This is a genomic window from Micromonospora eburnea (genome assembly GCF_900090225.1).
In the GTDB taxonomy this organism is placed as follows: Bacteria; Actinomycetota; Actinomycetes; order Mycobacteriales; family Micromonosporaceae; genus Micromonospora; species Micromonospora eburnea.
Window position 1 is genome coordinate 6,960,841 of record NZ_FMHY01000002.1, and the last position, 207,305, is coordinate 7,168,145.

The window sequence follows — 207,305 nt, forward strand, 5'->3', positions numbered from 1 at the left end:
AACCTCTACTACGAGGACGGCTACCAGGAGTTCGCCGACCGGGGCGGCGAGGTGCGGGCGGCGCCGATCGGTGACGTCTCCTGGGTGGAGGTCGACAACCACGCCGACCTGGCCCGGGCGCGGGAGATCGCGTGCCGCTACTAGCCCGGACGGTCCTCACCCCGCTGCACATCGACGTCCGGCGGGGCGCGGTGGCCGACCTCGCCACCATCCTCGTCGACGGACGGATCTCCGCCGGCGGCGACGTGGCGGTGGTGGTCGGTCCCGGGCAGGGCGCGCAGATCGCCGAGCTGATCCGGCCGTCGCTGCGCTCGGCGGACGTGTTCACCGTGGTCGGGGGCACCCTCGACGCCGCCGACGATCTCGGGGCCAAGCTGCGCACCCGGTCGTACGACGCGGTGGTCGGCATCGGCGGCGGCAAGACCATCGACGTGGCGAAGTACGCGGCCACCCGACGCGGCCTGCCCATGGTCACCGTGGCCACCGCCCTGGCCAACGACGGTATCGCCTCCCCGGTGGCCAGCCTGGTCAACGAGGGGATCAAGGGCTCGTACGGGGTGCACATCCCGATCGCGGTGATCGTCGACCTGGACTTCGTGGCGGCCGGCCCCGAGCAGCACAACCGCGCGGGCATCGGTGACGTGCTCAGCAACATCAGCGCGCTGGCCGACTGGGAGCTGGCCCGGCAGGTCCGCGCCGAGCCGTTCGACGGGCTGGCCGCCTCGCTGGCCCGGGCGGGCGCCGAGGCGGTGCTCAACCACCCGGGCGACATGGGCGACGACGCGTTCGTCACCGTGCTGGCCGAGGCGCTGATCTCCAGCGGCCTGGCGATGGCCATCGAGGGCACCAGCCGCCCGGCCAGCGGCGGCTGCCACGAGATCATGCACGCCATCGACGCGCTCTACCCGGAGACCGCCTCGCACGGCGAGCTGGCCGGGCTGGGCGCGCTCTTCTGCACCTTCCTCCGCGGCGACCGACGGCGCTTCGCCGAGATGTCGGCCTGCCTGTCACGCCACGACCTGCCCCGGCTCCCGGCCGACGTCGGGCTGACCGACGAGCAGTTCGTCGAGGCGGTGCAGTTCGCGCCCGCCACCCGGCCGGACCGCTACACCATCCTCGAACACCTCGCGATGTCGCCGGACGAGACCCGCCGACGGCTGGGAGATTACGCCGATGAACTCTGCGACCACCGTGGCTGACGCGACCCGCCCGACGGTCGCCGACTTCCATGGCAGGAACCGCGGTGGCGGGCTCTTCAGCGAGTCGATCAGCCAGTGGCTGGGTGCCGCGATCGCGGTCGCCGCGCATCGTCTGGGCCTGCGGCCGACCACGCTGACCCTCACCAACCTGGTGCTCGGCCTGGCCGCCTCGGTCACCGTGATCGCGCTCGCCGGCCCGGTGGCCGCCGGGGACGTCCCGGCCTGGGTCGTCGGGCTGCTCGCCCTGGTCGGCTGGCAGATCGCGTACGCGTTGGACTGCGCGGACGGGCAGCTCGCGCGGGTCACCGGGCAGAGCAGCCCGGCCGGTGCCCGGGTCGACGTGCTCTGCGACGTGGCCGCCCAGATCGCGCTGGTCGCCGCACTCGGGGCGACCGCGCTGGCGCAGCGGCCCTCGACCCCGATCTGGCTGGTGGCGGTCTTCGCCGGCACCTGGATGGTCAACCTGGTGACCTCGGTGATGCAGGCCGGCCCGAACGCGGCCAGCATGGTGGCCTCGACTTCGCTCCCCGTACGCCTGGTGAAGCTGGTCCGCGACTACGGTGCGGTGATCTTCCTGGCCGGCCTGGTGCTGGCCGTCGCCCCGGCGCTGACGGTCTGGCTGGTCGTCGCCTTCACGATCGTCAACGGCGGTTTCCTGCTCGCCAGCATCGCCTTCTCCGCCCGCGCCTCCCTGCGCTGACGCGCCCCTTGTTCCACACAACTTCGGGGAGTTTGCTGTCTCTCGGCGCCGGGCGGCGGCAACTTCCCCGAAAGTGTGCGGATCATGACGTGGGCACGGCGGCGACGTCGGCGTAGATGTCGATGAGGCGCTTGGTGACCACGTCGGGGTGGAAGGTGCGCTCGTAGCGGGCGCGGGCCGCCGGGGCGAGCGCCGCCGCGCCGGCCCGGGCCACCGGCAGCGCGGCGGCCAGCGCGGCCGGCTCCGGGGCAACCACCCAACCGGCCTCGCCCCGCTCGACGCCGGACGGCATCGCCGGCCCCGAGGACCCGGCAGGCGCTGACGCCACCTCGGCCGGGCCGGTGCCGGCGGGCTCCCGGGGGGTGTCCGCGCCGACCAGGTACGGGATGCCGCCGAGCGCGGTGCCGAGCACCGGACGACCGCTGGCCAGCGCCTCGATGATCACGGTCGGCAGCACGTCGTGCCAGGTGGAGGTCGCCAGCACCACGGCGCTCTCCGCCAGCGCGGCGCGTACCCCGGGCCGGTCGAGCGGGCCGAGGAAGGTGATGTCGGCACGCTCGGCGGCGGCCGCCTCGGCCAGTGGGCGCAGTTCCCCGTCGCCAGCGATCCGCAGCGGGCCGAGCGCGCCGTCCGGGTGCCGCCGCCACGCCTTCAGCAGCAGGTCCAGCCCCTTTTCCGGGGTGAGCCGGGCCATGTAGAGGAAGCCGTCGCCGGGCGCCGCCGGGGTCCCCGGGTCGGGGATGGCGTTGGGTTTGACCACGATCCGCTCGTCCGGGATGCCGTAGTCGCGGAGGTGGTCGGCGACGGCGGTGGTGAGCGCGATGAACCGGTCCACCGACCGCCAGGTCGGCCGGTGCACGGCGAGCGTGGTCGCCATCAGGGCGCTCTGCGCGCGGGAGCCCCGGTAGCAGCGGTGCACGACCGCCGGCACGCCCAGCGCCCGCCCCCGGCAGTCCTGGCAGATCACGCCGTCGCGGAAGTAGAGACCGGACGAGCAGACCTGCCGGTAGTTGTGCACCGTCTGCACCACCGGCACGCCGCGCCGGTGCGCGGTCCGCACCACCCAGGGCGAGAGCAGGGGGTACGGGTTGTGCAGGTGCAGCACGTCGGGGCGGTGCTCGACGAGCAGGCGGTCCAGGTCGTGCTGGGCCTTCGGCGCCCAGATCGGCGAGATCGGCAGCAGCGCCTTGGCCGGCTTCGACATCGACGGGATCTCGTCGGAGCTGCGGATGAACGGCAGCACCTCCACCCCGGCCGCGGTGAGCTGGGCGATCTCCGCGTCGACGATGGTGTTCTCGCCGGAGGGCTGAGCTTCCCGGTACCGGTTGTGCGCCACCACGATTCTCACGGGAAAGAAGGCTACCGTTGTGAGGTGCCCGAACTACCGGAGGTGGAAGCGCTCGCCGGCTACCTGCGCGAGCGGGCGGTGGGCCGATGCGTCGAGCGCGTCGAGGTCGCCGCGATCAGCGCCCTGAAGACGTACGACCCCCCGCCGGGCGCGGTGTCGGGTCGGGCGGTGGTCGGCGCGGGCCGGCACGGAAAGTTCCTGGACGTCCGGTTCGAGGGCGGGCTGCACCTGGTGATCCACCTGGCTCGGGCGGGCTGGCTGCACTACCGGGAGGCGTTCCCGTCGGCCGCCCCGCTGCGCCCCGGCAAGGGCCCGATCGCGCTGCGGGTACGCCTCGACGACGGCTCCGGGTTCGACCTGACCGAGGCCGGCACCCAGAAGAAGCTGGCCGCGTACCTGGTCACCGACCCGGCGCAGGTGCCCGGGGTGGCGAAGCTCGGCCCGGACGCGCTCGACGCCGACCTGGCCACCTTCGCCGAACGGATGCGCAGCCGACGGGGCCAGGTCAAGGGGGTGCTGACCGACCAGGCGGTGCTGGCCGGGGTCGGCAACGCGTATTCGGACGAGATCCTGCACGAGGCGAAACTGTCCCCGTTCGCGATCACCGACCGGCTCACCGACGACCAGCTCGCCACGCTGCACGGGGCGACCCGGGCGGTGCTCGGCGACGCGGTCCGCCGTTCGATGGGCCAGCGGGCCGCCGAGCTGAAGGGCGAGAAGCGCTCCGGCCTCAAGGTGCACGCCCGGACCGGGCTGCCCTGTCCGGTCTGTGGCGACACCGTCCGGGAGGTCTCGTTCGCCGATTCCAGCCTCCAGTACTGCCCCACCTGCCAGACGGGCGGCCGCCCACTGGCTGACCGACGGTTGTCCCGCCTCGTACGGTGAGTAATTACATCCGGGCGATTACGGAGAGGAACCGCCCCGGATCGCCAAAGGTCCCACTCGCACCCTCTACCCGAGCCGCGATCCATCGGTATAGTGGCTCGGTCCCCGGCTTCACAACCGATACGGAGCCGGCCAGATCCCTGCGAGACCAACGGGCCCGCTTCCGTCCCGGCAGCCCGTCCCGGCCCGGCTCGCGTGGGAGACTGGGACGGTGGGCGACCCGGGTCCTCACGGCGAGTGAGGGCGCGCGTCATGCGGGAGGACATGGGTTGAGGTGACGACAAGCCTCCAGCGCCCGGTAACCAACAACGGCCGGAGCAAGAGCGTGCGGCACGTCGACAGCTTCGAGATCCAGCCGCCGACTTCGCCGTCGCACAACGGCGTACCCCGGTCGGCGTGGGCCCGCGCCCGCCGCCGGGTGTCCCGCTGGCACCGTCCCTACATCGCGATCCTGCTGCTGCTCGACTTCGGCGCGGCGGCGCTGGCCAGCTACCTGGCCATCCAGATCTTCGATCAGGCGACCTCGGGCTTCCGGGGCGCACCCGAGTCGTGGTTCTACTCGGTCGCGTTCCTGCTGCTGCCGCTCGGCTGGTTGATCATCCTGTGGGGCAACCGGGCGTACGACCGGCGCTATCTCGGCCTCGGTCCGGACGAGTTCAAACGGGTGATCCGGGCCGGCGTGGCGGTCGCCGCCACCGTCTCCTTCATCGCCTTCGCGACGAAGGCCACCTCGCTCTCCCGATGGACGGTCGGCTTCGCCCTGCTCGGGGCGATGCTGCTGATCCTGTTCGAGCGCATGATCGCCCGGGTTCTGCTGCACGCGATCCGGCGCCGGGCCGGGCACGCCGGGCACCGGATGGTGCTGGTCGGCACCCTGCCGGAGTGCCTGGAGGTCTACACCGCGGTCACCCGCAACCCCGGTGCCGGCCTGGTGCCGGTCGCCATCCACCTCACCGACGGATACGCCGCCGCGCGCGGCATCGAGACCCCGGTGCCGGTGCACGCCGGCCGGGACGTGCTCGCCCTGGTCCGCGAGGTGGGCGGCGACACCATCGCGGTGTGCGGCTCGGCCAGCGCCGAGCCGGGCGAACTGCGCCGGCTGGCCTGGCAACTGGAGGGCTCCGGCGTCGACCTGGTGGTCGCGCCCCAGCTCACCGACATCGCCGGTCCCCGGGTGCACATCCGCCCGATCGAGGGCCTGCCGCTGCTGCACGTCGAGGAGCCGACCCTGTCGGGCCCGGCGCTGCTGGTCAAGAACCTGATGGACCGGGTGGCCGCCGGGCTGGGCCTGGTGCTGCTGATCCCGCTGTTCCTCGCGATCGCGGTCGCCATCCGGATCTCCGACCCCGGGCCGGTCTTCTTCCGCCAGCCCCGGGTCGGCCACGAGGGGCGGACCTTCCGGGTCTGGAAGTTCCGCACCATGTACGTCGACGCCGAGGAGCGGCTGGCCGGCCTGGTCGACCAGAACGAGACCGACGGCATGCTGTTCAAGATCAAGCAGGATCCGCGGGTGTTCCCGGTGGGCCGCTTCCTGCGCGCCTCCTCGCTGGACGAGCTGCCCCAGCTGATCAACGTGCTCTGGGGCGAGATGTCGCTGGTCGGGCCGCGTCCGCTGCCCGCCGACGACGGTGACTTCCTCGGCGACGTACGCCGCCGGCTGCTGGTCCGGCCGGGCATCACCGGGCTCTGGCAGGTCTCCGGCCGCTCCGACCTCTCCTGGGACGAGGCGGTCCGGCTCGACCTCTACTACGTCGACAACTGGTCCCTCGCCTACGACCTGAGCATCCTGTGGCGGACCATCGGGGTGGTGCTGGTCCGCAAGGGGGCGTACTGACCCCTTGGCGGGTGGTTCGCCAACCGCGAGGATCAGGACCGTGGGTGGCAACCTGTCCGCTTTCTTCGGCGTCGTCTCGCTGGTCACCGCGCTCGCCGCGGCCCTCTGGGCGGTGCTGCGACTACGCGCCCGGCGGGGTATCGCCACGGCCACCCAGCGGGCCACGTACGAGGTGCTGCACACCGCCGGGCTGGCCGCCGAGCCGCTGCGGGCCGGGCTGAACCCGACGGGCGCGGCGAAGGCCGTACGCCATCTGCGGGCGCTGGTCGGCGCGGCCGGCCTGGCCCTGACCGACCGGGAGACCCTGCTCGCCCTCGACGGACGCGGCGCGCACCACGGCGACCAGCTCCTCGCGGCGGCCCGGCGGGCGGCCGGCACCGGCCGATCGACCGTGCTGCGCGACTCGGAGCTGCGCTGCGACCTGGTGGACTGCCCGGTCCGGGGCGCGGTGGTGGCACCGCTGAGCGCGGACGGCCGGGTGGTCGGGGCGCTGGTGGCGGTCGCCGACGGGCAGCCGGCGCCGGGGCTGGTGCAGGCGACCCTGGAGACCGCGCACTGGGCGGGCGACCAGCTCGCCCTGGCCGAGCTGGACTCCTCCCGGGAGCGGCTGGCCCGGGCCGAGGTACGCGCCCTGCGCGCCCAGATCAGTCCGCACTTCATCTACAACGCGCTGACCGCGATCGGCTCGTTCGTCCGGACCGACCCGGAGCGGGCCCGGGAGCTGATCCTGGAGTTCGCCGAGTTCACCCGCTACTCGTTCCGGGCGCACGGCGAGTTCACCACCCTCGCCGAGGAGCTGCGCTCGATCGACCGGTACCTGACCATCGAGCGGGCCCGGTTCGGCGAGCGACTCCAGGTGCGGTTGCAGATCGCCCCGGAGGTGCTGCCGGTGACCCTGCCGTTCCTCTGCCTCCAGCCGCTGGTGGAGAACGCGGTCCGGCACGGGTTGTCCCGCAAGCCGGGCACCGGCATGGTGAGCATCGAGGCCCGAGACGCGGGCGCGGAGTGCCACATCACGGTGGAGGACGACGGAGTGGGGATGGATCCGACGACGCTGGCCGCCGGCATCGCCGAGCTGGCCGGCAGCGACCCGACCGACGATCCGGGCCAGCATGTCGGCCTCTCGAACGTCGACGAGCGGCTCCGGTCGGTCTTCGGGGACAGGTTCGGACTGGTCGTCGAGACCGGCCTGGGCTCGGGTACGAAGGTGAGCATGCGGGTGCCGAAGTTCCACCCCGGCGTACGGGTCGACTCGTGAACCCTTCCGGTTTCCTCCGGGTGCTGGCGGTGGACGACGAGCCGCCGGCGCTGGACGAGCTGGCGTACCACCTGCGGGCCGACCCCCGGGTGGCCCGGCTGCACACGGCGGCCGACGCGACCGAGGCGCTGCGGGTGCTCCGCGACGGCGACGTGGACGTGGTCTTCCTGGACATCCGGATGCCCGGCCTGGACGGCATGGAGCTGGCCCGGGTGCTGCGGCGGTTCGCCCGGCCACCGGCGATCGTCTTCGTCACCGCGTACGACGACGGCGCGGTGGACGCCTTCGACCTGGGCGCGACCGACTACGTGCGCAAGCCGGTACGCGCCGAGCGGCTGGCCGAGTCGCTGCGCCGGGTTATCGGCTCCCGGGTGCTGCCCTCGCATCCGGCGGCGCTGGCCCGGGCGGAGGAGGACCCGACCATCCCGGTCGAGTTGGCCGGATCGACCCGGATGCTGCCCCGCTCGGCGGTGCGCTGGGTGGAGGCACAGGGCGACTACGCACGGCTGCACACCGCGGATGCGTCGCACCTGGTCCGGGTCTCGCTGGCCACCCTGGCCGAGCGGTGGGGGGACGCCGGTTTCGTCCGGATTCACCGGTCGTACCTGGTGCAGCTGCGGCTGATCGCCGAGCTGCGGCTGGTCAACTCCGGCTATGTGGTGGTGGTCGACGGTACGGAGCTGCCGGTGAGCCGCCGGCACACCCGGGAGCTGAAGGACAAACTGGTACGCGCGGCGAAACAGGACTGGAACCGCTGAGGCCCCGCCCACGGTCAGTCCGGGAGGCGGAACCGAACTCCACTCGTCCACCGGGTTATCCACAGGCGTGAGGCGTTCTCCACAGGTTGTCCACAGGCCGAGGTGCTGGCGGCCCCGAACCGACCCCCTTGACATTTACGTTGATCGGGCGAGACTGCCGAGGATGACCGGAGCGGACGAGCGGGACGTTCCGGGGCGGCCGGCCGAGACCGCTCCGGTGCCGGCTCCACGCGCGGCGCGACCGCTCCGGCGTACCCGGATCGTGCTGGCCGAGGTGTCCCGCTCGGGCAGCCGGGCGGACCGCACCCGGTCGGAGCTGACCCAGCAGACCCGGGTCGGCGAGACGCTGGTCCGGGGACTGGTCCGGGCCCAGTTCGCGCTGGCGCTGCGGATGAGCCTGCTGGTGCTGGTCGGGCTGGGCGGCCTGCCCTGGCTCTTCGCCATCGCGCCCTCGGTCGGGCGGGTCACCGTGCTCGGGATCAACCTGCCGTGGCTGCTGCTCGGGGTGGCCGCCTTCCCCTTCCTGATCGGGGTCGGCTGGGCGTACGTGCGGCTGGCGGAACGGAACGAACAGGACTTCACCGACCTGGTCCAGCGGCCGGAGCGCTGAGGTGGGCAACCCGTACGTCGTCCCGGCCATCGTGGCGGTCACCCTGGTCACGGTCGGGATCGGCTTCTACGGGCTGCGGCTGGCCCGCACCACCTCCGACTTCCTGGTCGCCTCCCGGGCGGTCAGCCCCACCTGGAACGCCGCCGCGATCGGCGGGGAGTACCTGTCGGCGGCGAGCTTCCTGGGCGTGGCCGGCCTGATCCTCAAGTACGGCGTGGACGTGCTCTGGTACCCGGTCGGTTTCGCCTCCGGCTACCTGGCGCTGCTGCTCTTCGTGGCCGCCCCGTTGCGCCGGTCCGGGGCGTTCACCCTGCCCGACTTCTGCGAGGTGCGGCTCGGCTCGCGGTGGCTGCGCAAACTGGCCACCGTCTTCGTGATCTTCATCGGCTGGCTCTATCTGGTGCCGCAGCTCCAGGGGGCGGGGCTGACCCTGGCGACGGTGACCGGCTCGGCGTACCCGGTGGGGGCGCTGCTGGTCGCCGTGGTGGTGACCGCGAACGTGGCGCTCGGCGGGATGCGGGCCATCACCTTCGTCCAGGCATTCCAGTATTGGTTGAAGCTGACCGCGCTGGCCGTACCCGCGATCTTCCTGGCCATGCAGTGGCAGGCCGACGCCCGCCCGGCGGTGACCCCGCCCGACGGGCCGGCGTTCCGGACCGCGACCACCGTCGTGGTCGAGCATCGCGCGACCCTCACCTTCCCCGACGGCGACGTCCGGGAGGTACGCCCCGGCGACCGCCTCGACTTCGCCGCCGGTGACCCGGTGCCGGAGGTTTCCGGCACGGCCATCGCCGCGACGGACTGGCTGCTGCCGGACACCGCCGAGGACGACGACCGGGGGCTGTTCGGGACGTACTCGCTGATCCTGGCCACCTTCCTCGGCACCATGGGCCTGCCGCACGTGCTGGTGCGCTTCTACACCAACCCGGACGGCGCCGCCGCCCGCCGCACCACGCTGGTGGTGCTGGCCCTGGTCGGCCTCTTCTATCTGCTGCCCACCATCTACGGCGTGCTGGGCCGGATCTACACCCCGCAACTGCTGGTCACCGGCCAGACCGACGCGGTGGTGGTGCTGCTGCCCGGGGCGGTGCTCGGCGACGGCACGGCCGCGCGACTGCTCGCCGCGCTGGTCGCCGCCGGGGCGTTCGCCGCGTTCCTCTCCACCTCCTCCGGGCTGCTGACCAGCGTGGCCGGGGTGATCTCCACGGACGTGCTGGGCCGCGGCTCGGTACGCGGCTTCCGGCTGGCCACGCTGATCGCCGGCGGGGTGCCGGCGCTGCTCGCGCTGAACGTCTCCGGGCTGGACGTCTCCGAGGTGGTTGGGCTGGCCTTCGCGGTGGCCGCGTCGAGCTTCTGCCCGCTGCTGGTGCTGGGCATCTGGTGGCGCGGGCTGACCGATCTGGGCGCCGCCGCCGGGGTGCTGGTCGGCGGCGGCGCCGCGATCGGCGCGGTGCTGCTCACGGTGCTGGGCCCGCCGCTGACCGGCTGGCCGGCCACGCTCACCACCCAACCGGCCGCGTGGACGGTGCCGCTGGCGTTCACCGTGATGGTGGCGGTCTCGATGGCGACCCGGCGCCGCCTGCCCCGCGACGTCGGCACCACGATGCTCCGCCTACACGCCCCGGAAGCGCTGCGCTTGTAGCGTCCCGGGCCGTCCTCAACAGGCGTCGGTGCCGGCGCAGAGCCGCGGTGCCACCAGCTTCGCGTAGTGCCGAGCCTCGGCCGGGGTCGTCTGGTGATCGAGCCGTAGCTGCGCCACCAGGTTGCCCTGCCGGACGAAGAGCCACCGGCTCGGGATCCCCTCGATCTCGCCGCCCACCAGCACCGAGTCGGCGCCGCCCAGCCCTTCCGCCATGATCGACAGAGAGTCCCCCGACCGAGCTGGCACGCAGTCCGTGGCCATCCGCCGGACCCGCTGCATGGAGGTGGCGGCACCGGTGCCGGAGTGGCGGGTGACCCGCTCGACGAGCCAGTCGGTGGGTGAGTCGAACTGTACGAACCTGGTGGCGACCACGCCGACCGCCAACGGCGGCAGTCGGTTGTCGCAGTAGATGGTCGCTGATTCCAGCGTCCAGTCACCCGCGCCCTTGCCCTGCGACATCGTGAAGCCGTGCGGCAGGTCCGCGAGTTGCAGGGTGGCCGCGGCCGGGACAGCCCGACTGGGCGTCCGGCTCGACGTCTGGTTGGCCGGTCCACCGCTGTCGGCGGGCGGGCTCGACGGCGTGGTTCGGCTTGAGGTCGGATCGCCGGTCGGCGTCGGGTCGGCCGTCCGGTCGGGGGTCGGCGTGGGCGCGCTCGGGACTACAGTGGCCGGCGGCAACGGGGGTGGTGCGGCGTCCGGGCGACCGGCCAGTGCCACCACGCCCGAGGCGACGACGGCGACCGCAGCAGCGCTGGCGAGAACGGCGGCGATCCGGGTACGGCGGGTGCGCTGCCGGCCGCGCCGGCGTACCTGCTCGACGGGCGCCCAGATCAGGTGCTCGGTCTCCTGCCGGAGGGTCGAGAAGAGCGGGTCAGGCATTGCCGACCTCCTCGGGAAGCGTGGCGTCGAGCAGCGCGGCGAGCGCCTTACGGCCACGGGCGAGTCGGGCCTTCACGGTGCCGCTGGGCGTGTCCGTCTGCTCGGCGATCTCGTCGACCGACAGATCGGCCAGATGGTGCAGGACTACGGTCTGCCGCTGCTCCGCCGGCAGCTGCCGCAGGGCAGCGACCAGCGCGACGGTGTTCTCCGAGGGCGGCCCCACGGCGGGTTGGGGGCCGTGCCGGCGGTAGGCGACGAGCCCGTTACGGATCTTGCGCCAGCGGTTGACGAGGAGGCGGTAGCCGACCGTACGGACCCACGCCTCCGGGTCGTCGTACCCGCTGATCTGTGACCAGCGCTGCCAGGCCCGCACGTACGCCTCCTGGGCGGCGTCCTGAGCTTCGGCCAGGTCGCCACCGAGCGCGTAGAGCACCATGACGACGCGCTGCCTGGTGGTTCGGTAGAACTCCTCGAACCCGTCTTTTTCATCCACTGTCCCTCCCCGTGGCGGTTATCCTGCGTCTCACACCCACGAGCGCGGCGACCGGTTGCATCCGGGCGGTCACCAGCGGTGTGGAGCAGTCGACGGCCGTGACGTACGGCTGGGGGATGAGGGCACATCATCCCTGGGCGTGAGCTGCGGCTGGCGACCGCGAGATACGGTCGGGCGCATGACCCATGAGCACCCCGCGTTGTCCCTCCGTGGCCTGGCCAAACGATTCGACACCAAGATCGCGGTCGCGGGGGTCGACCTGGACGTGCCGACCGGGTCGTTCTACGGGCTGCTCGGCCCGAACGGGGCCGGCAAGACGACCACCCTCTCCATGGCCGTCGGCCTGCTGCGGCCCGACGCCGGCCAGGCCCGGGTGCTCGGGTACGACGTCTGGGCCGACCCGGTCCACGCGAAGAGCCTGCTGGGCGTCATGCCGGACGGCGTCCGGCTCTTCGACCGGCTCAACGGGGCGGAGCTGCTGGCGTACCACGGTCTGCTGCGCGGCATGGACCCGGCGGTGGTCGACCAGCGCGCGGCGGAGCTGCTGGACGTGCTGGCGCTGACCGACGCCGGCCGAACCCTGGTGGTCGACTACTCGGCGGGCATGAAGAAGAAGATCGGCCTGGCCTGCGCGCTGCTGCACGGCCCCCGGCTGCTGGTGCTCGACGAGCCGTTCGAGGCGGTCGACCCGGTCTCGGCGGCGCTGATCCGCGACATCCTGCACCGGTACGTCGTCGGCGGCGGCACGGTCGTCTTCTCCAGCCACGTCATGGAGGTGGTCGAGCGGCTCTGCTCACACGTGGCGATCCTCGCCGACGGGCGGATCAAGCGGGTCGGCACCCTCGACGAGGTACGCGGCGTCCGGTCGCTGGAGGAGGTCTTCGTCGAGGTGGTCGGCGGGCGGACGGCGACCGGTGAGGAGCTGTCGTGGCTGTCCCGGTGACCGCGCCCGACCGGCCGGCCCGCCGCGTCTCCGCCCGGCACTTCGTCCGGCTCAAGCTACGCGTGCTCGGCAACAACTTCCGCGGCCAGGGGTGGCGGATCGCGCTCTTCGTGGTGGGCGTCGTGACCGGCCTCTGGGTCGCCGCCGGCGGTTTCTTCGCCCTGGCCGCGCCCGGCCTGGCCGGCGAGCCCCGGTACGCGCTCATGGTCGCCGCCTTCGGCGGGGGCCTGCTGGTGCTGGGCTGGCTGCTGCTGCCACTGGTCTTCTTCGGCGTGGACGAGACCCTGGACCCGGCCCGGTTCGCGCTGCTCCCGCTGCCGCGCCGCACCCTGGTCACCGGCCTGTACGCCGCCGCCCTGGTCAGCGTCCCGGTGCTGGCGATGCTGATCGCGCTCACCGGGCTGGTCGTCACCGCCGGCGCGCTGGGCGGCTGGGCGGCCGCGCTGGTCTCGGCCGTCGGCGTGGTCGCCGGGCTGCTGCTCTGCGTGGCCGCCGCCCGCGCGGTTACCAGCGCCTTCGCCACCATGCTCCGCTCCCGCCGGGTACGCGACCTGGCGGCCGTCCTGCTCGCGGTGCTCGCCGCGCTGCTCGGGCCGTTGCAGATCGCGGTGCTCGCCGCCGTCAGCGAGGCCGACTGGGATCAGCTGACCGGCGTCGCCCGCGTGGTCGGCTGGACGCCGTTCGGGGCACCGTGGACCGCCGGCATCGACGTGGCTGAGGGCCGGGCCTGGGCTGCCGGGCCCAAGCTGCTGATCACCGTGCTGACCCTCGGTGCGCTGCTGTACTGGTGGTCCCGCTCGCTGGAGTCGGCGATGGTGGGCGCGGCCAGCGCCGGCCCGACCCGGGGCCGGCGTGGCACGGTCGGCGGAGCGGTCGCCCAACTCTTCCCGCGGGCGGTCGGCTGGGCGCGGCGGGACCGGTTCGGCGCGCTGGTGGCCCGGGAGTGCCGTTACTGGTGGCGGGACGCCCGGCGGCGGGCCAACCTGATCACCATCGCGGTGGTCGGCGTCTTCGTGCCGGTGATGGTCAACCTTGGTGGCTCCGGTTTCGCCGTCGACGCCGAGCAGGGCTTCTCCTTCTCCGGTGACTCGTCGCCGGTGCTGGTCAGCTTCTCGATGATCTTCGTCGGGGTGCTCGCCGCGGTCACCGTGGCGAACCAGTTCGGCTTCGACGGCAGCGCGTACGCGGCCAACGTGGTGGCCGGCGTGCCGGGGCGGCTGGAGTTGCGGGCCCGGATGACCGCGTTCGCGATCTACGTGGTGCCGATGCTCGGCATCGTCGCGATCGTCGTGGCCACCGTGCTGCGGCACCCCGGCTGGCTGGGCGCGATGGCCGGGGCGCTGCTCGCCGCGTACGGCACCGGGCTGGCGATCAACGGGTTCGTCTCGGTGCTCGGCGCGTACTCGCTGCCCGAGACGAGTAACCCGTTCGCGATGAACACCGGCGCCGGGGTGGCGAAGAGTCTGCTCACCCTGCTGTCCATGGTCGCCTCGGTGATCGCGGCGGTACCGATGGTGGCCGCCGCGGCGCTGCTCGGGGATCTCTGGCTCTGGTTGGCCCTGCCGGTCGGCCTGGCGTACGGGTTGGGTGCCGCGCTGCTCGGCGCGTACCTGGCCGGGGACGTGCTGGACCGCCGTCAACCGGAACTCCTCGCCGCCATCACCCCCCGCCGCTGAGCGAGGGCCGGCCCCGGCGGTCCGAACGCGACCGCCGGGGCTGGTTGACGCACATCGGCTAATGGCATTAGCCTATTGGCTATGACCATGTTCTTATTGCTGGCGGGTGGTCCCCGTGGCTAGGGCGCGCCTGTCCACCGCCGGGGTCGTGGAGCTGGCCCTGGCGGTGATCGACGAACAGGGGCTCGAGCAACTGACGCTGGCGGCGGTCGCCGCTCGCGCCGAGGTCGCCACCCCGTCGCTGTACAAGCACGTCGCCAGCCTCGCCCAGCTGCGGAGCCTGATCGGCGTACGGGTCATGGAGGACATGACCGAACAGCTCACCCTCGCCGTCGTCGGCCGCAGTGGCGACGACGCCGTGGCGAGCCTGATGCGCGCCGGCCGCGCCTACGTGGTGCGACACCCCGCCCGCTACGCGGCGATGCCGGCCGACGCGCTACACGACCCGGCGACACAGGCGGCGGGAAACCGGCTGCTTCAGGTCTTCCTCCGCGTGCTGCACGCCTACCACCTGGAAGGCTCCGCTGCGATCCACGCCATTCGATGCCTTCGCGCCATCATGCACGGGTTCACGTCCCTTGAGGCCGCAGGCGGCTTCGGCCTGCCCGAGGGCTTGGACGACACCTACGAGCAGTTGATCCAGATGTTCGTCGCCAGCCTCCCCCGCCCCTGAACCGGCAAAGGAACCCCTCATGTCCATGACCCGTACCCGGGCCGGCGCTGCCGCCCTCGCCGTCGCCGGCCTGCTGTTCATCCTCTACCCGGCCACCCGCCCGTGGGAGGACGAGACCACCATGACCGGCGCGACGGCGGCGATGAGTTCGTCGGCCTGGGTCGCCTCGCACCTGTTCGCGATGATCGGCTTCATCCTGCTGCCCCTGGGCCTGCTCACCCTCCCCGACGCGATGCGGCACGGTCGGGGTGGCCCGCTCGCCCGCGCCGCCGCCGTGACCACCTGGATCGGCGCGGGCCTCACCCTGCCCTACTACGGGGCCGAGGACTTCGGCCTGCACGCCATCGCCGCCCGGGTCGCCGACGGACAATCCATCGACCTGCTCGACCTGGCCGAGACCGTCCGCTTCCAACCGGTCGCGGCCACCACGTTCGGGCTCGGCCTGGCCACGCTGGCCGCCGGTGCAGTGATGGCCGGCATCGCGATCTGGCGCTCGGGTGTGCTGCCGCGATACAGCGGCATCCCGCTGGCGGTGGGCTTCGCCCTCTTCCTCCCGCAGTTCTTCACCCCGCCGGCGTTCCGGATCACCCACGGCGTGCTCGTCGGAATCGGCTGCGCCTGGGTGGCCGTCACCCTGTGGCGGACCGCGCCCCGCCACCCTTGAGATCGCGCTCGCCCACTGTTCTTCGAGATCGCGCTCGTTCCGGGATGTAGTGGTCTCCCCCTCGGCCGAGGCCATTACATCCTGGATCGAGCGTGACCTTGGGCTCCGTCAGTCCGGTCGGCTGAGCTGGAGCGCGGCGATCAGTGACCGCCAGGCGTCGGGGGTGAAGGAGAGCGTCGGGCCGGACCGGTCCTTGCTGTCCCGGACCAGCACCACCCCGAGCAGATTGTCCGCCACCTCAACACAGTTGCCCTCATTGGCCGACCGGGTCGACTTGCGCCAACGGGGCGAGGCACTCGTCATGGCGTCACCTTAAGCTTGTTGATCAGGTCGATCGAGGCACTCTCGCTAAGCGCCTCACCGAGCAGATGCTCCCATTTCCGCTGCACCAAGCCTATCCACTCCGGATAATCGGCGATCTGTCCGCGCGCTGCGTTGTCGAGGCAGAGCAGGCGTTCGTTTCCGCGGAGCTGCGCGAGCACGAAGCCCCCGCCCATCGAGGCATGCGCACCGACAGCGAGCGGCAGCACGTGCAGGCGTACCGGCGGCAGCTCGACGGCTTCCAACAGCCGGCCGAGCTGCCGGTCCATGACAGCCGGGCCGCCGACAGGTCTGCGCAGCGCGCTCTCGTCGATGACAAACACGCACTCCGGCGGGTCCTCCCGGTGAAGCAGACGCTGCCGGCTCATCCGGAGGTTGACCAGCTCGTCCACCCGGTCGCTCCGGTACAACGCGCCCGCTGAGGCAACCGCGCGGGCATACTCCTCGGTTTGCAGGAGGCCGGGAACCAGACATGGCTCGAAGTAGCACAACCGAGCGGCCTGCTGCTCGTGGTCGGGCCACGATTCAAACCAGGACGGCCCGCTGTTCGCCTCGCTCTCTTCGAGCAGGCCGGCGAGGAGGCCGCTGGTGCCGAGGGCCTGGTCGGCGGCGACGGCGAACTCCATGGTCGGTCGGCGGCGGCCGGTCTCGATCGCGGCGACCGTGGACGGGCTCCACTTGATCAGGGCGGCCAGCCCCTCCTGGGAGACCTCCGCGCCGGCCCGGGCCGCCTTGAGCGCCCGGATCCACATCTCGATGTTCATCCTTACGTCTCCGGTAAGTACGTGACCGCGCTCCGTAGTAAGCCCTGGCATCCTCCCGTGTCCGCAGCCCGGAGTCCAGGGTGGAGACACGCGGCCCGGCTGGTGGAGGCGACGCCCGGCGGTCGGGTCCTGCGTCGGGTCGCCCCGGCCGTTCCCCCCGGCCGGGGCGACCCCCTGAGCCCCGGTCATCCCCCGGAAAGGGGGTGGCCCTCGAAGCCTTGGGAGGTAGGCGATGTTCGGATTCATCCGCCGCAGGAACGCCGCGCCGTGGGCGTACCGGAGGAAGAAGCCGGCGGTGACGACCGGGGCAACCGAACCGGCGTCGCCGGCCGCGACCGGCGCGATCGGGTCCGAGCGGCCGCCGGGGCGGCCGAACGCTGTGCCGGCGTGGGCCGCCGAGCCGACGGTCGCCTTCGCGCGACCGGGCCGTGCCGGATGGTTGACGCCGGCCCAGACCTGGCGGGCAAACGGTGGCCGCTGGTGATTGACGAGCGGCCGTGAGGCGGAAGCATCTGCCGATGCGGCCGGTGTGGCGGTGCCGGGCGTGCGAGGCGCACTGGCCCTGCCAGCCGGCGCGGCTCACCCTGCTGGTCGAGTACCGGCACGACCGGACGGCGCTGCTGGTTTACCTCGGTGGGCTGATGGCCGAGGCCGGCGAGCAGCTCGGACACGCCACCGGCCTGTACGAGCGCTTCCTCGGCTGGGCGCGGGCCCGGGGCGGCACAATGTTTCACGTGAATCATGAGCCGGGGGCCGAGATCCACCACACCGACCCGTTCGCCGTGCCGGCCGGGCAGCGGTCACCCGTACGTCGGCTGCGCGGGCGGCTGGCCGCCCCGGTGACCCTGTGGACGGCGCCCGGGCCGGCCGGGCTGACCGTCTCGTCCACCCTGGTCGCCGAGGGGGAGCCGGACCGGCTGCTCGGGCTGGTCGATCCGGAGTCGGACCTGTGGGCGGCCGTCGAGGAGGCGGGACGGTTCGCGGTCGCGCCGCTGGGCCCGCCGCACCGGCAGCTCGCCGACCGGTTCGCCGGCCTCTTTCCGTCGCCCGGCGGCCTCTTCGCCATCGGCTCGTGGACCGACACCCCATACGGGCCGGTGCCGTCAGACGCGGGCGGGTGGGCCGGCTGCCGACTCGACGCCGCCCGGGAGTACGGCTGGGGTCTGCTGGTCGAGGCCACCATCGAGGCGGTCGATCTGGCCGAGGAGACCGCTCCGCTGCTGCACTACCGGGGCCGTTACCGCGAGCTGGGCGGCTGAGCATCGACCGCTCAACGGAGTGACCTAGGTCACTCGGCGCAGCCGGTGCGCCGTTCGGCGCAGCCACTGACCGTCGCCGATCCGAGCCTTCCCCGGCGGGGAGCGCGCTCTCTACCGTGCGCGAAACTCCCCCACGCCTTGCGAAGGTGGTGATCCACAGATGTCCACGGACACACCCGCGTCCGCGCCGGCCGAATCCGCGGCGGAGCGGTACCTCGCCGTACAGCGGTCGGACGAGTTCGCCGGGTTGCGGCGCGCGTTGCGCGGTTTCGTCTTCCCGATGACCGTCGCGTTCTTCCTGTGGTACGCGCTCTACGTCATCCTCTCCGCGTACGCGCGGGGCTTCATGGGCACGAAGGTCTTCGGCAACATCAACGTCGCCCTGATCTTCGGCCTGCTCCAGTTCGTCTCGACGTTCGTGATCGCCTGGCTCTACTCGCGGTTCGCCGACCGGCGGATCGATCCGGTCGCCGACCGGATCCGTGCCGAGCTGGAGGAAGGTGACCGATGAACATCGTCCTCGCGGCTGAGGCGGGCAGCCACACCGCCCGCAACCTCACCATCACGCTCTTCCTGATCTTCGTCGCGATCACGCTGGCCATCACCGTCTGGGCCAGCCGGCAGACCAAGACCGCGACCGACTTCTACGCCGGTGGCCGCTCCTTCTCCGGCTTCCAGAACGGCATGGCGATCGGCGGGGACTACATGTCGGCCGCGTCCTTCCTCGGCATCGCCGGCATCATCGCCCTGAACGGCTACGACGGCTTCCTCTACTCGATCGGGTTCCTGGTCGCCTGGCTGGTCGCGCTGCTGCTCGTCGCCGAGCTGCTGCGTAACTCCGGCCGGTACACGATGGCCGACGTGCTGGCGTTCCGGATGCGCCAGCGGCCGGTCCGGACCGCGGCGGCGGTCTCCACCATCACCGTGTCGATCTTCTACCTGCTGGCCCAGATGGTCGGCGCGGGCGCGCTGGTCGCGCTGCTGCTCGGCATCAAGCCGGGCAGCACCTTCCTCGGCATGGACGCCGACACCGCGAAGGTCGCCACCATCATCCTGGTCGGCGCCCTGATGATCATCTACGTCACGGTCGGCGGCATGAAGGGCACCACGTACGTCCAGATCGTCAAGGCGTTCCTGCTGATGACCGGCGCGGTCGTGATGACCCTGCTGGTGCTCGCCAAGTACAAGTTCAACCTGTCGTCGCTGCTCGGCGACGCGGCGCACGCCTCCGGCAAGGGAGCCGCCTTCCTCGAACCCGGACTCAAGTACGGGGTGGAGACACCCGGCGACGCGTTGAAGACCTTCTACAGCAAGATGGACCTGCTGTCGCTCGGCATCGCCCTGGTGCTCGGCACGGCCGGCCTGCCGCACATCCTGATCCGGTTCTACACCGTGCCGACCGCCAAGGCGGCCCGGAAGAGCGTGCTCTGGGCGATCGGCATCATCGGGCTGTTCTACCTGCTCACCCTCGCCCTGGGCTTCGGCGCGGCGGCGCTGGTCGGCGGGAAGGCCATCACCGCGCAGGACAAGGCCGGCAACACCGCCGCGCCGCAACTCGCCGAAGCGCTGGGCAGGGACTTCTTCGGCGGCAGCCTGGGCGGCGCGACACTGCTGGCGATCATCGCGGCGGTCGCCTTCGCCACCATCCTGGCGGTGGTCGCGGGGTTGACCCTGGCCTCGTCGTCCAGCCTGGCGCACGACTTCTACGCCAACGTGATCAAGCGCGGGCAGGCGTCGGAACGGCAGGAGGTGAAGGTCGCCCGGATCTCCGCCCTGGTGATCGGCGCGGTCTCGATCGTACTGTCGATCTTCGCGCAGAACCTGAACGTGGCCTTCCTGGTGGCGCTCGCCTTCGCGGTGGCCGCCTCGGGCAACCTGCCGGCGATCCTGTTCAGCCTGTTCTGGAAGCGGTTCAACACCTCCGGCGCGGTCTGGGCGATCTACGGCGGCCTGATCGCCGCCGTGGTGCTGGTCTTCTTCTCCCCGGTCGTCTCCGGGGCGCCGACGGCCATGTTCCCGGAACACGACTGGCACTGGTTCCCGCTGTCGAACCCGGGCATCATCTCGATCCCGATCGGCTTCCTCTGCGGCTGGATCGGCACGCTGCTGTCGAAGGAGCACGACGAGGAGAAGTACGCCGAACTGGAGGTGCGGGCGCTCACCGGCGCGGGCGCGCACTGATCGGTTAGGCGGGGCCCCCTCTACAACGCGAGGCGTTAAGAGGGGGCCCTTCCTTCCCGATAGGCTGGTTGGTATGAAGGTTGCTCCTCGCTTCGGGTCCGGGCATCGGGTTCTTGTCACCGGTGGTGCCGGCTTCGTGCCGTCGCACCTGGTCGATCGGCTCATCGAGCGTGGCTGCACGGTCGTGGTGCTCGACAACTTCGTCACCGGTTCCAAGGAGAACATCTCCCACCTGCTGGAGATGCCGACCTTCACGCTGATCGAGGCGGACATCTCCGACGGGCTGCCGACCGACCACCCGGCCATGGCCGAGCGGTTCGACGCGATCCTGCACATGGCCTCCCCGGCCAGCCCCACCGACTTCGAGAAGCTGCCGGTGGAGATCCTGCGGGTCGGCTCGGTCGCCACCCTGCACCTGCTGGAGCGGGCCACCGCCGACGGCGCCCGGTTCCTGATGGCCTCCACCTCCGAGGCGTACGGGGACCCGAAGGAGCACCCGCAGCGCGAGACGTACTGGGGCAACGTCAACCCGATCGGCATCCGGAGCGTCTACGACGAGGCCAAGCGGTTCTCGGAGGCGGCCACCATGGCGTACCACCGCAGCCGGGGCACCGACACCGCGATCGTCCGGATCTTCAACACGTACGGCCCGCGGATGCGGCCGGACGACGGCCGGGCCATTCCGACCTTCATCTCGCAGGCGCTGCGCGGCGAGCCGATCACGGTGCACGGCACCGGCAACCAGACCCGTTCCATCTGCTACGTGGACGACCTGGTACGCGGCATCCTCCTGCTGCTCGACTCGACCGAGACCGGCCCGATCAACTGCGGCACCGAGCACGAGATGTCGATGCGGCAACTGGCCGAGACGATCGTGTCGCTCACCGGAAGCACCTCCGAGGTGAGCTACATCACCCGGGCCGCCGACGACCCCGAGATGCGGCGCCCCGACCTCACGCTCGCCCGTGAGCTGCTGGGCTACGAGCCCACCGTGGCGCCCGAAGACGGCCTGCGACGCACGATTGAGTACTTCCGCGGGCGGCTAGGGTACTGAACCCGGCTGGAAGATCGCTGACACCCGGTTCCACCTGAGGGCGGGACTGGTCCGGTCGACCTACCCTCGGTTACATGTCAGCGACCACGCCTGCCGGTATTCCGCTCACCCGGCTGAGCCGGAGCGCGGGCCGCGCCCAGGTCCCCGGCCCCGGCCAGGGCACCACCGGACGCGCCCGCGTCGCCGGCGATCGCCGGCACCCGTCGTACGAGGACGAGCCGCGCTCCGGCGGGCCCGCCGGCCCTGGCGGACCCGGTGGCCCCGGTGGCCCCGGCGGGCCGGGTGGCGGCCCGGGGCGGCAGGGTCCGCGCCCGCGCTGGGGGCGGATCGCCCTGGTGGCCGGCGCGGCGGTGGTGGTGCTCGCGCTGCTCGCCGGCGCGGGGGTGTGGTTCTACGCCCGCAACCTCGACGACGACCTGCGCCGCACCGACCCCTTCTCGGAGATCACCGACGGGCGGCCCGCCAAGAAGGTCGACGGCGCGCTCAACATCCTGCTGGCCGGCACCGACTCCCGGGACCCGGACGCCCAGATGGACAAGGCCGGCAAGTGGCGGGCGGACACCTTGATCCTCATGCACATCCCGGCCGACCACAAAACGGCCTACCTGGTCTCCATCCCGCGTGACCTGTACGTGCCGATCCCGGAGAACGCCGGCGCGTCCTGCGACTCCGGTTCGCGGAACAAAATCAACGCGGCCTTCGCGTTCGGCGGTCTGCCGCTCGCGGTGAAGACCGTGGAGTGCTTCACCGACGTCCGGATCGACCACGTCATGGCAATCGACTTCGGCGGGTTCAAGGAGGTCACCGACGCGCTCGGCGGCGTCGACCTCAAGGTCGACCGGACGATCACCTCGATTCACAAGCCGTACCGGACGTTCACCAAGGGCGTGAACCACATGACCGGTGCCGAGGCCCTGGACTGGGTCCGGCAGCGCAAGCAGTTCCCCGACGGCGACTTCGCCCGGATGCGTCACCAGCAGGAGTTTCTCAAGGCGCTGATGGACAAGGCGGCCAGCACCGGCACATTGACCAACCCCAAGAAGCTGAACAGTTTCCTCAAGGCGGTCACCAGCGCGGTCACGGTCGACCAGGGATTCTCCCTGACCGACATGGCGCTGGAGTTCCGGAACCTCCGCGGGGAGAACCTGACCTTCATCACCAGCCCCAACCTGGGCGGACGGGACGTCGACGGCCAGTCGGTGGTGGTCTCCGACCGCGAGAGGGCGCTGGCGATGTACCAGGCCATCAGCGCGGACAGGATGGCCGACTGGGTGCAGGCCAACCAGCGGGACAACGGTACGGGCAACTGACGCATCCCGAAGGCGCCCGGGCCGGCCGGTCGGCGGTCATGCTTCACCACAGGGTGAGCCAACCGTCGACCGGCCGCGTTCTATTAGCCGTTCGGGCAATTCGCGGGCACGAGTAACAGGATCTGCGGAAACAGTCACCAGACGAGGTCGCGGGAACGGAAACGGGTACGTAAAGTGGTCCCGCCCCCGATCACCGAGCTGGAGCACGCATGCCGGTTCAGACCAGCCGTCGCCCTCCGTCACTGGAGCCCGGAGCACCCGGGCGGGTGCCCCCGATCGTTCCACCACAGGCCGGCGCAGGGCGGCGACGTGGCCCCGGCGCACCGAAGAAGCGGGCCAAGCGCAAGGATCCGCTGTGGGCACGGCTGACCCTGATCTTCGGCGCGGTGCTGATGATGACCAGCGGCGTCGCCATCGTCGGCGCCAAGGCGATCATCGGTCAGGCCACCAGCAGCATCGACCAGGGCAACCTGCTCGGCGAAGCGGGCAAGACCAAGGCCGAGGGCGGCAAGAACCTCAAAGGCCCGATCGACATGCTGCTGCTCGGCGTCGACGCCCGGGAACGCTGGGCGGCCGACGACGTCCGGTCGGACACCATCATCATCCTGCACATCCCGGCCAGCCACGACCAGGCGTACCTGATCTCGATCCCGCGGGACACCGAGGTGGAGATCCCAGGGCACGGCACCAACAAGATCAATGCCGCCTTCTTCTTCGGCGCGCAGAACGGTGGCGGCTGGGAGGGCGGCGCCCAGCTGATGGCCAAGACCATCAAGCAGAAGACCGGGATCGGCTTCGACGGCGCCGCGATCATCAACTTCGGCGGTTTCAAGAGCGTCATCGACGCGCTCGGCACGGTCAGGATCTGTGTGAGCAGCGACGTCAAGTCGGCACACATGTCGCTGGTCGACGGTAAGCCGATGTGGAACGCGGACGCCAAGAAGACCGGCAAGCCGCGCACCGCGGTGGTGCACAAGAAGGGCTGCAAGGAGATGGAGGGCTGGGAGGCCCTCGACTACGCCCGCCAGCGGTACAGCGTGGCGGGCGGCGACTACGGCCGCCAGCAGAACCAGCAGCAACTGATCAAGGCGATGGCGAAGAAGGCCACCGAGAACGGCATGCTGACCAACCCGATCAAGCTGAACCAGCTGATCCAGGCGGCCGGCAAGGCCTTCATCCTGGACACCGGCGGCGTGCCGATCGCCGACTTCATCTTCACCCTCAAGGGCGTCACCGGCAACGACCTGGTCACCCTGCGCACCAACGGCGGCACCTACGCCACCAACAGCAACGGTCGGGAATCGCTCAACGACCTGAGCAAGGAGATGTTCCGGGCGGTCAAGGACGACAGGCTCGCCGATTTCGTGGTCGCGAACCCGGAGGTCCTCTCCACCAGGAAGTGAGCGTGACCCGGCGGTAGCTGCGGCGAAAGCCACCACCGCCGGGTGACCGGACCGTAGCCTGACGTGAGCGGGTCTCATGTCAGGGCTGCGGGAGGAACATCACGGCCAGGCCAGCACGGACCAGACGCGGGCGGGGACGATCCGCCCGCTGGACCCGATTCCTCCTCGGCGGCGGCCTCGCCCTGGTCCTGCTCGCCGCGCTCGGGCTGGCCGGACTGCACTGGCTCACCCACCGGTACGACCGCACGGTGGCCCGGCAGCAACTGCTCGACCCGGCCGCCCGGCAACCGCGTACCGACCTGTCCCGCGCGCTCAACTACCTGCTCATCGGCTCCGACCACCGGCCGGGCGCCAACCCCGAGGACCAGCGCTCGGACAGCATCCTGATCGTGCACGTGCCGGCCGGGATGCGGCAGGCGTACCTGATCTCGATTCCGCGCGACCTGCTGGTCACCATCCCGCCAGCACCGGGCTACGGCGGCGGCAAGGACAAGGTCAACTCGGCGTACGAGCACGGCGGCGGCGGCGAGGCCGGTGCGCGGCTGCTCTCCACCACCCTGAGCCAGCTCACCGGGATCCGCTTCGACGGCGCCGCGCTAATCGACTTCTCCGGCTTCAAGGAGGTCATCGACCTGCTCGGCGGCATCCGGATGTGCGTCGACACCGAGGTCCGGTCGGTGCACACGAAGACCCTGTTCACCCCCGGCTGCCAGCAGATGGACGGCGCTCGGGCGCTGGACTACGTCCGGCAGCGCTACGACCTACCCGGTGGCGACTACGACCGGCAGCGCCACCAGCAGCAGATGCTCCGCGCGGTGCTCGACAAGGCCGGCCAGACGCACCTGCGCGACGACCCGGTGAAGCTCGACCGGGTGCTCCGGGCGGCCGGCAGCGCGCTGACCGTGGACACCAACGGCGTGTCGCTGGACGACCTGCTCTTCGCGTTCCGCGGGCTGCCGGCGGACGCGCTGCACGGCGTGCAGGTCCCGTCGTACCCGCAGATCATCGACGAGGTCTCGTACGTGGTGCTGGACAACGGCGGGGGCGGGCTCTTCGACGCGCTGCGGGCCACCCGCGTGCCGCAGTGGGCCGGGGCCAACCCGCGCTGGGTCAACCGGTTGTGACCGGTCCGGCGGACTAGGCTTCATAGCCGTGTTCGGACCCCAGGTTCCCAGCGTGCCCGCGTCGGCCGTGCCCGACGACATCTACCTGCTCGACGTCCGGGAGGACGACGAGTGGACCTCCGGCCACGCGCCGGCCGCCCACCACCTGCCGATGACCGAGCTGCCCGCCCGGCTGGCCGAGGTGCCCGACGACCGCGAGGTGGCCGTGATCTGCCGCTCCGGCGGGCGCTCCGCGCAGGTCGTCGCGTATCTGCTGCGCAACGGCTGGGAACAGGTGTGCAACGTCGACGGTGGGATGGGTGACTGGGCCGCCGCGGGCCGTCCCGTGGTCACCGACGACGGGCAGCCGGGCCGGGTCGCCTGAGGCGCGTCGAGCGACATGACCACACCCCTGGTCTTCGCGCACCGCGGCTCGTCGTACGACCTGCCGGAGCACACCCTGGCCGCGTACCTGCGCGCGCTCGACGAGGGCGCCGACGGGCTGGAGTGTGACGTCCGGCTCACCCGTGACGGGCACCTGGTGTGCGTACACGACCGCCGACTGGACCGGACCAGCAACGGGCACGGGCTGGTCAGCGCGCGTACCCTCGACGAGTTGGAGGCGCTGGACTTCGGCTCGTGGCATCCCGGCGGGGTGGCGGCCGACGGGGACGAACCGCTCGACGAGTCGCACACCCGGCTGCTCACCCTGGAACGGCTGCTCGACGCCGTGCTGGCCGCCGGCCGGCCGGTCCGGTTGCTGGTCGAGACCAAGCATCCCTCCCGGTACGGCGGGAACGTGGAACGCTGCCTGGTCACCACCCTGCGCCGGTACGGCCTCGCCGAACCCGGTCCGGACGATCCGGTCCGGGTCACCGTGATGTCCTTCTCCCCGCTCGCCGTACGCCGGATCCGTGACCTGGCCCCCGGCCTGCCCACGGTGCTGCTGCTGGAGGTGCTGCCACGCTGGCTGCGGCTGGGCCGGCTGCCGTTCGGCACCCGGATCGCCGGGCCGGGGATCGGCCTGGTCCGGGCCCGCCCGCAGCTCGTCCCAGGGCTGCGGGCGGCCGGAAACCAGGTGTACGTCTGGACGGTGAACGAGCCGGAGGACCTGGAGCTGGTGCTGGCCGCCGGGGTGGACGGGGTGATCACCGACCGGCCCGCCCGGGCGCTGGCCCGCCTCGGCCGTTGAACCCGGTCGATCCGCCCGGCGACCGGCCCCGCCCCTACCGGGGGTGTCCCCGGACCGGCCGGCGCGGCAGACTCGGGGCATGCCGGAGCGAACCGACTACCCCGCACTCATCGCCGGGCACACCGGTGTGATCACGCTGATCAACTCTGGGGCCTCCGGACTGCCCGTGCTCACCCGCCTGCTGCGGGTGGTTCAGCCCGCGGTGGGCGCGGCCGGCCTGGCGTTCGTCGAGTTCACCCCCGCCGGCGGGCGGGTGATCGCGGCGACCGGCAGCGCCGAGTTCGTCGTCGGCCGGCCACTGCCGGCGAGCGACCCGGCCACCGTCTGCCTGCTCGCCGGCCCCGCCCTGCGTCAGGTCCGGCTGGACGCCGTCCCCGGGACACTCGCCGACGAGGTGGCCGGGCGAGGGATGCGCCAGATGATCGTGGCACGCGCCGAGGTCGCCGGCCTCACCGTGGGTAGCCTGCACGCGCTCTATCCGGACGGGGAGCCGCTCGACGACTCCCAGCGCGGCGTCATCGGGTACGTCGCCGCCTGCGTCGCCCACCTGTACGGCGACCAGACCGGCCTGCCCGTGCACGGCGACGGCCCGGTGGTGGCGGCGCTCGCCGACGGCCTCGCGGTGGTGGACCGCGCGGACCACGTACGGCTGTGGAACCCCGCCGCCGCGCAGGTGACCGGCCGCCCGAGCATCGAGGCGCTGAACCGCCCGTTCCCGTTCCCGCTGCCCCCGTCCGGGCAGGTGCTCGACCATCGGATGCCGGACGGCCGCTGGCTGCGGATCACCTCCGGGGAGCTGCCCGGTCCGGGGGCGCTCCGGGTGGTCACCTTCCGGGACATCACCGACCAGCGGCACCGCGACCACGACCGCGATCTCTTCGTCGCGGTGACCAGCCACGAGCTGCGTACCCCGGTAACCGTGATCAAGGGGTACGCGGACACCCTCACCGACCACTGGGAGTCGCTCAGCGACGACGACCGGCGGCACGCCGCCCGGATCATCGGGCAGCGGGCCAACGAGCTGGCCCGGCTGGTCGACCGGCTGCTCACCGCCGCCACGGAGAACCGGCGCGGCGAGCCGGCCGCCCCCTTCGACCTCGCCGACGCGCTGCGGGCGGCGGTCACCGACCTGCCGGCGGACGTCCGGCACCGGATCGTCCTCGACCTGCCGGCCGGACTGCCGAAGGCGCTCGGCGACCGGCACAGCCTGGCCACCGTGCTCACCGAGCTGGGCACCAACGCCGGAAAGTACTCCCTGCCCGACACCCCGATCGAGGTCACCGCCGAGGCGAACGAGCGGACCGTGTCCTTCCGGGTCGCCGACCGGGGCATCGGCATCCGGCCGGAGCACGTCGAGCGGGCGTTCGACCGGTTCTGGCAGGGGGAGTCCGGCGACCGCCGGCGCTACCCGGGGGCCGGACTGGGCCTGTATCTGGTCCGCCAAATTGTTGAACAGCAGAATGGATGGGTATCCCTCCGACCGAGGGCCGGTGGGGGTACGGTCGCAGAGGTGTGGCTGCCCCGGGGATGACCAGGGCCGTTGCGGGGTGGAAGGACGGCGGTGTCGACGCGTTCGGCCGAGCGATCGTGGTGCGTGGTGGTGCCCCATCACGCGACCGGCGCACGCCTGGCTCGGCACCGGCTCGCCGACGAGCTGGCAGACGTCGTACCCCCGGCCCTGCTGGCGGACCTCGTCGCGGTCCTCGCCGAGTTGGTCGGCAACGCCGTACGCCACGCCGACCCCCTGCCCGGCGGAGTGGTCCGGGTGGCCTGGCGGCTGCGCCCGGCGGCAGAGGGGCAGCGCGTCCAGCTCCGGGTCACCGACGGTGGCTCCGCGTCGGGTCCGCTGATGCGTCCGTCGGCCCCGGAAGCGATCGACGGACGCGGGCTGCACATCGTCGCCGGCCTCGCCAGCCGCTGGGGAGTCGAGCGGGACGGCCTCGGCCAGAGTGTCTGGGCCGAATTCGATCCGGCCGGCCTGACCCGGCCTGACCTGGTCATCGCCGGCTGAGCAAGCTGGAAGGCGGGTCCTGCCCACGCCGGTCCGGCGCGGCATCTAGGCTGTGTCGCCATGAGCGAGCGCAGCGAGCGAATCATCCGGCGCAGTGCCGTAGCGGCTCATGTGGCCGCCTCGCTCCGCTCGGTGGCCGCATGAGCGAGCGCAGCGAGGTGCCTGCATGAGCAAGCGTCGGAAGGCCCAGCGGGCCACCGCCGAGGTGACCCCGAAGCGGGAGAAGGTGCGCGACGTCTTCGTGCCCCGACCGTTCGACGGGCTGGTTGACGAGCCGGAGTGGATCGCGCTGCGCGAGCTGGTTCCGGCCGCCACCGCGCCGCTGCGGCTGACTCCCGAACTGGTGGAGGAGTACGGCGAGCGGCCGGTCACCCTGGCCACTGTGCTGCCGATGGCCGCCCCGGCGATGACCAAGCCGGACGGGCGGATCTTCGTCGGACTGCAGCGGCACCAGCAGTCCGGTGACGTCTCCCGGGACCTGGCGGACGCGCTGCTCTGCGCCCTGCGTACCGAGCCGGGCGGCCAGGTGGCGGTGCCACCGCTGCCCGGCCCGGGGCCTCGCCTGCAGGACATCCTGATGGACGGCCCGCTGGAGATCAGCATGCATGACGGGTTCGAGTTCTGGCTCGACCCGGGGGCGACCGAGAACCCGAACGTGCAGGCATCGCTGGAGCGGGCCAACGCGGCGGTCTACCCGACCGTGAAGCTGGCGGCGGCCCGGGCCGCGTACTGGTGCCAGGTGCCGGAGAAGGCGCACGTGCGCTGGGTGCTGCCGGACGACGAGGACACGGCGCTCGACGCGCTGTCCCGGCTGAGCGTGGCCGGCACGCTCCCCCTCGGCGACAACACCCGCTTCGCCGGCATGTTCCGGGCGCACGGCCGCCTGGTGCCGGTCTGGGACCTGCCCGAGGAGGTCCCGGCCGCCGACTGGGAGGAGCCGGTGGCCGAGTTCACCAAGCGGTACGCCGAGGCGCTGGCGGAGCGGGCGCCGCTCGACGCCGCCGGGCGCCGGGCCCGTCAGGGTCTCCTCGGCCGCCAGCTCACCCTGCGCTGAGCCGGACGGAGGGGCCCTTCCGTTCAGCGGCGCAGGGGTTCGCGGAGCAGTGGGCAGGACATGCAACGCGGCCCGCCCCGACCGGAGCCCAGCTCCGAGCCGGCGATGGCGATCACCTCGATGCCGGCCCGTTCCAGCTGGGCATTGGTCTCCACGTTCCGCTCGTAGCCAACGCAGAGCCGGGGCGCCAGGGCGAGGGTGTTGTTGCCGTCGTCCCACTGCTCCCGTTCGGCGGTGACCGGGTCGAGGCCGGTGTCGATCACCCGGAGCTGGTCGAGGTCCATCGCATCGGCGGCGGCGCGCAGGAACGGCGCTGGGCCGTCGACGCGCGGCTCGTCGCCGTCCACCCCGGCGATGACCGTGTACGCCGACAGCTCGCTGGCGATGTTGGGGTACATCAGCACGGCGTCCACGTCGACCATGGTGCAGACCGTGTCCAGGTGCATGGTGGCCCGTTCCTGGGCGATCGGCACCACCAGGATGGTGTGCGCCAGGCCGGCGGCGAAGACCTGCCGGGCGAGTCGCTCCGCTCCGGCCGGCGTGGTCCGCTCGCCCACCCCGACGGCGAGCACCCCGGGTGCGAGCAGCAGCACGTCGCCGCCCTCCAGGTGCTCCAGCTCCGGGTGGTAGACGAACTCCGTACCGGCGAAGCGCGGGTGGTGGCGGTAGATGGCGTGGGTCAGCGTGGTCTCCCGCCGCCGGGCCGGCATGGCCAGGCTGGTCACCCCGACCCGGTCGGAGATCCAGACCGAGGAGTCCCGGGTGAACAGCAGGTTGGGCAGCGGGGCGACGACGAAGTCGTGCCGGTCCATCAGGGTCCAGACCAGGCCGCCCGGCCGGTCGGGGCCGACCCGCAGTTCCTCGTGGGCGAGTCCGGCGATGAACACGTCGGCCAGGGCCGCCGGGTCGAGGTAACCGAGGTGGTCGGCGACCCGTCGGCGCAGTGTGTCGCCCAGCCGGGGCGAACGCAGCACGGCTTCGGTCAGCTCGGCCCGGGCGTCCGGCACGGCGAGCGTCTCGGCCAGCAGGGTGGCCAGGTAGAGCACCTCCACCCCGTGGGAGCGCAGGGCGGCGGCGAAGGCGTCGTGCTCCTCCTGCGCCCGGCCCACCCATGGGATAGCGTCGAAGAGCAACGCGTCGTTGTTGCGTGGGGTGAGGCGGGCCAGTTCCGGGCCGGGGCGGTGCAGCAGCACCGTGCCGAGCCGGGCGACCTCGCTGTCCACATAGTGGGTCACCCTCGCAGCGTAGGACGAGGTGGGGACGGCATCCGGGAAAAGAAGTGTGAATGAATATGGCATTCATCCGCACTCATTCCGGCGCCCCAACTTGCCGACCACCGGGGTGCGCAACGTAGGGTAGTGGAGACATAACTTCGAGAGACCTTTTGCCGGAGGTCGCGATGACTGTCTCACCCGCTCGTCGAGCCGTGCCGACCCGAGCCCTGCCACCGGTCACGGTGCCGCAGCCCCGGGTCGACTCCACCTCGGTGCTCGACCCGGCCCGCCCGACACCCCTGGAGTGGGCCCGCCGCCGCCGGGCCGAGCGGGGTGCCCGCCGGCTGGAGGCGGCCGGAGCCCGCGCGCTCGGCCAACTCGACCACCTCGGTCCCGCCTGGCACGTCGTGGAGTGGCCCCGGACGGACGTCTCCGACGTCCTCCTCGACCGCGGCCAGGACGACCGGGCCGGGTTCCTCGCCATCGGGCCGAGCGGGCTCTTCGCGATCACCGTCGCCGACCACGGCCGCGCCCGGGTGCTCGTCGCCGGCGACGTGGTGCAGATCAACGGCAAGCGTCCGCCCTATGTGACCGAGGCGCGCCGGGACGCCAAGCGGGCCAGCAAGGCCCTCTCCGAGGCGGTCGGCCTGCCGATCCCGGTCACCCCGGTGCTGACCTTCGTCGGTTCCGGGGTCATCAGCGTCTACGGCCTGCCCAAGGACTGCCTCATGGCCACCCACCGGGAGCTGGACCGGCTGCTCGTGGCGGGCGGCAACCGGATCAGCCCGGCCACCGCCGAGAAGCTCTCCCAGGTCGCCCAGCACCCCTCCACCTGGTTCAACGGCACGTACCGTCCAGCAGCCGACTACCGGTGGTACGAGGAGGGCCGAACGGCCGCTGACAAGCGGGCCGCTCGCCGGTAACGTCTGCGGGGACGCACGCGCCCCCGGTTCCGCCTCCGGTGGTTCCGTCGGCCCGCGCCGTCGCCGACCGCCCGACACCGGGCACCCGTCGCTCCGGCGCCTGTCCCCGCGGCCCGTCACCGCGCTCGGGCAGCCGGAGCAACACGGGCGGCCGGTGGCCCAGCGCGGTCGCGCGGTCGTCGTGCCGACCGGCTAGCGTGGACGGACCGTCGGTGTACATAGGAGGCGCGGTGGCCCACGTCGAACTCTCGCTCTCGGAAGTCTTCGTGCCCGCGCCGGGGACGCCGACCGAGCAGGAGTCCGACAACGTCGGGCAGTGGTCCGACGCGGTCCAGCGAGCGGCCGAGCCCTGCCTGCTGCTCGACGCCGACACCACCGTGGTGGCGATCTCCTCGTCGGGCAGCGAGCTGCTCCGCCTCGGCACACCCGAGGACGTGATCGGGCAGCCGCTGCTGGCGGGCGGCCTGCGCCTGGTCGACTTCACCGCCGTGCCGAACGAGCTGACCGAGCAGGACGCCGACAAGATCCCGCCACTGCTCGCCCTGCACTCCGGGCGGCTGGCCCGCGGCCTGCTCCGGGTCCAGGGGCCCGGCACCGACGCCGGCACCACCGTCGACGCCATCTCCACCCCGGTGCTGGCCAACGGCGAGGTGGCTGGCTCCCTCACCTTCTTCGCCAAGGTCTGACCTGCGAAAACAGGTTCCCCGCGCCGCACCGGCGATGCTGGGGCCGGCCCTCATCGAGGCCGTATGGTGGCCCTCATGCTCGATGTCGCCCTGCTGCCCGGCGAGTACGCCGTGTGCCGCCTGCCGGCCGGCTCCACCCTGCCGTCGCGCACCTGGAGCGAACTGGGCGACGGGGACGTCGTGACGGTGAGCTGGACCGCCGACGGAATCTCCCTGATCTGCCCGACCGGCCGGGCGCCGGAGCAGGCGGTCGTCGAGACCCGGTGGCGCTGCCTGCGTATCGTCGGCCCGCTGGACGGGCCGCTCACCGGCACCCTCGCCGCGCTGGTCGACCCGCTGGACCGGGCACGGGTGAACGTGGTGGCGTGCTCCACGTACGACACCGACCACGTGTTGGTTCCGGCGGTGCGGCTCACCGAGGCGACGAGCGCGCTGGAGCGGGCCGGGCACCGGGTACACCAGTGACCTTCACCTGATCAGGTGATCCTCCTACGATGGGCTCGGCCGACCGGCCGAGATGACGCCCCTCGATGCCCGAGGAACGAACCGTGCCACCCACCCCACCCTGCCCCACCCCCCGCCGGCAGGCGAGCCCTCCGGCGGCGTCGCGTACCCCACGGGCCGTCGCGGCGGCACTGGTCACGCTGCTGTCCCTCGCCGCCTGCGGCGCTCCGCCCGAGCTGAATCAACAGGCCCGCCCGACGGTCACCCCCACCGCCACGTCCACGCCGACGCCGAGCGCGACGCCGACCGCTCCGGACATGCCGGACGCGCAGCCCCGTAGCCCCAGCCCCGACCCGAGCGCCACGCCCTGCGGGTCGGGCCCGACCGGCGACCGGGTGATCGCGTTGCTGCGCGGTGGCGCGCGGGTGTTGCCCCGGGACGTCCGGGTCACGGTCCGCCAGGGGCCGCTCTGCGTCGAGGACTGGCAGTACACCGTGCTGGCGGTTGCCGGGCACGAGGAACTCCAGGCGGTCACCCAGGGGAAGCCGACCACCCTGGAGCTGGTGACCGCCGGGACCGACGTCTGCTCCGCCGAGGTACGCGCTGCCGGCCCACCCGGCATCCGGGCCTTGGCCTGCGGGGGCGTACCGGGTGCGTAGGCTGGTCGGCATGCCGGGAACACCGCCGACCCGCTTCGTCTACCTGGGCCCCGAGGGCACCTTCGCCGAGCAGGCGCTGCGTACCCTCCCCGCCGCCGAACGGGGCAGCCGGGAGCCGGCCCGCAGCGTCGGCGAGGCGCTGGACGTCGTACGGGCCGGGGAGGCGGACGCGGCCCTGGTGCCGCTGGAGAACTCGATCGGCGGCGCGGTCGGGGTGACCCTCGACGAGCTGGCCGAGGGAGATCCGCTGGTGATCACCCGAGAGGTGATCCTGCCGGTGGAGTTCGTACTCGCGACCCGCCCCGGCGGTTCCCTGGCCGAGGTGCGGAGCGTGGCCGCGCACCCGCAGGCGTCCACCCAGTGCCGGGGTTGGCTGCGCGACCACCTGCCCGAGGCGACCGTGGTCGACGTCCTGTCCAACGGCGCCGCCGCCGCCGGCGCGGCGACGGGCGAGTACGACGCCGCCATCTGCGCCCCGATCGGCGCGACCCGGCACCGGCTGACCGTGCTCGCCGACAAGATCGCTGATCACCCGGACGCGGTGACCCGGTTCGCGCTGATGTCCCGCCCCGGGCCGCCCCCGCCGCCCACCGGCGACGACGTCACGTCGCTGGCGATCTACATCGCCCACGACCGGGTGGGCGCGCTGCTCTCGGTGCTCATGGAGCTGGCCGTACGCGGGGTGAACCTGACCCGGATCGAGTCCCGCCCGACGGGCGAGGCGCTCGGCCGGTACGTCTTCTTCCTGGACTGCACCGGGCACGTCGCCGACGTACGCCTCGGTGAGGCGTTGCAGGGGCTGCGCCGGGTCTGCGCCGGCGTACGCTTCCTCGGGTCGTACCCCCGGCACCGCTGGAGCCCGGCGGCGAGCGAGCGGCCGGTCCCCGCTCCGGCCGGTCTTTCCGATGTCGACTATGCCGACGCGGCGGCGTGGCTGGCCCGGCTGCGCGCCGGCGAGCTGAGCTGACGCGGCGCGGGACGCCCGGGCGGACGCCCCGCCCCGCGGACGGTCACTGCAGCAGGCCGCCGAGCAGGCCGCCCTGTTCCTGCTGCTGGTTGCCGCTGCGGTGCCCCGGCCGCTCCTCGGACGGCTGGACCACCACGAAGCCCTGGCCGGCGAAGCTCATCGTGAACGCCTCACCGGTGGTCCGGCCGATCAGCGTGCCGAGGCCGAGCTGGTCGGCCCGGTGGTAGCCGGTCTGGAGGCTGGCCGACCAGCAGACAGCCGCCTGCGGGTCGACGTACGTCGGGGCGTCCACGTTGAGCACCACCGGGGCGCCGTCGGTGGTGATGGCGATCCGGCCGTGGCCGGTGAAGACGCAGTTGAACAGCCCGGAGGAGGCGAAGCCCATGCCGCTGACCATCTTGATCTCATAGCTCAGCGTGGAGTCGAAGGCGAGGACGCTCGATCCGTTGATCGACAGGGCGTCACCGGGCTCCATGTCGATGATGTGCACGTCCTTGGCGAAGTCGGCGAGGAAGACGTCGCCGCGGCCGCTGACCTTCATCAGCGGGACACCTTCGCCGGTGAGCCGCTGCTTGAGATACTTGCCGATACCGCCGGAGCCGAGCGCCTGGAAATGCACCTGCCCCTGGTACGCGACCATGGACCCGACCCGGGCCATCGCCTCGCCGTTCAGCTCGATCTTCAACATCTTGGAGTTCTGCAGCCGCATACCCGGCTGCTGGGACTCCTTTTCCAGGTTCTCCGCGGAGAACAGCGCGCTTCGCATGGGTCTCCTCCTGCATCGGGGTGCGCCTGTCCAGGAGGCTAAGGGACCCCCGCAATGCCGGGGACCGACCGCGCGGAGGGGCGGCCGCGTGCAGGGCGGGTCAGCCCCAGCCGAGGGCGTGCAACCGCTCGTCGTCGATGCCGAAATGGTGGGCGATCTCGTGCACCACGGTCACCGCGACCTCGTCGACGACGTCGTCCTCCGTGTCGCAGATCCGCAGGATCGGCCGACGATAGATAAGGATGCGGTCCGGCAGGACGCCGGAGTAGTCCCAGCCCCGCTCGGTGAGGGCGTGCCCCTCGTAGAGCCCGAGCAGGTCCTCGCCCGGCGGTGGGTCGTCCTCGACCAGGATGACCACATTGCTCATCAGCCCGAGCAGCTCCTCGGGCACCTCGTCGAGAGCCTCACCGACGAGTTCCTCGAACCGCTCCCGGCTCATTTCCACGGCCACGCCGCCCATCCTCCCCGACCCGCCGCCACCCGACCAGCCGTCCGGTTCGGGCGCGACGTCCGCCCCGGGCGTACCCGGTCGCGTGGCGCGGGTCGGGCCAGGAGTTGATCAGGCGAGACGGGCGGTCAGCGTGATCTGCGCGCCCGGGGAGAGCAGCCGCGAGATGGGGCAGCCCTCCTTGGCCGCCTCGGCCAGCTTGGTGAACTGGGCCTCGTCCATGCCCGGGACCTGGCCGACGGTCTCCAGGTCGATCCGGGTCACGGTCATGCCCGCGTCGGTCTTGTCGAAGTGCACCTTGGCGGTGGTGTCCACCGAGGTGTCGGTCGCGCCCGCGTCGGCGAGCTGCTTGGAGAGGGCCATCGAGAAGCAGCCGGCGTGTGCCGCGCCGATCAGCTCCTCGGGGTTGGTCCCCTCGCCCTCCTCGAAGCGCGACTTGAACGAGTAGTTGCCGGTCAGGCCGCCCTTACCGGTGCGGACCGTGCCGGTGCCGCCGGTGAGATCGCCTTGCCAACGTGCGGATGCGGTACGGATAGGCATGCCACCGACGCTAACCGAAACCGGACGTTCGCGCACCGCCCGTGGCGAGCCGAACACAGCCCGACAGCCGTGGCCGAGCGACCCGGCCGGCTCGCCGTCCCCTGTCGCCGGGTGCCGGCTGTGCCATGATTCGAGCCAGGCCCGCGCGGAGCGGAAGGGTGGCCGATGTCCCAGGATCTCCCCATTCCCAGCCAGGACAGCCGGTCCGACGGCATGACCGTCGTGGAGTGGGGTGACACGGAACCCGCCCCGCCCGGCCGGGTCGGCCGCTCGCTGGCCGGACTGAGGCGGGACCGCCGGCTGCCGCCGCTGCTCACCGGCCTCGGCGCGGTGGCCGCGGTCGGCTCGCTGGTCGGTGAGTGGCTGGTGATGATGGTCCCGAACGCCGGCCCCGAGGAGATCGCCACGGTCCGGGTGCCGAGCGGGGTGACGGACATGGGCGGCTTCGGGGTCGCCTACCTGGTGGGACTGCTCGGCCTGGCCTGCGCGGTCGCGCTCGCCCTGCGCGGCACCGGCCCGGTGCGACAGAACGCCCGGGTGGCCGGCCTCGGCCTCGCGGCGGCGGTGCTGGCCGTGCTGACCGCCACGGCGTTCTCCCTGGACGACTCGAGTCAACGCATCCTCTTCTTCTCGCCCGAGCAGGGGTTCCGGGTCGAGCATGGGCGCGGCCTGGTCACCGCGTTCGTGGCCACCGTGCTGATCGCGGGTGCCCTCTACCTGTCCGGCCGGGAAGGCGGCGAGCTGACCGATCCGGACAGCGGGGCCGAGGAGTCGCCGCCGGGCCGTATCCGGACGGGCTGGGGCCGGCGCCGGGCGGTTGAGGACGAGCTGCCGGCCGGCCCGGCCGACCTGACGGTCGAGCCCACCGTGCCGTTCGCCCGGCCCGAACCGCCGCGCTGAGCCGAGGCGCGGCCGGTCACCGGGCCGCCGCCACGGGTTGGGGTCCGATTCGCCGAAAAGCCATGGTTGCGACCTGTTCCGCGAGATACGGTTGCGGCCCGCCGGTCGTGGGCCGAGGCACCGACGACCTGGACGGCTGGCGCGACGGCGGCGGGCGAAGGAGGAAACATGACCCGCCCGGGCCTGCCCAAGCTGATCGCCACCGACCTCGACGGCACGCTCGTCCGCAGCGACGAGACCGTCTCGGCGTTCACCCACCAGGTGCTCGACCGGGTGCGGGCCGCGGGGATCCCGGTGGTCGGCGCGACCGGCCGCGGACCACGCCTGACCGAACTGACCCGCAACGACATCCGCGCCGCCGACTTCCTGGTGATGGCCGGCGGGGGACGGGTGGTCGACCAGAGCGACCCGGCGGGACCGCTGTTGCTGCGCGACGAGCGGCTCCCCGGACCGGCGCTCGCCCGGCTGCTCGTCGACCTGGAGGCCGTGGTCGGCCCGCTGACCGTGATGGTGGAGGCGTCCGACGAGCACGACGCGCCGCTCTGGGGCGACTACCACCCGAGCTGGCCGTACCCGGACCGGTTCGAGGCACGCAGCCGCGAGGAGTGCCTCTCCGGCGATGTGATCAAGGCGTTCGCCCGGACCGCCGATCATCACGTGGACGAGCTGCTCGCGGCGGCCCGGCGGATCGTCCCGCCGGAGCTGGCCACGCTCACCCAGGCCGGCCTGGGCTTCATCGAGATCTGCCCACCCGGGGTGGACAAGTCCACCGGGCTCAGCGTGGTGGCCGAGCGGCTCGGCGTCGACCCGGCTGAGGTGCTGGTCTTTGGGGACCAGCCGAACGACCTGCCGATGTTCGGCTGGGCCGGCTGGGCGCGGGTGGCCGTGGCCAACGCCCATCCGGAGGTCCGCGCGGCGGCCGACGAGATCACCCTGCGCAACGACGACGACGGAGTCGCGATCTATCTGGACCGACTACTCTCCCGATGATGGGAGAGACACCTCGGCTGATCGCCACCGACATCGACGGCACGCTGCTCCGGGACGACCGGACGCTGAGCCCGCGCACCGCCGGGGTGCTGTCCCGGATCTCCGCGGCGGGCACGCCGGTCGTGCTGGTCACCGGCCGTCCGATCCGCTGGCTCCAGCTCGTGTACGACCAGCTCGCCGAGCCGCTGCCGGCGATCTGCGCCAACGGGGCGGTGGTGTACGACCCGGTCGCCGACGAGGTGCTCCGGGCCGACCCGCTCGCCCCCGAACTGCTCGCCGAGGTGGCCCGGCGGCTGCGGGCCCAGGTGCCGGGGGTGAGCTTCGCGGTGGAGATCGGTGACAGCCGGCAGATGCGGCACGAGGCGCACTACCCGCTGCGCTGGGACGCCGACACCGACGCGATCCGCGCCATCGAGTCGCCGGAGGAACTACTGGCCGTCCCGGCGGTGAAGCTGCTGGCGCGGGCCGGCGAGCAGGACCCGGACGCGTTCGTGCGGGTGGTGGCCGGGGCGCTGGAGGGGCTGGCCGAGGCGACCCACTCCTCGTACAGCGGGCTGGTGGAGATCTCCGCCGCCGGGGTGACCAAGGCGGCGGGCCTGGCCTGGTACGCCGCCCGGTTCGGGATCGACGAGCGGGAGGTGCTGGCGTTCGGGGACATGCCGAACGACGTGCCGATGCTGACCTGGGCCGGGCGGGCGGTGGCGGTCGCCAACGCGCACCCGGCCGTGCTGGAGATCGCCGACGAGGTGACCGGGTCGAACGCCGAGGACGGTGTGGCGGCGTACCTGGAGCAGATCTTCGGGGTGGCCTGAGCGCGACGGCTCCAGCGACGGCGCCAGGTCGCCGCGCGGCGTCAGACGCGCCGAACTGAAGTCGTCGTCGTGGCGAGCCGGAGCCGTCGCGGGCCGGGGCGCGGGCGCGCCCCGGGCCGTCAGAGGTACTGGCCCGGGGCGTGCCCCTCGTTGGCCGGCGGCATGCCCGGCATTCCGGGGACCGCCCCGCCGGGGCCGCTGGGCAGCGCGGCGCGGCCGGAACGCATCTGCTCCAGCTGGACCCGGGCGGCCATCTGCTGGGCGACCAGGGCGGCCTGGATGCCGTGGAACAGCCCCTCCAGCCAGCCGACGAGCTGCGCGTGGGCGATCCGCAGCTCGCTCTCGCTGGGCGCCTTGTCCTCGGTGAAGGGCAGCGAGATCCGCTCCAGCTCCGCACGCAGCTCGGGAGCGAGCCCCTCCTTCAGCTCGACGATCGACCGCTCGTGGATCTCCCGCATCCGGTGCCGGCTGGCGTCGTCGAGGGGGGCCGCCTTGACCTCCTCCAGCAGCTGTTTGATCATGCTGCCGATCCGCATCACCTTGGCCGGCTGCTCCACCAGCCGGGTCGGGTCCTCGCCCTGCCCCTCCTCGGTCAGCACCGTGCCGACCGGCCGGCCATCCGGCCCGACCACCACCACGGCGCCGGGGATGCCGTCGTTGTCCTGTTCGTCGTGCTGTCCGGCGGAATGCGCTTCGGTCATGACACCCATCTTTACCCAGCCGCCGCCACCCGCACGACCCGGGACCGGCTCCTGGGCACGAACCGTCCGGCCGGAGCACGCTACCGTCCCCGTCATGTCCGCAGACCCACGCGCCGTACTGACCCGGCCGGCCCCACCGCCCGACGTGACGGTCGCCTACGGCGACCACCCGGAGCAGCTCGCCGACCTGCGCCGCCCGGTCGGCGGCGGACCGGCCCGGCGGCTGGTGGTCGTGGTGCACGGCGGCTTCTGGCGAGCCGAGTACGACCGCACCCACACCGGCCCGATGGCCACCGCGCTGGCGGCGCTCGGCCACCCGGTCGCCCAGCTCGAATACCGGCGCACCGGCCAGCCCGACGGGGGCTGGCCGACCACCCTCACCGACGTGCTGGCCGGGGTGGCGGCGCTGCCCGGGCTGGCCGCCGCCGCGCTGCCCGGCCTGGTGGCACCCGCCCCACCGATCCTGGTCGGGCACTCGGCGGGCGGGCACCTGGCGCTCTACGTGGGCGCGCACGCCCCGGCCACCGTCGGGGGCGTGCTCGCGCTGGCGCCGGTCGCCGACCTGGCCGAGGCGTACCGGCTGGACCTGGACGAGGGCGCGGTGGCCGCGCTGCTCGGCGGCGGCCCGGACGAGGTCCCCGACCGGTACGCGGCCGCCGACCCGTCGGCACTGGTGCCGATCCGGGCACGGACAGTGGTCATGCACGGCGCCCTCGACCGTCAGGTTCCGGTCGCGATGAGCCGCTCCTGGGTCGCCGCGGCCCGGGCCGCCGGCAGCCCCGCCACCCTTGTCGAACTGCCCGAGTGCGAGCACTTCGGACTCATCGACCCCGACTCGGCGGCGTGGCCCCAGGTGGTCGGTGCGTTGCGGTCCCTGCACGATGATCTTCCGGGCATTGACGCAGCAACGCCGAGCAGGTAGAACGCCGGAGGGGCGTACGCCCTGGCAGCCCTTTCTGGGAGGAAATCGGTGTCGCAGATGAACCGCAGGCGGGCCCTTCAGCTGTTGGCCGCACTGGGTACCACCGGCCTGGCGGCGGGCTGCGGCTCCGACTCCCAGGGCACCAACCGTCCGGGCAGCCCAATCAAGATCGGCCTCATCGTGCCGGCGAGCGGCCCGAACAAGACCATCGGCGACGACATGGCCAACGGGTTCCGGCTCTTCCTCAGCCTCAACGACCAGCAGCTCGGCGGTCACCCGGTCACCCTGATCACGGCCGAGGAGGGCGACAGCGCCAAGACCGGCCGGGCCGCCGTCGACCGGCTCCTGAAGGAGGGCGTGCTGGCGCTCACCGGCGTGGTCAGCTCCACCGTCATGTCCGGCATCCGGGCCGCCGTCGAGCAGGCGCGGGTTCCGCTGATCGGCTCCAACGCCTCCCCGGTCAGCCTGCAGAGCGTCGTCTACATCTGGCGCACGTCGTACGTGCTCAACGAGCCGGGGCTGGCGCTCGGGCAGTACCTGCGCCAGACGCTGAACGACCCGGCCAGCAAGATCGCCGTCTTCGCTCCGCAGGGCACGAGCAGCCTCGACGTCATCGCGGGCCTGCGTCGCGGCTACGAGCAGGGCGGCCGCCGGATCGAGGATCCGGTCTACACCCCCGACCTGCCCAACCCGGGCAAGGGCACGTACTCCTCCGCGATCCACAAGGCGCTGCGCGGGAAGCCGGACGCGGTCTTCTGCCACTACACCGGCGCTGCCGCGGTGAGCTTCATCAAGCAGCTCTACGACGAGGGTTACAAGGGCCCGATCTACGCGCCCGGCTTCCTCACCGAGGGCACCGTGCTGGGCCAGCTCGACGACGGGGAGGGGGGCGAGCTGCGGGCGCAGATCGAGCGGTACGGCATCGAGACCGCGCTGAACTACTCGGCCGACCTCAACAACAGCGCCAACCGGGTCTTCGCCTCGGCGTACCGGAAGACGCACAACGCCCCCCCGACCACCTACGCGATGGCCTCGTACGACGCCGCGCAGGTGCTGGACAAGGCGATCCGGCTGGCCGGTGCGGAACCGAACCCGCAGCAGGTCAACCTGGCGCTCGGCAAGATCGGGCAGATCGACAGCCCGCGTGGGGCCTGGCAGTTCAACCAGCCGCGTACCCCGCAGCAGAAGTGGTACCTGCGACGGGTCCAGCTCGACGGCCGGATGCTGTCGAACGTAGCGGTGACCGAACTGGCCACGCTCGGCTGACTCTCCCCGCGTACGCCGAACGGGCGGCCTCCCCGCCGGAGGCCGCCCGTTTCCGCACTCGGCGCGGGACGCGCGTCAGTGGCGCAGCTCGGCGATGCAGCACTTGACGCTGCCGCCGCCCTTCTTCAGCTCGGCCAGCTCGACCGGGACGGGGGTGTACCCGGCCGCCTTGAGCCTGCCGGCCAGCCGGGTCGCCTCGCTGTTCAGTACGACGTTGCGCCCGTCGCTGACCAGGTTCAGGCCGAAGGCCAGGGCGTCGGAGTCGTCGGCGAGCACCGCGTCCGGGAAGAGCTGGGCGAGGACCTTCTGGCTGGCCGCCGAGAAGGCACCCGGGTAGTAGACGATGTTCTCGTCGTCGATCGAGGCAAGCGCCACGTCCAGGTGGTAGAAGCGCGGGTCGACCAGGTGCAGCGAGACCACCGGCCGGCCCAGCGCCTCCTGGGCCTCGGCGTGCGCCGCCAGCTCGGTACGGAAGCCGTGCCCGGCGAGGATCAGGCCGCCGTGCGCGTCCGGCAGGTAGGCGAAGTCGCCCTCGCCCTCGTTCGTCTCGCTCGGCGCGATGAACCGCCAGCCGTTCTTCTCGTAGAACGCCCGGTGTGCGGCAGCCTCCGCGGTCCGCTGCTCGTGCTTGAACTGGGCGCCGTAAACCGTGCCGTCCACCACGAAGGCGCCGTTGGCCGCGAAGACCATGTCCGGCAGGCCACGCTCGGGCGCGAGCAGATGCACCTCGTGGCCGAGGCCGACGAGGGTCTCCCGGAGGCGGTCCCACTGCTTGACCGCCAGTTCCGCGTCGACCGGCGTGGTCACGTCCATCCACGGGTTGATCGCGTACTCGACCGCGAAGTGCTCGGGCGAGCACATGAGATATGTCCGCTTTCGCGGGACTCGCTGCTGGTTCACGGTCACCAAGAGTAGGTACGCTCCAACTTTGGTAACAGCCACAACCATTGCTTCCCAGAGGCGGAACGTTGCAGATAGACGCAGTCGACCAGCGAATCATTGCGTTGCTTGTCGCAGATGCCCGTGCCTCATACGCGGACATCGGCGCCCGGGTGTCACTCTCCGCCCCGGCGGTCAAGCGGCGCGTCGACCGACTCCGATCCGCAGGGGTCATCCGGGGCTTCACCGCGGTCGTCGACCCGGCCGCCGTCGGTTGGACCACGGAGGCGTTCGTCGAACTGTTCTGCGCCGGCCGGACCACCCCGGCGCAGATCGGGGCCGCCGCCCGCCGGCACCCCGAGGTGGTCGGCGCGTACACCGTCTCCGGGGAGGCGGACGCGCTGGTGCACCTGCGGGCCGCCGACATCGCCCACCTGGAGGAGGCGCTGGAGCGGCTGCGGGCGGAATCCTTCGTCACCTCGTCGCGCAGCACCATCGTCCTCTCCCGGCTGGTCGAGTCCCCCGGCGTCGGCCCCTCCGGCTCCTGACCCGTTGACCTCAACCCCCGTTGAGGTTGTTGGCTGGTAGCCGGCTGTCGGAAGGGGCGGGTATGCGCGCGGTGTGGTTACGGGAGTTCGGCGGTCCGGAGGTGCTGGTGCCGGGGCCAGCGCCCGATCCGGTGCCCGGGCCGGGTCAGGTGCTGATCGAGGTCGCGCACGCCAACATCACCTTCGTGGAGACCATGTTCCGGTCTACCGGGTTCGGGCCGTTCACCGGCTCGCCGCCGCTGATCCCGGGCAACGGCGTCGGCGGGGTGATCACCGAGGTCGGCGCCGGCGTCGACCCGGCGCTCGTGGGAAGGCGGGTGGTGAGCGGCACGGGCGGCTCCGGCGGCTACGCCGAGCGCGTGGCGGTGGACCGGGACGCGCCGTACGAGGTGCCAACCGGGCTGCCGCTGGACCAGGCCGTGGCGCTGCTCGCCGATGGTCGTACGGCCGTCATGCTGGTGCACGCGGCCCGGCTGCGCCGTGGCGAGCGGGTGCTGGTCGAGGCGGCGGCGGGCGGGGTGGGCAGCCTGCTGACGCAGCTCGCCGAGGCCGCGGGCGCGCGGGTCGTGGCCGCCGCCGGAGGCGCTCGGAAGGTGGCCCTGCTCCGCGACCGTGGTCTCGACACGGTGGTGGACTACCGACAGCCGGACTGGCCCGACCGGGTACGCGCGGCCACCGGCGGGGTGGACGTGGTCTTCGACGGGGTGGGCGGCCAGCTCGCCCGCGACGCCTTCGACCTGCTCGCCCCGGGCGGGCGGATGCTCAGCTTCGGGCTGGCCAGCGGTGCCTGGGCCGACCTGCCCACCGGCCTCGCCGCGGAGCGCGAGGTGGCCCTGCTCCGGCCGTCCGCCGCGCCGGCCGAACTGCGGGCGTTCACCGAGCGGGCGCTCGCCGAGGCGGCGGCCGGGCGGCTACGCCCGTTGATCGGGCAGCGCTTTCCGCTGGACCGGGCCGCCGACGCGCACGCCGCCATCGAGTCCCGCGCCACAGTCGGCAAGACCCTCCTCGACCTCCCGTAGCCCGCTACCGCACGCGACCCGCCGCGAGTTCCGCCCCGAGTTCCGCCCCCGAGCACCGCGCAACTTCGGGGAAAGGGTGGCCACTTCATGTCTGGAGGCCGCACTTTCCCCGAAGTTGTCGCTTCAGCGACCGGGTGGTCAGAGATACATGCCGGTGCGGTGTTCCGGTTGCTCGCGGGGGGAGGCCTTGTCGCCCTCGCCGAAGAAGCGCTTGCCGCCGAACTCGCCGTGCAGCCGGTCGTCCAACTCGTCGGCCAGCCCGGTCATCACCTGCACGGCGAGCATCAGGTGGGTCGGCTGGAAGTTACGGCCGAAGACCGGGATCGAGGCCCAGACCGTGTCGTCCGCGCAGTAGAGGCGGCCGATCGGCATCCGGTTCGTCAGCTCGGAGAGCTTGACGTAGAGCCGCTCCGTCGGCTCGACCTCGGTGAGCACCGGGGAGAAGACATCGACCAGGGGCGGGTTGTCGCGTACCCGGACGAAGACCATCGCCGAGCCGGCGCGGATGTTGATGTCCCCGTCCGAGTCGACCTGCAACTGGTCGGACTTGGAGCGCAGCATCGTGGAGACGACCGTACGCACCCGCTCCTCCAGCGCGAGCACGTCGCTGTCACCGGTCTGGGCGGTCGCGGCGGTGGCCAGCGCCTCATCGAGGTCGGCCGCCACCTCCCGGTCCGGGCCGAACTCGCTGCGGGCGGTGCCGAGCGGCTCCACCGGCAGCGGCTCTCCCTCGGTGTCCTGCACCAGATAGACCAGGAAGGCGGGATGCGGGGCGCCGTAGACGTCCCGCAGAGTCCGGGACAGCACCGCGGCCAGCCGGGTCGCCTCCCCGGCGGCGCAGTCCAGGCCGAACTGCTCGCCGGAACCCTCCACCACGCCGGGCGGGGACCAGCCGAGCGCGATCATGTCGGCCACGGCGGCCCGGTCCAGCCGGTAGCCCGGTGGCAGCGTGGCGTTGCCGACGGCCCGCGCCGACAGCCGGCCCTCCCCGCCGACGTCCACACTGATCGAATAGACGGCGTCCCCGGTGCCGGAGGCGGTGGGGTCGAGGGTCAGTTCCAGGTGCGTGCCCTCGGGCAGGGCGCGAAGCCGGTCGGCCAGCGCACGGGCGAACTCCCGCCAGGCCTCGGTCACCTTGGCCCGGAGGTCGGCCGTGGTCGGCTCGTCGAGCAGGATCGACTCGTACTGCTCCGAAGCCGGGCCGGCGGGCTCGTCGGCCGGCGCCGAGGGGTGGTCTGCCGTCATGATCGTCTCCGTCCGTCATCGCCACCCTACCCACGGACGGTGGAGACCGAATCACGCCGGACCGGGATCGGACACCGGCCCGGAAACGGGCTACTCGGCCGGCGCGGTCCCGCCCAGCTCGACCGGCCAGGTGCCGGCCAGCTCACTGAGCCGGGCGGCCGCCGCGGCCGGGTCGGCCCCCCGCCCCACGGCCACCCCCAACAGGTACGCGGTGACCGGCGCACCCGGACGTAGCACCTGGTGGGCGACGTCCCGGGCCAGGTCGAGCACGACCGGCACCGACACCTCACCCGGGTCGAGCCCCAGCTCGGCGCAGGCCGCCGTGACCCAGTCGTCCATCACCGTCATCGTGTCCACTCCTCGGCCCGGCGTACGTCCTCGTCAGTGTCGCAGTCGAACCAGGGCGGCGGCCCCGAGCCGGACCAGGACACCTCCCGTACGTCCGCCCCGGCCAGCAGCCCACGCACCGGAGCCCCGTCGACCGTGCCGCCCCGCTCGGCGGCCAGCCGGTCGACGGCGGCCCGCAGTGCGGCGACCCGCCACACTCCGCAGAGCTGCTGCCGGCGACCGTCCCCGTCGACGTAGCAGGCGACGTCGGCGGCGAGTCGCGCCGCACCGTCGGCCGGCCGGTGCCGACCGCTCGCCGGGCCGCCGCCCGGCCCCCCGAGCGCGCGCCGGAGGTCGGCCACCGCCGCCGGGGTGAGCAGCGGCAGGTCCCCGGCGAGCAGGGCGACGGTGGTCGTGTCCGGGTCGAGCAGCGCCAGGCCGGCCGCGGTGGCGGCGACCGGGCCGCCCCCGGGCGGTTCCTCGCGGGTCACCCGTACGCCGTCGGGGACCGGACCGGCCGGGCCGACCACGATCCGTGGGGTGGCGTCGGCGACCGCGGCCAACACCCGGTGCAGCATCGGCCGACCACCGACCGCGCGACCTGGCTTGTCCACTCCACCCATCCGCCGGGCCGCACCACCCGAGAGCACCACCGCCGCGTACGTCACCAGGCCACGGTATCCGCGCCGGGCCGCCGCCACCCGCCAGCCCTCGCGGGTCCGGCCGGTGCGGCCGGCGCGGGCGGCGTGGCCGGCGCGGGGTCGCAAGATCCACTCCACTTGCGGCAAGTTGGTGTCTCCGCGCCGGTTGAAGGGCCAAGATGCCGCAAGCCGTGCGGGTTACACCAGGCCCCGGGCGGGCGTCACTGTGCGGGCGGCCGGCGGCGCAGGGCAGGATGGCGGGATGGGACGGGCGACTGACCGGCGTAGCGTGCTCCGGATCGACCTCGACGCGGCGGCCGACGGGCGCGCCCGGGTACGGCGGCAGGACACCCTGGCGGTGGAGGAGCCGCTGGAGATCCGGGTCGGCCCGGCGGGCCCGGGTCGACGGAAGCCGCTGGCGGTCACCATGCGTACCCCGGGCGACGACCTGGACCTGGCGATCGGGTTCCTGCTCACCGAGGGGCTGATCCGGTCGGCTGAGGATGTGCACACCGCGCAGCTCTGCGCCGGCGCGGAGACGCCGAACACCTACAACGTGGTCGACGTGGTGCTGGCCCCGGGCGTGCCGGAGCCCACCACCGATCCGGCCCGCAACTTCTACACCACCAGCTCGTGCGGGGTCTGCGGCAAGGCGAGCATCGACGCCGTACGCACCCGGTCGCGGTTCGCCGTACGGGACGACACCCTCGCCGTGACCACGGCGACGCTGGCCGCCCTGCCGGACCGGCTACGCGCGGCCCAGCGCGCCTTCGACCGGACCGGTGGCCTGCACGCCGCCGGCCTGTTCACGGCCGGAGGCGAGCTGCTGGTGCTGCGCGAGGACGTCGGCCGGCACAACGCGGTGGACAAGGTCATCGGCTGGGCGGTGCGGGAACACCGGCTGCCGCTCGCCGGGCACGTGCTGCTGGTCTCCGGCCGGGCCAGCTTCGAGCTGACCCAGAAGGCGTGGATGGCGGGGGTGCCGCTGCTGGCGGCGGTCTCCGCGCCCAGCAGCCTCGCCACGGACCTGGCCGAGGAGGCCGGCATGACCCTGGTCGGCTTCCTGCGCGGCCAGACGATGAACGTCTACGCGGGCGCACACCGGATCGTCTCCGAGGAGGCCGTGCGGACGGCCTAGCTCAGGTCCCCCTCGCTGATCGGGACCGGCCGGCCGTGTCATTGGGCCCCGGCACGAATGTCATCAGCGAGCCAGCCAGCTCCAACTCCCTTGCCTGAACGTCGGCCGCCACGTGCTTGTCGCATGCCTACCGGGGGTCGACGCCTTTCTCAGCGGTAAGAATCCGGCCCCTGCGCGCACTTCCTGGTGACGGCGTACCTTCCCGCGTTCCAAGGAGCAGGAGCCAGTGACAGAAGCCGACGCGAGCCGACGGTTCACGGCGATATACGACGCGCACCACGCGCAGGTGTACGCGTACGCGGTGAGCCGAGTCGGACGCCAACTCGCCGACGACGTGGTCAGCGACACCTTCCTCGTGGCGTGGCGCAAGCTGCCCACGGTGCCGGCGTCGCCGTTGCCGTGGCTGCTCGGGGTGGCCCGCAACGTGCTGCGGGAGCGCTACCGCGACGAGGTGCGGCAGGCCAGCCTGACGGCCGAGTTGCGCGCCTGGGCCGACGAGTCGGCGGCGGACGTCGCGGACGGGGTGACCGAGCGGGCAGCGGTGCTCGCCGCGCTCGCCCGGCTCGCCGACGAAGACCGGGAGCTGCTGACCCTGGTGGCCTGGCACAACCTCTCGGCCCGGGCCGCCGCTCGGGTCGTCGGCTGCTCGACGGCCACCTTCTTCGTACGGCTGCACCGGGCCAGGAAGCGGCTGCAAGCGGCCCTGGCCGGGCCGGTCCAGGTCGTCCGTCGTTCCCCGATCGCCCAACCTGTCGAGGAGTACAGCAAGTGAGTCCCCGTAGAGATGTCATGAAGGCGCTGGCCGACGCCCGCCCCGCCCGACTCGACCCTGACCTGGACAGCCGCCCCGACCCGTACGCGATCACGGCGCACCCGCAGCCGACCGGCACGCCGGCCGCACGCCGGCCGGCCCGCCGGCTGGTCCTGGCGGGCGTGCTGCCGACCATGGCCCTGGCGGCGGCCGGGGCGGTCTTCCTCACGATCGGCGCGGGCGGGACCGGACCGGCGGGCACGTCCGGCGCGGGCGGCCGGACGGCCGACGCCACCGCCTCGGCCCCGCGAACCGCCCGGGACGTGCTCCTGGTCGCGGCCGAGCGGAGCGGGGCTGGTCCCACCAGCGGTGGTCGCTACTGGTTCAGCGACCAGGAACACGGGACAGTACGCGAGGTTGGCCCCACGAATCGGCGCTACCAGATCGTGCAGCGGCAGGGCATGCGGGTGTGGGACGGGATATCGCCGAGCGCCCGGAGTGTGGCCTTCGTCCGCGACCTCGGTGCCGTGCCGTTCACCGCTGCGGACCGGGCCGCTTGGCAGGCCGACGGCGCACCGACGCAGTGGGTGGAGCCCGCACCCAAGGACATCCCCGACGCCGAGCCGATCATCATCCGCGGCACGCCCGGACCGGAGACCATCCGGTGGGACGCCGCCAGGCCGATGCCGCCGGATGCGACGGGCGGCAACGTGCCCTACTTCCTCGCCGGTGGCCCCATCTCGCGGGCAGAACTGGCCGCGGTGCCAACCGAGCCGGCCGCGCTGAAGGCGTGGCTGCTCAACCGGCTGAAGGCCAGCGAGGTGCAGAAGGCCAGCAACGACGCCCTCTGCTGGAGCGCCCAGGATCTCGTCGTCGACCTGCCGGTGTCGCCGCAGGTGCGGGCGGCCGCGTACCGGATGCTCGCCGACCTGCCCGGGGTGACGTCGCTCGGTGAGGCCACCGACCAGCGGGGACGTGCGGGCGTGGCGGTCGGGTTCGCCCGGAAGGGCGACGGCGGCCACTGGGGCCAGACCCGGCTGATCATCGACCCGCGCACCGGCCAGGCACTCGCCAGCGAGTCCTGGGACCTGGGCGCCGGCCGGGCTCCGAAGGCCACCGGGGCGCTGCAGAGCTACACCCTCGTGGTGAGCGCCGGCTTCACCAACGACAGCCCGCCGGCCCCGCAGAAGTAACCGCCCTCTCCCCGGTGTGCGGTGCGGACGCCTCGGTGTCCGCACCGCACACCCGTCTCGGCGCCGTGACGGCGGGTCAACGGGCGCCACGACGGCTCCGCCTGCGACGGACGACCTCGCGGGAGGCGACCGCGGGCCAGCCGTCCAGTTCGGACGGGGGCAGCCCACGCCGGAGCACGTCGTCCAGGAGCAGCGCGAGTGAATAGTCGGGGTGGGCGGTGAGCACCCGTTCCAGGGCCACCGCCGCCAGGGCACCGTAGCCGGCACGCCAGGCCGCGAAGGCGAGCAGGCTGCCCGGGGCGGCGATCAGCTCCGGCTCGGCCCGGCGCAGCACGTCCGTCCAGAGGCTGATGTCGGTGTCCCGCCCATCGGTCCGCTCCCAGGCGTGGTCGCGTACCGGGAGGTGGGTGAGGAGCACGGTCAGCCAGGCCACCTCGTCGTCGCCCAGCCGCTCGCCGCGCCGCTGCCGACGGAACGCGCCACGCAGGGCCGCCACCCCGGCCGAGCGGACGGACCGGCCGCCGACCAGCGCGGTCTCGGCCGCGTCCTCGGTCAGCTCGGCCAGCCGGCGACGGGCCCGGATGGTGGCCCGGCGCATGGCGACCCGGATCGGCCCGTCGAGCGGGGACACCTGCGCGGTCAGCGCGGCCCGGTCGGGCAGGGCGACCTGACCGGCGAAAACCGCCGTCGCGCTGACCTCGCTGGCCTTCGGGTCGTACGGGGTGCCGTCGGGCGGGCAGCAACCGGGGTCGGCGCAGAGGTAGGACCACCAACGCCCATCGGTCACCCGCAGCGCGTCGAGGACGAGCAGACCGGCCTCGTCCAGGGCCGCGCCGACCGCCTCGACCGCTCCGGTCACCCGGGCGGCCGCACCGAAGCCGATCACGGTGGCGGACTCGGTGCTCTGCCGGGCGACGACCTGCGCGAGATGCCAGGCAGCGGGTCGCGGGTCGGCACCCGGCTCGGGCAGGTCGCCCCGGGCGGCGAAGACAACCCGGCGGCCGCGCAGCGCCACCACGACCACGCTCTCGGTGGGATGGAAGCCGAGCAGGTACGGCACCGCGGCGATGAGGTCGGCGGGGGAACGGACGGCGAGCCGGGGGTGGTCGGTCGGAGTCATGCGGGCAGCGTGCGCGGCGGGCCGCCGGCTCGACAGACCCTGTGGACGACACGCCGCTTATCCACAGATACGGAGAGTATTGGTGCAGGTGAGCGCCGTACGGCGGGTGTCGGGACGACACACGGCCCACCGGGAGTCGGCCGGACCGGCTACCTTGCGCTCATGGACCTGGCGTACCTGCGGGCACACCCGGAGCACCTGCCGACCTTCCTGACCCATCAGCGGATCCGGGAGACGCCGGTCTCCGGCGGGGACATCTGCGTCGCGTCCCGGCTCACCCTCGACGACGGGCACTCGGTATTCGCCAAGACCTGGCCGGAGCACGCCGGGCGCCCGCTGCCCGAGGGCTTCTTCGCGGCCGAGGCGGCCGGGCTGCGCTGGCTGCGCGAGGCGGGCGCGGTGCCCGTACCGGAGGTGGTGGCGGCGCTGCCGGAGCTGCTGGCGCTCGACTGGGTCGAGCCCGGCGAGCCGACGCCGGCCGCGGCCGAACGGTTCGGCCGCGAGCTGGCCGCGCTGCACCGGGCCGGTGCGCCCGCCCGCGGTGCCGAGTGGACCGGGTTCATCGGCGCGCTGCCGCAGGACAACACGCCGGGCGCGGGACCGTGGCCGGAATGGTTCGCCCGCCGGCGGCTGCTGCCTTACCTGAGGATGTCGGTCGACAACGGCGCGCTCGCCGGCGGCCGGGCCGCGCTGGTGGAGCAGGTGATCGACCGGATCGGGGAGCTCGGCGGCGACGAGCCGCCGGCCCGGGTCCACGGCGACCTCTGGCCGGGCAACCTGCTCTGGGGTGCGGACGAGCGGGTGTGGCTGGTCGATCCGGCCGCGCACGGCGGCCACCGCGAGACGGATCTCGCCCAGCTCGCGCTCTTCGGCGGCGCGCCGCACCTGGACCTGATCCTCGCCGCCTATCAGGAGGTGTGGCCGCTGGCGGACGGCTGGCCGGCCCGGATTCCGCTGCACCAGCTCCACCTGCTGCTGGTCCACACGGCCCTCTTCGGCGGGGCGTACGCCGACGCGGTGGGCACCGCGGCCCGCGCCGCGCTTCAGGGTCGCCGACGCGCTACGGTCGACGGGTGACCGCCACCCCGACGACGACCGACGGGGTCCTCGTCGACCGGTACGGCCGCGTCGCCCGGGACCTGCGGGTCTCACTGACCGACCGCTGCAACCTGCGCTGCACCTACTGCATGCCGGCTGAAGGGCTGCCCTGGTTGGCCAAGCCGCAGCTGCTCACGAACGACGAGATCGTCCGGCTGGTCCGGGTCGCGGTGCATCGGCTCGGCGTCACCGAGGTCCGCTTCACCGGTGGGGAGCCGCTGATCCGGCCCGGCCTGGTCGACATCGTGTCGGCGGTGGCCGAGCTGACGCCCCGGCCCCGGATCTCGCTGACCACCAACGGCCTCGGGCTGGCCCGGCTCGCGCCCGCCCTGCGGGCCGCCGGTCTGGACCGGGTGAACGTGTCGCTGGACACCCTGGATCACGCCCGGTTCACCGAGCTGACCCGGCGGGACCGGCTGGCTGACGTGCTCGCCGGGCTGGCCGGCGCGGCGGCAGCCGGGCTGACCCCGGTCAAGATCAACACGGTGCTCATGCGCGGGATCAACGACGACGAGGCACCCGCGCTGCTCCGGTTCGCCCAGGCCCACGGCTACGAGCTGCGCTTCATCGAGCAGATGCCGCTGGACGCCCAGCACAACTGGGACCGCGCGACGATGGTCACCGCCGAGGAGATTCTCGCCGCTCTACGCGCCGAGTTCGACCTGAGCGAGGACCCGGCCGAGCGGGGCGCGGCACCGGCCGAGACCTGGCTGGTGGACGGCGGGCCGACCCGGGTCGGCGTGATCGCCAGTGTGACCCGCCCCTTCTGCGGCGACTGCGACCGGACCCGGCTCACCGCCGACGGCCAGGTCCGCGCCTGCCTCTTCGCCACCGAGGAGTCCGACCTGCGCGGCGCGCTGCGCGCCGGGGCGGACGACGTCGAGCTGGCTCGGCGGTGGCGTACCGCGATGTGGGGCAAGCGGGCCGGGCACGGCATCGACGACCCGAAGTTCCTGCAACCCGCCCGCCCGATGTCGGCGATCGGAGGCTGACCGGTGCAGCTCACCGTCCGCTACTTCGCCGGTGCGCGCGCAGCCGCCGGCCGCGCCGAGGAGACCGCGACCGCCGGTCGTCCGCTCGACGAGCTTCTCGACGAGCTGACCGCGCGGCACGGCGAAAGACTGGCCGTCGTGCTGACGGCGGCCAGCTTCCTGGTCGACGGGGTGGCCTGCCACGATCGTCGCACGCCGCTGCCGGCCGGGGTGACAGTTGACGTGCTGCCGCCGTTCGCGGGCGGCTGAGGGAGGCTCCCGTGGTGGGGATGACGGCGTTCGTGGGCTTCGTCGTGCTGGTGACCGGCCTGGTCCACCTCTACCTGTGGAAACGGCTGGTCCGGGACACCACCCGCCCGGGGCGCTGGCGGCGGATCGGCGGGTTCGCCGCGCTGCTGCTGGCGGTGCTGGTGCCGGTCACCATGGCGGGCGCCCACGCCGGGGCGTTCTGGATGGCCTGGCCGGGCTATCTCTGGCTGGCGCTGATGTTCTACCTGCTGGTCGTGCTGCTGGTGCTGGAAGTGCCGATGGCGATCGCCAAGCTGGTGTCTGGTCGGCGGGCCCGGTCCGCCGAGCCCACCACCGCGGCGCCGGAACCGGCCCTCGTCGGGGTGGGCGACTCCGCCTGCACCACCGAAACGACGGCTGAGCACCCCACCGAACCGCCGGTCGAGCACCCCGCCGAGCCGTCGGCCGCCGCGCCGGCCGACCACGACCCATCCCGCCGGTTGCTGCTCGCGCGGGGAACGGCGATCTTCGCCGGGCTCACCGCCGCCGGTGTCACCGGGTACGGCATCCGCAACGCGATGGGTCCGCCGCAGCTGGACCGGGTCCGGATCCCGCTGGCCAAGCTCCCCCGCAGCATGGACGGGCTGCGGATCGCGACCGTCTCCGACATCCATCTCGGGCCGCTGCGCGGTCGCTCGCACACCGAGCGGATCGTGGCGATGATCAACCGGCTCGACGCCGACCTGGTGGCGGTGGTCGGCGACCTGGTCGACGGCTCGGTGGCCGAGCTGGGCGAGGCGGCGGCGCCGTTGCGCGGCCTGCGCTCCCGGTACGGCAGCTTCTTCGTCACCGGCAACCACGAGTACTACTCCGGCGTCGAGGAGTGGGTCCGCGAGGTGGATCGGCTCGGCCTGCGGGTGCTCCAGAACGAGCGCCAGGAGATCCACGCCCGAGGTGGCGTCCTGGACCTGGCCGGGGTGAACGACGTTTCCGCCACCGGCACCGGGCTGGCCGCCCCCGCCGACTACGCCGCCGCCCTCGGCGACCGGGACCCGAGCCGCCCGGTGGTGCTGCTGGCCCACCAGCCGGTGGCCGTGCACGAGGCGGCGAAGTTCGGCGTGGACCTGCAACTCTCCGGGCACACCCACGGCGGCCAGATGGCACCGTTCAACCTGCTGGTCGGGCTCCAGCAGCCGGTGGTCTCCGGCCTCGGCGAGGTGGACGGCACCAAGGTCTACGTGACCAACGGCGCCGGTTTCTGGGGTCCGCCGGTCCGGGTCGGCGCGCCGCCTCAGGTGACCCTGGTCGAGTTGCGCGCCCCATAGCGCGACCGGGCCGCCCCGTCCAGGGTCGGATTGCTCAGGTCACGAGTACGCGTGGCGGAAGGCGGGCACCGTGTCGGGCGTGACAGGATGCGGCGTGCCTCCGTTCAGCGCCGCACCCCCCGGTGGCCTTTCGCCGTTCGTCGCGGATCTGCACATCCACTCGAAGTACTCGCGCGCGTGCAGCCGCGATCTGACCCTGCCGAACCTGGCCCGGTGGGCCCGGCGCAAGGGCATCGGCGTACTCGGCACCGGCGACTTCACCCATCCCGCCTGGTACGACCACCTGCGGGAGACCCTGCATCCGGCCGAGCCCGGCCTGTTCCGGCTCAGCCCGGAGGCGGAGCGGGACATCGCCCGCCAGCTCCCGCCCCGGCTGGCCAGCGAGGCGGAGAGTGACCCGGCCCGGTTCCTGCTCAGCGTGGAGATCTCCACGATCTACAAGCGGGACGACCGGACCCGGAAGGTGCACCACCTGATCTACCTGCCGGACCTGGACGCGGTGGCCCGGTTCAACGCCGCGCTCGGGCGGATCGGCAACCTCGGTTCGGACGGGCGGCCGATCCTCGGCCTGGACTCGCGGGACCTGCTGGAGATCACCCTGGAGGCCAGCCCGGACGGCTACCTGGTGCCGGCGCACATCTGGACTCCCTGGTTCTCCGCGCTGGGCTCGAAGTCCGGTTTCGACGCCATCGCCGACTGCTACGCCGACCTGGCCGAGCATGTCTTCGCGGTGGAGACCGGTCTCTCCTCGGACCCGGAGATGAACTGGCGGGTCGGCAGCCTGGACCGCTACCGGCTGGTGTCGAACTCCGACGCGCACTCCCTGCCGGCGCTGGGCCGCGAGGCCACCGTGTTCGCCTCGGCCCGCGACTACTTCGCGATGCGGGAGGCGCTGCGGACCGGGGACGGGCTGGCCGGCACCATCGAGTTCTTTCCGGAGGAGGGCAAGTACCACGCCGACGGGCATCGGCTCTGCGGCGTCAACTGGTCGCCGGAGCGGACCCGGGCGGCCGGTGGACGGTGCCCGGAGTGCGGCAAGCCGCTGACGGTGGGCGTACTGAGCCGGGTCGACGAGCTGGCCGACCGGCCTGCGGGGCACCGGCCGGCGCACGCCCGCGAGGTGACCCACCTGGTGCCGCTGGCCGAGATCCTCGGTGAGATCAACAAGGTGGGCGCCCGCTCGAAGAAGGTCGACGGGAAGCTCACCGAGCTGATCGCGGCGCTCGGCCCGGAGCTGGAGATCCTGACCAGCACCCCGCTGGACGAGATCGGCCGGATCGGCGGCGAACTGCTCGCCGAGGGCATCGGCCGGCTACGCCGGGGCGAGGTACGCCGGGTCCCCGGCTACGACGGCGAGTACGGCGTGATCACCCTCTTCGACCCGGACGAGCTGGGCAGCGGCGGGACCGTCGGGCAGGAGGCGCTCTTCGACGTACCCGTGCCCGCGCAGCGGAGGCCCGCGGAGCCGGCGCCGAAACCGAAGGCCGCTCGCCCGGCGGCGGCCAGGGCGGAGCCGAAGCGGAAGCCGGCCCCGCCGCCTCCGCCACCGATCGCGCCGGTGCCCTCCCCGCACGAGCCGTTCGAGCCGATGCTCGCCGGCATGGAGGAGGTCGGCACCGGCCTGCTGGACCGGCTCGACGCGATGCAGCGGGTGGCCGCCTCCGCGCCGGGTGGTCCGCTGCTCATCGTGGCCGGTCCGGGCACCGGGAAGACCCGTACGCTGACCCACCGAATCGCGTACCTCTGTGCGGAGTTGAACGTCTTCCCGGAGCAGTGCCTGGCGATCACGTTCACCCGGCGGGCCGCCGAGGAGCTGCGGCACCGCCTGGACGGGCTGCTCGGCCCGGTGGCCGAGGACGTCACGGTCGGCACGTTCCACTCGCTGGGGCTGACCATCCTGCGGGAGAACGCCGAGGCCGCGGGGTTGCCGGCGGACTTCCGGATCGCCGACGACGCCGACCGGGCCGCGGCCCGGGCCGAGTCCGGCGACGACGACGAGCGGTACACCGCGCTGCTGCGCAAGCGGGACCTGGTCGACCTGGACGAGCTGCTCACCCTGCCGGTGGCGCTGCTCGGCGGGGACCGGAAGCTGGTCCGCGAGTACCGGGAACGCTGGAAGTGGATCTTCGTCGACGAGTACCAGGACGTCGATGCCGTCCAGTACGAACTGCTGCGGCTGCTCAGCCCGGCCGACGGCAACCTCTGCGCGATCGGCGACCCCGACCAGGCCATCTACTCGTTCCGGGGCGCCGACGTCGGCTATTTCCTGCGCTTCTCCCAGGACTTCACCGACGCCCGGCTGGTCCGGCTGAACCGCAACTACCGCTCCTCCGCGCCGATCCTGGCCGCCGCGGTGCAGGCCATCGCACCGTCGTCGCTGGTCCGTGGCCGCCGGCTCGACCCGGCGCGCCTCGACCCGGAGGCCCCGCTGGTCGGTCGGTACGCCGCGGCGTCCGTCGCCGACGAGGCCGACTTCGTGGTACGCACCATCGACGACCTGGTCGGCGGCCTGTCTCACCGCTCGCTCGACTCGGGCCGGATCGACGGCCGGTCCACCTCGTTGTCGTTCTCCGACATCGCGGTGCTCTACCGCACCGACGCGCAGGCCGCTCCGGTGCTGGACGCCCTCGCCCGGGCCAACATCCCGGTGCAGAAGCGCTCGCACGACCGGCTCCGCGACCGGCCCGGGGTGCTGGCCATCGCCCGCGAGCTGCGGCACGCCGGGCTCGACGGCTCGCTGGCCGCCCGGGTACGGCTGGCCGGGCAGGTTCTGGCGGAACGCTTCGCCGTGCCGACGCTGGACAGCTCCGGCTCGGTCCGCCCGGAGGACGTGCGTACGGCGGTGGACCTGCTCGCGCCGCTGGCCCGGCGTTGCGGTGACGACCTCGGGCTCTTCCTCTCCCAGCTCGCCACCGGGGCGGAGGTGGACGCCCTGGACCCGCGCGCCGAGGCGGTCACCCTGCTCACTCTGCACGCGGCCAAGGGGCTGGAGTTCCCGGTGGTCTTCCTGGTCGGCGCCGAGGACGGGCTGCTGCCGCTGCGCTGGCCGGGATCGGAGCCGGACGACGACGCGGTCGCCGAGGAGCGGCGGCTGTTCTTCGTCGGCCTGACCCGGGCCCAGGACCGGCTGTACGTCAGCCACGCCGCCCGGCGTAGCCGGCACGGCGCGGAACGCGAGTGCCGCCCGTCCCCGTTCCTCGACGTGATCGACCCGGGGCTCTTCGAACGCTTCGGCGAGGCCGAACCCCGCCGCCCGAAGGACCGCCAACTCCGCCTGATCTGAAAGAAGAACCCCCAAGAAGGGGTCAATTTGGATAAACGAGACGAAGGCGCCAATCCGCTCATATTCTGACGGACATGACGAAACCTTCGAGTTCCATCAGTGACGTACGGCGCGGGCAGGAGCGTCGGCGTGGTCGGACCCTGCTGGCCGTCGGCATCGCGGGCGTCGGGACGGGGGCGCTCCTGGCGGCGCCAACCGCCGCGCTGGCCGACACTCGTGCTGGATCGACGATCCAGGTCGTCGTCGCCACCAACGGCCAGTGCGGACTGGAGAACGTCACCACGCACACGCTCTCGACCGACCAGGTCGCCTTCGAGGCGCCCAACTTCATCCTTACCCGAATGGTCGACACGACCATCCCGACGGGTATGGCGACGCAGTTCGGCCTGACCGTCGATACCTCCGTCAGCGGTTGTGCCCTGCAGCAGCCCGTATCCGTCACGGTCGACGGTGTGTCGGTGCCGTTCCAGAACAACATCTCGGCCGGAGGCGCCATGATGACCGTCACCCTCACCCCTGTCTCGCAACCGACCAGCACCGTCAGCGTGACGCCATCCAGCACCGTCAGCGTGACGCCATCCAGCACCGTCAGCGTGACGCCATCCAGCACCGTCAGCGTGACGCCATCCAGCACCGTCAGCGTGACGCCATCCAGCACCGTCAGCGTGACACCGTCCAGCACCGTCAGCGTGACACCGTCCAGCACCGTCAGCGCTACACCGAGCGAACCCGTCCTGCCCACGACCGGCACGTCATCCGGGCCCCTTGTGGCCCTGGGGCTCGGCACCGTCGTGGTGGGTTCGCTGCTCGCGTTGGCCACCGGCAAGGGCCTGCGCCGGCGCTGGGGCGCAGGCAGCTAGGACGTCGCCGGATCGTCGGGCGGCGCCTACCGCGGGCCCGGACCCACTCCCGTGCGGGGGCGCGAGCCCGGGATCAGGCGAACAGGACCGCCAGCCAGGCACCGGCCAGGATCGCGGGGCCGAGCGGCAGTGCGGTGTCCCGGCGCACCTTACGGGCAGCCAGCAGGGCGAGCACCACGACACCGTTGAGCAGATGCGGCAGGAGCAGGCCGAGCGCCAGGGTCGGCCAGCCCAGCCAGCCGAGCGGCAGACCCAGGGCCGTGGCGAGCTTGACGTCGCCGAAGCCGAGCCGGGAACCGGGCAGGAGCGCGAGCAGCACGTACCCGGCGAAGGCGGTGGCCGCGCCGGCCAGCGCGGGGAGCAGCCGGCCCGCGCCGGCGGCCGGCGCGGCGCCGGTCAGGCCGAGCCCGCCCGCGATCGCGGCGAGGGCCACCAACCGGTCGGGCAACCGGAGGCAGGCCAGATCCACCAGGGCGAGCACCAACCCGACCGCGCCCACCAGCAGCAGCGCCGGCAGTTCCGGCGCGGCACCCCGTGCGGCGGCCAGTCCGCCGAAGACCACCGCACCCACCAGGCTCACGCCGAGTCGCTCGCCGGGCCGGCGTCCGACACCCCGACCGGACGCCGGCCCGGCAACCCGATCGGGCAACGGCCTGACACCCCGGCCGTCCGCCGGACCGGCGGACGGAACAGGCCACGGCCCGGTGAAGCGGTGGGCCAGCGGGACGGCGACCCAGCCGGCCAGCGCGCCGAGAAATGTGGCGACTGTCAGCAACCCGGCGGACACGGGCCGGAATGTTACCGGCGAGCCAGCTCCGGGGCTGCCCCGTCGGCCGGGTCCGGCACGGGCTTACGGGGGCGCTCGGTGCTCACCACCACCGCCACCCCGGCGACGATGACCGCGCCGCCGAGCAGCACCTGGTGGGTGACCGGCTCGGCGGCGAGCAGCGCGCCGAGCGCCACCGCGACCGCCGGGTTCACGTACGCGTAGGTGGCGACCAGGGAGATCGGGGCGTGGTGCAGCAGCCAGACGTACGCGGTGAAGGCGACCAGGGAGCCGGCCACCATCAGGTACGCCAGTGCCGCCCAGGAGCGGGCGGTCACGTCGGCGGGGGAGAAGTCGGCGAACTCGCCCCGGACGGCGGCGACCACGGCGAGCGCCAGCGCGCCGGCCGCCATCTCGTAGACGGTGGCCACGAACGGGTCGTCCGGCATCCGGATCCGCCCGGAGAGGAAGGAGCCGACCGACCAGGAGACGGCCCCGGCGACCACGGTCAACGCGCCGGCCAACGGCACGGTGCCCGGACCGTCGGCGGGGAGCACGAGCAGCACGAGGCCGACGAAGCCGAGGGTCACCCCGGCGAAGGTCCACAGTCGGGGGCGGTCACCGCCCAGCGTACGCAGCAGCACGACCAGGAGCGGGACGGTGGCCACCAGCAGCGCCGCGATGCCGGAGGGCACGGCCTTCCCGGCCGGCCCGGACTCGGCGAGCACCACCAGGCCGTTGCCGCCGGCGAGCAGCAGCAGGCCGACCAGCGCGGCGGACCCGAGCTGCCGCAGGTCTACCCGGAGCGCCCCCGGCCCTCGGCGGAACCGCAGCACCACGGCCAGCACCACGGCCGCCGCGGCGAACCGTGCCACTGCGGAGGTGAACGGCGGCAACGACTCGACCGCTACCCGGATGCCCAGGTAGGTCGAGCCCCAGAGCACGTAGACGAGGGCCAACGCCGTCCAGATCAGGGCAGGACGGGCGGCGGCGGGAGCGTGGGCGACGGTCGGCGTCGCACTCCGGGGGCGTGAGCTCATCGGTCGACCACGCTACGGTGACCGGGGCGTCGGCGTCCCCCTTTGGTGGCCGGCCTCTCAGCAACGGCGTATCCAGGAGGACGTTCATGGCGAACTTCGGACCACCGGGCGGCGGTTCCCCCGAGCCGTGGGGCGGGCGGCGACCGGAGGACCGGTACGCCGCCGACCCGCGCCACCACCCCGGCTACGCCGACCAGCCCGGCGGTTGGGGCGAGCCACCGCCGCAGCCCGCCAGCGGTTGGGCCGAGCCACCGACCCAGCCCGGCGGTTGGGCCGAGCCACCGGCGCAACGGTACGAGGCGCCTGTCTCCTGGGACGCCGGGCAGCCGGCCGGCCCAGCGGCGTACCAGGAGTACCCGGCGGATCCCGACTACGGGCAGCAGCCGTACGCCGAACCGGCGGCACCGAAGCGCGGCAAGGGTCCGCTGGTCGCGCTGCTGGCCGTGCTGGTGGTGCTCGGCGGCGCCGGGGCGTACTGGTTCGTCGGCCGGGACGACTCGGCCCCGGCGGGCGGAAGCGGTGCCCTCACCCCGGCGACCACCGCGTCCTCTGACGAGGCGGCGGTTCCGGCGACCACCGCCGCGGCCCCGGCGTCCTCGACCGATCCGCGGTTCGTGAAGGCCGGCCAGTGCGTACGCAACGAGGGGGCAGCCGATCAGCCGAAGCTGCTGATCAGCGAGTGCGGCGCGAAGACGTACCAGGTGCTGGACCGGATCGACGGCCCGACCAGCGGCAAGAAGGACGCCGAGACGAAGTGCGCCAAGGTCAAGGGCTACACCGACTGGTACTTCTACGACAGCGAACTCGACACGCTCGACTTCGTGCTCTGCCTCAAGCGGCGCTGACCACCGCAGTCTGATAACCGAAACTAGGGCTGTCTAGCGTCCATGCTAGATAGCCCTAGTTTTGCCTCGACGGTGCCGACACGCCGATACCCGCATCTACGGATGTCTAGCCTCGCAGCTAGATCGCCCGATACTGTGCGATTCGTGGATCCGGTCCGCAACCCGTACGCCCCCGGCGCCGGCCAGCGCCCGCCCGAACTCGCCGGGCGAGGACGCGAGCTGGACGTCTTCGACGTGGTGCTGGAGCGGATCGCCCGGGGCCGCCCCGAACGCAGCCTGATGCTCACCGGCCTGCGCGGGGTCGGCAAGACCGTCCTGCTCAACACCCTCCGCTCGCAGGCGATCAACCACCTCTGGGGCACCGGCAAGATCGAGGCCCGGCCGGACCAGTCGTTGCGCCGGCCGATCGCCGCCGCGCTACACATGGCGGTCCGCGAGCTGGCCCCCCGGCACCGCGCCCCGGACCGGATCGACGGCTTCCTCGGCGTACTCAAGGCGTTCGCCCAGCGCGCCAGCCCCACCGGCCGGGGTGGGGCGGCGCCGAAGCTGCGCGACCGCTGGCAGCCCGGCATCGACGTACCGGCGGCCAGCGGCCGGGCCGACTCCGGGGACATCGAGATCGACCTGGTCGAGCTGCTCACCGACGCCGCGGCGGTCGCCACCGACGTGGGCACCGGCGTCGCCGTCTTCATCGACGAAATGCAGGACCTCGGCGCGGAGGACGTCTCCGCGCTCTGCGCCGCCTGCCACGAGCTGTCCCAGCTCGGCGCGCCGCTGATCGTCGTCGGCGCCGGCCTGCCGCACCTGCCGGCCGTACTGAGCGCGGCGAAGTCGTACTCCGAGCGGCTCTTCCGCTACCAGCGCATCGACCGGCTCGACCGGATCGCCGCCGACCAGGCGCTCTGCGCCCCGGCCGAGCGGGAGGAGGTCGAGTACGAGCCGAAGGCCCTCGACCTGCTCTACGAGAAATCCGGCGGCTACCCCTACTTCGTCCAGGCGTACGGCAAGGCCACCTGGGACAACGCACCGCGCTCGCCGATCACCGCCGCCGACGTCCGGGTCGCCGCGCCCGAGGCGGAGGCCGAACTGGCCGTCGGCTTCTTCGGTTCCCGGTTCGAACGGGCCACCCCGGCCGAGCGCGAGTACATGCGGGCCATGGCGTCCCTGTCCCTGGTCGAGGGGGAGGACAGCGGGCGGGACGACATGGATGCGGCGGTGCCCACCGCCGAGATCGCCCGTGCGCTGGGCCGCAAGCCGGCCAGCCTCTCGCCGGCCCGGGACGCGCTGATCAAGAAGGGGCTGATCTACTCCGGCGAGCGGGGCACGGTCGCCTTCACCGTCCCGCACTTCGGCCGCTACCTGCGTACCCAGCCGGCCTGACGACACCGGCGGACCGCGCGTCAGACCCTTGACCAGGGCGCCGGGAAGACGACCTCGCCCTGCGGCGGCGGCGCCTCGTCGTCGGACGGTGGCAGCACCACCGCCTGCCACGGCTCCCCGAGCCCGGACCACGGGCTGGTCAACCCCATCCGGTCCGCCCGGCTGAACCCGAAGCGGCGGTAGAACGTCGGATCGCCGAGCACCACCACCAGCCGCTCGCCCAATTCGGTGGCGGCGTCCAGGGCCGCCTGCACCACCGCCGTGCCGTGCCCGATCCGCTGCCGGTGCGGTGCGACCGCCACCGGGCCGAGCGCCAGAGCCAGGACCGATCCGCCGTCCGAACGCACCCGGACCCGGGTCAGCAGGGCGTAGCCGACCACCTCGCCGCCGTACTCGGCGACCATGGCCAGCTCCGGAATCCAGGCGTCGCTGCGCCGGAGCTCGTCGACCAGACCCACCTCGGGCGGCGCGGCCACGTCGGGGCGGGCGAAGGCGCCGGCCAGCACCCGGGCCACCGGCTCCTCGTCCGCCGGGCCCTCGGGTCGCAGTCGCAGCGTCGTCACCCGCGCGACGTTACCGCGCGTACCCGGTCCATCCGCGACGGTCGCTGAAATCGGTACGTCGGCGAGCCGGCCCGGACGTCCATGTCGGCCGATCCCGTTCGGGTGTTGGCCGGGTGGCGGCCGCCGCGACGGGGTATGACTGAGCCATGAAGCCCGTGCGTTCCCTCGCCCGCATCATGTTGAGCGGCATTTTCGTGGTCAGCGGTGCCAACACCCTCAAGAACCCCGGCCGCGTGCTCCCCGTCGCGAAGCCACTCACCGACCGGGCCGCCCCAATGATCCAGAGTCTGCATCCCCGGATCCCGACCGACACCGAGACACTGATCCGGGCCAACGCGGCCACCCAGCTCGTCGGCGGGCTGATGCTGGCCAGTGGCCGGTTCGCCCGGCCCGCCGCGCTCGTCCTCGCCGGCACCCTGGTGCCCACCACGTTGGCCGGCCATCCCTTCTGGAGCAGCGACGACCCGGTGCAGCGGAACCACAACCAGATCCACTTCCTGAAGAACCTCGGGCTGTTCGGCGGCCTGCTCCTCGCCGCCGCGGACACCGGCGGGAAACCCGGACTGCGCTGGCGCGCGGGTCACCGGATCAGCCACTCGCGGCGCTCCGTGCAGCGGGCGGTCCGAACCGCCCGCCGGGAGACAAAGATCGCCGTACGCTCGGCCGCCACCGGCCGCCGGCTTCCCGGCTGACCGCATCCGGCGCGGCCACCACCCCCCGCGGGGCCGCTAATCACCTGAACCCCTCAGCACCCGTTAACCCGGGGTAAATGTCGAAAATGTATGTGATCGGACACGGTCGCATAACGCGGGAGGCAACAACGTGAGGCACCGTTCTAGGCTCCGTGCGGGACCTGGACGGGCAAGACGATCTTGGTACGGGGGTGGTCACGGCGTGCCGGCGGCCGCCGGTCGGCGGGCGGACCGCCTCGCTCCATTCCGTAACCGGGCACGTGGCACCGACCGTCGGGCGACCGTACGCGCCAGCGTGGTGGTAGCCGTCGCCTACGCCGCCTGGCTCGCCATCGGCGCCTTCGGCCGGCCGTACAACTTCTTCGACATGAAGATCTACCACGGTGCCGTGGTGTGGTGGGCCAGCGGCAACGAGCTGTACGACTTCATCGCACCCGAGACGAACCTGGGCTTCACCTATCCGCCCTTCGCCGCCCTGGTCATGCTGCCGATGTCCTGGCTGCCGATCGACGCCGCCGGCTGGCTGAACGCGGTGGCCAGCATCGCCGCGCTCGCCGTCGCGCTCGCCGCGCTGCTGCGCCCGATCGTCGACCGGCTGGGCTGGTCACTCTGGTTCACCGTCGGCATCGCCACGCCGATGGCCGTCGCCATCGAGCCGTCCCGGGAAACCCTCGGCTACGGCCAGGTCAACCTGCTGCTCTTCGCACTGGTCGTGGCGGACATGGTCGGCCTGCGGTGGCGGGCAAAGCGGGGCACCCATCACGACACCGCCGACTCGGCGCTGGCCCGATTCGTCTACGGCGGCGCGTGGGCCGGGGTCGGCATCGGTCTGGCCACCGCGATCAAACTCACCCCGGCACTGTTCATCGCGTATCTGATGATCACCCGGCAGTGGCGGGCGGCGATGATCGCCGTCGGCACCGCCGTCGGCGTGACCCTCGGAACGTTCGCGCTGGTCGGGACGGAGTCACGGATGTACTTCACCGGCGTGCTCTGGCAGACCGAGCGGGTCGGCGCCGCCGACATGACCGCCAACCAGTCGCTCGCCGGCCTGCTCGCCCGGCTCTACGACTCCATCGAGGCACCCGGCCTGCTCTGGCTGGCCTTCGCGGTGCTGGTGCTGGCGCTCGGGTTCTCCCGGGCGGCCAGCGCCCGCGCCGACGGCGACGAGCTGACCGCGTTCACCCTGGTCGGGCTGACCGCCAACGTGATCAGCCCGATCTCCTGGTCGCACCACCTCGTCTGGGTCATCCCGGCGATCATCGTGCTGGCCGACGCCGCGGTACGCCGCCGCGAGGCGAGCCGCGCGCTGCTGCCCCGGGCCACCTCGGCGCCACCCACTGGCGGGGTGCCGGCGCTGCGCCCGCCGATCTGGTACCCGGCGCTCACCGGTCTGCGGCACGGGGCCGGCGCACTCGCGCTCTACCTGCTCTTCCTGGTCTCGCCGATCTGGCTGTACGAACACCAACTCCCCGAGGTGTCCCACTACCAGGACGGGCTGTTCGGCGCGCTGCTGGAGAACTCCCTGGCGATCGCCCTGATCGCACTGGTCGCGGCGCTGCCCTGGCGTCCGGGCGCCGAGCCGGCGTTCTACCACGACCGGCTGGTCCGCGCCGCCCAGCTCACCGCCCGCCGCTGACCCTCCCGTCGGGAGGTCAGGGGCAGTTCACCCACTCCTCGGCGCCGTCGGCGAAGACCTGCCGCTTCCAGATCGGCAGCCGCGCCTTCACCTCGTCCACCAGCCGGGCGCAGGCCGCGAAGCCCGCCGCCCGGTGGGCGGTGCTGACCGCCGCGACCAGGGCCACCTCGCCGATCTCCAACGGGCCGATCCGGTGCGACACGGCCACCGCGTACACCTCCGGGTCGGCGGCGACCTCGGCCGCCACCTCGCGCAGCACACGCTCGGCGGTGGGGTGGCCCTCGTACTCCAGCCGGGTCACCACGCGGCCGTGGTCGTGGTCGCGGACCACGCCCTGGAACGACACCACCGCGCCGGCCCGACGGTCGGCGACCGCCGCCTCGTGCGCGGCCAGGTCGAGCGGCCGGTCGGTCACCGCGCCGATGGCGACCACCTCGGCGGTACTCATTACGCCTCCCTCGTTCGCGACTGCGGGGCTCGCAACCCCGGCTCACTCCTCGCGCTCACTGTGCCCGCTCGCCTGGGCTTAGCGGCAGGGGTACGACCGGGACCCGGTCCCCGACCTCGCCCGAGGTGCCGGGCCGGATCACCGCGAAGCCGTCCGCCCCGGCCAGCCCGCGCAGCATCGCCGAGCCGGCGTGCCGCAAAGGGTGAGCGGTGCCGGCCGCCCGGTCGAACCGGACCAGGGCCAGGTGGGTGTGGTCGCCGCGACCTGGAATCGGCTCGGCGAGGGTGGCCTGCGGCAGCATCGGCATCGGCCGCCCCTGAAGGCCGGCGAGCAGCGGCGCGACCAGCGAGACCAGCGCCACGACGGCCGACTGCGGGTTACCGGGCAGTCCGGCCACGAACCGGACCCGGCCGTCGCCGTCCACCAGCCGGGCCAGCAGCATCGGGAAGCCCGGACGGACCGCCACGGTGTTGACCACGTAATCCGCGCCGAGCGCCGCCAGGGCCGGATGCAGGTGGTCGACCGGACCGTGCATGGTGCCGCCGGTGGTGCAGACCAGGTCGGCGTCGGCCAGCGCACCCCGCAGGGCCGCCACGTGCGCGGACAGCGTGTCGGCCACCGGGCCCACCACGTCGGCCGGGTGCACCTGGCAGCCGTACCGGCGCAGCCACGCCGGCACCGCCGGGCCGAGCGCGTCGCGGACCCGGCCGGCGCCCGGCAGGCCGGAGGTCAGCAGCTCGTCACCGAAGACCAGCAGCGCTGCGCGCGGCTGCCGGCGGACCCGCAGCGAGTCGTAACCGCAGGAGGCGGCCAGGCCGATCAGCGCCGGGTCGACCGGCGTGCCGGCCGGCAGCAGCTCCTCCCCGGCGTACGCCTCCTCGCCCGGCTCGCGCCACTCGGCCATCGGGCGCGGGGTGCCGGCGACCCGGCCGTCCGCGGTCCGGGTCGACTCCTCGATCCGCAGGATCGCCGTGCTGCCCGCCGGGACCATCGCGCCGGTGGCGATCTCGACGGTGCTGCCGTCGCTGGTCAGCGGGGGCGGGGTGTGCCCGGCGAGCACCCGACCCACCACCTGCCACGGGCCGTCCCCGCGCACCGCCCAGCCGTCCACGCTGGAGGTGGGAAACGCCGGCAGGTCGGTACGGGTGGTCAGCGGCTCGGCGAGGGTGTGGCCGTCAGCGTCGGCGAGCGGACGATCGACCGCGGGGAGCGCGGCGGCGAGACCGGCCTCGTACACCCGGGAACGGGCCTCCGCCCACTCGACCGGTGACGGCGCGGCGACCTGCGCCGCCGTGGCTGCGGTTTCCGTGCTCATTCGCCGAGCCTAGCGCCGGTGCGAGCGGCGGGTGCGGTCAGTGGTCACCGCCGCGGAGCTGCTCGACGGCGTGGCGGAGGATCGGACCGAGCACCGCCAGCCCGTCCTTCGCACCGCCCCGGGAGCCGGGCAGGTTGACCACCAGCATCCGGCCGGCCACCCCGGCCAACCCCCGGGACAGGGCGGCGGCGGGAACGGCGACGCGGCTGTGCGCCCGGATCGCCTCGGCGATGCCGGGGATCTCGTAGTCGAGCAGGGCACGGGTCACCTCGGGGGTCCGGTCGGTCGGGGTGATGCCCGTCCCGCCGCTGGTCAACACCACGTCGATGCCCTCGTCGCGGGCGGACCGCAGCGCCACGCCGACCGGCTCACCGTCCGGCACCACCACCGGCTCGTCGACCTCGCAGCCCAGCTCACGCAGGCCGGCGACGAGCAGTGGGCCGCTGGTGTCCGCGTACACCCCGGCGGCGGCCCGGTTGGAGGCGACGATCACCCGGGCACGGATCACGGCCGATCCTCCGGCCGCACCCATTCGCCGGTCTTACCGCCCTCCTTGCGCAGCACCCGTACCGCGTCCACCGACGCCGCCGGGTCGACGGCCTTGACCATGTCGATCAGGGCGAGACCGGCGACGGCCACCGCGGTGAGCGCCTCCATCTCCACGCCGGTCCGATCGGCGGTCTTCGCCGTCGCGGTGATCTCGACCGTGTCGGCCGTCAGCCGGAGATCGACGGTGACGCCGTGCAGGGCGATCGGGTGGCAGAGCGGGATCAGGTCGGGGGTCCGCTTGGCACCCATGATGCCGGCGAGCCGGCCGACCGCCAGCGCGTCGCCCTTGGGCAGGCCGTCGCGGCGCAACAGCTCCACCACCTCGGGTGTGGTGCGGAGTCGGCCGGCGGCGACCGCGAGCCGGCCGGAGACAGACTTGGCGGAGACGTCGACCATCCGGGCCGCGCCGGCGGCGTCGACATGGGTGAGCTGCGCGGGATCGGTCACGGCCGCGAGCCTACCCATCGCGTACGGCGCGTCGAGCGCGCCGCGGCCGACGGCCGACCGGGGGTCCCAGCGGTAGCCTTCCGGCCCCGAGCCACAGCCCGGGCACACCCAGCAGGCGGATCTCCGCCAATCCACCCTCCACGGAGTGGTAACGGAATTCAAATAAGCGCTGTATTTAATATCAGAATAGGTGCAAGCCACCCTAAAGCCAGATAACGCGCGATCCGCCGCGCAACTCGGAACATATCAGAGAGCGACGACATTTTTTCTGTCCGTGGAGCAGCAGGTCGGACAGGCGCGAGAGGTCGAAGCAGGTCACCATGCCTGCGCCGAAGGGCTAGAGACAGTTCGTACGCCCACCTCGATAATCACACCATCGGAACGTCACCCTGAATACGCGTTCAGTCTTCAGCCAAAGACAGCGAGTGACAAGGGGTGACAGCATTGGCGCATTCTGCGTATATGGACATCTAATGGAACTAACCTGGTTGAAACACTCCTAAGATGGCCGATGTTGGTGGGGTCGAACGAACGACTCCGCAGGATCGACTGAAGGGCGAAGCCGATGCGTGGCAACGACTGGCTGTGATCAACGCCTTCCCGGGCACCGGAGCGGGCCGTACAGTACGGATACACGCACCGCTACGAGCGAGCGCGGTGGAGGCAGAAGGTGACTCGCGCCATCGCACGCGACAATGGGACCGATCGGCGGCTGTTGCTGCTTGTCGGTCTCGTCGTGTTTGCCGCAGTGGTCGCGACACTGGTCAGTCTCCGGCTCATTCAGGTCCAGGGACTGACGACAACGACGGACCTCACGCGGGCCGCCGCCGTGGCGTTCCTCGTCGCGGTCGGCGCGACCGTCAATGTCCGTATTCGCATCCGGGCCACCACGCACGGCATTTCCTGGACCGACGCCGCCTCGGTCGTTGGCTTGGCCGTCGCCCCCGTGCCGTGGGTTGTGATCGCGACCGGCGTGGGTGTCGCGGTCACCCGGGTGCTCGGTCGACTCGCCCCGATCAAGCTCGCGTTCGGCATCGCCAAGGAGATGGCACTCGCGGCGGTGGGCGGACTGGTCCTGGCCGCCTCGGGATGGACGTGGCCCTGGTCCGGGCCGATCGTCCACTCCCTTCCCGCCCTGGTGCTGGCGTATCTGGCGGTCGTCGTGCTGGACGAGCTGCTGACTTTCCCCGTCCTCGCCTTCGCGACGCGGACCCCGATCCTCAATCGCTTTCGCCAGCAGATCGACCTGCGGCTCGCGAGCGTGCTCGCCCGCTTCTCGGTGATCCTCTCCACCCTCCTGATCCTCCGGATCAACCCGACCTTCCTGGTCATCGTCCCGCCTCTGGTCCTGAGCCTGCACCTGGCGAACTCGAGTCGGGTACGGAGCCGGGCGGAGCGGGACGCCTGGCAGCGCCTCGCCCGCACCACCGACGCACTCAACGTGGTTGATCTGGACCAGGTGCTCACCACCGCGGTCACCCAGGCCACCGAGCTCTTCTCCGCCGACGAGGTCGACATCGAGCTCCGGGACGACGACCGCCTCGTTCGGGGGGCCGGGGGGCTCATCACCTATCGCGGGCCTGCCGGCAAACCCAGCGCCGTCGAGGGATCCGTGCTCGCCACCCGCCTCGAAGGACATGACCGGAGCAGCGACATCGGGGTGCTCCGGCTTCGTTTCGCCGGGCCGGTCGAGCTCTCCGAGCGGGAGCAGTACACCCTGCGTACCTTCGCCTCCGCGCTCTGCACCGCGGTCCGCAACGCCCAGGCGTACGCCGAGTTGGCCCGGATCGCCGAGGAGCACGCGTACGCCGCCACCCACGACGCGTTGACCGGGCTCTCCAACCGGCGGCACCTGCTGGACGAGGGCACCGAGCAGTTGACCGGCCGGCACGCCGACGGCGTCACCGCCCTGGTGCTGATCGACCTCAACCACTTCAAGGAGGTCAACGACACCCTCGGGCACGGCGCCGGTGACAGCGTGCTGATGCAGGTCGCCGACCGGCTGCGCGCCGCGGCCTGCCCGGGTGACCTGGTGGCCCGGCTCGGCGGCGACGAGTTCGCCGTCCTGCTGCGCGGGCTGCCCGCTCCGGCGGTGGCCGCGCACCGGGCCGAAGCCCTGCTGGCCGCCCTGCACGAGCCGCTCGATCTGGACGGCATGCGCATCAGTGTGGAGGCCAGCGGTGGCATCGCAGCCGCCCCGGCGAGCGGCGGGATGCCTGAGTTGCTGCGCCGGGCCGACGTGGCGATGTACCAGGCGAAGCGGTCCGGCCGGCGGATCTCCACGTACGCGCCGACCCGCGACACCGCCGACCTGGGCCGGCTCACGCTCGGCGGCGAACTGCCCCGCGCCGTCGCCGACCACGAGTTCAACGTCAACTTCCAGCCGATCGTCGACCTGGGCAGCGGCGAGGTGATCGGCGCGGAGGCGCTGGCCCGCTGGCACCACCCGACCCACGGCGTGATCGACCCGCTGCGCTTCCTGGAGACGGTGGAACGCTCCGGGCTGCTGCCCGCGTTCGCCGAGGCGATTCTCGATCAGGCGCTGATCGCGGCCGGTACCTGGCGGGACGCCGGTTTCGACCTGCCGGTCTCGGTGAACGTGTCACCGCGCAGTCTCCTCGACGCCCGCTTCCCCGGAGCGGTGCTGGCCCGCCTGCGGGCGCACGACCTGCCCCCGGACCGTCTCGTGCTGGAGCTGACCGAGACCCTGACGCTCAGTCAGCTCGACGTGGTGGACCGGGTGCTCAGCCGGTTGCGCGACTCCGGCGTACGGCTGGCCCTCGACGACTTCGGCACCGGCTACTCCTCGCTGTCCCTGCTCTCCCGGATCCCCGTGCACGAGCTGAAGATCGACCGCAGCTTCGTCACCGCGATGGAGAGCGCGACCGAGGCCGCCGCCGTGATCCGCTCCACCCTGGACCTGGGCCGCAGCCTCGACCTGATGGTGGTCGCCGAGGGTGTGGAGAACGATGCGCAGCGCCGGGCGCTCTGGGAGTTGGGCTGCGCCGCCGGGCAGGGGCACCTGTTCGCCCGGCCGTTGCCGGCCGGGGCGCTGCTCGCCGCCCTTCAGCGGGGCGCGGGTGGGCGGCCGGGCACCCTCGCGCCCCCGCTGCACGACGCGGGCGCGGTGATCCGCCTGCCGGGTCGCCGCTCGGGCGGACGCGCCCGAACGTCCGCCGCCGGATCCCCCGACCCGACCGCATGACCATCCCGGATCCCGGAGAGTTGACCCCGAGCTGCGAACGGAGACCATCCAAGATCCGCAGGCGAACAAGGGGCACGACGTGGGCGGGCGGCCGTCTGCGAGACTGGCCAGCGTGACCGCCGACCCCGACCGGCCCGCCACCGCCGCCCGGCGCTGGGCGGGCATCCACTCCGCAGCCGGCGGCCTCGCCCTCGACCTGGGTCTCTATGCCGTCTCGGCGGCCTTCGCCGGGATCACCGCCGCGACCTCCACCCTGACCCCGCACCGGGCCTGGGGGGCCCTCGCCACCGCCGGGTACGTGCTGGCGGCGCTCGCCGTGGCCGGCCAGTTCCTCGCTCGACGCCGGTCCGCCGGCACGCTGCTGGCCGGGCTGGGCGCCCGCTGGGCGGTGGCCGGGTTCGCCTGGGCCACCACCACCCTGCTGCCGCTGGTGGCGCAGAGCGTCCAGCGGGCGGCCGGGCGTACCGACCGGGCACAGGAGGAGGTGGTGGTGGTCGAGCACGCCGGCACCCGGCTCGCCGAGCACGGCACCCCCTACCTGGGCCACGACGCGATCGCCGCGCTGCCGCCGGCGGAACAGTTGCTCGGTTACACCCCGTACCAGCCGGGGATGGCGCTGTTCGGGCTGCCCCGGGCCGCCGCCGACGCCTGGTGGACCGACGCGCGGATCTGGTTCGCCCTGGTCACCGCCGCGGTGCTGGCCGCCGCGGTGGCCACGCTGCGGACCGCATCCGCCCCGGCCGCAGCCGGCCGAGGTCCGGCGGTGCTCCGGGGCGTACAGGCGGCGACCGTGCTGCCGGTCTGCGCGCTCACCCTGGCGACCGGCGGCGACGACCTGCCCGTACTCGCGCTCTGCCTGCTCGCGCTGGCCCTCGCCGCGGCCGACCGGCCCGGTCGGGCCGGCCTGGCGGTCGGCGCGGCCGGCGCGCTGAAGCTCTTCGCCTGGCCGGCGGCGGTCGTGCTGGTCTGCTGGGCCGCCACCCGCCGGGCTGGTCTCCGCGCCGCCCTCGGGGCTCTCGGGCTGCCGATTCTCGCGCTGCTCCCCGCCCTGCTGGTCGACCGGGACGCCCTGGTCGAGAACGTGCTGCGCTTCCCGCTCGGGCACGGTCTGGTGACCAGCCCCGCGCAGTCCCCGTTCCCCGGGCACCTCATCGCCACCGCACTGCCCGCCGGCCGGGTCGTCGCCGCCGCGCTGCTGGTCGCCACGGGGGTGGCGATCGCCGTCCGGCTCCTCCGCCGTCCGCCACGCACCGCCGTCTCCACCGCGCTGATCTGCGGGTACGGGCTGCTCGCGGCGATCCTGCTGATGCCGTCGACCCGCTTCGGCTACCTGCTCTACCCGATCGCCCTGCTGGTCTGGGCGCCCGCGCTGGCGGGCCCTCCGGCGCTTTACCGGCCCGGCTTTCGGGCGACTTCCGCCACGCGGCCCGCCGCGAAGGCGTAGACCTGAGAGCATGACCACCTATCGCGACCGGGCCGAGGCGGGCGACATGCTCGCCGGCCGACTCACCGACCTCGCCGGGCGGCCGGACGTCGTCGTCCTCGGGCTGGTACGCGGCGGGGTGCTCGTCGCCCGGGTGATCGCGGAGCGGCTCGGCGTGCCGATGGACGTGCTGGTGGTCCGCAAGCTCGGCGTCCCGTGGGCACCCGAGGTGGCGTACGGCGCGCTCGGCCCCGGCGGGGTGCAGGTGCTCAACGAGATGGTCGCCGGCCGGCTCAGCGAGACGGACCGGGCCGAGGTGCGGCAGCGTGAACAGGCCGAACTGGACCGTCGGGAGAGCCGGTACCGGGCCGGCCGCCCTCCGCTCGACCTGACCGGGAAGAGCGCGGTCATCGCCGACGACGGGCTGGCCACCGGGGCCACCGCCCGCGCCGCCGTACAGGTCGCCCGCCACCTGGGTGCCGCCCGGGTGATCGTGGCCGTGCCGGTCGGTTCCAGGGAGGCGTACGAGATGCTGGCCGCCGAGGCCGACCAGGTGGTCTGCCCCGAGACGCCACCTGACTTCGCCGCCGTCGGTGCGTACTACGACGACTTCCACGAGGTCTCCGACGAGGAGGTGACGGAGGCGCTCAGCGCCACCGCGTGAGAACACCCGGTACCGTCGACACCATGCAGCTCACCTGCCCCAAGTGCCACGGAGAAATGCGCCAGTACGAGCGCAGCGGCGTGATCATCGACCAGTGCGGCGAGTGCCGCGGCATCTTCCTCGACCGCGGCGAGCTAGAGAAGCTGTTCGAGGCCGAGGCGAACTGGAATCGGCAGCACGCCGGGCCGCAGGCCGCACCGGCCACTGCCGGCTACACCCCGCCGCCCCCGCCGCCCGCCGCCGCCCCGCACCAGCCCGCCTACGGCACCGTCCCGCCGCCCCCTCCGCCACCGCCCGGCCACGGCTACGCGCAGCCGGCCTACGGGCACGGCGGGCACTACGGCTACCACGGCCACTACAAGCGCAAGAAGCGCCACGGCTTCCTCGGCGAGTTGTTCGACTGACCGGCGTGGGCCGGGGCCACGTCCCGGCCCGTCCGCTCACGTCAGACGATGGCCATGTCGACGAAGCGGGACAGGTGCAGCTGGGCGGCGACGGTCACCGTGTCGGTGGGGCCATTTCGGTGCTTGGCGACGATGAAGTCCGCCTCCCCGGCCCGTGGCGACTCCTTGTCGTAGTAGTCGTCGCGGTGCAGCAAGATGACAACGTCCGCATCTTGCTCAATTGATCCGGATTCCCGCAAGTCAGACAATTGGGGTCGCTTGTCGGTGCGCTGCTCCGGGCCACGGTTCAGCTGACTCACCGCGATCACCGGGCACTCGACCTCCTTGGCCAGCAGCTTGAGGCCGCGGGACAGGTCGGCGACCTCCTGCTGCCGGCTCTCGGTGCGCTTCGGCGAGGTCATGAGCTGGAGATAGTCGACCACGATCAGCTTGAGGTCGTGCTTCTGCTTGAGCCGCCGCGCCTTCGCCCGGATCTCCATCAGGTTCATGCTCGGCGTGTCGTCGACGAAGAGCGGTGCCTCGCTGATCTCGCCCATGCAGCGGGCCAGCTTGGTCCAGTCGTCGTCGGAGAGCTGGCCGCTGCGCAGCACGTGCAGCGGTACGCGGGCCTCGGCCGAGAGGAGCCGCATGACGATCTCGACCTTGCTCATTTCCAGCGAGAAGATCGCCGACGCCTGGTTGGCGCGGATCGCAGCATTTCGGGCAAAGTCCATACTCGCCGTGCTGTTGTGCGTCGGGATCATGGACCGGCCGGCCAGGTAGAGGTGCTCGGGGTTGTCCACCGTGACGCAGCGTACCGGGACGCTGGCCACCGGCCGGACGTCCACCACAAGGCGGGCGCTGGTCCGTACGCCCGAGGACGTCCGCCGCCGCGCCGCGTGCGCCGTCCGCTTTCGAGTAAGCCGGAAGATCGGGTCGGGCGTGGAGAAGTTCACGGTGTACGCGGTCGAGGATTCCTCCGTCCGTCCCCGTACCTGCTTCTCGTTGATCGTGCACCGGTAGCCGAGGCTGACCACCAACTCCCGGACGCCCTCAATGAGGCGCTTGGAGGTGGACGTGTACTGGAGGTTTCCTGTTGGAGCCACCGTGCCGTCGGTATCCATCAAACCGGCGAGCAGCGCCCGACGTTGCGCCTCCGAAGCACGGAGGTAGTCCAGCGGGATGTGCTTCGCATGCGACACGCCGGCCCGCCGGAGCAGGGCCAGGAAGGTCCTGTTGCGGTCGTGGCACTCGGCACACCGACGGGACGAAGGGTTCTCACGGCGGGCCCTGGTGGAGCAGCCGCAGTCGACGCAGGTCAGATCGGGGTTCCCGGCGGGTGTGGGCAACACGATGGTGTAAACCATCGGCCCGCTGGGGCGTACGACGAAGCCGTCCTGCTCGACCAGGTCGATCATCTCGGCGTCCGCCGTGGTGAAGCGACTCGCCCCGGTGTGCCCATCGCCGAGCCACACGCCGAGGGTGTACGGCGGGACCGCCAGATCCCGCTCGGGCAGTTGAAGCGGTGCGCAGTTCTCCACCGCGTGGTTCAGCCGGCGGTCGGCCGTCTCCGTACGCAGCGTGGCGGCGATCTGCGCGGTGGTCACGACGCCGTCGTGGCTCCGACGCGCGCCGGCGTTGACGTGCCGCTCGGTCCGCTCGCGAAGGCCGGCCAGGAGTTCGCCGGCCGGGTAGCCGGGAGCGGTCAAGTTCCGCACCTTGCCGGCCCGGGTCACCGGGCGGCTCACCCGGCCGTTGGCGCCGACCTGCCGCGCGACGGTGTGCAGCACGTTGCGGAACTCGGGTCCGACCTGCTCGACGGTCTGCGCGAGGGTGACCAGACGGTGTGGCTCGGCTGCGGCCGTCGCCGCGACCGCCCGTACCTTGGCCAGTGATTCCTCGGACCAGTAGCGGCGCGGACGCGACTCCGGCTGGTGGCGGCTGGCCCGGGTGGTCGTCTTCCAGAGGTGCTCGGCGTCCGCCACGATCACGGAACCGTCGGAGAACTCGACCTCGTAGCAGGGGCGGTCGTACATGACGTCGAAAACGGCCGTGATGGTGGTCGGGGTGCCGTCCGCCGCAAGCAGCCTGTCTCCGACGGTCACCTCACCCATTGTGGTCCAGCCCTCGGGAGTGGGCAGCGGGGTGTCGAGCGCGAGGGCCTTACCCAGACCGGGCCGGCCGGCCACGATGATCAATTGGCCCGCGTGCAGGCCGTTCAACAGCCGGTCGAGGTCGCTGAAGCCGGTCGGCACACCGGTCATCACCCCGCCCTGGGCACCCACCGCCTCGATCTCGTCGAGGGTCGGCTGGAGCATGTCGGCCAGGACCGCGAAGTCCTCACTGACCCGCTTCTCGGTCACCTCGTAGACGGCCTGCTGGGCGAGGTCGACGATGTCGTCGACGTCGCGGCTGCCGCCCTGGCCGGTGCCGTACCCGAGCTGCACGATCCTGGTGCCGGCCTCGACCAGCCGGCGCAGCACCGCCCGCTCACCCACGATGCGGGCGTAGTACGCGGCGTTGGCGGCGGTGGGCACGCTGGCGATCAGCGTGTGCAGGTAGGGCGCTCCACCGATCCGGGCCAGGTCACCGGAGTCGGCGAGGGCGGCCGCGACGGTGATCGGGTCGGCCGGTTCGCCGCGCCCGTAGATGTCGAGAATCGCGTCGAAGATGGTGGCGTGCACCGGACGGTAGAAGTCGTTGGACTTGAGGATCTCCACGACGTCGGCGATGGCGTCCTTGGAGAGCAGCATGCCGCCGAGGACGCACTGCTCGGCGGCCACGTCCTGAGGCGGGGTCTTCTCGAACTGCGCGTCCCGCTGCGCCGATACGGGCGGTTGTCCACCGGTCCGCTCCGTACGCGTGTCGTCGGTGACCGACACGGTCCCCCCTCGCTGCGTCGGATCGAAAACCAGCTCCACCGCCGGGCCTCACAGCTCCGACGACCCCTCCGGTCGATCGGGGGCCACCGCCCGGACGGTCGGGGATCCACGATACGGAACCCGAGCTCAGACCCTCAACAATGCCGGTGGACGAGCCTCGGGACAACCTGTGGACGCCGGGGGCCGGCCTGTGCGCAGGTTGTGCACAGGGGTGTGGACAAGTGGTGGAGAATTCCGCACAGACCCATGCTGACCTGCGGTAATGCAATCCACACCCTGTGGACGACAGATTCCGGGTCAAGTCCTGGACCCGACCGTCCCTCACCACCTGGGACGAACGGCTAGACCTGGGCAGTGGGATTGCGATTCCGGTCGAGAACGGTCACGCTCCGGCCGTGAGTTACCGGGACTGGGGAATCGGGGAGGGCCGCGCGCCCGAGCACCACTCCACCCCGAGCCGCCGCCGTGCCGTCGAACGCGGCCAACAGGAGCCGGTCGACACGTACCTTCCCCAATGGGCGGTGGAGTCGGGCGTCCGCCGGGCGGACGGCGGCGGCCGGCACGCCGCCCCAGACGACGATGACGAGGCGGCGGCGCCGTATCCGGGCGTCGGGTGGCGGGCGGGCACCGGACGGCACCGGGAGGGCGACCGGCGTGCCGTCGGCACCGGCCCGGTCGGCGAGCACACCGCCGAGTGGACCCTGGACACCCCGCAGGAGCAGGGGTACGTCGGGACCCGGCGGGCCGAGTCCACCGAGGACGAGCCGGCTTCCGGGGCGGCCCGGCGCGGCCGGCCCCGGCGGCCGCAGGCCACCTGGTCGGGCCCGGGCAGCACTCCGGCCGCGGAGGAGAGCGACCAGCGGGACGCCGAGCGGCCCACCCGGCAGGCCGCGTCGGACGCCTGGGCCCGCCCGGCGGTCGACCCGTGGGAGCAGCCCCGGCCGACGGAGCAGCCGACGGTCGACCCGTGGGACGCCTCGGGTGTGCACGCCTGGGGCCGCTCCCTTCCCACCCGCCGGGACCAGGCGGAGGACACCGGCCGTTGGGACCATCTGGAGCACACGGGCGAGTGGAGCCGGTACGACACCGGGCAGTGGGACCGGTACGCCGAGGTGGACCGACGGGACCGCACGGTGCCGCCGGCACCGGTCCGGGAGGGCTGGGCATCGCCGGAGCAGGCCGAGGAGTTCTTCTCCGGCACCCGGCGAGCGGATGACGCCCCACGCTGGATGGAGGCGTCGACCTCCGCACCCGGCCCGGGTGGGTCGCCACGGCGGCGGGCGGCAGACCCGGTGGGCGCCGGAGGTGCCGGGGCCGCACCCTACCGTCGGCGGGACGCCCCCGGCGGCCGAACCCGACGGCGGATCGAGAAGGATCTGCTCGACCCAAATCCGGTCGGCCCGATCCGGCCGTTGGTCTACACCGCCGCCTGCTACCTGGTCCCGGCGCTGCTGCTCTTCGTCGGCCTGCTGTTCCTCGACGGGCGGGCTCCGGCGGGGTGCGTCACCGACCTCACCGGCGGTGGTTGCGACTCGCCGCGGGTACACGCCTTCGCGTCGATGGTCGCGGGCGGGCCACGGTTCGGGCTGGCGCTGGCGAGCAGTCTGGTCGTCGCGGTGGTGCTGCGCTGGGTCGGGAAGAGTTGGCGCTCGGCGACGGTGGCGCTGGCGGCGGCGGTGGTCGGGGGTGGCCTCTCGACCGTGCTGATCAGCGCGGTAACCGGTCAGCCGATCGGCTGACCGTCGATCTCTCCAGGTCTCGGCGCAAGACCGGCCTTCATTCGGTCCGGAACGCCGCCCAACGGGGCGGAGGGGCCGTATCACGGCCGCCAGGCGAGCTGGAACATGCGGAAGGGCCCGCGCCGGGAGTCCGGTGCGGGCCCTTCCGTCGTGCTGCCGGGTGTCAGCCCTGGACGACGTTCAGGTTGAACTTGGCGGTCACCTCGGGGTGCAGCTTGATGCTGACCGGGTAGGAGCCGATCGACTTGATGTGACCGGGCAGCTCCAGCCGGCGGCGGTCCAGAGCCGGACCGCCGGCCGCCTTGACGGCGTCGACGACCTCGGCCGGGGTGACCGAGCCGAAGAGCCGGCCGCCGTCGCCGGCGCGGGCCTTCAGGTTGACCTTCAGACCCTCGATCTGGGCCTTGACCTCGTTGGCGTGGCCGAGGTCGCGGATCTCCCGGGCCGAGCGGGCCCGCTTGATGACCGTGACCTGCTTCTCCGCGCCCTTGGTCCAGGCGATCGCGAAGCCCTGCGGCAGCAGGTAGTTACGGCCGTAGCCGTTCTTCACCTCGACGATGTCGCCCGGGGCACCGAGGCCCGACACCTCCTGCGTAAGGATGATCTTCATGTCGGTGCCTCCTCTCAGCGGGTCGTGGCCGTGTACGGCAGGAGCGCCATCTCGCGGGCGTTCTTGACCGCACGGGCGATCTGCCGCTGCTGCTGCGAGGTCACGCCGGTCACCCGCCGAGCGCGGATCTTGCCGCGGTCGGAGATGAACTTGCGCAGCAGCGCGGTGTCCTTGTAATCGATGTAGGTGATCCCGTCCTTGTCGAGCGGGTTCACCTTCTTCTTCGGCTTGCGCAGTGCCGCAGCCTTGGCCATTGCTCTTGCTCCTGGTTTGCGATCGCGGGCGCTCGGCGCCATCAGAACGGGGGCTCCTCGTCGAAGTTTCCGCCGCCCGAACCACCGCGCGAGGGAGCTGGGGCAGCCGAGGCCCAGGGGTCGTCGAAGTTGCCTCCGCCGCCCTGGCCACCACCACCACCGAAGCCGCCACCGCCGCCGGAGCGGGACATCTTCTGCACCTTCGCCGTGGCGTAGCGCAGCGACGGGCCGATCTCGTCGACCTCCAGCTCGATGACGGTGCGCTTCTCACCCTCACGGGTCTCGTACGACCGCTGACGCAGCCGGCCGGACACGATCACCCGGGCGCCGCGCTGCAGCGACTCGGCGACGTTCTCGGCGGCCTGCCGCCAGACCGTGCACGAGAGGAACAGCGGCTCGCCGTCCTTCCACTCGCCGGACGCCTTGTCCAAGAACCGGGGCGTCGAGGCGACCCGGAACTTGGCGACGGCCGCCCCGGAGGGGGTGAACCGCAACTCGGGGTCATCGGTCAGGTTGCCGATGACCGTGATGGTGGTGTCTCCTGCCATGACCATCTCCTCGCGCACTCATCTTCGTGCCCTACAGGCTCTCAGAGCCCTCTGACACCCTCGATGAGGCTTGATCCGGACGTGCCGGGGCGAATGCTCAGCGCATCTCCGGCCGAATGACCTTGGTGCGCAGCACCGACTCGTTGAGTCGGAGCTGACGGTCCAGCTCGGCCACCGCCTCCGGCGTCGCCTGGAGGTCGATGACGGCGTAGATGCCCTCGGCCTTCTTGTTGATCTCGTACGCGAGGCGCCGGCGGCCCCACACGTCGGTCTTCTCCACCGAGCCACCCGCGGTCCGGATCACGTTCAGGTACGTGTCGAGCGACGGGGCGACGGTGCGCTCCTCGAGGCTGGGGTCGAGGATCACCATGATCTCGTAATGACGCAAGACGTGCTCACCTCCTGTGGGCTAAGCGGCCACGGTCCTTCCGTGGCAGGAGGTCGTGCGTCGTGGCCCGTGGCCGGACCGGGGGAACCCGGCCGGACGCGGACAACCGGACCAGGATACCCGGTCGGAACGATCATGCCCGGGCCGGTCGTACGGGGGTTCCGGGACGCGGCGACAGGGGCCCACCTCCGGCCGCGAGTGCCGGAGGCGGACCCCTGTCCACGGGGCCGCGGGGCGTCCCGTCCGCATTCCTTGGGTGGGACCTGGGGAGGAACGACCACACCGATGAGGTTGGATCGAGGACGCCCCGCGGAGCTTTATCGTGTTGTCACCTGGTCTGACCATACAACCGGTCTCGTCACTTGTAGGGGGGATTGGAAGAATTTGCCCCGGCTGTCCTGGCGTCCAGCCGGCCGGTGTGACGAGGCGGATCCCGCCCCGTCGTGCCGGGCCGCACGGCGGGGCGTCCCGTTTCCGGGGGCCTCCCCTGCATCCGGACGCCTGTGGACCGCGCCCGGGTGGAGCGTCGACCATCGATCCCACCTCGGACAACGACCGCCCGGCCGGCTGGTGACGCTGCCCGCTCCGCCGCCGTACCCGGGTTGGACGACGACGCCGGACCCCGGCATCCGCGCGGTCTCCCCGCTCGTCAGAAGCGCGACGTAGGCTGCCCTGCATGCGAATCGGAGCCCACGTCGATCCGACCGACCCACTGGCCGAGGCGGCTGCCCGGGACGCCGAGGCCGTGCAGTTCTTCCTCTCCGATCCCCAGGGATGGAAGGCCCCGAAGGATCGGGAGGACGCCGAGCGGCTACGCGCCGCTGACCTCGACCTCTTCGTACACGCGCCGTACGTCATCAACGTGGCCACGCGGAACAACCGGATCCGCATCCCAAGCCGGAAGCTGCTCCTCGGCCACGCGACCGCCGCGGCCGCCATCGGGGCCAAGGGGCTGATCGTGCACGGCGGCCACGTCAACGCCGGGGACGACGTCGCCGTCGGCTTCGACAACTGGCGCAAGACCTTCGCGTACGCGGCGGAGTCCGGCGGCTTCCCACTCCCGGTCCTGATCGAGAACACCGCCGGCGGCGACAACGCCTGTGCCCGGCGCCTCGACGCGCTGGCCCGGCTCTGGGACGCGCTCGGCGACTACGAGGTGGGCTTCTGCCTCGACACCTGCCACGCCCACGCCGGTGGCGAGGAGCTGCTGGGCCTGGTGGACCGGGTCAAGGCGATCACCGGCCGGATCGACCTGATCCACGCGAACAACTCCAAGGGCGCCTTCAACTCGGGCCAGGACCGGCACGACAACCTCGACGGCGGGACCATCGACCCGGAGCTGTTGGTGGCGGCGATCCGGGCAGCCGGCGCGCCGGTCATTGTGGAGACTCCGGGCGGCGTCGAGGGGCAGGCGGCGGACATCGCCTTCCTGCGCCGGCAGCTCGGTGCCGGAGCGTCGGCGGCATGACGACCGAGCAGTCCGACGCCACCGGCGGCACCGGGTCGGCCGGAGGGTTCTCCGCCGGCAGCCCGCAGCCGCCCGGCGACGACGCTCGACCGGCCGGGCGGTCGACCGACGGCGACGCGCAGCCGTCCGGCGGCACCGGCCAGACCGGTGCCGACACGATCGCCACGAAGACCGGCCCGGACGATCCCGGCGCCGCCGACAAGCCCGCGGAGCCCGGGCGGGACGGTGCCGCCGAAGGGCACGACAGGACCGCCGAGAGCGGGGCCGGGACCGCCGGCGAGGCCAGCGAGAAGGACGCCGCCACCGCGGATACGGAGCCGGCCGATCGCTGGTCCGCGTTCGGCCCCGCCCCGGATCCCGTGCTCACCCGCCCGCGCCGGGCGGTCCGCGCAGTGGGCCGGTTCCTGATCCACGAGTGGACCCTGGCCACCGTCGCCTCGCTGGTGCTGGCCGTGCTGATGACCTGGCCCACCCTGCGCTACCCGCGTTACACGCTGCCGCAGGACTACCTGGACCCGAGCCTCCAATCCTGGCAGATGGCCTGGTCCGGGCACATCCTGCGGACCGACCCCGGGCAGCTCTGGCACTCGAACACGTTCTTCCCCGAGCCGTGGAGCTTCGCCTTCTCGGACACCCTCCTCGGATACGCGCCGGCCGGGCTGCTCGGCGACGGCCCCGTGGACGCCGTGCTGCGCTACAACATCATGTTCGTGCTGGCGCACGCGCTCGCCACGCTCGGGGCGTACGCGTTGGCGCGGCAGCTCGGCGCGGGGCGGATCGGCGCGGCGGTGGCCGGGGTGGCCTACGCGTACGCGCCCTGGCTGCTGGCCCAGGCCGGGCACCTGCACGTCATCTCCAACGGCGGCATCCCGCTGGCGCTGGCGATGCTCGCCCGGGGCCACGGCTGGTCCCTCCGCCACGGCTACCGGCCCCGGCGGCGCCACGCCGGCTGGGCGTTCGCCGGTTGGCTGGTGGCGGCGTGGCAGCTCAGCCTCGGCTTCGGCATCGGGCTGCCGTTCGCGTACCTGCTGGCCGGCGTCGTGTTGGTCTCGGCCGTCATCTGGTTCGCCCGGCGCTGGGTGGTAAGGCCCGTGAAGCGTCCCTTCGGCGGCCGGCTGCTCCTCGCCGACGTGCTCGGTGGGGTGCTCTTCGCCGCGGTGGGCGCGCTGCTGGCGGTGCCGTACTTCAAGGTCGCCGAGCTGCACCCGAACGCGGAGCGGACGCTCAACGACATCAACTTCTACTCGCCCCCGGCCCTCGCCTTCTTCACCGCCCCGGCGGAGTCGCGGATCTGGGGTGGGTTGCACGAGGGCGCGCGCGCCGCGCTGCCCTGGCACCCGGAGATGACCCTGCTGCCGGGCTTCGCGCTGTACGCCCTGGCGGCGGGCGGGCTCTTCTTCTCGGTGTGGCGGGTCCGTCACCGGATCCTCCTGCTCGCCGGGGTGCTGGCGACGGTGGCCCTGTCCATGGGCACCCGGCTTCTCGACGGCCGGTTCACCTACGTGCCGCTCTTCGACTACCTGCCGGGCTGGAGCGGGCTGCGTACGCCGGGTCGGTTGATGCTCTGGACCACGCTGCTGCTCGGCCTGCTCGCCGCCGGCGCCGTCACCGCGTTCTGCGCCCGGGTACGCGAACTCGCCGCCGAGCGGATTCCGTCGTGGCCCGGCCCGTGGCTGCGGCTGGCCACCCTGCTGCCGCTGCTCCTGGTCGTCGTGGAAGGGCTGAACAGCACGCCGCACCCGGTGGTGCCGCAGCAGCCACCGGTGATGCGGACGGTCGACGGCCCGATGCTGGTCCTGCCCAGCAGCCAGGCGTTGGACCAGCCGGTGATGCTCTGGTCGACCAGCCGGTTCCAGGACGTGGTCAACGGCGGCAGCGGTTTCACCCCGACGAGCCAGGCCCGGGTACGCGACGCCAGCATCCGGTTCCCCGATCCGTTCAGCGTCGACTACCTGCGTCAACTCGGCGTGAAGACCGTGGTCGTGCTGCCCGGCCGGCTCGACAACACCCCGTGGGAGGGCATCCTCGACCGCCCGGTCGACGGCCTGGGTGTCACCCGCGAGGAGGTCGACGACGCGGTGGTCTACCGGCTCTGAGCCGTCGAACTCGCCGACCGGACAGCACCGCCCCGGCCGGATGGCCGGGGCGGCGGTCCACCCGGATGCAGCCCTCATCAACCGGCCACCGTTCCGGCGTGGTGCAGCCGGATCGGGCCGCGGTCGATGACGCCACGGTGATGCCGGCCAGCACCATCTCCTCCATCTGCTGCGGCGCACCGCTGCGCCGCCGTACTTCTGGAGGAAGTTGGCATGAACCTCGGATCATCCGTCGGCAGGGGGCTGGCCCGCGTGCTGACCGCAGCCGTCGTGCTGCTCACCAGCATCACCGGCGTGGGCGTCGGCGCGGCCAACGCGGCTCCCTCCGCTGAAGGGAACTCGTCGGCGGTCGCCGTGGTGGACGCCGCCGGCGTCCAGCGGACCCTGCGGAACCCCGATGTGGTCAGCGCCCTCGGCGATGCCGACCAGGCGGTGTTCGTCGACTCGTCCACGATGGCCACCTACGGCTGCCGGTCGCTCTGTGAGGGCAAGAACCCGCAAACCTTCAGGGTCTTCTACGACGACTGCATCGACTGCTTCTACAAGTGCGCCGACGACGCCATCACGCCCAAGCTGTCGGACGGTTACGTCTACACGGTGTCCAACCCCGTGGGTAGCGTCTCCCTGCGGTACAGCCCGCGGTGCCGCACGGCGTGGGCAAGGACCACCGGCAGCGACGAGGCGTTCAAGGTGGTCAGCAGGTACGCCGGTGGCAGTGTCCGCAAGACGATTGAGACGAACTCCCCGGACGTCTGGACCCTGATGGTGGACGACGCCGGTTACGAGGCGCAGGCCTGCTTCTGGCCAAACGGTCCGTACACCGGCTGGACGTGCACCCGCTGGTACTGAGTCGCCGCGGGGGTGCGGGCTGATCCGCCCGCACCCCCGTCTGTCGGACCGCTCAGCAGGTTGACTCCGGCCTGCTCGACGGCCGGAGCCGATCACCAGCTCCGGCCCTTTCGCCCTCCTCGCTAGCATCGAGAATGGACTATGCTCGGCGCGATCCGTCAGGGTCAGGTCACAGCACAGCCACGGGGGCAGTTTTGGAGTTCCAGTTTCTGGGTCCATTGACCATGAGGTCCGGCAATTCCTCCATCTACCTCTCCGGGGAGCGCAGCCGACGGCTGCTCGCCGGTCTGGTCATCGACGCCAACCGAACCGTAAGCATCGCTCGACTGATAGACATCGTCTGGGGCGACAACCCACCGGCCACCGCTCGCCAACAGATCCAGAACCGGTTGGGCCGGCTCCGCTCGCTGCTGACATGTGACGGCTCCGGCCAGCAGATCGTCCGGCACGGTGACTGCTACACGCTGGAGGTGACCGAGGAGCGGGTTGACGGTCTCCGATTCCGACGGCTCTGCGCGGAGGCGGGCATCGCCCGCCAGCACGGTGAGATGACGCGGGCGGCGACCCTGCTACGTCAGGGGCTGATGTTGTGGCGCGGTAATGCCATGCAGGACGTCCACTCCACCATGCTGCAGGCCGACGCGGCCCACTGGGAGGAGTCCCGCCTCCGCGCCATCGAGATGCTCGTGGAGATCGAGTTCGAGCGCGGCAACTCGGTGGGCTCGGTCCCGGAGCTCCAGTCCTGGGCCGCATTGCACCCGTACCACGAGGGGCTGCACATGCGGCTCGCTGAGGCACTGCACCATGCCTGCCGGACCGCCGAATCCCTGGCCGTCATCCGTGACCTCCGGAGCCGCCTGGACGGCGAGTTGGGCATACCGCCCGGGCCCGCGGTGCACGAACTCGAACGCCGGATCATCGCCGACCAGAGGACGGCTTCTCCGCGGCCTCCGTCGATCCAGATGAACCGCCAGACCGCTGAGGCCCTGCACCGCGCGCTCACCGAGACGACGAAAGTGCTCCAACTCCTCGGCCGCGCCCTCGAGTAACAACGCGGGAGTCCTGGTGGGTCAGTGGGTCTCCCACGACCCCGAACCCACCAGGACCCGTGCTCTCGCCCGGCCGGGCGGCACTCCCGGTCGCGCTCACACGGCCGCGGCCTCCACCGGGGTACGGCTCGGCTTCGTGCGCTGCCGCCAGCGGACGTACCAGGGGGCATCCTCGGTGCCGTCGAGGACTCCGCCGTCCGGATCGTCCGCGTACGTGGTGCGCACCGCGTCCTCTTCCGGCCGCAGGATGTCCCGGATCACGAAGCCGCAGAGCACCACCACCGTGATCAGGCGCAGGCTGGACGCCAGCACGAAGACTCCCTCGGGGAAGACCGGTTTGCCGGTGGCCGAACCGAGCAGTTCCCCGTAGAAGGCGACGAAGTAGCAGACCTCGGCGATCTGCCAGGCCAGGAACGCACCCCAGCGCGGCCGGGCGAGCACGGCGAGCGGGAGCAGCCAGAGCACGAACTGCTGGGACCAGACCTTGCTGAAGATCAGGAAGGCGGCGACCACCAGGAAGCCGAGCTGCGCGAGCCGGGGCCGGCGCCGGGCGAACAACGCCAGTGCGGCCACGCCGAGGCACGCCAGCCCGAAGAGCAGGTACGACACCCAGTTGAGGGTGGGAATGTTGGCGTTCAGCCACTCGAACGGCCCCAGCTCACCGGGTTGCGACGGGCTGATCTTGCCGTCGAGGTAGCGGCCGATGTACCAGAGGGTGCCCCAGTCGATCGGCCGGGTGGTGTTCAGGTCGAAGAACCGCTCCCAGTTGTCCCGGTACGGGATCGCCACCGGCAGGTTGACCGCGACCAGCGCCACCAGCCCCGCTGCGGTGGCGGTGAGCGCGGCGCGCAGCCGACCGGCGCGTAGCCCGAGCACCAGGATCGGGCCGAGCAGGAACAGCGGCCACAGCTTCGCCGCCCCGGCCAGGCCGATCAGGACCCCGGCCAACACCGGACGGCGACGTGCCCAGGCCAGCAGCCCGAACGCGGCCAGCCCGACGGCGAGCAGGTCCCAGTTGACGGTGGCGGTGAGCAGCAGGGCCGGCGCGAGCGCGAACATCGCCGCGTCCCAGGGTCGTCGGCGGCGCAGGCTGAGGATGACCGCGACGGTGGCGACGGCGAGCGCGCTGAGCACCAGGGCGTTCAGGTTGTAGAACCACCGCCCCTGGTTGATGCCGGGGTTGTCCACGCCGAGGGCGTGCACCGGCAGGCCGAGCGCTCCCATGAAGTAGCCGGTCAGCACCGGGTACTCCACCGGGTGGTCGACGTAGGGCACCTTGCCCTCGTTGAGGCCTTCGGCGTAGTAGAGCGCCAACACGTCGCTGTAGCACATCCGGGTGTACTGCACGTTGTTCTGCCAGGCACCGTCCTGGCAGGGCGACTTCTGCACCCAGTGCAGCGCGAGCGTCAGGCACACCAGGGCCAGCACGATCCTGGCCGCGGTCCAGAACCGGCCCTCCCGGCCGGCCGGCCGGTCGAGGGCGACCGCATGATCGCCAAGCGGGCCACCGATCAGCTCGGAGGCACCGCGGACGAAGCCGTCCGAGCGGGACGGGTGGTCGATTGGACCACTGTCGTCGATGCCTGGCGTCGACTGGATGCTCATGGAAAGGCATCCTGCCCTATCTCGGACCCGCCGACGAGATCTATCGACAGAGGACATCGATGTCCCAGCAGGCACGCAAGATCCAGAACGGGGTCCTTCTCTCCCCGAATTGACGCCGACGGCGGCCGGACCAGTGGTCCGGCCGCCGTCGTCAGCCCTGCCGTCAGTACGTCTGGCGTGGCGGTGTGCTGGGCAGGAGGCCACCACCGCGACCGCCGCCGCCCGGGCCCCACGGGAAGCCGTTCCCGTTGCCGTTCCCGTTCCCGTTGCCGTTCCCGTTGCCGTTCGGGTCGTTGCCGCCGTTCTCCGGGCAGAAGAGGCCGAGGTTGTCGCAGACCGGCCCGTCGTTCGGCGGCGGCGGTGCCTCGCCGTTTCCGCCATCGTCCTTACCGACGTGCGCGGCGGGCGGGAAGTCCTCCTTCTTCTTGCCCTTGAGCGCGTCGTTCATGAACCGCTGGAAGATGGCGCCGGGCATGCCGGCACCGCTGATCTTCGTCTTGCCGTCCTTCATCAGGAGCGCCTTGCGGGCGCTCTTGTTGCCGACCCAGACGGCGGTGGCGAGCTGCGGCGTGTATCCGATCATCCAGGCGTCGCCGTTGGCCAGCGGGTCCTTCGGATCGCCGAGCTCCCAGGTACCGGTCTTCTCGGCGGCCTTCCGGCCGTCGGCGAGCCGGCGGTTCACCTGCGCCGGGTACTTCTGCAGCACTGAGGTCACATCGGCCACGACATCCTTTCGGATGCGCTGCTCGCCCTTGGTCTTCGGGCCACCCTTGGTGACCCACTTGCCGGTGCTGATGTCCTGCTTCTCGACCTTCTTGACGAAGTGGGCCTTGTGGTAGACGCCCTCGTTGGCGAAGGTGGCGACGCCGTTGGCATGGTCCAGCACGGTGACGGGATACTTACCGAAGCCGACGTTGTAGTAGAACGGCTCCGGGGCCACCTCCGACGCCTTCATCTTGGTGAGATCGTATGGCGTGGGCGGCTCGGTGTCGTTCCGCCACATCGTCGAGATGCCCGCACGCTTGGCCAGGTCGACGACCTTTGCCGGGTGGATCTGCTCGGTGACGTACCAGAACGGCACATTCAGTGAGAGCAGGGTCGACTTCTCCAGCGTGCAGGAGTCGTGGCAGGACGGATCGTCTTTGCCCGCGTTGCTGATCTTGTCCTTGATGCCCTCCGGCTTGAACGCCTTTCCCTTCCAGCGCGACTCGATAGAGTGGCCGGCTTCCAGCGCCGCCGCCAGGGTGTAGATCTTGAAACTCGAACCCGGAGAATGGCCACCGGTGAGGACGCCGTCCTCGACGTTCTTGCCGGCGAAGTCGTGGAAGGTGCCGTTGTCACCGCCGTAGTAGGCGCGTACCTCACCGTTGCTCGGGTCGATCGCCACCACGGCGGCCATCAGATTGTCGCGTTGACCGTTGAGCTCGGAGCCCTTCCGGGCCCGCTGGGCCGCATCGAGCGCCGCTTCCTGCATCTTGGTGTCGATGGTGGTGGTGATCCGGTAGCCGCCCCGGCTCAGCGCCTTGGAACAGAGCGGCTTGTCCTGCGTGGCCTCGGCCTCGTTGTCGGTGCAGAGCTTCAGCTCGCGCAACTCCTGCGAGACGTAATTGACCACGTTGCCGTAGGGCGTGTCGAGGCCGAAGCCTCCGGCGTTGCCCTTGGTGGGCTTCTGGAGCGTCTTCGTCGGGTACTCGGTGGGGTGCTCGGGCATATTGGGCGCGTCGAGCCACTTCTCGCTGATCATGTTCTGGATGACGTAGTTCCAGCGCTCCAGCGCGGGTTGCGGGTTGATCGCCGGGTCGTAGCCCTTGTGGGCGGCGCTCGGCTCCGGCTGCTTGATCAGCGCGGCGAGCACCGCGCCCTCCGCCACGGTCAGCTTCGACACGTCCTTCTTGAAGTACGTCTGCGACGCCGCCTGGATGCCGTACGCGCCCCGGCCGAAATAGATCACGTTCAGGTAGTGCTGCATGATCGTCGGCTTGTCGTACCGGTCGTTCAGCTTGGAGGCGAGGATCGCCTCCTTCACCTTGCGCCCGTACGTGTCCTGGTCGAGGTTGTCGAACGCGTTGCGGGCGTACTGCTGGGTGATGGTGGAGGCACCCTGCTTGTCGCCACCGGTGAGGTTGTTCCACGCGGCCCGGGCGATGCCCTTGTAGTCCACGCCGGAGTGCCGGTAGAAGTTCTTGTCCTCGGCGGCGGCCACCGCGTGCTGCACGAACTCGGGAATCTGAGCGATGGTGACGAACTGCCGGTTCTCCTCACCGACCTTGGCGATGGTCTTGCCGTCCTGAGAAAGGATCGACGTGGACAACGGTGGCACGGTGTCCTGGGGCAGGATGACGTTCGTCGAGTAGTAGGTGAAGCCGACGACGCCGATGCCGGCGAGCATGATGAAGACGGCGAAGCCGGCGATCAGGATGTTGAACCGGCGGCGCTTCTTCGCCCGGGCCCGCGCGGCCGGGTCGTCACCGCGGCCACTCCGGCCGCCCCGGCCGGGGCCACCCGGCCCGCCGGGGCCACCGCCGGCCCCGCCCACACCGGCCCGAGCCACCGCGGCCCGGCCGCCGACGGACGCCGAGCCGACGCCCGCCCGCCCGGCCGCGCCCACGCTGGCCGCGCCGACCGTGGCGCGCCCGGACGGGGCACCCGGGGACACCGGCACCGAGGCGCGGCCCGCACCGGCCCGGCCGGAGGCGCCGCCGGGTGCCGGCGAGACCGGCACCGAGGCCCGGCCTCCCGCACCGGCCCGACCCACCGAGGCCGAGCCGGAGGCGCCGCGTGGTGCCGGGGCCGTGCCGCCGACCGAGGCGCGTCCGCCGGACGCGGAGCCCGGTGGAGTCACCGAGGCGCGGGCCGAGGAGCCGCCTCCCGACCCTGATGACCAGCCGCTTCCGTGTGTGCGTCCGCCCTGATCGGGGCCGCCGTTCGGGCCCGGGATCTGGGCCCGCCCACGCGAAGAACTGGGATCGCCGTAGTTCATTCCTCACACCCTGCCGGTCGCGGTGGGGCGCGGGGGCGCCGCCACCGGGTTGCCGTGAGCTGGAACACGAGACGCCACTCCCCAGGCATGCCAGGGCGCAGCCGTCGAATCCGAGCTAATCGGACCAATCAGACGCAATGACTGTGGGTCGTCCCGCCCGTACGTCGGGCCGGGGCCGACCGGCACAGCCAAATTCACCGTTGCGCCTCTCGCCTTCGACGAGGGGCAGAACCCGCGGGCGCGGACGAACCGCTCACCGCCTCCTGCTCCGACCCGTCATCCACGCCACCGGCCAGCCCGTCCCGGCCGAGCAGGTACTGCTCGACGAGATGGTTCCAGTCGCAGCCGGGGCACACCTCCACCACGAAGACCTGGAACTCACGCAGCGTCATCGCCAGGACCGACAACTCGGCCCTGGTACGCGCCTGGCCGGCGGCCTGCTTGAGCTCGTCACCGTAAATGTAGTGGACGTGCACGAGGTTCGCGCTGCGGCAGATCGGGCAGCGCTCCTCGGTGGGTTCGCCGTGGAACCGAGCTGCGTTCTTCAGGTACGGGGAGGCGTCGCAGACGTCGTACCTGCCAACCCGGGAGGCGAGAAGGTCACGCAGCACCGCTCGCTTCTGGAGCGAGTAGTCGACGATCTGGCGCTGCGTACGCATGCGGCAAAGGGTACGCGGTCCGGCCGGAGGAGGCGACCACCGTCACGATCCGTGACGACAAAACCGCGTAGCCGAAAGTTTGCCCTGATCATTCGTCTCCGCTAACGTGCGATGTATCGGTCCGATACATCGCGGCGGTTACGCCTCCGCGCGGGGGGTAAGAAGGGGTGGTCCGTGCTCGAGCTCGCCATCCTCGGCCTCCTGCAGGAGGCTCCGATGCACGGCTACGAGCTGCGCAAGGAGTTGGCCGCCAAGCTCGGCGCCATCCGGGCGGCGATCAGCTACGGCTCGCTCTACCCGACGCTGCGCCGGTTGCAGGCGGCGGGATGGATCACCGAGGCCGCCGAGACGCCCGCGACCGCCGAGGAGGTTCCCGCGCTGACCAGCCGGCGCGGTCGGGTGGTCTACACCATTACCGCGGAGGGCAAGGAGCGCTTCGCCCAGCTGATAGCGCAGGCTGGGCCCGAGACGTACGACGACACGGGCTTCGGCGTGCACTTCGCGTTCTTCGCCCGGACCGACCAGGCCACCCGGCTACGGATCCTGGAAGGTCGTCGTCGCAGGATCGAGGAACGTCGCGAAGGCCTTCGTGACGTGCTCGGCCGCGCTGCCGAGCGACTCGACGCGTACACCCTGGAGCTGCAGCGCCACGGCCTGGAGGCATGTGAGCGCGAGGTCCGCTGGCTGGAGGAGCTCATCGCCAACGAGCGCTCCGGCCGAGCCCCGACGGTCCCGCAACCCGGGACAGCCGGCGGCCGACGAGAAAACGAAAGCCCGCCCCCGCCTGGAGAGTCCAGGACAGAGCGGCCGTGATGAAGAAGAAGGAGGCAGACGCTATGGGCTCCGTCCGCGTCGCCATCGTCGGTGTGGGTAACTGCGCCTCGTCCCTCGTGCAGGGTGTGGAGTACTACCGGAACGCCGACCCGACCGACCGCGTCCCGGGTCTCATGCACGTCACCTTCGGCGACTACCACGTCTCCGACGTGAAGTTCGTCGCGGCGTTCGACGTGGACGCCAAGAAGGTGGGCATGGACCTCGCCGAGGCGATCGTCGCCAGCGAGAACAACACCATCAAGCTGTGCGACGTGCCGCCGACCGGCGTCACCGTGCAGCGCGGCCCGACCTTCGACGGTCTCGGCCAGTACTACCGCGAGATCATCGAGGAGTCGGACGTCGAGCCGGTCGACGTGGCCCAGGCGCTGCGCGACGCCCAGGTCGACGTGGTCGTCTCCTACCTGCCGGTCGGTTCCGAGCAGGCCGACAAGTTCTACGCCCAGGCCGCGATCGACGCCGGCTGCGCGTTCGTGAACGCCCTGCCGGTCTTCATCGCCTCCGACCCGGAGTGGGCGAAGAAGTTCGAGGACGCGGGTCTGCCGATCGTCGGCGACGACATCAAGAGCCAGGTGGGCGCCACCATCGTGCACCGCGCCCTGGCCAAGCTCTTCGAGGACCGCGGGGTCGAGCTGCTGCGCACGTACCAGCTCAACTTCGGCGGCAACATGGACTTCATGAACATGCTGGAGCGCAACCGCCTGGTCTCGAAGAAGATCTCGAAGACCCAGTCGGTGACCTCCCAGATCCCGCACGAGATGGCCAAGAGCGACGTGCACATCGGCCCGTCGGACCACGTGCCGTGGCTCGACGACCGCAAGTGGGCGTACATCCGCCTGGAGGGCCGCTCCTTCGGTGACACCCCGCTCAACGCCGAGCTCAAGCTCGAGGTGTGGGACTCGCCGAACTCGGCCGGTGTCATCATCGACGCCGTCCGCGCCGCGAAGATCGCGCTGGACCGGAAGATCGGCGGCCCGATCCTCTCCGCCTCCTCGTACTTCATGAAGTCCCCGCCCGTGCAGTACGCCGACCACGACGCGCACGCCGCCGTCGAGGCGTTCATCAAGGGCGAGGTCGAGCGCTGACGCGCTGACCACCAGCACCGCCGAGGGCCGGGTCCGCACGGACCCGGCCCTCGCGCGTTCCGGCCAGCATCCCCCGGCGTACGTCAGGACCAGGCGCGCTGGAACGCCACGCGGGCCTCCAGCTCCAGCAGGGTCACCTTGCGCGGCAGCCCGCCACCGAACCCGACCAGCTTGCCGCCGGCGCCGACGATCCGGTGACAGGGCACGATCACCGGCACCGGGTTCCGGTTGCAGGCCACCCCGACCGCCCGGGCCCCGCCCGGGTCGCCCACCGCGGTCGCCACCTCGCCGTAGGTGCGCGTCTCCCCGTACGGGATGAGGGTCATCTCCCGCCACACCGCACGCTCGAACTCCGACCCCCGCGGCGCCACCACCGGCACGGTGAACTCGGTCAGCTCACCGGCGAAGTACGCCCGCAGCTCGGCGAGCGCGCGAGCGGCGAGCTCGTCGCCGGGCTCGTCGGTCGCCGACTCCACCCGGCCGAAGTGCGCCCCGCGGACGGCCTCGCCGTCGGTGGCGACGGAGAACTCCCCGATCGGTGAGTCGAGCACGGTCCAACGCATGCCAACCATTCTGCCCGCGCACGACATCGTCCATGTCCCAGGTGGGAGCGCCCTCGATCCATGAGGTCGTGGCCTCGAAGCAACGGGGATGCCACTGGTTCCCAGGATCAGGCCCGATCCCGCGGGGCTGCGGTTGACCGGCCGGGCGCTGAGCGACCGCGCAGCCGACGGTTTGCACGACGTCTATATCGTGCAGGTCGTGGCCACCGGGACGCTCATTTTCCTGATCATCGGCGGGGTCGGTGTCGGTGTGCTGGCGCTCGCCCTGCTTGGCGCCGAGGTGTTCAGCTTCGGCCATCCGGACGTCGACGGACCCGTGTCGCTGGAGGCGGCCGCCGGGTTCGCCGGGGCGTTCGGCTTCGGCGCCGCCATCGTCAACGAACTGCTCGGCGGGGGTACCCCCGGGATGATCGCGGCGGCGGTGGCCGGCGGTGTGCTCGCCGCCGTGCCCACCGCGTGGCTCGCGACCCGGCTCGGCCGGGCGGCCCGCAACATGCGCACGGACGCCACACCAACCCGGAACCATTTGGTCGGCGCGGTCGGCCTGGTGGTGACGCCGGTCCCCGCCGACGGCTACGGCGAGGTCCGAATACGCCTAGCCGGCCAGCCGGTCAAACTCAACGCCCGCGCCGACAACCCGATCCCGGTCGGTGCCCAGATCTTCGTGGTCGAGGCGCTCAGCGAGACCAGCGTGCACGTCGAAACCTACTGATTCCCCCAGCAAGAACGGAACTGCCATGCCCCTGCTCGTCGCCATCGGCGGCGCGGTCCTCCTCGCCGTCATTCTCATCCTCTTCGTGCTCTCCCGGATCAAGGTGGCCGGCCCGAACCAGGCGTTCATCGTCACCGGCCGCAAGGGCCGGACCACCCAGACCGCCGACGGTGGGCGTTCCACCGACATGTCCGGGCAGAAGGTCGTGCTCGGTGCGTCGGTCTTCGTCCTGCCGGTGGTGCAGAAGCTCCAGACTCTCGACCTGTCCAGCCGCCGGATCGATGTCGGCATCAAGGGCGCGGTGAGCAAGCAGGGCATCCGTACCGACCTGCACGGCGTCGCGATCGTCAAGGTCGGTGGCACCGAGGACGCGATCCGAGCCGCCGCCCAGCGCTTCCTCAACCAGCAGGAGGAGATCGACAACTTCACCCGTGAGGTGCTGGCCGGCGCGCTCCGCTCGATCGTCGGGCGACTCACCGTCGAGGAGATCATCCGGGACCGGGCGGCGTTCGCCAGCGCGGTGGCCGAGGAGGCCGAGCACTCGATGACCAACCAGGGCCTGGTGCTGGACACCTTCCAGCTCCAGGACATCCTGGCCGAGGGGTCCTACCTGCAGGACCTGGGTCGGCCGGAGGCGGCCCGGGTACTCAAGGACGCGGCCATCGCCGAGGCCCGGGCCCGGCAGGCGGCCGAACAGGAACGGCTGCTCGCCGAAGAGGCGATCGCCGAGGCGAACCGGAACCTCTCCCTCAAGCAGGCGGCCATCCAGGCGGAGATCGACGCGGCCAAGGCGAAGTCGGCGGCGGCCGGCCCGCTCGCCCAGGCCGAGCGGGACCAGGCGATCCTCTCCGAGCAGCAGAAGGTGGCCGAGCGGAACGCCGAGCTGAAGCAGCGCCAGCTCGACACCGAGGTGCGCAAGCCGGCCGACGCGGCCCGGTACAAGGTCGAGCAGGAGGCCGAGGCGGCCCGCAACGCGGCGGTGCTCAACGCGGACGCGCAGCGCCAGGCGACCATCGCCGCCGCCCAGGCCGCCGCCGAGCAGGCCCGGCTGACCGGTGAGGGCGAGCGGGCCCGGCGGGCCGCGCTGGCCGAGGCGAACGCGATCGAGGGTGCCAAGGAGGGTGAGGCGGAGCAGCGCCGGCGCTCCGCGATCGCCGAGGCGGTCGAGCGCGAGGGCCAGGCCGAGGCCGCGGCCATCCTGGCCAAGGGGCAGGCCGAGGCCGACGCGATGGCCCGCAAGGCCGAGGCGTTCGCCGCGTACGGCGAGGCCGCGGTGCTGGACCTGCTGGTCAAGGTGCTGCCGCAGGTGGTCGAGGCGGCCAGCGCGCCGATCGGCGCGATCGACAAGATGACGGTCATCTCCACCGATGGCGCGTCGTCGCTGACGAAGTCGGTGGCCGGCAACGTGGCCCAGGGTCTTCAGCTCGGCAGCGACCTCACCGGCATCGACCTGGCCGGGCTGCTCGCCAAGCTGGGCAGCGCCCACACCAACGGCAAGGCGGCGGTGGAGTCGGCCGACGCCTAAGGGTGTTCGTTAGGAAGGGCTCCCGGTAGAACGCGACGCGTTAACAGGGGGCCCTTTCTCACATCTGGTCGCGGGCCCAGCGCAGCAGCTCCGCCTCTGCCTCATCGCGGCTCAACGGGCCGCGCTCCAGGCGCAGCTCCTTGAGGTACTGCCAGGCCCTCCCCACCACCGGACCCGGTGGTACGCCGAGCAGCTCCATGATCGCGTTGCCGTCGAGGTCGGGGCGGACCCGGGCCAGATCCTCCTCGGCGGCGATCCGGGCGATCCGCTCCTCCAGCGCGTCGTAGTCGGCCGCGAGCAGGGCCGCCTTGCGCCGGTTGCGGGTGGTGCAGTCGGAACGGGTGAGCTTGTGCAGGCGGGACAGCAGGTCGCCGGCATCGGTGACGTACCGGCGCACCGCCGAGTCGGTCCACTCGCCCCGCCCGTACCCGTAGAAGCGCAGGTGCAGGTTGACCAGCTTGACCACCTGGGCGGTGACGTCCTTGGGATAGCGCAGGGCCTTCATCCGGGCCTTGGTCAGCCGGGCGCCGACCACCTCGTGGTGGTGGAAGCTGACCCGGCCGTCCGGGCCGACCGCCTTGGTCGCCGGCTTGCCGACGTCGTGCATCAACGCGGCCATCCGGAGCACGAAGTCGCAGCCGTCCTCTTCCATGGACATCGCGTTGCTGACCACGGTCAGGGTGTGCTCGTAGACGTCCTTGTGCTGGGCGTGCTCGTCGATCTCCAGCTTGAGCCCGGTCAGCTCGGGAAGGAAGCGTTCGGCCAGCCCGGTGTCGACCAGCAGCCGCAGCCCGGTGATCGGGTCCACGCCGCAGAGCAGCTTGGTGAACTCGTCCCGGATCCGCTCGGCGGTGATCCGGTCCAGGTCGGCGGCCATCCGGGTCATCGCCTCACGGACGTCCGGGTGCACCGCGAACCGGAGCTGGGCGGCGAACCGGGCCGCGCGCAGCATCCGCAGCGGGTCGTCGCCGAACGACTCCCGGGGCGTGCCCGGGGTACGGATGATCTTGGCAGCCAGGTCGGCCAGGCCACCGTACGGATCCGTGAAGCGGTGTCCAGGGACGCTGACCGCCATCGCGTTGACGGTGAAGTCCCGGCGCTTGAGGTCGTCGACCAGGCTGGTGCCGTACTCGACGATCGGATTCCGGCTGACCTGGTCGTACGCCTCGGCACGGAAGGTGGTGATCTCCAGCCGGAGCCCCTCGCGCTGGCAGCCGATGGTGCCGAACTCCCGGCCGGTCTCCCAGATCGCCTCCGCCCAGCCCTTGACGATGGCGAGCGTCTGGTCCGGGTGGGCGTCGGTGCAGAAGTCGAGGTCCTCGCCGAGGCGGCCGAGCAGCGCGTCGCGTACCGAGCCACCGACCAGGTGCAGTTCGTGACCGGCCCGGGCGAAGCGCCGGCCCAACTCATCGGCGACGGGCGAGACGCGGAGCAGCTCGGCGACGGCGTTGCGCTGCGCTGCGGTCAGCTCGCGACGGTCGGCGGCGTGGGAGGCGGAGGCTTCGGACATGGGATCGCCAGCCTATCGGGCCGGGGCGGGAACTACTGCGCCGGGCGCGGGAAAGCGGTCGAGGTTGACTAAGGTCGTGGACGTGCGGGCCCGGAGGTCCGGCTCCGACGTACCCCTTGGAGGCTGGAGATGAGCGGCGGGCTCTACCGCAGCGCGAACGCGCACCGCGGCGGCCGGCCGCCGAACGACGGGGCCACCTTCATCTCCGCCGAGCCGCTGAACCAGCCGGGCGTCGAGGCCACCGCACCACCGCAGGAGGTGGTCACGGAGACCAGCGCCGCGGCGAACAGCGCGGTGATGGCGATCGGCAGCCTGGTGAGCCGGGGTACGGGCTTCATCCGCAACCTGATGATCGGTGCCGCCCTGGGCAACGCGGTCGGCAACGTCTACACCACCGCCATCTTCCTGCCGAACCAGGTGTACGAGTTCCTGCTCGGCGGGGTGCTCACCAGCGTGCTGATCCCGGTGCTGGTCCGGCGCCGCAAGATCGACCCGGACCGGGGCGAGGCGTACGCCCAGCGGCTGCTCACCCTGGCGGTGCTCACGTTGGCCGCCGCCGCGCTGCTGGCGGTGCTCTCCGCACAGGTGCTCACCGCGATCTACGCCTCCGGCAAGGACGACACGTACAAGGGGCTGGTCAACGACCTGTCCTACCTGATGCTCCCGATGCTCTTCTTCACCGGCTTGAGCGCGCTGATCGCCGCCGTGCTGAACACCCGGGGGCACTTCGCCGCACCCATGTGGGCGCCGATCCTGAACAACCTCGTGGTGATCGGCATCTTCGGGCTGTACATCGCCGTATACGGTGCCAAGCCGTTGCAGCCGGGGCAGATGACCCCCGGTCGGATCCTGCTGGTCGGCGGGGGCACGCTGCTCGGCGTCGCGGTGCAGAGCGCCGGCCTGCTGCCGGCGCTGCGCAAGGTGGGCTTCCGGTGGAAGTGGCGGTTCGACTTCCGCGAGCTGGGCCTGCGCGAGCTGGGCCGGCTCGGGGCCTGGATGTTCTGCTACGTCGGGGTCAACCAGCTCGGTCTCTTCGTGGTGGTCAACCTGCTCACCCGGGCCGCCGGCAAGGAGAACGCCGGCCTGCTGATCTACAACAACGTCTTCCTGCTGCTGATGATGGCGCACGGCATCATCGCCGTATCGATCATCACCGCGCTGATGCCCCGGATGAGCGCCGCCGCCGGCGAGGGCCGGTTCCGCGATGTCACCGCCGACCTGTCCCGGGGCACCCGGATGGTCACCGCCGTGCTCGCCCCGGTCGCGGTCTGCTACGCGGTGCTGGCCGGCCCGATCTCGGTCGTGATCTTCCGGTACGGCGCGTTCACCGGCGAGAACGCGGTGGCCACCTCGACCGTGCTGCTGGTGGCGGCAGTCGGCCTGGTGCCCTTCGCGATCAGCCAGCTCTTCACCTTCGCCTTCTACGCACTGCCGGACACCAAGACGCCGGCCCTGGTCAACATCCCGGTGGTGGCGCTGCGGGTGCTCCTCCAGATCGGCCTCTTCCTCGGCTTCTCGGCCACCTTCGCCGCGGCCGGCATGATGCTCGGCAACGCGATCTCGTACGTGGCGGCGGCGGTGATCTCGGCGATGCTGCTGCGTCCCCGGGTGGGCCGGATCGGGCTGGGCGAGATCATGCGGACCATGGGCCGGGTGGTCGTCGCGGCGCTGGGCGCGGCCCTGGTCGGTCTGCTGGTGGTCAACCTGCTGCCCGGCGACCCGGCGCACCTGAGCTGGGTGGCCGCCGCGGTCCGGCTGCTGGTCGGCGGTGCCGTGATCGGCGCGACGTACGTCGGGCTGGCCACCGTGCTGCGGATCGGCGAGATCACCGAGGTGGTCGGCATGGTGCGACGCCGGCTCGGTCGCTGAGCCGCGCCGATGACAGACGGTGAACGACGATCACCAGCCTGGGGATACGGCTGTGGATAACTCGAAGTTTCGCCGCTGGATGACCCTCTCGGCCTGTGGACAACCAACCGTAAGGACGAGAGCGACCGACCGAACCGGGGACTACCTGTCCCCGGAGCCGCCGGCTGCGGCACCGGCTGACCCGTGCGCCGACTACTTGCCGTCAACCTCTAGATTGGCTGGTGCGTGTGCTGGCGACGGCTGCGGGACGATGTCGTGACCGGCCGGCGCCGTGGTCGCTGGCTTCCCACCGGCCAGGGCGGGAAGATGACATGTCGAGGAACCGGGCATCCCGGGTAAGGTCGCTCTCGACGGGTACGGCAGGCGTCGACACCAGCCCGCCGGTTGCTTCAAAGGCAGAGCGGACAGCCACATGCCCAGCAGCACGGGTCCATCGATCGACACGATCACCGAGGGAGGACGGGTGACCCAGGTCGGCGAGGGTCAGGAGGCGGAGGAGACTGCCCCTCCGGTCATGACCTTCGGTGCTCCCACGGCCGGTGAACTCCTTGCCGAGCGGTATGAGCTGGTAGAGCACATCAACAACGACAGCGCGGGCCGGCTGGTATGGCGGGGGGTCGACGTCGTGCTGCGCCGCCCCGTCGCGGTGGTCCTCCGCTACCCGGGCGGCGACTCCGCCACCGAGATGCTCCAGGCCGCCGTCGCGGCGAGCCGGGTGATCCACCCCAACCTGGTCGGCGTCTACGACGCGATCGACGAGGCCGACCGGGCGTACGTGGTCCGCGAGTGGGTCGACGGCCAGTCCCTGCGGGAGCTGGTCACCGCCGACGGGCCACTCGATCCGGCACGGGCGACCACCATCGGCAACGCCGTCGCGAGCGCCCTCGCCGCCGTGCACGCCACCGGCATGGTGCACGGCAACGTCCACCCCGGCACCGTGATGATCAGCGACGACGGCCGGGTGGTGCTGGCCGACGCGCGCACCGACGGCGACGACAGCCAGGAGAACGACGTCCGGGCGGTCGGTGGGTTGCTCTACTACGCCCTGACCGGGCACTGGCCGCACGGCGAGGCCCCACTGCGCGGCGCCACCGCCGGGCACGGCCGCGCCGCGATCCCGGACGCGGTCCGGGACGCCAGCGGCGCGATCGCCGCGCCCCGCCAGGTACGCGCCGGCGTGCCGGCGTACCTCGACGACCTCACCATGGACCTGCTCGACACGGAGATCGCTCCGCCGTCGTCGGACGTGCTGTCGGCCGAGCTGAGCCGACTGGACGTCCCCGCCGACGACCACTACCTGGAGCCGACCGGCCCGCTGCGGTTCACCGCCGAACCCGGTGAGGAGCCCTCGCCGCTGGCCGCCTCCGGTGGCCGCAAGGTGGCCCTGGGCATCGCCGGGCTGTTGGCGGTGGCCCTGGTCGGGCTGCTCGTCGGGATCAGCGTGCTCAGCGGCGACGACAAGAAGGGCCCGGGCACCGGGCAGGCGGGCAGCCCGTCCAGCAGTGCGCCCGCCACGGACGGGTCGACCCCGGCCGCCGCGCCGGCCCGCAAGCTCAACATCGCGGACGTCCGGATCATCGACCCGGACAGCCGGGACCGCGCCGAGGTGCGCAACGCCGAGAAGGTGATGGACGGCGACGAGGACAAGGGCTGGGAGACCCAGACCTACAACGCGGCCAACTTCAGCAACTTCAAGCGGGGCATGGGCGTCTGGATCGACCTGGGTGCCCCGCACAACGTCAAGTCGGTGCAGGCCGTCCTCTCCGCCACCGGCGTCACCGCCCAGCTCCTCACCGGCACGCAGGAATTCCCGCCCACCTCGGCCGGCGACAAGGACCTCGTGGCGAGCTACCTCAAGACGCCGATCGGGCAGCCGTACGAGAAGCACGACGGCACCAAGATGATTTTCGACGGGTTCGACCCCGAGCAGAAATACCAGTACCTGCTCTTCTGGATCACCGAGCTGCCGAAGAAGGACTCCGGCTCCGGCTACAAGGTGGGCGTCCAGGAAATCACGGTCACCGGCTCGTGAGCCGCCCGCCGCGCCTGACGCACCGCAGCTCCTGGGCGTGGTGACGGTGGGGCGCGGCGGGCGTACGCTCCGGCCGGCGACCGGGGACGGCTCCCCGGCCGGGGCGTCCGATCTCGACCTGCTCCGGGCCCACGTCGCCGGCGACCGGGATGCTTTCACCGAGCTGTTCCGCCGGCACCGGGACCGGCTCTGGGCCGTGGCCCTGCGCACCCTCGGCGACCGCGAGGAGGCGGCCGACGCACTCCAGGACGCACTGCTGTCGGCGCATCGGGCGGCGGCCCGGTTCCGCGGCGACTCGGCGGTGACCACCTGGCTGCACCGGATCGTGGTGAACGCCTGCCTGGACCGGGTGCGGCGGCGTCAGGCGCACGCCACGGTGCCGCTGCCGGACGGGGTGCACACCGACGGGGAGCCCGGCCGGCACACCGGCGGGGTGGAGCCGGTCGCCCCGACCCGCGACCACGACACCGCCCTGGTGGTCCGGCAGGCGCTCGCCGAGCTGCCGGTCGAGCAGCGGGCGGCGCTGGTCCTGGTGGACGTGCAGGGCTACCCGGTGGCCGAGGTGGCGAGAATCCTCGGCGTGGCCGAGGGGACGATCAAGAGCCGCTGTGCCCGGGGGCGGGCCCGACTGGCCGTGCTCCTCGGGCATCTGCGTACCGGCTCGGAGGAGGTCGCGGAGGTGCCCCGCGTCACCGGAGGGAACCGCCGGCCGGCGGAGGGCGTCGGATCGACGTCGGGGTGGTCCCGGCGGGACGCCAGCCAGGAGGACACGTGACTTCCCGGGAGTTCAGCGAGGTCGACCACGACCTGCTCGCCGACTACGTCGGCGGGGCGCTGGACGGCACCCCGGAGCGGGCGACCGTCGCCCGGCTGGTCGAGGAGGACCCGGCCTGGGGCGACGCGTACGCCGCGCTGGCCCGGGCGATGGACCTGGTCCGCGCCGACCTGGCCGCTTGGGCGACCGGCCCGGCACCGGAGATGCCGCTGGCGGTGGCGGACCGGATCACAGCGGCGCTCGCCGGGGCCGGGCCGGTCCCGGTCGACGACGACGCCCCCGTCGAGCCGACGGCTGGCGAGGGGCACGCGTCCGGCGACCTCCGGCGTACGGGGTGGACGCCGCCGGCCCAGCCGGCCGGGCCGGCCGGGCCACGGGCCGGTGGGGCGAACCGGCCGGGCCGCAGCACCGGACCGGGCCGGCGCTCCCGGCGCTGGGTTCGGATCGCCGGCCCGGTCGCGCTGGCGGCCGCCTCGGTCACCGCGGTCGGGTTCGGGGCGAGCAGCCTGATCGGCGCGGGCCGCAGCGACAGCAGCGTGGCGGCCGACAGCCTCCCGGCCGCCGGCAGGGGTCAGGAGGGTGCCCCGGCCCCGCTGGGCACCGCTCCCGTCCGGACCACCGGGCCGGTCCTGCACAGCGGCACCGACTACGGCCCGGAGCAGCTCCCCGGCATCCCTCACGCGCTCTTCGCCGACCCCGACGGCGGGCGGGAGACCACGGGGCCCTCGGCGGCGCAGCGGCTCTCCGCGGCGGCCGGCCTGGACCGGCTCAACCGCCCCGAGGCGCTGGAGTCCTGCCTCCGCTCGATCAGCGCCGAGCACGCGGGCGGGCCGCTCACCGTCGACCTGGTCGACTATGCCTCCTTCCAGGGAAGTCCGGCGCTGGTCGTCACCTTCCTCGACGGGACCGGTGAGCGTTGGGCATGGGTGAGCGGCCCGGAGTGCGGGGTGCCCGGATCCGAGGCAGACACCCGCTTCCGTACGCGGGTAGGGTGAGGTCACCGGTTTCCGGGCGTGTCCCGCCGCGTGACGTGACCCACCAGATGACCGGCTCGGGAATCCCCACTTCGTACGATGACGTTCTGCAAGTCAGGCGCCGACGTCGCTGAACCGTCGGCACTCGGGATCGGCATCGTCCCGGCGTGGGTCAGCCGGAGCAGATGACGAACACACACATCGGGAGACGGCAGTGGACGAGGTCCGCAACCTGATCATCGTCGGCTCCGGGCCGGCCGGCTACACCGCGGCGGTCTACGCCGCGCGCGCCAACCTCAAGCCGCTCATCATCGAGGGCGCGCAGTCCGGTGGCGCACTGATGACCACGACCGAGGTGGAGAACTTCCCCGGCTTCGCGGACGGCATCCTCGGCCCCGAGCTGATGGACAACATGCGCAAGCAGGCCGAGCGGTTCGGGGCGGAGTTCCTCACCGACGACGTGACCCGGGTCGAGCTCAAGGACACCGGCGAGGTCGGCTCGGACGCGGTCAGCACCGTGTGGGTGGGCGAGACCGCCTACCACGCCAAGGCCGTCATCCTCGCCACCGGCTCCGCGTGGCGTCCGTTGGGCGTGCCCGGCGAGCAGGAATACCTCGGCCACGGCGTGTCGTCCTGCGCCACCTGCGACGGGTTCTTCTTCCGCAACCAGCACATCGTGGTGGTCGGGGGCGGCGACTCGGCGATGGAGGAGGCGAGCTTCCTCACCCGGTTCGCCGAGTCGGTGACGATCATCCACCGCCGGGACTCGTTCCGGGCCAGCAAGATCATGGCGGAGCGCGCGCTCGCCAACGACAAGATCAAGGTCGAGTGGAACACCGTGGTCGACGAGATCCTCGGCGACGACGGCAAGGTCAGCGGCGTCCGGGTCCGCAACGTGCACACCGGCGAGGCCAAGGTGCTCGACGTCACCGGCGTCTTCGTGGCGATCGGCCACGACCCGCGCAGTGAGCTGTTCCGCGGGCAGGTCGAGCTCGACGACGAGGGGTACGTGAAGGTGCAGGCACCGAGCACCCGGACCAACATCCCGGGTGTCTTCGCCGCCGGCGACGTGGTCGACCACACCTACCGGCAGGCGATCACCGCAGCCGGGACGGGCTGCGCCGCCGCGCTGGACGCCGAGCGTTTCATCGCCACCCTGCAAGGCTGAGAATTTTCGGAGAAACTCCCGGAGGAGGGGTCATAGTGGGAGCAACCAAGGCGGTCACCGACGCGAGCTTCGCCAGCGATGTGCTGAAGTCCGACAAGCCGGTCCTGGTCGACTTCTGGGCGGAGTGGTGCGGGCCGTGCCGCAAGGTGTCGCCGCTGCTCGAGGAGATCGCGGGCGAGATGGGTGACCAGGTCACCATCGTCAAGCTCAACATCGACGAGAACCCCGAGACCGCGCGGGCCTACCGGGTGATGTCAGTGCCCACCCTCACCGTCTTCAAGAACGGCGAGCCGGTGCAGTCCATCGCCGGTGCCAAGCCCAAGGGCGAGCTGGTCAGGCTCATCGAGTCGGCGCTCTGAGCCGACCGCGACGCACACGCGGAACCCCCGCTCCCGTATCCGGGCGCGGGGGTTCCGGCGTTCCCGGCCACGGCGCCGCTGACCTGAACGAACCCGGAGCCGGTCGGTGATCGGCACGGTACGCTCCGTAGGCGTCTCCAGCGAGGGAAGCATCTCCATCGGAGTCTCCGGCCAGCCAGTGTCCGTGCAGAGGGGGTCATCGTGCGTCCCATCCGACCCGGTGACCGGGGACCCGCGGTGGTCGAGATCCGTACCGTGCTCACCGGGCTCGACCTGCTGCCGGCGGACGGCCAGCGCGACGAGTTCGACGCCGAGACCGAACGCGCGGTCCGGGCGTTCCAGCAGTCCCGCGGGCTGAGCGTGGACGGCAGGGTCGGCGCGGAGACCTGGCGGGCGCTGGACGCCGCCCGCTGGCGACTCGGCGCCCGCACGCTGTACCACGCCGTACCCGAGCCGCTGATCGGCGAGGACGTCCGGTCGCTCCAGGAGCGCCTGCTGGAGATGGGGTACGACGTGGGCCGCGCCGATGCCACCTACGGCATCCGTACCGCCCGGGCGGTCGCGCAGTTCCAGCGGGAGATGGGGCTGAAACCGGACGGCACCTGCGGCCCGCACACCATGAACGCGCTGCGCCGCCTCGGCCGCAAGGTGGTCGGTGGACGCCCCCAGTGGCTTCGCGAGTCCGACGCCATCCGCCAGGCCGGGCCGACCCTGGTCGGGCGGACCGTGGTGATCGACCCGGGACACGGCGGCACCGACCCCGGTGAGGTGGTGCCCGACGGCCCGCTGCGCTGGACCGAGGCGGACATCGTGCACGACCTGGCCAGCCGGCTGGAGGGACGGCTGGCCGCGGCCGGCGTACGGGTGCAGCTCACCCGCGGCCCGTCACCGGAAACCTGCCTGCCGGACGCCGACCGCGCCCAGCTCGCCAACTCCCTCGGCGCGGACGTCTTCATCTCGCTGCACACCGACGGGCACGCCAACCCGGCGGCCAACGGCGTGGCCACCTACCACTACGGCACCGACAATGGCGTCACCTCGGCCACCGGCGAGCGGCTGGCCGGCCTGGTGCAGCGTGAGATCGTCGCCCGTACCGGCCTGCGGGACTGCCGCACCCACGCCAAGGCATGGGACCTGTTGCGGCTGACGAAGATGCCGGCGGTCCGGGTCGAGGTGGGCTACCTGACGTCGCCGGAGGACCGGGGCCGGCTGGTCGACCCCCGGTTCCGGGACCGGATCGTCGAGGCGATCGTGGCCGCGGTGCAGCGGATGTACTTCCCGATCGAGCGGGACGTTCCCACCGGCTCGATCGACGTGAGCGCGCTACGGGCGGTCGTCGTCGCGGGGCAGGGTGGCGGGCTGAGCCGGACAGTTGCGGACTGAACCGCTCTGCGGCCGCCTGTGCCGCTCGGTGGCGGGCCGCGGCGGGGGTCTCCCGACCGACTGTGCGCCCGGATGGCGCTCAGCCCATGGCGCGGGGTGGCGCTCAGCCCATGGCGCGGGTGGCTGGGGCTGGGCGTACCGGGCGGAGCAGCGTCTCCGGGCTCATCGAGCCGAGCAGCTTCTCCAGCGCGTACTCGACGTCGGACTTCCAGCTCAGCGCGGTACGCAGTTCCAGCCGCAGGCGCGGGTAGCGGGGGTGCGGACGGACCGTCTTGAAGCCCACCGAGAGGAAGAAGTCGGCCGGTGCGAGGCAGGCCCGGGTGGGGTCGTCCTCCGCGTCGTCGCCGAACTTCGCGTCGCCGAACGCCTCGATCGCCTTGATGCCGCGCTTGGTGAGGTCCCGGGCCACCCCCTGGACCAGCATCCGGCCCAGTCCGCCACCGGCGAAGGCCGGCACCACGTTGGCGGTCATCAGCAGCGCGGCGTCCGCGGAGACCGGCGAGGTGGGAAAGGCCATCGAGCGTGGGACGTACGCCGGTGGGGCGTACATGACGAAACCAGCGGGCATGCCGTCGACGTACGCGAGTTTGCCGCAGGAGCCCCACTCCAGCAGCGTCTGGGAAACCCAGGCCTCCTTCTCCAGCCCGGGGTCACCGGCGGCGCACGCCCGATCGGCGGAGACCGGATCCAGCTCCCAGTAGACGCATCGCCGGCACCGGCGGGGCAGATCCTCGAGGGTGTCGAGGGTCAGACTGACCAGACGTCGCGACATCAGCGCATCCCCACCATAGGCTCGGAGCCGAAACCGGCGCGGTGCTCGCGGCGCCGCCTTCCCTGCCCCCGACGAGCGATCGTACGCTCCCAGCCGACCGTACGGGAGAGGACGCGCGAACGCCCACCCCCGCCGGTGAGGTCCGGGATGTGGACGTTCACCACACGGTGACGCCTACTCTGGCCAGCACGGACTACGATCGACCAACCGGCGTCCCGCGCCGCCATGGTCGCCGGCATTGCGGGTACCACACCGGCGGGAGCCCCGCCGACACCCGATCGAGGTGATGTCATGACCGGCACGACGCTCGACGACTACACCGACCGGTACGCCCGGCGGGTCCGGGGGATGACCGCCTCCGAGATCCGGGCACTCTTCGCAGTGGCCAGCCGGCCAGAGGTGGTCTCGCTCGCCGGTGGCGCCCCGTACATCGCCGCGCTGCCGCTCGACGCGGTCGGCGAGATGCTCGGCCGGCTCGGCAGCGAGCACGGCGTCACCACCCTCCAGTACGGCATCGGGCAGGGCACCCTGGAGCTGCGCGAACGGATCTGCGAGGTGATGGCCCTCTCCGGGATCGACGCGTCGTGCGGCGCCTCACCGGAGGACGTGGTGGTCACCGTCGGCGGCCAGCAGGCGCTCGACCTGGTGGCCCGGCTCTTCCTGGATCCGGGCGACGTGGTGCTCGCCGAGGGCCCGACGTACGTCGGCGCACTCGGGGTGTTCCAGGCCGCCCAGGCCCAGGTGGTGCACGTGCCGATGGACGAGCAGGGGTTGATCCCGGAGGCGCTGGAGGCGGCCATCGCCGATCTGGCCCGCGCCGGCCGGCGGGTCAAGTTCCTCTACACCATCCCGACGTACCAGAACCCGACCGGCGTGACGCTCAGCGAGGAACGGCGCGAACGGGTGCTCGACATCTGCGAGCGGGCCGGCCTGCTGGTGGTCGAGGACGACCCGTACGGCCAGTTGGGCTTCGAGGAGGAGGCACCCGCGCCGCTGCGAGCCCGGCGGCGCGACGGTGTCTTCTACCTGAGCACCTTCTCCAAGACTTTCGCGCCCGGCCTGCGGGTGGGCTGGATCCTCGCCCCGCACGCCGTGCGCGACAAGCTGGTCATCGCCAGCGAGGCGCAGATCCTCTGCCCAAGCGGATACGCGCAGGCCGCCGTCGCGACGTACCTCGGCACCATGCCCTGGCGGGAGCAGCTCAAGGTCTATCGGGAGATCTACCGGGAACGCCGCGATGCCATGCTCGGCGCGCTGGCCGACCTGATGCCGGCCGGCACCACCTGGACCACCCCGGGCGGCGGCCTGTTCGTCTGGGCGACTCTGCCCGACGGCCTGGACGCCAAGGCGATGATGCCCCGCGCCATCGCCGCCCGAGTCGCGTACGTCCCGGGTACCGGCTTCTACGCCGACGGCACCGGGGTCGGCAACATGCGGCTCAACTTCTCCTTCCCCCCGCCCGAGCGGATCCGGGAGGGCGTCCGCCGGCTGGCCGGCGTGATGGGGCAGGAGATCGCCATGCGCAAGGTCTTCGGCGCGGTCGGCGGCTCGGGGCCGCGGCGCCGGCAGGGTGCCTCGGACGCGCCCGGTCCCGACTTGGCATGATTCCCGCATGGCCGTCAGCCCCGCCACCCAGACATTCGTGACCGATCTCGCCGGCATTGACCAGCTGCACGTGCTGGTGCTCGCCGGCGGACTCTCGTACGAGCGGGACGTCTCGCTCCGGTCCGGCCGGCGGGTGCTCGACGCCCTGCGGGCGGTCGGCGTGGAGGCCGAGCTGCGGGACGCGGACGTAGCTCTGCTGCCTGCCCTGACTGCCGATCCGCCGGACGCCGTGGTGATCGCCCTGCACGGTGCCACCGGTGAGGACGGCTCTTTGCGTGGGGTCCTCGACCTCTGCGACGTGCCCTACGTCGGCTGCGACGCCCGCGCCTCCCGGCTCGCCTGGGACAAGCCGTCCGCGAAGGCGGTGCTGCGCGAGGCCGGGATCCCCACGCCCGACTGGGTGGCCCTGCCGCACGACCGGTTCTCCGAGTTGGGCGCGGTGGCCGTGCTGGACCGGATCGTCGACCGGCTCGGCCTGCCGTTGATGGTCAAGCCGGCCCAGGGCGGCTCCGGGCTGGGCGCCGCGGTGGTCCGGGAGGCCGGGTCGCTGCCGGCCGCGATGGTCGGCTGTTTCGCGTACGACCAGACAGCGCTCGTGGAGCGCTATGTGCCGGGCATGGACGTGGCGGTCTCGGTGATCGACCTGGGCGAGGGCCCGCAGGCCCTGCCCCCGGTGGAGATCGTGCCCCGCAACGGCGTATACGACTACGCCGCCCGGTACACCGCCGGCCGGACCACCTGGCACGCGCCCGCCCGACTGGACCAGGAGACCACCGAGCGGGTCGCTGAGGTGGCCCTCGCCGCACACGGCGCGCTCGGCCTGCGCGACCTCTCCCGGGTCGACCTGATCGTCGACGCGGCCGGCCAACCGCACGTGCTGGAGGTCAACGTCTCCCCAGGGATGACCGAGACCTCGCTGTTGCCGCTGGCCGTCCAGGCAGCCGGGCTGGACTTCGGACGGGTACTCGGCGCACTGGTCCGCCGAGCCGCCGCCCGCCCCCGGTAGGACCTGTCCGGGCGGTTCGCCTCAGCCCGGCCGCTGCCCCGTCGTCGAATCGTCCGACGGCTCGGGGATCTCCCCGGCGGCCTCGATCACCGAGATCGTCTCCTCGTCGACGATCTCCACCTCCGCCTCCGCCGGCGCGGAGAGGCTCGATGGAGCCTGCCACTGAATCCGGGGCGGTTCCGCGAGCGGACGGCCGCCGAACTCGGCCAGCCACGCGGCGACCAGAGCCAGGTTCTCCCGCCACTGCGCCTCGGAGATCGGGGGCAGGATCGAGTCCCACAGGGACAGGAACGTGCCCCGCAGTTGCAGTCGCCCGTACGGCCGCGCGAGAAACCACATGTGCAGGTGCGCCGAGCCGTCACCCCAGCGGTTGACGTGCACCCGGGCGACGCCGTCCAACGAACGGATGGCGCGTTCCAGACGGACCGTCATCACGCCCAGCTCGGCCGCGAGCAGGTTCGGCAGATCGCCGAGATCAAGGTGGGATCGGGACTCCAGGATCAGCACCATCGGCAGGCCGGTGGGCCGGTCCATCGCGCGTACCCGCCACCGTTCACCGACCCAGATGTACGCCTCGTCGGGGGCACCGCAGGCGGTGCATTCCCGGTTTCCCTCGCCGCGGCGGGGCGGTTCGACCGGTACCGGATCGTCGAGCTGCTTGACCCGAAGGTCGCCCTCGAAGGGGAAGGAGGGCCATTGAGTGAAGTCCGGAACTGAGGGAGGGGTGTCCTGCACGACGCTGACCCTAGCCCAGTTGTCGATCCCTGTCCCTACCTCATTCGCCGTGCACCGAGCGCCCCTTCTCGGTCACGGCCAGGGTTATCCACCGGGTTGTCCACAGGCCGCTGAGATCGCCACCACACCGCGTCATCCACAGGTCAGTACGGGTTTCAGCACTCTGTTTCACGTGAAACGAGGCCGCCCTGTGGAAAACAGCTGTGGATAACCCAGAGTGGACGCCGCGCCCCGCGCCGTCCACTGATTGCGAACTCTTCTCCCTTAACGATCGAACCGATGATCGGCACCGGCCTCCGGACCCCCTTTTGCCGCTTGGCTGCCCGGATCCAGTCCACTCCGCCTTTCGAGGGCCCACTTGGCACCACGCGGTCCGCTCTCAGCATCACGGATGCTGAGGCGCGCGGCTGGCCGACCGGCCCTTGGGCGCGCCCGTTCCGGTTCGGCGCTCGGGTGGAGGTGGGCGGTTCGGCTTCCGCTGCCCGAGGCGGGCCAACACCGGTCGAATGGCGGTCGCGGGATAGGGCGGGTTCTCCGCCGGGCGGGACGGGTCCGGACGGACTGATCCGTCCTGGCGGCGCCGTGCGTCGTGAAGCAGCAGAGCGAGCGCCGTATGGCGTGCCCGACGTTGCCGGCTGTGCTGGCTGGCGATGCCGTCGGCAGGGTCGGTGCGAAGCCACGAGGGCCGACTGGTTGGAGGCAGGCAGCGGAGTGAGCCCTTCGCGCCATCCCTCTCATCCCCCGCGTACACCCGGTCTCAGCCCGCGGGCAACCGCCCGAGTGTTTCACGTGAAACAGGCCGTCTACTCGTGCTCATCCCCCGCCGCGAGGGCGTCAGTCGAGTCCGATCACTGCCGTGATGCCGCCCGGATGTCGTCCTGTGCCGAGCACTGATGCGCCGCCGAGCAGGCGGCGATTGGCGCGGGACCTCCCGGGTACGTACACGTCGAATCAACCGGCCTGCGGCAGGTTTCGCCAACGGGCGTGACTGATCGCGCCCCCGCCGCCGTCGATCCCAGCCTCGGAATTGGCGGCAAGGACCGCATTGGCGTTCCCCTTGACAGCCCCGGTTCATGTGAACCAGGGGAGTCTGTCGGCACTGTTTCACGTGAAACGGTCGGCCTGTTACGGCGGCCGACCAGTTCGAGGTGCCAGCCGGCGCGCCACCGCCCCAGAGCCTGAGCCGGTCGTCGGGACCGCCTGTCCAGGACGCCCGGTCGCCAGCGGCCAATCGCGCCCGCATCGTCAGCATGACAGGCGGAGATGGAATGGCCGCTTCTCGGTCGGCCAGCGGTTGGCCGACATCGGCTGCCTGGCGACCGGAGCCGGAGCGATCCTCGACCGTAGCCCCCACTCGACGCCGTCACTTCGGCCGCAGCCCTGCTCGGCACTGCCACTTCTACTGCGGCTCCTGCTCGCCGCCCTCGCTACTGCCACCCCGGTGCACCGCCGGCCAAGGCAGGACGGCGCGGCGCACCGGCCGGGGTCGAGTCGAGGGCTCAACGCGAGCGATCGTTCGCCGCGCTTCGGCTGGCCCCCCATCCGCCGCCGGCTAACGGCCGCCCCAATCCGGGTACGCGTCTGGTCTGACTCGCCTTGCGGCAGGATGGGGCTGTCGCTCGCTCGATCGACTCGCCTCGCGGCAAGATGGGGCTGTCGCCCACTTGATCGACTCGCCTCGCGGCAAGATGGAGCTGTCGCCCACTTGATCGACTCGCCTTGCGGCATCTTGTGGTCTCCAGGCCAAGCGAAACCGCAGTATGCCGCAAGTGGAGCGGGCCACCGACCACGCCGGACCACCGACCACGCCGGGCCACCCACCAAGCCGGACCACCGACCACGCCGGGCCACCCACCAAGCCGGACCACCCACCAAGCCGGACCACCCACCACGCCGGGCCACCGACCAGGAGTTGGGGGCCAGCCGGGCCGCCCCGGGTCCGATCCGGGGCGGCGGTCCCCGAGAACGACTCGACCGCGTGGCCCGCAGGGGACCACGCGGTCGATGGGACGGGCCGCTTTACTCCTCGGGCTGGTCCTCCTGGCCCACGCCGATGATCCCGACGATCCGCTCCAGGTCATCAACCGTCGCGAACTCGATGGTGATCTTGCCCTTTCGGTGGCCGATGTCGACCTTGACCCGGGTGTCGAACCGGTCGGCGAGCCGGTTGGCGAGGTCCGACAGGCCCGGCGCGTGTGGCTTCGGCCGCCGCTTCGCTGCCGGGGTCTGCGCCGGACCGTCGGCGAGCGCCAGCGCCACCAGTTCCTCGGTGGCGCGTACGGAGATGCCCTCGGCGACGATCCGCTTGGCGAGCTGTTCCTGGGCCTCGCCGTCTTCCAGGCTGAGGAGTGCCCGGGCGTGGCCGGCGGAGATCACCCCGGCGGCGACCCGGCGTTGCACCTGGGCGGGCAGGTTCATCAGCCGGATGGTGTTCGAGATCTGCGGGCGGCTGCGGCCGATACGGCGAGCCAGCTCCTCATGGGTGGCCCCGAACTCCTCCAGGAGCTGCTGGTACGCGGCCGCCTCCTCCAGCGGGTTCAGGTTGGCCCGGTGGATGTTCTCCAGCAGCGCGTCCCGGAGCATCGCGTCGTCCCTGGTGTCGCGGACGATGGCGGGGATGCTCTCCCGGCCGACCGCCTGGGCCGCCCGCCAACGCCGCTCGCCCATGACGAGTTCGAACTTCTCGTCGTCGAGCTGGCGTACGACGATCGGCTGGAGGAACCCGACCTCCTGGATCGAGACCTTCAGCTCCTCCAGGGCGTCTTCGTCGAAGACCTGCCGTGGCTGCTTCGGGTTCGGCACGATGGCGTCGACCGGGATCTCGGCGAAGCGGGCCCCGGGCACCGGGCTCAGCTGCGGCTCGGGCTCCACTGCCGGGGCGGCGGCAGCGGCTCCGATGGTGGCAGCCGCACCGGCCACGGGCGGGGCCGGAATCGCCGCCGCCGTCCGCTCCGGCTCGGCGGCCGCCGGGGCGCCACCCGCCACCGGCCCGGTCGGAATGAGGGCACCGAGCCCTCGGCCCAGGCCGCCACGAGGACGGTTCTTCATGCGACGCCTCCCAGCGACTTCTCCGCACTACGCATTCCGGCTCACCGGCTCCTTGACCCCACGCTCGGCGATCTCCTGGGCGGCCGCGAAATAGCTCGTCGCCCCCCGCGAACCGGGATCGTAGGTCATCACCGACTGGCCGTAGCTCGGCGCCTCGGAGACCCGTACGTTCCGGGGGATGACCGCCTGGAGCACCTTGTCGCCGAAGTGGTTCCGCACGTCCTGCTCCACCGCGTCGGCCAGCCGGGTACGCCGGTCGTACATGGTGAGCAGGATGGTGGAGACCTCAAGCCTCGGGTTGAGATGCTGACGAACCAGGTTGATGTTGTTGATCAGCTGGTTGAGGCCCTCCAGCGCGTAGTACTCGCACTGGATGGGGATCAGCACCTCCTGCGCGGCGACCAGCGCGTTGACGGTCAGCAGGCCGAGCGAGGGCGGGCAGTCGATGAAGACGTAGTCGAAGTGACCCGGGTAGGCGGCGATTGCGCGGGCCAGCCGGGACTCGCGGGCGACCACCGAAACCAGCTCGATCTCGGCGCCGGCGAGGTCGATGGTGGCCGGTACGCACCACAGGTTCGGGATGCCCTCGACCGACTGCGCCACCTCCTCCAGGGGCACGCTGTCGATCAGGCAGTCGTACACGTCGGGTACGCCGGTGTGGTGTGGGACGTTGAGCCCGGTGGAGGCGTTGCCCTGCGGGTCCAGGTCGACCACCAGGACCCGGTTCCCGTGCAGGGCGAGGGACACCGCCAGGTTCACCGTGGTCGTGGTCTTTCCCACGCCGCCCTTCTGGTTCGCGACGCACATCACCCGCGTCCGTGGGGGTCGAGGCATGTTCACCTCGCCACTGGGATTCAGGATCTGCACGGCGCGCATTGCCTCCATAGCCAACGGTGGGTCATCCTCTTCGCGCGTCGGGGTTTCACGTGAAACGTACGTGCTGGCGGGGGGTTCGGCACCATAGCCGTTGTCCGGTGGCGTGTCGGACGGCGGCACCACCAGGCCGGCCACCCCGTCCGCTGCGGCCGGCGGGCCGGGCTGCTGCGGTAGGGGCGAGCCCGGCGGCTGCGGCTCATAACGTGCGGGGAGCGCCGCGTTGCCGCGCGCGTGGGCCGGACGCGGACTGGCGACATTCGCCGGCCCGCCGGTCGGGTCATGCGGCTCCCGTGCCGGCGGTACGTTCGCCGGCACGGAGGAGGTCGGCCGCACGCCGCCCACGCCGGGCACGTCCCGAGATGCCGACGGATCGCCGTCCGCCGGGCTCGTGGCCGAGCCGTGGGACTCGTCGCCCGGCGGCCAGCCCTGGTAGTCGGTTTCACGTGAAACAGGGTCGGCGGCTGAGGGCCGTCCTCCTGGCCCGGTCACCCGCGGATCGTCGTACCTGCCGTCGTCATGCACCTGTCATCCCTGCCCGCTCCGGATGGTCGGTCCGCACCCCGTCGATCAGGCCCCACCCGCTTCCGGCGCGGCGAACGGCCCGGCGGGAATCGGTCGGGTCGGCTGCCGCCCGGCACCGCCGTTCCACATTATCGACGCGCGGCCAGCCTACGGCGCATGGGCGCGGCGGGTCCACGTCGGGTTCGAATCGGTCAGCTACCTCGCACCGGTTGACGACGGTCGGGCCAACAGCGCGGGAACACCTGATGGCGTCAGCGGTCCCGGCCGGGTCCGCCGCGGCGGCGACCGCCACGCGACCGCTTCGGCCCCTTCTTCCGCACCGGAGCGACCACCCGCTCCCGGACCACCTCGATCACCACGGCCGGCGGGTCGATGACGCCGACCCCGCACCGGTGCAGCTCCGGCTCACCGCCACCGAGCCGGGTCACCGCCCCCGCGTGCTCGGCGATCTCCTCGGCCGCCGACGCGCCCTTGAGCGCCACCAACCGCCCACCGGGCACCGCGAGGGGGAGGCACCAGGCGGCCAGCCGGTCCAGCGCGGCGACCGCCCGCGCGGTCACGATGTCGGCGCTGAGCGGCGCGGTGTCGCGCGTACCGGCAGCCGCCTCCTCCGCCCGCCCCCTGAGCACCCGGACCGTGCGGGTCAGGCCGAGCTGCTGCACCGCCTCGACAAGGAAGGCGGTCCGCCGGGCGAGCGGCTCGACGAGGGTGACCGTGAGATCGGGCCGGGCGATCGCCAGCACCAGACCGGGCAGTCCGGCGCCGGAACCGACGTCGAGCACGCTCGCGCCCTCGGGGATCCGCTCGGCCATCGCCGCGCAGTTGAGCAGGTGCCGCTCCCACATGCGGGGAGCCTCGCGGGGGCCGATCAGACCGCGTACCACGCCGTCCGTCGCCAGCAGTTCGGCGTACGCGGCGGCCAGGTCGAGGCGATCGCCGAACAGGGTACGCGCGGCCTCCGCCAGCTCGGGGGGCAGTGTCGCCGCCGCAGCAGCCGGCGGCTCCTCGGTCGACCGGGCGGGATCGTCCACGACGGACGGACCAGCCGGCGACGCGGGAGGCGGGCCGGCCGGGCCACGGTCGTCACCGGCGGCCGGCTCGGCGAACAGCGGCTCGACGTCACCGACCGGCACCGCCGCGGTTGACCCACCCGTAGCCGTCGCCGGCTCGGGCGGTCCCGAGAAGGTCGGAGTCACCTCACCGGAGGGCTCGACCGGGTGCGCCGGCGCCGGGTCGGAAGGCTGGTCCGCCGGCGTACCCGGTTCGGCGGAGAAGCTCGGGTCGGGCGAGGCGGCCTGCGCACCGGAAGGAGCCGGATCGGCCGCAGAGGTCGCCTCGCCGTCGGAGAAGACCGGGTCGACGGTCGGGTCGTGCCGGACAGGCGACGGCCCGGGTGGCGTACCACCCGGGCCGGCCACGGCATCCGCCGTCGTCTCGTCGTGGGTCACTCGTTCAGTCCACCGGCCGGACGACGATACGGCGGTTCGGCTCGACGCCCTCGGACTCGCTCTCCACGCCGCTCATCGCGTTCACCACGTCGTGCACACACTTGCGCTCGAACGCGGACATCGGCTCCAGGCGCACCGGCTCGCCGTACTCCTTGACCTTCTCCACCGCGTTCTTGGCGACGGCGGCCAGCTCCTTGCGCCGGGCGGCCCGGTAGCCACCAATGTCGAGCAGCAGCCGGCTTGGCGAACCGGTCTGCCGGAACACCGCCAGCCGGGCCAGCTCCTGAAGCGCCTCCAGGGTCGCGCCGCGCTGGCCGACCAGGTTCTGCAGGCGGCCGCCGACCACCTCGACGACCGGGCGGCCGCCGGAGACCAGCTCGTCGATGTCGCCGTCGTAGTCGAGGATGTCGAGCAGGCCCTCGACGTAGTCGGCCGCGATCTCGCTCTGCCGGAACAGGTCGCTGTCGGCCGGGGCCTTCTTTTCGACGGCCTCCGCCTCGCCCTGGCTCTCCTCCGCCTCCTCGGTGGCGACGGACGCCGCGGTCTCCTCGTCCAGAGACTGGTCGGCGCTGGGGATGCTGGTGTCGGTCACGGTCTCATCTCCGTACTCGCTCGGCCGGACCGTCGGGTCCGCTGGTCTCCCGGGGCCGGCGGGAGCTTCGCCGGTGCCCTCGGGCACGTCTGTACGGGCAGTCTCGCCCGTGACCGCGCTCGGCGCGGCGGTTCCGGCCCGGCGCCGACCGTACGGTGGCAGCTCGGGGGCCGGACGGGCCGCCACCGACACCGGTGGCGGCCCGCAGGCTCAGCCCTGTCGCTTGGCGGGCCGGCTGCCCTTCTTCGGGTTGGTCGGCTTGGCACCCGGCTTCGGGCCGGCCACCTTCGGCGCGGTCGCCGGGGCCTTCGCGGCCGGCTGGGCGGCCTTGCGGCCGAGCAGGCCGCCGCTCTTGGCCGGCTGGCCGGTGGTCCGGGCCGGGGCACCCGTCTTGGCCGGCACCAGCGGCGGGAACTTGCGCAGCACCCACTGCTGCTGGCCGAGGCTGAACAGGTTGTTGGTGACCCAGTAGATGATCACACCGATCGGGAAGATCGAGCCGGAGACCAGCAGGGAGACCGGGATGCCGTAGAGCATCAGCCGCTGGACCATGCGCTGCTGCGGGTCTTCGGCCCAGCCGGTCTTCAGAATCATCTGCCGGCTGGTCAGGTACGTCGTGGCGATCATGATGAGCACCAGCACGCCGGCGACAATCTTGACCGTCCCGCTGCTCGCCCCCAGCCGGCTCAGTTCCTCAGCGGTCGAGCCGAACCGGCCGGAGAGCGGAGCGGTGAAGAGCTTGGCGTGCGAGGCGCTGTTGAACTGGTCGACCGTCCAGCCGTACAGGGTCGGCTGGGGGTTGTCCGGGCGGAGCCGCTTGAGGGTGTGGAACAGGCCGAGGAAGACGGGGATCTGGAGGAACATCGGAAGGCAGCCCATCAGCGGGTTGGCCTTTTCCTTCCGGTAGAGCTCCATCATCTCCTTCTGGAGCGTCTCCCGGTCACCCTTGTGCTTCTCCTGGAGCTCCTTGACCTTGGGCTGGAGCGCCTGCATCGCCCGCTGCGACTTGATCTGCTTGACGAAAACCGGGAAAAGGATCACCCGGACCGTCACCACCAGGAAGACGATGGCGAGGATCCACGACCAGTTCGTCCCGATCACCGCTTCGGCCGACACGATGGCGTCCCAAGCCGAGTGCCAGGTCAGCAGGATCCACGAGATCGCGTAGTAGATCCAGTCAAGACTCAATTTCTCAGGCTCCAGTCACGTCGGCGCGGCGGCGCTCGCCCGGCTCAGGCACCGGGTCGTGTCCACCTGGGTGAAAGGGGTGGCAGCGCGACAGCCGCCGGACCGTCAGCCAGCCTCCCCGCAGTGCGCCGTGCCGGGAGACCGCCTCCACGGCGTAGGCACTGCACGACGGGTAGAAGCGGCAGCGGGCCGGCAGTGCCGGACTTATCCACCGACGGTACGCGATGATGGGTACCAGCAGCATGCGGGCACCGGCAGTCGTCGGCCGCGGCACGGAGATCACCCCGTTCACCGGGACCGTCGCCCCCGGGAGGCCCGCGCGGCGGCGACGGCGGCGTCCAGATCGGCCCCCAGTCGAGCGTACGACGCCTCGGCGGCCTGCGGCAGCGCGCGGACCACCAGGGTGCTGCCGGCGGGCAGCTCGCCCAGGCGCTCGCGGACCAGGTGCCGGAGCCGGCGACGGACCTTGTTCCGGACCACGGCGTTGCCGACCGCCTTGGACACGACGAAGCCGGCGCGGCTCGGTACGGAGGTCTCCGCACCGCTGCTCCGCGCCGGCTCCGGCGGGTTTGTCGCTGGGTGTCCGGTCTGCTCGGGAAGGGTCAGGTGCACAACGACCGCACCTCGGCCGACACGTCGGCCACCCCGGACCGCTGCGGCGAAGTCGCTACTACGCCGCAGTCGCTGCGCGGCGGCCAGCACGACTGCCCACGTCCCCGGACCGGACCGGTCGGCCTCAGGCCGACAGGCGGGTGCGGCCCTTGGCGCGACGGGTCGAGATGATGGCACGGCCGGCACGGGTGCGCATGCGCAGCCGGAAGCCGTGGGTCTTCGCGCGCCGGCGGGTGTTCGGCTGGTAGGTGCGCTTGCTCACGTCAGGCTCTCCGTTGTCGTACGCCCCGCGCGGGGCATCGCCCGGGGTCGTGTGCAGTGGTCCAGGCCACCTCGACGGTGGCCTCCGATCGGCGCTGCCCGACGGAGCGGCACCTCGGCGATGCGGGGCAGCGACCACGGACAGCAAGCACCCATCACCCTAGCAGAGGGCGACAGAGCAGCCGCTCCAGCCTACGCAGGGGGGCAAAGACCGTCAAACATCACACCCGGTGCCCCGACAGCCCCCGGAGCACGACCGAAGGGGCGGTTTTCACTGATGTTGACAAGGCTGCGGCGGTGTCGACGGTTGATGGCGCGGGGTCCGCACTGTTAGCGTGCCCGATTGCGGTCAGCGTCGGGGGGTCCGCGTTGTCGTGACCGGCAAGACCGGACAGGGTAGTGAATCGTTCGGCACGGTGAACCCGCTTCAACGCCTCCGGAAACAGGGGGGTAGCCCCCGACCCGCGTCCGGTGGGCGGCCACAATCGGTCGGTACACACAGGCTGTGGATAACTTGTGGATGACGACCGGTGAGCCGTCCGGGCGGGCGTGAGTAGAGGCGAGGGGGTGGCACGACGGTGACCGGAACGACCGACCTGGCCGCGGTGTGGACGGCGACGACGGACGAGCTCGCCGACGAGATCATCTCCGCGCAGCAACGGGCGTACCTCCGGCTCACCCGGCTGCGGGCCATCGTCGAGGACACCGCGCTGCTCTCGGTCCCGGACGCCTTCACCCGGGACGTGATCGAGTCGCGGCTCCGCCCGGCCATCACCGAGGCCCTGAGCCGGCGGCTCGGCCGGCCGGTCCAGGTCGCCGTCACGGTACGGGTCGCCGACGACGGCGGGGCCCGCCCGGCCGGCACCGTCTACCGCAGCGCACCGGAGCCGGCCGAACGCGACGCTCCGCCGGACCTGCTCGCCGGCCTCGGCCAGTCCGGTCCGGCAGCCGAGGCGCCCGGCTTCCCCGAGTTCGGCTACCCGGCCCGGCCCGAGCCCTCGGCGTACCCGGAGGATCGCCCGCAGTCGACGGCGGAGGAGCTGGCCCCCCGGCAGCGCACGCCCGACGGCGGCCGGCCGCCCCTCATCCCGGGTGCCCGGGACGGTCAGGACACCCTGTTCAGTGCCGCCTTCGCCGAGCCGCTACGCGACGCCCCCGAGCGTCGGGCCTTCGACGACCGGATGGAGCCGCTTCCGGACACCGGTGGGTACGACGCCCGCTACCGCGACACGCCCGGGCCGGCCGACGGTTCGCCGCTGCGCGGCCTGCCCCGCGACGGCGCCACGGACTCCGGCCCGGGCCGCAGTGGCGCGGATCACCGCCCCGGTGGCCCGACCGACCGACGGCTCCCGGGCGGGGCGGAGACCGGCGGCAACCGGCTCAACCCGAAGTACATGTTCGAGACGTTCGTCATCGGCTCTTCGAACCGCTTCGCGCACGCGGCGTCGGTCGCGGTGGCCGAGTCGCCGGCGAAGGCGTACAACCCGCTGTTCATCTACGGCAGCTCCGGGCTGGGCAAGACCCACCTGCTGCACGCCATCGGGCACTACGCCACCACGCTGGGCAACGCCCGCTCGGTCCGGTACGTCTCGACCGAGGAGTTCACCAACGACTTCATCAACTCGCTGCGCGACGACAAGACCAGCGCGTTCCAGCGCCGCTACCGGGACGTGGACATCCTCCTGATCGACGACATCCAGTTCCTGGAGAACCGGGAGCGGACCCAGGAGGAGTTCTTCCACACCTTCAACACCCTGCACAACGCCAACAAGCAGATCGTGATCACCTCCGACCGGTCGCCGAAACAGCTGGCGACGCTGGAGGACCGGCTGCGTACCCGGTTCGAGTGGGGGCTGCTCGCCGACATCCAGCCGCCGGACCTGGAGACCCGGATCGCGATCCTGCAGAAGAAGGCGGCGCAGGAGCGGCTGTACGCCCCGCCGGACGTGCTGGAGTTCATCGCCTCCCGGGTGTCGAACTCGATCCGGGAACTGGAGGGCGCGCTGATCCGGGTCACCGCCTTCGCCAGCCTCACCCGCTCGTCCGTGGAGCTGTCGCTGGCTGAGGAGGTGCTGCGGGACTTCATCCCCGACGGAGCCGGCCCGGAGATCACCGCCGACCAGATCATGGTCTCCACCGCCGACTACTTCGGCGTGAGCCTGGAGGACCTGCGCGGCCACTCCCGGTCCCGGGTGCTGGTCAACGCCCGGCAGGTGGCCATGTACCTGTGCCGGGAGCTGACCGACCTGTCGCTGCCCCGGATCGGTCAGGCCTTCGGTGGCCGGGACCACACGACCGTCATGCACGCCGACCGGAAGATCCGCCAGCAGATGGCGGAGCGCCGCTCGCTCTACAACCAGATCGCCGAGCTGACCAACCGGATCAAGCAAACCTGAGTCGTACGCGACGACGCACCGCCCGGCCGGGGACTCCGGCCGGGCTTCTTCGTATCTGTGGACACGGCGGAGCTTGACCCTCGACCCGGTCGAGGGCACATGATCGGTGTCGTGGCCGTCCACAGAGCGACCCGGTTTTCCACACCCCCTGTTCCACAGGCGGTGGACAACCACGCTACGTCTGGACCCGATTACCCACAGACTGTGGACAAACCCTGGGGAAGGAGCTGTGGACGCCTGGGGACAACGGCGGCGTTGTCCACCGACGGCGGCCGGCCTGTGGGTGGCCTGTTGAAGGTTCTGGGGATGACGCCGGTCGGTGTCGTCCCGGCTGTCCACAGCTCTGGGGAGAAACCCGGTGGATTAGCGGTGGACAACCGGTGGATAACGGTGGACAACCTGGGGACCGGCCCGGCCTGTGGACCAGGACACGGGTTGTCCCCCTGGTTCTCCACAGCAAAACCACCGGTGGATAACCTGTCCGACCTGCGCAGACGTCGGTTCTCCACAGTTTGCACAGGTGCGATGAAGACGATGAGTTATCTCTTCTAAACAACAAAAACCAATCATCACCGTTGGACTTCCTGTGGATCGGGCCGGAACGCCGCCGTCGGCGGTCGCCCCGGCACCTGAGCCATGGGGTCGGGCGCACAGCCGATGCCCGCGCGCCCTATGGTGCGATGGGTACCCGCACGGCCGGGCGGGACGGGTGGCAGCGGTCGGCATGAGAGAGTTGTCGCTGACGTCGACGCGGAGGCATTGATGAAGTTCCGAGTGGAGCGCGACGCGCTCGCCGAGGCGGTCGCGTGGACCGCCAAGAGCCTGCCCAACCGACCCTCCGTACCGGTGCTGGCCGGGGTGATGCTCCGGGTGACCGACGGCAACCTTCAGGTCTCCGGCTTCGACTACGAGGTCTCCAGCCAGGTCACCGTCGAGGTGCAGGGTGACGCCGACGGCGCGGCCCTCGTCTCCGGCCGCCTGCTCGCCGAGATCACCAAGGCGCTCCCGGCCAAGCCGGTGGACATCGCCGCCGTCGGCGCCCACCTGGAACTGGTGTGCGGCAGCGCCCGGTTCACCCTGCCGACCATGCCGGTCGAGGACTACCCGTCCCTGCCGGAGATGCCGGAGAGCGCCGGCACCATCGACTCCGCCGCCTTCGCCGCCGCCGTCGCCCAGGTGGCCGTCGCCGCCGGCCGGGACGAGACGCTGCCGATGATGACCGGCGTACGCATCGAACTCTCCGGCCGGACCCTGGCGATGCTCGCCACCGACCGCTACCGGCTCGCGCTGCGCGAGATGGAGTGGAACCCGGACGACCCCGAGGTCAGCCTCAACGCGCTGGTGCCGGCCCGTACGCTGCACGACACCGCCAAGGCGCTCGGCCCGCTCGGTGGCCAGGTGACCATGGCGCTCTCCCAGGGTGGTGCCGGCGAGGGCATGATCGGCTTCTCCGGCGGCACCCGGCGGACCACCAGCCGGCTGCTCGACGGCGCCAACTACCCGCCGGTCCGCTCGCTCTTCCCCGCCACCCACAACGCCGAGGCCCGGGTCCCGGTCAGCACCCTCATCGAGGTGGTGAAGCGCGTCGCCCTGGTCGCCGAGCGGACCACGCCGGTGCTGCTCAGCTTCAGCTCGGACGGCCTCGTGGTCGAGGCCGGCGGCACCGAGGAGGCCCGGGCCAGCGAGGCCATGGAGGCGACCTTCACCGGCGACCCGCTGACCATCGGCTTCAACCCGCAGTACCTGATCGACGGCCTGACCAACCTGGGCGCCCAGTACGCTCTGCTCTCGTTCGTCGACGCCTTCAAGCCCGCGGTGATCTCGCCCGCCGGCGAGGATGGCGAGGTCATCCCGGGGTACCGGTACCTCATCATGCCGATCCGCGTGTCCCGCTGATCGCGCCCAGCAAGACCCAGACGCACGGAGGTAGGAGCAGATGCAGCTCGGCCTGGTAGGACTCGGCCGGATGGGCGGCAACATGCGCGAGCGGTTGCGCGCCGCCGGGCACGAGGTGGTCGGCTACGACCGTGACGCGGAGCTGAGCGACGTCGCGAGCCTCGCGGAACTGGCCGAGAAGCTGGAGGCCCCGCGCGCGGTCTGGGTGATGGTCCCGGCCGGCGTCACCGACGCCACCATCGACGAGCTCGCCGGTGTGCTCGGCGAGGGCGACATCATCATCGACGGCGGCAACTCGCGCTTCAGCGACGACGCCCCGCGCGCCGAGCGCCTGAACGAGCAGGGCATCGGCTACATCGACGTCGGCGTCTCCGGCGGCGTCTGGGGCCGGCAGAACGGGTACGCGCTGATGGTCGGCGGCGCGCAGGAGCACGTCGAGCGGCTGATGCCGATCTTCGAGGCGCTCAAGCCGGCCGGTGAGTACGGCTTCGTGCACGCCGGCCCGGTCGGTGCCGGCCACTACGCGAAGATGGTGCACAACGGCATCGAGTACGGCCTGATGCACGCCTACGCCGAGGGCTACGAGCTGATGGCCAAGTCCGAGCTGGTGACCAACGTGCCGGGCGTGTTCAAGTCCTGGCGCGAGGGCACCGTGGTCCGGTCCTGGCTGCTCGATCTGCTCGACCGCGCGCTGGACGAGGATCCGGACCTGTCCGAGCTGAGCGGCTACACCGAGGACACCGGCGAGGGCCGCTGGACCGTCGACGAGGCGGTCCGGCTCGCGGTGCCGCTGAACGTCATCACCGCCTCGCTGTTCGCCCGGTTCGCCTCCCGGCAGGACGACTCGCCCGCGATGAAGGCCGTCGCCGCGCTGCGCCAGCAGTTCGGCGGTCACGCCGTCCGCAAGCGCTGACCGGCCGCCACCGCCTGTGTACGTCCGCCGGCTCGAACTGGTCGACTTCCGCTCGTACGAGCGGGTCGGCGTCGATCTGGAGCCGGGACCGAACGTCCTGATCGGCCCCAACGGCGTCGGCAAGACCAACCTGGTCGAGGCGCTCGGCTACGTGGCGACCCTGGACTCGCACCGGGTCGCCACGGACGCCCCGCTGGTCCGGATGGGCGCCTCCTCGGCGGTGATCCGCTGCGCGGTGGTGCACGAGGGGCGGGAGCTGCTGGTCGAGCTGGAGATCGTCCCCGGCAAGGCCAACCGGGCCCGGCTGGGCCGTTCCCCGGCCCGTCGCGCCCGGGATGTGCTCGGCGCGTTGCGGCTGGTGCTGTTCGCCCCGGAGGACCTGGAACTGGTCCGTGGCGACCCGGCCGAGCGCCGCCGCTACCTCGACGAACTGCTGGTCACCCGCCAGCCCCGGTACGCCGGGGTACGCGTCGACTACGAGCGGGTGGTCAAGCAGCGCAACGCGCTGCTGCGTACGGCGTACCTGGCCCGCAAGACGGGCGGGTCGCGGGGCGGGGACCTGTCCACCCTCGCGGTCTGGGACACCCACCTGGCGCACCACGGTGCCGAGCTGCTCGCCGGCCGGCTGGAGTTGGTCGCCGCGCTCGCCCCGCACGTCGCCAAGGCGTACGACGCGGTGGCGGCGGGCCGGGGTGCGGCGGGGATCGCGTACCGGCCGTCGGTGGAGCTGGCCGAGCCGACCACCGACCGGACGGCGCTGGCCGAGGCGTTGCAGGCAGCGCTGACCGAGAATCGGTCCGCGGAGATCGAACGCGGCACCACCCTGGTCGGCCCGCACCGCGACGACCTCGCGCTCACCCTCGGCCCGCTGCCCGCCAAGGGGTACGCGAGCCACGGCGAGTCCTGGTCGTTCGCGCTGGCCCTGCGGCTGGCCGGGTACGACCTGCTGCGCGCCGACGGCATCGAGCCGGTGCTGGTCCTCGACGACGTCTTCGCCGAGCTGGATGCCGGCCGCCGGGAGCGGCTGGCCGAGCTGGTCGGTTGCGCCGGTCAGCTCCTGGTGACCTGCGCGGTCGACGACGACGTTCCGGTGGCCCTGCGCGGTGCCCGGTACGCGGTGGGCGAGGGGACGGTGCGCCGTGTCGGATGAGGTCCAGCTGCCGCCGGCCCGGCTGGGCCCGGGACGCGGTGGGCGTACCCCCGAGGACGGCCGGGGCACGGCGGACGGTGCCGTGGCGTCCGGGGGCGGGCGGCGGGCCGCCTCGTCCGGCGCGTCCGACGGCGTTGGGGCGGACCCGGGCGCGGCCGGAGACCTGCCGGCCGGGGCGTCCGGACCCGAGCTGGCCCGGGCGGTGTTGGACGCGGCCAAGGCCCGCCGGCAGGCGGCTGCCACCACCCGTCGGCGCAGCGCGGTACGCGGTGACGGCGAGCGGCGGCTGCGGGGCTACTCCGGCCCGGGGCCGGACCCGCGCGACCCGCAACCGCTCGGCGCGGTGCTGGAGAAGCTGGTCAAGGCGCGGGGTTGGCAGCAGCCGGCGGCCGAGGCGACGGTCTTCGGCGCCTGGGAACGGGTGGTCGGGCCGGAGGTGGCGCAGCACAGCCGCCCGGTCAAGCTGGAGAACGGCGAGCTGACCGTGGAGGCACGTTCGACGGCGTGGGCGACCCAGCTCCGGCTGCTCGCCGGCTCGCTGCTCCAGCAGATTGCTCGTGAGGTGGGCCACAATGTGGTGCGCAAGCTGCACATCCACGGCCCGGCCGCACCGTCCTGGTCGCGCGGCCCGCGTCGGGTCCGCGGCCGGGGTCCACGCGACACCTACGGCTGACCGGCCCGCGGCCCTCGACCGGCGGCCCCTCGACCAGCCTGCGGCCCCTCGACCGACTCGGTGTGCGGCGAATCGTGGTCTTGTCGTCGGATTAGACCCCGATATGCGGTATGTCGAGTCGATCAGGCTCAGGCGTCGGCGTAGACGGCGAAGCCCCGGTCGGCGCAGCGCCGGTAGAAGGCGGCCAGGACGCTCAGCTCGGCGCAGGTGAAGGTCCACTGCGGCGGATCGCCGTTCTCGTCGCGCAGCCTGTCGAGCCGGCTGTCCAGCCAGCGCAACTGCTGCTCGGCCAGCCGGCCGTCGCCCAGCAGCGACCGCAGTACCTCGCTGACCGACTCGAAGGTCACCGCCTCGTCGATCGGCCGGTGCCGGGCGACGAACTTCTCCAACCCGTCGGCGATCCAGGAGCAGCCGTCCGGGTCGATCACCGGATCCTCGTCCTCGGCCGCGTTCTCCGTGGCGTAGAGCACATTCTCCAGGCCGAGGATCAGGTCGACCAACTCGGTGTACGCGGTCGCGCGCACCGTGCCGGTCTTGGCGATCAGCTCGGCGAGCGCCGCGGTGGGGCCGGAGATCCGTGGCATGTCCACGATCTCCCCGAAGTCGACGAACTCGGCCGGCGCGACCGGGTCGTAGAAGCGGCCGGTGCGCGGCCAGTGCACCGCGACGTTGTCCAGCCCCATCTGGCGTCACCTCTTGTAAGGAAGTTGTCGGACCGATCGGGTTGATCGTCCCGGTTCTTGCCGGGAAAGATCAAGACCGCACTGCGGCAGACGCCGCAAAGGTACGGCACGGCGGGCCCGGCCGCGACCCCCGGTCGGCCATGTTCCGTGCCGCGTCGCCGCGTCAGACGTGCCGCGTCGCCGCGTCAGACGTGCCGCGTCGCCGCGTCAGACTTGCCGAGCCGGAGATGGTCGGACGACTGCTCCGGGTCGTGGCGCGGCGCCAGACGTGCCGAGCCGGAGCGGTCGGAAGTGCCCCCGAACTAGGCATGGTGTGTAGGGGGAGTCGCAGACAGCGCGGTTCGGCCGGCTACGGAGTTCTCAGCCGCCGCGCAGGGGTGCCGAGTGGCGGTTTCGTCGGCTCCGCAGAGTAAGATTGACGGCGAGACGAAAGACCCGACACGGAGCGACGCACAGGGGCCGCAGGGCCCTTGATCATTGTCCCGGATCGGGTCGAGCCGATCGCGATCCGCGGGCGACCGCGGCGCCCGGCGTACGCGATCCGCGACCTGGTGATTCGGGGACCGGCCGTGCGCGCCGACGTCGCGTGATGTCCGCCGAACCCGCGCCCCCGCGCCCTGGCGCGGCCGGTGCGAGAAAGTGGCCGAGGGTGGCAGCGGAGGACAACAAGAAGTACGGCGCCGAGTCGATCACCGTCCTCGAGGGGTTGGAGGCGGTCCGGAAGCGGCCCGGTATGTACATCGGGTCCACCGGTGAACGCGGCCTGCACCACCTCGTGTGGGAGGTCGTCGACAACGCGGTGGACGAGGCGCTGGCCGGATACTGCGACACCATCGACGTGGTGTTGCTCGCCGACGGCGGCGTACGGGTCACCGACAACGGGCGTGGCTTCCCGGTCGACCTCCACCCGAAGCTGAAGAAGCCGGGCGTCGAGGTCGCGCTGACCGTGCTGCACGCGGGCGGCAAGTTCGACGGCAAGGCGTACGCCGTTTCCGGCGGTCTGCACGGTGTCGGCGTCTCCGTCGTGAACGCCCTCTCCACGAAGATGGCCGTGGAGATCCACAAGGACGGCTTCGTCTGGCGGCAGCAGTACCACAACTCCAAGCCGACCCCGCTGGAGAAGGGCGAGCCGACCGACCGGACCGGCTCGGCGGTCTCCTTCTGGCCCGATCCGGACGTCTTCGAGACCGTCGACTTCGACTTCCAGACCATCTACCGCCGGCTCCAGGAGATGGCCTTCCTCACCCGCGGCCTCACCATCCACCTGCTCGACGAGCGGGCCCCGGAGGGCGAGGAGGGCAAGCCGCGCGAGGTGACCTTCCACTACGAGGGTGGTATCGCCGACTTCGTCCGGCACCTCAACGCGTCGAAGAACCCGATCCACAAGACGGTGGTCGAGTTCGGCGCCGAGGAGGAGGGCATGTCGGTCGAGATCGCCATGCAGTGGAACGAGTCGTACGGCGAGTCGGTCTACACCTTCGCCAACAACATCAACACGCACGAGGGCGGCACCCACGAGGAGGGCTTCCGGGCCGCGCTGACCAGCGTCGTCAACCGGTACGGCGCGGACAAGAAGCTGCTCAAGGGCGACGAGAGGCTCTCTGGCGAGGACATCCGCGAGGGGCTGGCCGCGATCATCTCGGTCAAGCTGACCAACCCGCAGTTCGAGGGCCAGACCAAGACCAAGCTCGGCAACACCCCGGTGAAGAGCTTCGTGCAGCGGGTCTGCAACGAGTCGCTGGTCGACTGGTTCGACCGCAACCCGGCCGAGGCAAAGATCATCATCACCAAGGCGTCCCAGGCCGCCCGGGCCCGGATCGCCGCGCAGCAGGCCCGTAAGCTGGCCCGCCGCAAGTCGCTGCTGGAGTCCGGCTCGATGCCGGGCAAGCTGGCCGACTGCCAGTCCACCGACCCGCGCGAGTCCGAGGTCTTCATCGTCGAGGGTGACTCGGCGGGCGGCTCGGCCAAGCAGGGGCGCGACCCGCGTACCCAGGCGATTCTGCCGATCCGCGGCAAGATCCTCAACGTGGAGAAGGCCCGGATCGACCGGGTGCTGAAGAACAACGAGGTCCAGGCGCTGATCACCGCGCTGGGCACCGGCATCCACGACGACTTCGACATCGAGAAGCTGCGCTACCACAAGATCGTGCTGATGGCCGACGCCGACGTGGACGGCCAGCACATCCAGACGCTGCTGCTCACCCTGCTGTTCCGCTTCATGCGCCCGCTGGTCGAGCTGGGGCACGTCTACCTGGCCGCCCCGCCGCTTTACAAGATCAAGTGGAACAAGAAGGGCGACGACGCCCAGTACGCGTACTCGGACCGCGAACGGGACGGGCTGATCGTGCTGCGCCAGCAGAAGAAGCCCAACGCCAAGCCGGATGACATCCAGCGGTTCAAGGGTCTCGGCGAGATGAACTACCCCGAGCTGTGGGAGACCACGATGAACCCGGCCACCCGTACGCTGCGCCAGGTGACGCTCGACGACGCCGCAACCGCCGACGAGCTGTTCAGCGTCCTGATGGGTGAGGACGTCGAGGCGCGCCGTTCGTTCATCCAGCGCAACGCCAAGGATGTGCGGTTCCTGGACATCTGACGGAGCGTGCCGGGCCGGTCGGCGATCCACCGGCCGGCCCGGCTATCCACAGAGTTATCCACAGTCCGGCCGGTTTCCACAGCCGTTATCCACAGCACGAACACGACTCTGAGTCTGATAAGGGTTAACAGTGACCGATACTCCCGAGTCCACCCCGAACGAGCCGGAGACCCCGGAGACACTGGCCGCGGTCGTGCAGCACGACCGCATCGAGCCGGTCGGCCTCGAGGTCGAGATGCAGCGCTCGTACCTCGACTACGCGATGAGCGTCATCGTCGGGCGGGCCCTGCCGGACGTCCGGGACGGGCTCAAGCCGGTTCACCGCAAGATTCTCTACGCCATGTTCGACTCCGGCTACCGGCCGGACCGCGGCTACGTGAAGTGCTCCCGCGTGGTCGGCGACGTGATGGGTCAGTTCCACCCGCACGGCGACTCCCCGATCTACGACGCGTTGGTCCGGATGGCGCAGCCCTGGTCGCTGCGGTACCCGCTGGTGGACGGCAACGGCAACTTCGGTTCGCCCGGAAACGATCCGGCTGCGGCCATGCGCTACACCGAATGCAAGCTCGACCCGCTCGCCATGGAAATGATGCGGGATATCGACGAGGACACCGTCGATATGCAGGACAACTACGACGGTCGGGCCAAGGAGCCCACCATCCTGCCGTCCCGCATTCCCAACCTGCTCATCAACGGCTCCGAGGGCATCGCGGTCGGTATGGCCACCAAGATCCCGCCGCACAACCTGCGGGAGATCGGCGCGGCGGTGCAGTGGTGCCTGGAGAACCCGGAGGCCGACGAGGCGACCACCCTCGAAGCGCTGCTGGAGATCGTCAAGGGCCCGGACTTCCCGACCCACGGCCTGATCGTCGGCACCGCGGGCATCCAGGACGCGTACCGGACCGGGCGTGGCTCGATCCGGATGCGCGCCGTGGTCGAGGTCGAGGAGGACAAGCGGGGCCGCCCGGCGCTGGTGGTCAGCGAGCTGCCGTACCAGGTCAACCCGGACAACCTCGCCGAGCGGATCGCTGAGCTGATCAAGGAGGGCAAGCTCGGCGGCATCGCCGACATCCGGGATGAGTCCTCCGGGCGTACCGGCATGCGGCTGGTGCTCGTGCTCAAGCGCGACGCGGTCGCCAAGGTGGTGCTCAACAACCTCTACAAGCACACCCAGCTCCAGGAGACGTTCGGCGCCAACATGCTGGCGCTGGTCGACGGCGTGCCCCGTACGCTCAACCTGGCCCAGTTCATCCGCTACTACGTCGAGCACCAGATCGAGGTCATCCGCCGGAGGACCGCGTTCCGGCTGCGCAAGGCGGAGGAGCGAGCGCACATCCTGCGCGGTCTGGCCAAGGCGCTCGACGCGCTCGACGAGGTGATCGCCCTGATCCGGCGTTCGCCCACGGTCGAGGACGCCCGCCAGGGCCTGATCCGGCTGCTGGAGATCGACGAGATCCAGGCGACCGCGATCCTCGACATGCAGCTGCGCCGGCTGGCCGCCCTGGAGCGGCAGCGGATCCTCGACGATCTGGCCAAGCTTGAGCTGGAGATCGCCGACCTCAAGGACATCCTCGCCAAGCCGGAACGGCAGCGGAGGATCGTCTCCGAGGAACTGGGCGAGATCATCGCGAAGTGGGGCGACGACCGGCGTACCCAGATCGTGCCGTTCGACGGCGAGGTCTCGATGGAGGACCTCATCGCCCGCGAGGACGTGGTCGCCACCATCACCCGCACCGGGTACGCCAAGCGCACCAAGGTCGACCTCTACCGCTCGCAGCGGCGGGGTGGCAAGGGCGTCAGTGGCGCCACCCTCCGTCAGGACGACATCGTCAGCCATTTCTTCGTATGCTCCACGCACGACTGGATCCTGTTCTTCACCAACAAGGGTCGGGTCTACCGGGCCAAGGCGTACGAGCTTCCGGAAGCCAGTAGGGTGGCCAAGGGCCAGCACGTGGCCAATCTGCTCGCGTTCCAAGCGGACGAGCAGATCGCGCAGATCATCCAGATCCCGAACTACCAGGTGGCGCCCTACCTGGTACTTGCCACGAAGAACGGCCTGGTGAAGAAGACGCGGCTTGAGGAGTTCGACTCCAACCGATCCGGCGGCATCATCGCGATCAACCTGCGCGATGAGGACGAGCTGGTCGGTGCTGCCCTCGTGGCCCCGGAGGACGACCTGCTGCTGGTCTCCAAGAACGCCCAGGCCATCCGCTTCAACGCCACGGACGAGGCGCTGCGCCCGATGGGCCGGGCCACCTCCGGCGTCATCGGCATGCGGTTCAGCGAGGAAGACGTCCTGCTCGCCATGGAGGTCATCCGCAGCGAGGGCATGGAAGAGATGGACGTGCTCGTCGCGACGAACGGGGGATATGCGAAACGTACCCCGATCGAGGAATACCCGGTCCAGGGCCGGGGAGGTAAGGGCGTGCTGACTGCGAAGATTACTGAGCGACGCGGTGGTCTGGTCGGCGCGGTGGTGATCAGCCCGGAGGACGAGCTGTTCGCGATCACCAGCAATGGTGGTGTCATCCGGACTCCGGTGAAGCCTGTACGCCGTACGCGTGACCGGAACACAATGGGGGTCAAGCTGATGGACCTCCCGGACGGCGTGACTATCGTGGCGATTGCTCGCAATGCCGACGAGCCTGACGAACAGGACTAGTTGATGACGGAGACACAGGCGAAGTCGGGGAACAAGGGGACCTCGGCCAACCCGGTCGACGAGGAGGCCGCAAAGGGCGGTACACCAGCGACCGGCCGTGCGGCCGTGGGCCGGGCCACCGTCCCCGCCGACGCGCCTGCCCCGAAGTTCACCCGGGCCCCCGGCATGGCTCCGCCGCCGGACAAGCCCGCGGAGGATTCGGGGACGACTGAGAAGGCCGACCAGACCAAGGTCGGTGCCACGCCCTCCGCCGACGGCCCGGCCGCCCCGACGGCCACGGCGGCGAAGCCCGCCACGACCCAGCCGATCCCGACAACGGGCACGGCCCGTCCGTCGCCCGGCACGACCGGCACCCAGCCCCGCGTTGGAGCCGGCCTCGGCACCGCCACCAAGCCGTCGGACGGCGCTCGGGCCGGCGCGCCGGCGGGCCGACCGGCCAACGGCGGGGGACTGCCGCCGGGCATCAGCGGGGCCGGTGCCGTCGGGGCCGCGCGGGTGGGTGAGGCGGTACGCGCCGCGCGTAGCTCGGTCAGCTCAGCCGCGTCGCGCGGGCCGCGCCGGGCCCGGCTGAATCTCAAGCGGATCGACCCGTGGTCCGTGATGAAGTTCGCGTTCGCCGTCTCGGTGGTGCTCTTCATCGTGGTGGTTGTCGCCACCTCGGTGCTCTACCTGGCCCTGGACGCGATGGGCGTGTTCAAGAGCGTCAACGACAGCCTGACCGATCTGGTCAGCGCCAGCGGCGGCTCGAATGGCGGCGGCTTCCAGATCACCGCCAAGGGCGTGATCCTCAGCTCCGCGCTGATCGGCCTGGTCAACGTCGTGCTCTTCACCGCGCTCGCCACTCTTGGCGCGTTCGTCTACAACGTCTGCGCCGACCTGGTCGGCGGGATCGAGCTGACGCTCGCCGAGCGGGACTGATCTGCCAAGCCGGGGCGTGTCGCCGACACGCCCCGGCTTGACCACCCCGGCCTTGATCGACCGTCGCATGTTGCGGTCTCTCCTCGCCCGGACAGCCCGACCTGCCGCACACGGGGGTGGATCAGCTTCGGGCCACCCCGATTTGGGCACGGGGGAGGCGATGGGTTAACCTTGCCCGGTCGCCATGCGGGGCTATAGCTCAGTCGGTTAGAGCGCAGAGCTGATAACTCTGAGGTCGCTGGTTCGATTCCAGCTAGCCCCACCGCACGTCGTCCGACGTTAGTCGAGCGTGAGGGGTAGCCCCATGTTCAAGAAGCTGCTGATCCTGGCCGGCATCGTCGGCGTGGCCGCCGTCGTGGCCCGAAAGGTGAAGGCCTCGAACGACGAGCGCGCCCTCTGGCACGAGGCGACCACCGCACCAGACCTGCGCTGAGTCGCCGTTTTCCGGCTGCCAGCACCGGGCGGGTCCGCCCGACTCGGGGCCCTAGCTCAACTGGCAGAGCACTGCCTTTGCAAGGCAGGGGTTAGGGGTTCAAGTCCCCTGGGCTCCACCAGCACCAACATTGGCTGATCTTGCTGCGAGTACAGCCAACCCTTTTCTGAACACGCTGCCCGGCCATCCCTTGGGGCCAGGTGTTTGCGTCTTGGGCGCTCGCGGTCATCCTCGGCGGGCCGGCGGTTTTTCTGTTCGGCCGCAGCCGGCTGGAACGGATCATCTTCAACCAGCTCGCCCTGCGCCGGATCAGCGGCATCGCCGCTCTGGTTCTGCTGGCGCCACCGCTGCTTTCCGCCCGCCCCTTCTCGCCACCACCGCCGCTGGCTTCGTGCTGCTCGCCGTCGCGGACGCTTGATGCGCCGCCGTCCGCCCACTGGAGGCTCCGTCCCCCTCCGCCTAGCGGAGACAGTCTGCGTCCGGTCCGCGAGAGGTCGTTGCAGGTGCTGATCGGGACGACTGGGGTGCCGAGGTAGAGCACCCGTCAACCTGGGTCGGGTACGCCCGCATCGCCTCCAGCGGAGGGCAATTCGCCGGAGGCGCTCGCCCTGCCTGTAGCGGCCACCTACACGGTGCGGAATTTTCGGTGCGTGGCGATGTCATCCACCCGGTACAGTGTTTCCGAGTTGCGCGGGCGCAGCATCAGCGCCAGTACGGACTCCGGGATGAGGCGGGCGACTCCTGCGGCCCCCGTCCAGCTCATCCGAACCCGGGTCGTGGTGTCCGAGAGCGGCTCGAGTGCCAGGCGGATACGGGCGATGCCGAACGGCCCGGCGTGTGCTTCGAGTTCGAGTAGCCGGTTCGGCTCCATCGCGCGTACCACCGTCTGGTCCTCGATCTGCAGCGGCCACGGGCCCAACCGGTGATGGACTCGGGTGCCCACTGCGGGCCAGCCGTCATCGACGTTCCGTATGTGGGCGGCGCCGACGACCCAGCCGGCGTAGCTCCAACCATCCGCAAGCACAGCGAAGATCTGTTCGGGTCGGGTACGGATGGTCCGGCAGACCTCGATCATCACGTCTCCTCGCCTCCGGCCGTGCCATCCGCCTTCCCCGTCCAGGCGGAGGCAAACGAGGGCAGGTTCCCGCACCCGGAGTCGATCACAGTCGAGCGCCGGCGGCGGCCACCCCACCGGCCCGTCGTAGCGACCGTGGGGCGGCAGGCTAGCGTCGGGGCGTGAGTTCCGGATCCCCGCGCGTCCTGCCGGCCGCCAGCGGCATCGCTGAGGCGGCTGCCGTCCTGCGTACCGGTGGGCTGGTTGCCTTCCCCACCGAGACGGTTTACGGACTGGGCGCGAACGCGCTCGATGCCCGGGCGGCGGCGCGGATCTTCGAGGCGAAGGCGAGGCCCAGCTTCGACCCGCTGATCACTCACCTGGCCGACGCCGCCGACCTGCCCGGTTTGGTCGGCGCGGTGCCGCCGGCGGTCGCCGCGCTGGTCGACCGGTTCTGGCCCGGGCCGCTCACGTTGATCGTGGACCGGCCGGCGGCGATCCCGCCGATCGTCACCTCCGGTCTGCCGACCATGGCGGTCCGGGTGCCGGACGAGCCGTCCGCCCGGGCGCTGATCGCCGCCGCCGGGGTGCCGGTGGCTGCACCCAGCGCCAACCGGTTCGGTCAGCTCAGCCCGACCCGGGCCGAGCACGTGGTGGCCGGGCTGGGCGACGCGGTGGAGGTGGTGCTCGACGGCGGCCCGACCCGGTGCGGCATCGAGTCGACCATCGTGGACGCCCGGGGCGAACGGCCGGTGGTGCTGCGGCTCGGCGCGCTGCCGGTGGAGGCGCTGGTCGAGGCGGTCGGCCCGGTCGACGTACGACCGGGCAGCTCCGGCCAGCCGGTGGCGCCCGGGACGCTGGCCGCGCACTACGCCCCGCGTACCCCGTTGCGGTTGGGGGCGGCGGAGCCGGCGCCGGGCGACGGCGGCCGGCGCGGGTTCCTGGCCTTCCGGGAGCGCCCGGCCGGTGCCTGGGCGGCGGTGGAGGTGCTGTCGCCCGAGGGTGATCTGACCGCGGCGGCGGCGCGGCTGTTCGACGCGTTGCATCGGCTGGACGCGGCCGGGGTGACCGAGATCGTCGTCGAGCCGGTCCCGGAGGTCGGGGTGGGGCGGGCGATCAACGACCGGTTGCGGCGGGCCGCCGCAACCTGGCACTGACCGTCACAGGTCCAGCGCGCCGACCACCTGGTCGCCGCTGTGCTCGCCGGTGAGCCGGAAGCCGAGGCGGCGGTAGAAGCGTTCCGGGCCGTGCGCGCCGGGCACCCAGGTGGCGACGAGCCGGTCGGTGCCGCGGCGGCGCAACTCCTCGGCCACCGCCTCGACGGCGAAGCGACCGTACCCCCGGCCCTGCTGGTCGGCGGCGATGTTCAGCCGCCACAGCCCGGAGCGGACGTCGGCCGGGTCGTTCGCCCGCCACCGGATGTCGAGGAAGGCCATCAGGAAGCCGACCGGCCGGTCGCCGTCGACGATCAGCCGCGGCCAGGCGACGTCCGGCTGGACGTACGCCTCGGCGAGCGACCGCGCGACCGGCTCGACCAGGCCCTCCTGGTCGGGGCGGACGGCGATCGCGCAGGCGGCCAGGACGTTTTCCGTGGTGATCTTCTCCAGGCGTGGCGGCACGGCGGCACCCTAACCGCCCGGCCGCGCCGGCCTCGACCGGTTTACGGCGGCTCGGGCTGGACGGCGGGGCGCGAAACAGGGGTCAGGGGGTCAGCGGGACGGTCTCGCCGCGGTGGATGGTGCGTACCTGGCGGATGAAGCCGCGCCGCTGGGCCTCCTCGACGAAGTGGCGCAGCGGCGAGCGGAACACCGGGTAGTCGTCGTAGTGGACCGGCACGGTCAGCTTCGGCCGGATCAGTTCCACCACGTCGGCGCCCTGCCGCGCGTCCATGGTGAGCAGGATGCCGGCGACCCTGGTGCCGCCGAGGTGGATCAGCATGGCGTCGATGTCCGGAAACCGCTGGGGGATCTGCGCGAGCTGCGGGCGCCGCAGGGTATCGCCGGTGATGTAGAGGCGGAACTCGCGGTGACCGCCGCGTTCCAGGTCGACCAGTGTGCCCATCACGTCGGGCATCAGCCGGTCGAGCACACCGGGACCGTGCTGGCCGGGCAGCGCGGTCAGCCGCAGTGTCTCGTCGCCGTGGCGCAACTCGTACGACCGCCAGGTGGGCAGCCCTTCCGCCGCCCGGAAACCCCACCGGCGCAGCTTCTGTTCCGCCTGCGGCGTGGTGACGATCGGCAGTTCCCGGCCCAGCCCCCGGCGGGCCACCCGGTCGAAGTGGTCGCCGTGCAGGTGGGACAGGATCACCGCGTCCAGCGTGGGTAGCTCCGGGATGGTCAGCGCCGGGTCGGTGCTGCGCTTGGACCAGAGCCCCTTGCCGAGGTACGCCCGCTGGCCCCGATGCAGGAAGTTCGGGTCGGTGAGCAGGGTGAACCCTCCGAGCCTCAGCAGGGTGGTCGCGGTGCCGATGAAGGTCACCCGCGGTTGTTCGGTTGCCATGTTCCGGCCGTACCCCCGATCGCCGTTGCCATGCTCCGGTCGTCCGCCAGCGCCGGGTTCGGGTGTTTGCAGGGGGCCCTTTTACAACGCGAGGCGTTAATAGGGGGCCCCTCCTTTCAGCGCTGCGGCAGGCGGTCGACCAGCCGGGTGAGCGCGCCGTTGGCGAAGGTCGCGCCGAGCGCGGAGCCGGCGGCGATCGTCCAGCCCACCGGGCCGAGCGGCGTGCATCCGAAGAACTGGCTGAGCCCCGGCGTCTGCACCACCCCGACCAGTACGCCGACCGACGCGGCGGTGGAGGCGAGCACGGTGGGGCTGGTGCCGCCGGCCAGCACGGTCTGGCCGAGCTGGGTGCCGACCAGCGAGGCGAGCGCCACCGTCCCGGCCCACTGCTGCCGGCCGGTCCAGCGCGCCACCGTCCAGCCGGCGGTCGCGCCCAGCGTGGTGGCACCCGCCCGCAACGCGATCTCCCGGGTCAACGTCGCGCCGAGGGAGGTGTCCGGCCCCTCGCGCAGCAGGTGGTCGGCCCGGTCGGAGGCGGGCGCGCGGACCGCGATGGCCAGCGCCGGCACGAGGTCGGTGAGCAGGTTGACCAGGAGCAGTTGCCGTCCGGTCAGCGCGGATCGGCCGGTGGCGGCGGCGGTCAGCACGCTGAACGCGATCTCGCCGAGGTTGCCGCCGACCAGGATGCTCAACGCGTGGCGGACCGACGACCACATCGCCCGGCCCTCGACCAGCGTGGCGATGATCGTCTCCAGCCGGTCGTCGGTGACCACCAGGTCGGCGGCGGCGCGGGCGGCCGGGGTGCCGCGCTGGCCGAGCGCGATGCCCACGTCGGCCAGCCGGATCGCCGGGGCGTCGTTCGCGCCGTCGCCGGTCATCGCCACCGTGCGGCCCCGATGTTGCAGCGCCTGGATGATGCGGACCTTGTGGGCGGGGGTGCAGCGGGCCACCACGTCGGTCGCCATGAGCCGCTCGGCCAGCGCGTCGTCGTCCAGCCGGTCCAGGTCGGTCGCGGTGACCACCCGCTGCTCCCCGTGATCGGGGCTGATGGTCGCCGCGATGGCCCCGGCGGTGGCCGGGTGGTCCCCGGTGATCATGATGGCGTGCACCCCGGCCTGCCGGATCCGGCGTACGGCGGGCGCGGCGCTCTCGCGTACCCCGTCGGCGAGTGCCAGGAACCCGACGAAGACCAGGTCGGCGACCTGCTCGTCGGTTACTGCCCTGTTCTCCACCCGGCGCTCGGCGACGGCGAGGATCCGGTGCCCGGCCCGGGCCCGTTCGGCCAGCATCGCGTGCAGGGCCTTCCGGCCCGCGTCGTCGAGCGGCTGGTCGCCGCTGCTGCGCCGGGCCGTGCACCGGGGCAGCACCGATTCGGGGGCGCCCTTCACGCTGAGCAGCAGCCCGTCGGCGGTCCGTCCGACGGTGGCGTGATAGCCGCGGGAAGGCTCGAACGGCAGCCCGCCCACCGCCGTCCAGTCCGCCGCGCCGACCTGCTCCGACACCTCGGCGGTACCCGCGCCCCGGCGTACCGCCCGGTCGGTCTGTTGGGGCAGCTCGTCCGGGTCGGCCGCGGCCGGGGTGGCGCGCAGCGCCGCGGCCAGGGTCAGCCGCAGCGGCTCGTCCAGCCGGTCCGGGGCGGCGTACCGGTCGTCGCCGTCGCCCACCCCGGCCAGCAGCAGCTTGCCCTCCGTGAGGGTGCCGGTCTTGTCGAAGCAGAGCACATCCACCCGGCCCAGCGCCTCGATGGTCCGTGGGTTGCGGACCAGCGCGCCGTGCTCGGCCAGCCGCCGCGCCGCAGCCAGTTGCGCGGCGCTGACCAGGAACGGCAGCCCCTCCGGCACCGAGGCGACGGCCAGGTTCGCGGCGGTCGCCGCCGTTTCCACCAGCGGTACGCCCCGGAGCAGGCCCGCACCGGCCACCGCGATCGCCGAGCCGGCCGCCAGCGGCACGGCGGCGCTGGTCAACTTCCCGAGCCGCGACTCCACGCCGCTGGCCGGCGGGGCCTGCCGGGCCATCGCGAGACTCCGTCCCGCCTCGGTCTCCTCGCCGGTCGCCACCACGACCCCGGTGCCGTGGCCGGCGGCGACGGTGGTGCCCTCGTACAGCATGGAGTGCCGCTCGGCGACGTCCGCCGCCACCACCGGTTCGGGGCTCTTGCCGACCGGCAGGGACTCACCGGTCAGCGACGACTCGTCGGCCTCCAGCCCGTCGGAGGTGAGTAACCGGCAGTCGGCCGGCACCGCGTCGCCGGGGCCCACCGCGATAACGTCACCGCGGACCAGTTCCTCGGCGGGCACCACCTGTTCGACGCCGTCCCGAAGCACCCGGGCGGTCACCGCCGAACGGGACAGCAGCTCGGCCAGGGACCGTTCGGTGTTGCGCTGGTGCACCGCGCCGACCAGCGCCGAACCGCCGACCACCCCGCCGACCAGGGCCGCGTCGACCAGTGAGCCGAACGTGGCGGAGAGCACCGCCCCGGCGGCGAGCACCGGGGTGAGCGGGTTCGCCAGCTCGTCCACGAAGGCGCGCAGCAGCCCGGGCGGGCCGCCCCCGTCGCCGGTCGCCGACCGTCGGCGGCGTTCCGCCTCCTCGCTGGTCAGCCCGGCCGGGTCGGAGCCGAGCTGGGCCAGCACGGTCGCCGCCGGCATCAGGTGCCAGGCGGTCACCGCGGGCACCGGTGAGCGGGTGCGGTCCGGTAGCCGACGGGCCCGCAACACGCCGTGCGCGAAGGCGATCGCGGCGGCGCCGTTCACCGCGGCGAGGGTCCGGCCGGGTAGCTGAGCAGGTGCGGAGGTGAACGCGTTCAGCGCCCCCAGACCGCTGCCGGCCATCGCGATCCGGATGTTCTGCCTGGTCATCTGGCGGGCCACCCCGGTGGCGTCGATCAGCAGGGCGGGAATTCTCAGGTCGTCGCCGACCAGCAGGTGCGCGCCCCACGGCGGGAGGTCGTCCGAAGCGGCCACGCCGAGCCCGCAGTCGGCGGCGCCGAGCGCTTCGCGGTCGCCGGAGACGACCATGACGACCGCGCCGTCGCGTTGCAGGGCGCGTACCGAGTCGGCGAGTTGGGGGCCGCCGGGCACGACGAGATCCGCGAAGCCGTACCGCTCGTCGACGTCGCCGGCCACCACGAGCCGCAGGCCGGCCTGGCGGGCGGCGGTGGGCAGCAGGTCCACGCCGGGTGCCGGCTCCGGCTCGACCCGGAGCACGGCGGCCAGGGTGCCGCCGGACGCGAGGCCGAGCAGTGGTCCGTCGCTTTCCCGCAGGCGGCGGCTGTCCGGGGTGTCCCCCGGATCTTCGGCGTCGATCCGGTCCATCGGCCCGAGCCGCCAGCCGTCGGCTTCCCGTACGGCGTCGGGGGCGGCCGGGTCGAAGAGGGCGAACGCCTGAGCGGCGACCTGCGCGGTGTCCGCACCGGGCAGAGGCGCCAGGTCGGCCAGCACGCCCCGGTCCGAGCCGAGGACCGCGCTGTCCAGCAGCACCGTGTCGATCCGGTCCAGCTCCCGCAGCACGCTGCGGTCCATCGCGATGACGCCGCGCCGGGCCAGCATCTGGCCGAGTTGGGCGGCGTAGCCCTCCCGTCCGGCGCCCGGCGCCTTCGGCAGTGAGGAGATGGCCACCGACGCGGCTCGTTTGCCACCGGCCACCGGGAGTGTCGCCGCGCCGGCCGCGGCCCCGGCGGCGAGCACCCGGGTCACGTACCGCTCGGCCGGGCCGTCGGGCCTCGGGCAGGGACGTTGCCCCTTCGGCACCCGGGCCACCGCGCGGTCCGGGTCCCCGGTCAGCCGCGGCTCCGCCTTGGTCCAGGTAACGAGCTGCGCCCGCGCCTCGCCCCACTGCACCACCCGCTGCGCGCCGTCCAGAACGATCCCGGCCCAGCCGCCGGTGAGGCCCTGCACGACCGCCTCGACGAGCGGGAAGAACAGGTCGGCGCGGGGGTCCGCGCGCAGCCCCCGGTCGGCCAGCGCGTGCAGCTTCGGGTGCAGGTCGATCGCGGTGAGGAGGCCGTTCACCTCGGCGGGTAACGGGGTGAACGGCAGGATCCGGGTGGCCGCCGAGATGGTCAGGCCGAGCGCGTCGGAGGCCAGCGCGCCCAAGGTACGCGGCGTGCGGGGGCCCTCCTCTGGCGGGTGCGGCGGCGGGATCTCCGCGTCCGGTTCGTACGGGCAGACCCGCTCTGTCTGGGCGATCGTGGCGATCAGCTCGCGTAGCTTCGGCTTCGGCTCCTGAACCGCCACCACCACCCGGCCGGTGGGCGCGTTGACCCGGGCCCAGGCGACGCCGGGCATCCGTTCGAGCGCCTGCTCGACCTGCCGGGCCAGCCGGTCCCCGCGGTCCTGGCAGACGCCGTGCACCTCGATGTGGTGCCGGCCGTCCCGGGTCCAGACCCGGCGGCGGGTCAGCCCGACGAACCGGGCCAGCTTGGTCGCCGCCGTGCCCACGCTCCCCGCGGCCTCGGTGACGCCGTGCGGCACGGCGGCCTGGGCGACGTTCCCCACGACGGCGCCGCCGGCCCGGGCCGCGCCGGGCGCGACGGCGACGACGGTACGTGCGACCCGCGCGACGGCGTCCGGTACGGCCACCGGCGACAGCAGGAGGCCGGCGTAGCGGCCCAGCGAGGTCATCGAGGGATACGGCCGAGCCGCCGGCCCCGCTCCCCGGTGCGCCGGTCGCCGCATTTGCCGTACGTCATGCTCGCCTCCCGCGCTCGTCCCAGGGGGTCCGACTTCCCGGCGTCGCGTCCGTTATGCCCCTCTGGCGGGGGAAGTTTCCCCGCTGGCCGAGGCATGGACGGGTTCCCCAGTGGAATGCCGACTCGTACGCCGATGTGTCGTCGGAACCGGGGAGGCGGAATGAGCACGCTGACGCGAAACCTCAGCGAGACACACGAGATGATCAAGACGTACTGCCGGCGGGTGGAGATCCCGGTGCTGGGCGAGGTGGCGGTGCCGCCGCCGGACAGGCTGGCCTACTACGCGGGGCTGGGCGTGCTCGCCGCGTTCCAGGTGATCGAATGGCCGTTGGCCCTGGTGATCACCGCCGGTCACCTGCTGGCCGACCAGCACCTCTCCGGGGTGGTCCGGGGTCTGGGCCAGGCGTTGCAGTCGGCCTGACGAGACGGGGCTCACGGTTGACATAAATCCGGGTTGAGGTCTGATGCTTGAGCCCATGTCGACCGCACGTACGCCGGGCCGCCGGTGACCGCCACCGCCGGGCCGGCGGCCCCACCCGCGCATCTGTATTCGCCGCGCCTGCGCGCGATGACCGTGGGCAGCGTCGCCCTGGTCTCGCTGCTCGCGTTCGAGGCCCTCGCCGTGGGCACCGCGATGCCCACGGTCGCCCGCAGCCTGGACGGGCTGTCCCTGTACGGGCTCGCCTTCGGCGGCACGTTCGCCGCCGGCGTGGTGGCCATGGTCGTCTCCGGCATCTGGTGCGATGCGCGGGGACCTCGCGCACCGATGTGGCACGGGGTCGCCTGGTTCGTGGCGGGGCTGGTCGTCGCGGGTGCCGCCCCGACGATGGGGGTGCTGGTCGCCGGCCGGGTGGTGCAGGGCTTCGGCTCGGGCCTGCTCTCCGTGGCGCTGTACGTGATCGTCGGGCAGGCGTACCCGGAGGAGTTGCGGCGGCGGGTCTTCGCCGCGTTCGCCGCGGCCTGGGTTGTGCCGTCGCTGGTCGGTCCGGCGCTGGCCGGCCTGATCGTCGAGCACCTGGGCTGGCGCTGGGTCTTCCTGGCGGTGCCGGTGGTCGCGGTGCCGGCGGTGCTGTTGATCCAGCCGGGGCTGCGTGCGTTGGGCGCGGCGGTCCCGGTCCGGCCGCCGACTGGAGCGCTGGCCCGGATCGGTTGGGCCTGCGGGGCGGGGGCGAGCGCCGCACTGCTGCACCACGGGGGGCAGCAGCGCGGCGTGCCCGCCGCCGTGTTGGTGGCGGTGGCGCTGGCCGGGCTGCTGGTCTGCGTCCCGCGCCTGCTGCCGGCCGGCTTCCTGCGGGCCGCGCGGGGGCTGCCCACGGTGATCGGCCTGCGCGGTCTCGCCTCGGCGGCGTTCGCCGGGACGGAGGTGGTGCTTCCGCTGATGCTCTCCCGGGAGCGCGGTTTCTCGCCGACCGCGGCCGGTCTGCTGCTGACCGTCGGCTCGATCTCCTGGTCGGTGGGCTCGTGGTTGCAGGGCCGGATGGCCTCGCCGCGTTCCACGGCCACGCTGCCCCGGGCCGGGCTGGGCTGCATCACCCTCGGTACGGCCGGCGTGGCGGTGGCCGCGCTGCCGGGCGTGCCGGTGGCGCTGGTGGTGGTCGCCTGGGCCGTGGCCGGCCTCGGTATGGGGTTGCTCTATCCGTCCCTGTCGGTGCTCACCCTGGCGCTGTCCGCACCGGACGAGCAGGGGCGCAACAGCTCGGCGCTGCAACTGGGCGACTCGCTGGCCGCCGCCACCGTGCTGGCGCTGACCGGTGCCGTGCTGGCGGCGGGATCGGCACCCGGCCCGGCGAGCTACGCCGTCACCCTGTCCGTGGCCGCCGGCTGTGGTCTCCTCGGCCTCCTGCTCGCCGGCCGGGTGGTGGTACGTCCGGCGGCTCCCTGACCGACCACGCCCGCCGAGCCGGGATCGTGCTCGATCCTGGATCTGGTGGCCTTCCGGTCGCTCCGAGGCCACCACTTCCTGGTTCGAGCTCGGCCCACCGTCACGAACGGCGACGGCGTCTCGTCCTCGGGGCAGGCATGGGAGGGGACGGGTGATGAGGGTTCTGGTAACCGGGGCGAGTGGCCAGCTCGGGCGGGAGGTGCTGCCGCGACTGCGGGACGGCGGGCACACGGTGCGGGCGGTGAGCCGGCGTCCCCGAGAGGACTCCACGGTGGAGTGGATGGCGGCCGACCTCGCCACCGGCGACGGGCTGGCCGCGGCGGTGGACGGGGTGGAGGCGGTGCTCCACCTGGCCTCCTCGCCGGTCCGTCGTACCCACGCGGTCGACGTGCTGGGCACCGGCCGGCTGGTGGCCGCCGCGGACCGTGCCGGCGTGGGACATCTGGTGTACGTCTCGATCGTCGGGGTCGACCGGGTGCCGTTCGGTTACTACCGGCACAAGCTCGCGGCCGAGCAGGTGGTGGCGGCCGGCCCGGTGCCGTGGAGCGTGCTGCGGGCGACCCAGTTTCCGGAGTTCCTGGAGGGGCTGCTGCGTGGTGCCAGCCGGCTCGGGCCGGTGATCGGTGACCCGGCCGTGGTTGCCCAGCCGGTCGACTCCGGTGAGGTGGCGAGCCGGCTCGTCGCGATGCTGGCCGCCGGCCCGTCGTACGCGGTCGCGGAGTTCGGCGGCCCGCAGGTGCTCCGCTTCGACGAGGCGGTACGGACGTGGCGGGCCGCCCGTGGATCCCACCGCCCGCTGCTGCCGGTACGGATCCCGGGGCGGTTCGGTCGGGCGTTGCGGTCCGGCGGGCTCACCACCACGGTCACCCCGACCGGCACCCGGACCTGGGCGGAGCACCTCGCGGACACGTACGGGGGAACCGGCCGAAGATGAAAGCTGCGGCGGTTCACATTCGCCTTACCGTGACCGCATGCTGGTTTTCATCACCACGGTGGTCCTCTACGTGTTCGGTTTCGTCTTCCTGTACGGCGTGATCCGGCTCGGCGTCCGGCACGGCATCGAGGACGTCGAGGCGCACCGCGCCCAGATGGCCCGAGCCGAGCAACTCGCGGTCCACCAGGATCGGACGTTCGCCCGCGAGAACGCCTTCCTCACCGGCAGCTGACGCGCCTTCCGCAAGCTTCGGTCCCCCGGGAGCCCGCGATGTGCTGCACTGTGAGTCGCCCCTACCGGCGCACGGCGGTTCGGTCGGAACGCCGATGGGCGGAGCCGGCTGACGGGTGCGAGGATCGCATCCGTGATGGGGACGCTGAAGACCGAACCTGCCCGTACCCGCCTGGACCTGCTGGCCCCGCCGGTCGCCGCCGCGATCGGAGGGTGGCCGGGTGAGGCGCCGGTGGACGTCGACGACGTGCTGGTCGCCCCGATCGACGCCGAGCTGGCCGACACGGCCGCGTTCTGCGCCGCGTACGAGGTGGGGCTGGACGAGTCGGCGAACTGCGTGGTGGTGGCCGGCAAGCGGGGTGGCGAGACCCGGTACGCCGCCTGCGTCGTACTCGCCACCACCCGGGCCGACGTGAACGGCGTGGTCCGCCGGATGCTGGACGTACGCAAGGCGAGTTTCGCGCCGATGGCCGACGCCGTCGAGCTGACCGGGATGGAGTACGGCGGGATCACCCCGATCGGGCTGCCGGAGGAATGGCCGATTCTGGTCGACTCGCGGGTGGTGGCCACCCCGCATGTGATCATCGGGTCCGGCGTACGGCACAGCAAGATCGCGCTGCCGGGGCCGGCGCTCGGCGTGCTGCCAGGGGCGACGGTGGTGGAGGACCTGGCCAAACCGGCCTAGGTAGTCAGTATCATCGATCTTGTTTCACGTGAAACAAGATCGATGATGGTCACTCGGCTGATTCTCGATGGTCGGCCTCGCGTTGCTCGACCTCGCGCAGGGCGGCGAGCAGGGTCTCCGGCTCCTGGGCGCCGGTGACGGCGTACTTGCCGGCCAGCACGAAGGTCGGCACGCTGGAGACGCCGATCTGGTGCGCGGTGGCCAGTTCGGCCGCCACCTCACGCCGGCCCAGGTTCGACTCCAGGTGATCGCGGGTCTCGGCCTCGTCCAGGCCGGCCTCGGCGGCCAGCTTGACCAGCGCGTCCGTCGACCCGATGTCCACGCCGTCGTGGAAGTGCGCCCGGTAGAGCGCCTCGACCAGCTCGGCGGCCCGGCCCCGCTCGGTGGCGTACCGGATCAGCCGGTGCGCCTCGAAGGTGTTGGCCTGCACCGCCCGGTCGAAGCGCAGGTCGAGGCCCACGCCCGCGGCGACCTGGGTGACGTGGGTGAACATCTCCTCGGCCCGCTCCCGGCCGCCGAACTTCGCGGCCAGCGCCTCGACCAGCGGCTTCGGCTCGGTCACCGGCGTCGGGTCGAGCTGGAACGGCCGGAACCGGACGGTCACCTCGCCGTCGTACGACTCCAGCGCCTGCTCCAGCCGGCGCTTGCCGATCCAGCACCACGGGCAGACGACGTCGGCGTAGATCTCGATCTCCATGATCGGAGACAACCCGTCGATCAGGAAATCTGTTCCCGGACCTGGCGCTTGAGTCGGGCCAGGATCGCGTTGCCGCCGCGTACCCGCAACGGGCTGATCGCCTGGGCCAGCCCCATCCGCTGGTAGAGGTCGTCCGGGACGGCCAGCACCTCCTCGGCGCTCGCCCCGGCCAGCCCCTCGGCGAGGATGCCGGCGAAGGCGCGCGTGGTCGGCGCCTCCGGCGGGCAGTCGAAGACCGTGGTCACCGTCCGGTCCGGATTGACCTCGGCGCGGAGGAAGAAGGCGGTCTGGCACTCGGGCACCTGCTCCAGCTCCGCCCGGTCCACGCCGGCCGGCAGGGGCGGGACGACGTCGGCGTACTCAAGGAGCATCTCCAGCACCACGTCGCGGGGCGCGCCCGTGAACTCGTCGACGATCTCGGCCAGCTTGCTCGGCATCTCGGGCACCCCCTGAGGTTAGCCGTGCCCTCCGGGCACCTGTTCCAGGGCGAGGTGCCGGGCCAGGTCGCCGAGGGAGACGATGCCGACCAGCTTGCGTTCGCCGTCGCAGACCAGCACCCGCCTGATGTTGCGCTCCCGCATCAGGGTGGCCGCCTCGCTCAGGGTGGCCTGCTGCTCGATCATCACCACCTCACGGTTGATGATCGAGCCGATCATGGTGGTCACCGGGTCGGCCCGCTCGGCCACCGCCCGGACGACGATGTCGCGGTCGGTCAACATGCCGGCGAGCGTCGCCCCATCGGTGACCACCACGTCGCCGATGTCGGACTCCCTCATCACCCTGGCCGCCTCCTCCAGGGCGGTCTCCGCCGGCAGGTAGACCACCTGCCTTGTCATCACGTCGCTGACCCGGAACATGAGCCCTCCGAAACACCTCGGCCGATCCGACAGCGGTACCCCGTGGCGGGTCCGTTACACCCGGTCCTGGCGCGTCCCGCGTACCTCGTCGAGCAGGCGCTCGACCAGGCCGTCCACCGGCAGCTCGACCCGCTCGCCGGAGGCCCGGTCGCGCAGCTCGACGTACCCCTCGGCGAGACGACGGCCGACCACGACGGCGCGCGGGATGCCGACCAGTTCGGCGTCGGTGAACTTCACCCCGGCCGAGACGTGCGTGCGGTCGTCGACCAGCACCCGCAGGCCGGCGGCGGAGAGCCGTCCGCCGAGATCCAGCGCCGCGTCGAGCTGCGGCCCCTTCCCGGCAGCCACCAGGTGTACGTCGCACGGCGCGACCGCCGCCGGCCAGACCAGCCCCCGGTCGTCGTGGTGCTGCTCGGCCACCGCCGCGACCGCCCGGGACACCCCGATGCCGTAGCAGCCCATGGTGGGCCGGACCGGCTTGCCCTCCGGGCCGAGTACGTCGACCGCGAAGGCGTCGGTGAACCGGCGGCCGAGCTGGAAGATGTGCCCCACCTCGATGCCCCTCCGCATGGTCAGCTCGCCGCCGGCGCAGGCCGGGCAGGGGTCGCCGGGACGCACCTCGGCGGCCTCGATCGTGCCGTCCGGGGTGAAGTCGCGCCCACAGACCACGTCGACCGCGTGCCGGCCGGGCTCGTTCGCCCCGGTCAGCCAGGCGGTGCCGGTGACCACCCGCGGGTCGACCAGGTAGCGGATGCCGTGCTTGGCGAGGATCTGCGGCCCGAGGTAACCGCGGATCAGCTCGGGGTGGGCCGCCCAGTCCTCGAAGACGGTCACCGTGGCCGGATGCACCGCGGCCGCCACCCGCTTGAGGTCCACCTCACGGTCGCCCGGCAGGCCGATCACCAGCAGCTCGCCACTTTCCGCGCCCGGCCGGCGGACGGTGAGCACCACGTTCTTCAACGTGTCGGCGGCGGTCCAGTCCGTCCGGCCGCCGAGGGCGCGGGTGTTCGCCAGCTCGACCAGCGAGGCGATGGTCGGCGTCTCCGGGGTGTCGTGCACCTCCGTCGCCGGGTACGCGGCCGGGTCGCCAGCGGCCGGCGCGCGGGTCACCACCGCCTCGGTGTTGGCCGCGTAGTCGCATTCGGTGCAGCCGACGAAGGTGTCCTCACCGACCGGGGTCGCGGCCAGAAACTCCTCCGATGCCGAGCCGCCCATCGCCCCGGACATCGCGTGCACCACCGTGAAGTCCAGCCCGAGCTTCTCGAAGATCTTCGTGTAGGCCCGGCGGTGCCGGTCGTAGGCCGCCTGGAGCCCTGCCTCGTCCAGGTCGAACGAGTAGGCGTCCTTCATCAGGAACTCGCGCCCACGCAGCACGCCGGCCCGGGGCCGGGCCTCGTCCCGGAACTTCGTCTGGATCTGGAACAGCGTCACCGGGAAGTCCCGGTACGAGGTAAAGAGGTCCTTCACCAGCAGCGCGGCCATCTCCTCGTGCGTCGGGGCGAGCAGGTGCTCGGCGCCCTTCCGGTCGGCCAGGGTGAAGATGTCGTCGCCGTACTCCGTCCACCGCCCGCTGGTCCGGTACGGCTCGGCCGGCAGCAGCGCCGGGAAGTGCACCTCCTGGTCGCCGATCGCCGCCATCTCCGACCGGACGATCTCCGTCACCCGGTCCAGCACCAGCTTGCCCAGTGGCAGCCAGGTGTAGCCGCCGGGTGCGGCACGGCGGACGTAGCCGGCGCGGAGCAAGAGCCGGTGGCTCGGCACCTCCGCGTCGGCCGGGTCCTCGCGCAGGGTCCGGAGCAGCAGAGTCGACATGCGCAGCAGCATTGCCGCAGCGTACGACGGGCAGGCCGGCCCGGCGATCCCATTCCGGGCGGATTGCTTGATCGACTCCGTATTGCGCACGTTGCGGTATCCGACCGACGTGAACACCGCCATGTCGCGTACCTGGAGTGGATCAAGTTACGTGACTGGCGACGTGCGGGAGCTAGGAGATCTCCAGGGTCAGGTCAGGGTCTGCGACGCCGATCTCGCCCCGGTAACCGTCGCCGGCCGCGGCGCGAGCCGCCGCCGGATCGGTGCCCGGCCACAGGTGGGTCAGGACCAGCCGCCTCACGCCGGCCTCCGCGGCCTGCCGGCCCACCTGGCGCGCGCTCGACAGGTAGCCAACCGAATCCTCCGGTACCCGATCCACGTGGGTGGCCTCGGCCAGCAGCAGGTCAGCGTCGCGCGCCAGTTCCACCACGTCGGGGCTCGGGCCGCTGTCACCGGTGTACGTGAGCACCCGGCCGCCGGCCGTCAGGCGTACGCCGGCGTTGGGCACCCAGTGCGGCAGTAGGCGGGTCTCGGCGCGGAACGGGCCGAGGTCGAAAGTGCTGCCGACGCTGAACTCGTGCAGAACGTAGGCGGCGTCCAACATCCCCGGGCGGTCCAGCGCCAGCACCGCGTCGAGCGCGCCGGGCGGCGCGTACACCGGTAGCGGCGGGGGCGGATCGTCGCGCAGTGTGCGCGCCCGGAGGAGCGGATTCAGGTCGGCACAGTGGTCGGGATGCCCGTGGCTGATGAACACCGCGTCGACCTGGCCCGCGGCGACGTGTTGCAACAGCCGTGGGAAGGCCGCATAGCCAAGATCGACGAGCAGCCGGAAACCGTCGTGTTCCACGAGGTAGCCGCTGCACGCCTGGCCCGCCTCCGGCCACGCACCGCATCCACCCAGCACCGTGAGCCGCATGTGCTGGACGCTACCGGCCCAGATTACCTTCGCAAAGCCGTACGCGGCGTGGGCGGGCGGTGCCGGCGAGGCTTCGGATCTGACGGTCCCCGCCCCACGCCGTCAGCCGATGTGGGTTCTTCTGCGCCTGGGGTAGGTGAGGTCGAGGCTGACGGGCAGGTCCGGCTTGCCGAGGGCGTACCGGATGCGGGGCAGGACGAGGGCTTCGATCCGCTCGCGCAACGCGGGAAGGTCGACGTCGCGATCAGCCGTGACGTTCAGCGCCAGGCGGGGAGCGTGCGGCTGGCCCGAGAGCTTGGTGTCGACGTCTTCCACACCCGGGCAGTCTTCAACCTCCGCCCTGATGGCGGTGGCGAGGGCCCCGGCATCGAGAACCGTCCGGCCGGCGGTGCCATCGGTGCTGATGTTGATCCGGCGCTGACTGGGTTCGGTGGTGATGACGGTGGCCAGCCAGCGTAGGCCGAGCAGCGCGAGGATCGCGGCTGCCACGGCCGCCAGCGGCCAGACCCAGCCGCCGTGGGTACCGATGAAGCGGGCGGGCGGATTGTCGAGCAGGGGTCGCCGGCCGAATCCCGATCCGAACACGTCCGTACCGGCGAGGAGGATCGCGATGCCGAGGACCAGCAGGACCAGCGCGAGGATGGTGAGCAGGGTCCGGTTGGCGCGATCGGCCGGCATCACTGCTGCTCCTCCGTCTTGATCCGAACGTCCAGGGCCGGTGCCGTGGCCAGGCGCAGCGCGTCGAGGCGGTGCTGGGCGGCCGAGGCTATCGCGGCGTGCAGGGAGTCCGCCGACGGTGCCGTCCCGTCGGGGACCTCGGCGCGAAGGCGTACGAGGTGTCGGCCGACCGTGACGTGGGCGTCGTGGACGCCGTCGACCTCGACGGCCGCGTCCCGCAGGGTCCGGGCCAGGCCGCGACGGGTGATGGCCGCGTCGGTGGCGGGATCGACGGGCTGCAACGGCAGCCGGTCCGGCCGACGGGGTTTGAGCTGCGCGGCGAGCAGGAGCAGACCGATGACGGCCAGCCCCACCCCGATCAGCCGTACGATTCCGCTGCCCCAGGTGGTGCCGGAGGCCCAGCGGTAGAGGCCGGGCCAGTTCAGCGCGATCGGCTTCGCCCCGACCGCGTAGGCGACGATCTCGATCAACACGAGAACGGCGCCGAGGGCCAGCCCCAGACTCAGCAGGAACGCGAGCAGACGGTTGGTGATTCTCACCAGGGCCTCGATTCAGTGCACCCGGCTGCCGGCCGCGCCGCCGGTGACCAGGTCGGTGACGGTGATCCCCACCTCGTGGACCTGTAGGCCGGTCAGGTCCGACACACGGGTTCGGACGTGGTCGCGGACCTGCGCGGTGACGTCCGGAATGGATGCCGGCCAGCGGACGCTGATGGACAACTCGATACGGGTGACCGAGTCCTCCTTGTAGGCGGACGCGGACGCGGCGGCATCCAGGTCGGCACGGCGGATGCCGAAGCGGCCCGCTCCGGGCAGGGCCCGCCCGAGAACACGTGGGGAGGCGCTGCCCGCGTCGGCGATCTCCTGTGCCGCCCGCGCGGCGATCTTCTCCACCACGCGGTCGTGAATGTGCAGCTTGCCCAGCTCCGCGCGCTGGCCCAGGCCGCCTGCTGCGGTATCGGTCACCGCGGTCACTGACTGCTCCGGCGGCCCTGGACGTACGGGGCGAGATTGACCTCACCGGCGAAGAACTTCGACACCGCGTAGCCGATCGCCGCGAACAGGGCGACGATCAGCATCTGACCGAAGCTGCCGAATGCCAGGGCGAAGCCCAACGCCAGGCCGACGACGACACCTATCAACTTGCTCATGTTGTCGCTCTTCCCATCATGCTGTGCGGACCTCCACCCCGGCTGCGGGCGGGTCCTCCAGATCGGCGATAACCACATCGACCCGGCGACCGGCAGTCAGTGGCGCCACCGCCGCCCGTACCTCGCCGGCGACCTCTCGGGCCGTGACCCCCACCGGCCCCGGACCTGGACCACCACGGCGTCGGCGTCGACGGCCACGCCCTCGACCTGCCGGCCGGGCAGGTAGGTGGTGCGGCCTCCCGGCCAACCCGCGGTCAGGCCCGCCACGCCTCGGCAGGCCTGGACCGCAGCCAGGACGGCGTCCACGTCGACGCCGTCGACCACCGCGTCGCCCTGCTTCTCGATGGCGGTCATGACACCCGCGGCTGCGGCTGTTGCTGCTGTTGTTGGCCCTGCCGTTGGCCATCGGCCTCGGGCAGGTGCACGTCGTCGATGCTGATGTTGACCTCGACGACGTTCAGGCCGGTCATCCGTTCGACGGCCGTCTTCACGTTGCGTTGGATGTTCCGGCCCAGATCGGCGATGCTCACCCCGTACTCGACGATCACGTCCAGGTCGACCGCGGCCTGGGTCTCGCCGACCTCGACGCCGACCCCCTGGGACACGTTCGGTCCGCTACTGCCCGGAATCCGTTCCCGGATGGCACTGAACGCGCGCATGCCGGCGTTGCCCATGGCATGGACACCCGCCACCTCCCGGCACGCCATCCCGGCGACCTTCTGCACCACGTTGTCGGCAATCATGATCTTGCCGTCCTCGTTGCTGAGCTTGTTCTGTTGGGCTGAGCCGCCCGCGCGTCCAGCCTGCTCGGTTCGGGTCTGCTGGCTCATGAGACGTGGACTCCCTCGGCTGCTCGTCAGTGGGCGCAATCAGGCGCTTTCTTAGACTGCTGGCCCGTGACGATTTGCGCGTCTGCCGACCGAGACTTCCTCCGTTCGGGTTAACGGCGACTGGGGTCGCGTTCCCGGGCGCTCCTGTCTGCCGCACGTCAGTTTTCCCCGGCAAGGGACGGCAACCCCGCCAAGCGAGGGTGGCGTCTGGGAAGGCATCACGACGGCGCACCACCTCACTCCAAGGATCGGCTCGTGTGGACTCTCTCCTGAATGAGTTCGACTCGTTCGTTCGAACTCGTACCCCCGCCCTGCTGCGCTCGGCCTACCTGCTGACCGGCGACCAGCACCTGGCCGAGGATCTCGTTCAATCCGCCCTCGCCCGGACCCATCGCTCGTGGAACCGGTTGCACCACAGCGGCAACGCCGAGGCGTACACCCGCAAGACCATGTACCACCTGCAAGTGTCCTGGTGGCGGCGCCGCCGGGTGGCCGAGTCGATGCCGGGTGACCTGCCCGAGCCACGCGGAGGCGACTCGGCCCCCGACCACGCCCAGCAGGCCACCCTGCGGCTGACCCTGCGGGCCGCGTTGGCGAAGCTCTCCGCCAAACAGCGGGCCGTGCTGGTCGTGCGGTTCTTCGAGGATCGCACCGAGGCCGAGGCCGCCGAGCTGCTCGGCGTCACCGTCGGCACCGTCAAGAGCCAGACCTCAAAAGCCCTGGCGAAGTTGCGCACCGTCGCACCGGAACTCGCCGAGCTGTACGTCACGGAAGGGACCGCCCGATGAACCAGGACCGCCTTCGACTCGACCTGGCCGACCTGGCCGACGAGGTCACCCCGGTCGACCTGCGGGACCGGGCCCTGCGTACGTCCCGTCGGCTTGGCATCCAGCGGGCCATCGCCACCTCGGCCGCCGCCGTGGTGATGCTCGGGGCGGCCACCGGCACCGCCTTCGCGCTGATGCCCCGCAACGACGGCCAGGCTCCGCTGCCCGGGGACTCACCGTCGATCACCGTCACCCCGTCCCCGGCCGAGGTCACCCCGACGCCAGACCCGTCGGCCTCGGCGAGCGTCGGGGCCACCTCGACAAAACCGGCGTTCGCCCTCACCGGCACCCGGTACTACCTGGAGACCACGTCCACCCAGGCCCTGATCCACGCGGTTCGGAGCGGCTCGGACGAGGTGGTCCGCCGCGTCCGGTTCAGCACCGACGGCTGCGCCGGCAATACGATCACCGTCTCGCCGGACGGGAAGCGGGTTGCGTGGGTGCAGGACAGCACCGATGGCGGCAACACGGGTGTGCTCATGGCCGGCACTGTCGGAAAGCAGGAGGCGACGCGTCTGCTGGATGGTGTCGACTGCCTCGGCAGCAACCCGCTGGTGTGGCGGGGCAGCGACCTGCTGATGGTCAGCAGGGGTGGGGTGTCGGTGCTCTTTGACGTGGCGGCGCGGAAGCGGGTCAACGGTGACCCGGGCCAGGAGACGCTGCGGTGCTGGTCCGCCGACGGTAGGTGGCTGGCGGCGGTGTCGGACGGCAAGCCGTACGTGACGGATGAGACGCAGCTGCACCAGTACACCTACACGCCGCCGAAGGGTGAGGCGGTCAAGTGGGACGGGTGGCGGGTGCGGAGCGTGTCGATGGACGGCCGGTACGTTTCGGTCGGTTGGATCGGCACCGACCCGTCCCGGCAGGACGGCAGCTTCGCGGTGGTCGACACCACCACTAGCAAGACTGTCACGCTTCCCGTCTCCGGTGATGTCCGCAGCATCCAGTTCGCCGCAGATGGCAAGGTGCTGGTGCGGCAGGCGAGCAAGGTCGTGGTGTTGGACGCCGGCTTCCAGAAGATCGGGGAGGTGGCGGAGCCCCGGGCCGTGCAGCACCTGACCCTGCTGACCTACGCGCCCTGACCGGGTACCCGAGAGGGGGTGGACCACGACGGTGGTCCGCCCCCTCTCGGTCGGCAGCACGGTGATCGCCGCCGTCCTTCCGCCACCACCGTCGATGACCTCCGCCACGTCTTGGCCGAGGGGTCCGGCGGCGGCGCCCCGAGCGGTGACAAACTGACTGACACAGTTCTGCCGGGACGTCAGAGGGAGGCGCGGTGCGCTGGCGCAGCTTCGTGGCGGTGGGCGACAGCTTCACCGAGGGCATGAACGACGCCTATCCGGACGGCTCGTTCCGCGGCTGGGCGGACCTGGTCGCCACCCGGCTCGCCGTCGAGGCCGGCCCCGACTTCGGGTACGCCAACCTGGCGATCCGGGGCCGCCTCTTCTCGAACATCGTCGCCCAGCAGGTGCCGGCCGCGCTGGCCATGAAGCCCGACCTGATCAGCTTCGCGGCCGGCGGCAACGACGTGCTGCGGCGTACCTTCGACGCCGACTCGTTCGTCCCCCGCTTCGACGCGGTGATCGGCGAACTGCGCGGCAGCGGCGCCGACGTGATTCTCTTCCGGTTCGCCGACGTGATGGCGCGGCTTCCCGGGCAGCGGCTCGTCGCGCCCCGGGTGAACCTGCTGAACCGGGTGGTGGGAGAGGTCGCCGAGCGGCACGGCGCCATCCTGGTCGACCTCTACGCCGACGACACCTACCTCAACCCGATGCTGTGGAGCACCGACCGGCTACACATGTCGCCGGCCGGGCACCGGCGGGTCGCCGGGCAGGTGCTCACCGCGCTCGGGGTCGGCTGCGACGAGGAGTGGCTGCTGGTGCCACCGCACCCCGCGCCGACCCCGTGGCTGGCCGCTCGCGCCGCCGACCTGCGCTGGGCCGGGCAGCACCTGGCCCCGTGGATCAAGCGGCGGCTGACCGGCCGATCCTCCGGAGACCTCGTCACCGCCAAGCGGCCGACGCTCAGCCCGATCACCGACTGACCGGTGCGGACGATCCACGCCGCCACGCTGCTGCGGCGCGCCCTCGACGCCGAGCCCGCCGCCGGGCAGGCCGTCCTGGTCTCCGGCGACCGGGTCGAGGCCGTCGCGCCGTTGGACGAGCTGACGGAGGCGTACCCCGGGGTGCGGGTGCGGCGGTGGGCCGGCACCCTCGGGCCGGCGCTGGTGCACGACGGGCCGCTGCCGCCCGCGCCCACCCCGCGTGAACGGGTGCACGCCCTGTTTCTGCTCGGCGCCGCCGCTGTGCTCGCCGCGTACGTGACCGATCCGGAGCTTCGGGCCGCTGCGGGGCGTGGCGGCGTTGCGGTCCTCGATCGGGCCCGCCCGCCGGCGCTGGTCCCGGCCGGCCGCGCGGACCTGGCCGTCTTCGGCGACGACGGCTCCTGCCTGGCCACGGTTGTGGCCGGGCGGCTGGTCCACCGCCGTGCGTGACCGCCGATGCCGAGACGCCCGTCCCGTTTACCGCGCGAACGTCGGTAGCTGAGCAGGTCGACCCGCCGGACACGGGCGACCGGCCGCATCCGCCGCGCCCGATTTCCGGCAGACCGGCTGCCGGCCCGGGATCGGGCGTAGCTTGGGGCTCATGCCTGTGCCGAGCGATCCGAATCCCCGCCTCCAGTCGTACGCCGACCCGCAGCGCCTGGTCAGCACGGAGTGGCTGGCCGAGCACCTCGGCGACGAGGGCCTCGTGGTGGTCGAGTCCGACGAGGACGTGCTCCTCTACGACACCGGCCACCTTCCCGGTGCCGTCAAGGTCGACTGGCACACCGAACTGAACGACCAGGTGACCCGCGACTACCTGGACGCGACGAGCTTCGCCGAGCTGTGCGCCGCCAAGGGCATCGGGCGGGACGACACGGTGGTCTTCTACGGCGACAACTTCAACTGGTGGGCCGCGTACGCGCTCTGGGTCTTCTCCCTCTTCGGCCACCCGGACGTCCGGCTGCTCGACGGCGGCCGGCAGAAGTGGATCGCCGAGGGGCGCGAGCTGACCCGGGAGAAGGTAACCCGGCCGCGCGCCGATTACCCGGTGCCGGTGCGGAACGACGCGCCGATCCGGGCGTACCGGGAGCAGGTGATGGCGCATGTCGCCGCCGGCCGGCCGCTGGTCGACGTCCGCTCGCCCGGCGAGTACACCGGCGAGATGCTGCACATGCCGGACTACCCGCAGGAGGGCGCGCTGCGTGGCGGGCACATCCCGGGCGCGGTGAACAAGCCGTGGAAGTCCGCCGCGAACGAGGACGGCACCTTCAAGTCGGCCGGCGAGCTGCGCGCCATCTACGCCGACCAGCTCGGCCTGAGCCCGTCCGACGACGTGGTGGCGTACTGCCGGATCGGCGAGCGGTCCAGCCACACCTGGTTCGTGCTGCACCACCTGCTCGGCTACCCGCAGGTCCGCAACTACGACGGCTCGTGGACGGAGTGGGGCAACCTGGTCCGCGCCCCCGTCGTACGGGGCGACCAGCCCGGCGGCCTCGCCGGCTGACCGCTTCCGGGCGGCAATCCGGCGTTGCCCCGCCGCGTCGGCGCGTGGCAGGGCAGGCTGCTGGGTAGCAGTTGTCGGGCCGCCGAGGAGGGGGCGTGGGTCGCCTGGACAAGCGGTTCGTCGCACTACTCGGGCTGGCCGCCCTGCCGCCCGCCGTCGAGGGCCTTGTCCTCGACGTGTTGCGGTTCCGCGCCGCCGAAGGGCTGGCCCCGCAGGTCACGGCGGTCTGGCCGTACGACACCTACCACGACCTGCGGTGGCTGTTCGTCTACCACGACTCGTGGTCGACCTTCGTCCTCGGACTGGTCGCGCTCATCCTGTTCCGGGCGCTGCTCACCACCGGGCTGGTCGTCCTGGCCTGGCCGCGGCACCTGCCCCGGCCGAGCCTGCGCTGGCTGGCTCGGCGGAACCTCGCGCTGACCGCGGTGGTCGTCGTGGTGGTGTCGCCCTGGGCGTCCCTGTCGATCGCCGCCTCGGTGGTCGCCCTCTCCTGGCTGCTGCTCGCCTCGCTGCTGCCGCTGTTCCTGCTCGCGCCGTTCCTGCAACGCGCGGCCGTGGTCGGCGACTGGTGGCGCGGGCTGCCCTCGATCGAACTGGTTGGCTGGTCCCTGCTCAACTTCGTGGTGCTCACCGTCGGCGGCGCGTTGGTCTGGGCGGTGCCGATCGGGTGGACCGCACCGGTGGCGGCGATCGCCGGGGCGATCAACGGCCTGCTCTGGCAGCGGACCGTGGCCTCCGCGCTGCTGCCGCGCCGACCGGTCCGCTGGGCGCGGGTGCCCGCCGCGCCGCTGGCGATCCTGCTCGCCTTCATCGTGCCGGTCGTCGTGCAGCCGGCGCTGGCCGCCCTGACCACCAAGTCGGCCAAGCCGCCGCGGCTTGTGTTCCTCGACCAGCCGTTGCCGCCCGCCGTCCGGCACGCGGTGATTTTCGTCCCCGGACATGCCAGCGCGTACGACGGGGAGCCGCCCACCGACCCGAATGTGCAGTGGTTCTCCTATCGGGGGTTGGATGCGCAGGGCCGGCCCATGCCGTTCGGGCCCCGGGACACCTACCGGTCGATCGAGTCCAGTGTGGCGATGCTCGCCGATCAGGTGGAGCTGGTGCACCGGCGTACCGGCCGGCCGGTGGCGTTGATAGGGCAGAGCGAGGGGGCCCTCGTCTCGCGGACCTACCTGGCGGACCGGCCGCACCCGGCGGTGAACGCCCTGGCCATGGCGAGCCCGCTGATCAACGCGGGTCGGTCCTACTATCCGCCGCGCGGGGCTTCCGAGGGATGGGGCATCGCCGCCGGCTGGGAGTTACGGGCGGTTTTCCGTCTCGCTGACTCCATCGCCATGAGCGGGAGCGGGCCGGACGAGCCGTTCGTCCGGTCGATACTTGACAACGCGCCCTTCTACCGCAACGACCTGATGTGCCCGGTGCCCGGCGTGCGGATCATCGCGTTCCTGCCGACCACCACCGCCACCGAGGCTCCGCCAGGCGAGTACGCGGGCGTTCCGGTCTTCGAAATGCCGGCCGTGCATGGCGGCCTGCTGGCGCGGCCGGTGGTTGAGGAACATCTGTTGTTCTTCCTCAGTGGCCAGATGGTCAGCCATCCCGAGGCCGGTTACAACCTGCTCCAGAAGATCTCCGCCGCCTGGCAGGCGCCGCCGCTGGCACTGGGCCTCAACCCGGCCTGGCGGGGTGAACGGCTGCCCGACCCGGCCTTCACCGGGCGGGTCTGCCAGCCGAGCTGACGTCGTCAGCCGGAGTGGGCCGGCGCCGGCACAGCCAGAGCAGCCGCAGCACCGCCACCGCCAGCCCGATCACGATCACGGCCCAGATCGTCTCGAACGGGAGCAGGATCAGGTGGAGCAGGATGCCGATCACCGCGGCCGCCGCGGCGAGCCGGATCGACCAGGGACGGGCGGTGAAGAGGAGTAACCCACTTACCACCATCAGCGCCCCGGTCGCCTCGTGTGCCCACGACCAGCCGGTCAGGTCGAGGTCGAGGAGCCCTTGCCGGCTCTCCACCACGTACTTGTCGACGTTCAGAGTGTTTATCCCGGCGAGGCCGTCGAAGAACCCGGCTCCGACGAGGAGGATGGCCGCCAGTCTGCGCTGCCGGTCTCTGAGATGCACCTCGTCGTGTCGCGTCACCCCGCCCTCCTCCCGCCGTTCCTCTCAGCCTAGGCACAGGCGGCGGGCTCCACGCGGCGCTCGGCGCGCGAACCCGTTCCGCGCAGCGTCCGCCACGCGGCCACGGTGACCAGGGCGAAGATCCCGGCCGCCGCCCAGCCCACCGGCGCCACCCCGTACGCCTGGCCGGCGAACCCGGCCAGTGCCGCCCCGACCGGAGCGCCGGCCAGCCCGAGCACCCGCTGCGCGGCACCGACCCGGCCGAGCAGTTCCGGTGGCACGTGCCGCTGGCCGTACGCCGACCAGAGGCTGTTCCAGACCGTCGTGCCGGCGGCGAAGCAGGCCAGCGCGAGGCCCCCGGCCAGTGGATGCCGGGCCGCCGCGAACCCGGCCAGCGCCACGGTCTGCCCGAGCAGCACCCCGCGCAGCGCGGGCAGGGTGCCGAACCGGGCCGCCAGCCGTCCCGCGCCGAGCGCCCCGGCCAGCCCGCCGACGACCGCCCCCGCCGCGAACAGCCCGTACGCCGACGGCGGTACCCGCAGCACCGTCAGCGCGTACAGCACCAGCACGGCCATGACTCCGCTGATGGCCAGGTTCGACCCGGTGGTCGCCACGGTCACCCGCCACAGCACCCGGTCACGCCGTAGCCAGCGCACCCCGGCCCAGGACTCCCGCCACACGCTCCCCCGTTCCGGGGCGGAGCGGTGCGCGGCGGGTCGTACGGCGGGGCGGTGACCGGCGGGGCGGAGGGTGAGGACGAGGAGCGCGGCCGCGGCGAAGGTGAGGGCGTCGAGGGTGAACGGGAGAGCCGCCGAGATCGCGAAGAGGAGGCCGGCCAGCGGGGCGCCGAGGAAGCCGCCGGCGACCGCCGTGCCGGCCTGGAGGCGGCCGTTGGCGGTGGGCAGCGCGGCTGACGGGACCACCGACGGGAGCACCGCGAAGGACGCCGCGTCGAAGACCGTACCCAGGGCGGCGAGCAGGAACGCGGCGACCGCGAGCACGGCCATCCCGGCCCGGCCGGTGGCGACCAGCCCGGCCAGGGCGGCCACCACACCGGCGCGTAGCCCGTCCACCGCCGCCATGGTCCGGCGGCGGTCCCAGCGGTCGGCGTACGCGCCGCCGAGCAGGCCGAGCAGCAACGGCGGGAGCTGGCCGGCGACGGTCACCGCGGCGACCGCCCGGGGATCGTGGGTGAACGTGGCGGCCAGCAGGGCCAGGGCCGGCGTACGCAGGGCGTCGCCGAACCGGGAGGAGACGGCGGCGGCCCAGAGCAGCCGGTAGTCGCGGCCGAGAACGGGAGCGGTCATGCCGCCGGAGCCTGGGGCCTGAAGCGGCTTGAGAGTCAAGTGACCGAAAACGGGACGGACACTGTCGGCCATCACCGGTACGGTGAGCGCCGAAATCCGACCGGGGAGCGCGATTGGACCGCACTTTCCAGGTCGACCTCCGCGGCGTGGTCGACCTGCTCAGCCATCACCTTTACGGCAGCCCACGGGTCTACGTCCGGGAGCTGCTCCAGAACGCCGTCGACGCGATCACCGCCCGCCGGGCGGCCGAGCCGGACGCACCGGCCCGGGTCCGGATCGAGCCGCCGGCGCTGACCGGCGACGGCACGCTGCGGGTGCACGACACCGGCATCGGCCTGACCGAGGCCCAGGTGCACGAGCTGCTGGCCACCATCGGGCGCAGTTCCAAGCGGGACGAGCTGGGCTTCTCCCGGCACGAGTTCCTCGGCCAGTTCGGCATCGGTCTGCTCTCCTGCTTCCTGGTCGCCGACGAGATCCGGGTGGTCACCCGGCACGCCGACCAGCCCACCGTGTTCTGGACCGGCTGGTCCGACGGCCGCTACGCGGTCGAGGTCGCCGGGCCGGGGCAGGCACGGCGCGAGCCCGGCACCACCGTGACGCTGGTGCCGCGGCACGACGCCGACCAGTGGTTCGACGTGCCGACAGTGACCGAGCTGGCCCGCCTCTACGGCGCGCTGCTGCCGGTGGACGTCCGGGTCGGGGACACTCCGACCACCGCCGGCCCACCGCCGTGGCCGACCACACCGGGCGCGCCGGTCGACCGGGCCGCCCTGCACGCGTACGCGCAGGAGGTCCTCGGCTTCGTCCCGTTCGACGTGGTGCCGCTGGCGGTGCCCGAGGCGGGGCTGACCGGGGTCGCCTTCATCCTGCCCACCCCGGTGAACCCGGCCGCCCGGGCCGGGCACCGGGTCTACCTCAAGCGGATGCTGCTCACCGAGCACGCCGACGGGCTGCTGCCCGACTGGGCGTTCTTCGCCCTCTGCGTGGTGGACGCCAGCGAGCTGCGCCCGACCGCCAGCCGGGAGGCGCTCTACGAGGACACCCTGCTCACCGCCACCCGGGACGCCCTCGGCGACCAGGTGCGCGGCTGGCTGGTCAGGCTGGCCAAGCACGATCCCCGGCGGCTCGCCGAGTTCCTCCAGGTGCACCACCTCGGGGTCAAGGCGCTCGCCCTGCACGACGACGAGATGCTCCGCCTGGTCGACCAGTGGTGGCCGATGGACACCAACGTCGGCACCCTCACCCTCGCCGAGTTCCGCCAGCGGCACGGCCTGATCCGCTACGCGGCCAGCCTCGACGAGTTCCGTCAGCTCGCCGCCGTCGCGGCCGCGCAGGACCTGGCCGTGGTGAACGGCGGCTACACGTACGACACCGAGCTGATCGAGCGGCTGCCCACGGTGGACCGGTCGGTGCTCATCGAGCGGCTGGAGCCGAGCGACCTCACCACCCGCTTCGACAGTCTCGATCCGCAGACCGAGCTGGCTCTGCGGCCGTTCCTCACCGGGGCGCAGCGGGCCCTGGAACGACTCGGCTGCGAGGTGGTGGTCCGGGCGTACGACCCGGTGTCGCTGCCGGCGCTCTACCTGGTCAGCCGCTCGGCCGCGTTCCACGACCAGCTCGCCGCCAGCCGGGACAAGGCCGACGAGCTGTGGGGCGGGGTGCTCGACGCGCTGGCCGGCTCCACCCCGCCGGACCGGCCGCAGCTGGTGCTCAACCACCGCAACCCGCTGGTCCGCCGGGTCACCACGCTGGCCGACCCGGAGCTGGCCGGGCTCGCCGTCGAGGCGCTCTACGGGCAGGCCCTGCTGCTCGGGCACCATCCGATCCGGGCGGCGGACGCCGCCCTGCTGAACAGTTCCTTCCTCGGCCTGCTCGGCCGGGCCGTACCGGGACAGGAGTCGGGCCGTGAGTGACGACGACCTCTGGCGGATGCTGTACGAGATCGACAACATGCCGTTCGGCGCGGGGCAGATCGCCGCGGTGGAGCAGCTGCTCCGGCGGGCCGACGCCGGCGACGACCGGCACCTGTCCTTCGCCGTCCGGATCAGCGCGACCAACGCGTACACCTTCGGCGGCGAGCCGGCGAAGTCCTTCGTGACCTTCTCCTGGTGCCTCGCCGAGTACGACCGTGACCCGCAGCCCTACCACCAGCGCTACAACCATCAGCTGTTCTGGTTCTTCAAGCACATGGTCACAGCGATGCTGGCGTTTCCCGAGCTGCCGCTGGACCGCGCGTACGCGGTGCTCGACGACATGGAACGGCGTTACCGGGAGTCCGGGCACAGCCTCCAGGCCGTGTACAAGCACCGCCACCTGGTCGCCGCCCACGTGGGCGCGGAGGAGGAGGCGGCCGAGTGGTACCGGCGCTGGCTGACCACGCCTCGGGACGCCCTCTCCGACTGTGCCGGCTGCGACCCGACGGCACAGGTCAAGCACCTGGTGCGGCAGGGGCGGCACCAGGAGGCGGTGGCGCTGGCCGAACCGGTGCTCGCCGGCCGGTTGAGCTGCGCCGAGCAGCCGCAGGCCATCCTCACCGCGCTGCTCACGCCCTACCGGGAGACCGGCCGGGCGGACGCCGCTCGCGACGCGCACCGGGAGGCGTATCGGCGGCTGCGCGGGCGTCTCTCCGAGCTGTGGGAGATCGCCGACCACGTCGAGTTCTGCACCGTGACCGGCAACGAGGCCCGGGCCCTGGAGCTGGTCGAACGCCACCTCGACTGGCTGGACCGGGCACCCAGCCCGGGGGCCGCCATGAACTTCGCGGCCGCCGCCTCGGCCGCGCTGCGCCAGTTTTCCGGCGAGCTGACCGTGCACCGGCGGGCGTTCGGGGACCGGCCGGCCGTTGACGTGCCGGTGGGCACGCTCGCCGAGGAACTGGCCGGCACGGCCACCGCGCTGGCCGGCCGCTTTGACGCGCGCAACGGCACCGCGTACCAGTCTGAGCTGATCGCCCGGCGGCTCGCGGTCGGGCCGGTCGGTGAGCATCTGCCGCTCTCGGCCAGCCTGCGCCGCCGGCCGGTGCCCGCCCCGCGTACCGGTGCGGAGGCCCCGGCCGCCCTCACGCCGGCCGTCCGGCCGGAGGTGACGGTTCCGGCTCAGGCCACCGCCGACGAACTGCTCGCGCTCGCCGACGAATGCTGGCGTACCCACCGGCGGGACGGGCTGGTCGCCGTGCTGCGGGCGTACGACGAGCGGTACGGCGACGCCGAGCTGCCGGCCGCGACCCGGGCCTGGCGGCTGGAGCTGCGCGCCGGGGAGGTCAACGAGGCGGCCGGCGACGACGCCAACGTCGCGATCGAGGTGAACCGGGCCGCCCTGGCGGCCTGGCGGGAGGTGCCCGATCCGGTCCGGGCGCAGGTGGTGGCCGGCCGGCTCGGTTCCCTGCTCTGCCTGACCGAGGAGGGCGAGGCCGAGGGGCTGGCCCTGGCGCGGGAGTCGGTGGAGCAGCTCACCGCCCACGGTGACCAGCGGGAACGCGCCGCCGCGTGGGACCGGCTGGGCCTGGCGTACGCGTACCGGCAGCGGTGGGCGGACGCGTTCGAGGCGTTCGACCGGGCCGCCGCCGAGGCCGACGTCGACCCGTGGCTGGCGGGCCGGGTGGCGCTGCACCGCATGAACGTGTTGGAGGAGTTGGCGCGGGCCGAGGAGTTCCGGGAGGCGGCGGCGCAGGCCCGCCGGCTGAGCCGCGAGCTGGGCGACGCCGAGATGCTGACCGTCGCCTGCCTGGCGTACGCCCGGTCGGTCGACGATCCGGCCGAGGCGGTCGCCGCCTGCGACGAGGTGCTGGGGTCCGCCCCGCCGGGCGCGCGGCTGCCGGTGCGGATCACCCGGGGGCGGGCGCTGCTCGCGGTCGACCGGGCCGCCGAGGCGGTGGACGACTTCGTCGAGGCGGTCACCCTCTGCGTGGAGCAGGGGTTGCCGGGGGACGCGCTGCTCCGGATGGAGTTGGCCGAGGCGTACCGGCTGGCCGGCCGGCTCGGCGAGGCCGCCGAGGTGGCGGAGGAGGCGGTGCTCGGACTGGACCGCGCCGGCGCTCAGGCGGAGGCCGACCGGTGCCGGCACCTGCTGGCCGGCATCTACCACGGGCTGGGCGAGATCGAGTTGGCCCTCGGGCTGCTCGACCAGCTCGCCGACAACCTCGACGGGCCGGACAATCTCCCGCATCGGGCGCAGGCGCTGGAGGAGGCCGGGGGGATCCTCTACGACGCGGACCGGGACGCCCTGGCCGCGCAGCGGTTCGCGGCGGCCGCGTCGGCGTACCGGCTGGCCGGGCATCCGGTGGACGAGCTGCGGGCCCGGCGGCGGGAGTTGCTGGCCCTGCACTGGTCCGGTGACCTGCCGGCGGCGGTCGCCGCGATCGAGGTGGTGGACGCGGCTGCCGAGGCGCTCGCCGACCTTCCCGACGAGCCGCCCGTGGTGACGTACGAGCGGGCGATGGCCGCCGACGCGGTGGCTCGGGTGCTGACCGCCGAGGAACGGCTGACCGCCGCGTTGGAGCGGGTGGCCGGCGTACCGGAGCGGCTGCGGTCGATCGAGGCGTTCGGCGAGGCGGCCCAGGTCGAGGTCTTCACCGGGGAGCTGTTGCTGCGGGACGAACGGCCGGCGGAGGCGGAGCGGCTGCTGCGCGGGGTGCTCGGCGGTCTGCCCACCGGCTCCCGCCCGGCGGCCCAGGCCGCCTGGCTGCTGGCCCGCGCCCTCGACGATCTTGGCCGCTCCGCCGAGGCGACGAAGATCCGCGCCGAATACGGCATCGAGGAGGATGACTGACGGACCCGGTTGGCCGACGTGTCTCGCCACGAGTGTGTGGCAACTGACGGGTAATCGAATCTCCACCACCTCGCGTCCGAGGTCTAGGCTGGCCCGGTGACGGTGGGACAGCGGTCGCGGGGTGCGGCGAACGGAGTGATGGGTACGGGTCGACGGTCCCGGCGGGACGAGATCCTGGAGATCGCGGTGGGCCTCTTTGCCGCCCGCGGCTACCACGGCGTGTCGATGGACGACATCGGCGCCGCCGCCGGAGTGACCGGCCCGGCCCTCTACCACCACTTCGCCGGCAAGGAGGCGATGCTGGTCGCCGCGCTGATCCCGGTCAGTGAGGGCCTGCTCGCCGGTGGAAAGGAGCGGTCGGCCAACCAGCCGGACGACCCGCGCGGCACGCTGGAGTCGCTGATCGACTTCCACGTCGACTTCGCGCTGGCCAACCCGGCGGTGATCGCCCTGCACCTGCACGAGCTGGACCGCCTCCCCGACGAGCCGCGCCGCCGGATCCGTCGCCTCCAGCGGATGTACGTCGAGGAGTGGGTGACGGTGCTGACCGCGCTGCACCCCGGGCTGCCGGACGGCGAGGCGCGGGTGCTTGCCCACGCCGCCTTCGGCCTGATGAACTCCACCCCGTTCCTCGGCGGCGAGGTGGACCGCCGACGCCGGGCCGACCTGCTGCGTGGCGCCACCCTCGCCGCCCTTCTGGCTCCCACCGATCCGGCCTGACACGCCGCGTCGGGCTTAACGCATGTTAAGAAGGGGCCCCGGCTATACCCCAGGCGTTAAGAAAGGGCCCTTCCGTGCAGAGCATGATCGAGTCGCTGCTGGTCGCCAACCGGGGCGAGATCGCCCGCCGGATCATCCGTACCGCGCGGCGGCTCGGAATCCGAGCGATCGCCGTGCACTCCGAGGCCGACGCCGGCCTGCCGTTCGTGACCGAGGCGGACGAGGCGGTCTGCGTGGGCCCCGCCAACCCGGCGCAGAGCTACCGGAACGTCGAGGCCATCCTCGCCGCCGCCAAGTCGACCGGCGCCCAGGCGATCCACCCCGGCTACGGCTTTCTCTCCGAGAACGCGGACTTCGCGCGTACCGTCGAGGCCAGTGGCCTGATCTGGGTCGGGCCCGGCGCGGACGCGATCACCGCCATGGGTGACAAGATCAACGCCCGGAACCTGATGGCGGCGGCGGGCGTGCCGGTCGCGCCCGGCACCACCGACCCGGCGGCCGACCTGGACGCGGCGATCGCCGCCGCCGCGGCGATCGGCTACCCGGTGATGGTCAAGGCCGCGGCCGGTGGCGGCGGCATGGGCATGGGCGTCGCCGCCGACGAGGCCGCGCTGCGCACCGAGTACGACAAGGTCCGCTCGTTCGCCGAGCGGATGTTCGGCGACGGCTCGGTGCTGATCGAGCGCTACTTCCCCCGGGTACGCCACGTCGAGGTGCAGATCCTCGGCCTGGCGGACGGCCGGGTGGTCGCCCTCGGCGAGCGGGAGTGCTCGGTGCAGCGCCGCAACCAGAAGCTGGTCGAGGAGTCGCCGTCCCCGGCGGTCTCCCCCGAGCTGCGCGAGCGGTTCCTGGCCGCGGCGGTCCGGGCCGGCGAGGCGGTCAACTACCGCAACGCCGGGACGGTGGAGTGCCTGTTGGTCCCGCGCCAGCGGGACCTCGATGGGGATGGCTCCGGCTCCGAGGAATTCTTCTTCCTGGAGATGAACACCCGGCTTCAGGTCGAGCACCCGGTCACCGAGTACGTCTACGGCGTCGACCTGGTGGAGGAGCAGTTGCGGGTGGCCGCCGGCCTGGCCCCGACCTTCGACCCGGACGCGCTCGCGCCGCGCGGGCACGCCATCGAGCTGCGGATCAACGCCGAGGACCCGAAGCGGTTCCTTCCCGGCCCGGGTGCGATCACCACCTGGAACGAGCCCACCGGCGAGGGCGTACGGGTCGACTCCGGCTACGTCGCCGGAAACACGGTGACCCCGTTCTACGACAGCCTGATGGCGAAGCTGATCGTGAGCGGCAGGGACCGCACCGAGGCCGTCGAGCGGGCGCGGGCGGCGGTGGCCCAGTTCGAGATCGTCGGTCCGAAGAACAACGTCCCCTTCTTCGCCGAGCTGCTGGAGAACGAGGAGTTCCTCTCCGGCGACTACGACACCGGCATCGTCTCCCGCATGCGCTGACCCTCCCGGGTGACATGCTGGAAGGACCCATCACGTAACACCGTCACAGTGAGGTGACCCCTTATGGCGGAACTGCCGGACTTCGTGTCGATCCGGGAGGTCGGGCCCCGGGACGGGCTCCAGAACGAGGATCCGATCCCGACCGACGCCAAGGTGCGGCTGCTCGACGCCCTCTCCGGCACCGGCGTCAAGCGGATCGAGGCGGTTTCCTTCGTGCACCCGAAGGCGATCCCGCAGATGGCCGACGCCGACGAGGTGTGGCGGCGGGCCGCCAAGGCCGAGGGGCTGCGCTACTCCGCGCTGGTTCCGAACACCCGTGGCGCGCAGCGCGCCCTGGCCGCCGGCTTCACCGAGATCGAGGTGGTGGTCTCGGCCAGCGACACGCACAACCGCCGCAACGTCAACCGCTCGACGGATGAGTCGCTGGACGACATCGCCGAGCTGATCGACCTGCTGCACGGTGCCGGCGCGCGGGCCGAGGTGATCATCGCGACCAGCTTCGGCTGCCCGTACGAGGGGGACGTCGACCCGCGGCGGGTCGCCGGCATCGTCGACCGCGTGGTCCGCGACGGCGCCGACCGGGTCGCCTTCGGCGACACCACCGGCATGGGTACGCCCCGACGGGTCCGTGAGCTGATCACCGCGGTACGCGACCGCAACGCCCACATCCCGGTGCTGCTGCACTTCCACAACACCCGGGGCACCGCCCTGGCGAACCTGCTGACGGCCATGGAGCTGGGCGTCACCGAGTTCGACGCCAGCGTCGGTGGCCTCGGTGGCTGCCCGTACGCCCCGGGGGCCAGCGGCAACCTGGCCACCGAGGAGGCCGTGCACATGCTGCACGACATGGGCGTCGAGACCGGGATCGACCTGGACGCCCTGATCGAGGTCGCCGAGTTGGCCGAGGAACTGGTCGGCAAGAAGCTGCCGAGCGGCGTCCTGCGCGCCGGCCCCCGCACCCGCCTGGCGGGCTAGTGAGCAGCGGAGGGGCCGGCATTGGGCCGGCCCCTCCGACGCGTACCGCCGGTCAGCCGACCGTCATGAGGGGGGCCGGCCAGCTGTCCTGGAAGACCGTGGTCCCGGTGCTGTCCGCGGTGCGCTCGGTGGCGCTGAGGGTGCCGGCGAAGAGGCTGCTGACCCGGTCCGCCTCGGTGGTGCTCGGGTACGGGTTCGTGCAGCTTGTGCCGGCGCTGCCGCCGGACATCAGGATCGCGCAGTTCCCGTTGTAGTTGTCCGGCAGGCCGAGGATGTGCCCGATCTCGTGGGTCATGATCCGCAGCGGGCTGTACTGCTGGGCCTGCTGGGTGTCGATGTAGACCCGGCCGTTTCCGAGGCTGGTCCGGACGGCGTACGAGCCACCGCCGGTGATCTGGTAGATCCGGAGGTTCGTGCCGCAGTTCGCCGTGAGCGTCAGGTTCGTCGTGGCGTTGTTCCAGATGGTGGCGGCCTGGTTGGCGATGCTGGCGTAGTTCGGCGCCTGGCTGGTGTTGTAGCAGATCGTCATGGCGGCGGCTGCGGGCGAGGGGTTGACGACCGCGACGCCGATGGTGGCGACGGTCGTGGCGACCGCCGCGACCGCGAACCGGCTGATTCGTGAGGTCATGACTCACTCCAATCCGGAGGTTTCGGGGTACCCGGAGCCTACGGCCATTAATAGTCAAGTATCAATATCTGGGCGCGGGTTGGCCGGGTAGCCGCCCGTCGCCTCGATGCGCTAACCTAACGATCGTTCAGGTCGGTGGGTCCGCTCGCGAGGCGGCTGGTGGCGAGGGAGTCTGGCGTGACGCTCGACGGTGAGGCTCTGGAGCAGCTGCGCAAGCGCGCCAAGGCCGGTGGTGCGGACAAGTACCACGCGGCGAACGCCGCCAAGGGCAAGCTGTTCGCCCGCGAGCGGGTCGCGCTGTTGGTCGACGAGGGTTCCTTCGTCGAGGACGGTCTCTACGCGAACGCGATGGCCGAAGGGCTTCCCGCCGACGGCGTGGTCACCGGCACCGCCACCATCGACGGCCGGCAGGTCTGCCTGATGGCGAACGACTCCACGGTGAAGGCCGGCAGTTGGGGCGCGCGTACCGTCGAGAAGATCATCCGGATCATCGAGCGGGCGTACTCCACCGGCGTGCCCATGGTCTACCTGGTCGACTCGGCCGGTGCCCGGATCACCGACCAGGTCGAGCTGTTCCCCGGCCGGCGTGGCGCCGGGAAGATCTTCTGGAACCAGGTCCGCGCCTCGGGCTCCATCCCGCAGGTCTGCGCCCTGTTCGGGCCGAGCGCGGCCGGCGGGGCGTACATCCCGGCGTTCTGCGACGTGGTGGCCATGGTGGACGGCAACGCCAGCATGTACCTCGGCTCCGACCGGATGGTCGAGATGGTCACCGGCGAGAAGACCACGCTGGAGGCGATGGGCGGGGCGAAGGTGCACTGCGCCGAGTCGGGCGTCGGGCACTTCCTCTGCAAGACCGAGGCCGAGGCGCTCGACGTGGTCCGGCGCTACCTGTCGTACCTGCCGGCGAACTGGACGCAGGAGCCGCCCGCCGCCGAGGCCGTGCCCGCGCCGGAGAAGGCCGACCTGGCCGCCCTCGTGCCGGCGAGCGAGCGGCAGGCGTTCGACATGCGCCGCTACATCAAGGGCCTGGTCGACGAGGGCAGCTTCTTCGAGATCCAGGCGCTCTGGGCCAAGGAGCTGACCATCGGCTTCGGCCGGCTCAACGGCGAGGTCGTCGGCGTGGTCGGCAACAACTCGATGTTCAAGGGCGGGGTGCTCTTTGTTGACTCGGCCGACAAGGCGAGCCGTTTCGTGCAGCTCTGCGACGCGTTCAACGTCCCGCTGCTGTTCCTCTCGGACGTGCCCGGGTTCATGGTCGGCAGCGCGGTGGAGAAGCAGGGCATCATCCGGCACGGCGCCAAGATGATCACCGCGATCTCCGAGGCGACCGTACCCAAGATCTGCGTGGTGGTCCGGAAGGCGTACGGCGCCGGCCTCTACGCGATGGCCGGCCCGGGCTTCGAGCCGGACGCGACCATCGCGCTGCCCACCGCCAAGATCGCGGTGATGGGCGCGGAGGCGGCGGTCAACGCGGTGTACGCCAACAAGATCGCCGCGATCGAGGACGAGTCCGCGCGGGCCGCCTTCGTCGCCGCGAAGCGCGAGGAGTACGAGCGGGACATCGACATCGTCCGGCTCGCCAGCGAGCTGGTGGTGGACGCCATCGTCGAGCCGCACGAGCTGCGTGCGGAGCTGGTGCGCCGGTTCGCCGCGGCGCGTGGCAAGGACCGCCGGTTCTCCCGGCGCCGGCACGGCGTCACCCCGGTCTGACCCGACCGCGAACCGGCCCGAGGCAGCGGTTCCGTCCCGGCGTCACGAGCGCCCGGCGGACCATCCACATAGGAGGATCAGATGGACTTCCGGCTCAGCGAGGAGCAAGAGGCGCTGCGGGAGAGCGTGCGGGACTTCGCCCGAGAGGTGGTGGCGCCGGCCGTCGCCGAGCACTACGAGCAGCACACCTTCCCATACGAGATCATCCGCCAGATGGGCAAAATGGGTCTGTTCGGCCTGCCCTTTCCCGAGCAGCACGGCGGCATGGGCGGCGACTACTTCGCGCTCTGCCTGGCCCTGGAGGAACTGGCCCGGGTCGACTCCAGCGTGGCGATCACCCTGGAGGCCGCGGTCTCCCTGGGCGCGATGCCGATCTACCGGTTCGGCACCGACGAGCAGCAGGCGCGGTGGCTGCCGAAGCTGCTCAGCGGCGAGGCCCTGGCCGCCTTCGGGCTGACCGAGCCGGGCTTCGGCTCGGACGCGGGCGGCACCCAGACCCGGGCGGTGCTGGACGAGCGGACGAACGAGTGGGTGATCAACGGCTCGAAGGCGTTCATCACCAACTCGGGCACCGACATCACCGCGCTGGTCACCGTCACCGCGGTCACCGGGACGAGGCCGGACGGCTCGAAGGAGCTGTCCACCATCATCGTCCCGTCGGGTACGCCCGGCTTCACCGTCGCGCCCGGCTACTCCAAGGTCGGCTGGACCGCCTCGGACACCCACGAGTTGACCTTCGACGACTGCCGGGTGCCCGCGGCCAACCTGCTCGGCGAGCGTGGCCGGGGCTTCGCCCAGTTCCTGCGTATCCTCGACGAGGGGCGGATCGCCATCGCCGCCCTGGCCGTCGGCCTCGCCCAGGGCTGCGTCGACGAGTCGATCCGGTACGCGAAGGAGCGCCAGGCCTTCGGCCAGCCGATCGGCAACTACCAGGCGATCCAGTTCAAGATTGCCGACATGGAGCTGAAGGCGCACACCGCCCGGCTGGCCTACTACGACGCCGCCGCCCGGATGCTGGCCGGCGAGCCGTTCAAGCGGCAGGCCGCGATTGCCAAGCTGCACGCCAGCACCATCGCGGTGGACAACGCCCGGGAGGCCACCCAGATCCACGGCGGCTACGGCTTCATGAACGAGTACCCCGTGGCCCGCTTCTGGCGGGACTCGAAGATCCTGGAGATCGGCGAGGGCACCAGCGAGGTGCAGCGCATGGTCATCGCCCGCGACCTCGGCATGTGAGGAAGGAGGGGCCCCTTGTTAACGCCTCGTGCGTAGCAAGGGGCCCCGCTTAACACCGTCTCCGAGTTCGGGGATCTGTCGGATATCCGCACGGGACGGTCGGTTGAACGACGATCAGCTGTGGACGGTCACACCCTGTCCGTACTCTTCGTGCCCATGACTCCGGATCATGATCCTTCACGGAGCCCGGATGGTCGTATGCTTCTGCCCGATCTGCTGCGCGGGCACCGACTCGCCGCCGGTCTCACCCAGGCCGAGCTGGCCGGCCGGGCCGGCGTCGGAGTGCGGACCGTCCGTGATCTGGAGCGGGGCCGGTCGGCGCGGCCCCAGCGCACCACCGTCGACCTACTCGCCGACGCCCTCGGCCTGACCGACGACGCCCGGCAGGCGTTCCGCGCCGCGGCCCGGCCCACCCCGGCCGGACGGCAACTCAGTGCCGCCGGGCCACCCCCAGGTGGGCGGCACCTCACCGCCGCCGCGCCGCACCCGCCCGCACGGCACCTCCCGGTCACCGGCTCCGCCACCACCGGATCCGGTACGTCGATCGCGCTGCCGCAGCCGGTCCCGCTGATCGGCCGGGATCGGGACGTCGCCGAGGTGGCCGCCCTGCTGGGTGCCGAGCATCCGGTGGTGAGCCTGGTCGGCCTGGCCGGTGTCGGCAAGACCGCGCTCGCCCTCACCGTCGCGCACGCGGTGGCCGCCGAGCATCCGGCCGGCGTCGCCGGGGTGCTGGTCGGCGAAGGCTCGGACGCGGCCGACGTGCTGGCCGCGTCGGAGGCGGTGCTGGGCGTGAACCGGCTCACCGACCTCGCCACCCGGCTCGGTGGCCGACCGGCGTTGCTGCTGCTGGACGCGGTGGAACGGGCACCCGGGTCGGTGGCGGAGGCGCTGCGGGCGCTGGTCGCCGCGGCACCCACGCTGCGCGTGCTGGTGACCGGCCGGCGCCCGGTCGGCCTTCCCGGCGAGCTGGTCCGGCCGGTCGCGCCGCTCGACGTGCCGCCGGTCGGGGCGGTGCCGGCGGACCCGGCCGAGCTGGCCCGCTGGCCGGCGGCGGCGCTGTTCACCGCCCGGCTCGCCCAGGTCCGCCGGGAACCACCGGCCCCGGCCGAGCTGCCGGCGCTCGCCGCGCTGGTCCGTCGCCTCGGCGGCCTGCCGCTGGCCATCGAGCTGATGGCCGCGCGTGGCCGGATCCTCGACGTCACGGAACTGCTCGACCGGTACGGCGACCGGGTTCTCGATCTCGCCACCGCCGGCCGTCCGGGCTGGACGCCCGAGGACCGTACGGCGGGCACGGTCACCCTGCGCGAGGCGGTGGCGACCAGCTACCGCCTGCTCGCGCCGGAGGAGCGGGCGGCGCTGCGCCGGCTCTCGGCGTTCCGTAACCGCTGGTCGGTGGAGTTGGCCGAGGATCTGCTCGCCGATGGTGGCCCACGCCGGGACGCCGTGCCACTGCTGGACCGGCTGCTCGAACTCGGCCTGGTCAGCGTCCGGGGCAACGGGCCGTTCCGGTTCCGCCTCCTGGACGCGGTACGCGACTTCGCCGCCGAGCAGGCCGTCGGCGAGGGCGAGCTGGGCCGGATCCGGCGCCGGCACGCCCTCGTGGTCGCCGCGATGGTGGCCCGCGTCGCCCCGAACCTGGCCGGGACGGACCTGTCCGCCGCGGCACACCTGCTGGACGAGGCGACCGGCGACATCACCGCAGCCCTGACGCAAGCCGCCGAGGACGATCCGGTGACCGCGCTGCGGCTCGCGGCGGCGCTGCCCCGCTGGTGGCGGCTGCGGGGGCGGGACGTCTCCGGCCGGCGATGGCTGCGCCGGTTGTTGGCCGACCCGCGTACCGCCGACGTCGATCCGGTGCTGCGGGCCTGGGCTCAGCTGGGGGCGGCTCAGCTCGCCGTGGAGCACGACGCCGGCGCGGAGGAGTTACCCGCGGCCCGCGCCGCGTTGGCCACCTTCCGCTCGGCCGGGGAGGTGGCCGGGGAGTTGTCGGCCCGTATGGTGCTCGGTGCGCTGCTGCCCGCCGTGGGTGGCCACGACGAGGCCCGACAGCAGGCCGAGGCGGTGCTGGAACTGGCCACCCGGCAGGGCCGGACCCGTGACATGGCCGTTGCCCAGGCGCACCTGACCTGGCACGACGTACGGGTCGGTGACCTGGCCGGGGCCCGGCGCCGACTGGCCGCCATGGAGCGGCTGGCCGCTCAGTCCGGGGAGCAGCGGCTACGGATGCTGGCCCGGGCCAATCTCGCCGAGGTGCATCGCCTGGAGGGCCGGTTTGCCGACGCCGTGCAGCAGGGGCGGCGGGTGGCGGCGGCCCTCGTCGAACTGGGTGATCCGGGGGACCGCCGCCGGGTGCTCGGCACGGTGGGGCTGGCGCTCGCCCAGGACGGGCGCGCCGCCGAGGCCCTTGCGGTGGCCGCCGAACTGCGACCCACCCTGCCGGTTCCCGGGCAGCGCCCGCCATCGGGCGGGGGCGGCGTGGAGCAGCCCGGTGCCGGGCCGGCCGGGGAGGAGCCCGGCCGCCGGCCGGAGGACGCGGTGTGCGCGCTGATCGAGGGGCATCTCGCGCTGCACCGCGGCGACCGTGAACTGGCGACCGAGTGGTACGCCGCGGCGGCCGACGCGGCGACCGGCGGTGGGCGGAACCGGCGAGATGTGATCGAGGCGCTGGTCGGGCTGGCCGTGAGCACGGTCGACCTGGCCGTGCTGGACCGGCTCGACCGGGCGCGACGATCCAGCGGGATCGGGCTGCTGCCCCGGGAGGAGGACCTGCTCTACGCGCTGGTGGCCCGTCGCGGACTGCGCGGCCGGCAGGGAGCTGGCTGAGCCGGCGGTCCGGACCGTGCGCGGCGACGCCGTGGGGCTGCGGCCGCCGGGCGGGTCGTGGAGGTGGTGAGTGGGGCGGGGGTGGCGCGAGCGAAGCAGCCCCCTGGTGTTGCCCCTCGCTCATCGCTCGCGCCGGCACCCCCCGGTGCGCCCCCGCTTGCTGGAAAGCCTATCCGGGGAGCTTGGGGTATTCGTACGTTTATGTGGTGGTTAGCGCCTGCTGCCGGCTGGTTCTGCCGGTCTTTCTGCCGGTGCCCGGCAAGGATGCCTCCGGGGCGGTCGGGATGCGGCAGGTCGCGGTGCCCCGGCGGCCGGATGCCCCACATGCCGCAACCGGAGTGGACCGGCTCGCCTCAGCAGCCGGCCGCGCCGGGCTCGTCGGCCGGTGCGGGGCAGGTGCTCCCGGCGGTCGCCCCCGGGTGGACGGCGTCGCGAACCCGGCGCAGGCCGTCGAGGAGCGCCTCCAGCGCGGCTGGTTCGAGCTGGCCGGTGAACCACTGTTCGATGATCCGCAGGTGCCCCGGCAGAGTCTCGTCCAGCCGGGTCAGGCCGGCGGCGGTCACCACCGCGTACGAACTGCGCCGGTCGGAGGGGCAGGCCCGGCGCCGGAGCAGCCCGTCACGCTCCATCCGGTCGACGACCCGGGTCACCCCGCTGGTGGAGAGGGACGTCTGGGCGGACAGATCGGTCATCCGTAGCTGATTGCCGGGTGAGCGGGCAAGCCGCATGAGCACCTCGAACTCGACGGGGGAGAGGCCGTGCTCCTCGAACTGGGCGGCGAACCGGGCCGACAGCCCGGCGTGCGCCTCGACGAGGAGGCCGACGGCGGTGATCCGGGGATCGTCGAACACGTTCTGGTCCACGCTGCCATGGTAGCAATACTTGACACGGGAAATATTGCCGTGCCTATAGTTGCTTAGTCAGTCGTTGGGTTACTAAACGATCTCCCCTGGAGGACAGCACCATGACCAGCAGCACCGAAGCGGTTACCCGCGAGTGGGACGGCCTCACCATCCCCGCTGCCGGCACGTACCAGCTGGACGCGGCTCACAAGCGCGTCGGGTTCGTCGCGCGGCACATGATGGTCAGCAAGGTACGCGGTGAGTTCGCCGACGCGACCGCCACGATCACGATCGGCGAGGACCCCATGCAGTCCTCGGTGACCGCCACCATCCAGGCGGCGAGCATCAACACCAGCCAGGCCGACCGCGACGCGCACCTGCGCAGCGGCGACTTCCTCGACGCCGAGAAGTTCCCGACGCTGGAGTTCCGCAGCACCGGTGTGAAGTCCCGCGACGGCAACGAGTTCGTCCTCGCCGGCGAGCTGACCATCAAGGACGTCACCCGCCCGGTGGAGCTGGAGGTCGAGTTCGAGGGCGTCGGCCGCAGCCCGTACGGCCAGGACATCTTCGGCTTCTCGGCGAGCACCGAGATCGACCGTGAGGAGTTCGGCCTGACCTGGAACGTCGCCCTGGAGACCGGCGGCGTCGTGGTCGGCAAGAAGGTGAAGATCGAGATCGAGGGCGAGGCCATTCGCCAGGCCTGACCGCCCGCACGACCCCCGGGCCCGCGTCGGTGACGACGACGCGGGCCCGTTCGTCGTACGTGGAGCAGGTGCGAGATCTGTCACGTTATGGGCTCCTGGCGACCCGGGTCCGGCGGGATCCGGCTGGGTAGGAGAACTGACCTGTGCCCGGCCCCTGGTACCGATGCCCGGGCGCACATAACGTGAAGGCTCACTTGCGTTCCGGAACGGAAGTTCCGTCGCATCTCGCGCCGGGAGGACACATGGGCAGAGACGTCGAGCAGGGCGCCTTCTCCCGGGAGGACCGGGTCCGCTATCGGCAGAAGGTACGGCGATGCCTGGACGTCTTCGCACTGATGCTGGACGACTTCGGCTTCGACGCCGACCGCCCGATGACCGGGCTGGAGATCGAGCTGAATCTGGTCGACTCCGCCGCCGAGCCGGCCATGCGTAACGAGAAGATCCTTGCCGACATCGCGGACCCGCTCTTCCAGACCGAGCTGGGCCAGTTCAACCTGGAGCTGAACACGCCGCCCCGGCTCATCGAGGGCACCGGCTTCGGCGACTACGAGCGGGACCTGCGCAACAGCCTCGCCCGCGCCGACGAGCGGGCGTCCCGGTCGGACGCGAAGCTGGTGCTGGTCGGCATCCTGCCCACCCTCACCGAGCGGCACCTGATCGCCGACAACCTTTCCACCGACGAGCGCTACCGGGCGCTCAACGACCAGATCGTCGGTGCCCGGGGCGAGGATTTCGAACTGGACATCCGCGGTGTCGAGCGGTTGCAGACGCACAACGACTCGATCGCCCCCGAGGCCGCCTGCACGAGTCTCCAGTTCCACCTCCAGGTCGCGCCGGACAGCTTCGCCGACTACTGGAACGCGTCCCAGGCCATCGCCGGCCCCCAGGTCGCGGTGGGCGCGAACTCGCCGTTCCTGTACGGCCGGCAGCTCTGGGCGGAGACCCGGATCGCCCTCTTCCAGCAGGCCACCGACACCCGTCCCGACGAGCTCAAGGCCCAGGGCGTACGCCCCCGGGTGTGGTTCGGAGAACGCTGGATCACCTCGATCTTCGACCTGTTCGAGGAGAACGTCCGCTACTTCCCGCCACTGCTGCCGATCGTCGAGGACGAGGACCCGGTCGAGGTGCTGCACGCCGGTGGGGTGCCCGAGCTGGCCGAGCTGCGGCTGCACAACGGCACGGTCTACCGCTGGAACCGGCCCGTCTACGACATCATGGACGGTCGCCCGCACCTGCGAGTGGAGAACCGGGTGCTGCCGGCCGGGCCGACGGTGGTCGACATGCTGGCCAACGGTGCCTTCTACTTCGGGCTCGCCCGGGCCCTCGCCGAGGCGGACCGTCCCATCTGGAGCCAGCTCACCTTCAGCTCCGCCGAGGAGAACTTCCAAGCCGCCGCCCGGCGGGGCCTGGACGCCGTCATGTATTGGCCCCGGCTCGGCGAGGTGCCGGTGACCAAGCTCGTGCTCGACGTCCTCCTGCCCAAGGCCGCGCAGGGGCTGGACGGGTTCGGCGTCGCCCCGGCCGAGCGGGACCGCCTCCTCGGTGTCATCGAGCAGCGCTGTCGTACGGGCCGCAACGGCGCCGCCTGGCAGACCGAGATGGTGTGGGCGGCCGAGCGGCGCCGGGGCCTGGACCGGTGCGCCGCCCTGCACCACATGCTCCAGCGCTACGCGCAGCTCCAGGGCAGCAATGAGCCGGTGCACACCTGGCCGGTCGACTGACCGTCGGCGGATGCCGCTTCCGGGTCAGCGACCGCGGCGACGCTTCGGCGCGGGCCCACCGTCGCCCGGGTCACCGGTCGCGGCGGTGCCGGCCGGCGCGTCCGTCGCCGGGCCGCCGGTTGCCGGGCCGGTCGTCGCCGGGCCGGTCGTCGCCGGGCGGCTCGCCGTCCGGGCGTCCGTCGCCGGGCCGCCGGAGGGCGCCGTTGGCGTCCCGGCGTCATCGCTGGCGGCTGCCGGGGTGCTCGCCCCGCCGGACGAGCCCGAGGCGCGCCGGGGCGGGGTGGCCCGGCCCCGACGGGTGGTGGCGGGACCCGACGAGGAGGCTTCCTCCGGCCCCCGGGCCGCTTTTCCGTCCGGCGCTGCCGCCGCGGTCGGCCCGCCGGCCACTGCGGCGGCCGGCCCGCCGACCGTTGCCACCTCGACCGCGGGCTCTTCGTCGACGGCCGGCCGGTCGGCTCCGTCGGTGGCGAGGTCGTGCTCCCAGGTGCGCTGGCGGGGCAGGGGCAGCCCGGCGCGGACGGCGGCCCGCTGTTCGGCCCGCTGTGCCAGCGCGGCCACCAGCACCGAGCCCCCGACCCCGGCGACCACCGCGTACGGGGCGAACAGCTGGGCCGACAGTTGCTCGGCTTCGATCGCCGCGAGCCTCGGCACCGCCAGCAGGTGGGCGAGCGCGACGAGGAGCGGTCCGGCCGCGCCGGAGGCCGCCGTACCGACCCGTTGCTCCGGCACCCGGGCGGTACGCCGGGCCGCCAGCGCGCCGATCACCAGAGCGGAGCCCAGCGCGAACAGTGCCCCGGGCCAGTAGAAGTAGTCCCGGATCCAGAAACTGTCGCGGTCCGCGCTGATCTGCCAGATGCCGAGCTGGGCGGTGGTCAGGCCGCGGCCGGAGAGCACCCCGTCGACCACCGACACCACCGCGAGCAGCCAGAGCCAGCCGGTGGTGGCGACGAGGTTGGTGGCGACCGCCCGGATGTGCAGCGCCCACATGGCCAGGAGCAGCCCGATCAGCAGCCCGATGGCGGCGTACCCGGCGGCGACGGCCTGCGGCGCGGACGTGTCCGGCACCCGTGCCGCGCGGGCCGGCACCGCGACCAGCAGCACAGTGATCAGCGCGCCGACCGTGGCCCCGGCCGCCAGGCCGAGCTTCCGCAGCGGGCCACCCGGCTCCTGGCCGTCCCCACCCCGCAGCCGGTGGGCGCAGATCGCACCGGCGACCACCGAGGTGGCGGAGATCCAGGTCGCCCAGGCGAGGCTCGCCACCCAGGCCGCTTCGGCCCGGACGGCACCGGCCGGCGTCCAGTTGATGATGCCCAGTCCGTAGCCGAAGCCGAGCTGCGCGGCCCCCGTACCGGCGGCGACACCGAGCGCGGCGGTGATCGATGCTCCCCAGCCCCGTCTGGCCATGCCGGGGAGCGTAGCGTCCCAGGGTCGGTGCGGCGAGTCGGACGAGAGCGATCGACCGCGCGACAGGCTGGGCGGCGCCGGATACGGTCGCCGGTGGATGAGGCGGTGGACGCGATGACGGACGACGGGTACCCGGACCCCGGGACGGGCGCCGAACAGGGGCCGAACCGGACGAGACTGATTCTCGGTGGCGGCCTCGCGGTGGTCCTGTTGGCGGTGATCGGGGCGAGCGGCGGCTGGATCCTCGCCGGAGAGGCGGAGCCGATCACGCCGCCGGCGTCCGGCGTAACCACCCCGACGCCGTCGGGCGACGCCACGCCGAAGGTGTCGGCCAGCCCGCCGCAGCAGCGTCCGACCGCCGTACGGACGACCACCGCCGGTGGACTGACCGTGCCCGAGCTGGTGGGCACCGACTTCGTGCGGGCCCGACAGGAGTTGCGGGACCGCAAGCTCGGCTGGCGGCTCGTCTTCGGCACCGGCTCGGGCCGGGGCGTCGAGCGCACCTCTCCCGAGCCCGGTACGCCGGTACGCCGCGGCATCACGGTCACCCTCTGGGTCGCCGGCCCGGCGCCGGCCCTCCCCGTACCGGACCTGGTCGCCCAGGAGTGCGGCGACGCCGCCGACGACCTGGTCGAGGCGGGCTTCTACCCGAGCTACCGAACCCTGCGCCGCGGCCCGGTCACCGCCCAGGAACCAGAGCCCGGCGCGACCGCCCACTGGAACGACAAGGTCACCCTGACCTGCGGCGACGAGCCGCCCACGGATCCGGAGGCCAGCCCGCCCGTGACGCCGTGACCGGTGGCTCGCCGCGCTGATGCCTGCCGATGGCCTCCCCGGACCGCTACCGTGGACGGTCGAGGGCCAGGGTGCCCGCCCCGGTGGGGAGAGGACGTGCCATGAGCGACGACCGCCAGGAGCCACCCGCCGGAGATGCCGACGCCACCCGGCCGCTGCCGCCCCACGCGCCGAGCGGCGGTGACGCGGACGCGAGCAGGGTGGCCGGCCGTGCGGCCGACCCCGACGCGACCCGGGCCATGCCGACCCCCGGTGGCCCGACCGGCCGGAAACCGGCGGACGCCACCCGTTCACTGCCTCGCGATGGCGGGGACGTCACCGGCCGGCAGGCCGTCCCGGCAGCCTGGTCGGGTCGGGCCGGGGTGCCGCCGCCGCGGCCGGCCGGCTATGCCGAGCCGGGCACCGAGTGGTACGCCGAGGAACAGACCGATCGTCGCTGGTGGATGCCGATAGTGCTCGGGATCCTCGCGCTGGTGCTGGTCGCGTTGATTGGGCTGGGGGTCTGGCTGTCGCTGCGGGCGACGGAGCGGGACGCCGGGCCGGTTTCCTCCGCCTCGGCCGTGCCGAGCACCGCCCCGGCGACCAGCGTCGCGCCGTCCACCACCGCGCCGAGCGCCTCGCCGGCGACCACTCCAGCAAGCACCCCGCCCACGACGGCCACCCAGGTGCCGATGCCGCCGCTGGTGGGGGTGCCGGCAGCCGCCGCCCGGGCGGCCCTCGACCGGCTGGACGTGCCCTACCGCGTGGAGGGGCGGATATCCGACCAGCCGGCCGGTACGGTGATCGAGACCGACCCGGCCGCTGGCGAGCTGGTCGTCCCGGGGCAGGTGGTCAGGATCGTGGTGGCCGAGGCCGGTACGCCGACGATCGGCGCGAGCACGATGACGCCCGGCCCGACGGTCACGCCGACTCCCTGACCGTCACCACTGGCGGCGTCTGGTGCCGACCAGCCCCAGCCCGGCCAGCGAGATGGCGAGGCCGAGCAGCCCGGAGTAGAACAGTGAAAGACTGATGTTCGTGGTGTCCCGTACGCCGTCGGCGCCGGCCAGCGCTTCCTCTCCGGCGCCCCCGCCGGCCTGGCCGGGGGTGGGCGGCGCGTTCACCTCGTTGCCGAGGGCGGCGTCCGGCGTATCGGCCCAGCCGGGTTCCTCCTCCGGGTCGCTGTCCGGCCCGGGGCCCTTGCCGGCCACGGTGATCTCGGGAGCCGGTACCGGCTCGGTCAACTGCTCGGTGGCGGAGAGGGCCGGGTGACGGACCACGAGCGCGAGTGCGGTCGCGGCGCCGAGGAGTGCGAGGAGCCCGAAGGCGTAGCCGACAGGGGACCGGTGGTGCCGCCGCGCGGCGGGCAGATTGACCATGACCATCCCAGGTTCAGGGTCCGGGACGCGCGGGGTGGTGACTTTGCCGGGGTGGGCGTACCGATTCTATGGCGGCGGCCCGCTCCCCGGCCGGTCAATCGCGGGGTCAGCCCACCCGGACCGGGGTCCGGACGACCGGACGCCGGGCCCGGACGGTGTGCTGACGCGGTGCCGGGGCGGTCTGTAGCTGTTGCAGCCCCGCCTGCTGTACGAAGATCGACCGCCGGCTGACCGCGTCCCCCGCCGCGTTCAACTCGTAGCCGTCGAGCCAGAGCCAACCGTCGTAGGTCGGCCAGTCGATCACCCGGATCACCCGGAACGTGATCGGTCGAAGGAACTGGACACTCGCCGCGCGAGTCACGTGCAGTACGTCACCGGAGCGGGGATGCACATGGGCTCCTGGAAAGGGTCGGCCGGCGGGCGTGCCGGCGAAGGCTGATCGGGGGACAGGTCGGCCCGGTGACGGGGTCGCGCCTCCTGGGCCGGCTGATCAGGTTGTTCGGTGGTGGTCGGGCCGTATCCGCTGTCGCGGATCGTCACCCGACCAACACCCGGCTGCTCCCGGTTACCGCTCCCGTCGCCGCAGCCACGCTGGCGTGCAGCGGCGAGGTCATCGCCCCGGGGCAGGTCGCGGGGCGTGGGACGGCTCCCCTCCCGCCGTCCCACGGCCCGTGGGTCACCACGTCGAGAGATCATGCGGAGACGGTGAGTAACCCATGCCATACCGACAGACTGCACCAGGGACGTGCGACATGCAAGTTGCATGTCGACTTTTGCCGATACGTGAGTGGGACACGTGAACGAGACGCTTGAAGCGTTCGGTGCCGGGACGGCACACTGGACGCCGGTTTCGCCCGCCGCGGCCGGTCGACCACCGGCACCACCCCTGCCGCGAACGATCGCCCGCCATAAGCCGGTCGCGCCCCCGGCGGGTGTGGAACCGGGCGCGGTCGACCGGAGGTAGTCGGGTGAGCGCGAGGAGCCGTCATCCCCGTCCAGCAACCCGCGGAGCGGCGTCGTGAGCGTGCGACGCAGCCCCACCATCCGGCGTCGGCGACTGGGGGCGGAACTCCGCCGCCAGCGGGAGAACGCCGGCATCACCATCGAGGCCGTGGCGGAGCAGTTGGAATGCTCGGCCTCGAAGATCTCCCGCATCGAGACCGGTCACACCACCGCCACCCCACGGGACGTGCGGGACATGCTCCGCATCTACGGGGTGGTGGGCGCCGAGAGCGACGAGCTGGTGCAGATTGCCCGTGAGGCCCGGCAGAAGGGCTGGTGGCATCCGTACAGCACGGTGCTGGTCGGGGCGTACGTGGGGCTGGAGGCGGCGGCCAGCTCGATCCGGGCGTATGAGCAGCAGGTCGTGCCGGGCCTGCTGGAGACCGAGGAGTACGCGAGCGCAATGATCCGGGCCGCTCGGCCGGACTTCAGTGCGGAACAGGTCGCACAACGTGTCCGTGTCCGTCTGGGCCGTCAGTCGTTGCTGACTCAGGACGATCCGGTCGATCTGTGGGTGGTGCTCGATGAGGCGGTGTTGAGTCGGCCGGTTGGCGGCGACGTGGTGATGCGTGGCCAGCTCAAGCGGCTGGTGGAGGTGGCCGAACTGCCGAACGTGACGTTGCAGGTCCTGCCCTTCGAGGTGGGCGCGCACGCTGGCATGGACGGGACCTTCACGATCCTCAGCTTTCCCGAACCGAGTGATCCCGATGTCGTGTACGCGGAGAACGCCACGGGTGGGCTTTTCCTCGAGAAGAGCGACGAACTGCAGAAGTACAGCTTCATCTTCGATCACATTCGAGCGGCGGCCACACGCCCGGAGGAATCCATCGCTCACATCGCAAAACTGGCAGAGGAGCCGTTGTGGAAATGGCGACCAAGAAGTTCCCCGTGGACCTGACGCAGGCGACCTGGTTCAAGAGCTCGAAGAGCGGGCCGAACTGTGACAACTGCGTGGAGGTCGCGTACGTGACCGGGGCGGTCGGCGTCCGGGATTCAAAGGACAAGACGGGCCCGGCCCTGGTCTTCGCCCCGGGTGACTGGCACGCTTTCGTCGCCGGTGCCAGGGACGGAGCCTTCGCCCGGGACTGATCCGGCAACCCGGAACGATGAACGTGGTCCCGTCCGGCAAAGTGGCCGGGCGGGACCATTTCGTGTGCCCCGGCCGGGTCGGTCGGGCCCACCCGTCGCCACTTCCGTTCCGCCTCGTTGAACCGCACGGATCGGCAACCGAACGAGGCAGGCGAGACGGATGACGACGATCGGTTCAGAGAATCTCACCAACGGCCCGGGCAAGCCTGAGCGGTTCGGCGGCAAGTACCGCGGGGCGCGCCGGGACACGGTCCTCACCGAGGTGGGTTCCGCCGACGCCGAGGTCGGCGGCCGGGACGGCACCGCCCCGGAGCAGGCATCCCCGCCGCTCACCCTGCCGTCCCTGGATCCCAATCCGCTCACCGAGCCGTCGTTCCCGCCGAGCGCCTGGCAGCTGGAGCAGAACGATTCCCTGGTGGACCACCCGCTGCTGCGTGGCCTGCTGATGGAGTTGCCGCCGAAGGGCAGCGTGCCGCCGCCCGGTTGGCTGGACCGCTGGTTCGAGGCGACCCGGGCGATCCTCGAACTGCTATACGTGCAGGGAGCCGGCCGGTCGCGATGACCCGGTGGCCGCCGGCGAGATGGCGCGCTCGGCGAGCCGGTTGTGCCGCAGCGCGTGGCGTACCCCGATCGCGGTGACGCCGAGCACGCCGACGGTGCTGGCCGGCCCGGTCACGGCCGGTGCCGCGAGCAGGTCGACGCCGGCCGCCGAGGCCACCGCCGGCAGGACGGCGAGTGCGGTCACCTGGATCGGCAGCCCGATCAGCGGGTGCGCCGCGGCGGCCCGTAACCCGTGTGGTGCCGGAGTGTCCGGCGCGTTGGCGAAGACGCCCGCGCCGGCCCGCAGGCGCCGTACCCGCCGGACCGTGCAGACCGCGACGGCCAGCGCCGGGCCGGCCGCGAGGGCGAGCCCGGCGGCGGCCCGGTCGGCCACCGTTCGCCCGGCACTCTCCAGGCCTAGGACCAGGACGGTTGCCGTCAGGGCGAGGCCGGTCAGGGTCAGCGCGGACAACCATCCGGTACGCCGACGCAGCGCGCGGGCGCGATCCAGCCGGGGCAGTCCGTCCGCCACGACGCCGGCGGCTGCCCACACGGCGGCGACGGGGAGCAGTACGGTGAGCTGGTCGGCCATGCCTCTCAGCCTGGTCCAGGTCGACCTGCCCCGAATCCGGGGCGGCACCCCGGTTCGTCCCGTACGCGTCCCCGTAGGGGCCATCCCACCAACGCTATCAATAAATCGACATCTTCACATTTCTCAATCTCTGACCTAGCCTCTCACCAATCGGCAGGCGTCGATCAGCCAGGGCCTCGCTGGCGGACGTGCGCCGGTCGGAGGGAGGTAGGGAGATGGCTCTCCCACACAGGTCCGCACTTGTCGGTATGACCGCGTTGGCGCTGGTCACGGCGGCCAGTCCCGCCCTGGCCGCGGAACCCACCGGGGCGGTCCGGAACGCTGGCGGGGCCACTGCGGTGGCCGACAGCTACCTGGTCGTCCTGAAGGACAACGTCGTCGCCCCGGGCAGCGTGGGCGACACCGCACAGCGGCTGCGCGCCCGGCACGGCGGCACCATCGCGCACACCTGGACCGCCGCGCTGCGCGGCTTCGAGGTCCGGGTCGGCGCGGCGGCCGCCGCCCGGATCGCCGCCGATCCCGCCGTGGCGTACGTGGAACAGAACCACACCGTGACGATCTCCGGCACCCAGACGAACCCGCCGTCCTGGGGCCTGGACCGGATCGACCAGCGGAACCTGCCGCTGAACAACTCGTACACCTATCCGAACACGGCCTCGAACGTCCGGGCGTACATCATCGACACCGGCATCCGGACCACGCACAACGACTTCGGTGGCCGGGCCACCTGGGGTACGAACACCGTCGACACCAACAACACCGACTGCAACGGTCACGGCACCCACGTCGCCGGCACCGTCGGCGGCTCGTCCTACGGGGTGGCCAAGGGTGTGCAACTGGTCGCGGTCAAGGTGCTCAACTGCTCCGGCAGCGGCACCACCGCCGGGGTCGTCTCCGGTGTCGACTGGGTGACCCGGAACGCGGTCAAGCCCGCGGTGGCCAACATGAGCCTCGGCGGCGGCGCGGACACCACCCTCGACACGGCGGTCCGCAACTCGATCAACGCCGGCATCACGTACGGCCTGGCCGCCGGCAACGACAACGGCGCGAACGCCTGCAACACCTCGCCGGCCCGGGTCACCGAGGCGATCACGGTCGGCTCCACCACCAACACCGACGCGCGGTCGTCGTTCTCCAACATCGGCACCTGCCTGGACATCTTCGCGCCGGGCTCATCGATCACCTCCGCCTGGAACAGCAGCGACACCGCGACCAACACGATCAGCGGCACGTCGATGGCGACCCCGCACGTGGTCGGCGCGGCGGCGCTGGTGGCCAGCGCCAACCCGTCCTGGACCCCCCAGCAGGTTCGCGACTACCTGGTGGACAACGCCACCAGTGGCGTGGTGACCAGCCCGGGGACCGGCTCGCCCAACAAGCTGCTCTACGTGGTCAACGGCACGGCGACCAACGACTTCTCCGTCTCGGTGTCGCCGACCGCCGGCTCCACCGCGGCGGGCGGCTCGGTGACAGCCACCGTCAGCACCGCCACCACCAGCGGTTCGGCCCAGTCGGTCAGCCTCTCCGCGTCCGGCCTGCCGACCGGTGCGAGCGCGTCGTTCAGCCCGTCGTCGGTGACTTCGGGCGGTTCGTCGACCCTGACCATCAGCACCTCGTCGAGCACCCCGTCCGGGACGTACCCGGTGACGGTCACCGGCACCGCGACGTCGGGCACGAAGACGACGACGTACACGCTGACGGTGGGCCCGATCGGTGGCTGCACCGGCGCCGGCCAGAAGCTGGGCAACCCCGGCTTCGAGTCGGGTAACACCGTGTGGAGCACCACGTCCGGGGTGATCGGCCAGTACGGCTCCAGCGGCCAGCCGACCCACGGCGGGACGTGGAACGCCTGGATGGACGGCTACGGCAGCACCCACACCGACACGTTGTCGCAGTCGGTGAGCCTGCCGGCGGGCTGCACGTCGTACAACTTCAGCTTCTGGCTGCACATCGACAGCTCGGAGTCGACCACCACCACCGCGTACGACAAGCTCACGGTGCAGGTGCTCAACTCCTCCGGCACGGTGCTGGCGACCCTGGCCACGTACTCGAACCTGAACAAGGCCGCCGGGTACAGCCAGAAGTCGTTCTCCCTGGCCGCGTACGCCGGGCAGACCGTCACGCTGAAGTTCACCGCCACCGAGGACGTCCTGTTGCAGACCTCGTTCGTGGTTGACGACACCGCGGTCGACGTCTCCTGACCCAACCCTTCCCACCGGCGTCCGGCGGTCACCCCACGGTGGCCGCCGGACGTCGTTGCCGGCCGGGTGGCCCAGGGCCGGGGTACGCGGTCCGAACCGGGCCGGTCCAGGAGGAGAACCCGGAGGCGGCCCGATCTGGGCGTCAGACGTCGAAGGCGGCGGGGCGCTGGGTGGCCGGGGCCGGCGGGGCGGCCTTCCACAGGCCGGTCTTCTGGGCGGCCAGCCGGGCCAGGTAGGCCGGGTTGAGAATGACGTAGCGGCGCCAGAGCCGCTTCGGCTCCAGGCCGAGCCGCCAGAACCACTCCAGCCCGGCACGCTGCATCCACGGTGGCGGGTTACGCAGCAGGCCGGCGTGGTAGTCGAACGCGGCCCCGACCGCCATCAGAGGCATGTCCAGCAGTGGCCGCATGGCGTACGCGAAGACCTCCTGGCGGGGGCAGCCCAGCCCGACCAGGACGAGCCTCGCCCCGCTGGCCTTGATCCGGTCGGCGATCTCGACGTCCTCGCCCGGCTGCATGGACCGGAACTTCGACGGCTCGACGCCGGCGATCTTCAGCGCCGGGAACTTCCGCTCCAGGGCCGGGATCAGCCGGGACAGGGTCTCCTCGGTGGAGCCGTACAGGTAGACCGGCAGGCCCTCGTCGGCGAACCGGTGCAGCACCCGCAGCGTCAGCTCCGGGCCGTAGACCCGGTCGGTGAGGCCGGCGCCGTGCAACAGGTTGAGGGCCCAGCGGACCGGCTGCCCGTCCGGGGTGACCACGTCGAACGAGTTGAGCCGCGCGTTGTGCGCCGGGTCGAGCACCCCGGTCATCACGCCGTGCACGGCCAGCGCGGTCAGGGCCAGCGGGCGGCGCTCGTGCGCCGCCGTGACGACCGCCTCGGTCGCCCGGGCGTAATCGGTCGAGTCGACGAGGACGCCGAGCACGTTCCGCTTGGTGCCGGTGGTCATGGCTTCGGCACCCACTTGTCGACGTTCGCCTCGTAGATCTCCCGAAGGATCATCGGCACGTCGTAGGTGATCTTCCAGTCCGGGTAGTGCTCCTCGAACCGGGCCATGCTGCTGACGTACCACTGGTGGTCGCCGGTGCGGGCCTGCTCGACGTAGTTGATTTCCGCCGGACGGCCGGTGATCTCCTCGGCGATCCGGAACGCCTCGATGTGCGAGGTGTTCGAGTGACGGCCGCCACCCAGGTTGTAGACCTGGGCCGAGCGCGGCGCGCGGAAGAACGCCTCGAAGGCGGTCAGCACGTCCCGGGAGTGGATCGCGTCCCGGACCATCTTGCCCTTGTAGCCGTAGAGGTTGTACGTCCGGCCCTCCATCACGCAGCGCATCAGGTACGCCAGGAAGCCGTGCAGCTCGGCGGCCGAGTGGGCCGGGCCGGTCAGCGTGCCGCCCCGGAAACAGGCGGTCTTCATGTCGAAGTACCGGCCGTACTCCTGCACCATCACGTCGGCGGCCACCTTGGAGGCGCCGAAGACCGAGTGCAGCGAGTCGTCGATCGACATGTCCTCGGTGATGCCCTGGTGGTACGGGTGGTCCTCGGGCAGCTCGTACCGGGTCTCCAGCTCGACCAGGGGCAGGCTGTTCGGGCGGTCGCCGTACACCTTGTTGGTGGAGCAGTGGATGAAGGGGGCGTCGATCGCGTGCCGGCGGGTGTTCTCCAGCATGTTGAGGGTGCCGCCCGCGTTGACGTCGAAGTCCGTGTACGGCTCCTTGGCGGCCCAGTCGTGGCTGGGCTGCGCGGCGCTGTGGATCACTACGCCGATGTCCGAGCCGTACTTCTTGAAGACCTGCTCCAAGCCGTCCCGGTCGCGGATGTCGACGGAGAAGTGGGTGTAGGCGCCACCCAGGTCGGCGGCGAGCCGTTCCAGGCTCCAGGATGTCGAGCCGTCCTCGCCGAAGAAGTACCGCCGCATGTCGTTGTCGATGCCGACCACGTCGAGCCCGAGGCCGGCGAAGTGCCGGGCCGCCTCGGAACCGATCAGACCGCCCGAACCGGTCACCAACGCGACAGTCACACGCCACTCCTGGTCCTTGTGAGGCAGGGAAACCACCGGAGCATAACGCGACGCCGGGCACGCCCCGATATGGCGAGAGGGCCCCGCAGTCTGCGGAGCCCTCTCGATGGTGGGGAAGGGGGGAGTTGAACCCCCACGCCCTTTCGGGCACACGGACCTGAACCGTGCGCGTCTGCCATTCCGCCACTTCCCCGTGGCTCGACCTGGAACACCGTAACCCATCCCGCTCCCGCCGTCGCCGGCAGGGGCCCGAACATATTACGCTGGTTCCCGGTCATCGCCACGAGCGATCACCGTTCGTGGCGGACGAAACTGTAGCACGGCCGCAGGGCTGCCCACGAACGGGCCGCCAGCGGCCGGCCGAGCGGCGTGTGAGCTGCGGAGGCGGTGTCCGGATACCATCATTGCCTCGGGACCCGAGGAGGAGCCGGTGAGCGTGCTGCAACGCTTCGAGAAGCGTCTGGAAGGCCTGGTCGAAGGGGCCTTCGCCAAGGTCTTCAAAGGGGTGGTCCACCCCGTGGAGATCCTCAACGCCATGCAGCGGGAGGCCGAGGCGCACAAGGCGATCCTGGCCGGTGGGCGCACGCTGGTGCCCAACCGCTACGTGATCGATCTCTCGCCGTACGACCACAGTCGGTTGGCGCCCTACGCTGCGGCGTTGGCCCAGGAACTGGCCCAGTCGCAGGCGGAGTTCATCGGCGAGCAGGCCTGGACGGTCTACGGCGACGTGATCGTCGAGGTCGAGCGCGGCGAGGGGCTGGACACCGGCATGTTCCGGGTCACCGCGGAGGTCTACACCGGCGGCGACGTCGCCCCGGTCTCCGCGCCCGGCGGCTACGACGCCGGACCGGCCTACCCGTCCTACGACCAGGGGGGCGGCTACGGTCCGCCGCCGGGGCACGGCGGTGGCCGTAACGTCCGGTTGGTCTCCGGTGACGGCCGCACCTACCCGCTCCAGATGGGCTCGACCGTGATCGGCCGCGGTGACCAGGCCAACCTGCGCCTGCCCGACGTCGGCATCTCCCGGCGACACGCCCGGCTGGACTTCGACGGCGGCCAGGTCGTGCTGACCGACCTCGGCTCCACCAACGGCACCATGGTCAACGGCCAGCGGGTGTCCGCCGTCGCCCTCAACCCGGGCGACATGATCCAGCTCGGCACCACCACCCTGACCTTCCGCGTGGACGGCTGACCGTTGCCGGAACTCGTCATCACCGTCGCCCGGTTCGGGTTCATCATCCTGCTGTGGATCTTTGTGTTCACGGTGGTCGGGGTGATCCGTCGGGACCTCTTCGCGGGAGCCAGGTCGGGTCGGTTGGTGGCCGCGCCACGCGCGGTCGGTGCCTCGACCGGGCAGGCGGCGAAGCCGGCGAAGGTGAAGCGGGGCAGGGCGGCACACCAGTTGGTGGTCACCGCGGGCCAGTTGGCCGGCACCCGGATCACCCTCGGCGAAGCCCAGATCACCATCGGGCGGGCCGAGGATTCGACGCTGGTGATCACCGACGACTACGCCTCGGCGCGGCACGCCCGGCTCGTACCGCGCGACGGGCAGTGGTTCGTCGAGGACCTCGGTTCGACTAACGGCACATACCTGGATCGCGCTAAGGTCACCGGACCGACCCCCGTACCCCTCGGCGTGCCGATCCGGATCGGCCGCACTTCTCTCGAATTACGGCCATGACTCTGACCCTGCGCTATGCGGCCCACAGTGACCGCGGTCTGATCCGAGACGGTAATCAAGATTCCGTCTACGCCGGGCCGCGGCTCCTCGCCGTCGCCGACGGCATGGGCGGCATGGCCGCCGGTGACGTCGCCAGCAACATCGTCATCGGTGCCATGGCGCCGCTGGACGAGGACGTCCCTGGGGACGCCCTCGTCGACGCGCTGCGCTCCGCCGTGGGCACCGCCAACCAGCAGCTCCGCGACACCGTGGATGCCAACCCGCAGCTGGAGGGGATGGGCACCACGCTCACCGCGACCCTCTTCTCCGGCAGCAAGCTCGGCATGGTGCACATCGGTGACTCGCGGGCCTATCTCCTGCGGAACGGCGAGTTCACGCAGATCACGAAGGACGACACGTACGTCCAGATGCTCGTCGACGAGGGCCGCATCAGCGCGGAGGAGGCGAGCAGCCACCCCCAGCGCTCGCTGCTCACCCGGGCGCTGGACGGCCGCGACATCGACCCGGAATACAGCGTCCGGCAGGTGCTCCCCGGTGATCGCTACCTGATCTGCTCCGACGGCCTCTCCGGGGTGGTCAGCGCGGACACCATCGGCGACACCATGCGCGAGTACACCGACCCGCAGCAGTGCGTGGAGCGCCTCGTGCAGCTCGCCCTGCGCGGCGGCGGCCCGGACAACATCACCGTGATCATCGCCGACGCCACCGACCAGGACATCGTCGAGGCGACCCCGATCGTCGGCGGCGCCGCGGCCCGCGACCGGGGCATGGCCACTTCCGCCGACGTGTCCACGCCGGCGGCCCGCGCCTCCGCCCTGTCCGCCCCGCGGCCGCCCGTGCCCGAGGAGCCGGTGGACGGCGACGACGAGCCGGAGCGGCGTCGACACCGGCCGCTGCGTACCGCCGTGATGCTGCTGGCGCTCCTGGTCATCCTCGGCGGTGGCGTCTTCGGCGGGTGGAGCTACACCCAGCGCCAGTACTACGTCGGTGCCACCGAGGACGGCCAGATCGCCGTCTTCCGCGGCGTGCCCGGCCAGATCGCCGGCGTCGATTTGTCGAGCCCGCACTCCGTCAGCCCGGCCAAGCTGGACGACCTCACCCTGGCCGCCCAGGAGCAGGTCAAGCAGGGCATCCAGGCCAAGAGTGAGCCGGACGCCGAGCGTCGGCTGGCCGAGCTGACGAGCGACGACCCGACCAACCCCAACCTCAAGCCGATCTGCCCGCCGAGCCCGACGGCCACCGCGGCCACCCCGATCGCGACGGCCACGGTCACGCCGACCCCGAGCACGACCACCAGCGCTGCCACCCCGGCGACCGGCGCGAACGCCAGCCCGTCGGCCACCACCACGCCGGAACCGACCAGCACGCCCGCGCCGACCACCACGCCCGACGCCGTCGCCTCCGACACCGTTCCGCCGGTCGACCCGGCGGGTTGCCGGTCGCCGGAGTGAGCGCCGGCTCGACCCCGAGGACCCGACCGTGACCGCAGCCGCCGTACCGGCAACCTCGCCCGCCTCGACGGGCGAGCAGCCGGGCGTACGCCTGGCCCGGTCCCGGCGTAACGCGGAGCTGTCGCTGCTGCTGCTCGCCATGGTGCTGGTGGCGGCGTACGGGGCGACGGTCGAGGCGAACGTGCTGGACACGGTCACCCCCGACTTCTGGGTTCCGGCCGCCGTGCTGGGGCTGGTCTTCCTCGGCCTGCACCTGGTGATCCGCTGGCTGGCGCCGTTCGCCGATCCGGCGCTGCTGCCGGCGGTCGCCCTGCTCAACGGCATCGGGGTGGGCTTCCTGCGCCGCTACGACCTGGCCTGGGCCCAACCGGCGGACCGGGAGAGTCTGGCCATCTTCGCCGGCACCGGTGGCCGGCAGTTGGCCTGGACTCTCGCCGGGGTGATTCTCGCCGCCGCGCTGCTGGCGATCATGCGGGACCACCGCTCGCTCTCCCGGTACGCGTACACCCTGGGGCTGGCCGGCATCGTGCTGGTGATGATCCCGGCGGTGCTGCCGGGCCAGTTCTCCGAGATCAACGGCGCCAAGCTGTGGATCAGATTCGGCGGGTTCCAGATCCAGCCGGGCGAGTTCGCCAAGCTCGCCCTGCTCACCTTCTTCGCGTACTACCTGGTCCGCAAGCGTGAGGTGCTCTCGCTGGCCAGCCGGCGGGTGCTCGGCATCGACTTCCCGCGCGGCCGGGACCTCGGCCCGGTCCTCGTGGTCTGGATGATCAGCATCCTGGTGTTGGTCTTCGAGAAGGACCTGGGCACCTCGCTGCTCTACTTCGGCATGTTCGTGGTGACGCTCTACATCGCCACCGAACGGGTCAGTTGGCTGCTCATCGGCCTGGTCCTCTTCTTCGGCGGCGCCTATCTGGCGTACGTCCTGGGCAGCACCGTCGGTGGCCCGTTCGCGAACTTCTACCTCCGGGCCGAGATCTGGCTGGACCCGTTCGGCGACCCGTACAACAAGGGCTACCAGCTCGTACAGGGCCTGCTCACGCTCGGCACCGGCGGCCTCTTCGGGGCCGGGCCGGGTGGCGGCCAGCCGACCCTGCTGCCCGAGGTGCAGAACGACTTCATCTTCGCCGGCATCGGTGAGGAGATCGGGCTCTTCGGCCTCTCCGCGCTGCTGGTGATCTATCTGCTGATCGTCGAGCGGGGGCTGCGGGCCGCGCTGGCGGTGCGGGACTCGTTCGGCAAGCTGCTCGCCGGCGGCCTGGCCTTCACCCTGGGTCTCCAGGTGTTCGTCATCGTCGGCGGGATCAGCAAGCTCATCCCGCTGACCGGCCAGACCACCCCGTTCCTCTCCGCCGGTGGGTCTTCGCTGATGGCGAACTGGCTGCTCATCGCGACCCTCCTCCGGGTCTCCGATGGCGCCCACCGGCCGGTGGGTCCCAGCGGGCCGGCGGCTCGGCCGAGCGGCGGCCCGCCGGAGCAGCTGCACGGTGCCCTCACGGAGGTGATTCGGCCGTGAACGCACCCCTGCGCCGCGTCGGCGTGGTCGTGATGGTCCTCTTCGGGCTGCTCTTCGCCAACCTCAACTGGATTCAGGCCTACAAGGCGGACGAATACCGCAACAGCGACTACAACGGCCGGGTCCAGGTCGACGAGTACAAGCGCAAGCGGGGCAACATCGAGGTCGGCGGCACCGCGGTCGCGATCAGCAAGGACACCGGCGGCAAGCTCAGGTTCCAGCGCACCTATCCGGGCGGCGAGACCTACGCGCACGTGCTCGGCTACAAGCCGGTCAACCTCGGCGACGTCGGCATCGAGCGGCTGGAGAACGAGTTCCTCGCCGGGACCAGCGACCAGCTCATCGGCGACCGGATCAAGGACATGTTCACCGGCGAGCAGACCGGTGGCGGCAATGTGCTGCTGTCCCTGTCCAAGCGGGCCCAGGAGACGGCGTACAAGCAGCTCCAGAACAACCAGGTCGGGGCGAAGCGGGGCGCGGCCATCGCGATCGACCCGCGTACCGGGGCCGTGCAGGCGCTGGTCTCCATGCCCAGCTTCGACCCGAACCCGCTGGCCAGCCACGACACCACGGCGGCCAAGGACGCGTACGAGAGGCTGGAGCAGGACCCGGACCGCCCGCTGGCCAACCGGGCGCTCTCCGAGACCCTGCCCCCGGGTTCCACCTTCAAGATCGTGGTGGCCGCGGCGGCGCTGGAGAACGGGGTCACCAAGGAGACCAGCATCCCGGCCGGGCCGAGCTGGACCCCGCCGACCGCGGGCCGGCCGATCGGAAACGCCGCACCCTCGATCTGCCCCGAGGCACACGTGACCCTGATCGAGGCGGTCACCGAGTCGTGCAACACCGGCTTCGCCCAGCTCGGCGTGCGGCTCGGCGCCGACAAGATCAAGGAGAAGGCCCAGCAGTTCGGCTTCGAGCAGGAGGACCTCACGGTCGGCCAGCTCGGCGAGGGCGGCCTGCGGGTGGCGGCCAGCCGGACCGGCGACATGCAGAACCCGGACGGGAGCGAGGACAAGGCCGCGCTGGCCCAGTCCTCGATCGGGCAGAACAACGTGCGGATGACCCCGCTCCAGGGCGCCCTGATCGCCGCCTCGGTGGCCAACGGGGGCAGCCAGATGCGGCCGTACGTGGTCAAGCAGCTGCTCGCTCCGGACCGCACCACCAGCTACTACAGCGCCAAGCCGCGGGAGCTGCGCCAGCCGGTGAGCGGCCAGGTCGCCAACGACCTGCGGGACATGATGGTCAGCGTGGTCCGCAACGGCAGCGGCCGGAAGGCCGCGATCAGCGGCTACACCGTGGGCGGCAAGACCGGCACCGCGGAGTCCGGCCCGAACACTCCCGACCACGGCTGGTTCATCGGTTTCGCGCTGGACAAGAACGGCACCCCGATCTCCGCCGTCTGTGTGGAGCTGGAGCAGGCGGGCAAGGGCGGCAGCGCCGAGGCGGCCCGGATCGCCGGCCGGATCATGGCGGCGGTCATCGCCGACTCCGGAGGCCGCTGACATGCTCAGCCCCGGGGTGCAGCTCGGCAACCGCTACCGCCTCGACGAGCGGATCGCCAGCGGTGGCATGGGTGACGTCTGGCGCGGCACCGACCAGGTGCTGGGCCGTACCGTCGCGGTGAAGAGCCTGCTGCCCGCCCTGCTCGACGAGCCGGGCTTCGCCGAGCGGTTCCGGGGCGAGGCACGGACCATGGCCACCATCAACCACCCCGGCGTGGTGGACGTCTACGACTTCGGCAGCGACCAGCAGATCGCCTTCCTGGTCATGGAGTACGTCGAGGGCGACGCGCTCTCCTCGACCCTCAACCGGGTCGGCCGGCTCACCCCGGCCCGGACGATGGCCCTGCTGGCGCAGGCCGCCGACGCCCTGCACGCGGCCCACGAGAAGGGCATCGTGCACCGGGACGTGAAGCCGGGCAACCTGCTGGTCCGGCCGAACGGCACGCTGGTGCTCACCGACTTCGGGATCGCCCGTTCCGACCTGGTGGGCCAGCTCACCGCCGCCGGTTCGGTGCTCGGCACGGCGTCGTACATCTCGCCCGAGCAGGCCACCGGTGCGGTGGCCACCCCCGCGTCCGACGTGTACGCGCTCGGCGTGGTCGCGTACCAGTGCCTCGCCGGCCGGCGCCCCTTCGAGGGGGACAATCCCCTCGAAATCGCCATGAAGCACGTACGCGAGGCGCCCCGGTCACTGCCCGCCGACATCCCGCCCGCAGTGAAGGCGATCGTGGAGCGGGCCATGGCGAAGGATCCCGCGGCCCGCTGGCCCAGCGCCGCCGCACTGGCCAGCGTCGCCCGGCAGACCAAGCAAGCGTTGTCCCAGCAGGCGCGCGGCGGCCAGCCGCACCCGATCTCCGGCGTACCGGCCTCGCCGGCCGCGCCGGCGGCCCGGGCGCAGGTCCCGGCGGTGGCGCGAGCACAGCCCCGCCCGCCCGTGGTGGCCGCTCGCCCACCGGTCGGGCCGCGCGCGGCCCCGATGGCGCCGCCCGCCCCGCAACCCCGCCCGCCGGTCGCCCCACGCGCCGCCGTGGCCGTCCCACCGCCCGGGCAGCCCAGTCCGCTCGGGTACGCCCGACCGCAGGCCGCGCCGGCCCGTCCCCTGCCGGCCCCCCGCCGGTCCGGGGCCGGCCTGTGGCTGACCGCCATCGTGCTGGCCGTACTGGTCGTGCTCTGCTCGGGCGTGATTTCGTACTACTACCGGAAGAACGCGTCGGCCGGCGCGCTCGCTCCGGTGAGCGTGACCTCCGGCGCGGTGTGGGTGCGCGGAGGGGACGATCCGGGCCGGACGTCGTACCGTCGTGAGGTACGGCTCAGGTTGGCTGGCGGCGAGACGACGACGAGCGAAGGACGAGAGACGCGATGACAGCGCAGGCCCGCCTGCTCGGTGGCAGGTACCAGGTCGGCGAGCTGCTTGGCTACGGCGGCATGGCCGAGGTGCACCGCGGTCGCGATCTCCGGCTCGGTCGGGATGTCGCGATCAAGATGCTTCGGGCGGATCTGGCCCGGGATGCCACCTTCCAGATGCGGTTCCGGCGGGAGGCGCAGAACGCCGCCTCGCTGAACCACCCGGCCATCGTCGCCGTTTACGACACCGGCGAGGAGACCGCGGCGACCGGCGAGACGCTGCCGTTCATCGTGATGGAGTTCGTCAACGGGCGGACCCTCAAGGAGGTGCTGGGCGCCGAGGGCCGGCTCCAGCCGCGCCGGGCGCTGGAGATCTGCGCCGACATGTGCGCGGCGCTGGAGTTCAGCCACCGGCACGGGATCATCCACCGGGACATCAAGCCCGGCAACGTGATGCTCACCCAGACCGGCCAGGTCAAGGTGATGGACTTCGGCATCGCCCGGGCGCTGGCCAGCGGGGCCACCACGATGACCCAGACCAGCGCGGTCATCGGCACCGCACAATACCTCTCCCCCGAGCAGGCACGCGGCGAGGCGGTCGACGCGCGCTCCGACGTGTACGCGGCCGGCTGCGTGCTGTTCGAGCTGCTCTGCGGGCATCCGCCGTTCGTCGGGGACAGCCCGGTCAGCGTCGCGTACCAGCACGTACGGGAGACGCCCCCGACGCCGAGCACCATCAACCCGGACGTCAACCCGGCGGTGGACGCCATCGTCCTCAAGGCGCTGTCCAAGAACCCGCTGAACCGCTACCAGAGCGCCGGCGAGATGCGGGCGGACCTGCTCCGTGCGGCTGCCGGCCGCCCGGTGCTGGCCACCCCGGTCATGCCGGCCGACGAGACCATGCCGATGGCGCCGGCCGCCGGGGCGGGTGGTTACCAGACGCAGGTCATGGGGCCGCAGAACCGGCAGCAGGTCCCGGCCCGGGTCGGCGACCCGCGTAAGCGCAAGAGTTCCTCCTGGGTGATCGCCACCTTCGCCGGTCTCGGTGTCCTCGCGGTGATCGCCCTGGTCGCCGCGCTGCTGCTGAACCAGCGCGGCGCCGACCGCGTGAATACGCCGGGTTTGCAGGGCAAGAGCCAGGCGGAGGCGGTCGCCGCGATCGAGGCGTTGGGGCTCAAGGCGGTGCCCGGCGAGCAGGTGCTCAACAACACCTGCCAGAAGGACACGGTGGTCAACCAGTCCCCGGGTCCGGGCACGCCGCTGGAAAAGGGCCAGAACGTGACGTTCCAGGTCTGCGGCGGCAAGAAGATGGTCCCCGTCCCCCCGGTGAAGGGCAACCAGTACGAGAACGTCAAGCTGCAGTTGGAGGGCCTGAACCTCAAGGTCGACCCGGAGTACGTCAACGACAGCCAGCCGGAGGGCTCGGTGATCAGCACCGACCCCGAGCAGGGCACCGAGGTCGCGGAGGGGACCACCATCAAGGTGAAGGTCTCCAAGGGCAACGTCGTCAAGGTGCCGGACGTCGTCGGCATGACGAAGGAGCTGGCCGAGAGGACGCTGAGGAACGCCGGCTACAAGGTGCGGACCCTCGACGGCGATGAGGTGGCACCGGACAAGGCCGGCCTGGTCAGCAGGCAGTCGCCCGAGGCCGACAGGAAGCTTGAGAAGAACAAGCAGGTCACCATCTACGTCGACTACGCGGCGCCGGATCCCACCGGCAGCCCGGATCCGACCGAGACGCCCACCGGCGGTCCCACCACTCCGGGTGCTGGCGGCGGTGGCGGCGGGCTACCCTTCCCGACCTTGCCGCCGACCCGGGACTCCATCCGGTAGGGCCGAGCACGGCAGACGCGACGGCGCGGTGCCCGGGTGACCGGGACACCGCGCCGTCGCGTAGTCGCGTATGACGCCGGACGGCAGAACTCAGGCGGTCGCGAAGGCGGCTCGGCGGCGGGCGTCCACCTCGGCGGCCAGCTCCGGCGCCCGCTCCAGCGCCGCGGGGTAGCCGCAGCCGGCCAGCCAGTTCGCCAACATGAGGTGCCCGCCCTCGGTCAGCACCGACTCCGGGTGGAACTGGACGCCCTCGATCGGCAGGCTCCGGTGCCGCATGGCCATGACCACGCCGGAGCCCGTCCAGCCGGTCACCTCCAGCTCCTCGGGCAGCGTCTCGGGCAGTACGGCGAGCGAGTGGTAGCGGGTGGCGGTGAACGGATCGGGCAGCCCGGCGAGCACGCCGACCCCGTGGTGGCTTACCTCCGAGGTCTTGCCGTGCAGCAGCTCCGGTGCCCGGGTCACCGTCGCGCCGAACGCCTCACCGATCGCCTGGTGACCGAGGCAGACCCCGAAGAGGGGCAGTTTGCCGGCGTACTCGCGGATCACGTCGAGGCAGATGCCGGCGCGGTCCGGGCTGCCGGGACCGGGCGAGAGCAGTACGCCGTCCGCGCCGAGCCGGCCCACCTCGGCGACGTCGATCTCGTCGTTGCGCCGGACCTCGCAGTCCACGCCGAGCTGGCCGAGGTACTGGACAAGGTTGAAGACGAACGAGTCGTAGTTGTCGATCACCAGGATGCGCATCGGTCACCTGTCCCGGGTGGAGGGCGGGGCGTTGTTCGTCTCGGTGCTGTACGGAATGTCCTCCTCGGTGGGCGATCCGCTGGGCACGATGAGCTGCCCGCCGTTGTCGCCGCCCGGCACGCCCGAGTCGTCGGTGATCTGGCTGTCGAAGAAGGGGAGGAGGGGTTCCGCCCACGGGAAGACCACGAACCAGAGCAGGGCGACCGTCGCCACGGTGAGCAGCAGCGAGCCGATCAGCTTTCCGACCAGCCCGAACGGCAGCTTGCGCCAGATCCACGCGTACATCGTCAGTCCCCCAACTCGGCCGGGCGGCCCGCCGACTTCGCCATCTCCTTGACCAGTCGGGCGTGGATGATCAGCCGCTGGTAGTTGTCGAACTTGGGGTTGCAGGTGGTCAGGGTGAGCACCTTCTCGGTCGCCTTCTTGCCCGGCTTGCCGGGCACCGGCGCCACCACCTCGACCTGGGACGGCTTGACGATCCGCTGCTGGTAGACCTGGTAGACGAGCCACTGGGTCTGGGTCTCGACGATGATGTAGTCCTCGTCGGGCACGAGCTCGTCCAGCCGCCAGAAGGTGGCCCGGATGCGGTGCCCGGCGACGGCGAAGTTGCCCACCTCGCCCGGCATGGCGCTCTTCGGGTAGTGGCCCGGGGCGTATCGGATGTCGGCCGGGCTGACCCCTTCGACCACGACCCAGTGCTTGTCAATCTTGGGAATGTAGAGCCCGGCGACGGGCTTCCCCTCCGCCGGCGGCTTGGGCTTGGTGGTGGGGCCGGTGGTCGGCCCGACCGTCGGGTCGCCTGCCCACTCCTGGGCGAGCTGGCTGTTCAGGTCGTTCTGGTGGGCGTCGACGATCACCGTCTTGCCCCAGATCTCGTACCCGGCGAAGAGCAGCACCACCAGGCCGAAGGTGATCAGCACCTCGCCGGCGGCCCGCACGCCGGTGCGCAGCCGGGAGCCGACGGTGGGCCGGGTCAGCTCGGAGTAGACGCTCCGGTATCCCTCACCGGTCTGCTCGGGGCGGAGCTGCACCACGCGCTCGCCGCGCCGGGGGCGTGGCGGCTCGGCCGGGAGATCGGGATCGTCGCCGGTATCCCGGGGCGGGGGCACCGCACCCATCAGCGCGGTGGACTCCAGGAGTGGGTGGTTCGCCGGCCGGCGGGTGACGGCCGGGATCAGAGCGGTCGCCGCCGGATCGTCCGGTGGGCCGCTGGTCGGCCCCGACCGGTCCGGACCGCCGTCGGTCGTTCCAGCCCCCCTGGGTACGCCGGCAGCCGGTCCAGCCCCCCGGGGTACGCCGGCAGCGGGCGTACCGGCTCCCCGCGTATCGGCTGCGCGAGCGTCGGCCCGGCGGGCGGTGGGGTCCTCGGCGGGGTGCCCGGCGGCCCGGCGCTCCGGCCGGTCGCCCAACGGCGGGATGAAGGCGGTCGGCGCGTCACCCGGCGCGGCCGGTCGTATCGCTGGGGGTGGGGTGTCGGACGGCCGGGCGGTGGGGTTGCCGGCGGCCCAGCGGCCCGACCCCTCCCCACCGGCCCGCGGCCCCGCCGGCTCCGGGCGGTGATGCGGCCCCAGCCCGGTCGGCTCGGGGCGATGGTGCGGCCCTGGCCCGGTCGGCTCGGGGCGGTGTTGCGGCCCCAGCCCGGTCGGCTCCGCGCCGGTTCCCGGCCTGGCCGGCTCCGGGCGGTGGTGCGGCCCTTGCCCTGCCGGCTCCGGGCGCTGTTCGAACCTCGGCCCTGCCGGCTCGGGATGGTGGTCGAACCTCGGCGCGGCCGGCTCCGGGCGGCGGTCGAAGCGTTCTCCGGGCGCACCGGTACGTGAGCCGGGCGGCTCCTCCGGCCAACGGCGGGGCTGCCCGGCCGGGGAGGCGGTGCTGGCGGGCTGCCCGGCCTGCTCCGCGCCCGCCCAGCTGCTCGGGGCGGACCGTGCGTCGTAACCGGCGAACCGCTCCGCCGGGGCCGACGCGTGCCGTTCCGCCGGAGCCGGATTCGACGGGTACCAGTCGGGGCGGGCCGGCGGGGGGCGCTCGGGCCCGGCTGCCGCCGGCGGGCGCCCCTGATTGCCGGGCCACGGCGGCGGCGGGTCCGGGAAGGAAGCTGCCGGGCCGTTCGCGGGCGGCCGGGCGGCGGGCGAGCGCGGCGCGGCCGGCTCCGGCCAGGGCAGGTCGAGCGGGCGGGGCGGCGTGCGGTCGCCGGGCGGCCCGGCGGCGGCGGCTTCGCCGCCGGGGTCGTGGTGGCGGCCGTCCCGCTCCCAGGAGCCGTCGGGCGTCACCGAAGCACCTTCGCGGACTGGAGCGCCGTGGAGTCTTCGAACGCCGGCACGGTGACCGTGGTGACGGTCTCCTTGTAGCCGAGCTGGTAGTGGTCGGCCGCTTCCTTGAACACCCGGACTCCCTCGGAGGTGGCGAGCGCCCCCTGTAGGGCGCCGGGGTCGCCAATTGCCACGATCTTGAAAGGAGGGGAGTACACCCGGCCGTGCAGCAGCAGGGTGTTTCCGACGCAGCGTACCGCGCTGGTGCTGAGCACGCGGACGTTCATGATTGACATTGCCTCGGCCCCGCCCGCCCAGAGCGCGTTCACGACCGCCTGTACGTCGCCCTGATGGACCACCAGGTCATCGTTGCTGGCGCCTTTGGGCAGGGGCTGGTCGGGCCGCCGGGTCGCGTCGTTCAGCTCGACGATGATCCCGGTGCCGGTGAGCGCGGTGAAGCCGGCCGCCTCCCGGCTCGCGGCGGCCCGGTCCCGCTGCGCCTTGATCGGGCCGTCCGTGTCGGCCAGCGCGGCGGTCTGCTCCTCGACCTCGGCGCGCAGCCGGGCGGCCGTGGCCTCGCTCGCCGCGACCTGTTCGCGCCGGTCCTCGATCAGCTGGGTGAGCTGGGGTCGGCGGTCCTCCCGCAGCGAGGTGCCGCCGGCGGTGGTCGCGGTCGTGGTGAAGAGTAGCCCCGCCGCGGCGGCGATCAGGGGTACGCCGAGCGACCAGCCGGGCCGGCGCTGCCGTGCCCGCCGGGGCAGCAGGACGACGACCGCGCGCCGGAGGACCTTGCGCCAGGATGCGGCGCCGGACGTGTACTCCACCGGGCGTTCCCTTTCCCGTCGTCTCGTTCCGGCCCACCACGACCCGAACCGTGGGCTGAACCCGAAAAGTCCTACCCATTTCGGTCACTCCGTGCACCGGCCTGACCCTATTCATGGCTTGGACGGTCAGTCCGGACTACGCTAGCTGTCGAACATTATTGGCCATGGACCGTCGCCCCCGCGCCCGGTTGTCAGGCCGGACGAGGTCGTACCCCCCTCTGGAGAGCGTCGTGCCCAAGTCTCAGGTCCGCAAGAAGAAGGTGTACACCCCCCCGACGGACGTGCGTCCGACGGCCACGGCGGCGACGCGCAAGCCCAGCCCGGTCTGGCTGCCGATCACCGCCGTCGCCCTGATCGTCGCCGGCATCGGCTGGTTGGTGGTGTATTACCTCTCCGAGCAGGCGTACCCGGTCATGTCGTGGGGCTACTGGAACCTCGCGGTGGGCTTCGGCGCGATGGTCGCCTCGCTGATTCTGCTCTCCCGCTGGCGCTGACCCGGTCGGCGGCCGGCCCGGTTTCCCGGGCCTCGGCTCAGCGCGTCCGACGGCGCGCGGAGAGTCGAGGTCGTCGCGGAGCCGGGCCGCTGACCTGTCTCACCCCGAACGGCCGCCGCTGGGCGGTTCAGCGCCGCCCCGGACATGGACGTAGGTCACGCCCGGACGCCCCTGCCCGGCATGCGGGCTCCGGTGCACCTAAGGTGTCGGCAGGGCGGCGTGGCCAGTGCGAGATGTCTCACGTTACCGATCGGTAACCTTGCGCGTAGGCTGCACTGCATGACCGAGCGGAGCGAGGTCATCGACCGGTCGGGTCGGGGTGGCGGTAGCGGCGGAACACCGCCCGCGCCCTGAGTCGGTCCCGGCCGCCGAGCCGCTCGACCACGCAGCAGACCGGGGAGGCCAACTCGATGGGCAGCGTCCAGATCGTCACCACGATCCTCGCGGCCGCCATCACCGCGGTGGCGGTGTGGCTTGCGGTACGCGCGGTCATGAAGATGGTGGCCGTCATCCGCCTCGGGCAACCCGCGCCGGAGCGGTTCACGGACAAGGGCACCCGTGCCACCAAGATGCTGGTGGAGACCGCCGGTCACACCCGCATGTTGAAGTGGAGCGTGGTGGGGGCCGCGCACTGGTTCGTGATGGTCGCGTTCATCGTGCTGTCGCTGCTGGTGCTCGAGGCGTACTTCGAGGTGGTCACGCCCGGGGGCGAGCTGCCGATCATCGGATCCTGGACGGTCTTCGGCCTGGCCACCGAGATCATCGGCGTGTTCGGCCTGCTGGGCATCCTGGTGCTGATGGCGATCCGGTTGCGCAACCGGCCCGCCCGACCGGGTAACCGGTCCCGGTTCACCGGCTCGACCATGTGGCAGGGCTACTTCGTTGAGTGGGTCGTGCTGCTGGTCCTGATCTTCGGCTTCCTGATCCGGGGCTTCAAGGTCGCCACCGGCCACTTCGAGTACCCGGTCTGGGCCGCCCCGGTCAGCCACGCCCTCGGCAACGCCCTGCCGGCGTGGGCGGCCGGCGTCAGCGTCGCCGCCCTCATCAAGATCATCATCTCGATGACCTGGCTCATCGTGATCTCGTTGAACGTCACCATGGGCGTCGCCTGGCACCGCTTCCTGGCGTTCCCCAACATCTTCTTCAAGCGCGACCCGGAGAAGGCGGCCGGCTCCGGCCTCGGCCCGCTGCGGCCGATGATGAGCGACGGCAAGCCGCTCGACTTCGAGGAGGCCGATCCGGAGAAGGACCAGTTCGGCGTCGCCCAGGTTGAGCAGTTCACCTGGAAGGGCCTGCTGGACTTCAGCACCTGCACCGAGTGCGGCCGCTGCCAGTCGCAGTGCCCGGCGTGGAACACCGGTAAGCCGCTGTCGCCGAAGCTGCTCGTGCTGAGCCTGCGCGACCACGCGTACGCGAAGGCCCCGTACCTGCTGGCCGGCGGCGGCAAGGACCTGACCGGCGAGGAGAAGGCCAGCCAGGAGCAGCTCGCCAACGTCGACGTGCTGGCCCTCGCCGAGGCGGACCGGCCGCTGATCGGCACCGCCGAGGAGGGCGGTGTCATCGACCCGGACGTGCTCTGGTCCTGCACCACCTGCGGCGCCTGCGTCGAGCAGTGCCCGGTGGACATCGAGCACGTCGACCACATCGTCGACATGCGCCGCTACCAGGTGCTGATCGAGTCGAGCTTCCCGTCCGAGGCCGGCGTCATGCTGCGCAACCTGGAGAACAAGGGCAACCCGTGGGGCGCCCCGCAGAACACCCGGGAGGACTGGACCAAGGGCCTCGGCTTCGAGGTGCCCCGGGTCGGCGAGGTCGAGGACTTCGAGTACCTGTTCTGGGTCGGCTGCGCCGGCGCGTTCGAGGACCGGGCCAAGAAGACCACCCGCGCGGTCGCCACGCTGCTCAACGAGGCGGGCGTCTCCTTCGCCATCCTCGGCGAGGGCGAGACCTGCTCCGGTGACCCGGCCCGCCGGATCGGCAACGAGTTCGTTTTCCAGATGCTCGCCCAGCAGAACGTCGAGACGCTGAACGAGGCGTTCGAGGGTCGGGAGAAGAGCAAGCGCAAGATCGTCGCCACCTGCCCGCACTGCTTCAACACCCTCGGCAACGAGTACGGCCAGCTCGGCGGCGAGTTCGAGGTGGTGCACCACACGCAGCTCCTGGCCCACCTGGTCGCCACCGGCAAGCTCACCCCGGTGCAGCCGGTCGACGGCGGCCTCACCTACCACGACCCCTGCTACCTGGGCCGGCACAACCGGGTCTTCACCCCGCCGCGCGAGGTCCTCGGTGCCGCACTCGGCTCGGCCGAGATCACCGAGATGCCGCGGAACAGCGAGCGCTCCTTCTGCTGCGGCGCTGGCGGTGCCCGGATGTGGATGGAGGAGAAGATCGGCAAGCGGATCAACGTGGACCGGGTCGAGGAGGCCATGTCCACCGGGGCGAAGACCATCGCGGTCGGCTGCCCGTTCTGCTCGACCATGCTCAGCGACGGGGTCAACGGCAAGGGCGCCGGGGAGCAGGTCGAGGTGATCGACGTGGCCAGCGTGCTGCTCCGCTCGGTCAAGCCGGAGGCCCCGGCGGGCGACAAGGAAGCCGAGCCGGTCGCCGGCTGAGGCGTACGCCGGGCTGCCTGACCCGCGGCGGTGGCACCTCGTTGGTGCCACCGCCGTCCGCGTCGGTCAGGTACTCGCCACGAAGGCGGCCGTGGTGGCCGCGGTGGTGGCGATCAGCAGCGCGGCCTGCGTCTGCTCGATGGCCTTCTTCGCCGCAGCGGAGGCCAGTCGCCGGCGGCGATCTCGTCGAGGCGGGACTTGAGTCGTCCTTCGGCACTCGGGAGGGCCGGTGAGCCCACCGCCCGGCAGCGAGAACCGCCGCGGTCCCCGGGCGCCCGTAGGCGGGTCTCGCTGCCGGGCCGCCGTCTCCACCGGGGCTCCCCGAGGTCGAGGACCGACTCAAGTCCCGCCTCGACAGATCGCCGCCGGCGACTGGGCCTCCGCTGCGGCGAAGAAGGCCATCGAGCAGACGCAGGCCGCGCTGCTGATCGCCACCACCGCGGCCACCACGGCCGCCTTCGTGGCGAGTACCTGACCGACGCGGACGGCGGTGGCACCAACGAGGTGCCACCGCCGCGGGTCAGGCAGCCCGGCGTACGCCTCAGCCGGCGACCGGCTCGGCTTCCTTGTCGCCCGCCGGGGCCTCCGGCTTGACCGAGCGGAGCAGCACGCTGGCCACGTCGATCACCTCGACCTGCTCCCCGGCGCCCTTGCCGTTGACCCCGTCGCTGAGCATGGTCGAGCAGAACGGGCAGCCGACCGCGATGGTCTTCGCCCGGTGGACATGGCCTCCTCGACCCGGTCCACGTTGATCCGCTTGCCGATCTTCTCCTCCATCCACATCCGGGCACCGCCAGCGCCGCAGCAGAAGGAGCGCTCGCTGTTCCGCGGCATCTCGGTGATCTCGGCCGAGCCGAGTGCGGCACCGAGGACCTCGCGCGGCGGGGTGAAGACCCGGTTGTGCCGGCCCAGGTAGCAGGGGTCGTGGTAGGTGAGGCCGCCGTCGACCGGCTGCACCGGGGTGAGCTTGCCGGTGGCGACCAGGTGGGCCAGGAGCTGCGTGTGGTGCACCACCTCGAACTCGCCGCCGAGCTGGCCGTACTCGTTGCCGAGGGTGTTGAAGCAGTGCGGGCAGGTGGCGACGATCTTGCGCTTGCTCTTCTCCCGACCCTCGAACGCCTCGTTCAGCGTCTCGACGTTCTGCTGGGCGAGCATCTGGAAAACGAACTCGTTGCCGATCCGGCGGGCCGGGTCACCGGAGCAGGTCTCGCCCTCGCCGAGGATGGCGAAGGAGACGCCCGCCTCGTTGAGCAGCGTGGCGACCGCGCGGGTGGTCTTCTTGGCCCGGTCCTCGAACGCGCCGGCGCAGCCGACCCAGAACAGGTACTCGAAGTCCTCGACCTCGCCGACCCGGGGCACCTCGAAGCCGAGGCCCTTGGTCCAGTCCTCCCGGGTGTTCTGCGGGGCGCCCCACGGGTTGCCCTTGTTCTCCAGGTTGCGCAGCATGACGCCGGCCTCGGACGGGAAGCTCGACTCGATCAGCACCTGGTAGCGGCGCATGTCGACGATGTGGTCGACGTGCTCGATGTCCACCGGGCACTGCTCGACGCAGGCGCCGCAGGTGGTGCAGGACCAGAGCACGTCCGGGTCGATGACACCGCCCTCCTCGGCGGTGCCGATCAGCGGCCGGTCCGCCTCGGCGAGGGCCAGCACGTCGACGTTGGCGAGCTGCTCCTGGCTGGCCTTCTCCTCGCCGGTCAGGTCCTTGCCGCCGCCGGCCAGCAGGTACGGGGCCTTCGCGTACGCGTGGTCGCGCAGGCTCAGCACGAGCAGCTTCGGCGACAGCGGCTTACCGGTGTTCCACGCCGGGCACTGCGACTGGCAGCGGCCGCACTCGGTGCAGGTGCTGAAGTCCAGCAGGCCCTTCCAGGTGAACTGCTCAACCTGGGCGACGCCGAACTGGTCCTTCTCCGGATCGGCCTCCTCGAAGTCGAGCGGCTTGCCGTCGCTCATCATCGGCCGCAGCGGGCCGAGGCCGGAGCCGGCCGCCTTCTCCGGGTCGCGCTTGAAGAAGATGTTGGGGAACGCCAGGAAGCGGTGCCAGGCGACGCCCATGGTGACGTTCAACGAGATCACGATGAGCCAGGTCATCGAGATGATGATCTTGATGAGGGCGGCGACGCTGACGCCGGCCGCCCACGCCGGCAGGGCGTTGCCGAGGGCGTGGCTGACCGGGGCGGCCCAGACCGGGTACTCGAAGTGGCCGGTGGCGACCTTGAAGCCCCGGATCAGGAAGCCGAAGATCAGGACCAGCAGCACGACCCACTCAACGAAGTAGCCCTGCCACATGGTCGAGCCGGTGAACCGGGACCGGTTACCCGGTCGGGCGGGCCGGTTGCGCAACCGGATCGCCATCAGCACCAGGATGCCCAGCAGGCCGAACACGCCGATGATCTCGGTGGCCAGGCCGAAGACCGTCCAGGATCCGATGATCGGCAGCTCGCCCCCGGGCGTGACCACCTCGAAGTACGCCTCGAGCACCAGCAGCGACAGCACGATGAACGCGACCATCACGAACCAGTGCGCGGCCCCCACCACGCTCCACTTCAACATGCGGGTGTGACCGGCGGTCTCCACCAGCATCTTGGTGGCACGGGTGCCCTTGTCCGTGAACCGCTCCGGCGCGGGTTGCCCGAGGCGGATGACGGCCACCATCTTCATGACCGCGCGTACCGCAAGCCACACCGCCACCGCGGTGATGGCGGCCGCGAGGATCGTGGTGACGATCTGGACGCTGCCCATCGAGTTGGCCTCCCCGGTCTGCTGCGTGGTCGAGCGGCTCGGCGGCCGGGACCGACTCAGGGCGCGGGCGGTGTTCCGCCGCTACCGCCACCCGACCCGACCGGTCGATGACCTCGCTCCGCTCGGTCATGCAGTGCAGCCTACGCGCAAGGTTACCGATCGGTAACGTGAGACATCTCGCACTGCCACGCCGCCCTGCCGACACCTTAGCCGCCCTGCCGACACCTTAGGTGCACCGGAGCCCGCATGCCGGGCAGGGGCGTCCGGGCGTGACCTACGTCCATGTCCGGGGCGGCGCTGAACGCCCAGCGGCGGCCGTTCGGGGTGAGACAGGTCAGCGGCCCGGCTCCGCGACGACCTCGACTCTCCGCGCGCCGTCGGACGCGCTGAGCCGAGGCCCGGGAAACCGGGCCGGCCGCCGACCGGGTCAGCGCCAGCGGGAGAGCAGAATCAGCGAGGCGACCATCGCGCCGAAGCCCACCGCGAGGTTCCAGTAGCCCCACGACATGACCGGGTACGCCTGCTCGGAGAGGTAATACACACCAACCAGCCGATGCCGGCGACGATCAGGGCGACGGCGGTGATCGGCAGCCAGACCGGGCTGGGCTTGCGCGTCGCCGCCGTGGCCGTCGGACGCACGTCCGTCGGGGGGGTGTACACCTTCTTCTTGC

188 protein-coding genes, 3 tRNA genes and 5 pseudogenes (1 of these 196 running past the window's edge) are annotated in these 207,305 nt (G+C 72.1%); 120 read left to right on the top strand and 76 right to left on the bottom strand.

The window, feature by feature from the left end:
- The 3 genes in view from GA0070604_RS30550 to GA0070604_RS30560 are tightly spaced (each overlapping or abutting the next) and all read left to right on the top strand, a layout consistent with a single transcriptional unit that may run on beyond the window.
- Positions 1-144 carry the 3' portion of a phosphocholine cytidylyltransferase family protein gene (locus GA0070604_RS30550; protein ID WP_091126456.1) on the top strand. 588 nt of this gene lie to the left of the window's left edge, so only the last 144 of its 732 coding nucleotides appear in the window; its start codon lies beyond the left edge, outside the window; the stop codon is at positions 142-144.
- Positions 132-1,199 (top strand): iron-containing alcohol dehydrogenase family protein, encoded by a 1,068-nt coding sequence (locus GA0070604_RS30555; protein ID WP_091126459.1) that lies wholly within the window; start codon positions 132-134, stop codon positions 1,197-1,199. Before GA0070604_RS30550 ends, GA0070604_RS30555 begins: the two co-directional genes overlap by 13 nt.
- The gene (locus GA0070604_RS30560; RefSeq protein WP_091126461.1) at positions 1,174-1,899 is read left to right on the top strand and encodes a CDP-alcohol phosphatidyltransferase family protein; all 726 of its coding nucleotides are present in this window, start codon (positions 1,174-1,176) and stop codon (positions 1,897-1,899) included. Before GA0070604_RS30555 ends, GA0070604_RS30560 begins: the two co-directional genes overlap by 26 nt.
- An 82-nt stretch (positions 1,900-1,981) precedes the next feature.
- Here the strand turns inward: GA0070604_RS30560 and GA0070604_RS30565 are convergent, their stop codons facing one another.
- The gene (locus GA0070604_RS30565) at positions 1,982-3,247 is read right to left on the bottom strand and encodes a glycosyltransferase family 4 protein (RefSeq protein WP_091126462.1); all 1,266 of its coding nucleotides are present in this window, start codon (positions 3,245-3,247) and stop codon (positions 1,982-1,984) included.
- 24 nt (positions 3,248-3,271) lie between these two features.
- Here GA0070604_RS30565 and GA0070604_RS30570 point away from each other — a divergent pair, with 24 nt between their 5' ends.
- The 6 genes from GA0070604_RS30570 to GA0070604_RS30595 all read left to right on the top strand — a co-directional run bounded on the left by GA0070604_RS30570 (position 3,272) and on the right by GA0070604_RS30595 (position 10,234).
- Positions 3,272-4,132 (top strand): Fpg/Nei family DNA glycosylase, encoded by an 861-nt coding sequence (locus GA0070604_RS30570; RefSeq protein ID WP_091126465.1) that lies wholly within the window; start codon positions 3,272-3,274, stop codon positions 4,130-4,132.
- Between the two features lie 325 nt (positions 4,133-4,457).
- Positions 4,458-5,966, top strand: coding sequence for a sugar transferase (locus GA0070604_RS30575; protein WP_091126468.1), 1,509 nt, complete (start codon positions 4,458-4,460; stop codon positions 5,964-5,966).
- Positions 5,967-6,006: 40 nt separating this feature from the next.
- Entirely contained in the window at positions 6,007-7,224 is a 1,218-nt protein-coding gene (locus tag GA0070604_RS30580; RefSeq protein WP_091126471.1) for a sensor histidine kinase, read from the top strand.
- The gene (locus GA0070604_RS30585) at positions 7,221-7,982 is read left to right on the top strand and encodes a LytR/AlgR family response regulator transcription factor (RefSeq protein ID WP_091126473.1); all 762 of its coding nucleotides are present in this window, start codon (positions 7,221-7,223) and stop codon (positions 7,980-7,982) included. The genes GA0070604_RS30580 and GA0070604_RS30585 overlap by 4 nt, the downstream gene beginning before the upstream one ends.
- A 163-nt stretch (positions 7,983-8,145) precedes the next feature.
- Entirely contained in the window at positions 8,146-8,592 is a 447-nt protein-coding gene (locus GA0070604_RS30590) for a hypothetical protein (protein WP_091126476.1), read from the top strand.
- A 1-nt stretch (position 8,593) separates the two neighbouring features.
- Positions 8,594-10,234, top strand: a complete 1,641-nt coding sequence (locus tag GA0070604_RS30595; protein WP_091126478.1) for a sodium/solute symporter — start codon at positions 8,594-8,596, stop codon at positions 10,232-10,234.
- Positions 10,235-10,249: 15 nt separating this feature from the next.
- On the opposite strand, the gene GA0070604_RS33830 is transcribed toward GA0070604_RS30595, so the two are convergent.
- Positions 10,250-11,113, bottom strand: coding sequence for a hypothetical protein (locus tag GA0070604_RS33830; protein ID WP_244162129.1), 864 nt, complete (start codon positions 11,111-11,113; stop codon positions 10,250-10,252).
- Entirely contained in the window at positions 11,106-11,606 is a 501-nt protein-coding gene (locus GA0070604_RS30605) for a SigE family RNA polymerase sigma factor (RefSeq protein WP_091126481.1), read from the bottom strand. The genes GA0070604_RS33830 and GA0070604_RS30605 overlap by 8 nt, the downstream gene beginning before the upstream one ends.
- Positions 11,607-11,784: 178 nt before the next feature.
- Between GA0070604_RS30605 and GA0070604_RS30610 the strand changes: the two genes are divergently transcribed.
- The 4 genes from GA0070604_RS30610 to GA0070604_RS30625 all read left to right on the top strand — a co-directional run bounded on the left by GA0070604_RS30610 (position 11,785) and on the right by GA0070604_RS30625 (position 15,562).
- A complete protein-coding gene (locus GA0070604_RS30610; RefSeq protein ID WP_091126484.1) occupies positions 11,785-12,549 on the top strand; it encodes an ABC transporter ATP-binding protein in 765 nt (254 codons plus the stop codon).
- Complete coding sequence (locus tag GA0070604_RS30615) at positions 12,534-14,225, top strand: ABC transporter permease (protein WP_091126487.1); 1,692 nt, start codon at positions 12,534-12,536, stop codon at positions 14,223-14,225. The genes GA0070604_RS30610 and GA0070604_RS30615 overlap by 16 nt, the downstream gene beginning before the upstream one ends.
- 148 nt (positions 14,226-14,373) lie before the next feature.
- Entirely contained in the window at positions 14,374-14,898 is a 525-nt protein-coding gene (locus GA0070604_RS30620; RefSeq protein ID WP_244162130.1) for a TetR-like C-terminal domain-containing protein, read from the top strand.
- Positions 14,899-14,917: 19 nt separating this feature from the next.
- Positions 14,918-15,562 carry a hypothetical protein gene (locus GA0070604_RS30625; protein ID WP_091126490.1) on the top strand — a complete coding sequence of 215 codons (645 nt, stop codon included), beginning with the start codon at positions 14,918-14,920 and terminating at the stop codon, positions 15,560-15,562.
- Between the two features lie 108 nt (positions 15,563-15,670).
- On the opposite strand, the gene GA0070604_RS30630 is transcribed toward GA0070604_RS30625, so the two are convergent.
- Positions 15,671-15,865: a DUF397 domain-containing protein gene (locus GA0070604_RS30630; RefSeq protein ID WP_091126492.1), complete on the bottom strand. Its 195-nt coding sequence runs from the start codon at positions 15,863-15,865 to the stop codon at positions 15,671-15,673.
- A complete protein-coding gene (locus GA0070604_RS30635) occupies positions 15,862-16,647 on the bottom strand; it encodes a helix-turn-helix domain-containing protein (protein ID WP_091126494.1) in 786 nt (261 codons plus the stop codon). Before GA0070604_RS30635 ends, GA0070604_RS30630 begins: the two co-directional genes overlap by 4 nt.
- Positions 16,648-17,165: 518 nt before the next feature.
- On the opposite strand from GA0070604_RS30635, the gene GA0070604_RS30645 reads away from it, so the two are divergent.
- The 12 genes and pseudogenes from GA0070604_RS30645 to GA0070604_RS30700 all read left to right on the top strand — a co-directional run bounded on the left by GA0070604_RS30645 (position 17,166) and on the right by GA0070604_RS30700 (position 29,214).
- The gene (locus tag GA0070604_RS30645; protein WP_091126500.1) at positions 17,166-17,906 is read left to right on the top strand and encodes a flavin reductase family protein; all 741 of its coding nucleotides are present in this window, start codon (positions 17,166-17,168) and stop codon (positions 17,904-17,906) included.
- Positions 17,907-18,066: 160 nt separating this feature from the next.
- Positions 18,067-18,436: pseudogene (locus GA0070604_RS30650) on the top strand (DUF485 domain-containing protein).
- Complete coding sequence (locus GA0070604_RS30655) at positions 18,414-20,087, top strand: solute symporter family protein (protein ID WP_091126504.1); 1,674 nt, start codon at positions 18,414-18,416, stop codon at positions 20,085-20,087. Before GA0070604_RS30650 ends, GA0070604_RS30655 begins: the two are co-directional and overlap by 23 nt.
- Positions 20,088-20,160: 73 nt before the next feature.
- Complete coding sequence (locus GA0070604_RS30660) at positions 20,161-21,141, top strand: UDP-glucuronic acid decarboxylase family protein (protein WP_091126507.1); 981 nt, start codon at positions 20,161-20,163, stop codon at positions 21,139-21,141.
- Between the two features lie 74 nt (positions 21,142-21,215).
- Entirely contained in the window at positions 21,216-22,451 is a 1,236-nt protein-coding gene (locus GA0070604_RS30665; protein WP_091126509.1) for an LCP family protein, read from the top strand.
- Positions 22,452-22,660: 209 nt separating this feature from the next.
- Positions 22,661-23,854 (top strand): LCP family protein, encoded by a 1,194-nt coding sequence (locus GA0070604_RS30670; RefSeq protein WP_091126512.1) that lies wholly within the window; start codon positions 22,661-22,663, stop codon positions 23,852-23,854.
- Positions 23,855-24,102: 248 nt separating this feature from the next.
- The gene (locus GA0070604_RS30675; RefSeq protein ID WP_091126515.1) at positions 24,103-24,978 is read left to right on the top strand and encodes an LCP family protein; all 876 of its coding nucleotides are present in this window, start codon (positions 24,103-24,105) and stop codon (positions 24,976-24,978) included.
- Positions 24,979-25,006: 28 nt separating this feature from the next.
- Positions 25,007-25,342, top strand: coding sequence for a rhodanese-like domain-containing protein (locus tag GA0070604_RS30680; RefSeq protein WP_091126518.1), 336 nt, complete (start codon positions 25,007-25,009; stop codon positions 25,340-25,342).
- Positions 25,343-25,357: 15 nt separating this feature from the next.
- Positions 25,358-26,149 (top strand): glycerophosphodiester phosphodiesterase, encoded by a 792-nt coding sequence (locus GA0070604_RS30685; protein WP_091126521.1) that lies wholly within the window; start codon positions 25,358-25,360, stop codon positions 26,147-26,149.
- A 79-nt stretch (positions 26,150-26,228) separates the two neighbouring features.
- A complete protein-coding gene (locus GA0070604_RS30690) occupies positions 26,229-27,680 on the top strand; it encodes a PAS domain-containing sensor histidine kinase (RefSeq protein WP_091126523.1) in 1,452 nt (483 codons plus the stop codon).
- 63 nt (positions 27,681-27,743) lie between these two features.
- A complete protein-coding gene (locus GA0070604_RS30695; protein WP_208602369.1) occupies positions 27,744-28,160 on the top strand; it encodes an ATP-binding protein in 417 nt (138 codons plus the stop codon).
- A 166-nt stretch (positions 28,161-28,326) separates the two neighbouring features.
- Positions 28,327-29,214, top strand: coding sequence for a DUF5926 family protein (locus GA0070604_RS30700; RefSeq protein ID WP_091126528.1), 888 nt, complete (start codon positions 28,327-28,329; stop codon positions 29,212-29,214).
- Positions 29,215-29,237: 23 nt separating this feature from the next.
- Here the strand turns inward: GA0070604_RS30700 and GA0070604_RS30705 are convergent, their stop codons facing one another.
- Positions 29,238-30,449 (bottom strand): arginine deiminase, encoded by a 1,212-nt coding sequence (locus tag GA0070604_RS30705; RefSeq protein WP_091126531.1) that lies wholly within the window; start codon positions 30,447-30,449, stop codon positions 29,238-29,240.
- A 164-nt stretch (positions 30,450-30,613) separates the two neighbouring features.
- Here GA0070604_RS30705 and GA0070604_RS30710 point away from each other — a divergent pair, with 164 nt between their 5' ends.
- The 5 genes from GA0070604_RS30710 to pheA all read left to right on the top strand — a co-directional run bounded on the left by GA0070604_RS30710 (position 30,614) and on the right by pheA (position 34,107).
- Positions 30,614-31,351 carry a hypothetical protein gene (locus GA0070604_RS30710; RefSeq protein WP_091126533.1) on the top strand — a complete coding sequence of 246 codons (738 nt, stop codon included), beginning with the start codon at positions 30,614-30,616 and terminating at the stop codon, positions 31,349-31,351.
- Between the two features lie 230 nt (positions 31,352-31,581).
- Positions 31,582-32,037, top strand: coding sequence for a hypothetical protein (locus GA0070604_RS30715; protein ID WP_091126536.1), 456 nt, complete (start codon positions 31,582-31,584; stop codon positions 32,035-32,037).
- A gap of 75 nt (positions 32,038-32,112) precedes the next feature.
- Positions 32,113-32,502, top strand: coding sequence for an ACT domain-containing protein (locus tag GA0070604_RS30720; RefSeq protein ID WP_091127530.1), 390 nt, complete (start codon positions 32,113-32,115; stop codon positions 32,500-32,502).
- A 65-nt stretch (positions 32,503-32,567) separates the two neighbouring features.
- Positions 32,568-33,140, top strand: coding sequence for a hypothetical protein (locus GA0070604_RS30725; protein ID WP_091126539.1), 573 nt, complete (start codon positions 32,568-32,570; stop codon positions 33,138-33,140).
- A gap of 10 nt (positions 33,141-33,150) precedes the next feature.
- A complete protein-coding gene (pheA, locus tag GA0070604_RS30730) occupies positions 33,151-34,107 on the top strand; it encodes a prephenate dehydratase (protein WP_091126541.1) in 957 nt (318 codons plus the stop codon).
- 43 nt (positions 34,108-34,150) lie between these two features.
- On the opposite strand, the gene GA0070604_RS30735 is transcribed toward pheA, so the two are convergent.
- The 3 genes from GA0070604_RS30735 to GA0070604_RS30745 form a co-directional block, all read right to left on the bottom strand.
- Positions 34,151-34,873 carry an AIM24 family protein gene (locus tag GA0070604_RS30735; RefSeq protein WP_091126544.1) on the bottom strand — a complete coding sequence of 241 codons (723 nt, stop codon included), beginning with the start codon at positions 34,871-34,873 and terminating at the stop codon, positions 34,151-34,153.
- A gap of 100 nt (positions 34,874-34,973) precedes the next feature.
- Positions 34,974-35,318 carry a metallopeptidase family protein gene (locus tag GA0070604_RS30740; RefSeq protein WP_208602371.1) on the bottom strand — a complete coding sequence of 115 codons (345 nt, stop codon included), beginning with the start codon at positions 35,316-35,318 and terminating at the stop codon, positions 34,974-34,976.
- Between the two features lie 114 nt (positions 35,319-35,432).
- Positions 35,433-35,861 (bottom strand): OsmC family peroxiredoxin, encoded by a 429-nt coding sequence (locus tag GA0070604_RS30745; protein ID WP_091126546.1) that lies wholly within the window; start codon positions 35,859-35,861, stop codon positions 35,433-35,435.
- 165 nt (positions 35,862-36,026) lie between these two features.
- On the opposite strand from GA0070604_RS30745, the gene GA0070604_RS30750 reads away from it, so the two are divergent.
- The 3 genes from GA0070604_RS30750 (at position 36,027) to GA0070604_RS30760 (ending at position 38,563) form a co-directional block, all read left to right on the top strand.
- A complete protein-coding gene (locus tag GA0070604_RS30750; protein ID WP_091126548.1) occupies positions 36,027-36,761 on the top strand; it encodes a hypothetical protein in 735 nt (244 codons plus the stop codon).
- Between the two features lie 168 nt (positions 36,762-36,929).
- Positions 36,930-37,751 (top strand): HAD family hydrolase, encoded by an 822-nt coding sequence (locus GA0070604_RS30755; RefSeq protein WP_091126551.1) that lies wholly within the window; start codon positions 36,930-36,932, stop codon positions 37,749-37,751.
- Positions 37,751-38,563 carry an HAD family hydrolase gene (locus GA0070604_RS30760; RefSeq protein WP_091126553.1) on the top strand — a complete coding sequence of 271 codons (813 nt, stop codon included), beginning with the start codon at positions 37,751-37,753 and terminating at the stop codon, positions 38,561-38,563. The genes GA0070604_RS30755 and GA0070604_RS30760 overlap by 1 nt, the downstream gene beginning before the upstream one ends.
- Positions 38,564-38,682: 119 nt before the next feature.
- Here the strand turns inward: GA0070604_RS30760 and GA0070604_RS30765 are convergent, their stop codons facing one another.
- Positions 38,683-39,273, bottom strand: a complete 591-nt coding sequence (locus GA0070604_RS30765; protein WP_091126555.1) for a bacterial proteasome activator family protein — start codon at positions 39,271-39,273, stop codon at positions 38,683-38,685.
- Positions 39,274-39,358: 85 nt separating this feature from the next.
- Between GA0070604_RS30765 and GA0070604_RS30770 the strand changes: the two genes are divergently transcribed.
- Both GA0070604_RS30770 and GA0070604_RS30775 read left to right on the top strand, forming a co-directional pair.
- Positions 39,359-40,186: an alpha/beta hydrolase family protein gene (locus GA0070604_RS30770; RefSeq protein ID WP_091126557.1), complete on the top strand. Its 828-nt coding sequence runs from the start codon at positions 39,359-39,361 to the stop codon at positions 40,184-40,186.
- Between the two features lie 48 nt (positions 40,187-40,234).
- A complete protein-coding gene (locus GA0070604_RS30775) occupies positions 40,235-41,452 on the top strand; it encodes an ABC transporter substrate-binding protein (protein ID WP_091126560.1) in 1,218 nt (405 codons plus the stop codon).
- A gap of 75 nt (positions 41,453-41,527) precedes the next feature.
- Here the strand turns inward: GA0070604_RS30775 and ddaH are convergent, their stop codons facing one another.
- Complete coding sequence (gene ddaH, locus GA0070604_RS30780; RefSeq protein WP_208602200.1) at positions 41,528-42,361, bottom strand: dimethylargininase; 834 nt, start codon at positions 42,359-42,361, stop codon at positions 41,528-41,530.
- A 59-nt stretch (positions 42,362-42,420) separates the two neighbouring features.
- Here ddaH and GA0070604_RS30785 point away from each other — a divergent pair, with 59 nt between their 5' ends.
- Entirely contained in the window at positions 42,421-42,879 is a 459-nt protein-coding gene (locus tag GA0070604_RS30785; RefSeq protein WP_091126566.1) for an Lrp/AsnC family transcriptional regulator, read from the top strand.
- A gap of 62 nt (positions 42,880-42,941) precedes the next feature.
- Positions 42,942-43,898, top strand: a complete 957-nt coding sequence (locus GA0070604_RS30790) for a zinc-binding dehydrogenase (RefSeq protein ID WP_091126569.1) — start codon at positions 42,942-42,944, stop codon at positions 43,896-43,898.
- A 138-nt stretch (positions 43,899-44,036) separates the two neighbouring features.
- On the opposite strand, the gene GA0070604_RS30795 is transcribed toward GA0070604_RS30790, so the two are convergent.
- The 3 genes from GA0070604_RS30795 to mobA all read right to left on the bottom strand — a co-directional run bounded on the left by GA0070604_RS30795 (position 44,037) and on the right by mobA (position 46,141).
- A complete protein-coding gene (locus GA0070604_RS30795) occupies positions 44,037-45,143 on the bottom strand; it encodes a T3SS (YopN, CesT) and YbjN peptide-binding chaperone 1 (RefSeq protein ID WP_091126572.1) in 1,107 nt (368 codons plus the stop codon).
- A 90-nt stretch (positions 45,144-45,233) separates the two neighbouring features.
- Positions 45,234-45,491 (bottom strand): DUF6457 domain-containing protein, encoded by a 258-nt coding sequence (locus GA0070604_RS30800; RefSeq protein WP_091127533.1) that lies wholly within the window; start codon positions 45,489-45,491, stop codon positions 45,234-45,236.
- Positions 45,488-46,141, bottom strand: coding sequence for a molybdenum cofactor guanylyltransferase (gene mobA, locus GA0070604_RS30805; protein WP_091127532.1), 654 nt, complete (start codon positions 46,139-46,141; stop codon positions 45,488-45,490). Before mobA ends, GA0070604_RS30800 begins: the two co-directional genes overlap by 4 nt.
- 232 nt (positions 46,142-46,373) lie before the next feature.
- Here mobA and fdhD point away from each other — a divergent pair, with 232 nt between their 5' ends.
- From fdhD to GA0070604_RS30820, 3 genes are all read left to right on the top strand, one after another.
- Positions 46,374-47,249 (top strand): formate dehydrogenase accessory sulfurtransferase FdhD, encoded by an 876-nt coding sequence (fdhD, locus tag GA0070604_RS30810; RefSeq protein ID WP_091126574.1) that lies wholly within the window; start codon positions 46,374-46,376, stop codon positions 47,247-47,249.
- A 226-nt stretch (positions 47,250-47,475) separates the two neighbouring features.
- On the top strand, positions 47,476-48,021 hold the full coding sequence (locus GA0070604_RS30815; protein WP_244162131.1) for an RNA polymerase sigma factor: 546 nt from the start codon (positions 47,476-47,478) through the stop codon (positions 48,019-48,021).
- Positions 48,018-49,193 (top strand): CU044_5270 family protein, encoded by a 1,176-nt coding sequence (locus GA0070604_RS30820; protein ID WP_141721415.1) that lies wholly within the window; start codon positions 48,018-48,020, stop codon positions 49,191-49,193. Before GA0070604_RS30815 ends, GA0070604_RS30820 begins: the two co-directional genes overlap by 4 nt.
- Before the next feature lie 76 nt (positions 49,194-49,269).
- Here GA0070604_RS30820 and GA0070604_RS30825 read toward each other — a convergent pair whose 3' ends face one another.
- Positions 49,270-50,313: a DUF4192 domain-containing protein gene (locus tag GA0070604_RS30825; RefSeq protein WP_091126578.1), complete on the bottom strand. Its 1,044-nt coding sequence runs from the start codon at positions 50,311-50,313 to the stop codon at positions 49,270-49,272.
- Positions 50,314-50,475: 162 nt separating this feature from the next.
- Here GA0070604_RS30825 and GA0070604_RS30830 point away from each other — a divergent pair, with 162 nt between their 5' ends.
- From GA0070604_RS30830 to GA0070604_RS32180, 6 genes are all read left to right on the top strand, one after another.
- Positions 50,476-51,390, top strand: a complete 915-nt coding sequence (locus tag GA0070604_RS30830) for a fructosamine kinase family protein (RefSeq protein WP_091126581.1) — start codon at positions 50,476-50,478, stop codon at positions 51,388-51,390.
- The gene (gene moaA, locus GA0070604_RS30835; RefSeq protein ID WP_091126584.1) at positions 51,387-52,403 is read left to right on the top strand and encodes a GTP 3',8-cyclase MoaA; all 1,017 of its coding nucleotides are present in this window, start codon (positions 51,387-51,389) and stop codon (positions 52,401-52,403) included. Before GA0070604_RS30830 ends, moaA begins: the two co-directional genes overlap by 4 nt.
- A 3-nt stretch (positions 52,404-52,406) precedes the next feature.
- Positions 52,407-52,652, top strand: a complete 246-nt coding sequence (locus GA0070604_RS30840) for a MoaD/ThiS family protein (RefSeq protein ID WP_091126587.1) — start codon at positions 52,407-52,409, stop codon at positions 52,650-52,652.
- 20 nt (positions 52,653-52,672) lie between these two features.
- The gene (locus GA0070604_RS30845) at positions 52,673-53,956 is read left to right on the top strand and encodes a metallophosphoesterase (protein ID WP_091126589.1); all 1,284 of its coding nucleotides are present in this window, start codon (positions 52,673-52,675) and stop codon (positions 53,954-53,956) included.
- A 94-nt stretch (positions 53,957-54,050) separates the two neighbouring features.
- Positions 54,051-57,239, top strand: a complete 3,189-nt coding sequence (locus tag GA0070604_RS30850) for a UvrD-helicase domain-containing protein (protein ID WP_091126591.1) — start codon at positions 54,051-54,053, stop codon at positions 57,237-57,239.
- A gap of 74 nt (positions 57,240-57,313) precedes the next feature.
- The gene (locus tag GA0070604_RS32180) at positions 57,314-58,099 is read left to right on the top strand and encodes a hypothetical protein (protein WP_141721416.1); all 786 of its coding nucleotides are present in this window, start codon (positions 57,314-57,316) and stop codon (positions 58,097-58,099) included.
- A 73-nt stretch (positions 58,100-58,172) separates the two neighbouring features.
- Here the strand turns inward: GA0070604_RS32180 and GA0070604_RS30860 are convergent, their stop codons facing one another.
- Both GA0070604_RS30860 and GA0070604_RS30865 read right to left on the bottom strand, forming a co-directional pair.
- The gene (locus GA0070604_RS30860; RefSeq protein ID WP_091126596.1) at positions 58,173-58,886 is read right to left on the bottom strand and encodes a prepilin peptidase; all 714 of its coding nucleotides are present in this window, start codon (positions 58,884-58,886) and stop codon (positions 58,173-58,175) included.
- A gap of 11 nt (positions 58,887-58,897) precedes the next feature.
- On the bottom strand, positions 58,898-59,905 hold the full coding sequence (locus GA0070604_RS30865; protein WP_091126598.1) for an EamA family transporter: 1,008 nt from the start codon (positions 59,903-59,905) through the stop codon (positions 58,898-58,900).
- Positions 59,906-60,480: 575 nt separating this feature from the next.
- Here GA0070604_RS30865 and GA0070604_RS34445 point away from each other — a divergent pair.
- Positions 60,481-60,750: pseudogene (locus GA0070604_RS34445) on the top strand (LppU/SCO3897 family protein); the annotation flags it as partial.
- A 144-nt stretch (positions 60,751-60,894) separates the two neighbouring features.
- The gene (locus tag GA0070604_RS30875) at positions 60,895-62,130 is read left to right on the top strand and encodes an ATP-binding protein (protein WP_091127535.1); all 1,236 of its coding nucleotides are present in this window, start codon (positions 60,895-60,897) and stop codon (positions 62,128-62,130) included.
- Between the two features lie 20 nt (positions 62,131-62,150).
- Here GA0070604_RS30875 and GA0070604_RS30880 read toward each other — a convergent pair whose 3' ends face one another.
- On the bottom strand, positions 62,151-62,693 hold the full coding sequence (locus GA0070604_RS30880; protein ID WP_091126602.1) for a GNAT family N-acetyltransferase: 543 nt from the start codon (positions 62,691-62,693) through the stop codon (positions 62,151-62,153).
- Between the two features lie 146 nt (positions 62,694-62,839).
- On the opposite strand from GA0070604_RS30880, the gene GA0070604_RS30885 reads away from it, so the two are divergent.
- Positions 62,840-63,385, top strand: coding sequence for a DoxX family protein (locus tag GA0070604_RS30885; RefSeq protein WP_091126605.1), 546 nt, complete (start codon positions 62,840-62,842; stop codon positions 63,383-63,385).
- Between the two features lie 202 nt (positions 63,386-63,587).
- Positions 63,588-65,024: a glycosyltransferase 87 family protein gene (locus GA0070604_RS30890; protein ID WP_091126607.1), complete on the top strand. Its 1,437-nt coding sequence runs from the start codon at positions 63,588-63,590 to the stop codon at positions 65,022-65,024.
- A 16-nt stretch (positions 65,025-65,040) separates the two neighbouring features.
- On the opposite strand, the gene GA0070604_RS30895 is transcribed toward GA0070604_RS30890, so the two are convergent.
- The 4 genes from GA0070604_RS30895 to moaC are packed head-to-tail and all read right to left on the bottom strand — an operon-like array spanning position 65,041 to position 67,783.
- A complete protein-coding gene (locus tag GA0070604_RS30895; RefSeq protein ID WP_091126609.1) occupies positions 65,041-65,472 on the bottom strand; it encodes a molybdenum cofactor biosynthesis protein MoaE in 432 nt (143 codons plus the stop codon).
- A 55-nt stretch (positions 65,473-65,527) separates the two neighbouring features.
- Positions 65,528-66,787: a molybdopterin molybdotransferase MoeA gene (locus GA0070604_RS30900; RefSeq protein ID WP_091126611.1), complete on the bottom strand. Its 1,260-nt coding sequence runs from the start codon at positions 66,785-66,787 to the stop codon at positions 65,528-65,530.
- Between the two features lie 37 nt (positions 66,788-66,824).
- Complete coding sequence (locus GA0070604_RS30905; RefSeq protein WP_377593441.1) at positions 66,825-67,319, bottom strand: MogA/MoaB family molybdenum cofactor biosynthesis protein; 495 nt, start codon at positions 67,317-67,319, stop codon at positions 66,825-66,827.
- Positions 67,292-67,783: a cyclic pyranopterin monophosphate synthase MoaC gene (gene moaC, locus GA0070604_RS30910; protein ID WP_091127536.1), complete on the bottom strand. Its 492-nt coding sequence runs from the start codon at positions 67,781-67,783 to the stop codon at positions 67,292-67,294. Before moaC ends, GA0070604_RS30905 begins: the two co-directional genes overlap by 28 nt.
- 670 nt (positions 67,784-68,453) lie before the next feature.
- Here moaC and GA0070604_RS30915 point away from each other — a divergent pair.
- The 4 genes from GA0070604_RS30915 to GA0070604_RS30930 all read left to right on the top strand — a co-directional run bounded on the left by GA0070604_RS30915 (position 68,454) and on the right by GA0070604_RS30930 (position 73,479).
- Positions 68,454-70,988 carry a putative bifunctional diguanylate cyclase/phosphodiesterase gene (locus tag GA0070604_RS30915; protein ID WP_244162132.1) on the top strand — a complete coding sequence of 845 codons (2,535 nt, stop codon included), beginning with the start codon at positions 68,454-68,456 and terminating at the stop codon, positions 70,986-70,988.
- A 112-nt stretch (positions 70,989-71,100) separates the two neighbouring features.
- The gene (locus tag GA0070604_RS30920) at positions 71,101-72,432 is read left to right on the top strand and encodes a glycosyltransferase 87 family protein (protein ID WP_091126613.1); all 1,332 of its coding nucleotides are present in this window, start codon (positions 71,101-71,103) and stop codon (positions 72,430-72,432) included.
- 10 nt (positions 72,433-72,442) lie between these two features.
- Positions 72,443-73,075, top strand: coding sequence for a phosphoribosyltransferase (locus GA0070604_RS30925; protein WP_091126616.1), 633 nt, complete (start codon positions 72,443-72,445; stop codon positions 73,073-73,075).
- Between the two features lie 23 nt (positions 73,076-73,098).
- The gene (locus GA0070604_RS30930) at positions 73,099-73,479 is read left to right on the top strand and encodes a TFIIB-type zinc ribbon-containing protein (RefSeq protein ID WP_091127539.1); all 381 of its coding nucleotides are present in this window, start codon (positions 73,099-73,101) and stop codon (positions 73,477-73,479) included.
- A gap of 41 nt (positions 73,480-73,520) precedes the next feature.
- Here GA0070604_RS30930 and dnaB read toward each other — a convergent pair whose 3' ends face one another.
- Positions 73,521-76,340 (bottom strand): replicative DNA helicase, encoded by a 2,820-nt coding sequence (gene dnaB, locus GA0070604_RS30935; protein ID WP_091127540.1) that lies wholly within the window; start codon positions 76,338-76,340, stop codon positions 73,521-73,523.
- 395 nt (positions 76,341-76,735) lie between these two features.
- Here dnaB and GA0070604_RS30940 point away from each other — a divergent pair, with 395 nt between their 5' ends.
- On the top strand, positions 76,736-78,079 hold the full coding sequence (locus GA0070604_RS30940) for a hypothetical protein (protein WP_141721417.1): 1,344 nt from the start codon (positions 76,736-76,738) through the stop codon (positions 78,077-78,079).
- Between the two features lie 163 nt (positions 78,080-78,242).
- Here GA0070604_RS30940 and rplI read toward each other — a convergent pair whose 3' ends face one another.
- The 4 genes from rplI to rpsF all read right to left on the bottom strand — a co-directional run bounded on the left by rplI (position 78,243) and on the right by rpsF (position 79,879).
- On the bottom strand, positions 78,243-78,689 hold the full coding sequence (gene rplI / locus GA0070604_RS30945) for a 50S ribosomal protein L9 (protein ID WP_091126622.1): 447 nt from the start codon (positions 78,687-78,689) through the stop codon (positions 78,243-78,245).
- 14 nt (positions 78,690-78,703) lie between these two features.
- Positions 78,704-78,943: a 30S ribosomal protein S18 gene (gene rpsR / locus GA0070604_RS30950; protein ID WP_013289355.1), complete on the bottom strand. Its 240-nt coding sequence runs from the start codon at positions 78,941-78,943 to the stop codon at positions 78,704-78,706.
- Between the two features lie 41 nt (positions 78,944-78,984).
- Complete coding sequence (locus GA0070604_RS30955; protein ID WP_208602201.1) at positions 78,985-79,509, bottom strand: single-stranded DNA-binding protein; 525 nt, start codon at positions 79,507-79,509, stop codon at positions 78,985-78,987.
- A 79-nt stretch (positions 79,510-79,588) separates the two neighbouring features.
- Positions 79,589-79,879, bottom strand: coding sequence for a 30S ribosomal protein S6 (gene rpsF / locus GA0070604_RS30960; protein ID WP_089004747.1), 291 nt, complete (start codon positions 79,877-79,879; stop codon positions 79,589-79,591).
- A 676-nt stretch (positions 79,880-80,555) separates the two neighbouring features.
- Between rpsF and GA0070604_RS30965 the strand changes: the two genes are divergently transcribed.
- From GA0070604_RS30965 to GA0070604_RS30980, 4 genes are all read left to right on the top strand, one after another.
- The gene (locus GA0070604_RS30965) at positions 80,556-81,347 is read left to right on the top strand and encodes a deoxyribonuclease IV (protein WP_091126624.1); all 792 of its coding nucleotides are present in this window, start codon (positions 80,556-80,558) and stop codon (positions 81,345-81,347) included.
- On the top strand, positions 81,344-83,443 hold the full coding sequence (locus tag GA0070604_RS30970; RefSeq protein WP_244162133.1) for a hypothetical protein: 2,100 nt from the start codon (positions 81,344-81,346) through the stop codon (positions 83,441-83,443). The genes GA0070604_RS30965 and GA0070604_RS30970 overlap by 4 nt, the downstream gene beginning before the upstream one ends.
- A gap of 213 nt (positions 83,444-83,656) precedes the next feature.
- A complete protein-coding gene (locus tag GA0070604_RS30975; RefSeq protein ID WP_091126627.1) occupies positions 83,657-84,292 on the top strand; it encodes a DUF2690 domain-containing protein in 636 nt (211 codons plus the stop codon).
- Positions 84,293-84,516: 224 nt separating this feature from the next.
- Positions 84,517-85,341: an AfsR/SARP family transcriptional regulator gene (locus GA0070604_RS30980; RefSeq protein WP_167363602.1), complete on the top strand. Its 825-nt coding sequence runs from the start codon at positions 84,517-84,519 to the stop codon at positions 85,339-85,341.
- A gap of 96 nt (positions 85,342-85,437) precedes the next feature.
- Here GA0070604_RS30980 and GA0070604_RS30985 read toward each other — a convergent pair whose 3' ends face one another.
- From GA0070604_RS30985 to GA0070604_RS30995, 3 genes are all read right to left on the bottom strand, one after another.
- On the bottom strand, positions 85,438-86,946 hold the full coding sequence (locus GA0070604_RS30985) for a glycosyltransferase family 87 protein (protein WP_091126633.1): 1,509 nt from the start codon (positions 86,944-86,946) through the stop codon (positions 85,438-85,440).
- Between the two features lie 163 nt (positions 86,947-87,109).
- On the bottom strand, positions 87,110-89,668 hold the full coding sequence (locus tag GA0070604_RS30990) for a transglycosylase domain-containing protein (RefSeq protein WP_482194128.1): 2,559 nt from the start codon (positions 89,666-89,668) through the stop codon (positions 87,110-87,112).
- Positions 89,669-90,120: 452 nt separating this feature from the next.
- Complete coding sequence (locus GA0070604_RS30995; protein WP_091126638.1) at positions 90,121-90,585, bottom strand: DUF5318 domain-containing protein; 465 nt, start codon at positions 90,583-90,585, stop codon at positions 90,121-90,123.
- Between the two features lie 174 nt (positions 90,586-90,759).
- Between GA0070604_RS30995 and GA0070604_RS31000 the strand changes: the two genes are divergently transcribed.
- Positions 90,760-91,398, top strand: a complete 639-nt coding sequence (locus tag GA0070604_RS31000) for a PadR family transcriptional regulator (protein ID WP_091126640.1) — start codon at positions 90,760-90,762, stop codon at positions 91,396-91,398.
- A 23-nt stretch (positions 91,399-91,421) separates the two neighbouring features.
- Positions 91,422-92,501 (top strand): inositol-3-phosphate synthase, encoded by a 1,080-nt coding sequence (locus tag GA0070604_RS31005; RefSeq protein ID WP_091126642.1) that lies wholly within the window; start codon positions 91,422-91,424, stop codon positions 92,499-92,501.
- Between the two features lie 83 nt (positions 92,502-92,584).
- Here GA0070604_RS31005 and GA0070604_RS31010 read toward each other — a convergent pair whose 3' ends face one another.
- On the bottom strand, positions 92,585-93,064 hold the full coding sequence (locus tag GA0070604_RS31010) for a methylated-DNA--[protein]-cysteine S-methyltransferase (RefSeq protein WP_091126644.1): 480 nt from the start codon (positions 93,062-93,064) through the stop codon (positions 92,585-92,587).
- 190 nt (positions 93,065-93,254) lie between these two features.
- Here GA0070604_RS31010 and GA0070604_RS31015 point away from each other — a divergent pair, with 190 nt between their 5' ends.
- Together GA0070604_RS31015 and GA0070604_RS31020 are read left to right on the top strand one after the other, a co-directional pair.
- Positions 93,255-93,776, top strand: a complete 522-nt coding sequence (locus GA0070604_RS31015; protein ID WP_208602373.1) for a hypothetical protein — start codon at positions 93,255-93,257, stop codon at positions 93,774-93,776.
- Between the two features lie 25 nt (positions 93,777-93,801).
- A complete protein-coding gene (locus tag GA0070604_RS31020; RefSeq protein ID WP_091126647.1) occupies positions 93,802-95,301 on the top strand; it encodes a flotillin family protein in 1,500 nt (499 codons plus the stop codon).
- Between the two features lie 58 nt (positions 95,302-95,359).
- On the opposite strand, the gene GA0070604_RS31025 is transcribed toward GA0070604_RS31020, so the two are convergent.
- Positions 95,360-96,811: a CCA tRNA nucleotidyltransferase gene (locus GA0070604_RS31025; protein WP_091126648.1), complete on the bottom strand. Its 1,452-nt coding sequence runs from the start codon at positions 96,809-96,811 to the stop codon at positions 95,360-95,362.
- A 129-nt stretch (positions 96,812-96,940) separates the two neighbouring features.
- Between GA0070604_RS31025 and murJ the strand changes: the two genes are divergently transcribed.
- From murJ to GA0070604_RS31060, 7 genes are all read left to right on the top strand, one after another.
- On the top strand, positions 96,941-98,680 hold the full coding sequence (murJ, locus tag GA0070604_RS31030; protein WP_091126651.1) for a murein biosynthesis integral membrane protein MurJ: 1,740 nt from the start codon (positions 96,941-96,943) through the stop codon (positions 98,678-98,680).
- Positions 98,681-99,092: 412 nt separating this feature from the next.
- On the top strand, positions 99,093-100,712 hold the full coding sequence (locus GA0070604_RS31035) for a protein kinase family protein (RefSeq protein ID WP_091126654.1): 1,620 nt from the start codon (positions 99,093-99,095) through the stop codon (positions 100,710-100,712).
- Positions 100,713-100,752: 40 nt separating this feature from the next.
- On the top strand, positions 100,753-101,487 hold the full coding sequence (sigM, locus tag GA0070604_RS31040; RefSeq protein ID WP_377593471.1) for an RNA polymerase sigma factor SigM: 735 nt from the start codon (positions 100,753-100,755) through the stop codon (positions 101,485-101,487).
- Entirely contained in the window at positions 101,484-102,482 is a 999-nt protein-coding gene (locus tag GA0070604_RS31045; protein ID WP_091126657.1) for a hypothetical protein, read from the top strand. Before sigM ends, GA0070604_RS31045 begins: the two co-directional genes overlap by 4 nt.
- A 193-nt stretch (positions 102,483-102,675) precedes the next feature.
- The gene (trxB, locus tag GA0070604_RS31050) at positions 102,676-103,629 is read left to right on the top strand and encodes a thioredoxin-disulfide reductase (RefSeq protein ID WP_091126659.1); all 954 of its coding nucleotides are present in this window, start codon (positions 102,676-102,678) and stop codon (positions 103,627-103,629) included.
- A 35-nt stretch (positions 103,630-103,664) separates the two neighbouring features.
- Positions 103,665-103,988, top strand: coding sequence for a thioredoxin (gene trxA, locus GA0070604_RS31055; RefSeq protein ID WP_091126663.1), 324 nt, complete (start codon positions 103,665-103,667; stop codon positions 103,986-103,988).
- Positions 103,989-104,189: 201 nt separating this feature from the next.
- The gene (locus GA0070604_RS31060; RefSeq protein ID WP_091126665.1) at positions 104,190-105,371 is read left to right on the top strand and encodes an N-acetylmuramoyl-L-alanine amidase; all 1,182 of its coding nucleotides are present in this window, start codon (positions 104,190-104,192) and stop codon (positions 105,369-105,371) included.
- 103 nt (positions 105,372-105,474) lie between these two features.
- Here the strand turns inward: GA0070604_RS31060 and GA0070604_RS31065 are convergent, their stop codons facing one another.
- Entirely contained in the window at positions 105,475-106,143 is a 669-nt protein-coding gene (locus GA0070604_RS31065; RefSeq protein WP_089004725.1) for a GNAT family N-acetyltransferase, read from the bottom strand.
- A gap of 291 nt (positions 106,144-106,434) precedes the next feature.
- Here GA0070604_RS31065 and GA0070604_RS31070 point away from each other — a divergent pair, with 291 nt between their 5' ends.
- Together GA0070604_RS31070 and GA0070604_RS31075 are read left to right on the top strand one after the other, a co-directional pair.
- A complete protein-coding gene (locus tag GA0070604_RS31070) occupies positions 106,435-107,748 on the top strand; it encodes an aminotransferase-like domain-containing protein (RefSeq protein WP_091126668.1) in 1,314 nt (437 codons plus the stop codon).
- Between the two features lie 7 nt (positions 107,749-107,755).
- On the top strand, positions 107,756-108,754 hold the full coding sequence (locus GA0070604_RS31075; protein WP_244162134.1) for a D-alanine--D-alanine ligase family protein: 999 nt from the start codon (positions 107,756-107,758) through the stop codon (positions 108,752-108,754).
- 60 nt (positions 108,755-108,814) lie between these two features.
- Here GA0070604_RS31075 and GA0070604_RS31080 read toward each other — a convergent pair.
- From GA0070604_RS31080 to rpmH, 9 genes and pseudogenes are all read right to left on the bottom strand, one after another.
- Positions 108,815-109,489 (bottom strand): annotated as a pseudogene (locus tag GA0070604_RS31080) (hypothetical protein); the annotation flags it as partial.
- Positions 109,490-111,508: 2,019 nt separating this feature from the next.
- Positions 111,509-112,537, bottom strand: coding sequence for a ParB/RepB/Spo0J family partition protein (locus GA0070604_RS31085; RefSeq protein WP_091126672.1), 1,029 nt, complete (start codon positions 112,535-112,537; stop codon positions 111,509-111,511).
- Positions 112,538-112,564: 27 nt separating this feature from the next.
- Complete coding sequence (locus GA0070604_RS34060) at positions 112,565-113,935, bottom strand: ParA family protein (protein WP_091126675.1); 1,371 nt, start codon at positions 113,933-113,935, stop codon at positions 112,565-112,567.
- A gap of 251 nt (positions 113,936-114,186) precedes the next feature.
- Positions 114,187-114,966 carry a 16S rRNA (guanine(527)-N(7))-methyltransferase RsmG gene (gene rsmG / locus GA0070604_RS31095; protein ID WP_208602374.1) on the bottom strand — a complete coding sequence of 260 codons (780 nt, stop codon included), beginning with the start codon at positions 114,964-114,966 and terminating at the stop codon, positions 114,187-114,189.
- 421 nt (positions 114,967-115,387) lie between these two features.
- Positions 115,388-115,975, bottom strand: a complete 588-nt coding sequence (locus GA0070604_RS31100; protein WP_091126679.1) for a Jag family protein — start codon at positions 115,973-115,975, stop codon at positions 115,388-115,390.
- Between the two features lie 210 nt (positions 115,976-116,185).
- A complete protein-coding gene (yidC, locus tag GA0070604_RS31105; RefSeq protein ID WP_091126682.1) occupies positions 116,186-117,163 on the bottom strand; it encodes a membrane protein insertase YidC in 978 nt (325 codons plus the stop codon).
- 4 nt (positions 117,164-117,167) lie between these two features.
- Entirely contained in the window at positions 117,168-117,407 is a 240-nt protein-coding gene (gene yidD / locus GA0070604_RS31110; protein WP_208602202.1) for a membrane protein insertion efficiency factor YidD, read from the bottom strand.
- A gap of 44 nt (positions 117,408-117,451) precedes the next feature.
- Positions 117,452-117,865, bottom strand: coding sequence for a ribonuclease P protein component (gene rnpA, locus GA0070604_RS31115; protein WP_091126688.1), 414 nt, complete (start codon positions 117,863-117,865; stop codon positions 117,452-117,454).
- Positions 117,866-117,899: 34 nt separating this feature from the next.
- Positions 117,900-118,037: a 50S ribosomal protein L34 gene (gene rpmH / locus GA0070604_RS31120; RefSeq protein WP_091126691.1), complete on the bottom strand. Its 138-nt coding sequence runs from the start codon at positions 118,035-118,037 to the stop codon at positions 117,900-117,902.
- 604 nt (positions 118,038-118,641) lie between these two features.
- On the opposite strand from rpmH, the gene dnaA reads away from it, so the two are divergent.
- The 5 genes from dnaA (at position 118,642) to GA0070604_RS31145 (ending at position 125,064) form a co-directional block, all read left to right on the top strand.
- Entirely contained in the window at positions 118,642-120,432 is a 1,791-nt protein-coding gene (dnaA, locus tag GA0070604_RS31125) for a chromosomal replication initiator protein DnaA (protein WP_244162265.1), read from the top strand.
- Between the two features lie 762 nt (positions 120,433-121,194).
- Positions 121,195-122,328, top strand: a complete 1,134-nt coding sequence (dnaN, locus tag GA0070604_RS31130; RefSeq protein ID WP_091126696.1) for a DNA polymerase III subunit beta — start codon at positions 121,195-121,197, stop codon at positions 122,326-122,328.
- A 40-nt stretch (positions 122,329-122,368) separates the two neighbouring features.
- Entirely contained in the window at positions 122,369-123,241 is an 873-nt protein-coding gene (gene gnd, locus GA0070604_RS31135; protein WP_091126699.1) for a phosphogluconate dehydrogenase (NAD(+)-dependent, decarboxylating), read from the top strand.
- 16 nt (positions 123,242-123,257) lie between these two features.
- Complete coding sequence (recF, locus tag GA0070604_RS31140; RefSeq protein WP_091126702.1) at positions 123,258-124,391, top strand: DNA replication/repair protein RecF; 1,134 nt, start codon at positions 123,258-123,260, stop codon at positions 124,389-124,391.
- A gap of 82 nt (positions 124,392-124,473) precedes the next feature.
- Positions 124,474-125,064, top strand: coding sequence for a DciA family protein (locus GA0070604_RS31145; protein ID WP_377593468.1), 591 nt, complete (start codon positions 124,474-124,476; stop codon positions 125,062-125,064).
- A 128-nt stretch (positions 125,065-125,192) separates the two neighbouring features.
- Here GA0070604_RS31145 and GA0070604_RS31150 read toward each other — a convergent pair whose 3' ends face one another.
- Positions 125,193-125,747, bottom strand: coding sequence for a hypothetical protein (locus tag GA0070604_RS31150; RefSeq protein WP_091126707.1), 555 nt, complete (start codon positions 125,745-125,747; stop codon positions 125,193-125,195).
- Between the two features lie 649 nt (positions 125,748-126,396).
- Between GA0070604_RS31150 and gyrB the strand changes: the two genes are divergently transcribed.
- The 6 genes from gyrB (at position 126,397) to GA0070604_RS31175 (ending at position 132,477) form a co-directional block, all read left to right on the top strand.
- Positions 126,397-128,343, top strand: coding sequence for a DNA topoisomerase (ATP-hydrolyzing) subunit B (gene gyrB, locus GA0070604_RS31155; protein ID WP_091126709.1), 1,947 nt, complete (start codon positions 126,397-126,399; stop codon positions 128,341-128,343).
- A 130-nt stretch (positions 128,344-128,473) separates the two neighbouring features.
- On the top strand, positions 128,474-131,005 hold the full coding sequence (gyrA, locus tag GA0070604_RS31160) for a DNA gyrase subunit A (RefSeq protein ID WP_091126712.1): 2,532 nt from the start codon (positions 128,474-128,476) through the stop codon (positions 131,003-131,005).
- 3 nt (positions 131,006-131,008) lie between these two features.
- Positions 131,009-131,923 (top strand): DUF3566 domain-containing protein, encoded by a 915-nt coding sequence (locus GA0070604_RS31165; RefSeq protein ID WP_091126714.1) that lies wholly within the window; start codon positions 131,009-131,011, stop codon positions 131,921-131,923.
- A gap of 188 nt (positions 131,924-132,111) precedes the next feature.
- Positions 132,112-132,185: transfer RNA gene (locus GA0070604_RS31170), tRNA-Ile, on the top strand.
- 42 nt (positions 132,186-132,227) lie between these two features.
- A complete protein-coding gene (locus GA0070604_RS33835) occupies positions 132,228-132,356 on the top strand; it encodes a DLW-39 family protein (protein WP_231920970.1) in 129 nt (42 codons plus the stop codon).
- Between the two features lie 45 nt (positions 132,357-132,401).
- Positions 132,402-132,477: transfer RNA gene (locus GA0070604_RS31175), tRNA-Ala, on the top strand.
- Between the two features lie 504 nt (positions 132,478-132,981).
- Here GA0070604_RS31175 and GA0070604_RS31180 read toward each other — a convergent pair.
- On the bottom strand, positions 132,982-133,431 hold the full coding sequence (locus GA0070604_RS31180; protein WP_091126717.1) for an SRPBCC family protein: 450 nt from the start codon (positions 133,429-133,431) through the stop codon (positions 132,982-132,984).
- 185 nt (positions 133,432-133,616) lie between these two features.
- Between GA0070604_RS31180 and GA0070604_RS31185 the strand changes: the two genes are divergently transcribed.
- Positions 133,617-134,567 carry an L-threonylcarbamoyladenylate synthase gene (locus GA0070604_RS31185; protein WP_091127545.1) on the top strand — a complete coding sequence of 317 codons (951 nt, stop codon included), beginning with the start codon at positions 133,617-133,619 and terminating at the stop codon, positions 134,565-134,567.
- Positions 134,568-134,570: 3 nt separating this feature from the next.
- Here the strand turns inward: GA0070604_RS31185 and GA0070604_RS31190 are convergent, their stop codons facing one another.
- The 3 genes from GA0070604_RS31190 to GA0070604_RS31200 all read right to left on the bottom strand — a co-directional run bounded on the left by GA0070604_RS31190 (position 134,571) and on the right by GA0070604_RS31200 (position 140,531).
- Entirely contained in the window at positions 134,571-135,029 is a 459-nt protein-coding gene (locus tag GA0070604_RS31190) for a GNAT family N-acetyltransferase (RefSeq protein ID WP_091126721.1), read from the bottom strand.
- An 82-nt stretch (positions 135,030-135,111) separates the two neighbouring features.
- Positions 135,112-135,909: an MBL fold metallo-hydrolase gene (locus GA0070604_RS31195; RefSeq protein WP_091126724.1), complete on the bottom strand. Its 798-nt coding sequence runs from the start codon at positions 135,907-135,909 to the stop codon at positions 135,112-135,114.
- A 116-nt stretch (positions 135,910-136,025) separates the two neighbouring features.
- Complete coding sequence (locus GA0070604_RS31200; protein ID WP_091126731.1) at positions 136,026-140,531, bottom strand: HAD-IC family P-type ATPase; 4,506 nt, start codon at positions 140,529-140,531, stop codon at positions 136,026-136,028.
- Positions 140,532-140,759: 228 nt separating this feature from the next.
- Here GA0070604_RS31200 and GA0070604_RS31205 point away from each other — a divergent pair, with 228 nt between their 5' ends.
- The 5 genes from GA0070604_RS31205 (at position 140,760) to GA0070604_RS31225 (ending at position 144,331) form a co-directional block, all read left to right on the top strand.
- Positions 140,760-141,020 (top strand): hypothetical protein, encoded by a 261-nt coding sequence (locus GA0070604_RS31205; protein ID WP_208602203.1) that lies wholly within the window; start codon positions 140,760-140,762, stop codon positions 141,018-141,020.
- A gap of 84 nt (positions 141,021-141,104) precedes the next feature.
- Complete coding sequence (locus GA0070604_RS31210) at positions 141,105-142,481, top strand: MFS transporter (protein ID WP_244162135.1); 1,377 nt, start codon at positions 141,105-141,107, stop codon at positions 142,479-142,481.
- 154 nt (positions 142,482-142,635) lie between these two features.
- The gene (locus tag GA0070604_RS31215) at positions 142,636-143,415 is read left to right on the top strand and encodes an SDR family oxidoreductase (RefSeq protein ID WP_091126736.1); all 780 of its coding nucleotides are present in this window, start codon (positions 142,636-142,638) and stop codon (positions 143,413-143,415) included.
- Between the two features lie 37 nt (positions 143,416-143,452).
- The gene (locus GA0070604_RS31220) at positions 143,453-143,647 is read left to right on the top strand and encodes a hypothetical protein (protein WP_091126738.1); all 195 of its coding nucleotides are present in this window, start codon (positions 143,453-143,455) and stop codon (positions 143,645-143,647) included.
- Between the two features lie 135 nt (positions 143,648-143,782).
- Positions 143,783-144,331, top strand: coding sequence for a YbaK/EbsC family protein (locus GA0070604_RS31225; RefSeq protein WP_091126740.1), 549 nt, complete (start codon positions 143,783-143,785; stop codon positions 144,329-144,331).
- A gap of 49 nt (positions 144,332-144,380) precedes the next feature.
- Here the strand turns inward: GA0070604_RS31225 and GA0070604_RS31230 are convergent, their stop codons facing one another.
- From GA0070604_RS31230 to GA0070604_RS31280, 11 genes are all read right to left on the bottom strand, one after another.
- Positions 144,381-145,028, bottom strand: a complete 648-nt coding sequence (locus GA0070604_RS31230; protein ID WP_091126743.1) for a DsbA family oxidoreductase — start codon at positions 145,026-145,028, stop codon at positions 144,381-144,383.
- A 20-nt stretch (positions 145,029-145,048) separates the two neighbouring features.
- Complete coding sequence (locus GA0070604_RS31235; protein ID WP_091126746.1) at positions 145,049-145,474, bottom strand: SufE family protein; 426 nt, start codon at positions 145,472-145,474, stop codon at positions 145,049-145,051.
- A 9-nt stretch (positions 145,475-145,483) separates the two neighbouring features.
- A complete protein-coding gene (locus tag GA0070604_RS31240; RefSeq protein ID WP_091126748.1) occupies positions 145,484-145,885 on the bottom strand; it encodes a CBS domain-containing protein in 402 nt (133 codons plus the stop codon).
- Between the two features lie 54 nt (positions 145,886-145,939).
- Positions 145,940-147,709: a proline--tRNA ligase gene (locus tag GA0070604_RS31245; RefSeq protein ID WP_091127547.1), complete on the bottom strand. Its 1,770-nt coding sequence runs from the start codon at positions 147,707-147,709 to the stop codon at positions 145,940-145,942.
- A gap of 160 nt (positions 147,710-147,869) precedes the next feature.
- Complete coding sequence (locus GA0070604_RS31250) at positions 147,870-148,613, bottom strand: MBL fold metallo-hydrolase (protein WP_091126750.1); 744 nt, start codon at positions 148,611-148,613, stop codon at positions 147,870-147,872.
- A 102-nt stretch (positions 148,614-148,715) separates the two neighbouring features.
- Positions 148,716-149,291 (bottom strand): alkaline shock response membrane anchor protein AmaP, encoded by a 576-nt coding sequence (gene amaP / locus GA0070604_RS31255; protein ID WP_091126751.1) that lies wholly within the window; start codon positions 149,289-149,291, stop codon positions 148,716-148,718.
- Positions 149,291-149,830 (bottom strand): DUF6286 domain-containing protein, encoded by a 540-nt coding sequence (locus tag GA0070604_RS31260; protein ID WP_091126753.1) that lies wholly within the window; start codon positions 149,828-149,830, stop codon positions 149,291-149,293. Before GA0070604_RS31260 ends, amaP begins: the two co-directional genes overlap by 1 nt.
- 12 nt (positions 149,831-149,842) lie before the next feature.
- Positions 149,843-150,265: an Asp23/Gls24 family envelope stress response protein gene (locus tag GA0070604_RS31265; protein WP_091126756.1), complete on the bottom strand. Its 423-nt coding sequence runs from the start codon at positions 150,263-150,265 to the stop codon at positions 149,843-149,845.
- Positions 150,262-150,441, bottom strand: coding sequence for a DUF2273 domain-containing protein (locus GA0070604_RS31270; protein ID WP_091126759.1), 180 nt, complete (start codon positions 150,439-150,441; stop codon positions 150,262-150,264). Before GA0070604_RS31270 ends, GA0070604_RS31265 begins: the two co-directional genes overlap by 4 nt.
- Before the next feature lie 96 nt (positions 150,442-150,537).
- Positions 150,538-150,795, bottom strand: a complete 258-nt coding sequence (locus tag GA0070604_RS31275) for a hypothetical protein (RefSeq protein ID WP_208602204.1) — start codon at positions 150,793-150,795, stop codon at positions 150,538-150,540.
- A complete protein-coding gene (locus GA0070604_RS31280; protein WP_091126761.1) occupies positions 150,792-151,271 on the bottom strand; it encodes an Asp23/Gls24 family envelope stress response protein in 480 nt (159 codons plus the stop codon). The genes GA0070604_RS31275 and GA0070604_RS31280 overlap by 4 nt, the downstream gene beginning before the upstream one ends.
- Positions 151,272-151,528: 257 nt before the next feature.
- On the opposite strand from GA0070604_RS31280, the gene GA0070604_RS31285 reads away from it, so the two are divergent.
- From GA0070604_RS31285 to GA0070604_RS31320, 6 genes are all read left to right on the top strand, one after another.
- Positions 151,529-152,059 carry a SigE family RNA polymerase sigma factor gene (locus tag GA0070604_RS31285; RefSeq protein WP_091126764.1) on the top strand — a complete coding sequence of 177 codons (531 nt, stop codon included), beginning with the start codon at positions 151,529-151,531 and terminating at the stop codon, positions 152,057-152,059.
- Positions 152,056-153,180 (top strand): WD40 repeat domain-containing protein, encoded by a 1,125-nt coding sequence (locus GA0070604_RS32185; RefSeq protein WP_141721418.1) that lies wholly within the window; start codon positions 152,056-152,058, stop codon positions 153,178-153,180. Before GA0070604_RS31285 ends, GA0070604_RS32185 begins: the two co-directional genes overlap by 4 nt.
- Before the next feature lie 194 nt (positions 153,181-153,374).
- Positions 153,375-154,142 (top strand): SGNH/GDSL hydrolase family protein, encoded by a 768-nt coding sequence (locus GA0070604_RS31305; protein ID WP_091126769.1) that lies wholly within the window; start codon positions 153,375-153,377, stop codon positions 154,140-154,142.
- 3 nt (positions 154,143-154,145) lie between these two features.
- Complete coding sequence (locus GA0070604_RS31310) at positions 154,146-154,592, top strand: imidazolonepropionase-like domain-containing protein (RefSeq protein ID WP_091126770.1); 447 nt, start codon at positions 154,146-154,148, stop codon at positions 154,590-154,592.
- Between the two features lie 151 nt (positions 154,593-154,743).
- Positions 154,744-155,646 carry a sulfurtransferase gene (locus GA0070604_RS31315; RefSeq protein WP_091126771.1) on the top strand — a complete coding sequence of 301 codons (903 nt, stop codon included), beginning with the start codon at positions 154,744-154,746 and terminating at the stop codon, positions 155,644-155,646.
- Between the two features lie 95 nt (positions 155,647-155,741).
- On the top strand, positions 155,742-157,382 hold the full coding sequence (locus GA0070604_RS31320) for an esterase/lipase family protein (protein ID WP_244162136.1): 1,641 nt from the start codon (positions 155,742-155,744) through the stop codon (positions 157,380-157,382).
- Here GA0070604_RS31320 and GA0070604_RS31325 read toward each other — a convergent pair.
- Both GA0070604_RS31325 and GA0070604_RS31330 read right to left on the bottom strand, forming a co-directional pair.
- Positions 157,354-157,785 (bottom strand): DUF7144 family membrane protein, encoded by a 432-nt coding sequence (locus GA0070604_RS31325; RefSeq protein ID WP_091126773.1) that lies wholly within the window; start codon positions 157,783-157,785, stop codon positions 157,354-157,356. The two genes, GA0070604_RS31320 and GA0070604_RS31325, sit on opposite strands and share 29 nt — an antisense overlap.
- 29 nt (positions 157,786-157,814) lie before the next feature.
- The gene (locus tag GA0070604_RS31330) at positions 157,815-159,071 is read right to left on the bottom strand and encodes an MFS transporter (RefSeq protein WP_091126774.1); all 1,257 of its coding nucleotides are present in this window, start codon (positions 159,069-159,071) and stop codon (positions 157,815-157,817) included.
- Positions 159,072-159,184: 113 nt separating this feature from the next.
- Here GA0070604_RS31330 and GA0070604_RS31335 point away from each other — a divergent pair, with 113 nt between their 5' ends.
- The 5 genes from GA0070604_RS31335 (at position 159,185) to GA0070604_RS31355 (ending at position 166,984) form a co-directional block, all read left to right on the top strand.
- Positions 159,185-160,984, top strand: a complete 1,800-nt coding sequence (locus GA0070604_RS31335; RefSeq protein ID WP_091126775.1) for an HSP90 family protein — start codon at positions 159,185-159,187, stop codon at positions 160,982-160,984.
- Positions 160,977-163,838, top strand: a complete 2,862-nt coding sequence (locus GA0070604_RS31340) for a hypothetical protein (protein ID WP_091126776.1) — start codon at positions 160,977-160,979, stop codon at positions 163,836-163,838. The genes GA0070604_RS31335 and GA0070604_RS31340 overlap by 8 nt, the downstream gene beginning before the upstream one ends.
- Positions 163,839-163,976: 138 nt before the next feature.
- Positions 163,977-164,558, top strand: coding sequence for a TetR/AcrR family transcriptional regulator (locus tag GA0070604_RS31345; RefSeq protein WP_091126777.1), 582 nt, complete (start codon positions 163,977-163,979; stop codon positions 164,556-164,558).
- Between the two features lie 83 nt (positions 164,559-164,641).
- Positions 164,642-166,009 (top strand): acetyl-CoA carboxylase biotin carboxylase subunit, encoded by a 1,368-nt coding sequence (locus GA0070604_RS31350; RefSeq protein ID WP_091126778.1) that lies wholly within the window; start codon positions 164,642-164,644, stop codon positions 166,007-166,009.
- A 63-nt stretch (positions 166,010-166,072) separates the two neighbouring features.
- Complete coding sequence (locus GA0070604_RS31355; protein ID WP_091126779.1) at positions 166,073-166,984, top strand: hydroxymethylglutaryl-CoA lyase; 912 nt, start codon at positions 166,073-166,075, stop codon at positions 166,982-166,984.
- A 52-nt stretch (positions 166,985-167,036) separates the two neighbouring features.
- On the opposite strand, the gene GA0070604_RS31360 is transcribed toward GA0070604_RS31355, so the two are convergent.
- A complete protein-coding gene (locus GA0070604_RS31360; protein ID WP_091126780.1) occupies positions 167,037-167,612 on the bottom strand; it encodes a snapalysin family zinc-dependent metalloprotease in 576 nt (191 codons plus the stop codon).
- 177 nt (positions 167,613-167,789) lie between these two features.
- On the opposite strand from GA0070604_RS31360, the gene GA0070604_RS31365 reads away from it, so the two are divergent.
- From GA0070604_RS31365 to GA0070604_RS31375, 3 genes are all read left to right on the top strand, one after another.
- Positions 167,790-169,322 (top strand): acyl-CoA carboxylase subunit beta, encoded by a 1,533-nt coding sequence (locus GA0070604_RS31365; protein WP_091126781.1) that lies wholly within the window; start codon positions 167,790-167,792, stop codon positions 169,320-169,322.
- A gap of 81 nt (positions 169,323-169,403) precedes the next feature.
- Positions 169,404-170,558 carry an acyl-CoA dehydrogenase family protein gene (locus GA0070604_RS31370; RefSeq protein ID WP_091126782.1) on the top strand — a complete coding sequence of 385 codons (1,155 nt, stop codon included), beginning with the start codon at positions 169,404-169,406 and terminating at the stop codon, positions 170,556-170,558.
- 156 nt (positions 170,559-170,714) lie between these two features.
- A complete protein-coding gene (locus GA0070604_RS31375; RefSeq protein ID WP_091127548.1) occupies positions 170,715-173,381 on the top strand; it encodes an ATP-binding protein in 2,667 nt (888 codons plus the stop codon).
- A gap of 353 nt (positions 173,382-173,734) precedes the next feature.
- Here GA0070604_RS31375 and GA0070604_RS31380 read toward each other — a convergent pair whose 3' ends face one another.
- Entirely contained in the window at positions 173,735-174,244 is a 510-nt protein-coding gene (locus tag GA0070604_RS31380) for a MarR family winged helix-turn-helix transcriptional regulator (protein ID WP_091126783.1), read from the bottom strand.
- Positions 174,245-174,345: 101 nt separating this feature from the next.
- Between GA0070604_RS31380 and GA0070604_RS31385 the strand changes: the two genes are divergently transcribed.
- Positions 174,346-174,927: a YceI family protein gene (locus tag GA0070604_RS31385; RefSeq protein WP_091126784.1), complete on the top strand. Its 582-nt coding sequence runs from the start codon at positions 174,346-174,348 to the stop codon at positions 174,925-174,927.
- Positions 174,928-175,169: 242 nt separating this feature from the next.
- The gene (locus tag GA0070604_RS31390; RefSeq protein WP_091126785.1) at positions 175,170-176,648 is read left to right on the top strand and encodes a glutamate-cysteine ligase family protein; all 1,479 of its coding nucleotides are present in this window, start codon (positions 175,170-175,172) and stop codon (positions 176,646-176,648) included.
- A gap of 24 nt (positions 176,649-176,672) precedes the next feature.
- Here the strand turns inward: GA0070604_RS31390 and GA0070604_RS31395 are convergent, their stop codons facing one another.
- Complete coding sequence (locus GA0070604_RS31395; protein ID WP_244162137.1) at positions 176,673-178,052, bottom strand: hypothetical protein; 1,380 nt, start codon at positions 178,050-178,052, stop codon at positions 176,673-176,675.
- 114 nt (positions 178,053-178,166) lie between these two features.
- Between GA0070604_RS31395 and GA0070604_RS31400 the strand changes: the two genes are divergently transcribed.
- Together GA0070604_RS31400 and GA0070604_RS31405 are read left to right on the top strand one after the other, a co-directional pair.
- Positions 178,167-178,847, top strand: coding sequence for a PASTA domain-containing protein (locus GA0070604_RS31400; protein WP_091127549.1), 681 nt, complete (start codon positions 178,167-178,169; stop codon positions 178,845-178,847).
- Positions 178,848-178,948: 101 nt separating this feature from the next.
- Positions 178,949-179,764, top strand: coding sequence for a Stk1 family PASTA domain-containing Ser/Thr kinase (locus GA0070604_RS31405; RefSeq protein WP_091126786.1), 816 nt, complete (start codon positions 178,949-178,951; stop codon positions 179,762-179,764).
- 3 nt (positions 179,765-179,767) lie between these two features.
- Here GA0070604_RS31405 and GA0070604_RS31410 read toward each other — a convergent pair whose 3' ends face one another.
- The gene (locus GA0070604_RS31410; RefSeq protein ID WP_091126787.1) at positions 179,768-180,211 is read right to left on the bottom strand and encodes a hypothetical protein; all 444 of its coding nucleotides are present in this window, start codon (positions 180,209-180,211) and stop codon (positions 179,768-179,770) included.
- Positions 180,212-180,311: 100 nt separating this feature from the next.
- Complete coding sequence (locus tag GA0070604_RS31415) at positions 180,312-180,596, bottom strand: hypothetical protein (protein WP_091126788.1); 285 nt, start codon at positions 180,594-180,596, stop codon at positions 180,312-180,314.
- Positions 180,597-181,223: 627 nt separating this feature from the next.
- On the opposite strand from GA0070604_RS31415, the gene GA0070604_RS31420 reads away from it, so the two are divergent.
- The 3 genes from GA0070604_RS31420 to GA0070604_RS31430 all read left to right on the top strand — a co-directional run bounded on the left by GA0070604_RS31420 (position 181,224) and on the right by GA0070604_RS31430 (position 182,858).
- The gene (locus tag GA0070604_RS31420; RefSeq protein WP_091126789.1) at positions 181,224-182,105 is read left to right on the top strand and encodes a helix-turn-helix domain-containing protein; all 882 of its coding nucleotides are present in this window, start codon (positions 181,224-181,226) and stop codon (positions 182,103-182,105) included.
- A complete protein-coding gene (locus tag GA0070604_RS31425; RefSeq protein WP_091126790.1) occupies positions 182,075-182,296 on the top strand; it encodes a DUF397 domain-containing protein in 222 nt (73 codons plus the stop codon). The genes GA0070604_RS31420 and GA0070604_RS31425 overlap by 31 nt, the downstream gene beginning before the upstream one ends.
- A gap of 160 nt (positions 182,297-182,456) precedes the next feature.
- Entirely contained in the window at positions 182,457-182,858 is a 402-nt protein-coding gene (locus GA0070604_RS31430; RefSeq protein ID WP_091126791.1) for a hypothetical protein, read from the top strand.
- Here the strand turns inward: GA0070604_RS31430 and GA0070604_RS31435 are convergent.
- Entirely contained in the window at positions 182,826-183,428 is a 603-nt protein-coding gene (locus tag GA0070604_RS31435; protein WP_091126792.1) for a hypothetical protein, read from the bottom strand. The genes GA0070604_RS31430 and GA0070604_RS31435 overlap by 33 nt on opposite strands.
- A gap of 215 nt (positions 183,429-183,643) precedes the next feature.
- On the opposite strand from GA0070604_RS31435, the gene GA0070604_RS34185 reads away from it, so the two are divergent.
- Positions 183,644-185,629: a S8 family peptidase gene (locus GA0070604_RS34185; protein ID WP_091126793.1), complete on the top strand. Its 1,986-nt coding sequence runs from the start codon at positions 183,644-183,646 to the stop codon at positions 185,627-185,629.
- A gap of 142 nt (positions 185,630-185,771) precedes the next feature.
- On the opposite strand, the gene GA0070604_RS31445 is transcribed toward GA0070604_RS34185, so the two are convergent.
- The 3 genes from GA0070604_RS31445 to GA0070604_RS31455 form a co-directional block, all read right to left on the bottom strand.
- A complete protein-coding gene (locus GA0070604_RS31445) occupies positions 185,772-186,578 on the bottom strand; it encodes a WecB/TagA/CpsF family glycosyltransferase (RefSeq protein ID WP_091127550.1) in 807 nt (268 codons plus the stop codon).
- Positions 186,575-187,648: an NAD-dependent epimerase/dehydratase family protein gene (locus GA0070604_RS31450; RefSeq protein ID WP_091126794.1), complete on the bottom strand. Its 1,074-nt coding sequence runs from the start codon at positions 187,646-187,648 to the stop codon at positions 186,575-186,577. The genes GA0070604_RS31445 and GA0070604_RS31450 overlap by 4 nt, the downstream gene beginning before the upstream one ends.
- Before the next feature lie 107 nt (positions 187,649-187,755).
- Positions 187,756-187,841 (bottom strand) — tRNA-Leu (locus GA0070604_RS31455).
- 210 nt (positions 187,842-188,051) lie between these two features.
- Between GA0070604_RS31455 and GA0070604_RS31460 the strand changes: the two genes are divergently transcribed.
- From GA0070604_RS31460 to pknB, 7 genes are read left to right on the top strand one after another with little or no spacing between them, the layout of a single operon-like run.
- A complete protein-coding gene (locus tag GA0070604_RS31460) occupies positions 188,052-188,840 on the top strand; it encodes an FhaA domain-containing protein (RefSeq protein WP_091126795.1) in 789 nt (262 codons plus the stop codon).
- 3 nt (positions 188,841-188,843) lie between these two features.
- Positions 188,844-189,329: an FHA domain-containing protein FhaB/FipA gene (locus tag GA0070604_RS31465; protein WP_091126796.1), complete on the top strand. Its 486-nt coding sequence runs from the start codon at positions 188,844-188,846 to the stop codon at positions 189,327-189,329.
- Positions 189,326-190,780, top strand: coding sequence for a PP2C family protein-serine/threonine phosphatase (locus GA0070604_RS31470; RefSeq protein ID WP_091126797.1), 1,455 nt, complete (start codon positions 189,326-189,328; stop codon positions 190,778-190,780). The genes GA0070604_RS31465 and GA0070604_RS31470 overlap by 4 nt, the downstream gene beginning before the upstream one ends.
- A 28-nt stretch (positions 190,781-190,808) precedes the next feature.
- Positions 190,809-192,296 carry an FtsW/RodA/SpoVE family cell cycle protein gene (locus GA0070604_RS31475; RefSeq protein ID WP_091126798.1) on the top strand — a complete coding sequence of 496 codons (1,488 nt, stop codon included), beginning with the start codon at positions 190,809-190,811 and terminating at the stop codon, positions 192,294-192,296.
- Positions 192,293-193,798 carry a peptidoglycan D,D-transpeptidase FtsI family protein gene (locus GA0070604_RS31480; RefSeq protein WP_091126799.1) on the top strand — a complete coding sequence of 502 codons (1,506 nt, stop codon included), beginning with the start codon at positions 192,293-192,295 and terminating at the stop codon, positions 193,796-193,798. Before GA0070604_RS31475 ends, GA0070604_RS31480 begins: the two co-directional genes overlap by 4 nt.
- 1 nt (position 193,799) lies before the next feature.
- Positions 193,800-195,161 carry a serine/threonine-protein kinase gene (locus GA0070604_RS31485; RefSeq protein WP_091126800.1) on the top strand — a complete coding sequence of 454 codons (1,362 nt, stop codon included), beginning with the start codon at positions 193,800-193,802 and terminating at the stop codon, positions 195,159-195,161.
- On the top strand, positions 195,158-196,975 hold the full coding sequence (gene pknB, locus GA0070604_RS31490; protein WP_091126801.1) for a Stk1 family PASTA domain-containing Ser/Thr kinase: 1,818 nt from the start codon (positions 195,158-195,160) through the stop codon (positions 196,973-196,975). Before GA0070604_RS31485 ends, pknB begins: the two co-directional genes overlap by 4 nt.
- A 90-nt stretch (positions 196,976-197,065) precedes the next feature.
- Here pknB and GA0070604_RS31495 read toward each other — a convergent pair whose 3' ends face one another.
- The 4 genes from GA0070604_RS31495 to GA0070604_RS31510 form a co-directional block, all read right to left on the bottom strand.
- A complete protein-coding gene (locus GA0070604_RS31495) occupies positions 197,066-197,716 on the bottom strand; it encodes an aminodeoxychorismate/anthranilate synthase component II (protein ID WP_091126802.1) in 651 nt (216 codons plus the stop codon).
- A 3-nt stretch (positions 197,717-197,719) separates the two neighbouring features.
- Positions 197,720-198,001 carry a hypothetical protein gene (locus GA0070604_RS31500; RefSeq protein ID WP_091126803.1) on the bottom strand — a complete coding sequence of 94 codons (282 nt, stop codon included), beginning with the start codon at positions 197,999-198,001 and terminating at the stop codon, positions 197,720-197,722.
- A 2-nt stretch (positions 198,002-198,003) separates the two neighbouring features.
- Complete coding sequence (locus GA0070604_RS33845; protein WP_425256122.1) at positions 198,004-199,353, bottom strand: class E sortase; 1,350 nt, start codon at positions 199,351-199,353, stop codon at positions 198,004-198,006.
- A gap of 626 nt (positions 199,354-199,979) precedes the next feature.
- On the bottom strand, positions 199,980-200,786 hold the full coding sequence (locus GA0070604_RS31510; protein ID WP_091126804.1) for a DUF881 domain-containing protein: 807 nt from the start codon (positions 200,784-200,786) through the stop codon (positions 199,980-199,982).
- A gap of 230 nt (positions 200,787-201,016) precedes the next feature.
- On the opposite strand from GA0070604_RS31510, the gene GA0070604_RS31515 reads away from it, so the two are divergent.
- Positions 201,017-201,280, top strand: a complete 264-nt coding sequence (locus tag GA0070604_RS31515; protein WP_091126805.1) for a cell division protein CrgA — start codon at positions 201,017-201,019, stop codon at positions 201,278-201,280.
- 298 nt (positions 201,281-201,578) lie between these two features.
- Here GA0070604_RS31515 and GA0070604_RS34065 read toward each other — a convergent pair whose 3' ends face one another.
- Positions 201,579-201,713: a hypothetical protein gene (locus GA0070604_RS34065; protein ID WP_279615664.1), complete on the bottom strand. Its 135-nt coding sequence runs from the start codon at positions 201,711-201,713 to the stop codon at positions 201,579-201,581.
- Here GA0070604_RS34065 and GA0070604_RS31520 point away from each other — a divergent pair.
- Positions 201,691-203,892, top strand: a complete 2,202-nt coding sequence (locus GA0070604_RS31520; protein ID WP_091112164.1) for a (Fe-S)-binding protein — start codon at positions 201,691-201,693, stop codon at positions 203,890-203,892. The two genes, GA0070604_RS34065 and GA0070604_RS31520, sit on opposite strands and share 23 nt — an antisense overlap.
- A 541-nt stretch (positions 203,893-204,433) precedes the next feature.
- On the opposite strand, the pseudogene GA0070604_RS31525 reads toward GA0070604_RS31520, so the two are convergent.
- Together GA0070604_RS31525 and GA0070604_RS31530 are read right to left on the bottom strand one after the other, a co-directional pair.
- Positions 204,434-206,634, bottom strand: a pseudogene (locus GA0070604_RS31525) ((Fe-S)-binding protein).
- 427 nt (positions 206,635-207,061) lie between these two features.
- Positions 207,062-207,305: pseudogene (locus GA0070604_RS31530) on the bottom strand (cell division protein CrgA); the annotation flags it as partial.

Bases quoted from the DNA above. Each gene is read 5' to 3' on its own strand.
- GA0070604_RS30770 (WP_091126557.1), top strand. From the start codon at position 39,359: ATGTCCGCAGACCCACGCGCCGTACTGACCCGGCCGGCCCCACCGCCC.
- GA0070604_RS31020 (WP_091126647.1), top strand. From the start codon at position 93,802: ATGCCCCTGCTCGTCGCCATCGGCGGCGCGGTCCTCCTCGCCGTCATT.
- GA0070604_RS33830 (WP_244162129.1), bottom strand. From the start codon at position 11,113: ATGCCTGACCCGCTCTTCTCGACCCTCCGGCAGGAGACCGAGCACCTG.
- GA0070604_RS30685 (WP_091126521.1), top strand. From the start codon at position 25,358: ATGACCACACCCCTGGTCTTCGCGCACCGCGGCTCGTCGTACGACCTG.
- GA0070604_RS31200 (WP_091126731.1), bottom strand. From the start codon at position 140,531: ATGACCTCGCTGGGCCGCTACGCCGGCCTCCTGCTGTCGCCGGTGGCC.
- GA0070604_RS30795 (WP_091126572.1), bottom strand. From the start codon at position 45,143: ATGACGGCAGACCACCCCTCGGCGCCGGCCGACGAGCCCGCCGGCCCG.
- GA0070604_RS31345 (WP_091126777.1), top strand. From the start codon at position 163,977: ATGGGTACGGGTCGACGGTCCCGGCGGGACGAGATCCTGGAGATCGCG.
- GA0070604_RS30790 (WP_091126569.1), top strand. From the start codon at position 42,942: ATGCGCGCGGTGTGGTTACGGGAGTTCGGCGGTCCGGAGGTGCTGGTG.
- GA0070604_RS31005 (WP_091126642.1), top strand. From the start codon at position 91,422: ATGGGCTCCGTCCGCGTCGCCATCGTCGGTGTGGGTAACTGCGCCTCG.
- GA0070604_RS31180 (WP_091126717.1), bottom strand. From the start codon at position 133,431: ATGATCGAGGTCTGCCGGACCATCCGTACCCGACCCGAACAGATCTTC.
- GA0070604_RS31250 (WP_091126750.1), bottom strand. From the start codon at position 148,613: ATGCGGCTCACGGTGCTGGGTGGATGCGGTGCGTGGCCGGAGGCGGGC.
- GA0070604_RS31400 (WP_091127549.1), top strand. From the start codon at position 178,167: ATGACGGACGACGGGTACCCGGACCCCGGGACGGGCGCCGAACAGGGG.
- GA0070604_RS31205 (WP_208602203.1), top strand. From the start codon at position 140,760: ATGAGCACGCTGACGCGAAACCTCAGCGAGACACACGAGATGATCAAG.
- pheA (WP_091126541.1), top strand. From the start codon at position 33,151: ATGCCGGGAACACCGCCGACCCGCTTCGTCTACCTGGGCCCCGAGGGC.
- GA0070604_RS30760 (WP_091126553.1), top strand. From the start codon at position 37,751: ATGGGAGAGACACCTCGGCTGATCGCCACCGACATCGACGGCACGCTG.
- GA0070604_RS30845 (WP_091126589.1), top strand. From the start codon at position 52,673: ATGACGGCGTTCGTGGGCTTCGTCGTGCTGGTGACCGGCCTGGTCCAC.
- gnd (WP_091126699.1), top strand. From the start codon at position 122,369: ATGCAGCTCGGCCTGGTAGGACTCGGCCGGATGGGCGGCAACATGCGC.
- GA0070604_RS31280 (WP_091126761.1), bottom strand. From the start codon at position 151,271: ATGAGCCAGCAGACCCGAACCGAGCAGGCTGGACGCGCGGGCGGCTCA.
- GA0070604_RS31375 (WP_091127548.1), top strand. From the start codon at position 170,715: ATGACTCCGGATCATGATCCTTCACGGAGCCCGGATGGTCGTATGCTT.
- GA0070604_RS30900 (WP_091126611.1), bottom strand. From the start codon at position 66,787: ATGAGCACGGAAACCGCAGCCACGGCGGCGCAGGTCGCCGCGCCGTCA.
- GA0070604_RS31150 (WP_091126707.1), bottom strand. From the start codon at position 125,747: ATGGGGCTGGACAACGTCGCGGTGCACTGGCCGCGCACCGGCCGCTTC.
- GA0070604_RS31245 (WP_091127547.1), bottom strand. From the start codon at position 147,709: ATGCTGCTGCGCATGTCGACTCTGCTGCTCCGGACCCTGCGCGAGGAC.
- GA0070604_RS31075 (WP_244162134.1), top strand. From the start codon at position 107,756: ATGGCCGTCAGCCCCGCCACCCAGACATTCGTGACCGATCTCGCCGGC.
- GA0070604_RS31385 (WP_091126784.1), top strand. From the start codon at position 174,346: ATGACCAGCAGCACCGAAGCGGTTACCCGCGAGTGGGACGGCCTCACC.
- GA0070604_RS31330 (WP_091126774.1), bottom strand. From the start codon at position 159,071: ATGACCGCTCCCGTTCTCGGCCGCGACTACCGGCTGCTCTGGGCCGCC.
- GA0070604_RS30755 (WP_091126551.1), top strand. From the start codon at position 36,930: ATGACCCGCCCGGGCCTGCCCAAGCTGATCGCCACCGACCTCGACGGC.
- GA0070604_RS30660 (WP_091126507.1), top strand. From the start codon at position 20,161: ATGAAGGTTGCTCCTCGCTTCGGGTCCGGGCATCGGGTTCTTGTCACC.
- GA0070604_RS31220 (WP_091126738.1), top strand. From the start codon at position 143,453: ATGCTGGTTTTCATCACCACGGTGGTCCTCTACGTGTTCGGTTTCGTC.
- rpsR (WP_013289355.1), bottom strand. From the start codon at position 78,943: ATGGCCAAGGCTGCGGCACTGCGCAAGCCGAAGAAGAAGGTGAACCCG.
- GA0070604_RS31225 (WP_091126740.1), top strand. From the start codon at position 143,783: ATGGGGACGCTGAAGACCGAACCTGCCCGTACCCGCCTGGACCTGCTG.
- GA0070604_RS30905 (WP_377593441.1), bottom strand. From the start codon at position 67,319: ATGGGTGCGGCCGGAGGATCGGCCGTGATCCGTGCCCGGGTGATCGTC.
- GA0070604_RS31085 (WP_091126672.1), bottom strand. From the start codon at position 112,537: ATGAAGAACCGTCCTCGTGGCGGCCTGGGCCGAGGGCTCGGTGCCCTC.
- GA0070604_RS31350 (WP_091126778.1), top strand. From the start codon at position 164,642: ATGATCGAGTCGCTGCTGGTCGCCAACCGGGGCGAGATCGCCCGCCGG.
- GA0070604_RS31315 (WP_091126771.1), top strand. From the start codon at position 154,744: ATGCCTGTGCCGAGCGATCCGAATCCCCGCCTCCAGTCGTACGCCGAC.
- GA0070604_RS31360 (WP_091126780.1), bottom strand. From the start codon at position 167,612: ATGACCTCACGAATCAGCCGGTTCGCGGTCGCGGCGGTCGCCACGACC.
- GA0070604_RS31430 (WP_091126791.1), top strand. From the start codon at position 182,457: ATGACGACGATCGGTTCAGAGAATCTCACCAACGGCCCGGGCAAGCCT.
- yidD (WP_208602202.1), bottom strand. From the start codon at position 117,407: ATGCTGCTGGTACCCATCATCGCGTACCGTCGGTGGATAAGTCCGGCA.
- GA0070604_RS31275 (WP_208602204.1), bottom strand. From the start codon at position 150,795: ATGACCGCCATCGAGAAGCAGGGCGACGCGGTGGTCGACGGCGTCGAC.
- GA0070604_RS31405 (WP_091126786.1), top strand. From the start codon at position 178,949: ATGAGCGACGACCGCCAGGAGCCACCCGCCGGAGATGCCGACGCCACC.
- GA0070604_RS31195 (WP_091126724.1), bottom strand. From the start codon at position 135,909: ATGGCAACCGAACAACCGCGGGTGACCTTCATCGGCACCGCGACCACC.
- GA0070604_RS31230 (WP_091126743.1), bottom strand. From the start codon at position 145,028: ATGGAGATCGAGATCTACGCCGACGTCGTCTGCCCGTGGTGCTGGATC.
- GA0070604_RS31355 (WP_091126779.1), top strand. From the start codon at position 166,073: ATGGCGGAACTGCCGGACTTCGTGTCGATCCGGGAGGTCGGGCCCCGG.
- GA0070604_RS30830 (WP_091126581.1), top strand. From the start codon at position 50,476: ATGGACCTGGCGTACCTGCGGGCACACCCGGAGCACCTGCCGACCTTC.
- GA0070604_RS31035 (WP_091126654.1), top strand. From the start codon at position 99,093: ATGCCCAGCAGCACGGGTCCATCGATCGACACGATCACCGAGGGAGGA.
- GA0070604_RS31495 (WP_091126802.1), bottom strand. From the start codon at position 197,716: ATGCGCATCCTGGTGATCGACAACTACGACTCGTTCGTCTTCAACCTT.
- GA0070604_RS30625 (WP_091126490.1), top strand. From the start codon at position 14,918: ATGTCCATGACCCGTACCCGGGCCGGCGCTGCCGCCCTCGCCGTCGCC.
- GA0070604_RS30800 (WP_091127533.1), bottom strand. From the start codon at position 45,491: ATGACGGTGATGGACGACTGGGTCACGGCGGCCTGCGCCGAGCTGGGG.
- GA0070604_RS30725 (WP_091126539.1), top strand. From the start codon at position 32,568: ATGCCCGAGGAACGAACCGTGCCACCCACCCCACCCTGCCCCACCCCC.
- fdhD (WP_091126574.1), top strand. From the start codon at position 46,374: ATGGGACGGGCGACTGACCGGCGTAGCGTGCTCCGGATCGACCTCGAC.
- GA0070604_RS30765 (WP_091126555.1), bottom strand. From the start codon at position 39,273: ATGGGTGTCATGACCGAAGCGCATTCCGCCGGACAGCACGACGAACAG.
- amaP (WP_091126751.1), bottom strand. From the start codon at position 149,291: ATGCCGGCCGATCGCGCCAACCGGACCCTGCTCACCATCCTCGCGCTG.
- GA0070604_RS30925 (WP_091126616.1), top strand. From the start codon at position 72,443: ATGACCACCTATCGCGACCGGGCCGAGGCGGGCGACATGCTCGCCGGC.
- murJ (WP_091126651.1), top strand. From the start codon at position 96,941: ATGAGCGGCGGGCTCTACCGCAGCGCGAACGCGCACCGCGGCGGCCGG.
- GA0070604_RS30670 (WP_091126512.1), top strand. From the start codon at position 22,661: ATGCCGGTTCAGACCAGCCGTCGCCCTCCGTCACTGGAGCCCGGAGCA.
- GA0070604_RS31485 (WP_091126800.1), top strand. From the start codon at position 193,800: ATGCTCAGCCCCGGGGTGCAGCTCGGCAACCGCTACCGCCTCGACGAG.
- GA0070604_RS31500 (WP_091126803.1), bottom strand. From the start codon at position 198,001: ATGTACGCGTGGATCTGGCGCAAGCTGCCGTTCGGGCTGGTCGGAAAG.
- GA0070604_RS31370 (WP_091126782.1), top strand. From the start codon at position 169,404: ATGGACTTCCGGCTCAGCGAGGAGCAAGAGGCGCTGCGGGAGAGCGTG.
- GA0070604_RS30720 (WP_091127530.1), top strand. From the start codon at position 32,113: ATGCTCGATGTCGCCCTGCTGCCCGGCGAGTACGCCGTGTGCCGCCTG.
- GA0070604_RS30930 (WP_091127539.1), top strand. From the start codon at position 73,099: ATGCAGCTCACCTGCCCCAAGTGCCACGGAGAAATGCGCCAGTACGAG.
- GA0070604_RS33835 (WP_231920970.1), top strand. From the start codon at position 132,228: ATGTTCAAGAAGCTGCTGATCCTGGCCGGCATCGTCGGCGTGGCCGCC.
- GA0070604_RS31025 (WP_091126648.1), bottom strand. From the start codon at position 96,811: ATGTCCGAAGCCTCCGCCTCCCACGCCGCCGACCGTCGCGAGCTGACC.
- GA0070604_RS30560 (WP_091126461.1), top strand. From the start codon at position 1,174: ATGAACTCTGCGACCACCGTGGCTGACGCGACCCGCCCGACGGTCGCC.
- GA0070604_RS31070 (WP_091126668.1), top strand. From the start codon at position 106,435: ATGACCGGCACGACGCTCGACGACTACACCGACCGGTACGCCCGGCGG.
- pknB (WP_091126801.1), top strand. From the start codon at position 195,158: ATGACAGCGCAGGCCCGCCTGCTCGGTGGCAGGTACCAGGTCGGCGAG.
- GA0070604_RS31425 (WP_091126790.1), top strand. From the start codon at position 182,075: ATGGCGACCAAGAAGTTCCCCGTGGACCTGACGCAGGCGACCTGGTTC.
- GA0070604_RS30710 (WP_091126533.1), top strand. From the start codon at position 30,614: ATGACTGTCTCACCCGCTCGTCGAGCCGTGCCGACCCGAGCCCTGCCA.
- GA0070604_RS30690 (WP_091126523.1), top strand. From the start codon at position 26,229: ATGCCGGAGCGAACCGACTACCCCGCACTCATCGCCGGGCACACCGGT.
- GA0070604_RS30980 (WP_167363602.1), top strand. From the start codon at position 84,517: ATGAGGTCCGGCAATTCCTCCATCTACCTCTCCGGGGAGCGCAGCCGA.
- GA0070604_RS30700 (WP_091126528.1), top strand. From the start codon at position 28,327: ATGAGCAAGCGTCGGAAGGCCCAGCGGGCCACCGCCGAGGTGACCCCG.
- GA0070604_RS30825 (WP_091126578.1), bottom strand. From the start codon at position 50,313: ATGACTCCGACCGACCACCCCCGGCTCGCCGTCCGTTCCCCCGCCGAC.
- GA0070604_RS30655 (WP_091126504.1), top strand. From the start codon at position 18,414: ATGAACATCGTCCTCGCGGCTGAGGCGGGCAGCCACACCGCCCGCAAC.
- GA0070604_RS32185 (WP_141721418.1), top strand. From the start codon at position 152,056: ATGAACCAGGACCGCCTTCGACTCGACCTGGCCGACCTGGCCGACGAG.
- GA0070604_RS30610 (WP_091126484.1), top strand. From the start codon at position 11,785: ATGACCCATGAGCACCCCGCGTTGTCCCTCCGTGGCCTGGCCAAACGA.
- GA0070604_RS30975 (WP_091126627.1), top strand. From the start codon at position 83,657: ATGAACCTCGGATCATCCGTCGGCAGGGGGCTGGCCCGCGTGCTGACC.
- GA0070604_RS31240 (WP_091126748.1), bottom strand. From the start codon at position 145,885: ATGTTCCGGGTCAGCGACGTGATGACAAGGCAGGTGGTCTACCTGCCG.
- GA0070604_RS31445 (WP_091127550.1), bottom strand. From the start codon at position 186,578: ATGACCACCGGCACCAAGCGGAACGTGCTCGGCGTCCTCGTCGACTCG.
- rplI (WP_091126622.1), bottom strand. From the start codon at position 78,689: ATGAAGATCATCCTTACGCAGGAGGTGTCGGGCCTCGGTGCCCCGGGC.
- GA0070604_RS31010 (WP_091126644.1), bottom strand. From the start codon at position 93,064: ATGCGTTGGACCGTGCTCGACTCACCGATCGGGGAGTTCTCCGTCGCC.
- GA0070604_RS31270 (WP_091126759.1), bottom strand. From the start codon at position 150,441: ATGAGCAAGTTGATAGGTGTCGTCGTCGGCCTGGCGTTGGGCTTCGCC.
- GA0070604_RS30995 (WP_091126638.1), bottom strand. From the start codon at position 90,585: ATGCGTACGCAGCGCCAGATCGTCGACTACTCGCTCCAGAAGCGAGCG.
- GA0070604_RS30665 (WP_091126509.1), top strand. From the start codon at position 21,216: ATGTCAGCGACCACGCCTGCCGGTATTCCGCTCACCCGGCTGAGCCGG.
- GA0070604_RS30985 (WP_091126633.1), bottom strand. From the start codon at position 86,946: ATGAGCATCCAGTCGACGCCAGGCATCGACGACAGTGGTCCAATCGAC.
- GA0070604_RS31065 (WP_089004725.1), bottom strand. From the start codon at position 106,143: ATGTCGCGACGTCTGGTCAGTCTGACCCTCGACACCCTCGAGGATCTG.
- GA0070604_RS31165 (WP_091126714.1), top strand. From the start codon at position 131,009: ATGACGGAGACACAGGCGAAGTCGGGGAACAAGGGGACCTCGGCCAAC.
- GA0070604_RS30750 (WP_091126548.1), top strand. From the start codon at position 36,027: ATGTCCCAGGATCTCCCCATTCCCAGCCAGGACAGCCGGTCCGACGGC.
- GA0070604_RS31390 (WP_091126785.1), top strand. From the start codon at position 175,170: ATGGGCAGAGACGTCGAGCAGGGCGCCTTCTCCCGGGAGGACCGGGTC.
- GA0070604_RS30745 (WP_091126546.1), bottom strand. From the start codon at position 35,861: ATGCCTATCCGTACCGCATCCGCACGTTGGCAAGGCGATCTCACCGGC.
- GA0070604_RS31215 (WP_091126736.1), top strand. From the start codon at position 142,636: ATGAGGGTTCTGGTAACCGGGGCGAGTGGCCAGCTCGGGCGGGAGGTG.
- GA0070604_RS30735 (WP_091126544.1), bottom strand. From the start codon at position 34,873: ATGCGAAGCGCGCTGTTCTCCGCGGAGAACCTGGAAAAGGAGTCCCAG.
- GA0070604_RS30965 (WP_091126624.1), top strand. From the start codon at position 80,556: ATGCGAATCGGAGCCCACGTCGATCCGACCGACCCACTGGCCGAGGCG.
- GA0070604_RS30895 (WP_091126609.1), bottom strand. From the start codon at position 65,472: ATGAGTACCGCCGAGGTGGTCGCCATCGGCGCGGTGACCGACCGGCCG.
- GA0070604_RS31395 (WP_244162137.1), bottom strand. From the start codon at position 178,052: ATGGCCAGACGGGGCTGGGGAGCATCGATCACCGCCGCGCTCGGTGTC.
- GA0070604_RS30885 (WP_091126605.1), top strand. From the start codon at position 62,840: ATGAAGCCCGTGCGTTCCCTCGCCCGCATCATGTTGAGCGGCATTTTC.
- dnaN (WP_091126696.1), top strand. From the start codon at position 121,195: ATGAAGTTCCGAGTGGAGCGCGACGCGCTCGCCGAGGCGGTCGCGTGG.
- GA0070604_RS31520 (WP_091112164.1), top strand. From the start codon at position 201,691: ATGGGCAGCGTCCAGATCGTCACCACGATCCTCGCGGCCGCCATCACC.
- GA0070604_RS30865 (WP_091126598.1), bottom strand. From the start codon at position 59,905: ATGAGCTCACGCCCCCGGAGTGCGACGCCGACCGTCGCCCACGCTCCC.
- GA0070604_RS31410 (WP_091126787.1), bottom strand. From the start codon at position 180,211: ATGGTCATGGTCAATCTGCCCGCCGCGCGGCGGCACCACCGGTCCCCT.
- GA0070604_RS30590 (WP_091126476.1), top strand. From the start codon at position 8,146: ATGACCGGAGCGGACGAGCGGGACGTTCCGGGGCGGCCGGCCGAGACC.
- GA0070604_RS30630 (WP_091126492.1), bottom strand. From the start codon at position 15,865: ATGACGAGTGCCTCGCCCCGTTGGCGCAAGTCGACCCGGTCGGCCAAT.
- GA0070604_RS34185 (WP_091126793.1), top strand. From the start codon at position 183,644: ATGGCTCTCCCACACAGGTCCGCACTTGTCGGTATGACCGCGTTGGCG.
- GA0070604_RS30970 (WP_244162133.1), top strand. From the start codon at position 81,344: ATGACGACCGAGCAGTCCGACGCCACCGGCGGCACCGGGTCGGCCGGA.
- GA0070604_RS30635 (WP_091126494.1), bottom strand. From the start codon at position 16,647: ATGAACATCGAGATGTGGATCCGGGCGCTCAAGGCGGCCCGGGCCGGC.
- GA0070604_RS31470 (WP_091126797.1), top strand. From the start codon at position 189,326: ATGACTCTGACCCTGCGCTATGCGGCCCACAGTGACCGCGGTCTGATC.
- GA0070604_RS30645 (WP_091126500.1), top strand. From the start codon at position 17,166: ATGCGGCCGGTGTGGCGGTGCCGGGCGTGCGAGGCGCACTGGCCCTGC.
- GA0070604_RS32180 (WP_141721416.1), top strand. From the start codon at position 57,314: ATGACGAAACCTTCGAGTTCCATCAGTGACGTACGGCGCGGGCAGGAG.
- GA0070604_RS31435 (WP_091126792.1), bottom strand. From the start codon at position 183,428: ATGGCCGACCAGCTCACCGTACTGCTCCCCGTCGCCGCCGTGTGGGCA.